This is a genomic window from Serratia symbiotica (assembly GCF_000821185.2).
GTDB classification, from domain to species: Bacteria; Pseudomonadota; Gammaproteobacteria; order Enterobacterales; family Enterobacteriaceae; genus Serratia; species Serratia symbiotica.
In genome coordinates this window covers 112,425-343,110 of the sequence record NZ_CP050855.1, presented here as the reverse complement: position 1 = coordinate 343,110, position 230,686 = coordinate 112,425, and the positions used below count along the sequence as shown (strand labels likewise).

General features: G+C 53.2%; 184 protein-coding genes, 7 tRNA genes, 34 pseudogenes and 1 other annotated feature (2 of these 226 only partly in view). Of the genes and pseudogenes, 93 read left to right on the top strand and 132 right to left on the bottom strand.

Annotated features, from left to right (window positions below; all coding sequences use genetic code 11):
• From SYMBAF_RS01740 to SYMBAF_RS01700, 9 genes are all read right to left on the bottom strand, one after another.
• Nucleotides 1–1,029 carry the 5' portion of a type II secretion system F family protein gene (locus SYMBAF_RS01740; RefSeq protein ID WP_040264305.1) on the bottom strand. It extends 87 nt beyond the left edge of the window, so 1,029 of the gene's 1,116 nt are visible here — the first part of the coding sequence; the start codon lies at nucleotides 1,027–1,029; its stop codon lies off the left edge, out of view.
• Nucleotides 1,019–2,593: a GspE/PulE family protein gene (locus tag SYMBAF_RS01735; protein ID WP_040264306.1), complete on the bottom strand. Its 1,575-nt coding sequence runs from the start codon at nucleotides 2,591–2,593 to the stop codon at nucleotides 1,019–1,021. Before SYMBAF_RS01735 ends, SYMBAF_RS01740 begins: the two co-directional genes overlap by 11 nt.
• A 7-nt stretch (nucleotides 2,594–2,600) precedes the next feature.
• Nucleotides 2,601–3,086, bottom strand: a complete 486-nt coding sequence (gene pilP, locus SYMBAF_RS01730) for a type IV pilus biogenesis protein PilP (RefSeq protein ID WP_040264307.1) — start codon at nucleotides 3,084–3,086, stop codon at nucleotides 2,601–2,603.
• On the bottom strand, nucleotides 3,073–4,353 hold the full coding sequence (pilO2, locus tag SYMBAF_RS01725; protein WP_082026864.1) for a type 4b pilus protein PilO2: 1,281 nt from the start codon (nucleotides 4,351–4,353) through the stop codon (nucleotides 3,073–3,075). Before pilO2 ends, pilP begins: the two co-directional genes overlap by 14 nt.
• Before the next feature lie 2 nt (nucleotides 4,354–4,355).
• A complete protein-coding gene (gene pilN / locus SYMBAF_RS01720; protein ID WP_040264308.1) occupies nucleotides 4,356–6,014 on the bottom strand; it encodes a PilN family type IVB pilus formation outer membrane protein in 1,659 nt (552 codons plus the stop codon).
• A gap of 19 nt (nucleotides 6,015–6,033) precedes the next feature.
• On the bottom strand, nucleotides 6,034–6,477 hold the full coding sequence (gene pilM / locus SYMBAF_RS01715) for a type IV pilus biogenesis protein PilM (RefSeq protein WP_040264310.1): 444 nt from the start codon (nucleotides 6,475–6,477) through the stop codon (nucleotides 6,034–6,036).
• Between the two features lies 1 nt (nucleotide 6,478).
• On the bottom strand, nucleotides 6,479–7,762 hold the full coding sequence (gene pilL2 / locus SYMBAF_RS01710; RefSeq protein WP_040264312.1) for a PFGI-1 class ICE element type IV pilus protein PilL2: 1,284 nt from the start codon (nucleotides 7,760–7,762) through the stop codon (nucleotides 6,479–6,481).
• A gap of 358 nt (nucleotides 7,763–8,120) precedes the next feature.
• On the bottom strand, nucleotides 8,121–8,507 hold the full coding sequence (locus SYMBAF_RS01705) for a type II toxin-antitoxin system VapC family toxin (RefSeq protein WP_040264314.1): 387 nt from the start codon (nucleotides 8,505–8,507) through the stop codon (nucleotides 8,121–8,123).
• Nucleotides 8,507–8,737, bottom strand: a complete 231-nt coding sequence (locus SYMBAF_RS01700) for a type II toxin-antitoxin system Phd/YefM family antitoxin (protein WP_006709180.1) — start codon at nucleotides 8,735–8,737, stop codon at nucleotides 8,507–8,509. Before SYMBAF_RS01700 ends, SYMBAF_RS01705 begins: the two co-directional genes overlap by 1 nt.
• A gap of 507 nt (nucleotides 8,738–9,244) precedes the next feature.
• Here SYMBAF_RS01700 and SYMBAF_RS01695 point away from each other — a divergent pair.
• Complete coding sequence (locus tag SYMBAF_RS01695; RefSeq protein ID WP_040264597.1) at nucleotides 9,245–10,504, top strand: IS4 family transposase; 1,260 nt, start codon at nucleotides 9,245–9,247, stop codon at nucleotides 10,502–10,504.
• 81 nt (nucleotides 10,505–10,585) lie between these two features.
• Here SYMBAF_RS01695 and SYMBAF_RS01690 read toward each other — a convergent pair whose 3' ends face one another.
• The 15 genes and pseudogenes from SYMBAF_RS01690 to SYMBAF_RS01620 all read right to left on the bottom strand — a co-directional run bounded on the left by SYMBAF_RS01690 (nucleotide 10,586) and on the right by SYMBAF_RS01620 (nucleotide 23,303).
• The gene (locus SYMBAF_RS01690) at nucleotides 10,586–11,017 is read right to left on the bottom strand and encodes a DUF29 domain-containing protein (RefSeq protein WP_040264317.1); all 432 of its coding nucleotides are present in this window, start codon (nucleotides 11,015–11,017) and stop codon (nucleotides 10,586–10,588) included.
• Between the two features lie 165 nt (nucleotides 11,018–11,182).
• Nucleotides 11,183–11,431, bottom strand: coding sequence for a DUF2442 domain-containing protein (locus tag SYMBAF_RS01685; protein ID WP_040264319.1), 249 nt, complete (start codon nucleotides 11,429–11,431; stop codon nucleotides 11,183–11,185).
• A complete protein-coding gene (locus tag SYMBAF_RS01680) occupies nucleotides 11,415–11,657 on the bottom strand; it encodes a DUF4160 domain-containing protein (protein WP_040264321.1) in 243 nt (80 codons plus the stop codon). Before SYMBAF_RS01680 ends, SYMBAF_RS01685 begins: the two co-directional genes overlap by 17 nt.
• A gap of 157 nt (nucleotides 11,658–11,814) precedes the next feature.
• Entirely contained in the window at nucleotides 11,815–12,312 is a 498-nt protein-coding gene (locus tag SYMBAF_RS01675; protein ID WP_040264323.1) for a single-stranded DNA-binding protein, read from the bottom strand.
• A gap of 77 nt (nucleotides 12,313–12,389) precedes the next feature.
• A complete protein-coding gene (locus SYMBAF_RS01670; protein WP_040264325.1) occupies nucleotides 12,390–12,884 on the bottom strand; it encodes an STY4534 family ICE replication protein in 495 nt (164 codons plus the stop codon).
• 643 nt (nucleotides 12,885–13,527) lie between these two features.
• On the bottom strand, nucleotides 13,528–15,540 hold the full coding sequence (locus tag SYMBAF_RS01665; RefSeq protein ID WP_040264327.1) for a DNA topoisomerase III: 2,013 nt from the start codon (nucleotides 15,538–15,540) through the stop codon (nucleotides 13,528–13,530).
• Between the two features lie 11 nt (nucleotides 15,541–15,551).
• Nucleotides 15,552–16,271, bottom strand: a complete 720-nt coding sequence (locus tag SYMBAF_RS01660; RefSeq protein WP_040264329.1) for a PFL_4669 family integrating conjugative element protein — start codon at nucleotides 16,269–16,271, stop codon at nucleotides 15,552–15,554.
• A gap of 1,258 nt (nucleotides 16,272–17,529) precedes the next feature.
• Nucleotides 17,530–17,859 (bottom strand): hypothetical protein, encoded by a 330-nt coding sequence (locus SYMBAF_RS01655; protein ID WP_152609062.1) that lies wholly within the window; start codon nucleotides 17,857–17,859, stop codon nucleotides 17,530–17,532.
• Nucleotides 17,860–17,864: 5 nt separating this feature from the next.
• Nucleotides 17,865–19,103, bottom strand: a complete 1,239-nt coding sequence (locus SYMBAF_RS01650; protein ID WP_040264331.1) for an STY4528 family pathogenicity island replication protein — start codon at nucleotides 19,101–19,103, stop codon at nucleotides 17,865–17,867.
• 122 nt (nucleotides 19,104–19,225) lie between these two features.
• The gene (locus SYMBAF_RS01645) at nucleotides 19,226–19,822 is read right to left on the bottom strand and encodes a DUF2857 domain-containing protein (RefSeq protein WP_040264333.1); all 597 of its coding nucleotides are present in this window, start codon (nucleotides 19,820–19,822) and stop codon (nucleotides 19,226–19,228) included.
• A gap of 84 nt (nucleotides 19,823–19,906) precedes the next feature.
• The gene (locus SYMBAF_RS01640) at nucleotides 19,907–20,650 is read right to left on the bottom strand and encodes a DUF2786 domain-containing protein (protein ID WP_040264335.1); all 744 of its coding nucleotides are present in this window, start codon (nucleotides 20,648–20,650) and stop codon (nucleotides 19,907–19,909) included.
• On the bottom strand, nucleotides 20,643–20,897 hold the full coding sequence (locus SYMBAF_RS01635; RefSeq protein WP_040264337.1) for a TraR/DksA C4-type zinc finger protein: 255 nt from the start codon (nucleotides 20,895–20,897) through the stop codon (nucleotides 20,643–20,645). The genes SYMBAF_RS01640 and SYMBAF_RS01635 overlap by 8 nt, the downstream gene beginning before the upstream one ends.
• Nucleotides 20,890–21,690 (bottom strand): annotated as a pseudogene (locus tag SYMBAF_RS01630) (ParB family protein); the annotation flags it as partial. The gene SYMBAF_RS01635 and the pseudogene SYMBAF_RS01630, both read right to left, overlap by 8 nt.
• Nucleotides 21,691–22,859 (bottom strand): IS3 family transposase gene (locus tag SYMBAF_RS01625; protein WP_152609001.1). Its coding sequence is split into 2 segments (ribosomal slippage): nucleotides 21,691–22,610 and nucleotides 22,610–22,859, totalling 1,170 coding nucleotides; the frame shifts between segments, so codons are not numbered across the junction.
• Between the two features lie 270 nt (nucleotides 22,860–23,129).
• A complete protein-coding gene (locus SYMBAF_RS01620; RefSeq protein ID WP_160289781.1) occupies nucleotides 23,130–23,303 on the bottom strand; it encodes a hypothetical protein in 174 nt (57 codons plus the stop codon).
• 17 nt (nucleotides 23,304–23,320) lie between these two features.
• Here SYMBAF_RS01620 and SYMBAF_RS01615 point away from each other — a divergent pair, with 17 nt between their 5' ends.
• Together SYMBAF_RS01615 and SYMBAF_RS18265 are read left to right on the top strand one after the other, a co-directional pair.
• Nucleotides 23,321–24,835 carry an NEL-type E3 ubiquitin ligase domain-containing protein gene (locus SYMBAF_RS01615; protein WP_082026865.1) on the top strand — a complete coding sequence of 505 codons (1,515 nt, stop codon included), beginning with the start codon at nucleotides 23,321–23,323 and terminating at the stop codon, nucleotides 24,833–24,835.
• Between the two features lie 638 nt (nucleotides 24,836–25,473).
• Nucleotides 25,474–25,656, top strand: a pseudogene (locus SYMBAF_RS18265) (leucine-rich repeat domain-containing protein); the annotation flags it as partial.
• A 289-nt stretch (nucleotides 25,657–25,945) separates the two neighbouring features.
• Here the strand turns inward: SYMBAF_RS18265 and SYMBAF_RS17450 are convergent.
• Nucleotides 25,946–26,119, bottom strand: coding sequence for a hypothetical protein (locus SYMBAF_RS17450; RefSeq protein ID WP_226020455.1), 174 nt, complete (start codon nucleotides 26,117–26,119; stop codon nucleotides 25,946–25,948).
• A gap of 17 nt (nucleotides 26,120–26,136) precedes the next feature.
• Here SYMBAF_RS17450 and SYMBAF_RS01610 point away from each other — a divergent pair, with 17 nt between their 5' ends.
• Together SYMBAF_RS01610 and SYMBAF_RS01605 are read left to right on the top strand one after the other, a co-directional pair.
• Entirely contained in the window at nucleotides 26,137–27,699 is a 1,563-nt protein-coding gene (locus SYMBAF_RS01610; protein WP_237162916.1) for an NEL-type E3 ubiquitin ligase domain-containing protein, read from the top strand.
• A gap of 232 nt (nucleotides 27,700–27,931) precedes the next feature.
• A pseudogene (locus SYMBAF_RS01605) lies at nucleotides 27,932–29,140 on the top strand (IS256 family transposase).
• A gap of 52 nt (nucleotides 29,141–29,192) precedes the next feature.
• Here the strand turns inward: SYMBAF_RS01605 and SYMBAF_RS01600 are convergent.
• Nucleotides 29,193–29,405, bottom strand: a pseudogene (locus SYMBAF_RS01600) (IS6 family transposase); the annotation flags it as partial.
• 159 nt (nucleotides 29,406–29,564) lie between these two features.
• On the opposite strand from SYMBAF_RS01600, the gene SYMBAF_RS01595 reads away from it, so the two are divergent.
• Nucleotides 29,565–29,804 carry a ribbon-helix-helix domain-containing protein gene (locus SYMBAF_RS01595; protein WP_040264340.1) on the top strand — a complete coding sequence of 80 codons (240 nt, stop codon included), beginning with the start codon at nucleotides 29,565–29,567 and terminating at the stop codon, nucleotides 29,802–29,804.
• Nucleotides 29,804–30,241 carry a putative toxin-antitoxin system toxin component, PIN family gene (locus SYMBAF_RS01590; RefSeq protein ID WP_052447663.1) on the top strand — a complete coding sequence of 146 codons (438 nt, stop codon included), beginning with the start codon at nucleotides 29,804–29,806 and terminating at the stop codon, nucleotides 30,239–30,241. The genes SYMBAF_RS01595 and SYMBAF_RS01590 overlap by 1 nt, the downstream gene beginning before the upstream one ends.
• A gap of 135 nt (nucleotides 30,242–30,376) precedes the next feature.
• On the opposite strand, the gene SYMBAF_RS01585 is transcribed toward SYMBAF_RS01590, so the two are convergent.
• The gene (locus SYMBAF_RS01585; RefSeq protein WP_160289782.1) at nucleotides 30,377–30,541 is read right to left on the bottom strand and encodes a hypothetical protein; all 165 of its coding nucleotides are present in this window, start codon (nucleotides 30,539–30,541) and stop codon (nucleotides 30,377–30,379) included.
• A gap of 282 nt (nucleotides 30,542–30,823) precedes the next feature.
• Here SYMBAF_RS01585 and SYMBAF_RS01580 point away from each other — a divergent pair.
• A pseudogene (locus tag SYMBAF_RS01580) lies at nucleotides 30,824–31,003 on the top strand (IS6 family transposase); the annotation flags it as partial.
• 205 nt (nucleotides 31,004–31,208) lie between these two features.
• Here the strand turns inward: SYMBAF_RS01580 and SYMBAF_RS01575 are convergent.
• The 8 genes and pseudogenes from SYMBAF_RS01575 to SYMBAF_RS01535 form a co-directional block, all read right to left on the bottom strand.
• Nucleotides 31,209–32,717: an NEL-type E3 ubiquitin ligase domain-containing protein gene (locus SYMBAF_RS01575; RefSeq protein ID WP_052447664.1), complete on the bottom strand. Its 1,509-nt coding sequence runs from the start codon at nucleotides 32,715–32,717 to the stop codon at nucleotides 31,209–31,211.
• 480 nt (nucleotides 32,718–33,197) lie between these two features.
• Nucleotides 33,198–33,380 (bottom strand): annotated as a pseudogene (locus SYMBAF_RS18260) (leucine-rich repeat domain-containing protein); the annotation flags it as partial.
• Between the two features lie 181 nt (nucleotides 33,381–33,561).
• A complete protein-coding gene (locus tag SYMBAF_RS01570) occupies nucleotides 33,562–33,849 on the bottom strand; it encodes a HigA family addiction module antitoxin (RefSeq protein ID WP_040264342.1) in 288 nt (95 codons plus the stop codon).
• A 13-nt stretch (nucleotides 33,850–33,862) separates the two neighbouring features.
• Nucleotides 33,863–34,141 (bottom strand): type II toxin-antitoxin system RelE/ParE family toxin, encoded by a 279-nt coding sequence (locus SYMBAF_RS01565; RefSeq protein ID WP_040264344.1) that lies wholly within the window; start codon nucleotides 34,139–34,141, stop codon nucleotides 33,863–33,865.
• A gap of 69 nt (nucleotides 34,142–34,210) precedes the next feature.
• Nucleotides 34,211–34,438 (bottom strand): ribulokinase, encoded by a 228-nt coding sequence (locus SYMBAF_RS01560; RefSeq protein WP_175576941.1) that lies wholly within the window; start codon nucleotides 34,436–34,438, stop codon nucleotides 34,211–34,213.
• A 69-nt stretch (nucleotides 34,439–34,507) separates the two neighbouring features.
• Nucleotides 34,508–34,771: pseudogene (locus SYMBAF_RS01555) on the bottom strand (DDE-type integrase/transposase/recombinase); the annotation flags it as partial.
• Nucleotides 34,765–37,228, bottom strand: a pseudogene (locus SYMBAF_RS01540) (AMP-binding protein). The pseudogenes SYMBAF_RS01555 and SYMBAF_RS01540, both read right to left, overlap by 7 nt.
• A gap of 68 nt (nucleotides 37,229–37,296) precedes the next feature.
• A complete protein-coding gene (locus tag SYMBAF_RS01535) occupies nucleotides 37,297–37,530 on the bottom strand; it encodes a phosphopantetheine-binding protein (RefSeq protein ID WP_052447668.1) in 234 nt (77 codons plus the stop codon).
• A gap of 246 nt (nucleotides 37,531–37,776) precedes the next feature.
• Between SYMBAF_RS01535 and SYMBAF_RS01530 the strand changes: the two genes are divergently transcribed.
• On the top strand, nucleotides 37,777–39,252 hold the full coding sequence (locus SYMBAF_RS01530; protein WP_228457244.1) for an MFS transporter: 1,476 nt from the start codon (nucleotides 37,777–37,779) through the stop codon (nucleotides 39,250–39,252).
• Here SYMBAF_RS01530 and SYMBAF_RS01525 read toward each other — a convergent pair.
• Genes SYMBAF_RS01525 through SYMBAF_RS01510 form a run of 4 tightly spaced genes read right to left on the bottom strand, consistent with a single transcriptional unit; the run spans nucleotide 39,237 to nucleotide 44,872 of the window.
• Complete coding sequence (locus tag SYMBAF_RS01525) at nucleotides 39,237–39,986, bottom strand: thioesterase II family protein (RefSeq protein ID WP_082026869.1); 750 nt, start codon at nucleotides 39,984–39,986, stop codon at nucleotides 39,237–39,239. The genes SYMBAF_RS01530 and SYMBAF_RS01525 overlap by 16 nt on opposite strands.
• Nucleotides 39,983–42,361 carry an ABC transporter ATP-binding protein/permease gene (locus SYMBAF_RS01520; RefSeq protein WP_040264348.1) on the bottom strand — a complete coding sequence of 793 codons (2,379 nt, stop codon included), beginning with the start codon at nucleotides 42,359–42,361 and terminating at the stop codon, nucleotides 39,983–39,985. Before SYMBAF_RS01520 ends, SYMBAF_RS01525 begins: the two co-directional genes overlap by 4 nt.
• The gene (locus SYMBAF_RS01515) at nucleotides 42,354–43,325 is read right to left on the bottom strand and encodes an ABC transporter permease (RefSeq protein ID WP_052447671.1); all 972 of its coding nucleotides are present in this window, start codon (nucleotides 43,323–43,325) and stop codon (nucleotides 42,354–42,356) included. The genes SYMBAF_RS01520 and SYMBAF_RS01515 overlap by 8 nt, the downstream gene beginning before the upstream one ends.
• Nucleotides 43,322–44,872: an ABC transporter substrate-binding protein gene (locus tag SYMBAF_RS01510; RefSeq protein ID WP_040264350.1), complete on the bottom strand. Its 1,551-nt coding sequence runs from the start codon at nucleotides 44,870–44,872 to the stop codon at nucleotides 43,322–43,324. The genes SYMBAF_RS01515 and SYMBAF_RS01510 overlap by 4 nt, the downstream gene beginning before the upstream one ends.
• A gap of 322 nt (nucleotides 44,873–45,194) precedes the next feature.
• Between SYMBAF_RS01510 and SYMBAF_RS01505 the strand changes: the two genes are divergently transcribed.
• The 5 genes and pseudogenes from SYMBAF_RS01505 to SYMBAF_RS01480 all read left to right on the top strand — a co-directional run bounded on the left by SYMBAF_RS01505 (nucleotide 45,195) and on the right by SYMBAF_RS01480 (nucleotide 49,864).
• A complete protein-coding gene (locus SYMBAF_RS01505; RefSeq protein WP_052447672.1) occupies nucleotides 45,195–46,310 on the top strand; it encodes a TonB-dependent receptor plug domain-containing protein in 1,116 nt (371 codons plus the stop codon).
• A 51-nt stretch (nucleotides 46,311–46,361) separates the two neighbouring features.
• Nucleotides 46,362–46,877, top strand: a pseudogene (locus SYMBAF_RS17445) (TonB-dependent receptor domain-containing protein).
• A pseudogene (locus SYMBAF_RS01490) lies at nucleotides 46,858–47,127 on the top strand (transposase); the annotation flags it as partial. The pseudogenes SYMBAF_RS17445 and SYMBAF_RS01490, both read left to right, overlap by 20 nt.
• Before the next feature lie 881 nt (nucleotides 47,128–48,008).
• Entirely contained in the window at nucleotides 48,009–49,271 is a 1,263-nt protein-coding gene (gene ltrA / locus SYMBAF_RS01485) for a group II intron reverse transcriptase/maturase (protein ID WP_052447675.1), read from the top strand.
• Nucleotides 49,272–49,381: 110 nt separating this feature from the next.
• Entirely contained in the window at nucleotides 49,382–49,864 is a 483-nt protein-coding gene (locus SYMBAF_RS01480) for a protease inhibitor I42 family protein (RefSeq protein WP_052447676.1), read from the top strand.
• A gap of 66 nt (nucleotides 49,865–49,930) precedes the next feature.
• Here the strand turns inward: SYMBAF_RS01480 and SYMBAF_RS01475 are convergent, their stop codons facing one another.
• Together SYMBAF_RS01475 and SYMBAF_RS01470 are read right to left on the bottom strand one after the other, a co-directional pair.
• A complete protein-coding gene (locus SYMBAF_RS01475) occupies nucleotides 49,931–50,959 on the bottom strand; it encodes a hemin-degrading factor (protein WP_040264352.1) in 1,029 nt (342 codons plus the stop codon).
• A gap of 819 nt (nucleotides 50,960–51,778) precedes the next feature.
• Nucleotides 51,779–52,186, bottom strand: a complete 408-nt coding sequence (locus tag SYMBAF_RS01470) for a hypothetical protein (protein ID WP_040264356.1) — start codon at nucleotides 52,184–52,186, stop codon at nucleotides 51,779–51,781.
• A gap of 141 nt (nucleotides 52,187–52,327) precedes the next feature.
• Here SYMBAF_RS01470 and SYMBAF_RS01465 point away from each other — a divergent pair.
• Together SYMBAF_RS01465 and SYMBAF_RS01460 are read left to right on the top strand one after the other, a co-directional pair.
• Nucleotides 52,328–52,834, top strand: a pseudogene (locus tag SYMBAF_RS01465) (transposase); the annotation flags it as partial.
• A gap of 102 nt (nucleotides 52,835–52,936) precedes the next feature.
• Nucleotides 52,937–53,419: pseudogene (locus tag SYMBAF_RS01460) on the top strand (IS256 family transposase); the annotation flags it as partial.
• 36 nt (nucleotides 53,420–53,455) lie between these two features.
• Here the strand turns inward: SYMBAF_RS01460 and pmbA are convergent.
• On the bottom strand, nucleotides 53,456–54,796 hold the full coding sequence (gene pmbA, locus SYMBAF_RS01455; protein ID WP_040264610.1) for a metalloprotease PmbA: 1,341 nt from the start codon (nucleotides 54,794–54,796) through the stop codon (nucleotides 53,456–53,458).
• A 169-nt stretch (nucleotides 54,797–54,965) separates the two neighbouring features.
• Here pmbA and yjgA point away from each other — a divergent pair, with 169 nt between their 5' ends.
• On the top strand, nucleotides 54,966–55,514 hold the full coding sequence (yjgA, locus tag SYMBAF_RS01450; protein WP_040264358.1) for a ribosome biogenesis factor YjgA: 549 nt from the start codon (nucleotides 54,966–54,968) through the stop codon (nucleotides 55,512–55,514).
• Nucleotides 55,515–55,544: 30 nt separating this feature from the next.
• On the opposite strand, the gene SYMBAF_RS01445 is transcribed toward yjgA, so the two are convergent.
• Together SYMBAF_RS01445 and SYMBAF_RS01440 are read right to left on the bottom strand one after the other, a co-directional pair.
• Nucleotides 55,545–55,844 carry a barstar family protein gene (locus tag SYMBAF_RS01445; RefSeq protein WP_040264360.1) on the bottom strand — a complete coding sequence of 100 codons (300 nt, stop codon included), beginning with the start codon at nucleotides 55,842–55,844 and terminating at the stop codon, nucleotides 55,545–55,547.
• Between the two features lie 5 nt (nucleotides 55,845–55,849).
• Nucleotides 55,850–56,308: a ribonuclease domain-containing protein gene (locus SYMBAF_RS01440; protein ID WP_040264363.1), complete on the bottom strand. Its 459-nt coding sequence runs from the start codon at nucleotides 56,306–56,308 to the stop codon at nucleotides 55,850–55,852.
• Nucleotides 56,309–56,628: 320 nt separating this feature from the next.
• Between SYMBAF_RS01440 and SYMBAF_RS01435 the strand changes: the two are divergent.
• A pseudogene (locus SYMBAF_RS01435) lies at nucleotides 56,629–56,959 on the top strand (transposase family protein); the annotation flags it as partial.
• Between the two features lie 1,119 nt (nucleotides 56,960–58,078).
• On the opposite strand, the pseudogene SYMBAF_RS01430 reads toward SYMBAF_RS01435, so the two are convergent.
• Nucleotides 58,079–59,253 (bottom strand): annotated as a pseudogene (locus tag SYMBAF_RS01430) (IS3 family transposase).
• Nucleotides 59,254–59,315: 62 nt separating this feature from the next.
• Here SYMBAF_RS01430 and SYMBAF_RS01425 point away from each other — a divergent pair.
• Nucleotides 59,316–59,897, top strand: coding sequence for an AEC family transporter (locus SYMBAF_RS01425; RefSeq protein ID WP_237162912.1), 582 nt, complete (start codon nucleotides 59,316–59,318; stop codon nucleotides 59,895–59,897).
• Between the two features lie 347 nt (nucleotides 59,898–60,244).
• Here SYMBAF_RS01425 and SYMBAF_RS01420 read toward each other — a convergent pair.
• Both SYMBAF_RS01420 and rraB read right to left on the bottom strand, forming a co-directional pair.
• Nucleotides 60,245–60,629: pseudogene (locus SYMBAF_RS01420) on the bottom strand (transposase); the annotation flags it as partial.
• Between the two features lie 79 nt (nucleotides 60,630–60,708).
• Entirely contained in the window at nucleotides 60,709–61,119 is a 411-nt protein-coding gene (rraB, locus tag SYMBAF_RS01415) for a ribonuclease E inhibitor RraB (RefSeq protein ID WP_006709167.1), read from the bottom strand.
• A gap of 154 nt (nucleotides 61,120–61,273) precedes the next feature.
• On the opposite strand from rraB, the gene argF reads away from it, so the two are divergent.
• The 4 genes from argF to ridA all read left to right on the top strand — a co-directional run bounded on the left by argF (nucleotide 61,274) and on the right by ridA (nucleotide 64,542).
• The gene (gene argF / locus SYMBAF_RS01410) at nucleotides 61,274–62,293 is read left to right on the top strand and encodes an ornithine carbamoyltransferase (protein WP_040264365.1); all 1,020 of its coding nucleotides are present in this window, start codon (nucleotides 61,274–61,276) and stop codon (nucleotides 62,291–62,293) included.
• A gap of 304 nt (nucleotides 62,294–62,597) precedes the next feature.
• Nucleotides 62,598–63,533 carry an aspartate carbamoyltransferase gene (gene pyrB, locus SYMBAF_RS01405; protein ID WP_040264367.1) on the top strand — a complete coding sequence of 312 codons (936 nt, stop codon included), beginning with the start codon at nucleotides 62,598–62,600 and terminating at the stop codon, nucleotides 63,531–63,533.
• A 13-nt stretch (nucleotides 63,534–63,546) separates the two neighbouring features.
• Nucleotides 63,547–64,011 (top strand): aspartate carbamoyltransferase regulatory subunit, encoded by a 465-nt coding sequence (pyrI, locus tag SYMBAF_RS01400; RefSeq protein WP_040264369.1) that lies wholly within the window; start codon nucleotides 63,547–63,549, stop codon nucleotides 64,009–64,011.
• 144 nt (nucleotides 64,012–64,155) lie between these two features.
• Complete coding sequence (gene ridA / locus SYMBAF_RS01395; RefSeq protein ID WP_040264371.1) at nucleotides 64,156–64,542, top strand: 2-iminobutanoate/2-iminopropanoate deaminase; 387 nt, start codon at nucleotides 64,156–64,158, stop codon at nucleotides 64,540–64,542.
• A gap of 156 nt (nucleotides 64,543–64,698) precedes the next feature.
• Here the strand turns inward: ridA and SYMBAF_RS01390 are convergent.
• A pseudogene (locus tag SYMBAF_RS01390) lies at nucleotides 64,699–65,045 on the bottom strand (magnesium-translocating P-type ATPase); the annotation flags it as partial.
• A 9-nt stretch (nucleotides 65,046–65,054) separates the two neighbouring features.
• On the opposite strand from SYMBAF_RS01390, the pseudogene SYMBAF_RS01385 reads away from it, so the two are divergent.
• The 5 genes and pseudogenes from SYMBAF_RS01385 to nrdG form a co-directional block, all read left to right on the top strand.
• Nucleotides 65,055–65,661: pseudogene (locus SYMBAF_RS01385) on the top strand (substrate-binding domain-containing protein); the annotation flags it as partial.
• Nucleotides 65,662–65,798: 137 nt separating this feature from the next.
• Nucleotides 65,799–67,214, top strand: coding sequence for a PTS trehalose transporter subunit IIBC (treB, locus tag SYMBAF_RS01380; protein ID WP_040264375.1), 1,416 nt, complete (start codon nucleotides 65,799–65,801; stop codon nucleotides 67,212–67,214).
• A gap of 71 nt (nucleotides 67,215–67,285) precedes the next feature.
• On the top strand, nucleotides 67,286–68,950 hold the full coding sequence (gene treC, locus SYMBAF_RS01375; protein ID WP_040264377.1) for an alpha,alpha-phosphotrehalase: 1,665 nt from the start codon (nucleotides 67,286–67,288) through the stop codon (nucleotides 68,948–68,950).
• 104 nt (nucleotides 68,951–69,054) lie between these two features.
• Nucleotides 69,055–69,436, top strand: a pseudogene (nrdD, locus tag SYMBAF_RS17430) (anaerobic ribonucleoside-triphosphate reductase); the annotation flags it as partial.
• 293 nt (nucleotides 69,437–69,729) lie between these two features.
• Nucleotides 69,730–70,172, top strand: a pseudogene (nrdG, locus tag SYMBAF_RS01365) (anaerobic ribonucleoside-triphosphate reductase-activating protein).
• A gap of 187 nt (nucleotides 70,173–70,359) precedes the next feature.
• Here nrdG and SYMBAF_RS01360 read toward each other — a convergent pair.
• On the bottom strand, nucleotides 70,360–70,818 hold the full coding sequence (locus tag SYMBAF_RS01360; RefSeq protein ID WP_040264382.1) for a YhbP family protein: 459 nt from the start codon (nucleotides 70,816–70,818) through the stop codon (nucleotides 70,360–70,362).
• A 234-nt stretch (nucleotides 70,819–71,052) separates the two neighbouring features.
• Between SYMBAF_RS01360 and SYMBAF_RS01355 the strand changes: the two are divergent.
• The 3 pseudogenes from SYMBAF_RS01355 to SYMBAF_RS01345 all read left to right on the top strand — a co-directional run bounded on the left by SYMBAF_RS01355 (nucleotide 71,053) and on the right by SYMBAF_RS01345 (nucleotide 73,859).
• Nucleotides 71,053–72,242 (top strand): annotated as a pseudogene (locus tag SYMBAF_RS01355) (IS3 family transposase).
• Nucleotides 71,335–71,451: a sequence feature (AL1L pseudoknot), on the top strand. (Overlaps the previous pseudogene by 117 nt.)
• A gap of 166 nt (nucleotides 72,243–72,408) precedes the next feature.
• Nucleotides 72,409–72,762: pseudogene (locus SYMBAF_RS01350) on the top strand (transposase); the annotation flags it as partial.
• Nucleotides 72,763–72,832: 70 nt separating this feature from the next.
• Nucleotides 72,833–73,859, top strand: a pseudogene (locus tag SYMBAF_RS01345) (IS3 family transposase).
• Between the two features lie 41 nt (nucleotides 73,860–73,900).
• Here SYMBAF_RS01345 and imm45 read toward each other — a convergent pair.
• The 4 genes from imm45 to SYMBAF_RS01325 form a co-directional block, all read right to left on the bottom strand.
• The gene (gene imm45, locus SYMBAF_RS01340; RefSeq protein WP_082026875.1) at nucleotides 73,901–74,218 is read right to left on the bottom strand and encodes an Imm45 family immunity protein; all 318 of its coding nucleotides are present in this window, start codon (nucleotides 74,216–74,218) and stop codon (nucleotides 73,901–73,903) included.
• Nucleotides 74,218–84,630, bottom strand: a complete 10,413-nt coding sequence (locus tag SYMBAF_RS01335; RefSeq protein WP_040264388.1) for a hemagglutinin repeat-containing protein — start codon at nucleotides 84,628–84,630, stop codon at nucleotides 74,218–74,220. Before SYMBAF_RS01335 ends, imm45 begins: the two co-directional genes overlap by 1 nt.
• Nucleotides 84,631–84,705: 75 nt before the next feature.
• Nucleotides 84,706–86,394 carry a ShlB/FhaC/HecB family hemolysin secretion/activation protein gene (locus SYMBAF_RS01330; protein ID WP_226019872.1) on the bottom strand — a complete coding sequence of 563 codons (1,689 nt, stop codon included), beginning with the start codon at nucleotides 86,392–86,394 and terminating at the stop codon, nucleotides 84,706–84,708.
• 602 nt (nucleotides 86,395–86,996) lie between these two features.
• Nucleotides 86,997–89,579: a class I adenylate cyclase gene (locus SYMBAF_RS01325; RefSeq protein WP_152609065.1), complete on the bottom strand. Its 2,583-nt coding sequence runs from the start codon at nucleotides 89,577–89,579 to the stop codon at nucleotides 86,997–86,999.
• A gap of 457 nt (nucleotides 89,580–90,036) precedes the next feature.
• Here SYMBAF_RS01325 and hemC point away from each other — a divergent pair, with 457 nt between their 5' ends.
• From hemC to SYMBAF_RS01300, 5 genes are all read left to right on the top strand, one after another.
• Complete coding sequence (gene hemC / locus SYMBAF_RS01320; RefSeq protein ID WP_040264392.1) at nucleotides 90,037–90,978, top strand: hydroxymethylbilane synthase; 942 nt, start codon at nucleotides 90,037–90,039, stop codon at nucleotides 90,976–90,978.
• On the top strand, nucleotides 90,975–91,715 hold the full coding sequence (gene hemD / locus SYMBAF_RS01315; protein ID WP_040264394.1) for a uroporphyrinogen-III synthase: 741 nt from the start codon (nucleotides 90,975–90,977) through the stop codon (nucleotides 91,713–91,715). The genes hemC and hemD overlap by 4 nt, the downstream gene beginning before the upstream one ends.
• A 23-nt stretch (nucleotides 91,716–91,738) precedes the next feature.
• Nucleotides 91,739–92,863 carry a uroporphyrinogen-III C-methyltransferase gene (gene hemX / locus SYMBAF_RS01310; RefSeq protein WP_040264613.1) on the top strand — a complete coding sequence of 375 codons (1,125 nt, stop codon included), beginning with the start codon at nucleotides 91,739–91,741 and terminating at the stop codon, nucleotides 92,861–92,863.
• Between the two features lie 3 nt (nucleotides 92,864–92,866).
• Nucleotides 92,867–94,063, top strand: a complete 1,197-nt coding sequence (gene hemY / locus SYMBAF_RS01305) for a protoheme IX biogenesis protein HemY (RefSeq protein WP_040264397.1) — start codon at nucleotides 92,867–92,869, stop codon at nucleotides 94,061–94,063.
• A gap of 142 nt (nucleotides 94,064–94,205) precedes the next feature.
• Entirely contained in the window at nucleotides 94,206–95,504 is a 1,299-nt protein-coding gene (locus SYMBAF_RS01300; RefSeq protein ID WP_152609066.1) for an IS4 family transposase, read from the top strand.
• Nucleotides 95,505–95,764: 260 nt separating this feature from the next.
• Here SYMBAF_RS01300 and SYMBAF_RS01295 read toward each other — a convergent pair whose 3' ends face one another.
• The 3 genes from SYMBAF_RS01295 to SYMBAF_RS01285 form a co-directional block, all read right to left on the bottom strand.
• Entirely contained in the window at nucleotides 95,765–96,220 is a 456-nt protein-coding gene (locus SYMBAF_RS01295) for a glycosyltransferase family 9 protein (RefSeq protein ID WP_040264398.1), read from the bottom strand.
• 265 nt (nucleotides 96,221–96,485) lie between these two features.
• Nucleotides 96,486–96,854 carry a glycosyltransferase family 9 protein gene (locus SYMBAF_RS01290; RefSeq protein ID WP_152609067.1) on the bottom strand — a complete coding sequence of 123 codons (369 nt, stop codon included), beginning with the start codon at nucleotides 96,852–96,854 and terminating at the stop codon, nucleotides 96,486–96,488.
• A gap of 223 nt (nucleotides 96,855–97,077) precedes the next feature.
• Nucleotides 97,078–98,166, bottom strand: a complete 1,089-nt coding sequence (locus SYMBAF_RS01285; protein ID WP_040264405.1) for a tyrosine-type recombinase/integrase — start codon at nucleotides 98,164–98,166, stop codon at nucleotides 97,078–97,080.
• An 89-nt stretch (nucleotides 98,167–98,255) separates the two neighbouring features.
• On the opposite strand from SYMBAF_RS01285, the gene dusA reads away from it, so the two are divergent.
• The 6 genes from dusA (at nucleotide 98,256) to SYMBAF_RS01260 (ending at nucleotide 104,880) form a co-directional block, all read left to right on the top strand.
• Nucleotides 98,256–99,284 carry a tRNA dihydrouridine(20/20a) synthase DusA gene (gene dusA / locus SYMBAF_RS01280; protein ID WP_040264407.1) on the top strand — a complete coding sequence of 343 codons (1,029 nt, stop codon included), beginning with the start codon at nucleotides 98,256–98,258 and terminating at the stop codon, nucleotides 99,282–99,284.
• Nucleotides 99,285–100,146: 862 nt separating this feature from the next.
• Complete coding sequence (locus tag SYMBAF_RS18050) at nucleotides 100,147–100,269, top strand: hypothetical protein (RefSeq protein WP_264082000.1); 123 nt, start codon at nucleotides 100,147–100,149, stop codon at nucleotides 100,267–100,269.
• Nucleotides 100,270–100,332: 63 nt separating this feature from the next.
• On the top strand, nucleotides 100,333–100,545 hold the full coding sequence (locus SYMBAF_RS01275) for a transposase (RefSeq protein ID WP_082026876.1): 213 nt from the start codon (nucleotides 100,333–100,335) through the stop codon (nucleotides 100,543–100,545).
• 399 nt (nucleotides 100,546–100,944) lie between these two features.
• Nucleotides 100,945–102,369, top strand: coding sequence for a replicative DNA helicase (gene dnaB / locus SYMBAF_RS01270; RefSeq protein ID WP_040264410.1), 1,425 nt, complete (start codon nucleotides 100,945–100,947; stop codon nucleotides 102,367–102,369).
• An 18-nt stretch (nucleotides 102,370–102,387) separates the two neighbouring features.
• Entirely contained in the window at nucleotides 102,388–103,467 is a 1,080-nt protein-coding gene (gene alr / locus SYMBAF_RS01265; RefSeq protein ID WP_040264412.1) for an alanine racemase, read from the top strand.
• A gap of 219 nt (nucleotides 103,468–103,686) precedes the next feature.
• Nucleotides 103,687–104,880 (top strand): amino acid aminotransferase, encoded by a 1,194-nt coding sequence (locus SYMBAF_RS01260; protein ID WP_040264415.1) that lies wholly within the window; start codon nucleotides 103,687–103,689, stop codon nucleotides 104,878–104,880.
• Nucleotides 104,881–105,019: 139 nt separating this feature from the next.
• On the opposite strand, the gene uvrA is transcribed toward SYMBAF_RS01260, so the two are convergent.
• Nucleotides 105,020–107,848 (bottom strand): excinuclease ABC subunit UvrA, encoded by a 2,829-nt coding sequence (uvrA, locus tag SYMBAF_RS01255; protein ID WP_040264416.1) that lies wholly within the window; start codon nucleotides 107,846–107,848, stop codon nucleotides 105,020–105,022.
• A gap of 282 nt (nucleotides 107,849–108,130) precedes the next feature.
• On the opposite strand from uvrA, the gene ssb1 reads away from it, so the two are divergent.
• Nucleotides 108,131–108,652, top strand: coding sequence for a single-stranded DNA-binding protein SSB1 (ssb1, locus tag SYMBAF_RS01250; RefSeq protein ID WP_040264418.1), 522 nt, complete (start codon nucleotides 108,131–108,133; stop codon nucleotides 108,650–108,652).
• Nucleotides 108,653–108,827: 175 nt separating this feature from the next.
• On the opposite strand, the pseudogene SYMBAF_RS01245 reads toward ssb1, so the two are convergent.
• From SYMBAF_RS01245 to SYMBAF_RS01230, 4 genes and pseudogenes are all read right to left on the bottom strand, one after another.
• A pseudogene (locus tag SYMBAF_RS01245) lies at nucleotides 108,828–109,854 on the bottom strand (IS481 family transposase).
• 142 nt (nucleotides 109,855–109,996) lie between these two features.
• A complete protein-coding gene (locus tag SYMBAF_RS01240; protein ID WP_040264423.1) occupies nucleotides 109,997–110,341 on the bottom strand; it encodes a SymE family type I addiction module toxin in 345 nt (114 codons plus the stop codon).
• Nucleotides 110,338–110,562, bottom strand: a complete 225-nt coding sequence (locus tag SYMBAF_RS01235) for a SymE family type I addiction module toxin (protein ID WP_006708589.1) — start codon at nucleotides 110,560–110,562, stop codon at nucleotides 110,338–110,340. Before SYMBAF_RS01235 ends, SYMBAF_RS01240 begins: the two co-directional genes overlap by 4 nt.
• Before the next feature lie 76 nt (nucleotides 110,563–110,638).
• Nucleotides 110,639–110,983 carry a helix-turn-helix domain-containing protein gene (locus SYMBAF_RS01230; protein ID WP_037388553.1) on the bottom strand — a complete coding sequence of 115 codons (345 nt, stop codon included), beginning with the start codon at nucleotides 110,981–110,983 and terminating at the stop codon, nucleotides 110,639–110,641.
• Between the two features lie 131 nt (nucleotides 110,984–111,114).
• Here SYMBAF_RS01230 and SYMBAF_RS01225 point away from each other — a divergent pair.
• Nucleotides 111,115–111,697, top strand: a pseudogene (locus SYMBAF_RS01225) (CHC2 zinc finger domain-containing protein); the annotation flags it as partial.
• 145 nt (nucleotides 111,698–111,842) lie between these two features.
• Here the strand turns inward: SYMBAF_RS01225 and SYMBAF_RS01220 are convergent.
• Nucleotides 111,843–112,187 carry a helix-turn-helix domain-containing protein gene (locus tag SYMBAF_RS01220; protein WP_040264430.1) on the bottom strand — a complete coding sequence of 115 codons (345 nt, stop codon included), beginning with the start codon at nucleotides 112,185–112,187 and terminating at the stop codon, nucleotides 111,843–111,845.
• Nucleotides 112,188–112,318: 131 nt separating this feature from the next.
• Here SYMBAF_RS01220 and SYMBAF_RS01215 point away from each other — a divergent pair, with 131 nt between their 5' ends.
• From SYMBAF_RS01215 to SYMBAF_RS17425, 7 genes and pseudogenes are all read left to right on the top strand, one after another.
• Nucleotides 112,319–112,705: a CHC2 zinc finger domain-containing protein gene (locus SYMBAF_RS01215; RefSeq protein ID WP_152609068.1), complete on the top strand. Its 387-nt coding sequence runs from the start codon at nucleotides 112,319–112,321 to the stop codon at nucleotides 112,703–112,705.
• Nucleotides 112,599–114,099: pseudogene (locus SYMBAF_RS01210) on the top strand (DNA primase); the annotation flags it as partial. The gene SYMBAF_RS01215 and the pseudogene SYMBAF_RS01210, both read left to right, overlap by 107 nt.
• A gap of 3 nt (nucleotides 114,100–114,102) precedes the next feature.
• A complete protein-coding gene (locus tag SYMBAF_RS01205) occupies nucleotides 114,103–114,738 on the top strand; it encodes a tyrosine-type recombinase/integrase (protein ID WP_052447680.1) in 636 nt (211 codons plus the stop codon).
• 42 nt (nucleotides 114,739–114,780) lie between these two features.
• Nucleotides 114,781–115,068, top strand: a complete 288-nt coding sequence (locus SYMBAF_RS01200; protein ID WP_052447681.1) for a tyrosine-type recombinase/integrase — start codon at nucleotides 114,781–114,783, stop codon at nucleotides 115,066–115,068.
• Nucleotides 115,069–115,118: 50 nt separating this feature from the next.
• Nucleotides 115,119–115,397: a hypothetical protein gene (locus SYMBAF_RS01195; RefSeq protein WP_006708587.1), complete on the top strand. Its 279-nt coding sequence runs from the start codon at nucleotides 115,119–115,121 to the stop codon at nucleotides 115,395–115,397.
• Entirely contained in the window at nucleotides 115,394–115,693 is a 300-nt protein-coding gene (locus SYMBAF_RS01190; RefSeq protein ID WP_040264433.1) for a type II toxin-antitoxin system RelE/ParE family toxin, read from the top strand. The genes SYMBAF_RS01195 and SYMBAF_RS01190 overlap by 4 nt, the downstream gene beginning before the upstream one ends.
• Before the next feature lie 220 nt (nucleotides 115,694–115,913).
• Nucleotides 115,914–116,204 (top strand): hypothetical protein, encoded by a 291-nt coding sequence (locus SYMBAF_RS17425; protein ID WP_237162978.1) that lies wholly within the window; start codon nucleotides 115,914–115,916, stop codon nucleotides 116,202–116,204.
• On the opposite strand, the pseudogene SYMBAF_RS01180 reads toward SYMBAF_RS17425, so the two are convergent.
• Nucleotides 116,123–116,492 (bottom strand): annotated as a pseudogene (locus tag SYMBAF_RS01180) (transposase); the annotation flags it as partial. The gene SYMBAF_RS17425 and the pseudogene SYMBAF_RS01180 sit on opposite strands and share 82 nt — an antisense overlap.
• Before the next feature lie 147 nt (nucleotides 116,493–116,639).
• Nucleotides 116,640–116,960, bottom strand: a complete 321-nt coding sequence (gene cyaY, locus SYMBAF_RS01175; protein WP_040264435.1) for an iron donor protein CyaY — start codon at nucleotides 116,958–116,960, stop codon at nucleotides 116,640–116,642.
• A 78-nt stretch (nucleotides 116,961–117,038) separates the two neighbouring features.
• Between cyaY and lptM the strand changes: the two genes are divergently transcribed.
• Nucleotides 117,039–117,266 (top strand): LPS translocon maturation chaperone LptM, encoded by a 228-nt coding sequence (gene lptM / locus SYMBAF_RS01170; protein ID WP_336884897.1) that lies wholly within the window; start codon nucleotides 117,039–117,041, stop codon nucleotides 117,264–117,266.
• A gap of 10 nt (nucleotides 117,267–117,276) precedes the next feature.
• On the opposite strand, the gene ltrA (SYMBAF_RS01165) is transcribed toward lptM, so the two are convergent.
• The gene (gene ltrA, locus SYMBAF_RS01165) at nucleotides 117,277–118,539 is read right to left on the bottom strand and encodes a group II intron reverse transcriptase/maturase (protein WP_052447675.1); all 1,263 of its coding nucleotides are present in this window, start codon (nucleotides 118,537–118,539) and stop codon (nucleotides 117,277–117,279) included.
• A 628-nt stretch (nucleotides 118,540–119,167) separates the two neighbouring features.
• Between ltrA (SYMBAF_RS01165) and dapF the strand changes: the two genes are divergently transcribed.
• The 5 genes from dapF to uvrD all read left to right on the top strand — a co-directional run bounded on the left by dapF (nucleotide 119,168) and on the right by uvrD (nucleotide 124,559).
• Nucleotides 119,168–119,992 (top strand): diaminopimelate epimerase, encoded by an 825-nt coding sequence (dapF, locus tag SYMBAF_RS01160; RefSeq protein ID WP_040264439.1) that lies wholly within the window; start codon nucleotides 119,168–119,170, stop codon nucleotides 119,990–119,992.
• Nucleotides 119,989–120,693: a DUF484 domain-containing protein gene (locus SYMBAF_RS01155; protein WP_040264442.1), complete on the top strand. Its 705-nt coding sequence runs from the start codon at nucleotides 119,989–119,991 to the stop codon at nucleotides 120,691–120,693. The genes dapF and SYMBAF_RS01155 overlap by 4 nt, the downstream gene beginning before the upstream one ends.
• Entirely contained in the window at nucleotides 120,690–121,601 is a 912-nt protein-coding gene (gene xerC / locus SYMBAF_RS01150) for a tyrosine recombinase XerC (protein ID WP_006708579.1), read from the top strand. The genes SYMBAF_RS01155 and xerC overlap by 4 nt, the downstream gene beginning before the upstream one ends.
• On the top strand, nucleotides 121,601–122,317 hold the full coding sequence (gene yigB, locus SYMBAF_RS01145; protein WP_040264444.1) for a 5-amino-6-(5-phospho-D-ribitylamino)uracil phosphatase YigB: 717 nt from the start codon (nucleotides 121,601–121,603) through the stop codon (nucleotides 122,315–122,317). Before xerC ends, yigB begins: the two co-directional genes overlap by 1 nt.
• 79 nt (nucleotides 122,318–122,396) lie before the next feature.
• A complete protein-coding gene (gene uvrD, locus SYMBAF_RS01140; protein ID WP_040264446.1) occupies nucleotides 122,397–124,559 on the top strand; it encodes a DNA helicase II in 2,163 nt (720 codons plus the stop codon).
• A 97-nt stretch (nucleotides 124,560–124,656) separates the two neighbouring features.
• Here uvrD and SYMBAF_RS01135 read toward each other — a convergent pair whose 3' ends face one another.
• Nucleotides 124,657–125,136 (bottom strand): WbuC family cupin fold metalloprotein, encoded by a 480-nt coding sequence (locus SYMBAF_RS01135; RefSeq protein ID WP_040264448.1) that lies wholly within the window; start codon nucleotides 125,134–125,136, stop codon nucleotides 124,657–124,659.
• Between the two features lie 275 nt (nucleotides 125,137–125,411).
• A complete protein-coding gene (gene rarD / locus SYMBAF_RS01130; protein ID WP_040264616.1) occupies nucleotides 125,412–126,299 on the bottom strand; it encodes an EamA family transporter RarD in 888 nt (295 codons plus the stop codon).
• Nucleotides 126,300–126,781: 482 nt separating this feature from the next.
• On the opposite strand from rarD, the gene recQ reads away from it, so the two are divergent.
• The 3 genes and pseudogenes from recQ (at nucleotide 126,782) to yigL (ending at nucleotide 130,869) form a co-directional block, all read left to right on the top strand.
• Nucleotides 126,782–128,614: an ATP-dependent DNA helicase RecQ gene (gene recQ, locus SYMBAF_RS01125; RefSeq protein WP_040264450.1), complete on the top strand. Its 1,833-nt coding sequence runs from the start codon at nucleotides 126,782–126,784 to the stop codon at nucleotides 128,612–128,614.
• A gap of 268 nt (nucleotides 128,615–128,882) precedes the next feature.
• Nucleotides 128,883–129,493 (top strand): annotated as a pseudogene (gene rhtC / locus SYMBAF_RS01120) (threonine export protein RhtC).
• A 575-nt stretch (nucleotides 129,494–130,068) separates the two neighbouring features.
• Complete coding sequence (yigL, locus tag SYMBAF_RS01115; protein ID WP_040264452.1) at nucleotides 130,069–130,869, top strand: sugar/pyridoxal phosphate phosphatase YigL; 801 nt, start codon at nucleotides 130,069–130,071, stop codon at nucleotides 130,867–130,869.
• Nucleotides 130,870–130,922: 53 nt separating this feature from the next.
• Here the strand turns inward: yigL and SYMBAF_RS01110 are convergent, their stop codons facing one another.
• Nucleotides 130,923–131,468 carry a DcrB family lipoprotein gene (locus tag SYMBAF_RS01110; RefSeq protein ID WP_040264454.1) on the bottom strand — a complete coding sequence of 182 codons (546 nt, stop codon included), beginning with the start codon at nucleotides 131,466–131,468 and terminating at the stop codon, nucleotides 130,923–130,925.
• A 78-nt stretch (nucleotides 131,469–131,546) separates the two neighbouring features.
• The gene (locus tag SYMBAF_RS01105) at nucleotides 131,547–132,227 is read right to left on the bottom strand and encodes a 7-cyano-7-deazaguanine/7-aminomethyl-7-deazaguanine transporter (protein WP_040264456.1); all 681 of its coding nucleotides are present in this window, start codon (nucleotides 132,225–132,227) and stop codon (nucleotides 131,547–131,549) included.
• A gap of 221 nt (nucleotides 132,228–132,448) precedes the next feature.
• Here SYMBAF_RS01105 and tusA point away from each other — a divergent pair, with 221 nt between their 5' ends.
• Nucleotides 132,449–132,694, top strand: a complete 246-nt coding sequence (tusA, locus tag SYMBAF_RS01100; RefSeq protein WP_040264458.1) for a sulfurtransferase TusA — start codon at nucleotides 132,449–132,451, stop codon at nucleotides 132,692–132,694.
• Between the two features lie 52 nt (nucleotides 132,695–132,746).
• Here tusA and SYMBAF_RS01095 read toward each other — a convergent pair whose 3' ends face one another.
• The 3 genes from SYMBAF_RS01095 to rsmD form a co-directional block, all read right to left on the bottom strand.
• Entirely contained in the window at nucleotides 132,747–135,047 is a 2,301-nt protein-coding gene (locus tag SYMBAF_RS01095; protein ID WP_040264460.1) for a zinc/cadmium/mercury/lead-transporting ATPase, read from the bottom strand.
• 191 nt (nucleotides 135,048–135,238) lie between these two features.
• Complete coding sequence (locus SYMBAF_RS01090; protein WP_040264462.1) at nucleotides 135,239–135,499, bottom strand: DUF1145 family protein; 261 nt, start codon at nucleotides 135,497–135,499, stop codon at nucleotides 135,239–135,241.
• Nucleotides 135,489–136,109 (bottom strand): 16S rRNA (guanine(966)-N(2))-methyltransferase, encoded by a 621-nt coding sequence (gene rsmD / locus SYMBAF_RS01085; protein ID WP_040264464.1) that lies wholly within the window; start codon nucleotides 136,107–136,109, stop codon nucleotides 135,489–135,491. The genes SYMBAF_RS01090 and rsmD overlap by 11 nt, the downstream gene beginning before the upstream one ends.
• Before the next feature lie 413 nt (nucleotides 136,110–136,522).
• Here rsmD and ftsY point away from each other — a divergent pair, with 413 nt between their 5' ends.
• The 4 genes from ftsY (at nucleotide 136,523) to rpoH (ending at nucleotide 140,650) form a co-directional block, all read left to right on the top strand.
• Nucleotides 136,523–137,851 carry a signal recognition particle-docking protein FtsY gene (gene ftsY / locus SYMBAF_RS01080; protein WP_040264465.1) on the top strand — a complete coding sequence of 443 codons (1,329 nt, stop codon included), beginning with the start codon at nucleotides 136,523–136,525 and terminating at the stop codon, nucleotides 137,849–137,851.
• Between the two features lie 5 nt (nucleotides 137,852–137,856).
• Nucleotides 137,857–138,528: a cell division ATP-binding protein FtsE gene (ftsE, locus tag SYMBAF_RS01075; RefSeq protein ID WP_040264466.1), complete on the top strand. Its 672-nt coding sequence runs from the start codon at nucleotides 137,857–137,859 to the stop codon at nucleotides 138,526–138,528.
• The gene (ftsX, locus tag SYMBAF_RS01070) at nucleotides 138,518–139,471 is read left to right on the top strand and encodes a permease-like cell division protein FtsX (RefSeq protein WP_040264467.1); all 954 of its coding nucleotides are present in this window, start codon (nucleotides 138,518–138,520) and stop codon (nucleotides 139,469–139,471) included. The genes ftsE and ftsX overlap by 11 nt, the downstream gene beginning before the upstream one ends.
• 321 nt (nucleotides 139,472–139,792) lie before the next feature.
• Nucleotides 139,793–140,650 (top strand): RNA polymerase sigma factor RpoH, encoded by an 858-nt coding sequence (gene rpoH / locus SYMBAF_RS01065; protein ID WP_006708562.1) that lies wholly within the window; start codon nucleotides 139,793–139,795, stop codon nucleotides 140,648–140,650.
• Nucleotides 140,651–140,785: 135 nt separating this feature from the next.
• On the opposite strand, the gene panM is transcribed toward rpoH, so the two are convergent.
• The gene (gene panM / locus SYMBAF_RS01060) at nucleotides 140,786–141,184 is read right to left on the bottom strand and encodes an aspartate 1-decarboxylase autocleavage activator PanM (RefSeq protein WP_040264468.1); all 399 of its coding nucleotides are present in this window, start codon (nucleotides 141,182–141,184) and stop codon (nucleotides 140,786–140,788) included.
• Nucleotides 141,185–141,766: 582 nt separating this feature from the next.
• Between panM and SYMBAF_RS01055 the strand changes: the two genes are divergently transcribed.
• Nucleotides 141,767–142,627, top strand: coding sequence for a carboxylate/amino acid/amine transporter (locus SYMBAF_RS01055; protein WP_040264469.1), 861 nt, complete (start codon nucleotides 141,767–141,769; stop codon nucleotides 142,625–142,627).
• Nucleotides 142,628–142,643: 16 nt separating this feature from the next.
• Here SYMBAF_RS01055 and metR read toward each other — a convergent pair whose 3' ends face one another.
• Nucleotides 142,644–143,582: an HTH-type transcriptional regulator MetR gene (gene metR, locus SYMBAF_RS01050; protein ID WP_040264470.1), complete on the bottom strand. Its 939-nt coding sequence runs from the start codon at nucleotides 143,580–143,582 to the stop codon at nucleotides 142,644–142,646.
• A 105-nt stretch (nucleotides 143,583–143,687) separates the two neighbouring features.
• On the opposite strand from metR, the gene metE reads away from it, so the two are divergent.
• The 12 genes from metE (at nucleotide 143,688) to hemB (ending at nucleotide 157,175) form a co-directional block, all read left to right on the top strand.
• Entirely contained in the window at nucleotides 143,688–145,964 is a 2,277-nt protein-coding gene (gene metE, locus SYMBAF_RS01045) for a 5-methyltetrahydropteroyltriglutamate--homocysteine S-methyltransferase (RefSeq protein WP_040264471.1), read from the top strand.
• A 427-nt stretch (nucleotides 145,965–146,391) separates the two neighbouring features.
• Complete coding sequence (locus SYMBAF_RS01040; RefSeq protein ID WP_040264472.1) at nucleotides 146,392–146,922, top strand: DedA family protein; 531 nt, start codon at nucleotides 146,392–146,394, stop codon at nucleotides 146,920–146,922.
• Nucleotides 146,923–147,477: 555 nt separating this feature from the next.
• A complete protein-coding gene (locus SYMBAF_RS01035) occupies nucleotides 147,478–148,266 on the top strand; it encodes a histidine phosphatase family protein (RefSeq protein ID WP_052447682.1) in 789 nt (262 codons plus the stop codon).
• Nucleotides 148,267–148,371: 105 nt separating this feature from the next.
• Nucleotides 148,372–149,688, top strand: coding sequence for an OprD family outer membrane porin (locus SYMBAF_RS01030; RefSeq protein WP_082026877.1), 1,317 nt, complete (start codon nucleotides 148,372–148,374; stop codon nucleotides 149,686–149,688).
• A gap of 141 nt (nucleotides 149,689–149,829) precedes the next feature.
• Complete coding sequence (gene rmuC / locus SYMBAF_RS01025) at nucleotides 149,830–151,377, top strand: DNA recombination protein RmuC (RefSeq protein ID WP_040264473.1); 1,548 nt, start codon at nucleotides 149,830–149,832, stop codon at nucleotides 151,375–151,377.
• 78 nt (nucleotides 151,378–151,455) lie between these two features.
• Entirely contained in the window at nucleotides 151,456–152,211 is a 756-nt protein-coding gene (gene ubiE / locus SYMBAF_RS01020) for a bifunctional demethylmenaquinone methyltransferase/2-methoxy-6-polyprenyl-1,4-benzoquinol methylase UbiE (protein ID WP_040264474.1), read from the top strand.
• A gap of 13 nt (nucleotides 152,212–152,224) precedes the next feature.
• A complete protein-coding gene (ubiJ, locus tag SYMBAF_RS01015) occupies nucleotides 152,225–152,833 on the top strand; it encodes a ubiquinone biosynthesis protein UbiJ (RefSeq protein ID WP_040264619.1) in 609 nt (202 codons plus the stop codon).
• Complete coding sequence (ubiB, locus tag SYMBAF_RS01010) at nucleotides 152,830–154,461, top strand: ubiquinone biosynthesis regulatory protein kinase UbiB (RefSeq protein WP_040264475.1); 1,632 nt, start codon at nucleotides 152,830–152,832, stop codon at nucleotides 154,459–154,461. The genes ubiJ and ubiB overlap by 4 nt, the downstream gene beginning before the upstream one ends.
• Before the next feature lie 65 nt (nucleotides 154,462–154,526).
• Nucleotides 154,527–154,790, top strand: a complete 264-nt coding sequence (gene tatA / locus SYMBAF_RS01005; protein WP_040264476.1) for a twin-arginine translocase TatA/TatE family subunit — start codon at nucleotides 154,527–154,529, stop codon at nucleotides 154,788–154,790.
• 3 nt (nucleotides 154,791–154,793) lie between these two features.
• On the top strand, nucleotides 154,794–155,273 hold the full coding sequence (gene tatB, locus SYMBAF_RS01000; protein ID WP_040264477.1) for a Sec-independent protein translocase protein TatB: 480 nt from the start codon (nucleotides 154,794–154,796) through the stop codon (nucleotides 155,271–155,273).
• Nucleotides 155,274–155,276: 3 nt separating this feature from the next.
• Complete coding sequence (gene tatC, locus SYMBAF_RS00995) at nucleotides 155,277–156,047, top strand: Sec-independent protein translocase subunit TatC (protein ID WP_040264478.1); 771 nt, start codon at nucleotides 155,277–155,279, stop codon at nucleotides 156,045–156,047.
• A gap of 105 nt (nucleotides 156,048–156,152) precedes the next feature.
• Complete coding sequence (gene hemB / locus SYMBAF_RS00990; RefSeq protein WP_040264479.1) at nucleotides 156,153–157,175, top strand: porphobilinogen synthase; 1,023 nt, start codon at nucleotides 156,153–156,155, stop codon at nucleotides 157,173–157,175.
• Nucleotides 157,176–157,276: 101 nt separating this feature from the next.
• Here the strand turns inward: hemB and SYMBAF_RS00985 are convergent, their stop codons facing one another.
• The 20 genes from SYMBAF_RS00985 to trxA all read right to left on the bottom strand — a co-directional run bounded on the left by SYMBAF_RS00985 (nucleotide 157,277) and on the right by trxA (nucleotide 175,681).
• Nucleotides 157,277–157,708, bottom strand: coding sequence for a transcriptional activator RfaH (locus SYMBAF_RS00985; RefSeq protein WP_040264620.1), 432 nt, complete (start codon nucleotides 157,706–157,708; stop codon nucleotides 157,277–157,279).
• A 390-nt stretch (nucleotides 157,709–158,098) separates the two neighbouring features.
• Nucleotides 158,099–158,175, bottom strand: a tRNA-Pro gene (locus tag SYMBAF_RS00980).
• Between the two features lie 44 nt (nucleotides 158,176–158,219).
• A tRNA-Leu gene (locus SYMBAF_RS00975) sits at nucleotides 158,220–158,306 on the bottom strand.
• Between the two features lie 37 nt (nucleotides 158,307–158,343).
• Nucleotides 158,344–158,419, bottom strand: a tRNA-His gene (locus tag SYMBAF_RS00970).
• Nucleotides 158,420–158,478: 59 nt separating this feature from the next.
• Nucleotides 158,479–158,555: transfer RNA gene (locus tag SYMBAF_RS00965), tRNA-Arg, on the bottom strand.
• A 158-nt stretch (nucleotides 158,556–158,713) separates the two neighbouring features.
• Nucleotides 158,714–160,096 (bottom strand): bifunctional threonine/serine APC transporter ThrP, encoded by a 1,383-nt coding sequence (gene thrP / locus SYMBAF_RS00960; RefSeq protein WP_040264480.1) that lies wholly within the window; start codon nucleotides 160,094–160,096, stop codon nucleotides 158,714–158,716.
• Between the two features lie 256 nt (nucleotides 160,097–160,352).
• Nucleotides 160,353–161,093 carry a lipopolysaccharide N-acetylmannosaminouronosyltransferase gene (wecG, locus tag SYMBAF_RS00955; protein WP_040264481.1) on the bottom strand — a complete coding sequence of 247 codons (741 nt, stop codon included), beginning with the start codon at nucleotides 161,091–161,093 and terminating at the stop codon, nucleotides 160,353–160,355.
• Nucleotides 161,094–161,226: 133 nt separating this feature from the next.
• Nucleotides 161,227–162,591 carry an ECA oligosaccharide polymerase gene (gene wzyE, locus SYMBAF_RS00950; protein ID WP_040264482.1) on the bottom strand — a complete coding sequence of 455 codons (1,365 nt, stop codon included), beginning with the start codon at nucleotides 162,589–162,591 and terminating at the stop codon, nucleotides 161,227–161,229.
• Nucleotides 162,588–163,673: a TDP-N-acetylfucosamine:lipid II N-acetylfucosaminyltransferase gene (locus SYMBAF_RS00945; RefSeq protein WP_040264483.1), complete on the bottom strand. Its 1,086-nt coding sequence runs from the start codon at nucleotides 163,671–163,673 to the stop codon at nucleotides 162,588–162,590. Before SYMBAF_RS00945 ends, wzyE begins: the two co-directional genes overlap by 4 nt.
• Nucleotides 163,670–164,920, bottom strand: coding sequence for a lipid III flippase WzxE (gene wzxE, locus SYMBAF_RS00940; protein WP_040264484.1), 1,251 nt, complete (start codon nucleotides 164,918–164,920; stop codon nucleotides 163,670–163,672). The genes SYMBAF_RS00945 and wzxE overlap by 4 nt, the downstream gene beginning before the upstream one ends.
• Before the next feature lies 1 nt (nucleotide 164,921).
• On the bottom strand, nucleotides 164,922–166,052 hold the full coding sequence (rffA, locus tag SYMBAF_RS00935) for a dTDP-4-amino-4,6-dideoxygalactose transaminase (RefSeq protein ID WP_040264485.1): 1,131 nt from the start codon (nucleotides 166,050–166,052) through the stop codon (nucleotides 164,922–164,924).
• Nucleotides 166,039–166,770 (bottom strand): dTDP-4-amino-4,6-dideoxy-D-galactose acyltransferase, encoded by a 732-nt coding sequence (gene rffC / locus SYMBAF_RS00930; RefSeq protein WP_040264486.1) that lies wholly within the window; start codon nucleotides 166,768–166,770, stop codon nucleotides 166,039–166,041. The genes rffA and rffC overlap by 14 nt, the downstream gene beginning before the upstream one ends.
• The gene (gene rfbA, locus SYMBAF_RS00925) at nucleotides 166,748–167,629 is read right to left on the bottom strand and encodes a glucose-1-phosphate thymidylyltransferase RfbA (protein WP_040264487.1); all 882 of its coding nucleotides are present in this window, start codon (nucleotides 167,627–167,629) and stop codon (nucleotides 166,748–166,750) included. Before rfbA ends, rffC begins: the two co-directional genes overlap by 23 nt.
• A 54-nt stretch (nucleotides 167,630–167,683) precedes the next feature.
• A complete protein-coding gene (gene rffG, locus SYMBAF_RS00920; RefSeq protein ID WP_040264488.1) occupies nucleotides 167,684–168,751 on the bottom strand; it encodes a dTDP-glucose 4,6-dehydratase in 1,068 nt (355 codons plus the stop codon).
• Entirely contained in the window at nucleotides 168,748–170,010 is a 1,263-nt protein-coding gene (gene wecC, locus SYMBAF_RS00915; RefSeq protein ID WP_040264489.1) for a UDP-N-acetyl-D-mannosamine dehydrogenase, read from the bottom strand. Before wecC ends, rffG begins: the two co-directional genes overlap by 4 nt.
• Nucleotides 170,007–171,137, bottom strand: a complete 1,131-nt coding sequence (gene wecB, locus SYMBAF_RS00910) for a non-hydrolyzing UDP-N-acetylglucosamine 2-epimerase (protein ID WP_040264490.1) — start codon at nucleotides 171,135–171,137, stop codon at nucleotides 170,007–170,009. The genes wecC and wecB overlap by 4 nt, the downstream gene beginning before the upstream one ends.
• An 85-nt stretch (nucleotides 171,138–171,222) precedes the next feature.
• Complete coding sequence (gene wzzE, locus SYMBAF_RS00905) at nucleotides 171,223–172,278, bottom strand: ECA polysaccharide chain length modulation protein (protein WP_040264491.1); 1,056 nt, start codon at nucleotides 172,276–172,278, stop codon at nucleotides 171,223–171,225.
• Between the two features lie 36 nt (nucleotides 172,279–172,314).
• Entirely contained in the window at nucleotides 172,315–173,394 is a 1,080-nt protein-coding gene (gene wecA, locus SYMBAF_RS00900) for a UDP-N-acetylglucosamine--undecaprenyl-phosphate N-acetylglucosaminephosphotransferase (protein ID WP_082026885.1), read from the bottom strand.
• Nucleotides 173,395–173,694: 300 nt separating this feature from the next.
• Entirely contained in the window at nucleotides 173,695–174,954 is a 1,260-nt protein-coding gene (gene rho, locus SYMBAF_RS00895; RefSeq protein ID WP_006709376.1) for a transcription termination factor Rho, read from the bottom strand.
• A 400-nt stretch (nucleotides 174,955–175,354) separates the two neighbouring features.
• Nucleotides 175,355–175,681 (bottom strand): thioredoxin TrxA, encoded by a 327-nt coding sequence (gene trxA / locus SYMBAF_RS00890; RefSeq protein WP_040264493.1) that lies wholly within the window; start codon nucleotides 175,679–175,681, stop codon nucleotides 175,355–175,357.
• 131 nt (nucleotides 175,682–175,812) lie between these two features.
• Here trxA and rhlB point away from each other — a divergent pair, with 131 nt between their 5' ends.
• Together rhlB and SYMBAF_RS18245 are read left to right on the top strand one after the other, a co-directional pair.
• Nucleotides 175,813–177,099: an ATP-dependent RNA helicase RhlB gene (gene rhlB / locus SYMBAF_RS00885; protein ID WP_040264494.1), complete on the top strand. Its 1,287-nt coding sequence runs from the start codon at nucleotides 175,813–175,815 to the stop codon at nucleotides 177,097–177,099.
• A 352-nt stretch (nucleotides 177,100–177,451) separates the two neighbouring features.
• Nucleotides 177,452–177,592: pseudogene (locus tag SYMBAF_RS18245) on the top strand (Ppx/GppA phosphatase family protein); the annotation flags it as partial.
• Between the two features lie 57 nt (nucleotides 177,593–177,649).
• Here the strand turns inward: SYMBAF_RS18245 and rep are convergent.
• Nucleotides 177,650–179,674, bottom strand: coding sequence for a DNA helicase Rep (gene rep / locus SYMBAF_RS00875; protein ID WP_040264495.1), 2,025 nt, complete (start codon nucleotides 179,672–179,674; stop codon nucleotides 177,650–177,652).
• Between the two features lie 385 nt (nucleotides 179,675–180,059).
• Between rep and SYMBAF_RS00870 the strand changes: the two are divergent.
• Nucleotides 180,060–180,338: pseudogene (locus tag SYMBAF_RS00870) on the top strand (peptidylprolyl isomerase); the annotation flags it as partial.
• Nucleotides 180,339–180,381: 43 nt separating this feature from the next.
• On the opposite strand, the pseudogene SYMBAF_RS00865 reads toward SYMBAF_RS00870, so the two are convergent.
• From SYMBAF_RS00865 to bglF, 6 genes and pseudogenes are all read right to left on the bottom strand, one after another.
• Nucleotides 180,382–181,270 (bottom strand): annotated as a pseudogene (locus SYMBAF_RS00865) (insulinase family protein).
• A gap of 85 nt (nucleotides 181,271–181,355) precedes the next feature.
• Nucleotides 181,356–182,641: pseudogene (locus SYMBAF_RS00860) on the bottom strand (dicarboxylate/amino acid:cation symporter).
• Nucleotides 182,642–182,908: 267 nt separating this feature from the next.
• Nucleotides 182,909–184,915 (bottom strand): biofilm formation regulator HmsP, encoded by a 2,007-nt coding sequence (gene hmsP / locus SYMBAF_RS00855; RefSeq protein ID WP_040264496.1) that lies wholly within the window; start codon nucleotides 184,913–184,915, stop codon nucleotides 182,909–182,911.
• A gap of 759 nt (nucleotides 184,916–185,674) precedes the next feature.
• Nucleotides 185,675–185,751, bottom strand: a tRNA-Pro gene (locus tag SYMBAF_RS00850).
• A gap of 203 nt (nucleotides 185,752–185,954) precedes the next feature.
• The gene (locus SYMBAF_RS00845) at nucleotides 185,955–187,358 is read right to left on the bottom strand and encodes a glycoside hydrolase family 1 protein (protein ID WP_040264497.1); all 1,404 of its coding nucleotides are present in this window, start codon (nucleotides 187,356–187,358) and stop codon (nucleotides 185,955–185,957) included.
• 14 nt (nucleotides 187,359–187,372) lie between these two features.
• The gene (gene bglF / locus SYMBAF_RS00840; protein WP_040264622.1) at nucleotides 187,373–189,235 is read right to left on the bottom strand and encodes a PTS beta-glucoside transporter subunit IIABC; all 1,863 of its coding nucleotides are present in this window, start codon (nucleotides 189,233–189,235) and stop codon (nucleotides 187,373–187,375) included.
• Between the two features lie 880 nt (nucleotides 189,236–190,115).
• Between bglF and SYMBAF_RS00835 the strand changes: the two genes are divergently transcribed.
• The 5 genes and pseudogenes from SYMBAF_RS00835 to SYMBAF_RS00815 all read left to right on the top strand — a co-directional run bounded on the left by SYMBAF_RS00835 (nucleotide 190,116) and on the right by SYMBAF_RS00815 (nucleotide 194,241).
• Entirely contained in the window at nucleotides 190,116–190,865 is a 750-nt protein-coding gene (locus tag SYMBAF_RS00835; RefSeq protein WP_040264498.1) for an NAD-dependent epimerase/dehydratase family protein, read from the top strand.
• A 158-nt stretch (nucleotides 190,866–191,023) separates the two neighbouring features.
• A pseudogene (locus SYMBAF_RS18240) lies at nucleotides 191,024–191,185 on the top strand (GNAT family N-acetyltransferase); the annotation flags it as partial.
• A 339-nt stretch (nucleotides 191,186–191,524) separates the two neighbouring features.
• Nucleotides 191,525–191,819 (top strand): annotated as a pseudogene (locus tag SYMBAF_RS00825) (cation transporter dimerization domain-containing protein); the annotation flags it as partial.
• Nucleotides 191,820–192,028: 209 nt separating this feature from the next.
• Nucleotides 192,029–192,991, top strand: a complete 963-nt coding sequence (gene pfkA / locus SYMBAF_RS00820; RefSeq protein ID WP_040264499.1) for a 6-phosphofructokinase — start codon at nucleotides 192,029–192,031, stop codon at nucleotides 192,989–192,991.
• A 260-nt stretch (nucleotides 192,992–193,251) separates the two neighbouring features.
• The gene (locus SYMBAF_RS00815) at nucleotides 193,252–194,241 is read left to right on the top strand and encodes a sulfate ABC transporter substrate-binding protein (protein WP_040264500.1); all 990 of its coding nucleotides are present in this window, start codon (nucleotides 193,252–193,254) and stop codon (nucleotides 194,239–194,241) included.
• A gap of 65 nt (nucleotides 194,242–194,306) precedes the next feature.
• On the opposite strand, the gene tpiA is transcribed toward SYMBAF_RS00815, so the two are convergent.
• Nucleotides 194,307–195,074, bottom strand: coding sequence for a triose-phosphate isomerase (gene tpiA, locus SYMBAF_RS00810; protein WP_040264501.1), 768 nt, complete (start codon nucleotides 195,072–195,074; stop codon nucleotides 194,307–194,309).
• 126 nt (nucleotides 195,075–195,200) lie between these two features.
• Nucleotides 195,201–195,788: a DUF1454 family protein gene (locus tag SYMBAF_RS00805; RefSeq protein WP_006709365.1), complete on the bottom strand. Its 588-nt coding sequence runs from the start codon at nucleotides 195,786–195,788 to the stop codon at nucleotides 195,201–195,203.
• 614 nt (nucleotides 195,789–196,402) lie between these two features.
• Between SYMBAF_RS00805 and SYMBAF_RS00795 the strand changes: the two genes are divergently transcribed.
• Complete coding sequence (locus SYMBAF_RS00795; protein WP_040264502.1) at nucleotides 196,403–197,251, top strand: glycosyltransferase family A protein; 849 nt, start codon at nucleotides 196,403–196,405, stop codon at nucleotides 197,249–197,251.
• 699 nt (nucleotides 197,252–197,950) lie between these two features.
• Nucleotides 197,951–198,247, top strand: coding sequence for a GIY-YIG nuclease family protein (locus SYMBAF_RS00790; protein ID WP_006709363.1), 297 nt, complete (start codon nucleotides 197,951–197,953; stop codon nucleotides 198,245–198,247).
• On the opposite strand, the gene SYMBAF_RS00785 is transcribed toward SYMBAF_RS00790, so the two are convergent.
• From SYMBAF_RS00785 to rlmE, 22 genes and pseudogenes are all read right to left on the bottom strand, one after another.
• Entirely contained in the window at nucleotides 198,234–198,737 is a 504-nt protein-coding gene (locus SYMBAF_RS00785) for a GNAT family N-acetyltransferase (RefSeq protein ID WP_040264503.1), read from the bottom strand. The two genes, SYMBAF_RS00790 and SYMBAF_RS00785, sit on opposite strands and share 14 nt — an antisense overlap.
• Nucleotides 198,731–199,260, bottom strand: a pseudogene (gene ubiT, locus SYMBAF_RS00780) (ubiquinone anaerobic biosynthesis accessory factor UbiT). The gene SYMBAF_RS00785 and the pseudogene ubiT overlap by 7 nt, the downstream one beginning before the upstream one ends.
• 151 nt (nucleotides 199,261–199,411) lie before the next feature.
• Nucleotides 199,412–200,530: an ABC transporter permease gene (locus SYMBAF_RS00775; protein ID WP_040264504.1), complete on the bottom strand. Its 1,119-nt coding sequence runs from the start codon at nucleotides 200,528–200,530 to the stop codon at nucleotides 199,412–199,414.
• Nucleotides 200,527–201,681, bottom strand: a complete 1,155-nt coding sequence (locus SYMBAF_RS00770; protein WP_040264505.1) for an ABC transporter permease — start codon at nucleotides 201,679–201,681, stop codon at nucleotides 200,527–200,529. Before SYMBAF_RS00770 ends, SYMBAF_RS00775 begins: the two co-directional genes overlap by 4 nt.
• On the bottom strand, nucleotides 201,663–202,634 hold the full coding sequence (locus SYMBAF_RS00765; RefSeq protein WP_040264506.1) for an HlyD family secretion protein: 972 nt from the start codon (nucleotides 202,632–202,634) through the stop codon (nucleotides 201,663–201,665). Before SYMBAF_RS00765 ends, SYMBAF_RS00770 begins: the two co-directional genes overlap by 19 nt.
• A gap of 197 nt (nucleotides 202,635–202,831) precedes the next feature.
• Nucleotides 202,832–204,703: a DEAD/DEAH family ATP-dependent RNA helicase gene (locus SYMBAF_RS00760; protein WP_040264507.1), complete on the bottom strand. Its 1,872-nt coding sequence runs from the start codon at nucleotides 204,701–204,703 to the stop codon at nucleotides 202,832–202,834.
• Complete coding sequence (gene yrbN, locus SYMBAF_RS18235; RefSeq protein WP_226020408.1) at nucleotides 204,693–204,767, bottom strand: protein YrbN; 75 nt, start codon at nucleotides 204,765–204,767, stop codon at nucleotides 204,693–204,695. The genes SYMBAF_RS00760 and yrbN overlap by 11 nt, the downstream gene beginning before the upstream one ends.
• 246 nt (nucleotides 204,768–205,013) lie before the next feature.
• A complete protein-coding gene (nlpI, locus tag SYMBAF_RS00750) occupies nucleotides 205,014–205,898 on the bottom strand; it encodes a lipoprotein NlpI (protein WP_040264508.1) in 885 nt (294 codons plus the stop codon).
• 131 nt (nucleotides 205,899–206,029) lie between these two features.
• The gene (gene pnp / locus SYMBAF_RS00745) at nucleotides 206,030–208,150 is read right to left on the bottom strand and encodes a polyribonucleotide nucleotidyltransferase (RefSeq protein WP_040264623.1); all 2,121 of its coding nucleotides are present in this window, start codon (nucleotides 208,148–208,150) and stop codon (nucleotides 206,030–206,032) included.
• A gap of 260 nt (nucleotides 208,151–208,410) precedes the next feature.
• Entirely contained in the window at nucleotides 208,411–208,680 is a 270-nt protein-coding gene (gene rpsO / locus SYMBAF_RS00740) for a 30S ribosomal protein S15 (protein ID WP_006709356.1), read from the bottom strand.
• A gap of 136 nt (nucleotides 208,681–208,816) precedes the next feature.
• Nucleotides 208,817–209,749: a tRNA pseudouridine(55) synthase TruB gene (truB, locus tag SYMBAF_RS00735; RefSeq protein WP_040264509.1), complete on the bottom strand. Its 933-nt coding sequence runs from the start codon at nucleotides 209,747–209,749 to the stop codon at nucleotides 208,817–208,819.
• A complete protein-coding gene (gene rbfA, locus SYMBAF_RS00730; RefSeq protein WP_006709354.1) occupies nucleotides 209,750–210,160 on the bottom strand; it encodes a 30S ribosome-binding factor RbfA in 411 nt (136 codons plus the stop codon).
• A 194-nt stretch (nucleotides 210,161–210,354) separates the two neighbouring features.
• Entirely contained in the window at nucleotides 210,355–213,018 is a 2,664-nt protein-coding gene (infB, locus tag SYMBAF_RS00725; protein ID WP_040264510.1) for a translation initiation factor IF-2, read from the bottom strand.
• Nucleotides 213,019–213,042: 24 nt separating this feature from the next.
• On the bottom strand, nucleotides 213,043–214,551 hold the full coding sequence (nusA, locus tag SYMBAF_RS00720; RefSeq protein WP_040264511.1) for a transcription termination factor NusA: 1,509 nt from the start codon (nucleotides 214,549–214,551) through the stop codon (nucleotides 213,043–213,045).
• Nucleotides 214,552–214,572: 21 nt separating this feature from the next.
• Nucleotides 214,573–215,025 carry a ribosome maturation factor RimP gene (rimP, locus tag SYMBAF_RS00715; protein WP_071837606.1) on the bottom strand — a complete coding sequence of 151 codons (453 nt, stop codon included), beginning with the start codon at nucleotides 215,023–215,025 and terminating at the stop codon, nucleotides 214,573–214,575.
• Nucleotides 215,026–215,243: 218 nt separating this feature from the next.
• A tRNA-Met gene (locus SYMBAF_RS00710) sits at nucleotides 215,244–215,320 on the bottom strand.
• Between the two features lie 59 nt (nucleotides 215,321–215,379).
• Nucleotides 215,380–215,466 (bottom strand) — tRNA-Leu (locus SYMBAF_RS00705).
• Between the two features lie 69 nt (nucleotides 215,467–215,535).
• Complete coding sequence (gene secG, locus SYMBAF_RS00700) at nucleotides 215,536–215,871, bottom strand: preprotein translocase subunit SecG (RefSeq protein WP_040264513.1); 336 nt, start codon at nucleotides 215,869–215,871, stop codon at nucleotides 215,536–215,538.
• 188 nt (nucleotides 215,872–216,059) lie between these two features.
• A complete protein-coding gene (glmM, locus tag SYMBAF_RS00695; protein ID WP_040264514.1) occupies nucleotides 216,060–217,409 on the bottom strand; it encodes a phosphoglucosamine mutase in 1,350 nt (449 codons plus the stop codon).
• Between the two features lie 4 nt (nucleotides 217,410–217,413).
• On the bottom strand, nucleotides 217,414–218,250 hold the full coding sequence (gene folP, locus SYMBAF_RS00690) for a dihydropteroate synthase (RefSeq protein WP_006709348.1): 837 nt from the start codon (nucleotides 218,248–218,250) through the stop codon (nucleotides 217,414–217,416).
• A gap of 424 nt (nucleotides 218,251–218,674) precedes the next feature.
• A complete protein-coding gene (gene ftsH / locus SYMBAF_RS00685) occupies nucleotides 218,675–220,591 on the bottom strand; it encodes an ATP-dependent zinc metalloprotease FtsH (RefSeq protein ID WP_040264515.1) in 1,917 nt (638 codons plus the stop codon).
• Nucleotides 220,592–220,647: 56 nt separating this feature from the next.
• Nucleotides 220,648–221,277, bottom strand: a complete 630-nt coding sequence (gene rlmE / locus SYMBAF_RS00680; protein ID WP_040264516.1) for a 23S rRNA (uridine(2552)-2'-O)-methyltransferase RlmE — start codon at nucleotides 221,275–221,277, stop codon at nucleotides 220,648–220,650.
• Between the two features lie 143 nt (nucleotides 221,278–221,420).
• Between rlmE and yhbY the strand changes: the two genes are divergently transcribed.
• A complete protein-coding gene (gene yhbY / locus SYMBAF_RS00675; protein ID WP_040264517.1) occupies nucleotides 221,421–221,714 on the top strand; it encodes a ribosome assembly RNA-binding protein YhbY in 294 nt (97 codons plus the stop codon).
• A gap of 114 nt (nucleotides 221,715–221,828) precedes the next feature.
• Here yhbY and greA read toward each other — a convergent pair whose 3' ends face one another.
• A complete protein-coding gene (gene greA / locus SYMBAF_RS00670; RefSeq protein ID WP_006709344.1) occupies nucleotides 221,829–222,305 on the bottom strand; it encodes a transcription elongation factor GreA in 477 nt (158 codons plus the stop codon).
• A gap of 231 nt (nucleotides 222,306–222,536) precedes the next feature.
• On the opposite strand from greA, the gene dacB reads away from it, so the two are divergent.
• The gene (dacB, locus tag SYMBAF_RS00665) at nucleotides 222,537–223,970 is read left to right on the top strand and encodes a serine-type D-Ala-D-Ala carboxypeptidase (RefSeq protein ID WP_040264518.1); all 1,434 of its coding nucleotides are present in this window, start codon (nucleotides 222,537–222,539) and stop codon (nucleotides 223,968–223,970) included.
• Nucleotides 223,971–224,277: 307 nt separating this feature from the next.
• Here dacB and cgtA read toward each other — a convergent pair whose 3' ends face one another.
• The 3 genes from cgtA to rplU all read right to left on the bottom strand — a co-directional run bounded on the left by cgtA (nucleotide 224,278) and on the right by rplU (nucleotide 226,394).
• Nucleotides 224,278–225,432 (bottom strand): Obg family GTPase CgtA, encoded by a 1,155-nt coding sequence (cgtA, locus tag SYMBAF_RS00660; RefSeq protein ID WP_040264519.1) that lies wholly within the window; start codon nucleotides 225,430–225,432, stop codon nucleotides 224,278–224,280.
• A 375-nt stretch (nucleotides 225,433–225,807) separates the two neighbouring features.
• On the bottom strand, nucleotides 225,808–226,065 hold the full coding sequence (rpmA, locus tag SYMBAF_RS00655; RefSeq protein ID WP_006709340.1) for a 50S ribosomal protein L27: 258 nt from the start codon (nucleotides 226,063–226,065) through the stop codon (nucleotides 225,808–225,810).
• Nucleotides 226,066–226,082: 17 nt separating this feature from the next.
• Nucleotides 226,083–226,394 carry a 50S ribosomal protein L21 gene (gene rplU, locus SYMBAF_RS00650; protein WP_006709339.1) on the bottom strand — a complete coding sequence of 104 codons (312 nt, stop codon included), beginning with the start codon at nucleotides 226,392–226,394 and terminating at the stop codon, nucleotides 226,083–226,085.
• A gap of 272 nt (nucleotides 226,395–226,666) precedes the next feature.
• Here rplU and ispB point away from each other — a divergent pair, with 272 nt between their 5' ends.
• The gene (gene ispB, locus SYMBAF_RS00645) at nucleotides 226,667–227,638 is read left to right on the top strand and encodes an octaprenyl diphosphate synthase (protein ID WP_040264520.1); all 972 of its coding nucleotides are present in this window, start codon (nucleotides 226,667–226,669) and stop codon (nucleotides 227,636–227,638) included.
• A 57-nt stretch (nucleotides 227,639–227,695) separates the two neighbouring features.
• Here the strand turns inward: ispB and SYMBAF_RS00640 are convergent, their stop codons facing one another.
• A complete protein-coding gene (locus tag SYMBAF_RS00640; protein ID WP_006709337.1) occupies nucleotides 227,696–228,046 on the bottom strand; it encodes a DNA-binding protein in 351 nt (116 codons plus the stop codon).
• Between the two features lie 365 nt (nucleotides 228,047–228,411).
• Complete coding sequence (locus SYMBAF_RS00635; protein WP_040264624.1) at nucleotides 228,412–228,762, bottom strand: DNA-binding protein; 351 nt, start codon at nucleotides 228,760–228,762, stop codon at nucleotides 228,412–228,414.
• A 179-nt stretch (nucleotides 228,763–228,941) separates the two neighbouring features.
• Here SYMBAF_RS00635 and SYMBAF_RS00630 point away from each other — a divergent pair, with 179 nt between their 5' ends.
• Nucleotides 228,942–229,202: a helix-turn-helix domain-containing protein gene (locus SYMBAF_RS00630; protein WP_040264521.1), complete on the top strand. Its 261-nt coding sequence runs from the start codon at nucleotides 228,942–228,944 to the stop codon at nucleotides 229,200–229,202.
• A 67-nt stretch (nucleotides 229,203–229,269) separates the two neighbouring features.
• Here SYMBAF_RS00630 and mdh read toward each other — a convergent pair whose 3' ends face one another.
• Nucleotides 229,270–230,208 (bottom strand): malate dehydrogenase, encoded by a 939-nt coding sequence (gene mdh / locus SYMBAF_RS00625; protein WP_040264522.1) that lies wholly within the window; start codon nucleotides 230,206–230,208, stop codon nucleotides 229,270–229,272.
• Nucleotides 230,209–230,649: 441 nt separating this feature from the next.
• Between mdh and argR the strand changes: the two genes are divergently transcribed.
• Nucleotides 230,650–230,686, top strand: partial view of a transcriptional regulator ArgR gene (argR, locus tag SYMBAF_RS00620; protein WP_040264523.1) — the start only. 434 nt of this gene lie beyond the right edge of the window; the window shows 37 of its 471 coding nt (coding positions 1–37); the start codon lies at nucleotides 230,650–230,652; its stop codon lies off the right edge, out of view.

Below are 230,686 nucleotides of genomic sequence, written 5' to 3'. Positions count from 1 at the left end.
AAAAAGTTTGGTGACATTGGCGCGGCGCGCCACACGTGACAGTGCCTGCTCTAGCCATCGGTCGGCGTAGTTGCTGATGAGATCCGCCGCACTGTCGCCTTCATCAAGAAGTGAGAGATAATTTACCGCTTCCCGGCTGGGGAAGTCATAGCCGCTATTGCGCAGTGCAAGTCCAAGCGAATTGCCTTCGCTCATGCAATCCATCGCTGCCTCAATGCGCTCCTGAAGCCAGGGTGAGGCGAAGCCGTGCAGCGTTTGAAGGCCTTTCAGCTCCGGTACACCAGCCCCCAGCAGGGCACCAATATTCATCAAGAAAACAGCGCCCTGCAGATCACTGTAAACCGACCAGGGCAACAGGTAATCAGCAACGCGTCTTAGCCTGCCGCGCCAACGCGGCAGTGACCAGAAGGCCAGCAACATAATACCTGCCGTGGCACCTGCCGCCATCATGCCCCAATCACCGGTCCACTGTGCCACCCCGTTCATCATCCCGAGCGCCCCGGTCCAGCGTTCGGGATCTGAGATTTTGCTCATGGAGGGCACCAGGGCAAGATTGTTGACGCTGAGCAGACCAGCGCTCAAGATGACGAGCGCAGTTGGGAAGACAGAGGCGAATATCACCTGCGTCAGTATGCGCCGACGCGCGACGATAAGCTTATCGGCCTGCATCAGCGCACGGGGAATGCTGCCGGTCTCCATGCCAGCGCTAATGAGTGCCGCCTCCTCAACCGGTGCCCAGACGGCCAGCACATCCTGCAGGGCACGACCCGGGCGGTTGTCCTTTAGGCCTTCTACGCAGTCCTGCACCAGTTCGTGATACGGATGCCAGCGGGTACCGAAATCAGTATGGACGTCACCTATCATGGTAAGCGCGTCCTTCAGCGCCTTGCGGTTTTCCAACAGGAAGCGCAGGGTTTCATAGAATGGCTGCCGATACTGGCCGGAGAAGGTGGCCCTTACCAGCCGATAGCGCGCCCTTTCTGGCAGTGACATGTCACGGGTGGGATAAAAAAGGGGGTTAGCAGCCATCCGGCACCTCACACTTCATGAGGTCGTCTTCATCCAGCGGGCAGATGAGATCACCTTCCAGCGGATCGACGCGCCCCTCCGTCAGATAGCGCATCAGGTGCATACGGCGGGTGATGCCCCCCTGGTTTATCCAGTGCTGCCGGGCAACTGCCGGGCCGTGCGAAAGCCAGAGCTGCATCAGGCGGGCATCAGTGCGTACAACCTCTGCAATGGCCGTGCGACCTGTCACACCACGGCTGATGATGCGGCCAGTCAGCGGGATTGTCTTACGACAATGGTCACACCCTTCGTGGTTGCGAAAATACAGCTTGCCGGGCTCACAGCCCCCTTCAACGGTGCAGTATCTTTCCAGGCGGGTGCGAATATCACTCGCAAGCTCAGGGGCTTTTTCTACCCAGGGGATACGGCATTTTTCACATAGCAGTGGGACAAGTCGCTGACCTACAAGACCTGTAACAAGTGACGCGTCCGCAATGAGATGACGGTCTACGCCAAAGTGCTCCATGCGACGCAGCGCCCCGATCGCGCTCTGCGTATGCAGGGTCGAGAATAGCGCATGTCCCGTTTCACTGGCATAGATAGCGGCTATCAGTGAATGAAGGTCGCGCATTTCACCCGTCAGGATGGCGTCAGGATCGAGACGCAGCGCCGAAGCGTTGGCATTACTCCAGGCGCGACTGATGGCCTCAGGTGAATTATCCTCCGGCATTACGGGCGTCTGAATGGCACCACGGATGCGCCCCTCAGGCGGGTTTTCTAGCGTCAGCAGGCGTTTCTTTCCACCGGTAAGGTTAAGCCAGATATCGCTAAACACCCGTAGCGTGGCGCTTTTCCCCGATCCCGTTGGACCGGTTAACAGCACCATCCCTTCCGGGAGTCGCAGGATCCGCATGATGAGGCTGATTTGCTCGGCAAGAAAACCCAACTGTTGCAACGTCGGCACGTTATCGCCGTCATCGGGGATGGTACGCATGACCACAATCAGTCCATCCGGTGTTGGACGGTGCTCGTAGCGGGTACCAAAAAGACCGGCGCGCCGCGCAAATTTGGCATCAATGCGGCCAGACTGCTCACGGCCAGCAAAGAATGACTGCTCACGTACATCACACATTGAGATATATATGGTTGAAGCCAGCGTCAGGCCTTCTTCATATTTAACCTCATCCACGACTTCCAGCTCACCGTGAATACGCAACTGCACAATGGTGAGTCGTCGGTCGGCACTGATTTCGAGATGAATATCAGAAGCATTGAACTCTTGTGCCAACTTGAAATAGCTGATGACCTTATCCTGCGAAACGCTGACGTCGCGGCTTTTTAGATCGGCTTCGCTGACACCCTGGCTCAGTCCATACCCCTGACGTTCGGAAGCCTCCCTGCGGCGATTGAGCTCACTCAGTGACACAAACTCTGTTTTTGCACCAGGATACGCGCGCGTAACATCCATCACCCAGCGCTGAATGGCCGCCTCTTTGCGCCGGTTGCCGTCGACAAGCAGTATCACACCACGGGTAGGGTACCGTTCAACGAATACAAACTCCATGATGTCTTTATCGGGTGTCATGATCACCTCAGAAGGACAGGTCGGAGTTGTCGCTGAGGCGCACGACCGTAGCCGTGATCTCTATGACACGTTTTGACGTACCAGGGATCTGGTCACCTTTTACGACTTCTGTCACGCCACCGTCGGGCAGGACAATGCGCGCACGGAGCTGCGTGCCGCGACCATAAATTTCCTGCAACCGAACGCTGTCTCGCAATTTATCTGCTGAGGTGTCAGAAGCATGCGCTGTTGTCGGCAACGCCATCAGCGGGGCGGAAGGTTGCAGTGAGTTGGCCAGATAATTACGGTTCGGAGACTGCGGAAACTCACTCTCGCGAAGCTGTTGCTGCAAACGGGCGGTCTGCACCTTCTGCTCCAAAATGAGATTGCGTGCCTGTGCAGCCTCAAGTTCGCCGATCGTGACGTTTGGAGGCAGTGCATCTACTGCCAACACCCGTCCACTGAACAACACAGACAGGAACAGGCGGTAGCGGACAGAGTCAGTTCTGCGCATAAATGCTCCCCTTGATGGTGTAGTGAAACTGCCCCTGCGGGCTCATGGTGAGCGACACGCTTGTCAGGCGAAGCCCGGAGGCATCGAAGCCCTGCAGCAGCCGTTCCGGCTGCAGGCGTGCGCTGATTGAGAAGGTAAACTCTCGCCAGTCCTGAATCGGGGTGAACTGAACCTGTCCCGGTGCAACAGCTGGCGGCCTGACTTCGGTAAACGTCACATCCAGGTTGCGCCGCTGCAGGTGGGAGATAAAGCGCATCAGCTGAGCATCTGCACTGGGTAAAGCTTCCTCCCCAAGATCCGGTGCAAACGTTTTAGGGAAAGGGATAAAAACATCGCCTCTTTTGCCGCCTTCCTGAAGGTTAAATATTGCGGCGTGACCAAGCAACTCACGGGCACGCCGGGAGAAATCCTCCACGGTAGAGCCCGGCATGGCAACATAGCGTAGGCGAAGGCCTTGCGGCACACACTCACCGTCATCAAAGCGCCAGCCGGCAACCGATGCATAAAGCGGTGCACGAGTCAGCCAGCAATGGCTGAGCAACGCCTGTACCGACGGCTGAGAAACCCATGGATGTGGTGCACGCACCGGCGTGACCGGTTTTTCACGTGTCATCGCCTGCCGGGCGCGAAAAGCGGCCATCGCAGCTGCCTGTTCAGCTTTCTGCTGCACAGTGTCATGCCAGTAAGCGCCAGCAACAGATATCGCCGTGATCACGACTACAGACAAGAGAACGGCGGCAGACGTCAGGCGCTTACGCAGCCGGCAACGCCTAAGCTGAGGCCGGGTAAGTCTATCGGTCAACTGCGTGGCGTCTTTTCCATCATCCGCCGTTGCCGCACAGCGCCGCCCCGGCGCATCGGCATCGTTGAAACGCAAAAAGTTCTGCGCGGCAGACTCCACGAAAGCACGCGAGCCTGTCACGTCACCCATGACAGAGAGCTGCCCGCCGCTGACTGCAAGAAATACCCACAGATCCTGTTCCCGGCTCAGGCGGTAAATCCCCCAGGCATTCTCGCCTTCAGCCAGTTGGAATGCCACGGCCAGGGAGTACATGCTGCGGCGCACGCGTCCCGGTGAGACGAATCCCGCCATCGCCGCAATACGTCGGCCAACGACAATACCGTGCGTATCTGGGTATTTTTTTCCACACATCAGAAACGAAACATTGCCCCGCAGCGGCTCCCAGCGTAGGCCCGCTATCCAGTCACGACGGCGATGAAAAATCTTCACCCCGGGGCGCAGGGCTGATCTTCTACGTAAAAACATGGCTACCTCAACAGAACGGGGGTGATCATGATGACCAGCGTGGTACGCCCGCGTGAGCCGTTCTGGCCTCCCCCCAGGATAAAGTTGCCCGGCGTAAACGTGCCCCGCTTGTCGGATGACACGTTCTGCTGTTCGGAGCCGGTCAGAACCAGAGTCTGTCCAGAACGGAGGTTGACCTTGCGGGCCAGCCCCTCGGTAGAAGTAGTGGGCAGATCGTTACGGGTGTTGCCATCCTGACTGATGAAACTCTCAATCTTTGGCGGACTGGTGTAGCTGAAGGCAAACTGCAGCTGTACATCGCCGCTCTCCTGAATAAATGGCAACATGGTCATGAACAGGCCAGTAGTGAGGGTGGTGGTGGTCATGGAAGACGTGACACCGACATTCGCGGTGGCGGTGGAGCTGGAACTGGACAATATCCCCCTCTGACTGGAAAGCTGATAAGCAACGGGGGTCAGGTTCGCGGTGGGGTCGGTCTGGTTCAGCGCCATGCTGACGTTGCCCTGTTCTGACAAAGCCTTAATCAACAGACTGGAGCCAGAAAACTTCGCGGCGCTGCCGGTTGCGGTGTCCAGAATCGAAATGCCAGCGCTGGCTGCGGAAGAAGAGGTATTCACCATAGAGCCAGTCAGGATGGCTCCAAAGCTATGCAGCGATTTATAGACCAGCCCCCAATCCAGCCCCAGTTGCTCGTTATGGGTTTGACTGACGCTGACAATCTGGATATTGAGCTGTACCTGGCGGCTCAGCACCTTGTTCTGGTATTCGATATAGCGGCCAATGCGCTCCAGCACATCCGGGGTATCGGTGACGCTCAGCGTACCGGTGGCGTCTGACAGCCAGAAACGACCGGTTTTCGGTGTCACCATCTGCTCGATGGTCTTACGGATATCTGCATACAGATCACTGTTCATGCCGTAGTCCGTTTTCTGGTTCGAACTGACGTCGCCCGTGGTCCCTCCTGTCGAGCCGCCGCCGCTACCCAGTTGGTTGCCGGAGCCGGAGGTGATCGAGGCGCTGCTGTTTATTTTGGTGTTAAGGATAACGAGCTGGAACGTACGCGTATCTAACTGATAGAAATAGATGCCGTTGCTATCGCTGCGCCATGAAAGCCCCAGGCCACTGGCGGCCATGTCCAGCAGGCCGCGAATATCGCCCTGATACTTCAGACCATGGATAAGCGAAACACTCTGCCGAGCAGTAGCCCCACCCATCTGCGACAGGGGTATTCGACCATTATCGTCTGGCGCGGGCAGTTGGCTACCCATCTGCGAGGTGATGACGCTACCGCTGGTCACGTTGCCGAGTGCAGCAATTGCATCCGGCGTTATAGATACGCGCACGCCGCAGAGTGCCGTGACCCGCTGCCCCAGTTCAGGCAATGAGATGCCGTCAGGACGGTTAATGGTTATCTGACAGGCAGGGAGATTTTTTTCATCTGGCGTGGACACCACGGGTGTAACCGGCTGCAGGTTAACCCACGGCTTATCAGACCAGATCACCGAGGGCTGTGACACGGCCTGCTGGCTATGCAGAACACGCTGAGCGGTGTTAGCCTGACCCATGGCCTCTTTGTCCATTTTATTGATTTCATTCAGTGAACATGATGACAGCGCGAGCGTGGCGGCAAGCATTGTCAGGCAGAAAGGTAGGCGCGGCATCCGTAGATCCTTGATTCTGTTAGTTGAGGTAAACAATGCTGCCCTCCGTGACGCTGGACGGCAGAGCCAGGTTCATGTCGGTGCCATCGGCCATTCTGAGTCGACCTTCGCTGACTGTCAGTGCCAGCGCTGAGGTCACGGACTGCGCGCTGAGCGCGCTATAAACGCCCTCAGCGGCAGGTACCCAGACCCAGAGGCGACCACTGTATATAACGCTTTGAATACGGGGGTCAGGTACCGGCACCATGCCGGTCTGAGCAGGTGAAACAGGGCCATCAGCCACGGTTCTTCCGTGTCGCCAGTTATTCACGGCGGCTGCGGTGCGCAGCATATCCGCTGCCAGTTGAGCCGGCAGGTACTGCTGTAATGACAAACGCATGTGATCAGCCGAACGCTGCTGCGCATCATTGGCCATCAACGCGATAAACAGGCAGAGCGCGAATACTGGCAGGGCGAATCCCATTTCAGTGGCCTCCGCCCGTAGGTGTGTCGCTTACCGAGATCAGGCACTGAATACGGCTGGCCTCGGCAAAGAGCGGTTTTTCAGCTTTGCGATAAAGGCCAAAGACCTGCACCAGCACCGACTCAAAGTTGCCGTGAAAAACCAGTGGCGCATCGATGCGATAATCGAGCGTCACAGGCCAGATGACAACCCAGTTCCCCCCATTGCTGCAGTTGGCCTTTGATGCCCAACGGGTCAGGGTCTCTTTCAGCGTGGAGCCTGGCTCTGCACGCCATGTCTGACCAACGGGAAGCACGGTTACCGGTGCCCCTGTCGGAGAGATCGGCGAGACATGACTGCCAACAGGCAGAGGCGGTGGCAGCGTGGTAACGGGGCGAACCAGGTGGGATGAGAAAGGGTTCACTGTCGTCAGCTGTGCCGCAGAGGAGCGAACCATAGAGGCGGGGGCTGTTTTCTCAGGGATGCCAACCGCTGGCGCAAGTACGGATGTCGGCCTGATGTTTGCCGCCGCTGTGCCAGACGCGCTCTGTAACACTGGAAGCTTATCCGCCGTGAGCGCCGGTGAGGGTACCGCCAGGCTCTGCGGCGTAAGCGCGGATTTTTTCGTTGCTGCTGATGCGTTCAGCGCTTCGCCGGTAATGGGGCTACACGGTGCAGTAGATGACGCCACGACCGCAGCGGTAGACGGAACCGGCAAACTGGCAGAGGTTCCAGAAGTCCGAGTTACGGGTACGCCGCGCGGTGTCGGTGATGTGATGATCTGTGCAGGAGCAGAGAAGCTGCGATACTGATCACGAAGTTCAAAACAGACCTCGCGGTTAACTTCGTCGACTTTCAGTCGCCAAGCGAGACCGGCCAAAACTTGTAACGCCTCGCTGAGCTTTAGCGGGCCAATGTCACGCTGTACGGCGGGTAATGGCCGACTGAGAAGCGCCGAAAATGCTGAAGAAGTGGCGGAGCACAGTGAATAACCCGACTCCAGCAGCAGATAGCGAAATCCCTCACCGACGCTGCTGACCAGCTGCGCCGGCATGGTAATTTCCACAATCTGATTGAGTGGATCGCGCTGCGCAGCGGCCGGACGCGTGCTGACAAGCGTATAACGGTCATAGCGCACCACGTCTGGTGAGCGATTACGGTAAATATCATCAAAACGCACGGGTTGCTGATAGTGGCCCACTGGATTAGGTATCGCGGTGGAGGCCGTATTGGTGCAGCCTGCCAATATTACAGAGCAGGCGAACAGGCCTGCGCCTGTTGCGGCGCGTCTGGAAGGTACTGCCATCAGGATTCACCCCAGTCATAGTCTTGGTCAGGAGTGCTATTCTGGCGGTGAAGAAAAAGCAGACAATGTGAAACTCTTACTGCAAACCAAAGAAAAACAATGCGTGGTCGATTGGAGTGAACGAGCAGGTGTATCTGAAAAAGAATGCTGATTATTCTGTTTCTTTACGGGGCAGAGAACACCGATAAATCTATCTGTATTGCTGGAGAATTTCCCTTAGGGACAACCCCGTAAGGCCACAAAAGCAAGTTATATAGCCTGTCGAGGCTCCAATCTTGACCCGCGTTGTGTGGCGGCTGATTTGTACCGGCTAAATGACCCGCTCCGAAAAAAAGCGCCAAAATGAAAAAAATCACCATCAGGTTCTGGCGTTCATCAGCCTTGTGCCGTATTGGCTGAAAACAGTATCGGCAGAGACCAGAATGAGTCCTTCCATCTGCGACTGCGCTATCAGCATACGGTCAAACGGATCGCCATGGTGTCTTGGCAATTCGCCTGCCTGCTCTGCATGAGAATGTGTAATAGAGAGAGGAAAAAAGCGATTTCGTTCCATTGCCTCATCAATATCTGCCTCAAACTGCAGTTTACCTAAAGAGCGTTTGATAGAAATCTCCCACGGGGTCACAGCGCTGACATAAACAACGTTACTCCCCCTGGAAATCACGCTTCTGGCCATAGATCCCAGAGCATGGTCATCAGTTAGCCACCAGATAAAGACATGCGTATCAATAAGAAGACGCTTCATCAGTTACCTTCAAACATTCTCTGGATTTCAGCATCAGCTTCATTAAAGCAGTTGTCCATGGAGATGTCTTCTCTATAACCTCCAGGTGTCCTGTCGTTCTGCATAACAGGGATCAGCTGAACGTATGGCTTTCCGGATTTAGCAATGATGACAATTTCACCCTCTGCAGCCTGATCGGCCAGATGGCTGAGGTGAGATTTCGCTTCGTGCATATTTGCCTGTATGGTCATAAAACACCCTTTATTAGCTAAGTTAGCTAATATAGTAATGTTAACTACGGCTATCGTCAAAATCAATCGGTGGCTTGTTCGCCGGATTTAGTGGTGCAGACAGGGCCTGCTGAGGTTGCTATGGATGAAGAGTTTTGCACTAATGGGGTTAGCCTGTACGGGACGTGCGCGTTCACAACGATACTGGCCGTAGATACTTTTCATAAAAACGTCGGTTATCTGGCGTTTCGCCTTACTGTGTCATGCAACGTGATTCGGAATATGGGTCACATCAGCGCACCTGCCAGCAAACCAAAGAAAAAGCAGACAATGTGAAACTCTTACAGCAAACTGAAGAAAAAAGTGGAGATTTTAATAATAGGGACAGGTCGAAAGCCTTGCCTTGCTCCGACTCGAACCGAAAAAAAAGCGCCATAAAGGTAATGCCGATCGTTTAAGGATCGGTTGAACGATCCAGTGGTTGCTGTAAAAAGGGTTTCAGGACATGACTGGAACCCTTTTTTATGCATCTTTACCGCCCCTGAACAGGTTCAGACGCTGGCTGATCTGTTGCCTCCTGACCTCATTCAGCAGGCTTTCTCCCTGACTGATACCGTCACACTCAGAAAACGTAAACTCCCTCTTGAATCCATGGTCTGGCTGGTCATTGGCATGGCTATCTATAACAACCGTCCCCTGTCGCAAATCGTGAATCTGATGGACATTGTTGACCGGACAGGTCGCCCGTTTACCGCCCCCAGCTCCGTAATCCAGCGGCGTAAAACACTCGGTGAAGACCCCATTAAAACCTTGTTTAAACTGACCGCAGACTACTGGCATCAGGAGGCACGCCATCCCTTGTGGCACGGCTTAAAATTGCTGGGCGTCGATGGCGTAGTCTGGCGAACACCGGACACGCCAGAAAATGAGGCCGCCTTCGGTAAAAGCCGGACTCAACACGGCGATACAGCCTACCCTCAGGTGCAGATGGTGTGTCAGATGGAGCTCAGCAGTCATCTGCTGGTTGCCAGTGAGTTCGACCGCTACGGAACGAATGAGATGCACCTGGCCGCACGGCTGACAAAGGGCACACCAGACAACAGTATTACCTTGTTCGATAAGGGCTTTTACTCACTGGGCCTGCTTCACCACTGGCAGAACAGCGGGGAAAATCGTCACTGGCTGCTGCCACTGAAGAAAAACACGCAATATGAGGAGATACGAAAGCTGGGCCGTCAGGACAGGCTGGTGAAGCTGAAAACAAGCCCACTGTCACGTAAACAATGGGATGGATTACCCGAAGAGGTGATAGCACGGCTAATCGTGCGAACGATAAAGGGCAAGGAACGGGAGGTGCTGACGTCGCTGACAGATACGATGCGTTATCCGGCGGCAGATGTGAGCGAGCTTTATCAGCATCGTTGGGAAATAGAGCTGGGTTACCGGGAAGTGAAACAGGAGCTGCTGGGCAACCGGTGGACGCTGAGAAGTAAACTGCCAGAGATGATCAGGCAGGAGCTATGGGGAGTGCAGCTGACCTATAATCTGGTGCGATATCAAATGGTAAAAATGGCGTTCAATCTGAAGGGGGATTATCTGCCCTATCAGTTAAGCTTCAGCGGAACAATAAGTGAAATCTTGAGGTTACTGATAGGGTTACCGTTATGTTCACCGGTCGCGGTACCTGGGCATCTGAAGTATTTTTATGAGCTTGCAGGGAGTTTGGTGCTACCAGGTCGAAGGGAGCGCAGTTATCCCCGGGAACTGAAATCATTGAAACGAAAATAACCTATAAAAAACAATGCCGGTCACCTTAAGTGACCGGCATTACCATAAAGGCGCTTTTATCGTCAGATATGCTGACAGAGGTTATTCCGGGTAAAATTCCTGAGACAGGATTTGTCCCATTTCCCAGATGCAGTCCTCAGGAAACACATCAAGCTGTGTTTCCTGTGCCGCAGAAGAAACCGCATCAGCCCACACAACTGCAATCCAGTCACTGTTGGAAAGCGTAGTTTTGAGGCTGGGTGTTCCTTTAATATGTAATGCCAATGCTTTTCTTTGTTCTTTGATGGTTCGCTGCCAGCTAGAACCGCGACGGCCCGTCTGAAACTTCCACTTGAGAAGATGTGCCAGCAAAACGGCCATACGACTGGCGAGTTCACGCTTTTCGCTTTTGCCCACGTCCTCGATCTCCTCGGCGATATTAGCAATATCAATCTCAGAGAACCGACCGGCACGCAGTAAAGCTGCCTGCTCCTGAGCCCAGGCAACAACATCAGCTTCGTATCGTGTGTTCATGGTAGATCTCCAGTGACATTCCTGATTATTGAACCCCATTATAGAAGAAAGAAGCGCCAGACTAAATCGGCGCACAAGAGAGTGTAATTAATTGAATCTGCTAACAGATTTCTCACATGGCCTTTTCTGCAGATGCCATATAGAGTCAATAAGGCCTTTATTGTGTCATGCAACGTGATGCGGAACATGGGTCACATCACCGCAGCCTGCCAGCAAACCGTCCACTGAGATATCCTCATCCAGAGCATCCCAGTGGATACCGCGTTTACTGAGTTCATAATCTCTGCGATCCTTTGCAGAGGCGTTGAGCAGTCGTGGGAACCAAGCCAGCGGAACCCCCATGACTCTGCCATCACTCAATTCGACCCACATGGTGGTTTCATCAAAGCGCACATTCTTAACTGAAATAGTCATTCCAGGCCTCCACAAAGAGCGTTTGGTTCTGTTCAACCATTTTTGTTAACTCCCTGAGCGTGCTGGCATTGAAGCCATCATTTCTGCTCAGTTTAACCCCATCGTCTGTCCAGAACTTTGCTTCACCTTCGGCATTGCGGACATGAATATGGGCTGGCTCACGAGGGTTCCCCTCATTTGAGTAAAAAAAAAATTTAAATCCATTAAGTCTGAGTATAACCGGCATTAATGAGATACCTCGCTTCTGACTCAATTATCTTGAATAAAAAAGCGCCAGTCAAACTGGCGCAGTTATCATTAGGAAATCGCATAGATAGCTTTGCGACAGGCACCTTAACAGGGGTCTGTGTATTTATTCTTTACAAATAACTCTCAGGTAAATCCTAGAAAGGTATGTCATCGTCAAAATCCATTGGAGGCTCATTCGCCGGATTTCGTGGTGCAGACTGTGCTTGCTGAGGTTGCTGTGGCTGGCCCCAACTGCTCTGCTGACCTGACTGCACTTTGTTTCCGCTGGTAGTGGTGCTGGTATTGCGACCACCCAACATCTGCATCGTTCCGTTTATACCCACCACCACTTCCGTCGTCCAGCGGTCAGTGCCGCTGTTATCCGTCCATTTGCGGGTGCGCAACTGGCCTTCAATATAGACCTGTGAACCTTTACGCAGGTATTCACCGGCCACTTCTGCCAGCTTGCCAAACAGCACGACACGATGCCATTCGGTATTCTCACGGTTTTCACCGCTCTGTTTATCACGCCAGGATTCCGAGGTGGCCAGGCTTAAACCGGTCACTGCATTACCGTTAGGCATGTAACGTACTTCTGGATCCTGGCCGAGGTTACCGACGAGGATGACTTTGTTGACGCCGCGTGCGGACATAATGATTTCCTCTTAAAAATAGGGGGTTGAGAGGAGCACAACCACCGGGATGTATTCCGGTGGTGTGTCCGTGACGCTTAGAAGGAGTTCGGATCGTACTCTTTAGCAGCAGATGAACCAGATTCCGGCGTCTGAGAAGCATTGGGTGCTTGGTATACCACGTCCTGGCCTTTCTTGATAAAGTCCACCTTAATCAGGCGGGCTTTCAGAGAGGTTCGGGCTTCACCGGCGTGTTCACCCGTTTGAAGGGTAAAAACGTCGGCTTTCAGACCGCTCAGCACAAAGCCAATCAGGACTTTCTCCTCTTCATCAACCGCTTTCTGACAGCGGTTGATGAGCTTGGTTGTGTCCGAACCCGCGATGGTGACATCGAAACGGGTATAGGAAGCATTGTCCGTTGGTCCTGTCAGAGCGTTGATAACAGCGCAGGTGAACTCACCGTTAGGACCCTGAACACGGCGGATCGAATTGAGATAACCGATACCGCTAACGTTGAGGTTGAAATACTCTTTTTTCTGAGTGCCAGAAGAAGAGCCGTTTGAAGCAGGGGCAGTATGAGTGTTTGCAGTCATGATGTTTTCTCCGGAGTAAAACTGAACATAAACAGGTAGCGGAGAAACATCTGTCCCGTACGGGAAGTGTTTCCCGCAGGGAAGTCAGCAGTAAGCGCCGACTGGCTGTATTGGTGAAGTGGACCTTAACCTGATTATCAGGCCCCTGTTCGCAAAGGTTAACAGGTTTGAACCGCCCGAAAGCGCCATCTCTCAGGTTGTGATGGCATTGGCATGTGATTACCCGAAGGCGCTCCTCTCAAATCACTGGAACATTGGCAGTTGTCGTGATGACAACGATAAGCCTCTTTATCATTGATTCAGACACAGCATATGTCAACGCTGCTGCGCGCAGAAAATCATCAGTCGTGAAAAATAAAAAAAGCGGTACCTGACGGCACCGCCTTCTGAGGTCTGCACCATCGACCTGAGGTTTAGCTGCTTAATGCTGCAGTAGCTCCGCTGGCGTGTTCAATTCCCGGCACGGGTTTCACGGAGTTTTCGTGCCTTACCGGCTCCCGTTCAGGTGTGGACGGACCGATCAGACTGTATCCCGCCAGCACATGCATTAGATGCTGACGAAACCCGCAGTCACGGAGTGCGGCTTCAGAGCCGGGTTAACAATAGCAAAGGCCACACTGGCCTGCAATACAGAGACGATGGATTAATTCTTGTTGGATTTTGGTGACTTAGCCCGGCGCGGGCTTTTTCGCTTCCTGGTATCACTGTTAATGATCCCCTTACATTCAGGGTAGTGCTGACAACTCCAGAACTCGCCTTTGTCCCCCTTACGCAGACGGGTTTTCCCGCCGCACAACGGACAAGGCGGCGTGGGTGGTACGCGGATGTGAACCTGCTGCTGCGCACCCTGGCTTACCAAGTTGCGCGTCCAGCCCGCCTGCCGTTGCAAAAAGGCGCTGAGCGTCATGCGACCTGCGGCGACCTCATCCAGCGCCTGTTCCCACAGCGCCGTCATTCCCGGCTCCGTCAACTGGGGTGGCAGAGCATCAATGACGTCAGCGCCGAGATCCGTAGCCATCAGCTTGCTGCCTTTACGCGCGATAAAGCGGCGGTTTAGCAGTTGCTCGACAATACCGGCACGGGTGGCTTCGGTGCCCAGTCCAGCGTTGTCTTTCAGCACCTTGCGCAGCGAAACGTCAGTAACAAATGCCGCAGCGTTCATCATGGCACCGATAAGGGTGGCAAAGGTGTAATGCGCCGGCGGGCGGGTCATCAGTGGTACCACCTCTGCACGACTTACCCCACAGCGCGCATCTCTACTGAGCGGAGGCAGTGCCACTGCTGCCTCATCCTCTGCCGGCACCTCGTCCTCATCGGCCTTTTCAAATAATACCTTCCAGCCTTTTATCATCTCCGTTCGACCAAGGGTGCGAAACAACTGGCCGCCGATGTCAAATTGCAGCCGGGTAATATCTGACTCGTGCAGCGACAGGAACTGTGCCAGATAGTTGCGGCGGATCAGTGTATACACCCGGCACTCAACCTCGTTTAGTGCGGACAGTTGGAATGCGTTACGCGTGGGGATAATACCATGATGGGCAGTGATTTTTTTGTCGTTCCATATGCGTGAGACCATCGTCTTATCGAGTTGGGACAACAGTGGGGCACACTCTGGATCAGTGCGGCCAATAGCGTCCAGCACACTGGGAATTTCCTTACGCATGGACTCCGGCAGGTAGCCGCAGTCGGTGCGGGGGTAGGTAGTAGCCTTGTGTTTTTCATACAGGCTTTGCGCTGTATCCAGCACCTGCTGGGGCGACATGTCCCAAAGCCTGCCACAGGCCTGCTGCAGGGAGCCGAGAGAAAAGGCTAGCGGCGCGGCGGCCTTCTCCCGTTTTGTCTCGCACTCCGTCACTACTGCGACGCCAGCCTGTTGGCAAAGCTGCGCCACCTGCTGCGCGATGTTCTGATGCACGCAGCGCTTTTCCTCATCGGTATAAACCTTCGCCGGTACCCACTGCGCCGGGAACGTGAGACCACCCGCAGTGAGCTGCGCCTTTACCTGCCAGTAAGGCTTAGGCACAAAGGCCGCAATCTCCCTGTCACGTCGCACAACCAGTGCCAGTGTCGGAGTTTGCACGCGCCCGACCGACACCACACCGTCAAAACCGACTTCAGCCGCGCGCAGGGTATAGAGGCGAGAGAGGTTCATACCTATCAACCAGTCTGCGCGCGCACGTCCCAACCCGGCGTGGTACATGCCGAGTGTATCTGCGCCCGGACGAAGATCCTGCAATGCAGCACGGATACTGAGTTCATCCAGCGCCGAGAGCCAGAGCCGCTGCACCGGACCTTCCCAGCGGCAGTAATCGAGTAGCTCGCGCGCAATGACCTCACCCTCACGGTCAGCGTCGGTTGCGATCACCACCTCATCAACCTGGCGTAGCAGCCGCTCGATTACCTTAAACTGATCCTGCGTTTCTTTTTTCACAATGACCTGCCAGGGTGCGGGCAGTATCGGCAGGGCAGAGAGCGACCAGGGTCTGCCGTACTGCTGGCCATAAGCTTCTGGCGGTGCAGTCTCAAGCAGGTGACCCACCGCCCAGGTGATGGTGACGCCGCTACCCGCCATAAAACCGTCACTGCGGCGGGATGCCCCAAGCACTGCCGCCAGATCGCGCCCCTGCGAGGGCTTTTCACAGATAAAAAGCCGCATGGTCGGTCTCCTCAGGTCGCCTGATAGCGCAAGCGCAGAAGATTTATGCTCGCTTCATTAACGGGCGGAGAGAACGTGGAACGTTTTTCTCCGAGCAGAACGGTACGATCAGGTTCGCCAGCTTCTTCGCAGGCTTTATTCCACACCTCATTATTCTCAACCGCATCAAGGCGGGTTGCGCCGATTTTGCGATAACGAAGCACGCATCCGTAAATTTCACGTAGAAGTCGGCTGCCGTCGCCCAGCAGATCATAGCGCTGAGTGCGTGAAATAACGCCATAATGCGCGGCCTGGAGAACCTTTTTAGCAAACTGATCAAAGCCCATCAGCAGAAAAACACAGCGATATCCCAGTGGGGTGCTGCTAAAAACAGTGAGGTCGACTGTTTCCACAGCTTGAGCATCGCTGATGGTGACGCCTGCCGGAACAAAGCTCATCTGTTTATCCAGTGTTTCAATCAGCTTTTGCATCTGCTGGCTGGCGTACTCAATTTTTTCTTCCAGGGCCAGCATCGCCATATCGGCCCACGGATCATTCTGCAAAGAATCTCTGTTAATCAGCGTGGCACGGTGAAGAAACTGCGGCATGCCCATAATAGGCTGCTTTCCTTTCTTACCGTCATCACGTTTCTCTGCCTTACGACCCTCCCACAATCCAATGGCATAATTAGTGTGGAGTTCGATATGAAGTTCGGACTGGAGTGCACCCGCCCTGGTTTTCTTGTCTGCCATCGTTGTCACCTGTGTTCAGTTAAGATGAGGTGGCATAGTCCTGAAATATCAGGGTTTACAACAATGTAAAACTCATAATCTCAACGCTGAAATTATCACATGTACGTATTCTGACCTTGCCGCACCCCGCAGCAAGGTTATTATTTGGGCAATCTTGTTGTTTCAGGTTGCCATTGTTGCTTAATTCTCGAATCGGTTTGCTCGTTTTTTAACCTTGCCGCGCCCCGCAACAAGGTTGTTATTTGAGCAATTCTGTTGTCTCAGGTTGCCATTGTTGCTTAATTCTCGAATCGGTTTGCTCGTTTTTTAATCTTGTTGCGCCCCGCAACAAGGTTATTATTTGAGCAATCTTGCTGTCTCAGGTTGCCATTGTTGCTTAATTCTCTAATCAGGTTGCTCGTTTTTTAATCTTGTTGCGCCCCGCAACAAGGTTATTATTTGAGCAATCTTGCTGCCTCAGGTTGGCGTTGTTGCTTAATTCTCGAATCGGTTTGCTCGTTTTTTAATCTTGTTGCGCCCCGCAACAAGGTTATTATTTGTGCAATCCTGCTGTCTCAGGTTGGCGTTGTTGCTTAATTCTCGAATCGGTTTGCTCGTTTTTTAATCTTGTTGCGCCCCGCAACAAGGTTATTATTTGTGCAACCCTGCTGTCTCAGGTTGGCGTTGTTGCTTAATTCTCGAATCGGTTTGCTCGTTTTTTAATCTTGTTGCGCCCCGCAACAAGGTTATTATTCGAGCAATCTTGCTGTCTCAGGTTGGCGTTGTTGCTTAATTCTCGAATCGGTTTGCTCGTTTTTTAATCTTGTTGCGCCCCGCAACAAGGTTATTATTTGAGCAATCTTGCTGTCTCAGGTTGGCGTTGTTGCTTAATTCTCGAATCGGTTTGCTCGTTTTTTAATTTTGTTGCGCCCCGCAACAAGGTTATTATTTGTGCAATCCTGCTGTCTCAGGTTGGCGTTGTTGCTTAATTCTCGAATCGGTTTGCTCGTTTTTTAATCTTGTTGCGCCCCGCAACAAGGTTATTATTTGTGCAACCCTGCTGTCTCAGGTTGGCGTTGTTGCTTAATTCTCGAATCGGTTTGCTCGTTTTTTAATCTTGTTGCGCCCCGCAACAAGGTTATTATTCGAGCAATCTTGCTGTCTCAGGTTGGCGTTGTTGCTTAATTCTCGAATCGTTTTGCTCGTTTTTTAATCTTGTTGCGCCCCGCAACAAGGTTATTATTTGAGCAATCTTGCTGTCTCAGGTTGGCGTTGTTGCTTAATTCTCGAATCGGTTTGCTCGTTTTTTAATTTTGTTGCGCCCCGCAACAAGGTTATTATTTGAGCAATCTTGCTGTCTCAGGTTGGCGTTGTTGCTTAATTCTCGAATCAGTTTGTTAATTTTCAAACCTTGTTGCGCCCCATGCCGTATCGCCGCTATCACCGCCTTCATGCGCTCCTGAGGAGATCTGTTCGCTGGCAGAACAGGAAGCGATACCGCAGGCACTAGGTAAAGGCTTTCTGTAGGGGCTGATGTAACATCTCCTCTGATTGGTTGTTTTTTGCTCTTGCCACCACTGGGTGGAAAGGTTGTTTTTTGTACAATCACAATTATCACTTACACGATTGTTTCCGGATAGCAGCAATCATCGTCCTGACCTGCTCCTGAGAAGCTCTGTTCGCAGGCAGAACAGGAAGCGATACTGCAGGCACTGGGGGCGGGCTTTCTGCAGGGGTAGATGCGATGCAGCCAGAGTCTGCATGCCCAGCGTCTTCTGACAATTTTAATTTGCCATTGCGAGCTCGTCGCAGCATCGAAAACATCCAGCCAACAGGATTGGACAGCCTGCCCTGTCTCAGTTGTTCACACAGCATCCCAGCCAGTATCTTCGCAGTCGTTTCGGGCAGTGAGGCCATCTGGTCAGCCAGCATCTGCCGATCCTCACTGTTCAGTCCGGTCATGAAATCTTCAGGCAGCAACGAAAGTCCTCGGCCCAGTACGTACGTTTTTTTATTCACACTTTGTGTGAAATTACGTACGTTACAGTCCGATTTTCGGACTCCGGCGTAACTCATTGATTTCTTGCAGAGTCCTGATTTCGAACTCAGTGTTTCTTCGTGCTGTGGGGTACTAAGTCCGTTTTTCGGACTTAGTGGATTCAAGAGGTTTTTTAAGCGTTTTTTACCAAGTCCGTTTTCTGGACTCATTGACTGCGCCCTGCTACGACGGACCATTTCAGCAGGTGTAGCAGGTACACTCAGCCGATTCTCAATGAGTACCAGCCGACTGTGGCGGTGACGCATACCCGGATCCTGAAGCATGTCATTTATCACGGCTAACGCCGTCATACGGACAGACTTATTCTTACTCAAACAGCTTTCTTCAACCAGCGTCAGCCAGCCCGGGTCGAACGTCTCTGCATCCCGGTAACCCAACGGTTCATCATGCTGTGCATAGATATTGCCACGTATGCGGCCGCGGTCATCACGCACGCGCTTACACAAACTGAGCCAGCCTGTCAGACGCAGCATCAGAAGAACACGGCTGACGGTATCCCTGGAGGCTTTCTCAGAATGCGCCGATGCGAGCTGTATCTGTAGTTCATCGTAGGTCGGGAAGACAGCCCCCTCATTCTGCTGTGCATAAAGCCGGATCATTACCCACGCGGTTTTATCGAGCGGTGAAAGGCGCGTGTCGAGAAACAGCCTGCGCGGATACGCATCGTGCACGTTCCCCATAAATAGCAGCCCGCTGCGCTCCTGGCTGACATCGCAGCTATCCGCCCTCCGCTCCAGGTTTTGCTGCATCCGGGACAGTGTGAGTGCCACAATGCTATCGGGCGGCATGGTCATTTTTTACTCCCCTCTTTACCCTGCGACAGCACAGTGCCGGGATTAACCCGGCACTGTATGTTTGTCAGCGACAATCCCTTAACAGCGCATTTCATGGTTATAGCTCTCATCACCCACCTGCATCATGTCGCCTTACGCACACTGACATCTGTTTTACGGACAGTCTTTGCTTCACGACACCACAGGCAGACGCGGGTCCAGACGGCGGTTAGGGACAGGCTGTATTGCTCAGCCGCCAGCATCATGACCTCCAGAGCCTGGTGCGAGTCTGGCGAAGACATACCCGCCACCTTCCATTCCGACCACAGCAACGTATCCTGCGGTTCGCTGAGTGACTGAGTGCGGCCCTGGCGCGTTTCAATGCCCATCATTCGCCGACGGGCGCTAACTTCTGATGGCGACATGCCAAAGTAAGTCTCCATCAGTTCCATCGAACCACCCAGTTCCAACGCACGATCAATCATCAGCATGCGTTTCTGCTCATTACGCGCTTGGTTCAACATCAGCCAGAAATTCTCGTGATTGAGGGTGACGTCCAGGACGGAAACGTGTGATTGGCTGATATAATGCAGTTCATCCAGGCTCAATTGGCTTAGCGCGCGGATTTCCTCGACCGACATGCCCAGCGACTCGCATCGGCGAATATTTCCGCTCTTTACGTCCATCAGCAGTGATGAAAGAATGGCCGTGGTAGCCTGTGACAGATTGTGGTGGCTCATAAGGCTCCTCTGGATATCACCTGGTTTGCAACGAGCAGAACATCAAAAAGCCAACCCGACAGGCAGGCGCTCCATAAAATAACGTCAGTCATACGCGGTACCTCCCTCCGTGATCTGATGTGGAGCCTGTGCCCCGTAAAGGCCTTGATGCACATCGGCATCACGCCCGGCGAGCCAGCCCACCATACGGGCCATTTTATCACCGCGGCAACTGCCGACTTCACGGATGGTGAGGCCGGTCAAGGCGTTGCCCCTATGACGCTGCACCAACCAGCGCTGCAGCACCGACGTTTCCCCCGATGAGGGAGCAAAAGACTGCAGTACCTGCCAGACGCCCGATACCCAGCCTTCACGGAACTGGTCTGCCCGACAGCGGAGCGTGCGCAGAAGGATACGGCGAGAGCGATAACTTTTCATATGGCGGTCAGTTGCGACCCGCAACTGACGCTGCAACACGGTGAAGATGTAACGCGCGATTTCTGGCCGCTCACTGAAGCCGTAAAAGTGCAACGAACGGCGATGGATTTTATTACCACCCATGCTGGTATAGACGTACCAACCGAACCAGCTACGGCAACCCGTGGCCATACAGACAACAGTTGCAAGGGAGTTGAGCCAGGCCGGCACCCTCTCCGCGTTACTGGTCAGGCTATCGCAGACCGACTCGCTGACCTCTGTGAGGGAGAACATGTCCTGAGTAAGGTTGTGACGCTGCATGAGGCGCTGAGCCAGCGCAACGGCGCGTGCCGCTTCATGCGGGTTATCGTTGCGGGTACCCAGCGCCATCAAGTGCCGGACGCGCATGATAAGCCTCTGATTATCAGACATAACGCATCCCCTTTTTGCTAGCTGGGTGATGCCAATCCCGACGCTCCTTGACATCCTGACAGCCCGCGCAAAGCTCCACGCCTGGAACTGCGAGTTGACGGTCTAAGGGAATATTAACGCCGCAGCATCCGCAGATTTCCTTTGATGGCAACGCAGTATGCACCTGTGCCCGGATGGCATCGATACTGCGCTGCGTAAACATCGCCGTACTGGCCTGCGCCATTTCATCGTTCAGGTCATCAGTCATTGTCCCCTCCCTTGGCAGCCAGGCGCTGCAGCTCGCGCAGTCGGCGGATAACGCGGATAAGACGCATCGTTTTAACCACCGTAATATCGTCAAAAACGGGTGTATCAGTTGGGTGCTGAGAGCCGAAAAAGTTCAGGCAGAACATGAACATATTTAACTGACCATTAGGCAACGAGCCAGAAAGCCCCGCAAGGAAGAGAGAAAATTCACCGGCGTTCGCGGACACGGAGAAGCCAACTGATGTTGGATGCTTGTCTTCACGCACGCAGTCAGGACAGCCCATCGCCTCTGCAATTTCGAAGACAAGGCGGAAGGCCATGTCTTGAAGGTGCTCAGTGTCATCCTGCAACGCCGGGATGTGCCAGATGTCGTTGACCGGTTCAAGTCCGGTAGCCGCGAACGCCACAGAATTCACTGCCGCAGAAGGAGACTCAAGCTGCTCGCCGAACGCGGAAACGAGCGTACCGGCGCTGAAATCACTCAGGACGCTCCCTGCATTATCGTCAGCGCTACCGCTCTCGCCGGTAATGACCTGACGTCCGTCCAAGTGGTCGTTCTGCACTTCACGACGCGGTACCCTGCCGACATTCGCTCCCTCGTATTCTGGCATCGCAATGCTGTCAGACAGTTCCGGCGCGGGTTCAGGGTGGCCGGACGTGGTCAGCGTACCGCTGCGCAGGTTGGTGACCGGGGATTCTGATGTGGTATCAGCAGGAAGGTGGGTGACCGGCGGTTCTGTGCGCTCCCGACCAGCAGGCCGTTCAATGGGCGGAGTGAGTTCAGGCTGTAGTGGTCAACTAAAACTGGCCACCGCGTTAGAGTTTTTCCAGTATCGGTTTTCCGATTCGTTTGGTGGTAACCCACCGTTATATTCATGCGGCCTGAGCGCGCTGTAATACCCAACGATATAGTCCGTTATTGCGTGGGCTGCATCGCTGAAGTTTATGTAACCCGTCACCGGTACCCATTCGTTCTTCAGACTCCTGAAGAAGCGCTCCATTGGGCTATTATCCCAGCAGTTTCCACGCCGACTCATACTCTGTCTGATCCGATACCTCCACAGTGACTGCCGGAACTGTCTGCTTGTGTAATGGCTGCCCTGATCGCTGTGGAACATCACTCCGGCTGGTTTTCCCCGGGCCTCCCACGCCATCTCCAGCGCTTTGATGGTCAGCCTGCTGTCCGGTGAGAACGACATTGCCCAGCCCACCGGTTTTCTCGCGAACAGGTCGAGAACAACGGCGAGGTAGGCCCAGCGCCTGCCTGTCCAGATATAGGTCACATCGCCACACCACACCTGATTAGGCTCTGTCACTGCGAACTGCCGCTCAAGGTGATTCGGGATAGCGATGTGTTCAAGGCCACCGCATTTATACCGATGAGTGGGCTGTTGACAACTGACCAGCCCCAGCTCTTTCATGAGCCTGCCGGCGAGCCATCGTCCCATCCTGAAGCCCTTCATGGTTGCCATAGTTGCGATACTCCTTGCGCCAGCAGAGCCATGGCTGACGCTATGCAGTTCCAGTACCTGGCTGCGTAATACAGCTCGTCTGCCATCTGGTTTTTCAGGACGGTTTTTCCAGTATTTGTAGCTGCTGCGATGAACCCCGAACACGTGGCAGAGTGTGACCACCGGATAATGCGCTCTGAGTTTCCCGATTATCGAGAACTGTTCAGGGAGTCTGACATCAAGAGCGCGGTAGCCTTTTTTAATATTTCGTTTTCCATTTCAATACGTTGTATTTTTTTCCTCAGCTCACGTATTTCAATTTGTTCAGGAGTAATGGGAGAGGCTTTAGGTATTTTTCCCTGCCGCTCATCACGCAACTGCTTCACCCATCGCGTCATTGTGGAAAGGCCGACATCCATAGCACTGGCTGCATCTGCCACGGTGTAGTTCTGGTCAACGACCAGTTGAGCGGATTCGCGTTTGAACTCTGCACTGAAATTTCTTTTTTTCATTGAAGCACCTGTAATGTCCTGAGGTGAGCATATCACCTCTGTTCAGGTGGCCAAATTCAGTGTGCCACTACATACACCCCAACATCACATCACTGAACGTTAGTGGCAACCACCTCTGCAAATTACCGGATAACCTCCCTGAGACAGTGACTGATCTTATTGTTTCCGATAACGAGTTTACAGAAACTCCCGAAAACCTCCCCCCCAGGCTTGAGAGATTAATTTTAGGGAAAAATCAGTTGGAAAGTATTCCCGGTAATTTGCCCGATACTATTGAGGTGCTTGATTTAGTTGACAATAGATTATCAACCCTGCCGGATCATCTACCTGATAGCCTGCTGTATTTATTTTTACAAAATAATCAATTGCAAACAATTCCTGCTTCCCTTTGGCGTCTTCCATCGGAGGCTGGCGTTTTTTTGGACGGTAATCCGTTTTCAGCACGCACCCTCCGCAGACTCATGGATTGGGTTCAGATGGCAGATTATACCGGGCCACAGTTCCTTTTCTCCATGTCAGAAGACAGGGCTGATGCCCCGCCTCGTCCCCTGAGTGAAGCGGTGAGAGACTGGCTGTCAGCACAGACGGCAGAAAGTGCCTGGGCAGCCATGGAAAAGGAGGACAACGCGGCGGCCTTCAGCGCGTTCCTCAGCCGCCTGGGCGAAACCCAAAACACGCGAGAAAACCCGGCATTTAAGGTGCGGGTGACTGACTGGCTGACCCGGCTGGTGGAAACCCCCGCGCTGCGGGAGACAACATTTGCCGTGGCCCAGGAGGCCACCACAAGCTGCGAAGACAGGGTGACACTCGCCTGGAACGATATGCAGAAAGTGGCGCTGGTGTATGACGTTGAAAACGGTACCTGGGATGACAGACTGCCGGAATTAATGACTGCCGGATGCGAGATGTTCCGCCTTGAACAGCTTGAGCAGGCAGCCCGTGACAAGGTTAAAACGCTCCGGCTCGTTGATGAAGTTGAGGTTTACCTGGCATACCAGACCGGCCTGCGCGATGCACTGAGGCTGACCTCTGCGGGAGAAAGAATGCGCTATGGTGACGTCTCCGGCGTGACGCAGGAAGACCTGGATCGGGCACTGGTACAGGTCAGAGAGCGGGAAAAACGGGCGTTTCCCACCTGGCTGGCACAGTGGACCCCCTGGAAAACGGCGCTGTACCGGGCCAGCCCCGGATTTGTCGAGAACATGCAGGAGCAGCAGACAGGGGCTTTAAACGACACTTATCGTCAGCGCGTGGATGCAGAACTGAAGGCCGCTGGGGTGGAGGGCATTGCTGATGCCGAAGTGGCTGTTGGCAAAAAAGTCTGGGATGAAATGACGGGTGAGAACGAGACTGCCCTTACCCGCGCGTTCCTGCAAAACCGGTACTGTGCTCTGATGGCTGATAAGCGCCCGGAGCAGGCCCTGAAAGCCGTGACTGAACTGACTTCGGTTGCCGCCTCTGCCCCTGCGGTGGCGGCTATGGCAGTCCGACCCGGCAATGTCAACGAGGCCCACCCCGGCAGCCTGCTGGCAACCAGGGTAGCAGCAGGCGGAATGGCTCCCCTTGCAGAGGCATGGGTTTCTTTATTACACCGGTTGTACGAAAACAAATACCTTGACAAAGAGGAGGTAATATCAGCGCTGCTGCCGCATAAAAAGGAGCACAGCGTTGCATCCCTCGCTCATGCCATTGCCGGCGCAGCATGGAATTCTGAGGCCGCAACGAAGCTTTGCGCCCTGCTGTCTGACGTTGCCGGCAGCGATGAAAATTCACGTCAGGACATCATGGCGCGTCTGTCGCTGAAATTGCCCGGCGACAGGTTCAGTCAGCTTAACCCTGACCAGGCTGCAGATTTCTACGAACGCGCAAAAAAGGCAGATAAACTCAGCCGAAATGAAGCGGCAAAGGCACACCTGAAAGAAGGTCGCCTCATTCCGGAAAGCCGGGAACTGTACGGGATGGCTTTCGGAACATAGACCGGAAGCCTTAACAGGGAGGCCCGTACAGAAGCGCTGAAGCGATGGATTGCAATAAGAGGAAACTGGTCGGGAAACTTTGGTGATTATGCTGCAGGTTTAATATCACATGTGTATCTGGACGTCAGATTGAACATTAATGTACTTAATGTGCAGGGGGAAGCAATCAACCGTATATCGACGGGGGATGACAGGAGGACATTGGGTCGGGTTATTAAACTGAGAGACTGCAAAATGGCCATTATTCCCCCGGTCATCAAGGGAGAATAAACGAATGCCCCTTCGGACGGGGACTATTTTTTTTACAGTTTTCTTACTGCATTAAATAGCGAAACACCTTCTGGTGACAATATTCAGCGGCTTCGTAACCCTATGGCCAGTTATATACAGCGCAATGATGAGCTTGCTTATTTTATCGATGCCCAGACGGTATCTGGAGGGGCAGGAAACTGAATCGGCCTTTTTTGAGCTTCCTAACCATGAACGCTGATACACTACAGCCGAATTTTAAAGAGGGTTAACACCGTAAATACCCACAGTGGCAATGTTGCGCTGTATTTGCTGCCTGGTCAGTTTTCAATTATATTCTTTTTTTCGGGCGAAGTTACCCACTTCATTAGAATAATTAAGAGAGTGTCATGCTTCCTGTCAATAATAACCCTTATCAGCCTTTTCAGACGGGTCTCCGTTCTGCAAGGGATGCCACATCCTCAGGCAATGTTTCTCACACGACAACCGTTCCACTCAGACCCGATGAGTATTATGCCCTCTGGTCTGAGTGGGAAAAAAACGCCCCGTCAGGTGGGGGGGAGAGACGGGACATTGCCGTGGCAAGAATGTGCGCGTGTCTAGAAACAGACTATAAGGAGCTTTACCTGGCTGGACTACGCCTCAGTTCATTGTCCGAAAGACTTCCCCCCAACATCACGTTACTGAACGTTAGTGACAACCACCTCTGCAAATTACCGGATAACCTCCCTGAGACAGTGACTGATATTTTTGTTTCCTATAATGAACTTACAGAAATCCCCGAAAATCTACCACCCGGGCTTAAGGAATTAACTCTAGAAAGCAATCAGTTGGAAAGTATTCCCGGTAATCTGCCCGATACTATTGAGGCGCTTGATTTAGCTGACAATAGATTATCAACCCTGCCGGATCATCTACCTGATAGCCTACTGTATTTATTTTTACAAAATAATCAATTGCAAACAATTCCTGCTTCCCTTTGGCGTCTTCCATCGGAGGCCAGAGTTTTTTTGGACGGTAATCCGTTTTCAGCACGCACCCGCCGCAGACTCATGGATTGGGTTCAGATGGCAGATTATACCGGGCCACGGTTCTTTTTCTCCATGTCAGAAAATAGGGCTGATGCCCCGCCCCGTCCCCTGAGTGAAGCGGTGAAAGACTGGCTGTCAGCACAGACGGCAGAAAGTGCCTGGGCAGCCATGGAAAAGGAGGACAACGCGGCGGCCTTCAGCGCGTTCCTCAGCCGCCTGGGCGAAACCCAAAACGCGCGAGAAAACCCGGCATTTAAGGCGCGGGTGACTGACTGGCTGACCCGGCTGGTAGAAACCCCCGCGCTGCGGGAGACAACATTTGCCGTAGCCCAGGAGGCCACCACAAGCTGCGAAGACAGGGTGACACTCGCCTGGAACGATATGCAGAAAGTGGCGCTGGTGTATGACGTTGAAAGCGGTACCTGGGATGACAGACTGCCGGAATTAATGACTGTCGGCTGTGAGATGTTCTGCCTTGAACAGCTTGAGCAGGCAGCCCGTGACAAGGTTAAAACGCTCCGGTTCGTTGATGAAGTTGAGGTTTACCTGGCATACCAGACCGGCCTGCGCGATGCACTGAGGCTGACCTCTGCGGGAGAAAGAATGCGCTATGGTGACGTCTCCGGCGTGACGCAGGAAGACCTGGATCGGGCACTGGTACAGGTCAGAGAGCGGGAAAAACGGGCGTTTCCCACCTGGCTGGCACAGTGGGCCCCCTGGAAAACGGCGCTGTACCGGGCCAGCCCCGGATTTGTCGAGAACATGCAGGAGCAGCAGACAGGGGCTTTAAACGACACTTATCGTCAGCGCGTGGATGCAGAACTGAAGGCCGCTGGGGTGGAGGGCATTGCTGATGCCGAAGTGGCTGTTGGCAAAAAAGTCTGGGATGAAATGACGGGTGAGAACGAGACTGCCCTTACCCGCGCGTTCCTGCAAAACCGGTACTGTGCTCTGATGGCTGATAAGCGCCCGGAGCAGGCCCTGAAAGCCGTGACTGAACTGACTTCGGTTGCCGCCTCTGCCCCTGCGGTGGCGGCTATGGCAGTCCGACCCGGCAATGTCAACGAGGCCCACCCCGGCAGCCTGCTGGCAACCAGGGTAGCAGCAGGCGGAATGGCTCCCCTTGCAGAGGCATGGGTTTCTTTATTACACCGGTTGTACGAAAACAAATACCTTGACAAAGAGGAGGTAATATCAGCGCTGCTGCCGCATAAAAAGGAGCACAGGGGGGGATCCCTCGCTCATGCCATTGCCGACACAGCATGGAATTCTGAGGCCGCAACGAAGCTTTGCGCCCTGCTGTCTGACGTTGCCGGCAGCGATGAAAATTCACGTCAGGACATCATGGCGCGTCTGTCGCTGAAATTGCCCGGCGACAGGTTCAGTCAGCTTAACCCTGACCAGGCTGCAGATTTCTACAAACGCGCAAAAAAGGCAGATAAACTCAGCCGAAATGACGCGGCCAAGGCACACCTGAAAGAAGGTCGCCTCATTCCGGAAAGCCGGGAACTGTACGGGATGGTTTCCGGAGCACAAACCGGAAGCCTTAACAGGGAGGCCCGTACAGAAGCGCTGAAGCGATAGGTGGCAATAAGAGGAAACTGGTCAGGAAACTTTGGTGATTATGCTGCAGGTTTAATATCACATGTGTATCTGGACGTCAGACTGAACGTTAATGTACTTAATGTGTAGTGGTCAAGTAAAACTGTCCACGGTTTTATGGTAAGAGAGCCTGTCCCTAATTCGAGCCTGTAATTTAAATTGTGTATCTGCCTGTTTTTGATATGTTCACTCCAACAATGGAGACAGGCAAATTATGGACGAAAAGAAACTCAGGGCACTCGCTGCTGAACTGGCTAAAGGTCTTAAAACCGACGCTGATCTCAATCAGTTTTCCCGCATGTTGACGAAGCTAACCGTTGAAACGGCGCTGAACGCTGAACTGACCGACCACCTCGGGCACGAGAAAAATGCCCCAAAATCCGGTTCGAATACCCGTAATGGCTATTCCTCTAAAACGCTGCTGTGCGACGATGGCGAAATCGAACTGAACACGCCACGTGACCGTGAAAACACCTTCGAGCCGCAGTTGATAAAGAAAAACCAGACGCGTATCACGCAGATGGACAGCCAGATTTTATCCCTGTACGCCAAAGGCATGACCACGCGGGAAATCGTCGCCACGTTCAAGGAAATGTACGACGCCGATGTGTCGCCAACGCTGATATCTAAAGTGACCGATGCCGTTAAAGAGCAGGTCGCTGAATGGCAAAATCGACCTCTGGATGCCCTGTATCCTATTGTTTACCTTGACTGCATTGTCGTGAAAGTCCGCCACAGTGGCAGCGTAATTAACAAAGCTGTCTTCCTTGCCCTGGGCATTAACACCGAAGGCCAGAAAGAACTGTTGGGCATGTGGCTGGCAGAAAATGAAGGTGCAAAGTTCTGGCTTAGCGTGCTGACCGAGCTTAAAAACCGGGGTCTTCAGGATATCCTGATTGCCTGCGTGGATGGGCTGAAGGGCTTCCCGGATGCAATAAACAGCGTCTATCCTCAGACGCATCTCCAGCTCTGTATCATCCATAGGGTCCGCAACAGCCTGAAATACGTGGCGTGAAAGGACTATAAAGCCGTCACCCGCGGGTTGAGGACGGTCTACCAGGCCCCGACAGAAGAAGCCGCGCTGATGGCACTGGATGCGTTCGCGGGTGTCTGGGATGACAAGTATCCGCAAATCAGTAAAAGCTGGCGTACGCACTGGGAAAATCTCAATACGTTCTTCGGCTATCCAGCCGATATCCGCAAAGCCATCTACACGACCAACGCTATCGAGTCGCTGAACAGCGTGATCCGTGCAGCCATCAAAAAACGCAAAGTGTTCCCGACAGACGACTCAGTGCGAAAGGTTATTTATCTGGCGATCAAGGATGCATCAAAAAAATGGAGTATGCCGATCAAGAACTGGCGGCTGGCAATGAGTCGTTTTATTATCGAGTTCGGTGATCGCTTAAACGAGCACCTTTAATACGGTGGCAGTTACACAGAATTACTGACAGGGTTCAAGTTGCGGAAGACCCTCGTTTATGCCGACGCAACGCCTTATCCAGCAACGGCACCAGGCGGATACCCCAGCGATGAAGCGTTGAATGGTCAACGACAATACCGCGTTCGGCCATCATCTCTTCCAGGTTCCGCAAACTCAGTGAGTAAGCGAGATACCAGCGAACACATTGCGCGATAACATCGACAGGGTAATGCAGGCGACTGAAGGCTTTTCGCATCAGAGACAGGGTCAGGGAGCATCAAGAAAAACAGTATCTTACCTGACGCCACCTTAATGCGACAGAATCTCTTAAGAGATAGAAACCTTTGTTTTATCTAACCATTGCAAGGACAAACAGTTGAGCGTATAAACACTTATACACTCAAATAGTGATTTGGAGAGTGAAATGAATACCGTTCGCTGGAATATCGCCGTGTCGCCGGACGTAGATCAGTCCGTGCGCATGTTCATTGCCGCGCAAGGCGGCGGACGCAAGGGCGACCTATCAAGATTCATTGAGGAGGCGGTGCGTGCCTACCTCTTTGAGCAGGCTGTCGAGCAAGCCAAGACCGCCGCAGCTGGTATGAACGAGTCCGAACTGAACGACCTTATCGACGAGGCGGTGCAGTGGGCGCGTGAGCACTGATGATCGTCATCCTGGACACCAACGTGCTGCTTGCTGCACTGATCTCACCGTATAGTCCGCCCGACATCATCTATCGCGCTTGGCAGGCGGGCCGCTTCAACCTGGTAACAGGGGCCGCGCAGCTCGACGAACTGCGGCGAGTGAGCCGTTACCCCAAACTAAAGTCCATCCTTCCTGCGCACCGCGTCGGCACAATGGTTAACAACATACAACGGGCCATCGTGCTAAACGCGCTGCCGCCTCTGCCAGAAGGCATAGAAGCGGATGATCCGAACGACGCCTTCTTGTTGGCAATGGCACTGGCGGGTGAGGCCGACTACCTGGTGACCGGCGACTACCGCGCCGGACTGCTGCAACGCAGCAACATTGGCCGCACACGTATCGTAACCCCAGCTATTGTGACGAAGCGCTTTGATACTGGCGCAGTCCTGCAATAGGCTGCGCTTTTCTTCACACCACGTCACTTAAGCAAAAGCCCGCTAGCTCTAAACTGCATCCCCAAAATTGTCACGCGGCCCATTAAAATAATAAAGCCCGCTAAAGCAGGCCTTAAAGTTTTGGTTATTCCGGTATCATTTAACTACAATGCAAATCCATTTGCCTGCAAGATCCAGTGCAGCGATTTCACCATCCTGGCACTGGATAGGTGCAGGGTCAGCATGGGAAGTAGCAGTTGTAGCAGAAAACGCGGAACCAGCAAGCAACATAGCAGTGAGTAATTTGCTAAATTTGTTCATAATGATACATTCCTCTTTGATTTAATTGATGATTAGTAAAATAATGTTTGAGGATCCACTTCCTCAAGAGATCAATTATAGTCAAAATTTACTATGTCGGTTAGTAAGGGCAATAATAGGTCTTTTGAAGCCACAAGTTTGAGCATAACGAATTAGGTTATCGTGTCAGTTTTCACATCTGTGAAATCCCGCTTCCTCGACAACAAGACAGATTCGCCGCGCGGTTCTGTCGCATTAAGGCGGCGTCAGGTAAGATACTGTTTTTCTTGATGCTCCCTGACCCTGTCTCTGATGCGAAAAGCCTTCAGTCGCCTGCATTACCCTGTCGATGTTATCGCGCAATGTGTTCGCTGGTATCTCGCTTACTCACTGAGTTTGCGGAACCTGGAAGAGATGATGGCCAAACGCGGTATTGTCGTTGACCATTCAACGCTTCAGCGCTGGGGTACACGCGCCGCCCCTGCTCCGTCAGAACGGTCAGATCGTGGGTAAATGACCCGGACAAGCCCAGTTCCAGAACTTGCCCGGAATGGGCTGTAGAAGTGCTCACGGAAGCGCTGAAAACCAGAGAGTGAAAGGTAAATATGAATCAGGCCTGAAGTGTCACGCTGATTTAAAAATCCGAAAGCTCATTAATTGATGGAAGGCAAGGCGCAGCAAGGTGCTGCTACCCGACCATCCTGTACAGTTCGCGGCTTTCCTGAATGAGCCCCCCTTCTTTCAGGTGTGCCTTGGCCGCTTCATTTCGGCTGAATTTATCTGCATTTTTTGCGCGTTCATAGAAATCTGCAGCCTGGTCAGGGTTAAGCTGACTGAACCTGTCGCCGGGCAATTTCAGCGACAGACGCGCCATGATGTCCTGACGTGAATTTTCATCGCTGCCGGCAACGTCAGACAGCAGGGCGCAAAGCTTCGTTGCAGCCTCAGAATTCCATGCTGCGCCGGCAATGGCATGGGCGAGGGATCCAACGCTGTGCTCCTTTTTATGCGGCAGCAGTGCTGATATTACCTCCTCTTTGTCGAGGTATTTGTTCTCGTACAACCGGTGTAATAAAGAAACCCATGCCTCTGCAAGGGGAGCCATTCCGCCTGCTGCCACCTTGGTTGCCAGCAGGCTGCCGGGGTGAACCTCGTTGACATTGCCGGGTCGGACTGCCATAGCCGCCACCGCAGGGGCGGAGGCAGCAACCGAAGTCAGTTCAGTCACGGCTTTCAGGGCCTGCTCCGGGCGCTTATCAGCCATCAGGGCACAGTACCGGTTTTGCAGGAACGCGCGGGTAAGGGCGGTGTCGTTCTCACCCGTCATTTCATCCCAGACTTTTTTGCCAACAGCCACTTCGGCATCAGCAATGCCCTTCACCCCAGCGGCCTTCAGTTCTGCATCCACGCGCTGACGATAAGTGTCGTTTAAAGCCCCTGTCTGCTGCTCCTGCATGTTCTCGACAAATCCGGGGCTGGTCCGGTACAGTGCCGTTTTCCAGGGAGTCCACTGTGCCAGCCAGGTGGGAAACGCCCGTTTTTCCCGCTCTCTGACCTGTACCAGTATCCGATCCAGGTCTTCCTGCGTCACGCCGGAGACGTCACCATAGCGCATTCTTTCTCCCGCAGAGGTCAGCCTCAGTGCATCGCGCAGGCCGGTCTGGTATGCCAGGTAAACCTCAACTTCATCAACGAACCGGAGCGTTTTAACCTTGTCACGGGCTGCCTGCTCAAGCTGTTCAAGGCGGAACATCTCACAGCCGACAGTCATTAATTCCGGCAGTCTGTCGTCCCAGGCACCGTTTTCAACGTCGTACACCAGCGCCACTTTCTGCATATCGTTCCAGGCGAGTGTCACCCTGTCTTCGCAGCTTGTGGTGGCCTCCTGGGCCACGGCAAATGTTGTCTCCCGCAGCGCGGGGGTTTCTGCCAGGCGGGTCAGCCAGTCAGACACCCGCGCCTTAAATGCCGGATTTTCTCGCGCGTTTCGGGTCTCGCCCAGGCGGCTGAGGAACGCGCTGAAGGTCGCCGCGTTGTCCTCCTTTTCAATGGCTGCCCATGTGCTGTCTGATAACTGTGCTGACAGCCAGTCTTTCACCACTTCGGTCAGGGGACAGGACACGACATCAGCTTCATCTTCTAACATGGAGAAATAGAACTGTGGCCCGGTATAATCTCCCATTTGAGCCAGATCCATGAGTCTGCGGAGGGTTCGTTCTGGAAACGGATTATCTTCGACAAAAACATTAGCCTCCGGTGAAATACGTCCGGTTGAAACAGGAAGTGTGTGAAATTGATTATCCTGTAAATCTAAATACTGCAGGCTATCAGGTAGATGGTCTGGCAGGATTGATAATCTATTTTCAGCTAAATTAAGCTTTTTAATAGTATTGGGCAGGTCACCAGGAATGCTTTCCAACTGATTATTTTCTAAATTAAACTCAACAAGCCTGGGAGGGAGATTTGCGGGAATTTCTATAAGTTCGTTATCGGAAACATTAATATAAATCAATGTTTCCGGTAAATTGTCAGGTAATTTACTGAGATGATTTCTATAGACGATTAATTCCCTAATGTATGGCGGAAGTGATTCGGGCAATGAACTAAGTTGTAGTTGAGCCAAGTCAAGCAACTCTCTGCCTGTTTCCAGACACTCACGCATTCTTGCCACGGCAATGTCCCGTTTCTCCCCCATACCTGGCATGGCATTTTCTTCCCACTCAGACCAGAGGGCATAATACTCATCGGGTCTGAGTGGAACGGTGGCAGTCTGAGAAACACTGCCTGAAGATGTGGCATCCCCTGCAGAACGAAGATACGTCTGCAAAGGCAAATCAGGGTTGTTATTGACAGGAAGCATACACTCTCTTATTTATTCTCATGAAAAGGGTATTTTAGCTGGTTAAAGAGAAGATTTTTAAAAACCAACCCGGCGGCAAATATTACCGCTTCTGGTGTTTACAGTGTTAGCCATCTTTGTTTCGCAACAACCCGTTTGCGAAACAAAGATGGGGGAGACGTCAGGCATCCCAAAATTCTGCTTAAGCGGCTACAACACGCAGTGGATGAATTTTAGGTTGCGGATGCTGGCGTGCCTGTGCCAAATCGTAGTTTAGCTGCATGGCCAGCCATGCACGCGCCGTACTGATACCTGCCATTTCAAGCCGCAAAGCAAGATCTGAACTCACAGCAGCATGCCCATTGATCACACGGGAAAGGGACACGCGCGACATGCCAAGATGTTCGGCGACTTGAGTCACTGACAAACCTAGCGCATTTATTACATCCTCACGCAGCAGCTCGCCAGGATGGGGGGGATATTTCATCATGGTATTTTGCTCCCTAGTGATAGTCGAGGTAATCGACCAGTTCAATATTGGAACCCACAAAGCGGAACGTCACTCGCCAATTACCATTAACCCATATTGACCAGTGACCTTTAAGCTCACCTTTGAGCAGATGCAACTTAAACGACGGCACGTCAAGATCTCCCGGACTTTCAGCAATGTCCAACAAGCCAAGAATACGGTTCAACTTGGCGGCGTGTACCGTTTGGATACCCCTGGTTGTACCGGTTCTGTAGAAGGCTTCAAGCCCTTTGTGGCGAAATCCAATAATCATGCACAAACCATATCGCGTATCGTTACAATATACAATCAATATTTGATTACTATGTATCTTGATCTTGGGTTAAGGATGCCAATCGGCGATACACCAATCTATCCATACGGCCTCATCACTGGCGGCAACAGGCCAGCCATCAACGAGCCAGACCGCCAGTGAATCAAAATCACCCAGTTGGATGGACAGATACTCTGCATCTGCGGGTAATGCGGGCGACTCCTTGGTACCGATAGCTCGCCCACCACAGGCTTGGCATACATGACAAAAAAGGTCATACACCTGGTCATCAGACAACCCGCTGTTTTTGAGGGTTCTGTCGCATTAACGACGGAGGATCAGCCGAAGTTTTGCACTGCCTGCTTTTCAGGCAGCCAACAGACAGAATTGTTCTGCCGGGGACAATCTATCTCCGGCAGGATGATGAAGCTGCCCTTTGCGTATCATGTGGATTAACTCAATGCCCGCCAGTATCGTCTGCGCTCGTCGAAACGATTTGAATCCCAGCATCTGGCGTATCCGCCGTTTGATATTCCGGTGGTCCTGCTCCACAAGGTTGTTCAGGTATTTACTCTGCCTGACGGTAATGGCTTCTTCATCAGGTTTACCGGTGTTGAGTGTGGTCAGAGCCGTGCCAGGTCGCCGGTGCGATACCAGCGTTCACCGTCCTGCATCACAAAACGGTCGGCGGTTCGTTCAGCGTCATGGCGATAACCAAGTGCGACACCTGCGCCACCAATCCACAGCTCGCCACTCACCCAGTCAAAGCGGTCGCGACCTAAGCTGTCCACTACCCGGCAACGTACGTTGTCGAGTGGATAACCGTAAGGCACGGAGCGCCAGTTGTAGGGGACAGTGGTGATTTCCTGTACCGTGGAATGAATGGCGGTTTCGGTGGTGCCACCTAACGCAATGCAGCGGCACTGCGCTGCCACCGCGTGTATTTTTTTGGCAGATCAAGGGGAACCCAGTCGCCACCCAGCAGCACAATTTGCAGCGGTAACGTGAGATTATCAGAAGCGGCACTGGTAAAGGTCATCTCCGCGATAGCGGGTACGCAGTTCAGCACACTGACCTGATGCTGCCGAATCAGCGCCACCCAGCACTGGGCATCACGCCAGATCTCATCCTCAATACATACCACCGCCCCCCCACCGACAGTGGCGCGAAGATATCGTAAATCGCCAGATCGAAACTCAGCGCCGATACCGCCAAGGTGCGCATGCGATCCCCCATCGGATAGCGGCGGTTAAGATCATCAATGGTGTTTTTCGCCGCGAGATGGCTGATTTCAACCCCTTTCAGCGTACCGGTTGAGCCAGATGTATAAATAACATAAGCGAGTTGCTTAGGATCCCCGCTGCTCACCGCTGCTGGCGCAGGCAGTTGAGCATTATCCGGCAGTTGGTGAATAACGTGTTTCACCCCGGCATTTTGCAGGATGGCGTTAATACGATGTTCCGGCTGCAGGTGGTTGAGCGGCAACCAGGCGGCACCGTTGGCAAGCACGCCCAGTACCGCAATAATCTGTTCCGGCCCCTTAGGTAAGGCGATGGCGACCAGTTCACCGGGTTGCACGCCTTGGTTTTGCAGATGTGCCACCAGACGGCGTGCCTGTTCTGACACTTCGCCATAACTTAGCGTCTGATGTGCGCCAAACAGCGCGGGTGCCTCCGGCTGCTGTTTTGCCAGACGGAAAAAGGCACTGTGCAGACACTCTTCAGGTAAAGGCACCTCGGTGGCATTAGCCCGCTGGCGCACAGCCTGCTGCGCCGACGGTAAAGCACTCTTCACCTGCTGTTGCCATACTTGCTCGCTGGCGATAAGCGCCTCAAGCAGGTCAATAAATTGACCGAACATCAAATCGAGCATGTCCGGCGCGAAACTGGCTTCACGCGCGTCCCAGTTCACCAGAATGCCCTGATTTAACTCGGTGATTTGCGCATCCAGCCACACCTGTGGCCCCTGTGAGACAATCCAGCCGGGCTGCCCAAAGGCTTGCTGTACGCGTTCGCTAAACAGCTCTCCCAACCCCAATGCGCTGGTGAACACTACTGGAGCAAACTGCTGTTGACCGCGCAGGCGTGTCGCTTCGCGTAACACCTCAACGCCAGAGAAGTGGGCATGTGCCGCATCCTGGCGGAACTGCTGTTGCAGGCGCTGCGCTCGTTCGAGGAAGCTGCCCGGTTTGCTGCCCTGCCATGCCAGCAACACTGATGAAGTGAAATCCCCTACCAACGCGGACACATTGGGGTGAAGTTGTTCGCGGTTGAACAGGGGCAGGTTAAGAATGAAATCCTCTTCGTCACTGAACTGGGCCAGCACCTCCGCAAAGGCGGCGGTGATCATCATCGGCAATGTCAGCTGATGTTCTCGTGCTTTGGCTTCTAGTTGCTGACGAGCGCTGGCACCAAACCAACGGTGACGACGCACTACGGTCTGGTTTGCGGTGAGCTTATCCGAACTGGCGGTGGGCAAAACGGGCGCACCGGGCAGATCGGCTAAACGTGCAAGCCACCACTGCTTATCTTCTGCATAACGTGTCTGCTGCTGCGGTTCCTGCAACCAGACGCTGCGTAGTTGCTGGTACTGGCGGTAGGAGAGATCCAGCGCGGGAAGCGGCTGCTGAGACTCAAGATAGAGCACAGCCAGATCGTCCAGCAGCACGCGCAGGCTCATGGCATCCGCTGCGATCATGTCGAGATTGAAGTGCAGACGGCAGCCTCCGCCAAGACTGGCAGGCTTATGCGTCAGGCGCACATCAAACACCTCGCCTTGATCAATGCTGAGCTGGCGGTGCGAAAGTGCTGCGCGAATAGCTTCAAGCCTTAGCGTGGCCGTTTCCGCTGTTTCCTGACGTAAATCGTACGCTTTCAACCCAGGCCAGCGTCCTTCCTCAAGTACTTGCTGTTGCCCCTCGTCCAGAATGACCACTCGCAACATACCGTGGCGTGCCAGAAGCTGGCGCACCGCGCTTTCCAGACGCGCGGCATCAATCTGCGGCCGGTCGAACTCATGGTAGAAATGCGCAGCCACACCAGCCAAATGTTGGCTGCTGTCACGTCCGACCCAATAAGCATACTGCATTAGTGCCAGCGGGAAAGGTTCGTTTTCATGCAGGCCAAGCAAAGCTGCATTTTCCCCTGCGGCTCCGGTTACGGTTGACTCTCTATTAAAGCCAGCCAAGCATCAAAACGTGGCTGTTGAATAAGCCGGGCGAAAGAAATATCGTAACCTTGCCGACGCCACATGGCGGCGAGTTTCATCATCGCCAGCGAGTCGAGACCGAGGCCGATCAGGTCGCAGTCATCAGGAAGCCGATCCGGCATGCTGCCGGGAAGAAAGGGTGCAATATCAGTGCAGATTTTGTGCTTAAGGGTACTTGCCATAGTCCTTGTCCTTCCCCGAGTTACATCATAAAGCCATTTAGAAAATTTATATCGCAGCGTTGGCTTAACGCATTACCGCAAAGACTCATATGTTATAACATCACTTATTGCAAGCATAAATGATAACCATTATCAGGGGATTTTTTAAAACAATTTGTAAATGACGATATGAAATCGAGGAAAAACGGCATGTTAATGGATAAGGAACGGGCGAAAAATCGTAAATGAACCACATTAGTCGCAGCATTGAGCGCAGCCATCATGACGCTGGACATCACGGTAGTGAACATCGCACTGCCAAAAATAAGTAAAGATTTGCTAACTAATCTCGCACAGCTACAGTGGGTGATGAATGGATATACGCTGAGCTTTGCCGCATTGCTATTGCTGGCTGGCGCTATTTCCGACCGGATGGGTCGACGCCCCATTTTCCTGTGTGGTAACGGGGTATTCGTACTGGCTTCACTGGGCTGCGCAATGGCACCTTCAATCAATGCGCTGATTATCGCTCGTGTTCTCCAGGGCGCAGGCGGTGCCATGGTTCTGGGTACTGCGCTGGCATTGATCGCCAGTGCCTGTGAGGGTGAACCGCCGCAGGTCCGCACAAGCGCGGTGGGATTGTTTGCAGCAGGTGGCGCGGTGTCAGCAGCAACCGGACCACTGATTGGCGGCATGCTGATCCAAGGGGCCAGTTGGCCGTGGCTGTTTGCCATTAACACCCCGGTTGGATTACTGATCATCTTCTTCACCCTGCGCTATGTTGATGAGAAACCGTTACCTGCACCGCGTTATCCTCTGGATGTAGCAGGCGCAGTTTTCGTAACCCTAAGCCTGTTTAGCCTGAACTATGCAGCATTAAACTTTTCATCAGACTCCGCTCCCTATGTCTGCCACGCGCTGCTTATCGGGTTAATTTCGGCAGTATTATTCTTATGGATCGAGGGCCATCGTGGCGATCGCGCCCTGCTGCATTTGCGCCTGTTTCGCATCCCGACTTTTCTCGGTGCCATCCTGCTCAGCTTTGCAGGTCGCATTTTCAGCTTTGGCTTGCTGCCGTTTATTACGCTTTGGCTTAATGGCCTGCTGCACTACTCGGTGTGGCACACCGGTTTGATTCTGTTAAGCCAGTCGCTGGCGATGGTGATCGCCGCCGGATTGAGCGGCCCGCTCTCGCGACTGATTCCCGTACGCGTGTTGCTGGCTATTGGCATGTTCATTGTCGCCATTGGCCTGACAATGAGCAGCCATGTACAAATCAACAGCGACTGGTTGGTGATCCTGCCGCTACTGCTGATGCAGGGCGTCGGTGCTGACCTAACCATGCCGCATCTGATGGATCTTGCCGTCAGCGTCGTTCCTGCGCACCAAGCGGGTGCCGCGTCGGGAACTGCCAATACTTTCTTCCCCCTTGGCACCGCCGTGGGTATCGCCCTGTTTGGGCTGCTACTCAGTCATGTGATTCAGCAAGCGTTGCCGCTTTCCCGGTTGAGCGCTTCAGACATCAGTGAACCTGCTTCAGCATTACAGGCCATCAGCAACGCGCGATTCAATGTACTCACTGCCGTACCCGGACTGCAGTTACAGGCGCAGCAGGCATGGGTTGATGCACTCAACCTATTGTTCCGCGTAGCAGCCGTGACCAGCGTAATAGCCGGTCTGGCGGCACTGTGGTTAATTCGTCCGGCACAACCGCAGCCTGAACAGGCTCAGGAAAGCGCCTGAACCGCCTTTAAACGTGCCTGCAACCTTGAGATAAGCGGTTGCGGCTGTTCACTGAAATAAAAATGACCACCGCGAAAACGATCCAGAGTGAAACTGGCCGTTGTCCAGGTGGCCCACCCTTCAGCCTGCTGCTGATCAAGTTCCGGATCCTCGCTTCCCACGAAGGCGGCAATTGGGCATGACAGCAGCTGTGTTGAACTCAGTTGCCACTGCTCAATCAACGCATAATCGGCCCGCATAGTAGGCAGGATAAGTTCGCGCATCCCCGGCAGTGCCAACAACGCAGGGTCGGTACCGTCCAAACGCAGTAGCTCATTACACAGTGCCTCATCATCCTGCTGGTGCAGGATACCTAGCTGGTGAAACTGCGGGGCCTCGCGGGCGGAAACCGCCAGCAACTGCGGCTGAGGTAAGTCCTCACGCTGCAATGCCAGTACAGTTTCATGCGCGACAACCGCGCCCATGCTGTGACCGAACATGGCCCAGTGCTCGCCAAGACGAGGGGCAATGGCCCGCGCAACTTCCCGCACCAGTTCTGGCATAGAAGCCGGGATGGGCTGCTGCCAGCGTTCCAGACGACCGGGATAGCAGATCACATTCAATTCAATTTCCGGTAGAAGATGCTCACGCCAGCCACGATAGAGCCCAGCGTTACCACCTGCATGCGGCAGGCAAAACAGCTGCAACTTGGGCGTCTCGCATCCGCTTAACGTTCGAATCCAGGGTGAAGTCATCGTTGTGTATCCGTTGTGAGTTGGGCTGCTCCAATTAGCTGGCGCGTCACCTCATGCGCGGGCCGGGCAAGCAGTTCAGACACGCGACCCTGATCGATCACCATGAGTGTGCCTCCCAACGGCTTAGGAAGGGTTAAGTCATGGGTGATAATCATTAGGGCAATTCCTTGATTTCGCTGCAAATGTTGCAGGAGTTTTACTAACTCCATGCGAGTTGGCCCATCCACTGCGCTGGTCACTTCATCGCACAACAAAATGTCTGGGCAGGAAATCAACGCTCTTGCCAACGCCACACGTTGCTGCTGACCGCCGGAGAGCATGGCTGGTTTTCGGGAGAGCAGATTCGGCTCAAGGCCAACCTGGCTCAACACCGAGCGGATCCTCTGTTCACACTGTTCGGCATTCAGCGTGGGTTCAATAAGACGCAGGGGGCGTTGCAGCAACGCACGCACGCAATAGAAAGGATTCAGGGAGCTGGCGGGATTCTGTGCAACATATTGCAGCTGCCATTTTTGCGACTGGCTACGTTGATGAATTTTTAGCGGTAGCATCGTGTTCTGCATGCTTAATGTGCCGCTGGCATCAGGTTGTAAGCCTGCCAGGGTACGCAGGAAAGTGGTTTTACCGCCGCCGGATCGACCAGCAATGGTCAGCGTCTCACCGCATCTCAGTGAAAATTGCAACGATACGAGAGCCGTTCGGCCGTCATAGGCAGCACCAATCCCCTCACCACTTAACAGGACTGGATAAGAGGATTCATCAGGCTGAGCGGGAGCGCATAGCTGCCAAGCGTTAAGCGACTGTTGACCTGCCTGACTGTTTGGCGCGCGCAAAAATGCCTGAGTGTGTTGTTGTTCGACCATTTCACCCTGTGACATCACCAGAATCCGGTCGGCTATCTGGCTGGCCTGCGGAAAATCGTGCGCGACAAATAATACGCTCATGTGACGCGCACGCGCAGTCGAGGCGATCCAGTGCATTACCGCTTGGGTGCTAATCCCATCCTGGGCGCTGGTAGGTTCATCCATCAATAGCAAGGCGGGATAGCCGAGCATGGCGGCTACCACCATCACCCGCTGGCGCTGCCCGCCGGAGATCTGATGCGGATAGCGCTGTAAAAACGCCTCATCATCCGGTAATCCCAGTTGCCGGAAATGTGACGTCACCTGCTGATCGCGTTGTGCAACTGTAAGTCCGCGACGTGCTGCCATCAAACCTAAAAAAGCGCCCAAGGTTTGCGATGGCATCATGCTTAGACGTGGATCTTGCGGCACAAATCCCACTTGTTGAGCACGTAACTTTCGCAGCGCACGTGCATTCATCAAAGACAGCGCCTGATCCGCCAGCCATACCTCACCGATAATGACGTCTGTTGCGTTGGGAAAGTGTCCCAGTGCCGCACGCAGTAACGTACTTTTACCACTGCCTGAAGACCCCACCAGCGCGGCAATTTCGCCGGTTTTCAGCTGCAGCGAAAGTGCTTTTATCAATGTCTGTTCAGGCAGTTTTAAGCTGAACTGCTGAATATCCAGCACATTGCAGGTGGTGCTATGCGCGCCAGCAAACTGTGGGTCTGGCAGAAATCTTCGTCTGCGCGAGTCAATATTTAGCCCATCAAGACTCAGGTTAAGGGGGATAAGTAACAGCAAGATTGCGATGATTGGCGCTAACGTTGCCCAGGGCTGGAACGACAAACCTTGGCGGTTCTCCATAATCATCAGACCCCAGTCAGCCAGGGGTTGTTGCGCAGCTAGTCCAAGGAAACTGGCGGTCGCCAAAATAAAGATCGCTGCCAGCAAGCGAATGCCGACATCTGCGCTGAGCAATGGCAACAGGTTAGGCGCAATCTCCCGACAGAGAATCGCTGCCAGTGACTCACCCCGGCAGCGCGCCATGTCGACGTAATCTTGCTGTAATTGTTGCAGTGTCGCTGCACGTACCAGACGGAAAATATCCGGCAACATCACCAACATCGCGGCGAACACCGCCGCCTGATAACCACGCCCGCTTACCGTAACCACCAGCGTCAGCAACAGCAGGCCCGGAATACTCAGCAGGATGTCCGCTATCAACAGCAGCACACGATCAATCCAACGCCCCTGTAGCGCAGCAAACATTCCCAGTAATCCACCTGTAAGCCATGCCAGCAATACGCTCAGGCAGGCCAGCAACAGCAAGTACTGACCGCCGCTGAGCAGACGACTGAATACATCCTCTCCCAGATAATCCGTCCCTATCCAGGCGGCCGAGTTTGGCACCGAAAACGGCATATCGCGTATTTCATCGATCGCATAAGGTGCCAGCCAGGGACCGATGAGGCTGATGAATGCCACCAGCAGAAACAATCCCACTCCCGCATATTGTCGTTTACGCATCAATGCCCCCCTGACGGGTGGCGGGGTTAAGCAGTGCGGTCAGACTATCGACCAGAAGATTAAGTAACACTGTTAGCGTACAAATCACCATCGCAATGCCCATCACCACTGGCGTATCACGCGATAAGGTTGCATTGAATAGCGCCGCCGCCAACCCTGGCCAGCCAAAAAGCGTTTCAACAGTTAACGCGCCGCCAAACAAGTAGGTGATGTATCGCGCCAACACCGGTAAACAATGGCCTAGCGCTTCTGGCAGGATCCAGTGCAACACGACGCGTGGTTCCGCGACACCATTCAGGCGAGCGCACTCGCAAGCTGGGGATTGAGAGGCACGCATAACACCGAGGCGGATCAATTTGATGTTCTGCGCCAGAGAGACGCTGAGCAGTGTCAGAATGGGCAGAATAAACAGTGACCACTGTGACCACAGCGATTGGGTTGGCGAGATGAGCGATAACGCAGGTAACCAGTGCAGCGTTAACGCAAACACCGTCACCAGCAGCGTACCGGTCACAAACTCCGGTAACGCCACCAATCCCAGAGAGAGAAGACTAATGAGCCTATCGATGGCGCTACCTAGATGCAGCCCGCAATACACGCCCGTGATCACGGCGATCATCACCAGTAACACACTCGCACTGGCACCCAACGCCAGTGAGAAACGCCCACGCTCCCAGAGCAGCTTATTTACCGGACGCCCATTCAAATAGCTGGTTCCCCAGTGGCCGCGCACAACTCCATTAGCCCATTGCAGATAGCGTGCTGCTAAAGGCTGATCAAGTCCCAGTTCCAAACGTAAAGCAGTTATCTGCTCGCCACTGCCCGTCCTTGCAAGGCGCTGGGTGGCGGCATCCCCTTTTACCAGAGACATGGCACTAAAGATAATTACCGAAAGTAACCATAGGGTGAAAACCGCCTGTGTGGTGCGCCACAGCAGGCGTTTGATTGAATCCTTAAACATCATGCTGGACGCAGCCAGGCATCACGTAACAGCGGGTAGTCGAAGAAACCGACCGCTTTCACGCCAAACACGCCGGGCGCAGAAGCAGCAATAGAAGGAATACGCGCAAAGACGGCGTCACCGCCCTGCTGCCATAAATAGTGCTGAACATCAGCAACACCTTGGCGCAATGCATCGGCGCGTGCTGCCTGCATGGCATTTATCAGGCCGTCGAGTTGCGGCGTTGCGGGGCCGGTGAATGACCAGGGGGCCGCAGATCCGTAGTAGAACGGCAGCGCAACGGGTAGCGGCATCGGATGGTAGAGATTGGTTTGCAACGGCGTGTTGAGCAGCAGGTTAAAATCGCTGTAGTAATCGGCAGCAGGCACACGATCCAGTCGCAGATCAAAGCCCGCCCCTTTTGCCTGACGCAACAGTAACGTGGCGCTTTCGGCGGTGCCGTATTCATAGTCGCTGGTGCGTATCGTGGCGGCAACAGACTTTACGCCTGCCTTCTGCAACAGCGAACGGGCGCGTTCAGGATCGTAATGACGGACTGGCAAATCCGTGTTGAACCAGGGTTGTCCTGCGCACAGCGCATCGTTAGCCACTTCACCCAAGCCCATGGTCACGACCCGCACCATCATTTCACGGTCAATCGCGTATTTCAGCGCCTCCACCACTTCGGGTTGGTTAAATGGGGCTTTGCTGAGATTCATACTGAACGCCAGATTGCTCATTTCCGATTTTGGTGAGTGCCGCAGCTTCACGGCCGGGTTAGCCTGCTCTGCCCTCGCTGTTAATGACGCCATGCCACCGACATAATCAAACTGCCCCGCTTTCAGGCCGTTGAGACGTGCTGCGGTGTCACTCATGCTGTAGAGCTGAATCTCATCCAGCCACGGACCGCCGTTTGCGGCATCCCAATAGTCCGAGCGTGCCTGCAACACACTTTTATCCTGTGACCAGGATTTCAGCGTGTAGGATCCACTGCCGATAGCAGCAGCAAAGTCCTGCGTATTTTCTGGAAATATGAAGATTGACTGAGCCAGTAATAAATCAAATGATCCCACTGGTTTGTGCAACTGCAATGTCAGCGTGTGATCATCTTCAAGACGAGACGCGGCAAGATCGAGCGGCTTCAGCCAACCATTTTGGCTGCTAGGCTGGCTCAGCCAAGTACGCAAACTGAACATCACATCTTTACTGGTAAGTTTACGGCCATCACTGAATGTGACGCCCTGGCGAAGTTTAACGGTCCATCTCGTAGCATCACGATTGGGATCGGCTGATTCCATCAGGCGCCAGACGATGCGCTGATTGTCTACTTCTGCTAATGAATCCCACACTAATCGTGCGCGTATATAGCCGATATTGCTATTGGTGGATCGCAATACGTTGGTGGAATCACTGCTTGAACTGGCAAAGGCTGCGCGCAAGACGCCTCCTCTGTTAGGTTTGGGTTCATCAGCCCAAGCCAGCGGTAGAAATCCGTTACTGAGCGAGATGCCTGCGCCAATAACCATTGTTTTTATCAGTGTTCGTCTGGTCAAACCCTCGTTCGTATCCATATCCCTATCCCTGCCTCTACCTTAACGAAACCTTAAATTTCCGCCTCATTATTGATTACTACATATGCTATATCATTACAGCGTTATCAGCGATATTGATTATCATTATCAAATAAAAAATTAATAAAACCTTTTGATTGTTATCATGTAGAGGATTTCTATGGGACGCATAACCACGTATTAAGTAAGGGGAAAATTCACGCAACGCGCCGTAACAGGCCTTTCACTACTTACCCTCGCACGGCAAAGTGCATGGGCGCAGCCAAATAATTCGACGTTGACAGTTACTGCGTAAGGAGAGAAATCACACGGTAATAAGCTTTTGGCAAAGGAAAGCAGCAGTGCCACTAAAACCGCCACGCCGCTGGTGGAAACACCGCAATCGGTATCCGTGATTACCCGCCAACAGATGGATGACCAAAACACGCGCAGCCTTAATGAAGCGCTACGCTACACGCCGGGCGTGGGTTCAGAACAACGGGGAGGCGTAACCGCTTTCGATCAATTCACCATTCGCGGATTTAATTACAGCTTCACGGGTAACTCAGATGTTTTTCAGGATGGTTTATGTAATACCAACGGCTTACTGTATGGTATTCAGCAAGTAGACCCCTTCCTGTTGGAAAAGATAGATGTATTGCGCGGACCCGCTTCAGTGCTCTATGGCCTGTCGAATCCCGGCGGCGTCATCGCACTGACCAGTAAATTGCCGACGCGCGAAACTATCCGTCATGTCGAAGTCGAAGGTGGCACCAACAATTATGGCCGGGTTGGACTGGACTTTGGTGGGGCATTGAATGACAGCGGGACTGTTCTGTATCGTTTCGCAGCCACCGGACATCTCACCGACGGCATACAACAAAGCACTAAACCCAAAGGCTACGCGTTGGCACCCTCTATCACATTTAACCCCGACTACAATAACAGTCTGACGCTTTATTCACGCTTCCAGCACGATCCGAATCTAGGCGTTCTCACTTCTTTGCCTGGGTATGGCACGGTGTTCCCCAATCCCAATGGTAAACTGCCACTTGATGCTTACCCTGTCGAGCCAAACCACAATACGTTTAGCCGCAAGCAATCAACGGTGGGCTACAGCTACACCCACAGTTTCAGCAAAGACTGGTCAACTGTGCTGAAAGGTCGCTATTTCGGCGAAACATCCAATTATGATGCGGTGGTGATGTCCAGTCTGAACGACGACATGCGCACCATTAGACGCAATACCGCAGTCTCCGATGAGCATTACAACACCCTTAATTTTGATAATCAGATCCACGGCTTTTTCGACACCGACGCGCTAAGCCATGAGTTACTCACAGGCGTGAACGTTGACCACACGCGTGGCAACGCCAACTACGGTAGCGGCAGCGTTTCACCTCTGGATATCTATCACCCTAACTATGGTGTCGCAGAGTATGGCCCGACCGCGCTGTAGCAAGACAGCCGCGTCTCATCAACGCAAACTGGCGTCTATGTACAGGATCAGATCGCCTGGCAACAGTGGCGCACCACCTTAGGTATCCGTAATGACTGGAGTAAAATCATTAACAAAGATTTTCTCTACGGTCAGAACTACGAGCAACACGATCAGGCCACCACTGGACGCGTCGGCCTGAATTATCTGTTTAACAATGGCATCTCGCCTTATTTCACTTGGGCGCAGTCTTTCCAGCCGGTCGCAGGTCTTTCTCGCGATCAGCAGCCCTTTAAACCCAGCCGTGGCGAACTCGATGAGTTTGGCGTGAAATACTAGCCACACGGCTCCACTACCCTGCTTTCTGCCACAGTGTACAACCTGACACAGGATAAGAGCCTAAGCACTGACCCGGTGAATACCGCCTTCCAGACTCAGGGCGGCAAGATTCGTGCACGCGGGCTTGAGCTGGAAGCCAGGGGTGCCTTGACCGATCAGTTCAACGTGATCGGCAGCTACACCTTGCAACAGGCGAAATACATCCAGGACACGCAAGGCCTCGAAGGCTTTAGTACCCAGACAGAATAGCTCCGGTGGAAAGGCGAAACTTGGGAGGATCACTAAAGAAGGTGACTCTTATTTGCGCAGACTGCGGGTTCTTGGGGCCAGAGCATTACTGGCAAGTGCGATAGGGAAAAACGAGCCTGTCAGTCGCTGGGCTTTGCAAATACGGGAGCGTCGTGGTTATGGCCGGGCACTGGTCGCCATAGCGGCAAAAAATGCACGTATGTGCTGGGCAATGTGGCACTTGCAGGATGAATTCAGGTCACCAGTATAGTACTGATTAAAATGAATAATACCACCGCGTGATAAGTAACTGTTGATCAGTTAAAGGTTAGGACCTACGCCAGAGGGTACTCGTGGAACCGCCAGGACAGATTATCCGAAAAGATTGATGTCCGCATTTCGAATGGAGTCTCAGGCGTGCGTCTTTCATCAGGGTCCGCAGCTAGCCAGAAATGGCATGTTGCATTTATGGCCGTTTATAGGCTCGCTGTCCGCAATCTTTTAACTATATCAACGGATATGTTACGCATAAAAAAATCGCTATTGACCATTAAGGGATGTCCTTATAGGCGGTTCCCCGGTACTATCACAAAATTTTGGCGGCTTGCGGCTTACGTGTGCCACGAATGTACCCTATGGCAAATAAGGGTGCAATGCTGTGCGAGAGATGAGGGGCGGCCCCTCGGAGGCGGTGTCCAGATGCAGCCTTCAAACTACCCTGAGCTGCTGCCGTTAAGAGCGGTGGTGGTGAGCGTCAGGGAAAAGGCGCAGTCAGATGCGTCATGTATGTGTTGTGAAGATGAACGAGAGTGAACTGTAGATGCAGTGTCGAAAGGAACAAGATGATGTCAAAAACGCGCTTTCTAAGCGGTGCGTGATAAGTCCAGCGGTTATCTGGTTACTGGCTGGTCGGCATCCGGCATATAGACAGCATGAGCACAACACAGGCTCTGGCATGGAACGTGGGAACCTGTCGTCCCGATGCGAAGGGAGCGGCGTCGAGCAGAAACCCTGCGAGCGCCAGAGTACCAATGCGGGGCACAGGGGCAGATGGTTCCGTAGTAGTGATGAAGCGTCTGTAATGGACGTGGAGCGAAGGGGGCCAGTCGTTGGGGCTGTACTGCAGGCCAACCGCATAAGCGGGAGGAGCCTGTGAACCAGTCCAAACCGTTTGCGTTATCCAGACATGCCGTCTGGAGCGCGTACAAGAAAGTAAAAGCCAACAAAGGCAGTGCTGGGATCGATGGTCAGTCGATTGAGGAATTTGATAGGAACCTCGTGGGGAACTTGTACAAAATCTGGAACCGAATGGCCTCGGGCAGCTATATGCCGCCAGCGGTTCGGCGTGTTGATATACCCAAGGCGACGGGTGGAACGAGACCCCTGGGGATCCCCACAGTCTCGGATCGCATTGCGCAGATGGTTGTCAAAGACATGCTGGAGCCGATTCTGGAGGCACTGTTCCACAATGACTCTTATGGCTATCGCCCGCACAAATCTGCGCACGATGCCCTGAGGATGGCCCGGCATCGATGCTGGCGTACTGACTGGGTGCTGGACGTGGACATCAAGGGGTTCTTCGACAATATCGATCACGAACTCCTGATGAGAGCGGTGTGCAGGCATACGGACTGCAGATGGGTGAAACTCTACATTGAGCGATGGCTGACCGCATCGGTGTGTATGCCGGACGGAACGGTGCAGATGAGGGACAAGGGAACGCCTCAGGGCGGAGTCATTAGTCCATTACTTGCCAATCTGTTTCTGCATTATGCATTCGATATGTGGATGACGCGGGAATTCCCCGTCGTCCGGTTCGAGCGATACGCTGATGATGTAGTCATTCACTGCAAGAGTCATGCTCAGGCAATGATGCTGCGTGGCAGGCTCAGAAAACGGCTGGCTGAGTGTAAGCTGGAGATGAGTCCGGGCAAGACTAAAGTCGTTTACTGCAAGGACAGGGAAAGAACGGAAGCATATCCTGAAATCAGCTTCGACTTTGTGGGCTATACGTTCAGGCCAAGAAAGTCCTTCTCGAAAGAGGGAGAGCTGTCGGTGAATTTCCTGCCAGCAATGAGCGGCAGAGCTGCGAAGGCAATCCGGCAGACGGTACGGGGCTGGGATCTGAGCCACAAAACGCCGTTATCGCTGGAAGTCATGGCCCGTTGGCTCAACCCCATGTTACGGGGCTGGGTTAAGTACTATGGTCACTTTTATCGTTCAGCAATGAACTGTATAGCCACTCATGTAGATCTGCACCTTGCGAAATGGGTCGCCCGCAAATATAAGCGGGTCCACGGTAGTCTGGCTCAGGCATATGAATGGTTAAGACGGATACAGCGCGCCAGGCCCGGTCTGTTTGCACACTGGGAAATTTGTACGCGGCGTGAGTGGTCAACGACAAGAGCCGGATGACGGGAGACTGTCACGTCCGGTTCCGTGGGAGCGCAGGGGGGAAGTTCCCTTGCGCGACCCGATAACCCCTTTTTCCGTAACAAGACCTATATTGAGATTATCGTATCCTGATGATGAGTCAGAAGTTAATAAGTGCGCAACGTTTTATACTGAAACTCTATAAAAAGACGATATTAAGCACCGCCGTTTTTTTCACAAAAATATTTCAAGATCTATTAATGGTGATTAAAGTGAGAAAGATAATTTTGATTTTAGCATTTTTCTTTCCATTAATGGCCGTATCTACCCCTTACGGTAACCCATTACAGAAAAAAATAGTCAAAAAAGGAAAAATGTTCATTATAAAACTTCCTGCAAACCCAACGACTGGTTATGGCTGGACGGTAAGAAAATCACCACACCAAGTTATTTATCTTGGAAAACACTATGTACAATCACCAGAGTGTAAAAAAGGTATTGTGGGATGCAGTGGCATAGAGATTTTGAGATTTAATGCAATTGAGGCGGGTAAAGGTGAGTTACAGCTTCAATACGTTCGTCCGTGGGATCTCCCCTACCTAAAAGCAGGGGTAAAACTGTGGATGTCGAGTTAAAAAAGTGAGTTAAGATCTACATACAGGTATTGTATAAGGGGTTTGAGGGCCAGATTCGGGGAGCCACTACACATCATTTGCTTGCAGCGCTGCGATTTGCTCACGCCAGTGAGTTTGTTCCGCTTGCCCCTCGGTACGCTGCCCGTTAAGCTGGGCAATCTGCGTACCATCGGCGGCAAACAGTTCCAGGCTGGTGACGATGCCGTCTTTGGTCGGTTTACGAGTGACCCAGCTTTCGGCGATCGCATTTTCGTCCAGGTGCAGCTTGAAGCGGCGGTTAAAGATATTGATCCAGCCTTTCAGCGGCATCCAGCGCTCGATCTGGCCGGTAAAGATTTGCACACAGCCACGGTTGCTGACAAAAATCATAATTTCGTTTTGCCGCTGCTGGGCAGCATTTAACAACTGCGTCAGCGCACCATTATCCACTTGAAAGGCCAGATCGTCGCCAACAGCGCGAAACACCTGTTGGCGCGTCAGCTTATTGCGGCTTAGCAGCTTGAAAAACTGGTGAACATCGATCATTTCACGCCATTCGCGGTCGATTTTTTTAGCGTCCGGCGTGGTGCTGAGAGGAACAGCCTCAGCAGGAAGTAATATCAGGGGCGGATTTTCCGCGTTCTTGTGGCGTTCAACCAACGCCATCCACACTGGCAAATCAGTTTTGTCGGTGGTGTACACTTTATGTAATGCATCGCCCTGATGGTCAAAGAACTGAATGCTATGGCGCACGCCACATTTGCTCGTCTCGCTCATGGCGAAGGCGCTGGCCCACTGGTTGAGGAACAGACGCAAATCCAGTTCACGCGGATTGAGGATCAGGCCTGCATGGTCGTTGAGATGCTGGTTACGGTAGCACCCCATCAGCTCATGCACAGCATAAAGATTACGGGTGATGGATTTGGTGACGCCGATGTATTCGAGGTCGGCGAGCAGGATGCGGGTATTAGCCTGCAAGCGGTGAGCATCATGGCCGACGCGGGCATGGATTAGCTCAGCTTCACTTACACCAAGGAGACTTGCCAAATCGCGAGCGTATTTTCCCGGATGATCGACTTTAGCCTGTTGGTAGCGTTCATACAGGGTTCTGCTCATCAATTGATTTCCTACATCTAAAATGGGGGGGGGAGCAGGACTTAACATCCACACAGCCCTCAAAGGCGATGATTCCCACTACGTTCAGACCAAAGTCTGAATCATTGCTGTGGAGTTCTGATTCAACGGCTGTAATAGTGATTCCTTAATCCATTGCGTATCTGCATCGGTTTTCAAGGAAACAAAGTACGAAGTTGTCTTGGTTAAGGGGATATTTTTATTCTCCTTTTTATGATTCTCATTCTGAAGTGCCAGTGCACAACTAAAAAACACCAGGCCCCAGTTCAATACCGCATATCATGCTGCTGACCATTTGGTCTTTACTGGAGTTTGTAGGCCCGTAGTCGTTTCATATCGTCCATGACAAAAGAAACTGATATTAGATGCGGTGGACACTGCGTATTCCTGACACAGGTTCATTTAGTGTTTTTACCAAATATCGCTAAAATATCTTTGATCTTGATCAAGATGCTATTGAAAAGCAGGGGCGCGAACTGGTTGCCGAGCAAACGGCTGCTGGCCTGGCATCAGCAACGGAAAGGCGGGCGACCTTACAAAATGAAGCCCATAAAATTGCGCCTAGCAATGGCATCAATGGGACGACCAAAGACAAATGTACTGGCCCAGTAAATCAGGACACTTTTTACTCAGCCATTTGCTTATAACGCACGGGCGACAGTTCCCCATTATCCACATGATTTATATAAAAATTGTAGTAACGGATGTAAGTTTAGTGTCCTGATTATTCTACCACTACATAGGGCTTCAACACTGGATTTCAGATTTTGGTTCGCCGGACTCCAGTCTGTGCTCCAGAAGCTATCCCGTACAGTTCCCGGCTTTCCAGAATGAGGCGACCTTCTTCCAGGTGTGCCTTTGCCGCTTCATTTCGGCTGAATTTATCTGCTTTTTTGCCCGTTCGTAGAAATCTGCAGCCTGGTCACGCTTAAGCTGACTGAACTTGTCGCCGGGCAATTTCAGCGACAGACGCGCCATGATGTCCTGACGTGAATTTTCATCGCTGCCGGCAACGTCAGACAGCAGGGCGCAAAGCTTCGTTGCGGCCTCAGAATTCCATGCTGCGCCGGCAATGGCATGGGCGAGGGATGCAACGCTGTGCTCCTTTTTATGCGGCAGCAGCGCTGATATTACCTCCTCTTTGTCGAGGTATTTGTTCTCGCACAGCCGGTGTAATAAAGAAACCCATGCCTCTGCAAGGGGAGCCATTCCGCCTGCTGCCACCCTGGTTGCCAGTCGTTGACATTGCCGGGTCGGACTGCCATAGCCGCCACCGCAGGGGCGGAGGCGGCAACCGAAGTCAGTTCAGTCACAGCTTTCAGGGCCTGCTCCGGGCGCTTATCAGCCATCAGAAAGACCAGAGGAGCCTGGTACAGTGTGAAGTACCTCGGCCACTACCTGAAGCGCCCGCCGGTGTCAGCTTCACGCCTGCGTCACTACGGCGGCGGCGCGGTGATCCATCATTACCTGGACCACCGCACGGGGAAGCATAAATGGCAAACGCTGAGCCAGGAAGAGATGTTCGGGCGTTATTTTAGCCACGTTCCATCGCGGCATTTTAAGAAGATGGTGCGTTACTCCGGCTTTCTGGCCAACCGCAAGCGGGGAACGCTGCTCCCCCTGGTGTATGAGGCCCTTCAGATGCAGGCGCGGAAAAAACCGGAGAAGCCGGGGTTCGCGGTGCTGATGAAAGGCTTCCTGGGTACGGATCCATACAAATGTATCCTGTACGGCGACAGGCTGCGTTTTGCCGGGGCACAGGCAGGTACGCATGCAACTGAATTGCTGTCGGAAAGGCTGCAGGGGATGGAGAAAAAACGATGGCTCCAGATGCCAGCGCTGGATCAGTGTGCCTGAAAAATGGATCTATGGTTATAAATTCGTCATGGTAGGCTTTTTAAGGGAGTGTTAGAAATTCTGTGTCATTCAAGTCAATATACAATTAAAAAGGCATGACACATGTCTCAACTCTTCAATTTCGATAAAGCCCTGAAAGCACTTCAGGATGGTCAGGCACTGACGGGCAAAGATGGCATCTTAACACCGTCAATCAAACAGTTAACTGAGGCTGCGTTAGCTGCTGAGCAGGACTCTCATCTGGCTCAGGATATTACCGCTAACCGTAAAAATGGCTCGTCTAAAAAGACAATAAAAATACCCTCCGGTGCCTTTGAACTCGCCACGCCCCGTGATCGTAACGGTACTTTTGAGCCTCAACGAGTCAAAAAACATCAGACCACGCTTTCCGATGGGATTGAGCGCAAGATCATCCGTATGTTGGCACTGGGCATGAGTTACAAGGATATCAGCCAGGAAATTGAAGACCGGTATGCTTTCAGTGTTTCCAGCGCCACGATCAGCGCCGTCACCGATAAAGTTATTCCTGAGCTGAGACAATGGCAGCACCGCCCGCTGGAGGCGGTTTATCCCTTCGTCTGGCTGTAGGGGCGGCCGGGCGAACGCCAGCCGCGTAAGGGGTTACTGACCGGCGATCTTCATTTCCGGCAACAGCACCGAACCACACTGAATATTGCTGCGGATCTCGGTATCGCTGCCAACGCTAACGATATTACGCAGCATCTCCTTCAAGTTGCTGGCGATAGTGATCTCGCTGACTGGATACTGAATCTCGCCGTTTTCCACCCAGAAACCAGCTGCGCCACGCGAGTAGTCGCCAGTCACGCCGCTAACGCCCTGCCCCATCAGTTCGGTCACCACCAGCCCAGTACCAAGCTGTTTCAGCATAGCGGCGAAGTCGCCACCCTGACCGGCAATGCGCCAGTTATGAATGCCGCCAGCGTGACCCGTACTGTACATGCCTAACTTGCGCGCGGCATAACTGGTCAGCAGCCAGGTTTGCAGCACACCATCCTTAACGATGTCACGCCTTTGAGTACGCACACCTTCGCTATCGAATGGTGTCGATGCCAACCCTTTCAACAAGTGTGGGTGTTCTTCAATGGTCAGCCAATCTGGCAGGATTTGCTGACCCAGCGAGTCCAGCAGGAAGGTGGATTTGCGATACACGCTGCTACCGCTAATGGCACCCACCAGATGGCCGAACAACCCGGTAGCTACTTCCGCAGCGAACAGCACAGGGGCTTTCATCGTCGACAGTTTACGCGGCACCAACCGTGCTAGCGTACGGCGTGCACATTCCTGCCCCACCCATTCAGGACTTTGCAGATCATCCATCGCACGCCCGATGGTATAGGCGTAATCACGTTCCATGTTGCCATCATGCTCGGCGATCACACTGCTGGACAGCGAATGGCGGCTGGAGAGGTAACTCTGTAACATACCCTGGCTATTGCCGAATACCTTAATGCCGTAGTGGCTGTTAAAACTACCACCTTCGGTATTGGTGATACGCTTGTCCGCCGCCAGCGACGTCTGCTCGGCGCGGGCTGCCAGCTCGATGCCACGTTCAGCATCCAGCTCGGTTGGGTGGAAGAGATCCAGATCCGGCGCATCAAACGCCAGAAGATCTTTTTCTGCCGTGCCAGCATAGGGATCTGGTGAGGTATAGCGGGCAATATCCAGTGCCGCCTGCACAGTGCGGGCGATGGCCTCCCGGCTCAGATCGGTAGAGGAAGCGCTGCCTTTGCGCTGCTGGTGATACACGGTGATGCCCAAGGCACCATCACTGTTGAACTCAACGTTTTCCACCTCGCCAAAGCGGGTGCTAACGCTGATACCCGTGGATTTGGTTACCGCGACTTCCGCCGCATCGGAACCGGCATGCGCCAGTTCCAAGGCCTGTGAAACGGCCTGCTCCAGCGCTTTGCGCTGTTCTGCAATTTGAGTGACTGCGTTCATCAATCTGCCATAATTAATCAGAAAACCGTTGAGAAAAGTATCGTGGTGGCGCATGGAGTCACACGCAAGAATACTGAGATTTATGCCGTCGAGTCTAACAGGAACCGCGTTGAATTTCGCATTAAAACCAGCAACCTGTTAGGATTAGCCTCTTTTAATGGAGCCAACCATGAACAAACAGCCTGAAGACTGGCTCGGCGATGTCCCAATGAATGAAAACCAGGACGAAGACGAGATAATCTGGGTCAGTAAAAGTGAAATCAAACGTGATGCCGAAGCGCTGAAAGATCTGGGAGCCGAACTGGTCGATCTGGGCAAAAACGCGCTAGAACGCATGCCATTGGACGAAGACCTGCGTACCGCCATCGAATTGGCGCAGAAGATCAAGAAAGAGGGCCGCCGCCGCCAGTTGCAACTGATCGGAAAAATGCTGCGCGCCCGTGATGTAGAGCCAATCCAAACCGCGCTCGGCAAGCTGAAAAACCGCCATAATCAACAGGTTTCGCTGTTCCACAAGCTGGAAATGCTGCGTGACCGCTTGGTGGAAGAAGGTGATGATGCGATCCCATCTGTCTTGGGTCTGTATCCAGAAGCCGATCGCCAGCAACTGCGTTCACTGGTGCGCAACGCACAGAAAGAACAAGCCACCAATAAACCACCTAAAGCTTACCGCCAAATCTTCCAGTACCTGCGCAATCTGGCTGAGATAGCCGAATGATCAACGGTACCACCCAGGGATGAACCTGCTTCATCCCCGGTGATGTACCGATTCACCGCCGCTTTCGCGAACATTAAAACGCAAGCTGCCATCCAGTTCTTCTTCCGCCTCTTCAAACAGCAAAATAATTGCGCCGAAGCAACGCTTGCGGCGAGCACTGAGGTGGATGAATTCTATCTCCACCGGCAGACTGATATCGCCGGTTACCACGTCCCATAACGCATCTAGATTGGCACCAAATTCCTCGCCTAGCGCGAACTGGTGCGCAAATTCACGGTAGAAAGCCGGCACATCTTGGATCTGTTCAAAATCGAACTCTACTTTTGCCATCCCGCTCACTCCACCCGAATGAAGTTTTTATAATGGTCGCGCGAGACAAAGATCAGACCGTCGTTGGAATACAGCAGGCGATCGGCACCACGTCGGCCACACTGATAATTGATGTCCGCCTCACGCCATACCCGGTAGTGGGCGCTAGGCAATTGCCCCTCACGGTTAGAGAACCGATCACCGCCAATCGCCTTGCCCGGCAGCACCGAGCACAGATTGCCATCGCGAGGCTCCCAGCCTTGCTCACGCGCTTGCTTCTTGGTGATGTAATAGTCCGGCAGCCGTTGATGCTGATGCAAGTAGCTGACCACCGTCTGCTGATGAGTCAGCCGACCCATGCTCTGCTGCTGCCCTTGTGCGTCCCTTGACGCATCAATGCTGCTCGCCCACTCGGTGCAGCGCTGTGCGCTGAACCCGGCTATCACAGCGGCGATGATGATCGCCACGAGAATCCGCTTGTTCATTGCTTTACCTGAATGATTGCCGCCAGAGGTGCCGCAGCCCCTAGGCCAGTGAGGTGGTATAAAGATGAAAAGGATGAAACAAAAATGGCTAGCGCATAACGTTTTCACCGCAGGTATCTTTGTCACCTATCGTGCTAATTATACCATTTTACGGCAGTTTCGGCACTCAGAGTAGCCCTAAAAGCAACCCGCCTACACGCTGGATACTGATCCAGTATAGACACGGATGCGTGGTCCGGTGTGGAGACATCCGCTATCAGGGCAAGATCATGAATTAAATTGTGTGATTCACAGACATCGTTTCACTATAATGACTCGTTATGGACAGGGAAATTCAACAGCGATTGCTGTGGGTAAAACTCTATGAAACGTCTGGTGATGCGGGGCTTGTATGCCGCCGTTGTGGTATTTCGCGCCATACATGACGTATAGTGGCACAGGTATCTGACACCGGGATTGGCGGGTCTGGAAAGCCGTCGCCCCAAGTACTCACCATCAACCAAAGCTGGCCCGAGTGAAGTCGCACTGATTCTTGAGCTATGTTCCCTCTGGAATCTGGGCACAAGGCGGATTCAAAGCGAGCTAAAGAGGATTCATTCAATATCTCTGGTCATGGCTACGATCCATAAAGTTCTTTGTCGGAATCAGGTTTAAGGTAGCAACCAGCTATGTTATTCAGAGACTTAGAAAAAGAATACAAAGTTGAAGGGCAATGCCCCATGGTCTTGGATACCTCGGTAAAGAATTGACTATTGCTATCTTTAAATGTATGCCAACCATTAGCAGATTCTTTCCATGAAGTTTGAGCAAAAAGGTAGCTCTTTATAATTTTATTCACATATCTATGCCGATCTCCATCTTTGCATAAAGTAGCTACCTTATCAAAAAATAGATTCCAAACTTGCCAAAAATTCTCATATGTATTTAGCTTATCTTCAGCAAGAATAAATTGCTGAAATCAATCTGCAATAGGTTTAGAGCCATTGAAGTCGTCAAGAAACGGTTTCAAATAATCGGAAATATCATGCATAGATGCATTAAGCGTAAAATAAGCAAACCTTTCCAAGAAGGAGTAGCGAACAGAGTAATCAACTCTATCTTCTCAGTCACACGATAATAGGCTTGAAGAAAACTGTTTAACAATGAAAGCCCCCCATTGCTTATGTTCAGTATTAACAGTGTCAACGGGAATCAACTGGAAAGCCGTATTTAAAATATGTTGATCAACTTTCTCCACACCCCATAAATCATTTATGGATATTGTATTATTGATAATATTTGATAAATATTGCTCATGATCGTTTAAAAATATCTCATTGAGTTTTATTTTTTAATATCATAGACTCCTTGTTGATAACTCTCATGAATAATTTTCCTCCCAAGCATTTCGTACTTTGGCTTTAAAGTCAAATATTCAATTAACAGAGACTGCATATCATCAAAATAGTCGCCCCACAATTTATGAATCGCCATGCTAGGAAATACGGAGTAGCGACCTCCTACCATTCCAATAGAATGATCATTAAATAACGTCAATAGTAATATTATTTTGACGGTATCCCTACCCATTGGGTAATTATGAAAGACTACAGGTAGGGCTGAAATGGCTGACGTTGTTCCATCAGATATCTGATATCAATAATCAGGCATTAACGGAAGTTTTGAATACGCCAAGATGATATCTTTACAGTATTCTCTATCTTCTTCAGTGAGCTGCTTGAAATACTCTATTATCAATATAGAGCAAGCATCTGCTGGTATATGTAGTGGTCAACAAAAACTGGCCACGGCTTTAGAGTTTTTCCAGAACAATCGTTCTGATTCATTCGGCGTCAAACCACCATTATATTGATGAGGTCTGATCTGACTGTAATATCCCGTGATGTAATGAGTTATCGCCGTGCTGGCTTCGCTAAAATTCACGCATCCATTATCCGGCACCCACTCCGTTTTCAGACTTCTAAAAAAACGTTCCGTCGGGCTGTTATCCCAGCAATTTCCTCTGCGACTCAGGCTTTGCTATATCTGATATCGCCACAGTAACTGTCTGAAATTCCTGCTGGTATAGTGGCTGCCTTGATCCGAGTGATATAGCAAGTCAGCGGGCTTTCCTCGCGCTTCCCAGGCCATGGACAGCGTTTTCGCTGTCAGTGCAGAGTCTGGGAAAAATGACAGCGCCCAGCCAACCGATTTACGGGAAAACAGATCAAGCACAACGGCTAAATAAGCCCAGCGTTTACCCGTCTAGATATAAGTCACATCACCGCACCACACCTGATTAGGCTCTGTTACTGCAAACTGGCGTTCCAGATAATTGGGGATCTCTACGTGTTCCTTAGACGCCTTCTTATATCGATGACCAGGCTGCTGACAGCTGATGAGATTAAGTTCTTTCATTAGCTTGGGTGCCCGCCAGCGGCTTAGTTTTACACCTTTGTTCGTGACCATCGCGGCAATATTACGTGCGCCTGCGGAGCTGTTACTTTCGCGATAACTTTCACCGACAAGACTGAGTAATGCCACCCGTGTGGCATCAGGCTTTTTTGGCTGCCGCCAGTATTTGTAGCTGCTGCGATGAACCCCAAACACGTTGCACACAACGGCAACAGGAAACCACGCCCTGAGTTTCTCAACTCATGAGAACTGTTCAGGGAGTCTGACATCAAGAGCGCGGTAGCCTTTTTTAATCTATCTCTTTCCATTTCAACGCGTTGAAGTTTTTTCTTCAGCTCGCGTATTTCAATCTGCTCAGGTGTCATGGGTGAAGCTATGGGTGATTTTCCCGCTCGCTCTTCTTTCAACTGGCGGCCCCACTTATCCATCGTGGATTTGCCGACATTCATTGCCGTAGCAGCGGTGGCAACGGTGTAATGCTGATCGAGTACAAGCTGGGCAGCTTCGAGACGAAACTCGGCGCTAAAATTACGTCTGTTACGTCCGGTCATAATGTCACCTGTTTTGACTATGAGCCGATGATATCACCTCTATTTAGGGGGCCAAATTAACTATGCCACTACAGTTCGGCAGTGAGGGGGTGGCGCTGTCCGGCTTCTTTGTGGCATATATGATCATTCTGACCAATATCATGAGTGTGTTGGTGATGAACCACTACGGCACCGGTAGCAAGAAAAGCCTGAGTGGAGCGCTGTTGGCACTGACGAAAAACCCCCTGATCATCGGCGCGCTGTTGGGGGTGCTGATGAACCTGTGCAACCTACACATTACCGGCGCGATAAAACAGCTGTTCGTGTATCTGTCTCACGCTGCAACGCCACTGAGCCTGATGTCGGTTGGCGCAGGGCTGATTGTCAGCATGCATATCCGCAAGCTGGTTTCCATCTCTTATGCGACCATGCTGAAATTGGTGGCAATGCCTTTGATTACCATTGCGCTGGTTCACTATTTCGGTGCCACCGGCGTGCCGGCCCGCATCGCGATTCTCTATTCTGCCGTCCCTTGCGCTGGCAACGCCTATATTTTGGCGCGGCAAATGGGTGGCGATCATGAAGCGATGGCCTCCATCATCACCTCGACGACGCTGCTTTCGATCATCACCGTCACCTTCATCCTGGGCAGCGTAGCCCTTTAAGGGGTTTGAGGGTCAAGCGTACGTTTCCGTACGCTTGACCCTCAAACCCCATACACTGTATCGGGTGGACGGCAAGACCTGGTTGAGCACTGTTGCAAATAGCGGATAGCGTTAAACTTATCGCCACCTTTTTGCTGAGGGAGCAGCGTATGGATCCTTTCCGTGGTCGTCATTTTCAGCATGACATCCTCCTGGGGGCGAGATGCGTCTGGTGAGCAGAGCCTTTGAAATGTAAGACTCTATTACCGAACATGAGGTCTGTCCCTCCTCAATCTTTGCAACAGTGCCGTTATTTTGATGGATGCGACCTACGGCAGTCGACGTATGTGCATTGAATGACGGGAACACAGCGTGTTACATGCGGCGGCAATCTCTCGCGTGGTCATGTCTTTGGCGTACAGCAACAGGATTTGGTTATCCATCCCGGTAATTCGGGTCTGGTTTTTCTTCACCAGTTGCGATTTAAAGGTTGCTTCGCGATCGCGGGCAATACGCAGCTCCAGCGGGCGATCAACAGTGGTTACGATCTTTGTCGAGTAGTCATTGCGGGGTATTGGAGCCAGATTTGGGCTGATTTTTATCGTAGCCCAGGTGGTGAGTCATTTCAGCGTTGGGAGCTGCCTCGACGCTAATTTTCTTCAGCAGGCGAGCGAACTGGCTAAGGTCCTCAGGGGTTTTGAGATTTTTGACCAGTTCGTTAGCCAGAGCTTGCAACTGTTTTCGTCCATAAATTAACCTTCATTTGATGCTGGATTGAACATATCAAAATCAGGCAATTACACAACTTTATGTACAGGCTCAATACAGTTAATCAGTGGCGCTTACCTTCGTCGTCGTCGCTGAAATCACTACCTTCGTCGTCCGCGTTCGGATCTTCAAAATAAGTCCCCCAACCGTCGTAGTTGACACCACAGCGCTCCGCCAGCGCCACCAATTGCTCCACCTGCGTGTCGATGAGTTCGGCGTTCAGACCAACTTCACTGATCACATCGCAGCCCATCACCAGTGAACCGTCTTCAATTTCCAGCTCTTCAGCGTCGGTCACTTCAAAGCCCAGCTTGAAGGCTTCCACGGCAGCCTGCTCCAGTGCTTCAAATTTTTCAGCAGAGAGATGGTGCTCTATGGTATAGAGCGCGTGTGGATCGCTGCCATCTTCCAGCAGTTCTTCGATGATCAGGCGGGTATCTTCACGTTGTTCTTCCACCAATGCACGGTTTGCCATACCTATATCCTCAAGTCAGATTTCCTTCTATTTTCACACACTGCCGATATGGCTTCCATGATAAACATGAAAGATTTCTGCTCAAGAGTTGAAATTGAATATTCACACATATAAAGTGAATTATAATTCAACAAATCAACCAGGATATACGGAAATGAGTACCAGAAACCCGTTCTACAAACGCCACTTGCTAAGGTTAATGGATCTCACACCTACAGAGCTGCTGGCGCTGCTGGCACTGGCTGCCGATCTTAAACAGGCGAAAAAGCAAGGCCGGGAAACACGCCGACTTCTGGGCAAAAACATTGCGCTCATTTTCGAAAAAAACTCGACCCGTACCCGATGTGCTTTCGACGTTGCCGCATTCGATCAGGGCGCCCAGATCACCTACCTCGGCCCAAGCGGTAACCAGATCGGCCATAAAGAATCGATGAAGGATACCGCCAGAGTGCTAGGCCGCATGTACGATGGCATTCAGTACCGTGGCTACGGCCAGCAATGGGTGGAAACGCTGGCCAACCATGCTGGCGTACCGGTGTGGAACGGGTTGACCAACGAGTTTCATCCAACCCAGTTGCTGGCGGATCTGCTCACCGTGCAGGAACAATTGCCGGGTAAGGCGCTGCACGAAGTGAAGCTCGCCTATGTCGGTGATGCACGCAACAACATGGGCAATACTCTGCTGGAGGCCGCCGCATTGACGGGCATGGATCTACGGCTGGTAGCCCCGAAGGGCTGTTGGCCCCAGGCAAAACTGGTAGCCGAGTGCCAGGCGATGGCACAACAGACCGGCGCAAAACTCACATTGACTGAAGATATCGCCACAGGGGTGAAAGACGCAGACTTCCTCTATACCGATGTGTGGGTGTCGATGGGTGAGCCGAAAGAAACCTGGCAAGAACGTATCGCGCTGCTAAAGCCATACCAAGTCAACACAGCGATGTTGAAACTGACCGGCAATCCGCAAGTAAAGTTCCTGCATTGCCTGCCAGCATTCCATGACCATCAAACCACACTCGGCAAGCAAATGGCGGAACAGTACGGGCTGCACGACGGCATGGAAGTCACCGATGCGGTGTTCGAATCGCTGCACAGCGTCGTATTTGATCAGGCGGAGAACCGGCTACACACCATTAAGGCGGTGCTGGTCGCCACGCTGAGCGAATCGATTTAAATCCGCCATAACTAATTAGGATGTCGAGTGGCAACCAGGCTGCTGGGCATCAATGGCAAAAATCGACGTTTTACCGTTTGCAGTAGCGAGAAGCCTGCGTATAATGCGCGGCAATTCGCCAGGAGAAAGCATGAAACACAACCTTTGTTTTGCTACCCACAATCGGCAGCCAATTAGCAGTTCGCTGCCGTTGTTTCTCTTGTTGCTAGACTGATTGTTTCAGGCCCCTCGTTGAGGGGCTTTTTTTTGCTTTGAGAATATCCCAACGTCCCGCGCCACGGGCATGCGTCGAGGAAAGTAAAAAATGGCCAATCCGCTGTATCGCAAACATATCATCTCTATTAATGACCTTAGCCGCGAGGATCTGGAACTGGTGCTGCGCACTGCCGCCAGCCTGAAGGCCCATCCGCAGCCGGAACTGTTGAAGCACAAGGTGATCGCCAGTTGCTTCTTTGAAGCCTCGACCAGAACCCGTTTGTCATTCGAAACCGCGATGCACCGCCTCGGCGCATCGGTAGTCGGTTTCGCAGACGGCAACAACACCTCGTTGGGTAAAAAAGGCGAAACCCTGGCCGATACCCTCTCGGTGATTGGTACCTATGTGGATGCCATCGTGATGCGTCACCCACAGGAAGGTGCGGCGCGTATGGCATCGGAATTCTCTGGAGGCACGCCGGTACTCAACGCCGGGGATGGTGCCAACCAGCATCCAACCCAGACCCTGCTGGATCTGTTCACCCTAAAGGAAACCCAAGGCCGTCTAAATAAGATCAACATCGCCATGGTCGGCGACCTGAAATATGGTCGCACCGTGCACTCACTCACCCAAGCGCTGGCCAAATTTGAGGGAAACCGTTTCTATTTTATCGCCCCAGATGCACTGATGATGCCAGCTTACATCCTGAAAATGCTGGATGAGAAAGGCATTGAATACCGCTTGCACAGCAGCATTGAGGAAGTGGTGCCAGAATTGGATATTCTTTACATGACGCGGGTACAGAAAGAGCGTCTCGACCCCTCCGAATACGCCAACATGAAGGCACAGTTCGTGCTGCGCGCGACAGATCTGGCCGGCGCGCGCAACAACCTGAAGGTGCTGCATCCGTTGCCACGCATTGATGAGATCACCACCGAAGTGGATAAAACGCCGTATGCCTACTACTTCCAACAGGCGGGCAATGGCATCTTTGCTCGCCAGGCACTGCTGGCACTGGTACTAGACGCGGATTTAGCACTATAAGAGGAGAGCCACCATGACCCACGATAACAAAATGCAGGTCGAAGCGATCAAATGCGGTACGGTGATTGACCACATTCCCGCACAGATCGGCTTTAAGCTGCTAACCCTGTTCAAACTGACCGCCACCGATCAGCGTATTACCATTGGCTTGAACTTGCCTTCCAACGCGCTGGGTCGCAAGGATCTGATCAAGATCGAGAACACTCTTCTGACCGAACAGCAAGCCAACCAGCTCGCTATGTATGCACCTAAGGCGACGGTAAACCGCATTGACAACTACGCAGTTGTGCGCAAGCTGACCCTCAGCCTGCCGAACCATATTGATGGCGTGCTAACTTGCCCCAACAGCAACTGTATCAGCCGCAGCGAGCCGGTGGCGTCGAGCTTCAGTGTCAAATCCCACGATGGCGATGCGCACCTGAAATGCCGCTATTGCGAGAAAGAGTTCGAACATCAGGTGGTGCTACAGGCAGACTGAAATAAGCCCGGCAACGCTGTTAATCTGTTCGCCACGCCTTATAATAGAACGCTGTTAAGCACCTATCATTGATTTGCTACTTAGGGTCAACGCGCAGCTCACAACGTTGCAGTTTGCAAGACACAGGGTATATCAGGAGAAGAAATGTCACGTAATATCAGCACTGAACACGCCCCAGCAGCCATTGGGCCTTACGTGCAGGGCGTTGATCTAGGCAGCATGATCATCACTTCCGGCCAGATCCCAGTCGATCCAAAAACTGGCACCGTCGCCGATGACGTCGCCGCTCAGGCGCGCCAATCACTGGAAAACGTGAAGGCAATCATCGCCGCCGCCGGACTGAGCGTTGCAGATATCGTGAAAACTACGGTATTCGTCAAAGACCTGAACGATTTCGCTACCGTCAACGCTGCTTATGAGGCTTTCTTCAGCGAGCACCGCGCACCGTTCCCGGCTCGCTCCTGCGTGGAGGTCGCCCGCTTGCCGAAAGACGTGAAAATCGAGATCGAAGCCATCGCTGTGCGTGGTTAATCCACGATAGTGCAACTAACGGCCCGTTTCAGGCTGACCGTTTTTATTTGTCGCAGATAACCATTCAGGTGTCCCAGCGCCGCAGTGAAAGGCGAATGGGATCACCATTGCTGCTCTCCGGCACGACGATCACTGCCAACCGTAGCACCGCACAAATCAGCCTTTCACGCACTGGGGCAGCATCATATAGCCCGCTAGGATCAGCACCAACCACGGGAAGTAACTGAGCGGCAACGCTTGCAGTTAAAGCCAACTGGCGAGCGGCCGATGCCAGTAACGATCACCGCTAGCGTCATGATGCACAGTGACCAAGAGGCACGGCTTTGGATAAACGGAATTTTGCGCGTGCGGATCATATGCACGATCAGCGTCTGCGATAGCAGCCCTTCCACAAACCCGCCGAACTGAAACAGCGTCTGCATTTCTGGCGTATTGGCCTTGAACACCCACTACATCAAACTGAAGGTCAACACGTCAAACATTGAGCTGATCGGCCCGAAAAAAGGATCCGTCCGATCGTGATGGAAAGCCAGCTCGACCCCCTCTTGGGGCAGGAACACCTGTACATGTTGCAGCAGCGTAATGTCGATGGGGTGATCCTGTTCGGCTTCACCGGCCTGATGGCCCCCATGCTTGATCCGTGGCAGGAAAAAATGGTGGTGATAGCACGCGAATACGAGGGTTCTTCCTCCGTCTGTTACGACGATGCCGGCGCAGTCAAGCTGCTGATGGCTCACCTACATCAGCAAGGGCCTCGGCATATCAGTTACCTTGGTGTACAACTCAGCGATGCCACCACCGGCCAGCGCCGCTACCATGCCTATCTCAAAACCTGCGAACATCTGCAACTGACGCTCCACGCGGCATTGGGTGAATTGCCAAAGCGGTTTTCAGCGTGCCGCCGAGATAACCAACGCTTACAGCAGTGCGTTGATCTGCGCCTCTGATAGTATCGCCATCGGCAATACCCCACAGCTCAGCTTTCTGTTCCCTGGCACCCTATCGGTGGGGTTCGGCTATGGCAGCGCCGCCGGCCTGCAAGCGGTGCAACAACTGCTGGCTCAACTCTGCGGTGAACAAGGGCTTCGCCGTATTCTAGTACCCAGCAAACTTTCCTGATTAAAAGTATAAAAAACATACATACTTTGTCATTTTGTGATCCTAACCCCAAATTGGGAACGTTCCTACTCCCTTAAAAAGCTGCATGACTAAGCTTGGATGAAATACTCAGCCAACACATCTATAGGTATCTAATAATGAGCAATATCAGACAGCAGGACATTGATCGTCTGATTGTTTTGGTAGGTGGATACGGGAATATCGTCACCGTAAGCCATTGTATTACCAGGTTGCGTTTCGTCTTGAACGATCCCAACAAGGCCAAACCGAAAGAAATCGAAGAGTTGCCGATGGTTAAGGGCTGCTTCACCAACGCTGGACAATTTCAGGTGGTGATTGGTCCGCAAGTCGGTGATTACTTTCAGGTATTGATCGCCACCACCGGCATCAACGAGACCAACAAGGAACAAGCCAAGATCGCGGCGCGTAAGAACATGACTTGGAACGAGCGCGCCATTTCCCACTTCGCCGAAATCTTCTTCCCACTATTGCCGGCGCTGATCAGCGGCGGTTTGATCCTCGGCTTTCGCAACGTGATCGGCGACATTCCGCTGACTGGTGGACAAACGCTGGCGCAGATGCATTCGGCGTGGAAAACCATCTACGACTTCCTCTGGCTGCTCGGTGAAGCGATCTTCATGTTCCTGCCCGTTGCCATCTGCTGGTCAACGGTGAAAAAAATGGGCGGCACACCGGTGCTCGGCATTGTGCTGGGTATCACCTTAGTGTCGCCGCAACTAATGAATTCCTACCTGCTCGGCCAACAGGTGCCGGAAGTGTGGAACTTTTACTGGTTCACCATTGAGAAAGTCGGCTATCAGTCCCAAGTGATCCCATCGATACTGGTCGGTATAGCGCTGGCCTGGATAGAAGCAGGGTTGAAAAAGATTGTCCCGGATTGCCTGTATCTGGTGGTGGTGCCGGTGGCTTCCCTGTTGCTGGCGGTGTTTCTGGCGCATACGCTGATCGGGCCGTTTGGCCGTATGATCGGCGATGATGTGGCCTGGGCAGTGAAAACAGTGATGACCGGCCACTTCGCGTTAGTCGGTGCCACGCTGTTCGGTTTCCTGTATGCCCCGCTGGTGATCACCGGTGTGCATCAGACCACACTGGCCATCGACATGCAGATGATCCAAAGCATGGGTGCCACCCCATTGTGGCCACTGATTGCGCTGTCCAATATCGCGCAGGCTTCGGCGGTGCTGGGTATCAGCATCGTCAGCCGCAAAGCCAACGAACGTGAGATTTCAGTGCCAGCAGCAATCTCCGCCTATCTCGGCGTGACCGAGCCTGCGATGTACGGCATTAACCTGAAGTACCGTTTTCCGATGTTGTGCGCGATGATCGGCTCCGCCTGCGCCGCCCTGATCTGCAGCCTGGACGGCGTGACCGCCAACGGCATCGGTGTTGGTGGCCTGCCAGGTATCCTGTCGATCAAGCCGCAGTTCTGGCTGATCTACTCGCTGGCGATCCTGGTGTCGGCGGTGATCCCGCTGCTACTGACTATCATGGTCTACAAATACAAAGCTGCACGCAGCGAACTGCCCGTTTAACTGGCTCGATATGAATGTAGGGATCTGACATGCTCAGACCCGGTTGACACAATTCAAGGGTAACCCTGCTTATGAGCAATCCCCCCCTCTGGTGGCAAAATGGCGTCATCTACCAAATCTATCCGAAGAGTTTTCAGGACAGCACCGGCAACGGTTACGGCGATCTGGCGGGTGTTGCCCAACGATTGGACTATCTACAGGATCTGGGCGTTGACGCTATCTGGCTGACGCCGATCTATGTTTCACCGCAGGTGGACAACGGGTATGACGTGGCAGACTACTGCGCCATTGATCCCACATACGGCACCATGGAGGATTTCGACCACCTGATCACCGCTGCCCATCAGCGTAACATCCGTATCGTGATGGACATGGTGTTCAACCACACATCAACCGAGCACCCCTGGTTCAAGGCTGCACAGGATCGCCATAGCCCATTCCGCCAATTCTACATCTGGCGCGATGGCACAGGTGACGCACCGCCGAACAACTGGCGCTCCAAATTCGGCGGCAACGCCTGGCAGTGGCACACCGACAGCGGCCAATACTACCTGCATCTGTTTGCCACCGCACAGGCAGACCTCAATTGGGAACACCCACCGGTGCGCGAAGAGTTGAAGAAGATCTGCCAGTTTTGGGCGGATAAGGGCGTTGATGGCCTGCGCCTCGACGTGATCAACCTAGTGTCCAAACAGCAGGACTTCCCTTCCGACAATCAGGGCGATGGCCGTCGCTACTATACTGACGGCCCGCGCATTCACGCCTTACTACGAGAGATGAGCCACGATGTGTTCCAACCACGCAGCCTGATGACCGTGGGCGAGATGTCTTCCACCACCTTGGCGCATTGCCAACAATACGCGGCGCTGAGCGGCGAAGAGCTGTCGATGACCTTCAATTTCCATCATCTGAAGGTGGACTACGCCGGCGGAGAAAAATGGACACTGGCAGCACCGGACTACGTGGCGCTGAAAAAAATTTTCCGCCACTGGCAGCAAGGGATGCATCACCGTGCCTGGAACGCGCTGTTCTGGTGTAACCACGACCAGCCGCGCATCGTTTCACGCTTTGGCGACGAGGGCAAGCTGCGGGCAGTGGCCGCCAAGATGCTGGCGATGGTGCTGCACGGCATGCAAGGCACACCTTATATCTATCAGGGCGAAGAGATCGGCATGACCAATCCAGGCTTCAGCACCATCGGGCAGTACCGTGATGTAGAAAGCTTGAACATGTACGCCGAGTTAAGCGCCCAGGGCAAAAGCGAGGCCGAACTGCTGGCGATCCTGGCGAACAAATCACGCGACAACAGCCGCACGCCAATGCAATGGAACGCTGCACCCAACGCTGGCTTCACCCAGGGTACGCCTTGGATTAACTGCGCGAAAAACTATCCACAGATCAACACCGAGGCGGCACTGGCCGATCAGAACTCGGTGTTTTACACCTATCGCCAACTGATCGCCCTGCGTAAGCAGTGCCCGCTGCTGACTCACGGCGACTATCAGGATCTGGCACCGTCGCCCCCGTCGCTGTGGTGTTATCAACGCAGTTGGAACAGCCAGTGCCTGCTGGTGGTCGCTAACCTGAGCCACGAACCGCTGGCTTGGGGAGCTGAAGGCGTGGAGCTATCCGCTCGATGGCACCCACTGATAAGCAACTATGCCGATGCCGCGCAACGGCCACAGGCGATGACCCTGCGGCCATTCGAAGCAATATGGTGGCTGTTGGAGGATTAGATCGTATCGAGTGCGTCAGCAAACGTATGTACCCGGACATCCTCAATGACGAACAAGTGGTGAAAGTCATCGGCTCGTTCAAAACACCGATGGGCTGCAGTAGCTTTCTCAGCAGCTCTCCGCCATTAGCCAATGGTGGCTTCATCTGTGGCGGCGAGTACCCCACCTACAGCACAATTTAAAGGCGTTGGAAGACATATGGAACAACAGCGACCTTACTGCGGCATCAACACACCGATCGACGAGTGCTACCCGTGCGCTTTCACTGGCAAGTTTGCCTGCATCAGCAAGGGTCTTACCTGCCCGAATTGCGGCAACCATGGCCCTTCCAAGGTCTCGGTTATCCGCTGGGTATGGGATTATCTCGGCAGTCCGGGTGCCAGGCCATTCAACTCCAGTAAACAGGAAGAGGTTAAACACCTCGGTAGTGGGCAGGTCAGGGCAGTTAAGCCCATTGAAGTGCAATATAAGAGCCTATCCCAGTAGGCACATATTGTTGCAGCCAGTTTGGACAAGGACAGCACGCAAGGGAGTCTGTGAGGAGGGTGAGCACTGCCCAAGGCAAAAATGGCAAACAAAATAACCTACTGGGATAGACTCTAACCCTGTTCGTCGGGTGTTATTGTTCCGCCCAGCACGGAAAAAACCGATGGTAAGAGGGGATGTGGGGATTTATGCGCTTTGATCACCCTGTGGGCTGCTCTCTTGAAAGCGTGCAAAATACATTGCATTTTGTGAGCCACTGCCAAGGTTAAAATAACCCAATAGGTAAACCTCACATGAATTACCACCAATACAACCCCATTGATGTGGTCAACGGCCCCAGCACCCGCAGCACGCTGTTCGTTGCTGGCTGTGAGCGCCCGTGACCCGGCTGCTACAACAAAAACACTTGGCGACTCCTCCGGCCTGCCATTTACCCAAGCGCTGGAGGATCAGTTGATCGGCGATTTGAACGATGTGCGCATTCCACGCCAAGGATTGTCGCTGTCTGGCGGCGATCCGCTGCATCCAGCCAATGTACCCACCATTTTGCAATTGGTGAAGCGGGTGCGCAGCGAGTACTCTGGCCTGGCTACCAGTTGGCGGAACTGGATGCACAGTAAAAGCAGGGGGTGAATCAAATTAACGTGCTGATTGGCGGCAAGTTTGTACAGGATTTAAAAGACCCGGCATTGCCTGGCGTGGCAGCAGCAATCAAGTGGCGCATAAGTTGCATTAAGCGCTTCACACAGCGCCTGCGGCTTCATCCTCACCTTCCAGTGAGCGTTTACTCGTGCTATTGCGCCCGCAAAACGGACATAGAGCGAGGAATAAGGCGAAATGCTGATCCCCCCATACGCATTTTATCTGCCAATCACATAGCCACTCTCTTGTTAATTACCCCCCCGGAAATAGAGGCCACACGCCTAAGCACACACCCAATGCAGCTTTGTGCCGAAGCCGAGGGAGTTGTCGGTCATTTTCACTTCTTGCAAATCCAAGCGCCACATCGGTGCTGGCATCGTTCTGGCGATCGGGAAACGCTTACCATAACGGGTGCGAGCCAGCGTTTCTTCATCGCCACTGAGCAGCACCGCCTCAGCGCGGTACTGAACCCCGCAGATCAACGCTATGGCCTTTGGCTTTGGCGCAATGGTGCCTACCACGCGGCTATTTTCCAACATCAACGCGCCGTGGCGGGTATGGGTCTCTGTCATCAACCACAGCGCCATAAGTTCGGCATCAAACACGTAAAAACAGTTGGCACACCACATATCCATCATATCGCTACCCGTTCCACACATCTTTGCACCACTGCTGGCACAGATCGTTAGCAGATGCTGTTTGCAGATAAATTGGCGAATGTGTTCTAAGTCTGTGCTCATGAAGATCCTTAATTTATAAATTTCTAAGCTGCCTGTACGGCAGTGAACATCAAGTCAACACCACTCTGCCCAATTCAACAAACCTGATTTTTTAGCTTTATTTTATAACCAGTTATACTGTTTCATCGTCAACATAGAGCATAGGATGTCAAGAACGCCAAACCCGGTGACAAAGAATACTGAACCGCACCGGTAATCCTGGAGACTAAACTTTCTGAGAGAGAGGTAAACAGGATGACTAAAAATACCCGCTTTTCCCCCGAAGTCCGTCAGCGGGCCGTTCGTTTGGTTCTGGAAAGCCAGGACGAATATGGTTCGCAATGGGCCGCTCTCAGCTCCATCGCCCCCAAGATAGGCTGCACGCCGGAGACTCTTCGTACCTGGCTTTCGCCAGCATGAACGGGATACCGGTGGCGGTGATGGCGGACTGAGTACCACTGAACGCCAGCGTCTGAAGGAGCTGGAGCGCGAAGTCCGCGAACTGCGTCGCAGTAATGATATCCTGCGCCAGGCTTCCGCGTATTTTGCGAAGGCGGAGTTCGACCGCCTCTGGAAAAAATTATGCCCCTGGTGGATGCCTTGCGCAGCAAACACGGGGTCGGATCGGTATGCCACGAGCTGGATATCGCCCCGTCGACGTATTACCGGCATCAGCAACATAAACGCTATCCGGAGCGCGGCATGATGACCTGCTGAAGGTGGAGGTACAGCGCGTGTATGATGAAAACCACTGTGTGTATGGTGTGCGCAAGGTTTGATGCCAGTTGCAAGCGAGAGTGGCCAGATGCACGGTGGCACGTCTGATGAAAGCGGCGGGGCTTACGGGCGTACTGCGGGGTAAAAAAGTGCGAACCACCGTCAGCCGGAAAGAGGCCGCTGCGGGCGATCGGATGAACCGTCAGTTCGTGGCAGAGCAGCCAGACCCGTTGTGGGTGTCAGACTTCACGTATGTGAGCACCTGGCGGGGGTTCGCGTACGTGGCGTTCGTCATTGATGTATTCGCCGGTTGTATCGTGGGCGGGCGGGTATCGTCCACGATGGAAACGGCGTTCGTGCTGGATGCGTTGGAGCAGGCGTTGTGGGCCAGACGCCCCAGCGGCACAATCCATCACAGCGATAAAGGCTCGCAATATGTGTCGCTGGCGTACACACAGCGGCTAAAGGATGCAAAACTGCTGCCCTCGACCGGCAGCACGGGCGACTCATACGATAATGCGATGGCGGAGAGCATCAACGGGCTTTACAAAGCGGAGGTGATACACCGACAGAGCTGGAAAAACCTCGCCGAAGTGGAGCTGGCCACGCTGACGTGGGTGGACGGTTATAACAACAGACGGTTACTGGAACGGCTGGGTCATATCCCGCCGGCAGAAGCGGAAAAGTCATATTACGCTACCACCGGGAATAAGGCTCTGGCAGCCTGAGTTCACAGACTTAACACTCTCCCGGAAAACCGGGGCGGTTCAGTTGAGTTCCTCAGGGGGGGGTGAGATTTTTTGCCAATTCGTTAGCCAGAGCCTGCAACTGTTTTTCGTCCATAAACTAACCTGTTTTTGATATGTTCACTCCAGTCACGGAGACAGGTAAATTATGGACGAAAAAAAACTCACGGCCCTTGCGGCTGAACTGGCTAAAGGCCATAAAACCGAAGCAGATCTCAATGCGTTTTCCCGTATGCTGACGAAGTTAACCGTCGAAACAGCACTGAATGCTGAACTGACAGAGCACCTCGGGCACGAGAAAAATGCCCCAAAATTGGACTCAAATACCCGCAACGGCTATTCATCCAAAACCCTGCTGTGTGACGATGGTGAAATCGAACTGAATACGCCACGTGACCGTGAAAACACCTTCGAACCGCAACTGATAAAGAAAAATCAGACGCGTATCACGCAGATGGACAGCCAGATTTTGTCCCTGTACGCCAAAGGCATGACGACCCGTGTGTAGTGGATCAGTAATTCAGGACACTTCTAAATCCTGTTAATGTTAAACAGCGAATATGAGGTGATGAATGATCAAAACTCGTCGGACTAAACGTACATTTTCCCCGGCGTTCAAACTCGACGCTATTGAGCGGGTAGTTAAATACCAGCGCGCTGCCCGGGAGGGTGCTCTGGCACTCGAACTCAATCCTGAGCATCTGCGCAAATGGATACGGCTGTATAAACAAGAACGTCTGGGTATTGGGCCGGTTGGGAATGCCATTACACCTGAGCAACGTGAAATTCAGCGGCTTAAAGCGCAGATAAAGCGCCTTAAGATGGAAAAAGAAATACTAAAGCCGGCTGCCGTGCTGATGAGCGAAATCCCCGGAAAATTATCGCGTTAATCACACGGCTAAAAACGAAATGGCCTGTACGGGTTCTTTGTCATTTGTTCGGTGTTCACCGTAGCGTTTATTACGCGCAGCTGAAAAGCCCCATAAATGTGCAAAGAGTTGAGTGACGAAGTCGGGTCAGCGCATTCCACGCTCTTAGTCGTGGTGCCGCAGGTAGCCGAACAATCAGCCAGATGCTGCGACAGAGTGGGATTGATGCGGGCCGATGGCTGGCGCGACGCCTGATGCAGGAGTGCGGACTGACAAGCAGCCAGCCGGTTAAACCCCGTTACCGAAAAAACGATGACAACAGTCCGGCATTGCCGAACTTATTGAGTCGGCAGTTTAACCCTGCAGCCCCAAACCACGTCTGGTGTGGTGAAAACGCGACAACGTAATGGGCGGCTGTTGTTTCTATTCGGATCAGGGTAGTCAGTATAAAAGCAACAAATACAGAAAGTTACTCTGGCGATAGGGGGGGATGCAAAGTACGAGTCGCAGAGAGAACTGTCTGGACAATTCGCCAATGGAAAGAGTCTTTCGCAGTCTCAAAAGCGAATGGTTACCAAAAAGAGGTTATGTTGATTTTGGTCATGCGATACGTGATATCAACGACTGGATAAACCGTTATGACAATGTTTTTCGTCCTCACACAAGCAATGGTGGCGTACCACCTTGCGTATATGAAGAACGGTGGAAACAAGCTAGCCCAGTGTCCTGATTTTGTGATCCACTACACCTCTATTCAGGTGGCCAAATTAACTATGCCACTACAATGGGAGTTGCTACATATTCATCAAGAATGTGAACATCTTCAACATTACATTCTGGATATATCCATTTAGCCCAATTGGTAATGACCCATTCTGTACTTAATGCTCTACCTTCGATTGACGCACTTTCGATTGGTAAAGATATTAAAATCAGGCCAGCTTTGTGACCAGAAGATACAACTAAGCCATGAGTTTCAAATAAATCTATGACCATAAAATCAACCCATTCTTCATATGGCCAAACAGCAGGTAACCTAAAGACAGTTCCTCTCTTGATAGATTTATTTTTATAATCAATAAGTTTCATTATTTCACCTTCAAATCATGACCGCCTGACTTATCTATGCTGTTAGGGATTTTTTGCATAGAGAAATCAACTTCGCCCAAATGCTTACCTTTCGGGCTGACAGCCTCAAATCGCCCATGCTGAGTATCAAGTGCATATAAATTGCCATCAGTACCTCGATAAACATCCCGATTATTTAGTTTGGTCAGCTTATTGTCTTTCACCATGCCTTGTTCAACGACAACTTTATTCACTGTTTCTTTTACAATAGCTACTCGCTCTCCTGGTGGAAGCTTGGACAGGCTCGCTTCAAAAGCACCAACAGTACTTCCTGTAGCAATTTTTATAGTTGGATCAACTGCTTTAATAACAACAGGAACTTTCTTGCCCGGCAATATAATCCCGGCCAGCATCCCGCCCGTGGCTTCCAGCGCTCCCTGATTGCCTTCAGATGCCTGTTTGATGGTGTCGGCAACTGTTGACCAGGTCTCGCTCTGCATCAGCGCCTTAACGCTGTCTGCCACCGCCTGATTCTTCCCGGCCAGGTCATTCAGGGCTGTGGAGCAATAGCTGTCTCCCGCTGCACACGCCGCCAGTGCCATTGCCGCATCTGCTGCGTAATCCACAGAGCCCAATGCCGCATCGCCGGTATCAGCCAGACCGTTAATAATTGCGTTGGCGATGGAGGAGGTTGTGCCTTCACCCAGCTTATTCCTGATCTGGTCTTTCAGGGATTCGGCAGCCTGTTTCACCGTCTCGCGGGCTTTGTCACCACTCAGCGAGTTATTCTCCACCGCATTCTTACCGGTCTGGGCGGCGGTCACTGCACCGCCAGTATCACCTGTCGCCAAGCCCCCTGCAAGTCCTGCCGCCAGTTGGCTCAGTGCACTGACCTGTTGTTTCTGCGCTTCGTTCAGTGCATCCGGCTTTTTGCCCGGGAACAACTGTTCAGCAATATACCGGGCCGCCAGTTCCCCGCCGCCGGCACCCAGTCCGCCAGCGGCGGCCGACTGGTTATTCAACTGCGCCGTCACTGCACCCAGCACGGCATGCGCCATCGCGTTGGCGGTAACATCTACCTTACCGGTCAGCGGGTTGGTGGTCAGTTTCTTGATTTCCGTCGCCAGATACGGCGAGGCAGCGTTCGCCAGCGCCCCGGCCAGGTTGTTGCCCGCCAGCGCTGTCAGCACGCCCGTCACCGCCTGTGCCGCCTTTTGTAAGCCGCTGCCAGTGCCGTATTGCTGCATGGCGTTGTCGTATGCCCGCTGCATCACTTCCGCGTCGCTAAACGACTTGCCGCTCTTCTCCAACTGCTTTCTGGCCTGCGCCAACGCACCCGGCTCCTTCTGTGCCTTCAGCCCGGCGATGTCCCCCTGGGTGCGGATGACGTCCATCGCCTGCCCAGCAATCTCTCCTATCAACTGCGCCTGTTTGAGCCGGCTCTGCTCCTGCTCTTTATCAAAGATAGGGGTGATGCTGCCGTCGTTGGCATGTGTCGTATCCCGGTTAAGCTGTGCGATATCCTGTTGCTGTTTGTCGGTATCGCGCACTATCAGCGTGCCCTCGCTGACACCGGCCTGCGTCGTCCCTTCAGCATGCCCGCTGTTGTTGGCTCCCGACAGCATGCCGCCAGCCATGTTAGTTAGCAGATCTTTGCCCACCGGCCCACCGGTGCTCAGCGAGCCACCGCTGTGCTCGGCCTGGTAGTCCGCCTGGTTGTGGATATCCGTCCAGCTCAGGGTGCCGGTATTGAGATGATTCTTGTCCTTATTCGCAGTGCTCGCTATCACCGCACCGTCGAGCTGAGTATGGTCTTTGACTTTGACGTCATACCCGCCTTTACCCGCAAACAACCCAGTCTGTTCTTTGACGCTGTCAAAGTTGCTCTTGAGCTTGTCCTGGCTGACGCTTACGTTGGCTGAACCGGTCGTCGAGCCGAACGTGAAGCTGCCGCCCGCGCTGACGTTCTGCTGTTTGGCGTCATAACTGTTGCTGGCCTGTTCGCTTTGCAACGTCAGGTTGCGTCCCACATCGACGGTGATTTTTCCCCCGCTCGCCTGCGCGCCTTTCAACGTGGTATCCCGGCCGCTGGTCAGGCTGAGATTACTGCCCGCATCCAGGGTGGTTTCGGTATGGGTCAGGCCGTTGCCGTTCTCATGCCCCTTGCCGGCATTGATCCCGGCCGAGACACTGATGCCGTACCCACCCGAGCCGACGCCGATACCCACGCCGACATTACCGCCTTTGCTGCTGTTCTTGCCGATGGTGCTTTCGCTGTTCTGCGCAGACTGCAGGGTAATGTCCCGCGCCGCATCAAGCTGTAGCTCCTTGCCTGCCTTAAGCCGGCTTCCGGCAATGGTGATGTCGCCACTGTGCGCGGTGTTGTTTTTACCCGTTGCCGTTATCGACATATTTTGCCTGGCCGTCAGCGTGCTGCCCTGCGACTGGCGGCTGTCGGTGCGGGTTTCGCTCTTCGACGACTGACTACCGTAGGAGGCGCTGATGCCCACCGTATTGGTGGCACCCTGCGCCGCACCTTTATCTCCTGGCTGCAAACCGGCTGCGGCATTTTTTGCTTCCGCCGAAGCGGTCAGGGCATTATCCCGCTCCCAGGCCTGTGCGGCCTGCACGCCGGACAACGCCGCCTTGGTGTTTTGCAAGGCACCCAGTCGGCTGTCACCTTCTTTTCTTGCCTGCTGCGCCGCGCTGACGGCGGTGTTGAGTGCGCTGCCCACTGTGCCCGACAACGCTACACTCAAGCCGCTCTGCTTCTGTTCGAAGGTCTCTGTGCGAGTGCGCTGGTCGTACCCCGGATCGATGGTGACGCTGTCGCCCGTGAGGTTCAGATCCTTGCCAGCCACCAGGTCAGCACCGCCGATATGCATCTGGTGGCCTGCGGTGATGCTGACGTTGCCTTGGTTGCTGCCGATGGTGCTGACACTCTGGCTTTGGGTGATGTCCTTTTCGTCGATTTCGTGTTTGCTCGACTGGCTGCCAATCGTAAAGCCGATACCGCCACTGCTTAGCAGGCCGCTCTTTTTCTCCTCTTCCAGCAGGGTGTGGGACGCGGTTTCGGTGGCGGCCCCGATGTCGACGTTGTGACCGGCCTGTAGGCTGACGTCACGGTCAGCGGCGATGGACGAGCCTTTCACCCTGAGGTCGTGGCCGGCGCTGATGCTGACGTGCTCACCGCTGAGCAGGGTGCCCTTTTGATACGTGACGCGGTCATCGGTCAGGGTGTGGCTGCTGCTTTTACTCAGGAACCTTTTTCGCTCTGAGCGTTCTTCGCTGTATTGCGATTCGCGTTCGGTGGCGCTGTTGAGGGTGACGTCCTTTTTCGCCTGTAGCGTGATGGCACCTTGTTCACTGTGCAAGGTGCTGCCGGTGACGGTCACATCCCCTTGGCGAGCGATAGCGGTGACGCCTTGCTGGCTGCTGAAGGTGCTGCCGATGCTGTTTTCGCGTTCCGTTGCTCGCGCGCGCTGGCTTTGGGTCTTGCCGCTGTGTTTTTGTTCGTTGTCTTGGTCTGCTATGTGCTGGCGTGCGTCTTTGATGGTGACGTCCTGTGCGCTGAGGCCAATACGGCCTTCCGCACTGTCAACCTGTGCGCCTTCGGCCAGCAGATGGTTGCCCGCCACCAGGGTCACTCCCTTGTCACCACTCAGGGAACTGAGCAGTAGGCTGTCTTCTTGACGGTGGTTGTTCACTGATGAGGTGCGGCTGTTAGCCGTAAGGTGTGTGTTGTTGGTGGTGGTTTCCGCTCGTAGGGTGATGTTGCCTGCGGCCTGGAGTTGGCTGGTGCCGCCAGCTCGAACCTGACTACCCTGCACGGTGATGTCCTGCCCGGCCTTCAGGCTGAGGTTGCCGCCAGCGTTGAGTTCGCTGCTCTGTGCCTGCTGCCACTTGCCGCTGATCTGTGCCATGCGTGTGCCAGCCTCTTCCATACCGTCACGGGTGCGGTTGCCCATGGAACCAGAGATGACCTCAAGATTGGCGGTGTGGCTGTTTTTCGCGGCGGTGATGTGCAGGTTGTTGCGTGCGTTCAGGCTGAGGTTTTGCGTGGCGTTGAGTTTCGCCCCCCGCAGGTGAATATCGCTGCCGCTGAGGCTGATGTCGCCAGCGCTCATTGTCGCCTGACGCAAGGCATCTTGCAGGTTGGTGCTGAGCGTCAGGCTGTCCGCCCGCACATTAATGCTGCCCGCGCGGATATCACCGCCCTGATGCGCGAACTGCCCGGTGTCGACAGTCAGTACTTTGTTGGCAAACAGGTTGCCAGCATTGCTGACGCTGCCCGCCGAGAGTTGCAGGTTGTTGCCGCCAATTATTGCCCCATCGCCGGTTAGACGCAGCGTGCGCTGAGCCAGATACACTTTCGGTACCCATACTGTTTGCGGGCCTTCTGCAGTGTTAACCGTTTCGCTCACCAGCCAGACGATGTCCTGTTGCAATGCCGCAATCTGTTTGGGCGTCAGCGCCACGCCCGGTAGCAGATGGAAGTCCTGCGCGACCTTTGCACCGTTGTTCATCAGATGTTGGTACTGCGTCATCGCGTCTTCGCCGTGCACTGAAGGCCGACCGATCAGATGTTGCACCTGTTCGCGCACCAGGCGTTGTTCATAGAAGCCGTCCCCCAGGCGTTTGTGTACCTGCGCCGGGTGGTAGCCGACTCGTGAGAGTAAGTAGTCGCTGCTGATGAAGGCGTCGCGGCGGGTAAAGCGTTCGTCGGTCACCACCAGGAAGGGGCTACCGATGGCCGGATGCTGACGGAACAGGCCGTTGTTGGGAATGGCGGTCGCCACGTTGCCCAGATGCTGCATGGCGGTTAGCGCCAACTGGGCAGGCAACAGCGGGCGCTCAAGCGGTGATGATGGGCTGAGCGCTGTCTGGCTGCCGGGGGTGGGGGGTGTGCCGCCGTCCACCGTAAAGGCCAGCGGATTGCGCTCCACTTCGGCACGTTCGGCGTCTACGGCTTTCAGTGCGGCTTCCAGGCTGCGGGTCTGTGCCTGATTGACCGTGGTGTTGGTGATATGGGCACTGTGGATGGAGACATTGCCGTTACCGGTGATGACGCCGTCAACGGTGGTCAGTGCCGTGGTCTCATCATGTTGGAACGTCGGATGCCAGTGATGGGTGTCTTGATCATAATGGTCAACGATGTACTCATGACGCCGCTCGTTGACTGAGTAGCCGCGGTTGTCGACCTTGCCGTTTCCTTCAATCCCCAGGTTGTGGTTGGCGGTGATGACGCTGGCATCATTGAGCAACGCTCCGGTGATATGCAACACCATGTTGCCCCCGGCCAGAATGTGCGCGCCGACGCCTTCAGAAACCAGTCTGTCGCGCGTGACCGTGCCGGTAGCGCTGCGCTCGCGGAGGTTGTTGTAGTCGGTGACGCCCGGGGCCTTGTCGATATCGAGGTGCTGCTCCGGATCCCACTGCTCAATTCTCCCACTGTCGAACTCACGCCACACGGTGTTGTGATAAGGCGTCGGCACACCCTCCACCTGCTGGAAGCCACGGGTTTCGTAGAAGGTCATGGCGTAACTGCCGTCGGCGTTGGGTTTGAGTGCCAAGTAGTTGACCCACAGGTCGGTCAGTTGATCCCGATTGTCTTTAACGCGCACCTGGGCGCGCTTGCCGGCTGCATCGATGGCCAGCAGGGTGCCATAGCGGTTGTTTTGCGCGCTGGCGTCATCCCGGAAGGTCAGTCGCTGGGTGGTTGGTGCCATAGGTCTCTTGTCAGTATTGGTGTCCATACCGTAAGAGCGCCAGTAATAGTTGTAGCGGTGCCACTTGTAATCGCTTTTTTCCGCGTCGCGTTCAATGACCAACCCTTCGCGCAGGTTATTCAGGCGTTGGGCTTCTACCCTGACGTCACCCTCCGCTTCAATGAAGCTTGCCCGATTCTCAATCAGGTCATTGCTGCCCAAGTGCAGGCGACCGCTGCTGTAAAGCAAGGCACCGTCTCGGTTGGTCAGGCGCTCTCCGGCTTGTAGCGTCAGGGTCTGGGTGGCGGCCATCACTGCCGCCTGGCCGTGCTGGTCAATGACGCGTCCCTGTACGCTGATGTCATCCCCCATTAGGGTGGCAGCATTGTCCAAGGTGTCGACGTTGAGCGTGATGTTGTTCGCTTCAAGTCGCCCGGTATTTTGCAAGGCGTGGGTGGTCAGTTGAACCTTTTTGCCCACCAGCGTGGCCGGGTTGGTGATGCGGGCGGCATTGAGTATCAGGTTGCCCGGCAATAGCCAGTCAGACAGGTTGTTGAAGGCACCGCTTACGGAGAACGTCACCGTGCCGTTACTGCTGATCGTTTCACCTGCTTGGTGGGTGTAGTCTTGTTGTGCGGTCAAAGTGAGCGCTTGCAAGCCCAACAGGGTGCCACCCTGGTTGTCCAGGGTACGAGTATGGAGTGTCAGTGCGTCAGCACTCTCCAGCCTGCCATTCTGGTTGAGTAGGACGAGCGGCGAGTCTGTCGGCGCTTGTCCGGCATTGATACTGAGTGCGTCATTGGTCAGGATGCGCCCCTGGCGGTTATTCAGCGTGGATACGCCGGTGAGGGAGAGGGTGCCGGCGCTTTGTAGCCATCCGGCCATATTGTCGATGTCGCGTGCGGTCACGCTGGTGTGTGTCGTACCCAGCACCCGGCCACCGTCGCGGTTGTCCAGATGGTCGGTCTGCACTTCAAGCGCGGCCTGGCTGCTGAGAGTACCCTGGCCGCTGTTGTCGAGTTGGTTCGCCTTAAGTGTCAATGCCTGGCTCGAGACCAGTTGTCCACGCTGGTTGTTCACCTGCCTGCCGTCGAGCGTCAGCGCCTCGCCGCTGTGCACTTTGCCCTGTCGGTTGTCGAGCATCTCGATGCGGTAGATACCGGTGCCCTGGCTGATGAGCGTGCCGTTGGTGTTATCTAACCGCGCTGCCGTCAGCGTCAGTCCGCCACGGCTGCTGAATACCCCTTGGCGGTTGTCAATGCTTGCCGCAGTTATTTGCTGGTCACCATTGCTACGCACGGCACCGCCCGCATTATCCAACCCGCCGAGAATGCGTAGCGCCAACCGTTGCTGGCCGTCTATCGTGCCGCTGGCATTGTTCAGCGTCTGGGCGTCGAGTTTGAGTGCCTCGCCGCCCTGTAGCCTGCCCTGGCGGTTGTCCAACTGTTCTTTCAGATTCAAATACAGGTGTTTTTGGCTGTACAGCAGGCCGCCCTGGGTGTTATTGAGGCTGATTGCAGCGATGTTCAAGGCTTCACCGGCCAACCACTTTCCGCCGGCATTGTTGATGCGTCCGGTGGTAGCATCGGGTGTGGTGCCCTGCACGGCTAGTGGCCCTTGGGCGGCTATCTTGCCTTTTTGGTTGTCGATATCTTGCGCCACCCGCAGTGCCAGCCTGGCGGCTGATTGCAGCACGCCTTTGGCGTTATGGAGCCAGGTTGCCGCTAGCTGTACGCCCTGCTGGCCTTGTACGCTGCCCCCTGTGTTGTCAAAATGTTCGCTGGTGGCGAACCAGTCACCCTGGCTGCCCATCCAGCCGAGCTGGTTGTCGATCTCTTGTGCTTGGAGTGTTTGCGTTGACTGGCTGAAGAGGTGGCCATGGGCGTTATCCAGCTTCCCGGTGAATTGCATGTCCAGGTTGCCCAGCGCGTTGATGGCCCCCTGCGCGTTATGCAGGCCCGCCGCGCGTACCAAGGTGCGGCCACTGCTGGTCAACTGGCCGTCCTGGTTGTCCCAGTCGTCAGCCAGGATCAGTGACAATGCCTGTTGGCTCAGCACCCGGCCGGATTGGCGGTTGGTCAGCCGCCCGCCGTGCAGTGACAGGGGGCCGCCGCTTTGTAGCGATCCGCCGTCGTTGTCAAACAGGCCGGTTGTGGCCCCCTTGATGTCGAGAGTGTGCTGGGCGGTCAGTTTGCCGCGTTGGTTGCTGATGTCGCCTGTGCTGTCAAGTGTCAGGTCTCCACCGGATTGCAGCCGGCCACTGGCGTTATTGAGGGTGTGAGTGGCGACAGTGACCTGATGGCCGCCCTGCGCGGTGCCGTCGCGGTTATCCCAGTCGCCATCGGTGCGCATGCTGAGTGTGCCGCCCGCCTCAAGCAGGCCGTTGGCATTGCTCAGTGCTTGTTGGGCTGTCAAGTTCGCATCACGCTGGGCTATCACCTTGCCCTGGGTATTGTTGATCTGCTGTGCCGTCAGCACCAGCGACTCGCCGCTGATTTCGCCAGCGCGATTGTCTATTGCTCCCGCCGCGTTTGATGTCAACGCCTGGCCGGAGCGCGACCGAGTCGCGCCGTTGTCGATGTTTTGCGCCGTTGCCATCAGTGGCGTTTCACTTTGCGCGCTGCCAGCGCCATTATCCCCATCATCGCCAATATGAATGGTCAACGCTTTGCCAGCGCCGATAAGGCCGCGTTGGTTGTTTAGCCCTTGACGTGTCGTTAGGGTGACATCCCCCTGGCTGGCCACCTGTCCCTGAGCATTGTTCAGACGCTGTGCCGTCAGCAGCAATTGCGCACCATTGACCTGTCCGTGCTGATTGTCGAATGCGCCCAGCGCATCAAGCCGCAGGGCATTACCTGCCAGCACCTTGCCCTGGGTGTTGTTGATATCGCCGCTGGCATAGAGGGTAAGCGCTGCCTGCGTTTTTACCGTGCCTCCCTGGTTGTCGAGGCGACCAGTGTCAAGCTGAAGGTCGCCGTTGCTGCCCAACTCACCGCTGTTATTGTCGAGTATTCCGCTGACCCGCCAGTACTGCGCACTGTCGTTGAGTGCTACCAGACGTCCGTGTTGGTTGGTCAGTGCTCCTGATGTCAGTGCCAGGCTGTGGGCCTCGATACTGCCATCGGTATTGTCCAGCTTGCCAGTCAGGGTGAAGTGGCTCTCGCCGCCGCCTGTCTGTGTCCAGACAGCCTTTTGGTTGTGCAGGTGGTGGGTATTGACCTCCCAGCGACCTGCCTTAACCTGCGCCTGTTGCGCGTCAACATCGCCTACCGTGTTGAGGGTGAATTGTCCGCTGTCGACCTGCGATTGGCGCAATGCCACGCCGTCTTCTCGTGCCACTAGGGTGGCGTGGTTGGCGGCCAACTGCACGCCGCTGATATCGACCCGATGCCCGACCAGGGTGACGTCCTTTTTGCCGAGCAGGCTACCGCTGGCGCGGATGTCACCTTGGCTGTCCAGCCGCAGATCCGCATCGCACACAATCTGGCTGTTGGCATTGCTGCCAGCCAGCAAGTGTCCGTGGCTCTCTATACCGCTGTTAGCGCTCAGGCGGACATCGCCGGTCGCCGCCAGGGTGCCGGACTGGCGGAGTTTGCCAGCCCGACTCGCAATAACCAGCGTGCCGCCGCTGTGCAGCTTGCCGTGGTGGTCGATAGCGTTACGGGCCGTCAGCCGGATATCCCCGCCAGCCACGGTGACAGCCTCTTGCGCCGCCGACTGCCAACTGAGTTTGCCCTCGCTGCTGATGGTCAGGGTTTTGCCCGCTTGCAGGTGTCCGCCCTGGTTGCGTACCCCCACGCCAGCTTCGGTGCCTATCATGCGGATTTGGCCGCTATACATGCCGCCCATCTGCCCCATGTCTATCGCCAGTTCGGGTTTGGTGCTGCCGTCGTCCGCCAGCGGCGTTGCTGTGGTGCCGTCCGCACCTATCCGGTTGCGCCCGGCGACCACCGATAGCCCGGCTTTGGCCCAGACGCCGGCGTTGATGTCTACCGCACGCGCCAGGATATCTACGTACTCGGTGTCATGACGGGTATCACCATTGAGTCCGCCGCCCTCAACACGCACTACACCGCGCTCGACCTGGTAGCCTGCCAGGCTGCCGTCGGCGTTCAACTGCGGCTTGCCGGTGGTCAGCGTCATGCGTCCAGCGTTGAGGGTGCCACAGCCGTTGCAGACAATGCCCGCCGGGTTGGCGACAATTACCTGCGCCTGCCCGCCGGCCACCTCCAGGAAACCACGTAGTTGGCTGGGATCGTTGCTGTTGACTTCATTGAGGATGACCCGCGCCGGGGCGGCATTGGGGTTGAGGTTGGGGTTGCTTTGGATCATCCCGGCCATCTGGGTGGCGGTGATCACCGCCGAGTTGTTGAGGATGGCCCCTTTGGCGTCGACATCGAACTGCTGGTATTGGTTGTGCGATATCCCAGCCTGATTGGGGGCGGTGATATTGACCTGTGGCAAACCGTTCTGGGTGGCGATGACTTCGGGCCGCTGACCGGGCGCGGCGGTGACATCTGCCACAATGCCATCGGCCAGGACAGGCCCGGCAAACAGCGCCAACCCCAGCAGCCACACCGCACGGCGCACTGTTACCCACAAGCGGATGCCGCCGCTACCCCGGCTTTGCCCCGGTTCAGTGCTGTAGCTGCGAGCCAGTTCGGAAACCACCCGTAACTCCCCGTGGGTGCGGCTGAAGATGAGGCGATAGCAATGTTTGTTCATGGGTCACATCCGTGAGAAAAGTCAGTCTGTTCAGGTCAGTATCTGCAAAAGGGCCGGTATCATGACGCTTGGGCCTCAGATTTCCAGGCTGAAGCTAAAGCTGGCCGTCGCGCCTGAGGTGTGGAAGCCCTGCGGCTTGTAGAGCGGCAACCCGGCAGACAGGTCATAATTGAACAGTCCCCACAGCATGCCCCGCACGCCAAGCGCACTGCCCGCCAGTTGATGGCCGACTAGGTCGCGGGTGCCTGGGCCGTCTACGCGGCCGCAGTCGGTGGTCAGGTACAGCTCGTGCCCGCGTGAAAACATATTCCAGGCGATTTCGTTGCGCCACAGCAAGCCTTTTTCGCCAGACAGCATTTGTTCGCCGTCAAAGCCGCGGACAGTATAACGCCCGGCGATGGCCATACGCTCCTGCGGCGTCAGCGCGCTCTGGCTCCACTGGCCACGTACGCTGGTGTAGTATCGCCAAGGCTGCTCACCCCAGGCGAAGGGCTGATTGACGCTCAGGTCACCGAGCAGCATACCGGTGCGGGCGCTGCCGCTGTGGGACGCCTCTTCCGGGGCTGGCAAGGCATTAAGTGCGCCAGTGCCGCGCCGCCAGTTGATGTTCGCATCCAGCGTGGTGCGGCCAAGGTAGCTGCGCTGGTTTAGCCCTAACTCCCAGCCAGCGGTACGGCGTTTTTGCAGGTCGATGTTGATGTCATTCACCGCATTAGTGGAATACTTACGGTAGCCACGCAGGTTGAGCGTGGTCTTGTGCGACTGGTCGCGATACAGCAACCGGGATACTGTCAGTTGGAGAGTGTCGCTCTTGCCGCTGTAATGCAGTACTTCGTTGGCATTGGGGATGTTCTGATGGTAGCTGTAGTCGCTGTAGTTGGCGGAAAATGCCCAATATCCCAGCGGGAAGAAGTAGTTCAGGGTGTGCGATCGGTTGCCGAATGGCCCGTGTTGGAACAAATCCTCGCCAAGGTTGGCGTAAAACAGGTCGTTCTGCGCAAAAGGCGTATCCACCGACAAGGTGGCGGAACCGAGATATTGCCCGGTGCTTTTGCCACCGCTGTCGTCCAGCCCCAGGCTGAGCCGCACTGGCCTGCCTGCTTTCCAGTTCACCTGTAGGCCACTGGTGGCTTCCCGCACGCCGGGTATGATTTTGATGTCGGCGTTGACGCTAGGCACCCGTTTGAAGTTCTCCAGGCCCTGTTCGATGTCGCGCAGGTTGAGAATATCCCCTTTTGAGGCTGGGATGGCATTCCACAGCCGCCCACGCCAGAAGACCGGCGTGTCAAAACGGATGTCGCCAATGCGCCCGGGCTGTAGGGTGAGCGTCAGGACGCCTTTGGTCAGATCCTGCTCCTGCGCCATCACTCGGGTGGTGACATAACCTTTGGCCAGAATGGCGTTTTGTACTTTGTTGATAGCGAGCACAATGCCCTGTCCGCCCAGGCAACGGCCTCTGGCGTCAGCGGCGGCGTTGAGCGCCCACTGAAAGCGCGTGGCTGAGTCCCCCACAAGTATCAGTTTGCTGATGGTAAAGCAGGGCTGCTCATTGGTAGGATAATCGGGCTGCGCCATGTTGGGGCGCGGGAGGCGTTCATCGGCTTGTGGGGTGTTTTGCTCGCGCAGGGCGCGTTCACGTTGTTGCTGGCGAAGCTGTTCACGGGCATCAATGGCCGCTGGCTCCTGAGCAGGGGGGGCGGACGGTGTGGCGGCTATTATCGAGGAAGAGAAAGCTAACAAAACCCCCGCAAGGGTGGGAAACACCGCCTTTATCCGACGTAAAATCGATAGAAAAGTCCTTTTCACAAGATATTCATCTCACAAGCTGTAAAGATATGTAATTTATGTATATTATTCCCTCAGGCGAGCAAAAAACAAGTGAATTATGCGCCCCAGGTTTGAACAGCCCTATATTTGCTTAATCCACATTCAATCCTGCCGGTTTCTGTGATACGCCGGCTTGCATCCTGTCGCGAAGTTAACGGGTTCCCGCAACCTGGCTGGCGTATATATCCGTCATACTTCAAGTTGCCTGTGCGTTAGCTTTCTTCGCCATCTTCCTGTAACTCGAATTCTTTAGGGTATAGCCAAGCGGGCTTTATTCGGATGCAGAGTGCATAGACCGTTGAATTAACAAGGTGTTGGCAGCGCTATTTTTAATAACCTATCCCAGTAGGCGTACAGTGTTGCCGCCAGTTTGGACATGGACAACGCGCAACAACTGGCGCGTAGGTGAAGAGAGGAAGCACTGCCCAGGGCAACATGGCAAATAAAATAGCCTAATGGATAGGTGCTAAGCCTATCGATGGTTATGCGGGGTCGTGGCAAACTACTGGCGCACGCTCTTTCACCCATAATTGCATTTTCTATGTATCAAATCTTAGGGGGGAGAATAACCTTGGCGCTATTACTGCATTTGGAACTGCTGCCTCAGCCCCCTCGGCCACCGTTACGTACCGTCTGGATAGCATGTTGCTACGGAACGGGATCACTTGGGTGCGGCCATCAAGCGACACGATTTGATAGAATTGCGGTAGGTTAAAGTTGATAAAGCTGGAACCGTAAGTGAAGCGGTCATGTGAAGAAGAGTAGAAGCGGCTGACGTCGCGCACCAGTTCCTCTTTACTGCCTTCACAGTGGTGATAAGCCTCTACCCGGTTGGATTCATCCAGAATATAGATATTGAAGCCTTTATCGTCCGAGCTATCTTCGAAGAAGAACTGAATGATCCCCTCGCTGGCGAAGCCATCCACCGCTGGCGGTAGGTGCACCTGAGTGCTTGCCACTTTAATCGACAGGCCATGCAGTTTGTTATTGGAGATAGCACCGTAGAACTCCACTGCGTTTTCCAGCTTCTGCACCGAGACACTCAGGCGTTCGAAAAATAGCCCCCAGGTTTGGCCGGCGACACGTACCGCCTTGAAGCGACCAGGCTCCTGGCGGGTGCTGGATAAGCGCAACTCGATGCATTCCGATACCAACTGCTGAATGCGCGTGCGGATCAAACCGCGCAGATGCTGGCTATAACAGAACACATTCACCGATTCCGGCGGCGCGGCGTCTTGATGCATTTTGCCAAGGATGGTTTTCAGGGCTTCCAGCACCGATTGCTCACCGCTGAAATGCAGGGTTCGCACCTCGTTCCACGAATTGCGATACAACAGATCGATGCTGCCCACCAGGCACTGCTGCTGCTGACCAAAGCTGAACATGTCGAGTTTGCGGAAATCGAAATGCACTACATGATTATTGAATGCGGCGGTCGGGTCATTTTCCAAATTGACGATAATCGCCAGGTGGCGGATCTCGCACGGGCTGTACAGCGCTTTCGGCGTGGGGGCTGGCAGGCGCAGCGAGAAGTGATGGGAGACATCGGCCACCAATTCCTGCAATTTGACGGTATCACACCGGTTACCGTTCTTGATGTATAGCCGGGTCTTCGGCGTTAGCAGGCCGTTGAAATAGGCCCAGGCTACCAGTTTATTCAGATAGCGGTTATATTCCAGCGGTTGATGGCTAACGATGGAATCTATCGATGGTGCCTGGTTGTACAAGTACCAGCCGTTGCGGTTGGCGCGGCCATTCGGCACATAAATAAAGGTTAAATCTTTTTCCGACAGATCCGGCGAAATCTGGGGGTTTACCAGCGTTACCTTGCCGGGCAAGGCTTCAAAGGCGGCGTATAGCTTGCGGGTCAGCACGCCGATATCCTGCGGACTGGCACTGACGCTGAGGTTGTTGCGGCGGCCGAAGCGGATCAAGTTGCGATAACTTTGCATCATCGCATCCAGCAGTTCGTTATGTGCTTCACGCACCCGTCCTATCTTCCAGTTGGCGCGGTTGTCCAGGATCGCCAGTCGCTCTTCGCTCCAGCCCCATTCGCTCACCAGTTGGCTGAGGATTTTCCGCCGCCAGCCAACACAGGCTTGGGCCAACGACAGTTTTTCACAGACTTTCAGGTAGAAACAACGGCGAACCAGGTCGAGTCGGGTCGGGTCGTTGATTTCAGTCAGGTAGTGGGTGACTCGTTCGAGCATCATGCAGTAAGCGTCGAGTCCGAAGCAGACGATCTCGCCAGCGTGCAGGCGCTTTTTGATATCCATCGCCAGCAGTTGGGTGTTGGGGTATTCCCAGGAGTAGGCTTCCAGCAGCAGGGTTTTCAGCACTGCCTTGTAAGGCGAATCGATGCTCTTATATAGCTGCCACAGGCTGGCACCAAAGTACTCTTCCGCCGACAATGTGCTCAGGCCACCGAGATCCAGCCATTCGTTCGGTGTTAACACGCCTTGTGCGTAGAGCGACAGCACATATTCGTCATAATGCGTTTCTTCTTCGCCCGGCACCATATTCCACAGAATGCGTTTGCCAGCCAAGCGCACCGCAGTGCGGTAAAACTCATCTAGCAACAGGATATGCTGAGTAGAGCCGCAGTTTTCACTGCCTAGGCTGCCACTTTCGTTATGGCGGAAGCGATTTTCATCGATCAGAAAAAAGCTGACTTCCACCCCCAACGACGCTGCCCACTTTTCCAGCAGGCTGCATTTCTGCTGCAAAAGGTGGCGTTCTTCATTATCTAGCCAGGACTGGTGACAGACCCAGATGTCGAGATCCGAACTGCAACTCTGGCCGATCGAAGAGGTGCTACCCATCGAGTAAATGCTGGCAATCGGTAGTTCATCACTGGCTGGTTTGGCAAACGGGCTTTCCCATTCATCTGCTAAGTCATCAAGGTAATCTTGTTGGGGTTGATCAGGGGTGTAGAGGCAAACGCCATGGGGAACATTACCGTGCAGGTAACCCGGCATTAGGGGATGGTGGTGGTGCAATAGAGCAGGTAGCAGACGGTATACCCGTTGAAACACGGGTTCCATGGCTGCTAAGGCGCGATCAATATGTAATTGATTGATCGCGTCCAGTCTTTGCTTCAGTGTCTCGATGTAAAGGTACAAGACGCCTCACCTGATTATCCCAGTGTTTAGAAAAAATGCGTATTCCATTGTGCCATGAGTGTTATAAGAATATTTGACGGAAACGTGACCAATTTAACACTTTGCTGATTGACCGTAAAGGATGTAACGCTTCGCTGTTTGGGGCACCGCCTCTTTAAACGATTTGGAGCTTAATGGGATAGGCTCTTATACCCGCGATACTTCAGATTGCCTGTGCGTTAGTTTTCCTCGCTCAATCTAGTCACTGAATGATGTAAACGCCTGGGGATTAATGAACCTTATCCCGGAGGTTAAGCCCGTGGCCCAGCGTTACCGCCTTCCTACAACTCGAATTATTTAGGGTATATCTGTAATGTTAACTGCCCCTTCTTTACCTGTAGCACCTGTGGCTTCTTGCACTGACAGTGTTGACGCTCAGTGGTAGGATGGCGGGCAAATTATAAAAACGGTAACCAGCATGTTAGATAACATTATTCGAATTGCCACCCGGCAAAGCCCGCTGGCTCTCTGGCAAGCACATTATGTTCAGCAACGTCTGATAGCCACCCACCCTGGTTTACAGGTTGAACTGGTGCCGATGGTGACGCGTGGCGATATTATTCTGGATACGCCACTGGCGAAAGTCGGCGGTAAAGGGCTGTTTGTTAAAGAACTGGAGCAGGCGCTGTTGGAAGAGCGTGCAGACATCGCCGTTCATTCGATGAAAGACGTACCAGTGAGTTTCCCACTTGGCCTGGGGGTGACTACCATTTGTGAGCGTGATGATCCGCACGATGCATTGGTATCCCATCGCTTCTCTTCGATCGATCAACTGCCGCAGGGCAGCGTTGTCGGTACTTCCAGCTTGCGCCGTCAGTGCCAGCTACGAGAACGTCGGCCAGACCTGATAGTGCGCGATCTACGCGGCAATGTTGGCACCCGCCTGGCAAAGCTGGATAACGGCGACTACGATGCTGTTATTCTGGCAGTGGCTGGCCTGAAGCGCTTGGGATTGGAACAGCGTATCTGTTGCCCACTGAGCGCCGAAGAGTGTCTACCAGCGGTTGGTCAAGGCGCGGTGGGCATTGAATGCCGTCTCGACGATGAAACCACCCGCACACTGCTGGCACCGTTGAACCATGCCGCCACCGAAACTCGAGTGCGCGCCGAACGGGCGGTGAACACCCGTCTGGAAGGCGGCTGCCAAGTGCCGATCGGCAGCTATGCCGAACTGGACGGCGATAACCTATGGCTGCGCGCGCTGGTTGGTTCCCCGGATGGTAGCCAAATGGTACGTGGCGAATGCCGTGGCCCGGCTGCCAGCGCCGAACAAATGGGCGTCGAACTGGCGGAGGAACTACTGGCACGCGGCGCGCGTAAAATCCTGCATGATGTTTATCAGGGAAATCCGCTGGCATGACGATTCTGGTAACGCGCCCTACTCCTGCGGGAGAACGTCTGGTAAACCGGTTGCGCGCACTCGGCCGGGTTGCCTATCATGCGCCGCTGATCGATTTCACCCCCGGTTGCGACTTGCCGAAGCTGCCACAGACCTTGCTGCAACTCAACATCGGTGATCTGGTGTTTGTTTTGTCACAGCACTCAGTGAACTATGCCGACTCGGTCATGGGTCGCGCCGGGCTGACATGGCCGACCCATTTGGCCTATTATGCGATAGGCCGGGCCAGCGGGTTGGCGTTACACCGCATCAGCAGTCTGCCGGTGGTATACCCGCACGAACGCGAAATCAGTGAAACGCTGCTGATGCTGCCAGCGCTACAGAAATTGGACGGCAAACAGGCGTTGATCCTGCGCGGTAACGGTGGGCGTAGGCTGCTCGGCGATACATTGCGCGAGCGAGGTGCCGCCGTAAGCTATTATGAATGTTATCAACGCAGCCCGGTATATTACGATGGCAATGAGCAAAGCGTCCACTGGCAGCGGGCTGGTGTCGATACGCTAGTGGTTACCAGCGGTGAAATGTTACAGCAGCTCTATACTCTAGTTCCTGATTACTATCGTTCCTTGTGGTTGTTGCGTTGCTGCCTGGTCGTAGTAAGTGAACGTTTGGCTATCCTCGCCCAAGACTTGGGCTGGAGCACCATTCGCGTAGCCGATAGCGCCGACAATGACGCGTTGATCCGTGTGTTAAAATAAACCTGACTATGGGATGTGCCATGATGAAGGAACAAAATACCCCATCTACACCGGTTGAAGAACCAACCCCAGCGGCTGAGAACCTCCAACAGCCAGACGCTGATCGCCGTAAAGGCAAAAATACTGGTACGATGCTCGGTGCGATCGCTATCATGCTGGTGATCGCACTGGGTGCGGGTGGCTATTACCATTCACGCCAGCAGGCTCAGCGGTTTCTCTCCACTAACCAGGCAATGCAGCAACAGTTGGATGTGCTAAAGCAGAGCTTGCAACAGGAAAGAAGCGTGCTGGAAGGTTTACTGCGGCAACGGAGCAAAAGGCTGGATGCCGCTGACCGAGAACAGGCGACCTTGGCTCGCCAGTTGAATGAATTGCAGGGAAAGGTTGCCACCCTTTCCGGCAGCGATGCCAAAACCTGGCTGTTAGCACAAGCGGACTTTCTGGTAAAAATGGCCGGCCGCAAACTGTGGAGCGATCAGGACGTCACCAGTGCGGCGACACTGCTGAAGAGTGCCGATACCAGCCTGGCAGACATGAATGACCCAAGCCTGCTTGAGGTGCGCCGCGCCATCTTTGAAGACATCAATACCCTGTCCAACCTGACTCAAGTGGATTTCGATGGTATTATCCTCAGGGTCAATCAGTTGTCCAATCAAGTTGATAATCTGCGTCTGGTGGAGAACAACACCGACGAAGCGCCAATGGATCAAGACAGCGATGAGCTTTCCAGCTCGATCGGCGAATGGCGGCAGAACCTGAGCAAAAGCTGGCACAACTTTATGGCCGACTTTATTACCCTCCGCCGCCGCGATGCTAGCGCCGAACCGCTGCTAGCACCGAATCAGGATATTTATCTGCGTGAAAACATCCGTTCACGCCTACTGGTGGCTGCACAGGCGATCCCTCGTCACCAAAACGAGACCTACAGACAATCGCTGGAAACCATTTCCACCTGGGTACGCGCTTACTTTAACACCACTGATCCAGTCACCAAGGCTTTCCTCGAAGAACTGGATACACTGAGCCAGCAGTCGATCTCTATGGATCTGCCAGAACGGTTGAAAAGCCAGCCTCTACTGGAAAAAGTCATGCAGACACGGCTGCGCAATCTGCTTTCTCATTCCCCTGCCGTACACCAGGAGGGATAAGGCATGTTACGCGTGTTATTTTTGTTCCTGGTGCTGATTGTCAGTGTGGTGTTCGGGCCAATGTTAGCTGGGCATCAAGGCTACGTACTGATTCAGACTGATAACTACAACATTGAAACCAGCGTCACCGGTCTGGTGATCATGGTGTTGCTGCTAGTAGTAATGCTGATGGCGATCGAATGGGTGCTGCGCCACATCTTCCGCACGGGTGCGCGCACTCGCGGCTGGTTTATTGGCCGCAAACGTAGCCGTGCCCGTGCTCAGACCAAGGCCGCACTCATCAAGCTAGCGGAAGGCGACTATAAGCAAGTTGAGAGCCTGCTAACGCGTAATGCCGATCATGCTGAACAGCCGATGGTGAACTACTTGTTGGCTGCCGAAGCTGCCCAACAGCGCGGCGATGACTTCCGCACCAATCAATATCTGGAGCGCGCCGCCGAGGTCGCTGACACCGATCAGTTACCCGTGGACATCACTAGGGTGCGCATTCAGCTAGCACAAGGCGAGGATCATGCCGCGCGTCATGGCGTTGATCGCCTGCTGAACCAAGCTCCGCGCCATCCGGAAGTGCTACGGCTAGCCGAGCAGGCTTACCTGCGCACGGGTGCCTACAATTCGCTGCTGGAGATCCTGCCATCGATGCACAAGATTGAACTGCACAGCGAAAACGAGCTACAGGTGTTGCGGCAGCAAGCTTATATTGGGCTGATGAATCAGGCGATGGCCGCAGAGGGTAGTGACGGGCTGAAGCGCTGGTGGAAAGATCAAAGCCGCAAAACCCGCCATGAAGTGCCATTGCAAATCGCCATGGTGGAACACCTGATCGAATGCAACGACCACGAAATGGCACAGGAGATTGTGTTGGACAGCTTAAAACGCCACTATGACGAACGTTTAGTACTGCTGATCCCACGGCTGAAATCTGGCAACCTGGAGCGGTTGGAGAAAGCGCTGCATCAGCAGGTCAAACAGTATGGTGCAACACCGCTACTAAATAGTACGTTGGGGCAATTGCTGATGAAGCACGGCGAATGGCAGCAGGCGACTGACGCCTTCCGCGAAGCGCTGAAACAGCGGCCAGACGTCTACGACTATGCTTGGCTGGGTGATACGCTGGAAAAACTGCATCGCTCGGATGAAGCGGCGCAAATGCGGCGCAAAGGGTTGATGTTGACGCTAAAGCAACAAAACAGCGAATAACTGACAACCTCGTGTTACTAAACGCGGCCTTGATGCCTAATGCCGATCAGTTAAAGATCACTTGAACGATCCTACCTCTGTGTGAAAATCCGTAATCTCCCTGAGATTACGGATTTTTTTATGTTACTGAGTCAGGCGCTTGATGCCGTTCTTAAATTCTCTCCTAAAAGAGTTTGCTGCACTGTCTGATTTGCTCTCACCTGAGCTTATCGATGAGTGCCTGGCTGATACCGGGGTCGTGACGCTTCGCAAGCGCCGTCTCCCCATGGAGATGATGGTCTGGGCTGTCGCCGGTATGTCCTTGTTCCGCTCATTTTCCATGAATCAGTTGGTTTCACATCTCGATATTATGCTGCCGGGTAAGCGTCCTTTTGTCGCACCCAGCGCCGTGGTACAAGCCCGTCAGCGGCTCGGGGAAGATGTGGTTAGACTGGTTTTCGAGAAAACACGCCAACTCTGGTTCGAGAAAACACCGTTATCCCACTGGAACGGTCTGACATTGATGGCTGTAGACGGCACTCTGTGGAGAACACCGGACACGCCGGAAAATGATGCTGCTTTTGGACGAACAGCTAATGAGTATGCCCAGTCCGACTGGCCACAGCTGCGTATGGTCTGTCAGATGGAAGTGACCAGTCATCTGTTATCCGGTGTGAGCTTTGGCAGCGTGTCAGAAACCAGCGAAGTTGACCTTGCCGCTCAATTGGCCGGGCAGACGCAGGACCACTCACTGACGATACTGGATAAAGGCTTCTATGCACTCGGGTTGCTTCACCACTGGTGGTCATCAGGAACAGAAAAACACTGGATGATCCCACTGCGCAAAGGCGCGCAGTATCAGGTGCGCGAGAAGCTGGGTGCAGGACATGAACTGGTCGAACTCAGCTTACCCCCTCAGGCCCGTAAGAAATGGAAAGATGCGCCTCAAACACTGACGGCGAGGTTGATAAGTAAAGAAATCAACGGAAAAACAATACAGATCCTGACGTCAATGTGCGATCCGTTACGTTACCCTAAAGCTGATATCGTTGACCTTTACGGGCAGCGTTGGGAAATCGAGCAGGGCTTCAGAGAAATGAAACAGCATCTGTTGCAAAATGAACTGACGCTGAGAAGCAGAAAGCCGGAGCTAATAAGACAGGAATTCTGGGGTGTAGTGCTGGCTTATAACCTGCTGAGGTTCATGATGGCACAGATGGCTTACAGCCTGAAAAACGTGGAGCCTTACCAGATAGGGTTTAAACAGGCTGCACTGTATCTAACAGCGCAACTGAGCATACTGCCAGCGGTGGCTCCGGGAAAGGTGCCGAAAGTGATGAATGAAATCCTGGCGATGGCTGAAAGCTTCGTCCTGCCAGCCCGACGGCAAAGACATTATCCAAGAGCGGTAAAAAAGAAGCCGCAACGTTACCCGTTGCGGCGTCCTCAAAAGCTTAACTGACAAGCATTAGGCCTTGATGCCGCGTTTTTTACGCAGGTCATCACTACGATGATGTGCTCGGTATGCAGTAAAGGCGAGCAACTTGGGCGTGAGTTGGCAAGGCGGCTGATGAAAAATTTCGCTATTGTCAAACCGGCACTGCGCCAGAGATTGAGTGGCCGACGCATTTGTCAAATTGATAGACTGGTATCGTAGCGCTTAATGGTAGGTAGAAAATTGTTGTTGGTGGTAAACTCACTACCAACAACAAAAAGACGTTTTCAGATAAGTGTTTTTTTCAGCTCAATCACTTTTTTAATAACCAACATGTCTTGATATAATCGGTGGTGTGATGTAAATATTTGGTGGCCGTTATTATATCCTGGATCCCATAGCATATTTTTTTTGGATACATCCCGATATATCCCAATTAATTTTTTATTATACATGGCTGAGATATGGACTAGTGATGTATCTGGAGTAATAACGAGGTCGGATAAAAATACTGCGGCCATCACATGATAAAGTGTTGGCGTATAGAGTAGCTTAGCCTGTGGATAATCTGAGTTGCTAAGCTGTTTTTTGTAATCCAATATGATTATGTTATCGCCGGTTGAGTTTAAGCCATTAACGATTTCGGATATTTGAGCCTCTGAAAGTGAGCGGTCGTTATGGCTTGCATAAGGATTTATTACAATGTTTTTTTGCTGAGTAACGAAAAAATTGGATGATCTCATTTCATCTAGGATCGATTGATGGGTAACTTACCTCATATTCTAGAGGGTACTCTATTGTAACGTTTAGCTTTTCAATTATATGTCTGTAAATCCCTGTTATATGTTTATCGAGGTAATTAAATTTAATGTTAGTGGTATATTGCTTTAACCAATTAGGCTTGTTAAAAGCTAAATTTTGCTTTGGTTTGATCTCTGCTATCAATTTTGGCATGTAAAGTGCCGTATCCCATACGCCAGTATCTATCAAAAGATCATATGCATTTTTTTAAATGTATAAAATGTTATCCGGTAGACGTAATTCAAACTTACTCTGGTGATTTTCAATTGATTCCGCATTAAGTAAATAAAAGTTTCTGACATACGGATTGCTTGAAAAAATAAAACTATTTTCTTTAGTGGCTAATATATCTATTTTTGATCCAGCATCACAAAGGGTTTTAAGCATGCATGTAGATATGATCGCATCACCGATTTCATCATCATTCCTAAGCAGCAAAATTGTTCTAGTTTTTTCTAAGGGAAATTCTTTGCAAGGGTAATGCCACCGTTTTGCGGCAAGGTATAGGTTGGTATTATATTTTAACTTCTTAATGAAATAATTTCTCTTGCGATTGAGTTGTCTTATTTTTTTCACAAAACTCATGGTTTATTCAGGCTATTTAATATTAATTTACGTATTTGCTAAAGCCCCAAGGACTTTGGCGGATTACCGTATTTATCGACCAATCACTTTATCAGTCCCCACGCCGGAGAGGAAGCCTCTCCCTACTCGATGTGGGGCGAGCTAAGCAATACCTGTTTAAGGAGAGATGCTTTACATAAGTGGGAACAGGAAATTTAATCATGTACTAACAACATCAGTCTTTCGCCGCTTGTAAGTAGTCAAACTTAGCGTGCAACGAATTCGGGTATAGCTCCGTGTACACCTGCCACAAAACGTTCAGCGAGCGATGTCCTGTAACTTGTGCAACTTCTTCGATGCTAAATCCAGCTTCAAACAGGCGGCTGGCTCCTTCACGGCGTAGATCGTGGTAGCGCAAGTCTTCAATGCCCAAGGCATTCCTGACACGTTGAAAACCCGCTGTTACGGAACGAGAGTTGTAAGGGAAAATTAATTCGCTGGTTTTGGGCTGACGCTGCACTATGTTCCAGGCATCGCCGAGAAGTGGTACCAGCATATGGTTACCTGATTTTTTGCGCGGATCTTTCCTGTCTCTGACCAGTACGGCCCTTTGTTTTTCGTCCACGTCCTCCCATCGGATTTTGCACACTTCGCCCACCCGCATACAACTGAGGATCGAAAAGTTCAGAATATCAACGAAGGGGATTTTTGCCGCGACATGATCGCTTCTGGACTCAAGCCCTGCCAGTAACCTATCCAACTCGTCGCTTGCCGGGCGGCGGTGGCGGCGTTTAGATTTGCCAATTAGCTCCATCTGGAGCAGTAGCGGTCTTGCATCGGTTGCCGGGTTGCTTGTGTAGTCGATACCGTAGACAGGTTTGGCAGACGCCAGAACGGAAGAGAGATAACTTACATCGTGGTTAATAGTGGAAGGGCCAGCGCCAGCGCCGTTTCTCTGGCGGCAGTGTCCAATAACATGGCTGGTTGAGAGGTCTGTAAGAGGGATTTCGGCTATGTCGCAGTCCAGCAACATATCCAGTACATAACGTTTGGTGCGTCCTGCTTTGCCACCGAGATTCGGATCGTTGATGTAGCGTTTAAGCAGGTCGCCAACGGCCATTTTGTTTAAGTCGTTGCCGGTCGGCACCCCATTTGTTTCCAGTTCAGCAACCCTGACAGTACCCCACGTTTTGGCATGGGCCTGTTTGCTGAATGTTCGGTTTTCCCGGTAGATATATTTCCCACCTTCTTTTACGCCTACGGTGCAGCGGTAGCGTAAAGTTCCATCGGCGCGTTGACGTTTTTCTATGCTATAGTAGGCCATGCTTTTCCTTTACCTTCGTTCAGCACCCCATGAGTCAGGGGTGCTGTTGGGGGTGCTGATAAAGAAAAAATACGACATAAAGACAAAAAATGCACGAAAACAAAGAAACCCCGCATTCCCACCAGAGCAGCGAAAATATTGGTGTAGCGCCGAAATACAGCCCTTCACGCTTTTCCATTGCCCCGATGCTCGATTGGACTGATCGTCATTGCCGTTACTTTCACCGTTTGCTGACCAAGGAAACGCTGCTTTATACCGAGATGGTGACTACCGGCGCGATTATCCACGGTAAGGGCGATTATCTGGCCCACAACAAAGAAGAACATCCGGTGGCGTTGCAACTGGGCGGCAGCGATCCGGCTGCGCTGGCGCACTGCGCCAAGCTGGCAGAGCAGCGCGGCTATGATGAAATCAACCTCAATGTCGGTTGCCCATCTGATCGGGTGCAGAATGGCATGTTCGGTGCCTGCTTGATGGCACAGGCGGCACTGGTCGCCGATGGCATCAAGGCGATGCGTGACGTGGTATCAATTCCAGTGACGGTCAAGACACGTATTGGCATCGACGATCAGGATAGCTACGAATTTCTGTGTGACTTCATCTCCACCGTTGCTGGCCGTGGTGAATGCGCTATGTTCACCCTCCATGCGCGCAAGGCTTGGCTCTCTGGCCTCAGTCCGAAAGAAAACCGCGAAGTGCCGCCGCTGGACTATCCACGGGTGTATCAACTGAAGCGAGACTTCCCAGCGTTGACCATCGCCATCAATGGCGGTGTGAAGACGCTGGAAGAGGCACAGCAGCACCTACAGCATTTGGATGGTGTGATGATGGGTCGCGAAGCCTACCAGAACCCCGGTATTTTGGCGCGGGTTGACAACGAGCTATTTGGCGTTCAGGGTGCAGTCAAGGACAGTGTGGCGATCATTGAATCGTTGTACCCATACATTGAGCGTGAGCTATCCAATGGTACTTATCTGGGCCATATTACCCGCCATATTCTTGGCCTGTTTCAGGGGGTGCCGGGCGCACGGCAGTGGCGTCGCCACCTGAGCGAAAACGCTCACAAGCCGGGAGCTGATGTTCAAGTGGTGGAACAAGCGCTGGATTGGGTGCGCTAACCGCGCAACGAAATGGCGTAATGTTCTCGATCTGCACTTCACGTCTGCCATACGTAGTGAAATGAAATTAACCTATTGCAACACTTTCAAGTCACTGGTGGTGGAGAACGCTACGCACTTTGCCATCTCACTATCTGGTTTTATCCCCGTTATATTTAAGTTGCCTGTGCGTTAGCTTTCCTCACTCACCGCAGTCACTTACTGATGTAAGCTCCTAGGGGTTAATGAACCTTATCCCTGAGGTTCAGCCTGCGGCTCAGCGCAAGCGCTGTTCAAATCGGTTCCCGATCAATTTGTCGCTGCGTTGCTGCCTTCCTACAACTGGAATTATTTAGGGTATAACTTTAATTATTAATGCATAAAATAATAGCTGTACTTAATACCGTTCCACTTTTGCCAGAGTATGTTTCCTGCCCGAAAACGGGCTGATGGTTTTCATAGAGTGGCGTACCTTCTGGCTTTGTTGAATAAATAAAGATTGTGCTGCTGTACCGGATACGTCGCATTTGGCACAGTAGAAAATCAATCAGTTAGAGGGTGACAGATGGCGATTTGATTGAGCGACACAATTTTTTATGTTGCAAAAATTGCATTCGGTAATCAGTTCCCCGATTGATTTAACAAAGCCAATGGGAAGTAAAAAACGATACAAATGATGCCATCGCTATCGTTGAAGCTGACAGTCGGCTGGGCGCGTTATGTGCCGGAAAAAAACGTTGAGTAGCAGAATATTTCGCCAGCGACGCATGGGGAACAGAACGGCCCTCATCAATCATATACAGAGGGCTGGGCCTGGAATACGGTATTGCCATGCCGGAAGGCGCTCATAAAATCATGGTCTGTCTGCCGGGATATCGGGAAGATGCCGAAAAATGAACTGACTACGCTAAGCTGGCAGTTGTTCCAAGAGATGCTGCAAAAATTGCAGAGCTGTCAGCAGCAGATAAAAGAGCTGGACGTACGCCATGCGCATATCAATCAGTAAAATGGATATCCTCAGGCTGGAGAGCATACCGGGTATTGGGACTCTGGGGCATCGGCGCTAACGGTGTCACCGGGTAACAGCTCTGATTTTCAGAATGGCCGACATTTTGCCAGTTATCTGGGACTGGTATCTAAAGAGTACAGCAGTGGCGGCAAGGTCAGACTCCAGGGGATAACGAAGCGCGGGGATGGTGCTATTCACGCTGCCCGCTCTGCGGTCTACCGCGTTGTTAACCTCCCGGATGAACGGTGCAGCGGCCTGCAACGCCGGCTGTAGGAATAATCACGCGAAGCGGCGTGAATAAAGCCATTGTGGTACTGGAGAACAAAATGCACGAATGGCATGGGCGCTGGTAAATCAAATAAAGTCAAAGGGTTGATATGTTGGCAGTGAGAACCGACGCTCTGTGAACCTGGCAAATAGCTCGGCTGTCATAATCCATGACACTAATGAGGCCAGAGAGTACGGTTCATCAGGACGCACCAAGCCGAATATATGTTTGTGACTACATTGTCAGGAAAAGGCCTGCCCACACTTGCATTGGGTCGGTGTCCATATAAGTTATCTAGATCCACGCCTTTTCCGCATTGGTGATGCCGCAAGAATCACGAATAAAAATCACGTATACTCACGCATCTGGACACTCTATTCGCAACCGGATAAAGAATACGCTTCATGGCAGGAAAAAAAACAACCAATAAAACAAACGCGGACGAAGCCAGAAATAGCCCACGAGATCGTCAGATGGAAGGGCTGAAGATGCCACCACATTCGCTGGAGGCTGAGCAGTCGGTATTGGGTGGTTTGATGCTCGACAACGAACGCTGGGATAACGTATCAGAGCGCGTGGTCGCCAACGACTTCTTCAGCCGTCCGCACCGTTTGATCTTTACCGAGATGCAGCGCCTGCTGGAAATGAGCAAACCGATCGACTTGATCACCCTGTCTGAGTCCTTAGAACAGAAGGGTGAGCTGGATTTAGTAGGCGGTTTCGCCTACCTGGCTGAGCTGTCGAAAAACACCCCAAGTGCCGCTAACATCAGTGCCTATGCCGATATCGTGCGCGAGCGTGCGGTGGTGCGCGAGATGATCTCGGTAGCCAATGAAATCGCCGATGCCGGCTACGATCCTCAGGGGCGTAGCAGCGAAGATTTGCTCGATCTGGCAGAATCCCGCGTTTTCCAGATTGCCGAAAACCGTGCCAACAAGGATGACGGCCCAAAGGGCATTGACCGCATCCTCGAGGACACCGTCTCGCGCATTGAGCAACTGTATCAGCAGCCGCACGACGGTGTTACCGGTGTGGATACCGGTTATCAAGATCTCAATAAAAAAACCGCCGGTTTGCAGAAATCCGACCTGATTATCGTTGCCGCCCGTCCATCGATGGGGAAAACCACCTTCGCGATGAACCTATGTGAACACGCCGCGATGACGCAGGAAAAACCGGTGCTGATCTTCAGTCTCGAAATGCCCGGCAACCAGATCATGATGCGTATGCTGGCATCGCTGTCGCGCGTGGATCAAACGCGCATCCGTACCGGGCAGCTCAATGATGAGGACTGGGCGCGCATCTCCAGCACCATGGGTCTCCTGCTGGAGAAGCGTAACATGTACATCGATGACTCTTCCGGCCTGACGCCAACCGAAGTGCGCTCCCGCGCGCGGCGCATTTTCCGCGAGCATGACGGGCTTAGCTTGATCATGATCGACTACCTGCAACTGATGCGTGTACCCGCCTTATCCGATAACCGTACGCTGGAGATCGCCGAAATTTCCCGCTCGCTAAAGGCGTTGGCGAAAGAGCTTCAGGTTCCAGTGGTGGCGCTGTCGCAGTTGAACCGTGGCTTGGAGCAACGTGCCGACAAACGCCCGGTCAACTCTGATCTGCGTGAGTCTGGCTCCATCGAGCAGGATGCCGACCTGATTATGTTCATCTACCGTGATGAGGTTTATCACGACAACAGCGATTTGAAAGGGATTGCCGAAATTATTCTGGGTAAGCAGCGTAACGGTCCGATTGGTACCGTGCGGCTGACTTTTAACGGCCAGTGGTCGCGTTTCGATAACTATGCAGGGTCACACTATGAGGATGAATAATCAACTTAGGAGATAACAATGAAAGTGGCGACCGCAGTAATCGACCGCAGCGCTCTACGACATAATCTGCAACAGGTGCGCCGCCAGGCACCGCAAAGCCACCTGATTGCCATTGTGAAAGCAAATGCTTACGGCCACGGCATGCTGGAAACAGCACACACTCTGCAAGATGCCGACTGCTTTGGCGTGTCGCGCATTAGTGAAGCGTTAGCGCTGCGCTTCGGCGGTATCGTCAAACCGATCCTACTACTGGAAGGTTTCTTCTCTGCCGAAGATCTACCGTTATTGGTGGCGAATAACATCGAAACCGTAGTGCACAGCAGCGAACAGTTGGAGGCATTGGAGCAGGCCAAACTGGCACACCCGTTGCCGGTGTGGATGAAACTGGACACCGGCATGCATCGCTTGGGCGTGCGGCCAGAGCAGGCCGAAGCCTTTTACCAGCGCTTGTGCGCCTGTCACAACGTGGCGCAGCCAGTCAATATCATGAGCCACTTTAGCTGTGCTGATGAGCCGGGATCTGACGCAACCCTAAAACAGATCGCCTGCTTTGAGCAGTTTGCCCGTGGTAAACCAGGCCAACGTTCGATCGCCGCTTCAAGCGGCATTCTGCTGTGGCCGGACGCACATAACCAGTGGGTACGGCCAGGCATTATCCTATACGGCGTGTCGCCACTGGATAACGCCAACGGTAGCCAGCACCTGCTACAGCCAGCGATGACGCTGAAGTCTAGCTTGATCGCCGTGCGTGACCACCTGGCCGGTGAGCCGGTCGGTTACGGTGGCACTTGGATCAGCCAGCGTGATACCCGCCTGGGCGTGGTGGCGATAGGCTATGGTGACGGTTATCCACGCAGTGCTCCCACTGGTACGCCGATCTGGCTGAATGGGCGCGAAGTGCCGATTGTTGGTCGGGTATCGATGGACATGATCTCGGTTGATCTAGGGCCTGATGCCACCGACAAAGTCGGGGACGAGGCCGTGCTGTGGGGCCAAGCACTGCCAGTTGAGCGCATCGCCATCTATGCCGGCATCAGTGTCTACGAACTGGTCACCAAGCTGACGCAACGTGTGGCGATGGAATACATTGGCGATTGATCTGCCGCATGTTGGGCGTGCCAGCGTTAATCTTCACTGCATCACTTTCGCTGGTCGCTTTGCTAATTACAGCCACTGATGCGCCTCCCTCTTACCTCATCACGCGCCCAATCAGATTGAGAGAAGCGCTTTTGCCGTATGCGCGGATAAAGCTAAAATCGAACGCGATTTTGCGTCGTCACGCTGTACCTACACCGCGATAATTTAGGAGAATAATCTGTGTTCCATAACGTTGAGGCTTATGCTGGCGACCCTATCTTGTCGCTAATGGAAAAGTTTAAACAAGATCACCGTGCGCACAAGGTGAACCTGAGCATCGGCCTATACCACAATGAGCAAGGCATTATTCCGCAGATGCAGGTAGTCGCCGCAGCGCAAGCGCAGTTGAGCCGTGTCGAACAATGCGCATCATTATATTTGCCGATGGAGGGTCTACAGCCATATCGCACTGCCGTCCAGCAGTTGCTGTTTGGCTCGCAGCACCCAATGTTGCGTCAGGAGCGCATCGCCACCATTCAGACCGTTGGCGGTTCCGGTGCGTTGAAGGTAGGGGCAGATTTCTTGAAAAACTATTTCCCTGATTCACAAGTGTGGGTCAGCGATCCGACATGGGAAAACCATGTCGCTATCTTCAATGGTGCTGGCTTCAAGGTGAACACTTATCCCTACTTCGACACTGGTAGCCTGGGCGTAAAGTTCGACGCCATGCTGGGTGCATTGAAACAGTTGCCAAGACACAGCATTGTGCTACTGCACCCTTGCTGCCACAACCCGACCGGCTCTGATCTGACCACCGCCCAATGGGATGATGTAATCAAGGTGATCGCTGACCGCGCACTGATCCCGTTCCTGGACGTTGCCTACCAGGGCTTTGGCGTTGGCATGGATCAAGATGCCTACGCCTGCCGTGCCATCGCCACCGCCGGTCTGCCGTGCTTGGTAAGCAATTCGTTCTCGAAAATCTTCTCGCTGTATGGCGAACGCGTCGGTGGGCTTTCAGTGGTGTGCGAAAGCCAAGAGGTCGCCATCCGGGTGCTGGGCCAGCTTAAGGCTACCGTGCGCCGTAACTACTCCAGTCCGCCGAGTTTTGGTGCACAGGTAGTGGCCAAAGTGTTGAACGACGCGCCACTGAAAGCCCAGTGGCAGAATGAAGTGGCAAGCATGCGCACCCGCCTCCTTGAGATGCGTAAAACGCTGGCGGAAGCACTGAAAGGCGTACTACCGCAGCACAATTTCGATTATCTGCTGGAACAGTGCGGTATGTTTAGCTACACAGGCCTCAGCGCAGCGCAGGTTGATCGCCTGCGCGAAGAGTTCGGCGTTTACCTGCTCCACAGTGGTCGCATGTGCGTGGCTGGCTTGAACCATAACAATGTGCATTTTGTAGCCGAGGCGTTTGCCGCAGTGCAGTAAACCCTGCCAGGGGGAGCTAACAGTTAGGGGGGATATACCCTGCTAGACCAGCGCCACTAAAAGCGACGCATGGAAGTGGCATTTCTCATGTGACTACCACGTTATGTGTAACGGGTCATAGGGCGAACTGGGTGAAAAGTTACTTTTTTAACAGTGAATTGAGGAAGCGCCCGGTGTGCGAAGTTACGCAGTCGGCTACGGTCTCTGGCGTGCCAGAGACCAGGATCTCACCACCGCCACTGCCGCCTTCCGGCCCCAGATCGACGATCCAGTCTGCTGTTTTTATCACGTCTAGGTTATGCTCAATGACCACGATGGTATTGCCCTGATCGCGCAGTTGGTGCAACACCGCCAGCAGTTGTTGGATATCGGCGAAGTGCAGACCGGTGGTCGGTTCATCGAGGATATACAGTGTCTGGCCAGTGCCGCGCTTAGACAGCTCGCGTGCCAGCTTGACGCGCTGCGCCTCACCGCCGGACAAGGTGGTGGCCGACTGGCCGAGACGAATATACGACAGGCCAACATCGATCAGGGTTTGCAACTTGCGCGCTAGCGCTGGTACGGCATCGAAGAAATTGCGCGCTTCCTCGATAGTCATCTCCAGCACTTCGTGGATATTCTTGCCCTTGTACTTTACTTCCAGCGTCTCGCGGTTGTAGCGCTTGCCTTTACACTGGTCGCACGGCACGTAGATATCTGGCAGGAAGTGCATCTCCACTTTGATCACGCCATCACCCTGGCAGGCTTCGCAGCGGCCACCTTTGACGTTAAAGCTGAAGCGGCCAGGGTTGTAGCCACGGCTGCGTGACTCAGGTACACCAGCGAACAGCTCGCGCACCGGCGTGAAAATGCCGGTGTAGGTGGCTGGGTTAGAGCGCGGAGTACGGCCGATCGGGCTTTGATCGATATCGATCACCTTATCGAAATGCTCCAGGCCGGTCACTTCGCGGAATGGCGCAGGTTCGATGATGGTGGCACCGTTGAGCTGGCGTTGGGCGATCGGGAACAGCGTATCGTTGATCAACGTTGATTTACCGGAGCCGGAAACTCCGGTAATGCAGATAAACAGGCCGACCGGCAGCGTCAGCGTTACCCCCTTCAGGTTGTTACCACACGCGCCACTCAGCTTTAACACTTTAGTCGGGTCGGCCGGCACGCGCTGCTGCGGTATGGCGATTTCGCGCTTGCCGCTGAGGAACTGGCCAGTCAGTGAGTCCGGCTGTGCCATGATCGCTTCCACGCTGCCTTCCGCCACGATCTGACCACCGTGCACGCCAGCGCCGGGGCCGATGTCGATCACATGGTCAGCGGCGCGAATGGCGTCTTCGTCGTGCTCTACTACGATCACTGTATTGCCCAGGTTGCGCAGGTGGATCAGGGTTTCCAGCAGGCGTTCGTTGTCGCGCTGATGCAGGCCGATCGACGGTTCATCCAGCACGTACATCACGCCCACCAGGCCAGCGCCGATCTGGCTTGCCAAACGGATACGCTGTGCCTCGCCACCGGACAGCGTTTCCGCCGAGCGTGACAGCGATAGATAGTTTAGCCCCACGTTGACCAAGAATTTCAGGCGATCGCCGATCTCTTTCAGCACTTTCTCAGCAATCTTGGCGCGTTGGCCGCTGAGCTTCATGTCCTGGAAGAAGGTTAGCGCATGGCCGATGCTCAGCTCGGAGATTTCTGGTAGCGTGGTATCTTCGACGAATACGTTGCGCGCTTCTTCTCGCAGACGGGTGCCATGGCACGAGGTACACGGGCGGTTGCTGATAAACTTGGCTAGCTCTTCGCGTACCGCGCTGGATTCAGTCTCTTTGTAGCGGCGCTCCATGTTGTTCAGCACGCCTTCGAACGGATGGCGGCGTACGGTGGTATCACCGCGATCGTTGATGTATTTGAATTCGATTGAATCTTTGCCGGAGCCGCTCAGCACCGCTTTCTGCACCTTGTCGCTCAGGCTGTTGAACGGTGCTTCGACGTCGAACTCATAGTGTTCCGCCAACGAGCGCAACATCTGGAAGTAGTAGAAATTGCGGCGATCCCAACCACGGATCGCACCGCCAGCCAACGACAGCTCCGGGTTCTGTACCACGCGCTCTGGATCAAAGAACTGCTGCACGCCCAAGCCATCGCAGGTCGGGCAGGCACCGGCTGGGTTGTTGAACGAGAACAGGCGTGGTTCCAGCTCGCGCATGCTATAGCCGCATATCGGGCAGGCAAAATTGGCGGAGAATAGCAGCTCTTCGGCCTTTTCACTGTCCATGTTAGCCACCAGTGCAGTACCGCCGGACAGCTCCAGCGCGGTCTCGAACGATTCCGCCAGGCGCTGCGCCAGGTCTTCACGCACCTTGAAGCGGTCAACCACCACTTCGATAGTGTGCTTCTTTTGCAACTCCAACTTCGGTGGATCGGAAAGATCGCACACCTCGCCATCGATGCGGGCGCGGATATAGCCCTGAGAGGCGAGGGTTTCCAGCGTTTTGGTGTGCTCGCCCTTGCGGTCTTTTACCACCGGGGCCAACAGCATCAGGCGTGTGCCTTCCGGTTGGTTGAGCACGTTATCGACCATTTGGCTGACGGATTGCGCCGCCAGTGGCGTGTGGTGTTCCGGGCAGCGTGGTTCACCAACGCGGGCGAACAGGAGGCGCAAGTAGTCATGGATCTCGGTAATGGTGCCGACGGTAGATCTTGGGTTGTGCGAGGTGGATTTCTGCTCAATGGAGATCGCTGGTGATAAACCTTCAATGTGGTCGACGTCCGGTTTTTCCATGAGCGAAAGGAACTGGCGTGCATAGGCGGAAAGCGACTCAACGTAGCGGCGCTGCCCTTCGGCATACAGCGTATCAAAAGCCAGCGAGGACTTGCCGGAACCAGATAAACCGGTGACGACGATCAACTTGTCACGCGGGATAATCAGGTTGATGTTTTTGAGATTATGCGTTCGAGCACCACGAATTTCGATATTATCCATATACACTTCCCGTCTTGATGATACACCGCACCTGCCAGCGATTTTTGTCAGCGGTTTAGTGATCAAACGCGCAAAAACCAGCACAGCCCCAGTACGCAACGCATAATTATGACACAAAAAACTGAGTTAATATCCAGTATACGAATGTAACTAGGCCGGTTGGAAAGACAATTGCGGAATGCAAAACGCAAAACGCATAACCTACACGAGTGTGGTTTTAGACTCATCGTGTTAGACTTATTCGCTTATGCTGTATAAGAATCAATCATCGGGAGAGTGCTCATGGCCAGCAGAGGCATAAATAAAGTAATTCTGGTCGGGAATCTGGGCCAGGATCCAGAAGTTCGTTACATGCCGAATGGGGGGGCAGTGGCCAACATTACCTTGGCGACCTCCGAAAGCTGGCGTGACAAGACAACTGGCGAACAGAAAGAAAAAACCGAGTGGCACCGTGTGGTGTTGTTCGGCAAGGTGGCCGAAGTGGCGGGCGAATATCTGCGCAAAGGTTCGCAGGTGTATATCGAAGGCTCCCTTCAGACGCGCAAATGGACCGATCAGGCCGGCGTAGAAAAATACACCACCGAAGTGGTGGTTAATATTGGTGGCACCATGCAGATGCTGGGCGGTCGCCAGGGCGGCGGCGCTCCAGCAGGCGGTGGTCAGGGTGGTTGGGGTCAGCCCCAGCAACCGCAGAGTGGCAACGCGTTCAGCGGTGGCCAGCAGGAGCGCCCAGCACAGAACAATGCCCCCGTGGCCAGCAGCAATGAACCGCCAATAGACTTTGATGACGATATTCCGTTTTGAATGACATAAAAGCTGCTCGATTACTTGCAGGTAGATGACTTTCAACCAGAGGCCTACTCTACTCGGCCACGGTTAAGGTGCCTGTCGCGAAGCTATCTATGCGATTTCCTAATGAAAAAGCGCCAGTTTAACTGGCGCTTTTTCATTCTGTAGTAGCTCAAACTTAATCTGACATTCACTCATTTTTCAGACCCAAATTTGTCAGTTGAGTCTGACTGTCCGATGCGATAAATAAACTCTCAAGTTGCTTTTCTTTCGCCAAACCCTTGCTGCTTTCCCAAGTCTGCCAAGGCGTTTTTCCATAACAGTATCGTCATGAATGGGGCGCTCACGGTTGTAAAAATAGAGCCATTGGCTGAGTTCTCGCTGGATTTCATCAGATTTACGGTAAATCTTACGGCGATACATGACATCGTAGCATTCCGTTTTCATTGTCTTGTGAAACCCTTCACAGATGCCGTTTGTCTGCGGGCTGTAAGCCTGGGGTCGTGTATGCTCGATATCTTCAATATTCAAATATAATTCAAACGCATGACTCTCTTTTTTGCCACAGAACGCCGTCCCGCGATCAGTCAATATCCGTAACAACGCTATCCCTTGCTCATCAAAGAACGGCAACACTTGCTCATTGAGCATTTCTGCGGCAATCAATGCATTCTTCTCGGTATAGACTTTGGCAACAGCAACACGGCTATAAGTATCAATAAAGGTTTGCTGATAAATTCTGCCAATCCCTTTGATATTGCCGACATAATAGGTGTCTTGTGCACCCAGATAGCCTGGGTACTGTGTCTCTATTTCACCGTGAGCTTCTCGTTGGGATTTAGCTTGCTCCAGTGCCTGCAACTGAGCCTCGGTGAGAACACCGCCCTCCTGAGCCATCTTGGTTTCCAACGCAGTGAGCCGCTTTTTAAAGCATTCCAAATCATATCGTCACCAAACAGAACGAACCCCGCTGCCTGAAATCAGTATTCCTTGGCGACACGGTGCTAGCCATAAGCGGGGAATTCATAGGCCATATTTACGACGGCTTGTTCGATATGAGCTTCAACACGATTTTTTTCGATAGGTTTTTTACGACTGATTTCCTGTAGCGCCAACTCGCCACCTTGTTCGTAAAGCGTTTTGAAACGATAGTAGCGGTCTCTGCTGTAGCCCATAATTTTACAGGCTTCCCGAACATTACCCAGTTGTCGTGCCAGTTCTCACAAACCGAGTTTAGGTTTAATGATTTTTGCTGTCTGATTCATTTTTCACCTCTCTGGTATTTTTTATATACAACAAGAGAGGTCAGTTCAAGTAAGAGCTACTACAAATTTAGGGACAGACTCGGGATCTTTGCTTTTATGCCCCCAAAACCTCATCCTCCCGCCGCTGCACCCGGATCACACCGGGTGCGGCGATGATCTCCAGTTGCTCAGCATCGGTGATCCCGGACTCACTCAACCAATCCCCACCGATGATCAGTTCACCGTTCTCCCGTACCCAGTCCGCACCCAGATCCGGGCGGTGTTGGCTGGCCTCACAGAGTGCTTCCCAGGTGGCCTCATCGGTGACGGGGGTGATCCACAGCCCATCGGGCCGCAGCGTAAGCTGGAAGGGTGCTCCGGGGATAAAACCCAGCTCGGCCAGCGTAGCGCCTGCCAGCGTCAGCTCCGGGATCGGTTCAGGGGTAAAGGTGATGTTCATGCGGCGTCCTCCGGGGTTGGCTCGATGCGGATAATCAGCTTCCCCGGTTCGGTGAACACCTCGATTTTCTGCCCGGAGGTAAAACCGAGTGGCTCCAACCAACGCCCCTTGAGGGTCAGTTGTGGCGTCGGGTTCGGCTTGCCGCCGTTGGGGCGGTAGCCGACAACGCACTTGCGAGCTTGGGGGGTGACGGGTTCTGACTTATGATGTTGCTCAGCCATAATCAACGCCTACCTAGTTGTTGTGGTTAGCAGTGACAGCAGGGTGCAACCTGTTGTTACTGCGCTAAATCCAGTGTTATCCCTTCATCTTCGATGACCATCGTTCTGCTTCATACTTGATAATCATCCCTTCCAGCAGTTGCTTGATAACCTGTTGCTGTTCCGGAGCCATGCCGGAAATAGCCTGAAACTGCAACGCCAGGTCAGCATCGGGAGCCAGTTCCCCTTCATCGAATATCAGTGAATCAGTGGTAACGCGTAGGGTCTGCGCAATCTTCTTAATCGCTTCAAGAGAAGGCTGAGAGGTTCCAGCTTCGTATCGCTTAATCTGCGTGACGTGCAAACCGATAGCATCGGCCAGTGCCTGCTGGGTCAAACCTTTACTCTTACGGATATAGGCTAAACGTGTGGAAACGCTCATGGACATCAACCAATGAGAGAACAATCCCGTCATCTTAACCTCCGTATAAAGTGTGCTTGGCAATGATAGCATATCGGATACTAAAATAACTCACAATAGAATCTTGACCGGTTTTTTAAAGGAGCAGCGGAATGGGCAGAATGACCCCGGCAGAGCTGGAGCAGTTGAAGCGCGATGTGTCGTTGCTGAAGGTCGCCGAATCACAAGGCCACTCGTTCAAAAAGCACGGCAAAGACGGCTACACCTGCCTATGCCCGTTCCATCGGGAGAAAACGCCTTCCTGCGTGATCTCCCCTGCCAAGAATCTCTATCACTGCTTCGGCTGTGGGGCAGCGGGAGCGGTGCTGGGCTGGGCTGGGCTGGCTGCAACACACTAAACGGCTGACCTTCCCGCAAACCCTGGTACGGCTTCGGGAACTGGCAGGAGCGCCCTCGGTTGCTGCGGCTGACACCGCTGCCCCTGTTCCTGCTTCGCCGCCAGCGGTCGCCGACCTGGACGATGACGGCCAGGCGCTGCTTAACCAGGTGCTCGACTTCTATCACCAGCAGTTGCTGGCCTCCCCGGAGGCGCAGCAATGGCTGGTCAACCGTGGCCTCACGCATCCCGAGTTGGTGAGCCACTTCCGGCTGGGGTATGCCGGGGCGCATGGCATCAGTGGTGAAGCCGGGGTGTTGCCACCCACCTCAAGCAAGGAGGGTAAGCGACTGCGGGATACCGAAGCCGACAACGCACTTGCGAGCTTGGGGGGTGACGGATTCTGACTTATGATGTTGCTCAGCCATAATCAACGCCTAACTAGTTGTTGTGGTTAGCAGTGACAGCAGGGTGCAACCTGTTGTTACTGCGCTAAATCCAGTGTTATCCCTTCATCTTCGATGACCATCGTTCTGCTTCATACTTGATAATCATCCCTTCCAGCAGTTGCTTGATAACCTGTTGCTGTTCCGGTGCCATGCCGGAAATAGCCTGAAACTGCAACGCCAGGTCAGCATCGGGAGCCAGTTCCCCTTCATCGAATATCAGTGAATCAGTGGTAACGCGTAGGGTCTGCACAATCTTCTTAATCGCTTCAAGAGAAGGCTGAGAGGTTCCAGCTTCGTATCGCTTAATCTGCGTGACGTGCAAACCGATAGCATCGGCCAGTGCCTGCTGGGTCAAACCTTTACTCTTACGGATATAGGCTAAACGTGTGGAAACGCTCATGGACATCAACCAATGAGAGAACAATCCTGTCATCTTAACCTCCGTATAAAATGTGCTTGGCAATGATAGCATATCGGATACTAAAATAACTCACAATAGAATCTTGACCGGTTTTTTAAAGGAGCAGCGGAATGGGCAGAATGACCCCGGCAGAGCTGGAGCAGTTGAAGCGCGATGTGTCGTTGCTGAAGGTCGCCGAATCACAAGGCCACTCGTTCAAAAAGCACGGCAAAGACGGCTACACCTGCCTATGCCCGTTCCATCGGGAGAAAACGCCTTCCTGCGTGATCTCCCCAGCCAAGAATCTCTATCACTACTTCGGCTGTGGGGCAGCGGGATCGGTGCTGGACTGGCTGCAACACACTGAACGGCTGACCTTCCCGCAAACCCTGGTACGGCTTCGGGAACTGGCGGGAGCGCCCTCGGTTGCTGCTGTCGCTGGAGCAGAAGCAGGACGAGGCACGGCAGGCAGTGGAGCAGGATACGCCCTCCGTTGTGGCACTGAGTGCGGAGGATGAAAGCGCCGCGCTTGAGCTGCTGAAATCCCCCAATCTGGCCGAACGGGTGGTGAATAACCTGGCCACCTGTGGCGTAGTGGGGGAATCCTCGAACCTGCTCACCGGGTATCTGGCAGCCACCTCGCGCAAGTTGGATAAACCCTTGGCGGTGCTGATACAGAGCAGCTCGGCGGCGGGGAAATCCTCGTTGATGGATGCGGTGTTGGGGCTGATACCGGAAGAAGAACGCATCCAGTGCAGCGCCATGACTGGGCAGAGCCTGTATTACCTAGGGGAAACCTCGCTGCAACACAAGATATTGGCTATCGCCGAAGAAGCAGGTGTTCGACAAGCGGCCTATGCGTTGAAGCTGTTGCAGTCGGACGGGGAGCTGAAAATCGCCAGCACCGGCAAGGACGAATCGAACGGCGAACTGGTGACGCGGGAATACAAGGTGCAAGGCCTGGTGATGCTGACCACCACCGCCATCGATGTTGATGAAGAACTGTTAAACCGCTGCCTGGTACGGACGGTAAACGAATCGCGGGAGCAGACACAGGCGATACACGCCATGCAGCGCCACGGCCAGACGCTGGAAGGGTTGCTGGCGGTGAGTGAAAAAGGCTATCTGACCCGGTTACACCAGAACGCGCAGCGGCTGTTGCGGCCAATAAAAGTGGTCAATCCGTTCGCACATCAGCTTACCTTCCTGAGCGACAAAACGCCTACCCGGCGCGACCACATGAAGCACCTGACGTTGATACAGTCGATAGCGCTGCTGCACCAGTACCAGCGGGAAGTGAAACGGGTGGCACATTGCGGTAGCGTTATCGAGTATATCGAGGTGGAGACAAGCGACATCGAGCTGGCCAACCGGCTGGCACATGAAGTGTTGGGGCGCACCCTGGATGAAATGCCGCCACAGACGCGCAAGCTGTTGGTGCTGATACAGGACATGGTGACGGGGATGGAGGAGCGGCAGCACTGCCAACCTGCGGAGGTGCGCTTTACCCGGCGTGATATCCGCGACGCGCTGCACTGGAGCGACAGCCAACTAAAAAATCATTGTCTGCGGTTGGTTGAGATGGAGTACCTGCTGGTACACGGGGGTAACCGTGGGCATCTATTGCAGTACGAACTGTTGTATGACGGTGCGCAGGCTGACGGGCTGCACCTGTGTGGCCTGCTTGATGTGGATGAGCACGCAAGCAGCAAGCGCAAGTCTGGGGCAGAGGAAAGCGAGTCTGTATCAAGTCTGGGCCAAGTTTGCCCCAGGTCAGGGAACGGAAAACCGCTTCTAGCCCGATGGCACAAGGGGTTGATGGGGGCAAGTCTTCCCTGAGGGAAATGCCGTAATAAAGGGAAAAAATAATCGGGCTGCTGCTGCCGCGGCCCCTGGTCAACATGGAGGGTAAATCATGGGACTCCGCGATAAACGCCGCGCTACCGTGCTACAAACCGGGCGCGGCCCGCATGGTGGGTTGGCGTATTGGATGGTGCAATATCTGGCATGGCTGCATGAACACAACCAGCATAATCTGCGCGGTCATAAGCACCAACTGGGCCGGTTCCTGTCATGCAGTAAAGAACGGGAACTGGAGCAAGCGCAAAGCATCACATTACCCATACTCGAACAGCACCAACGGCAGTTGTATCACCAGCGGAAACCGAACGGTGACCCGTTGAGTGTCTCCACGCAGTGCAATCACCTTAACACCCTGAAAGCCTTCTTGAGCTGGTTAACCCACCGCCATTGGTTGTTGTCCAATCCCGCCGCCGATCTGGAACGCCCCAAACAGGGTGAACGGTTGCCAAAAGATGTCCTGAGTGTCGTTGAGGTGGCGCAACTACTGGCGTGGCCCGATATCAACACGGTGAAAGGGTTACGTGACCGCGCCATGCTGGAAGTGCTTTACAGTACCGGAATGCGCCGTGCAGAACTGGCGAGACTGAGGTTACACAGCATCAATCACGCACAGGGTACGGTGATGATCCATCCGCCAGGGAAAAGGACGAAAAGATCGGTTGATTCCGATAGGCGTACGGGCCTGTGAGTTCGGCGTTACCAGTACACAGTGCGGCCTCAGTGGGTGCATATGCCCAACAGTGATGTGCTGTTCCTGGCGAAAGACGGTATCGCAGGGCTGACAGCCAATAGCATTACCAACGCGGTCGTTCCCTATATCAGAGATGCTGGTACCGACAAGGGAAGCTGCCACCTGTTCCGGCACGCAATGGTAACGCAGATGCTGGAGAACGGTGCGGATCTGCGCTGGATACAGGCGATGCTGAACCACCGGAGTGTTGAATCAACGCATTCCGCCAGTACGCATCCTGCGGAGCAGCGGGAGGATGGGTCTCTGAAGGTTATGGAGGAAAGGTAATGATAAGGTATATACTCTGTCATTACTCAGGCAGAAGTGAGGAAAGAATAATGCCGAAAGAAGCGGTGTTCACCATGAAACTGGAAAACTCCCTGCGAGAAGGTTTTATCGCAGCGGCAAAAGCCAGCCACAGACCGGCCTCTCAGGTAATGCGCGAACTGATGCGGGAATATATCCAGCGTCAGAATGACCGCCAGGCTTACGATGACTGGGTGGTGCAAAAAATCAAGCGAGGACGACAATCCATCCGATCAGGTGAAGGAACAAGTAACGAAGACGTTGAAGCGTTGTTCGCGGAACGCCGGACAACGCTGGCAGGTAAAATGTGAAGGTACGCTGGAGTGACGAGGCATTACAGGACCGTACCGCAATCTGGGATTACCTGGCAGAAAGAAACCTTGTAGCAGCAGTGGAGCTGGATGAGCGGTTCAGCGAGGCGGCAGAACGTCTGGCAGAACATCCGCTGATGGGCGTAAACGGACAGCTAGCCGGTACACGGGAACGGGTTCCGCATGAACATTACCGGCTTATCTACGAACTGGATGAGGAAAGGGACCTTGTGTGGATAGTAACGCTGATCCACACTGCACGTTGCTGGCCTCAGATATCGCCGGATGGTCAGTAAAGCAGCTCAACCTCGGTGAGTTCCGCAGGTTGTGTGCTTGGTCAGAGCGCGGCGTCCCTGCCGCGATCTGCCTTCATCATCTGCGGTATGCACGGGGGTAGCGTGTCCGGGGCAAAAAGTTAGCACCCAGAAAATGCACCGGAAAAACCCGGTTGTAACTCACCGAATGCACAGGGAAAAATGGTGTTCGCGGGCTGACTTCGCAACGGAAAAAGTTGTTGTGGAGAATAAGGCGCTTAAAACCGACCCTGAACGTGGTGTAAGCCGTATGCAGCTCAGGAAAAAACTGGCAGTTGAACACAGGAAAGCCAGTAAAGGGAGAGCCTGTACTGGATTCTGTGTAACTGCCATTGTATTAAAGGTGATCGCTCAGGCAGTCACCGAACTCGATAATAAAACGACTCATCGCCAGCCGCCAGTTCTGTGTAAGGTGGCGACGATTTCGCGGGTCGTCATCCCTTTGGCGTACAGGGATAAAATCTGGCTGTCTATCTGCGTAATGCGCGTCTGATTTTTCTTTATGAACTGGGGTTCAAAAGTGTTTTCGTGGTCGCGTGGCGTACTCAGTTCAATCTCGCCATCGTCACAGAGCAACGTTTTAGATGAGTAGCCGTTGCGGGTGTTAGAGCCTGTTTTGGGGGCGTTTTTTCTCGTGCCCGAGGTGAGCAGTTAACTCAGCATTTAGCACAGTTTCGACGGTAAGCTGCATCAGCATACGGGAAAACTGATTAAGATCGGCTTCAGTTTTAAGGCCTTTAACCAGTTCAGCCGCAAGGACTTTGAGTTTCTTTTTGTCCATAATTTGCCTGTTTCCGCTGTTGGAGTGAACATATCAAAAATAGGCAATTACACAATCTCGTTTACAGTCTCATCCCTGGGAGCTAACGCACAGGCAACTTGCAGTATGACGGGTATATGCCATTTGTAGAATGATAGGCAGGCAGCATCAGGAAAAAGTGACGCCCTCGCCTGCCTGCATGCTGGCCGCCTCGCTGAGCAACCGATAGAAAGGTTGCCCACTGCGGTCACACAGCCAGATGCCGTCGCAATAATTGAAGTGATAGCCGTTGGCCTTGGTAGCCAGCCATATCTGATGGAGCGGCTCTTGGCGATTGATGATAATTTTGCTGCCGTTTTCGAAAATTAGCGTCATCACGCCACCATGGATTTCATAATCGATATCCGCATTGCCAGCAAAATCGTCCAATGTCTCTTCAATATTAAGCATCAATTGGTCAGCCAACTGATGAAACTCACTGTTGTTCATATTTAATTCCTATTGCTTTTCATGATCCACCTGCGATTATAGAGGTCTTGGATGCATGAATTACAGGCATTAATGCAAATGAAAAAACAACTACGCTATGCGCTGCTGGCAGTTCTGCTCGCCGGACTCTCCGGCTGCGGCCTGAAAGGCCCGCTATACTTCCCTCCTGCCGATCCCATTAGCAAAAAACCGGCCACGCCATCACTACCAACGGGCGAGCAGGTGCAAAAAAATCAGCAGGAACTGCCTGGTTATCGGGTCGCGCAAGGGAACTTCCCCCCTGCGCTCCCACGGAACCGGACGTGACAGTCTCCCGTCATCCGGCTCTTGTCGTTGACCACTCACGCCGCGTACAAATTTCCCAGTGTGCAAACAGACCGGGCCTGGCGCGCTGTATCCGTCTTAACCATTCATATGCCTGAGCCAGACTACCGTGGACCCGCTTATATTTGCGGGCGACCCATTTCGCAAGGTGCAGATCTACATGAGTGGCTATACAGTTCATTGCTGAACGATAAAAGTGACCATAGTACTTAACCCAGCCCCGTAACATGGGGTTGAGCCAACGGGCCATGACTTCCAGCGATAACGGCGTTTTGTGGCTCAGATCCCAGCCCCGTACCGTCTGCCGGATTGCCTTCGCAGCTCTGCCGCTCATTGCTGGCAGGAAATTCACCGACAGCTCTCCCTCTTTCGAGAAGGACTTTCTTGGCCTGAACGTATAGCCCACAAAGTCGAAGCTGATTTCAGGATATGCTTCCGTTCTTTCCCTGTCCTTGCAGTAAACGACTTTAGTCTTGCCCGGACTCATCTCCAGCTTACACTCAGCCAGCCGTTTTCTGAGCCTGCCACGCAGCATCATTGCCTGAGCATGACTCTTGCAGTGAATGACTACATCATCAGCGTATCGCTCGAACCGGACGACGGGGAATTCCCGCGTCATCCACATATCGAATGCATAATGCAGAAACAGATTGGCAAGTAATGGACTAATGACTCCGCCCTGAGGCGTTCCCTTGTCCCTCATCTGCACCGTTCCGTCCGGCATACACACCGATGCGGTCAGCCATCGCTCAATGTAGAGTTTCACCCATCTGCAGTCCGTATGCCTGCACACCGCTCTCATCAGGAGTTCGTGATCGATATTGTCGAAGAACCCCTTGATGTCCACGTCCAGCACCCAGTCAGTACGCCAGCATCGATGCCGGGCCATCCTCAGGGCATCGTGCGCAGATTTGTGCGGGCGATAGCCATAAGAGTCATTGTGGAACAGTGCCTCCAGAATCGGCTCCAGCATGTCTTTGACAACCATCTGCGCAATGCGATCCGAGACTGTGGGGATCCCCAGGGGTCTCGTTCCACCCGTCGCCTTGGGTATATCAACACGCCGAACCGCTGGCGGCATATAGCTGCCCGAGGCCATTCGGTTCCAGATTTTGTACAAGTTCCCCACGAGGTTCCTATCAAATTCCTCAATCGACTGACCATCGATCCCAGCACTGCCTTTGTTGGCTTTTACTTTCTTGTACGCGCTCCAGACGGCATGTCTGGATAACGCAAACGGTTTGGACTGGTTCACAGGCTCCTCCCGCTTATGCGGTTGGCCTGCAGTACAGCCCCAACGACTGGCCCCCTTCGCTCCACGTCCATTACAGACGCTTCATCACTACTACGGAACCATCTGCCCCTGTGCCCCGCATTGGTACTCTGGCGCTCGCAGGGTTTCTGCTCGACGCCGCTCCCTTCGCATCGGGACGACAGGTTCCCACGTTCCATGCCAGAGCCTGTGTTGTGCTCATGCTGTCTATATGCCGGATGCCGACCAGCCAGTAACCAGATAACCGCTGGACTTATCACGCACCGCTTAGAAAGCGCGTTTTTGACATCATCTTGTTCCTTTCGACACTGCATCTACAGTTCACTCTCGTTCATCTTCACAACACATACATGACGCATCTGACTGCGCCTTTTCCCTGACGCTCACCACCACCGCTCTTAACGGCAGCAGCTCAGGGTAGTTTGAAGGCTGCATCTGGACACCGCCTCCGAGGGGCCGCCCCTCATCTCTCGCACAGCATTGCACCCTTATTTGCCATAGGGTACATTCGTGGCACACCTAAGCAAAAACCGTCGATGAGCGACCAATAATACCTTGTTTGCGGTTGCTGTGCGCCACCGCAACACCATGACGGATAGCGGAGTATGATATGCAGTTCGCCAAAATGCACGGTCTGGGCAACGACTTTATGGTGGTCGATGCCATTACTCAGAATGTCTATTTTTCACCTGAGTTGATCCGCAGGTTGTCCGATCGGCACCTGGGCATCGGCTTTGACCAATTGCTGGTGGTGGAGCCTCCTTACGACCCTGAGTTGGATTTTCACTACCGCATCTTTAATGCTGACGGTAGTGAAGTGTCCCAGTGTGGCAACGGCGCACGCTGTTTCGCGCGCTTTGTGCAACTGAAGGGGCTGACTAATAAGTGCGAACTCCGTGTCAGCACCCAGAGCGGGCGCATGGTGCTTAATGTGACTGGCAACGATCAGGTGTGTGTCAATATGGGGGAACCCAATTTCGATCCGCAGGCGGTGCCATTCCGTGCCACTAAGGCAGAGAAGACCTACATCATGCGTGCTGCGGAACATACCGTGCTGTGCGGCATAGTGTCGATGGGCAACCCACATTGTGTTTTACAGGTAGATGATGTCAACACCGCCAAGGTGGCACTGCTTGGGCCGGTGCTGGAAGGGCATGAGCGCTTTCCTGAACGAGCTAACATTGGCTTTATGCAAATCGTCAGCCGCGAACACATCAAGCTGCGCGTCTACGAGCGTGGCAGCGGTGAAACACAGGCTTGCGGTAGCGGTGCTTGTGCAGCGGTAGCGGTGGGTATCCAACAAGAATTACTGTCCGAGGAAGTGCGTGTGGAACTGCCAGGTGGTCGCCTGCATATTCGCTGGAAAGGGCCGGGTAGCCCGCTGTTTATGACCGGCCCGGCAACCCATGTCTATGACGGATTTATTCACCTATGAAAAACGTAGAAGAGCAGAGCATCACCAGTATTGCGCTAGATGACGACACCGTAATGCAGTATCTGCTGCAAAACCCGGATTTCTTTATTCGCAATGCGCGTAGGGTTGAACAAATACGTGTTCCCCATCCGGTGCGTGGCACTGTCTCACTGGTGGAGTGGCACCTGGCTCGCCAACGTAATCACGTCAACCAACTGGAAGAAGAAATCACCCTGTTGATGGAACAAGCCAACGCCAACGAAACCCTGTTCACCAGCCTACTACATCTGCAAGCTAGCCTGATCACCGCCGACAGCTTGCAGGACATGCTTAATCGTTTGCAATGCTGGGCGCGCGGTTTCGGCCTTGCCAGTGCCAGTATCCGGCTGTTTTCCGATCGCTGGAACATCAGCGCACCGTCCGATTTTACTCATCTGGCGCTGACGCGTTCAGCGTTTGAACCGCTGCGCATTCAGCGTCTGGGCGATGAGCTGCATTTCCTTGGTTGTTTGAATGGCCCCGAATTGCTGCTGCTATTACCGCAAGCCAAACAGGTCGGTTCGGTGGCATTGTCAATGCTGGGCGACGCAGGGGAACTGGGCATGGTGATCTTCAGCAGCCGCGACACGCAACACTATCAACCAGGTATGGGTACGGTGATACTCAATCAGTTGGCACGCATGCTGCCAACACTGCTGGAACGTTGGATCGAACGCGCATGAACCCACTCGCGGCCAGCTTGCAACTGCCAGTGGATGCTTTCCTGCGCTATCTAAAGGTGGAACGCCAACTCAGCCCGCTGACGCAGCTCAGCTATGCGCATCAGCTTCAGGCGTTGATGCTACTGGCACAAAGCATCGGCGTGAGCGAATGGACGTCACTGGACGCCGCTGCGGTGCGCATGCTGGCAGTGCGTAGCAAACGCGCTGGCCTACAGTCTGCCAGCCTGGCGTTACGTCTGTCATCGTTGCGCAGCTTTCTCGACTGGCTGGTCAGCCAGGGCGTGCTAAATGCCAACCCCGCCAAAGGCATCCGCACGCCCCGCAGCGGCCGCCACCTGCCGAAAAATATCGACGTCGATGAAATGAACCAATTGCTAGACATCGATCTCAATGATCCGCTGGCGGTGCGCGATCGCGCCATGCTGGAGACAATGTACGGTGCCGGTTTGCGCTTGTCCGAGCTGGTGGGGCTGGACTGCCGCCACATCGATTTGGCCGCTGGTGAGATCTGGGTGATGGGCAAAGGCAGTAAGGAACGCAAGCTGCCGCTAGGGCGCACCGCCGTCACCTGGCTGCAACACTGGCTGGCGATACGCGAGCTGTTCGAGCCAGAGGACGATGCGATATTCCTGTCCAACCAAGGGCGGCGCATCTCGCCACGCAATGTGCAGAAACGCTTCGCCGAATGGGGCGTAAAGCAGGGCGTCAACAGCCATATTCATCCGCACAAACTGCGCCACTCGTTTGCCACCCATATGCTGGAATCCAGTGGCGATCTGCGCGCGGTGCAGGAACTACTCGGCCATGCCAACCTGACCACCACCCAAATTTATACCCACCTCGACTTTCAACATCTGGCAAAGGTGTACGATGCCGCGCATCCACGTGCCAAACGGGGGAAATCCTGATGCATTTTTACCGTCCGCTACGCCCGCTGGCCGCGCTGACCTTCGATCTGGACGATACGCTGTACGATAACCGCCCAGCCATCAGGCAAACCGAGCAGCAATCAATGGCCTTTCTGCAAAATTACCATCCTCGCCTGAGCCGCTTCCAGTCGACAGACCTTCACCGCCTGCGTCAGGAACTGTGTGAGCAAGAGCCAGAGATTTACCACGATGTCACTCAGTGGCGCTGGCGCGCTATCCATCTAGCACTGAGCCGAGAGGGGCTAAGCGACATTGAAGCCACCATCGGTGCCGATGCGGCAATGCAAAACTTTGCGCTATGGCGCAGCCGCATTGAGGTGCCAGCAGCGACTCACGCCATCCTGAGGGCGTTGGGAGAACGCTACCCACTGGTGGCGATCACCAACGGCAATGCCGATCCGGCGTTGTGCGGGCTGGGCGGTTACTTCCAATTCGTGCTGCGTGCCGGGCCGGATGGCCGCGCCAAACCTTATCAGGACATGTACCAGTTGGCCAGCGAGCGTCTGGGCGTCGCGGCTAGACAGATCCTCCATGTGGGCGACGATCTGACCACTGACATCGCTGGCGCGTTGCGTGCGGGCTTTCAAGCCTGCTGGATCAACGAGCATCAACGCGATCTAATGCAGTCCGCCGACAGCCGCTTGCTGCCACACATTGAAATTTCGCGGTTGGCATCGCTGGCAGCATTGCTATAATCTCTACCGGAAATCTGTATAAATTCCCAGTGGAAAATCTGTCTCCCAGGGTTTTCCCTTACCAATATTAATGGTGCCTATGGACGTCTCCGAGCTCTTCGACAGCCTGAATGAAAAACAACGTGAAGCCGTGGCAGCACCGCGTTGTAACCTGTTGGTTCTGGCCGGTGCAGGCAGCGGTAAAACCAGGGTGCTGGTACATCGCATCGCCTGGCTACTGTCGGTAGAGAACTGCTCGCCGTATTCGATCATGGCGGTGACCTTCACCAACAAGGCCGCAGCGGAAATGCGCCACCGCATCGAACACGTGATCGGCACCAGCCAGGGTGGCATGTGGATCGGCACTTTCCACGGGCTGGCGCATCGTTTGCTGCGCGCACATCATATGGAAGCCAATCTGCCGCAAGACTTCCAGATCCTCGACAGCGACGACCAACTGCGGCTGCTCAAACGCATCGTCAACGCGTTGAATATAGACGAGAAACAGTGGCCACCGCGCCAGGCGATGTGGTACATCAACGGCAAGAAAGATGAAGGTCTACGCCCGCAACACATTGAAACCTATAACAACCCGGTGGAAACCACCTGGTTACGCATCTATCAGGCTTATCAGGAGGCTTGCGATCGCGCCGGGCTGGTGGACTTCGCCGAGTTGCTGCTGCGCGCCCACGAGCTGTGGCTGAACAAGCCGCATATCCTCAACCATTACCGCGAGCGCTTCACCAATGTGCTGGTGGACGAGTTCCAAGATACCAACAGTATCCAATATGCCTGGATCCACCTGCTAGCGGGTAGCAACAGCAACGTGATGATCGTTGGCGACGATGATCAGTCAATCTACGGCTGGCGCGGCGCACAAGTGGAAAACATCCAGCGCTTCCTAAAGGACTTTCCCGGTGCAAAAACCCTCCGTCTGGAGCAGAACTACCGCTCCACCAGCAATATCCTGGAGGCGGCCAACACCCTGATCGCCCATAACGCTGGGCGCATGGGCAAAAACCTGTGGACAGATGGGGGCCAAGGTGAACCCATTTCAATCTACTGTGCCTTCAACGAGCTTGACGAGGCGCGTTTCGTGGTCAACCGCATCAAAACCTGGCAGGACAATGGCGGTACACTGAACGACTGCGCGATCCTCTACCGCAGCAACGCCCAGTCGCGGGTGCTGGAGGAGGCATTGTTGCAGGCCGCCATGTCGTACCGCATTTACGGTGGTCAGCGCTTCTTTGAGCGTCAAGAAATTAAGGATGCGCTGGCTTACCTGCGCCTGATATCCAACCGCAACGACGATGCAGCCTTTGAACGGGTGGTCAATACCCCGACGCGTGGTATCGGCGGACGCACCCTTGACGTGGTGCGTCAGGCAGCACGTGATCGCCAACTGACGCTGTGGCGGGCAACGCGTGAACTGCTGCACGAAAAAGTCCTGGCTGGCCGTGCGGCCTCCGCACTGCAACGCTTTACCGAACTGGTGGATTCATTGGCGCATGAAACCGCCGAGATGCCGCTGCATATCCAGACCGACCGGGTGATCCGCGACTCTGGGTTATTCATCATGTATCAGCAGGAAAAGGGCGAAAAAGGTCAGGCACGTATCGAAAACCTGGAGGAACTGGTGACGGCGACACGCCAGTACAGCTATCAGGAAGAAGATCAGGATCTGATGCCGCTGCAAGCGTTTTTATCGCATGCGGCGTTGGAGGCAGGCGAAGGCCAAGCCGATGCCTATCAGGACGCGGTGCAGTTAATGACCTTGCACTCGGCCAAGGGGCTGGAGTTCCCGCTGGTGTTTATCGTCGGTATGGAAGAAGGTATGTTCCCAAGCCAGATGTCACTGGACGAAAGCGGCCGGCTGGAGGAAGAACGCCGTCTGGCCTACGTGGGCGTGACGCGCGCCATGCAAAAATTGACGCTGACCTACGCCGAAACACGTCGTCTGTACGGCAAAGAGGTCTATCACCGACCTTCACGCTTTATCGGCGAATTGCCGGAACACTGTATGGAAGAGGTACGGCTACGCGCCAGCGTGTCACGCCCGGTAAACCACCGCCGTATGGGGACACCAATCAGTGAAAACGACACCGGCTACAAGCTGGGCCAACGCGTACGACATCCTAAATTTGGTGAAGGTACCATCGTCAATCTGGAAGGCAACGGCGAACACAGCCGATTGCAGGTCGCCTTCCCTGGGGAAGGCATCAAATGGCTGGTGGCGGCGTATGCCCGGCTGGAAAGGGTGTAGCGGGAGAAATGCCCAGTAGATAATTTTTGGCTGAATAGCCAAAGCCCGGCAGCAACAGCACCTAGGGGGAGCGACCACAGCCAACAATACTGCGGCTTCAAGTATGCAGAGTATACTGGTCACCGAGCTGCGCGGTGGCGTACCAACGCATCACCGCTTCAATTCCTTCCCCTCCCTCCGGTGGCGCCCAGTGCATACAGTCTTCTTCCGTGAGTGCCTGATAAGGGCCTTGTTTCACTTCAAACACCACGCCACCTGGATCGACAGACAGCACTGCATGCCAGGTCAATGCTGGCATCTCCAGCACTTTGGTTTCTTCTCCAAGCAGAGTGCGTTGCGTCACTACGCCATCATTGTTGAACTGTAGCACGACAAAACGGCCACGAAGTGGCGTCAGCAACTCCCAGGTTTGTGGATGGCGATGTGGGCGGATATAGGTGCCTGGCTCCATAGCGATCGCCAGCCGTTGCACCGGGTCGGTTAACTCTTGGTGTAATGTACGGTGCGCGCGCAAGCGGGCTACATGGGCAGCCTGCTCGCTCATCGTGGTCAGTTCATGGGCGGTAATCTGTTTCATCAGTGAAATCTGCAAACCTGTTGTTATACTTTAGGGTGGCGTAATCTTAGCAACATTCCCTACTGTGGTAAGAGATCTCCGCAACTTTTTCTTCCCATAACCCTGTGGGTTAAACGCATTTTTACCCTTGTCATGGTGATAAATAGCGACGCAATTACCCAAAGTGCGCCGGTGCCTGATAGATACCCAGTGCGCCCCGAACTTTCTGTGGCAGATTAACCTCTGTACTTCACGCGCAAGAACTGGCTGTAAATAACGTTGGCACTCCCTCTACCTCAACTGCGTTTGCGTTGGGTATAAAGGGCCTCGAGGGTAAACAGCACCAGAGCCGCCCAGATAAAGCCAAAGGTCACCAGCTTGTCTTGACCAACGGTTTCACTGTAGAAAGTGACCGCCAGCAGGAACACCAACGTTGGAGCAAGGTACTGGAAGAAACCGAGCGTCGATAGGCGCAGGCGGTTGGCCGCAGCGGTAAAGAACAGCAATGGCACAGTGGTGACGATGCCAGTCGCCATCAGCAGCAGGTTCAGCGACCACGGGTTGGCGCTGAGTTGGCTGGTTGGGCTGTCGGCGATCAGCAGCAGGTAAACCGCCGCCGCAGGCAGCAACCACAAGGTTTCTATCAGCATACCAGTCTGGGCGTCGATGCCAATCTTCTTGCGCAGTAGCCCGTAGCAGGCGAAGCTAAACGCCAGACCCAGGCCGATAATCGGTAGCGACCCAAACTGCCACAGTTGGATCAGCACGCCCAAAAAGGCCAGCGCCACCGCCAGCCACTGCATGCGGCGAAAACGTTCGCCGAAAAATAGCATCCCCAACAACACGTTAACCAGTGGGTTGATGAAATAGCCCAGACTGGCCTCCAGCATATGGTGGTTATTCACCGCCCAAATATACAGCAGCCAGTTGCCGCCAATTAATAATGCGGTGATCGCCAGTATCAGCAGCCGTTTGCGGTTTTGGCAGGCGGCGCGCACTTGCGGCCAGTTACGGTTCAGCGAAATCAACAGCAGAATAAAGAAGAATGACCAGATCACCCGGTGGGTGAGGATCTCATCCGCAGGCACCTGCTGGATCAGTTTGAAATAGACCGGGGCGATACCCCAAATAAGATAGGCTGCCAGAGCAAAGAAAATGCCCTGACGTGTCTGCTGCGCATCCATCGCAATACTCTGATGGTGAAATAAGATGCGCTGAGTGTACTTAAAAGGCACTCTGCGTACAATCCCCGGTTCGGCGGTGTCCGGCACTAAGCCGCCCCTTGTATGTTTGTAGTTGATGTAAAAAGATAGGTTGTACGGTGTTCTTACCCGGCGTGGCAGCACGTTCCCCCTCTCTCCCCTGCCCTGCAAGGTTTTCTGCTCATCCTGCCGGAATGGATGAAGGTCGTGGTTGTTAAAGCATCGCGAGCAAAAATTTCGCCAAATCTGCGGGTAGCGTTAATGAATTGTAGATTTTGGGTGTAAAATGGCCTGCTTTTTTGCAGCTTGAGTAAGAACCTCTCCCATTAGGCTCTTAGCCAAAGAGGGGGCGGTGTTGGTGTCATGCTTAACAGTATTATGTAATCATACCCTTGGGTGTTTTGCAGCAGTGGCCGCGCTGGTCGCCGCTCTGTGGGGTTATGCCGATAAAAATGGGGATGTGTGTGTCAACCACAGCAGTAATAAACCGAGAATTGCGGGTAACGCAAGTATTACGCGATACCTTCGGCTACCAGCAATTCCGTCCGGGTCAACAAGCCATTATCAACGCCGCGATCGAGGGGCAAGATTGCCTAGTGGTGATGCCGACCGGCGGCGGTAAATCGTTGTGTTACCAAATCCCTGCGCTGGTCATGGATGGCCTGACGCTGGTGGTCTCCCCACTGATCTCGCTGATGAAGGATCAAGTCGATCAACTGTTGGCCTACGGTGTTTCCGCTGCCTGCTACAACTCAACGCAGACTCGAGAGCAGCAGTTAGCGGCGATGGCGGGTTGCCGCAGTGGCCAAATCAAACTGCTGTACATTGCCCCAGAACGGCTCATGATGGACAGCTTCCTCGATTCGCTCGGCCGTTGTCCACCAGTGATGCTGGCGGTAGATGAGGCACACTGTATTTCTCAATGGGGTCACGATTTCCGCCCGGAATACCGCGCGCTGGGTCAATTGAAGCAGCGTTTCCCGGCAATGCCCGTGATCGCGTTAACCGCCACCGCCGACGAATCTACACGCGGCGATATCGTACGCCTGCTGGCGTTGCACAAGCCGTTGGTGCAGGTCAGCAGCTTTGATCGCCCGAATATTCGCTATACATTGGTAGAGAAATTCAAACCGCTCGACCAACTCTGGCATTTTGTGCAGGGGCAACGGGGTAAAAGCGGCATCATTTACTGCAACAGCCGCGCCAAGGTGGAAGACACCACTGCGCGCTTGCAAAGTCGTGGGTTGAGCGTGGGTGCCTATCATGCCGGGCTGGATAACGACCGCCGTGCGCAAGTGCAGGAAGCGTTCCAGCGCGATGATTTGCAAGTGGTAGTGGCGACCGTCGCCTTTGGCATGGGCATCAATAAACCCAACGTGCGTTTTGTGGTGCATTTTGACATCCCACGCAATATCGAATCCTACTATCAGGAAACCGGCCGTGCCGGGCGCGATGGCCTGCCGGCTGAAGCCCTCCTGCTGTACGATCCGTCCGATATGGCCTGGCTACGCCGTTGCCTGGAGGAGAAGCCCGCTGGTCAGCAACGGGATATTGAACGGCACAAATTGAACGCGATGGGGGCTTTCGCCGAGGCGCAAACCTGTCGCCGTCTGGTGTTACTTAACTACTTTGGTGAGGGCAAGCACCAGGACTGCGGTAACTGCGACATCTGCCTGGATCCTCCCAAGCGCTACGATGGATTGGAGGACGCACGCAAGGCGCTGTCCTGCGTATACCGCGTCGGCCAGCGTTTTGGTCTGGGTTATATCGTTGAGGTACTGCGCGGCTCTAACAACCAGCGCATCCGTGAGTATGGCCACAACCAGCTACCGGTGTACGGCATCGGCCACGATCGGTCTACAGAACACTGGATCAGCGTGCTGCGTCAGTTGATCCATCTGGGTTTTATCACCCAGAACATCACTATGCACTCGGCACTGCAACTGGCCGAGGCCGCGCGTCCGGTATTACGTGGTGAAGTGGCGCTCCAATTAGCGGTGCCGCGTATTCAGAGCTTGCGGCCACGCAGCAGCGCCAACCAAAAATCCTACGGCGGCAATTATGATCGCAAGTTGTTTGCCAAATTGCGCAAGCTGCGCAAATCGATCGCCGACGAAGAAAATATTCCACCTTACGTGGTATTCAACGATGCTACGTTGCTGGAGATGGTCGAACAGATGCCGATCACGGCTGGCGACTTGTTGAGCATTAACGGGGTTGGCCAACGCAAATTGGTGCGTTTCGGCGCCTCCTTTATGGCAATGATCCGCGACCACCTAAACAATGATGAAGATTAGGCTGTGCTGGTAAGCACCACTGGCGGTCATTTGGACACCTATACAAGGCGCGGGCCGTGAGGTTTTTTGCGCCAAAGTAAGCGGCGCGTCACCTAGGGGCGCGTTTAAATGGCCTCAGCCCTTCGGGTCGCGCCCCAAAAGCCCGTACTCCGTGCTATCGGGCTTGCCCATATACACTATGGGTTGTACCCTCTGCCTTGATTATGGGCTTTTGGGTCTGCAACACCGCCACGATCAATTACCGGATACAACTTAAGGATAACCAATCATGCTGTTTCTGACTGTGGCGCTGGTGCACCTGATTGCGCTGATGAGTCCTGGGCCGGACTTCTTTTTTGTGTCGCAAACCGCCGCCAGCCGTTCGCACCGTGAGGCGATGATGGCCGTAGTTGGCATTTCGCTCGGCATCATGGTGTGGGCCGGGGTGGCGCTGATGGGGCTGCATCTGATCCTACAGAAGATGGCCTGGCTGCATCAGGTGATCATGGTCGGTGTGGCGGCATCTATCTGTGCTGGATGGGCTGTCAACTGCTGCGTTCGGCGCGGGCACAGAACATGCAGCCAGCACCGGAGGCGCAAGTGCCGATGGCCGGGCGCAGCTTTCTCCGTGGTTTGCTGACCAACCTGTCAAACCCTAAGTCGCTGATCTACTTCGGCAGCGTGTTCTCGATGTTTGTCGGCGACAACATCGGCACTGGCACGCGCTGGGGGTTGTTCCTGATGATCGTCACCGAGACCGTCGTCTGGTTCAGCCTGGTGGTGATGATTTTCTCGCTGCCAGCGATGCGCCGCAGCTACCAGCGTTTAGCCAAATGGATCGACAGGCTGGCGAGCGTGTTGTTTATCGGTTTCGGTTTGCACCTGATCTTTACCCACTAACCCCGGTAGCACTCGGACTCCTTGACATCGTCCACTCTCAGCGCCAAGGATTGGTTAACGAGTAAAACGCAGTTCGCTGCTTTCACCACCGGTCTGCTGCTGAATGTTGGCGGCAGCGTGAGAAGCACGAGTTTAGCGGGGTGGCCAACGTGCTGCTCCGCTTCGTGTGCCTCCGTTGGTCGCACCACCGGCGGGTGGTGGTGATCAGCCCTGGCCGCATTGAGAACTATGTTAAATATCCTGAGAATGAGTGAACCACCCTACCACGGGGGACGAGAAAGCTTTCAGGCTGGGCGGCGGATCGCCGCTCAGCCTGCCAACATCACCACACCACTGCTATTATTACAGTTTAGTGAGGATCAGGGGTCGATAACCGTTCACATCAGATCTTCTGTCGAGCCATGTCAGACGCTGGCCCCCTGTGCAGAGGAACAACCGCAAGTTATCAAAGGCGCACCTGTTTTAGCAGGACGCGCTGCATGCCAAGCACTGAACGCAATCTCGCGCTTCTTTTCTTAGTACTTAGGTGGTAACCCTACCGCCGACAACACCATCAGAGGTTAGAATACAACGCTATGTATCACGTCGTCGCTTCCGATTTAGATGGCACACTGCTGTCTCCTGACCACACTTTATCGCCGTACGCCAAAGAAACGCTGAAGCTGTTGACCCAGCGTGACGTGCATTTTGTCTTTGCCACCGGCCGCCACCACATCGACGTATCGCAGATCCGCGACAACCTAGATATTGATGCCTTCATGATCACCTCCAATGGTGCCCGGGTGCACAACACCGCTGGCGAGTTGATCTTCAGCCATAACCTGGACGAAGAGATCGCCCGCGACCTGTACGGCATGATGCACGATGATGTGGACATCATCACCAATGTCTACCGCGATGATGACTGGTTCATCAACCGCGAAAGCCCGGAGCAGAAGGCGTTCTTCCAAGAGTCTATCTTCCAGTATCAGCTGTTTGAGCCTAGCCTGTTGGAAACCTCAGGCGTCTGCAAGGTGTACTTCACTTGTGACGATCATGAAAAGCTGTTGCCGCTAGAAAACGCCATCAACGCGCGTTGGGGCGACCGGGTTAACGTCAGTTTCTCACTCCTGACCTGTTTGGAAGTGATGGCCGGCACGGTATCTAAGGGGCATGCGCTGGAAGAAGTAGCCAAGATCATCGGCTATACACTGAAAGATTGCATTGCTTTTGGTGATGGCATGAACGATCTGGAAATGCTGTCGATGGCTGGCAAGGGCTGCATCATGCACAATGCCCACCAACGCCTGAAGGACAAGCTGCCAAATATGGAAGTGATCGATTCCAACATTAATGACGCAGTACCACATTACCTGAGCAAAATGTTTCTGACCTAATATCCTGCGTCTTTCATGCCGTAGCGCAGTTTGTAGCTGCGCTACGGGAGGGATTATTTTTTCAATTTCAGCGTACTGATGATACCTGCTGCTTCGCTCTGTGCCTGCTGTAGGTTATCTGCTGGCAGTGTCACCTGAATGGTCAGCATGTCATTGTCCAGCGAGCCAATCAGGATCGAGGAGTAGGCTTTTTCGCCAGCGCTGGTGATGATGCTGTCCAACTGACGCAGTGGCACGCCGTTGACTTCGATGGCTTTATTGGTGATCACCTGTAAGTTGGCGTCACGCACGCGCTGGGTATCTTCTAGACGCTTAGCCAGCATCTCCAGGCTATCAACTGCCTTGTCGGCGCGGATCACCAGCACCGCGCGTCGATCGGTGCTGTCCGCATACACATGCACGTTGTTCGCCTGATTGCTCAGTTCACCGCTTTTATCCGCCATGCCAGCCGGCAGGGTGAACATCAGCCTGCTGCCCAGTAAACTGACCTGTTGCCCCGTTTGGCCGCTGGTCACCGTGCGGTCTTTGGTACCACCATCGCAGGCTGCCAGGCCAAACACTAGCAGGCTGATACCCAGCAATTTCGCTACTTTATGCATTGGGCATTTCTTCCTTTTCAGTAGGGTTTCACTGCCGTATCGCCACCTATTAAAGGTTGAAATGCAAGGCAGATGCTGTCACAGGTTTTCTTCAAATTTTAGATTCCGTTGCAGGCCATCCCCATGCACCGCGATACGTTTGAGCAATACATTTAGCAGCATGCCGTACATCGGTAAGAAGAATAGCATGCAGATCAGCACTTTGAAGCTATAATCCACCAGCGCGATCTCCACCCAGTTAGCAGCCATAAAGACATCGCTGCTGTGGTAAAACGCGATGAAAAAGAACGACAGCGTGTCGCTGATATTCCCGAGAAACATCGCCGCCGCAGGTGCCACCCACCAGGTGCTGCATTGTCGCAGGCGGTTAAACACATGCACATCGAGGATCTGGCCGAGCACGTAAGCCATAAAGCTGGCGATGGAGATGCGTGCCACAAACAGGTTAAAGCTGCCCAACGCGCTGAAACCCTGCCATTCGCCCTGATAGGTGACGGTAGAGATCACATAGGAGATGAACAGCGCTGGCACCATGACTGACAAGATGATGCGTCGCGCTAGCGGCGCGCCGAAAATGCGTACTGTCAGATCGGTTGCCAGAAAGATAAACGGGAAAGTAAAGGCACCCCAAGTGGTATGACAGCCGAAAATGGTGATCGGCAGTTGTACCAAGTAGTTGCTGGACGTAATGATGGCGATATGAAACAGCGATAGCCATAACAACGCGCTCAAGCGCTGCTGAGCAGTAAACGAATACATAGTTGTAACCTTTTTAGCCGTGGGGTGAGGGAACCCAGTATGTCCTGTCGGAACAGCAAATTGTGCCGCGCGGCGGCATGATACGCGTTTGCGCAACCAATGCAAGGTTAAATTTAACACAAAAGTTAACCTATCTTGCACAGGAAAACGACCAGCGTAAACTAGGCGCTTAGTAAGAGGCGGCGAACGTTCGCCGATCGTTTTTGAACGAGAGAAATTGCATGACTGACTTATCTGCCCAAGCAGACCAGACGCTTGACGCGCTGGGGCTGCGTTGCCCAGAACCGGTGATGATGGTGCGTAAAGCCGTGCGCCATATGGATAACGGCGAAACGCTGTTGATCATCGCCGACGATCCAGCTACCACCCGCGATATTCCAGGTTTTTGCCGTTTTATGGATCACACGCTAGTAGCGCAGGAAACCGATAAGGCACCTTACCGTTACCTACTGCGCAAGGGCATATAACCGGCATATTTTGCATTGTAGGGGCGAATATCTTGGCCCCCCCCCCCAAGGGTCAGTGATGCTTTTTCAGCAAGCGCAGCGCATTCGCTGTCACCAGCGCGGTGGCACCGGAATCCGCCAGCACTGCTAGCCATAAGCCTGTCAACCCCAGCAGACTGGTGATCAGGAATACCCCTTTCAGCCCCAACGCAATGGTGATGTTCTGCCGGATATTGGCGTGGGTAGCGCGCGCAATGCGGATCATCTCCGCCACGGCCAGCAACCGGCTGTGGGTAAGTGCCGCATCGGCAGTTTCCAGCGCCACATCACTGCCGCTGCCCATAGCGATGCCAATACTCGCGGCCTTCATGGCCGGGGCATCGTTGATGCCATCGCCAATCATCGCTGTCGGGCGCTGCCTGCTCAACTCGGTGACTACCCTCACTTTGTCTTCGGGTAACAGTCCTGCGCGATAGTCCAGCGCCAGTTCGCTGGCGATCGCCGCCGCCGCGCGCGGGTTATCACCGGTCAGTATTACACCGTGAACCCCCAACACATTCAGCTCGGCGATCGCCTGTTTGGCATCGCTGCGCAGCGTATCGCGTAACGCCAGCAGGCCGATTGGCACACCATCCTCCGCAACCACTACCACCGTTTTGCCAGCGCTTTCCAGGTTCTCCACCTGGCTCTGCCATTTGCCGCCCAGCAACCCTGGTTTGCCCGGTGCACTGATCAGCACGGTTTTGCCACCAACTACGCCTTCCACGCCAACGCCAGCCAGAGCGCGACGTGCCTGCGCCAGCGGCAGATCCGCGCCGTATTCTGTGGCACGTTGGATGATCGCCTGCGCCAGTGGATGGTGTGAGCCAACCTCAACTGCGGCCGCGAGCATCAGGAGCTGCCGTTCGCTGAGAGCGCCAATCGGCAGTATGTCGGTCAACGTTGGTTTACCTTCCGTCAGAGTGCCGGTTTTATCGAAAGCAATGGTTTGCACCTGGCCCAGTTGCTCCAGTGCTGCGCCGCCTTTAATCAGCACACCACGGCGAGTTGCCGCCGCCATCCCGGAAGTAATAGCGGCGGGGGTGGAGATCACTAGTGCACACGGGCAGCCGATCAGCAGCAAGGTCAGACCGCGATAGATCCAGACATGCCAAGGCTGTGAGAACAGCAGAGGCGGTATCAGGATCACCACGACGGCCAACAACATAATGGCCGGGGTATAGTAGCGGCTGAAGCGGTCAAGGAAACGTTCGATCGGTGCACGGCGCTCTTCGGCGTCTTCTATCAACTGCAAAATGCGGTCGATAGCATTTTTTCCGGGTTCGGAAATCACCTTCATCTGCACCACCTGATCGACAGATAGGCTACCGGCGACCACTTTTTCACCTTGCTGACGTTCAACGGGCACCGATTCGCCAGTCAGGACGCTTTCATCGAAGCTGGCGAATGGGTTGAGCAGTTCGGCATCGGCTGGCAATCGGCTACCAGGAGCGATTTCAATCACATCACCGGGGCGCAGGTTGGCGACTGGCACGCGTTTGCGTACCGTTCCTTGCAGTAGCAGTGCCTCTTCCGGCACCAACGCCATCAGCGTCGTCACACCGCGCCTTGCCCGGTTGGCGGCGTAAGATTCAAGCCGTTCGCCAATCATAAACAACAGCAACACCATCGCTGCTTCAGCGGCCGCGCCGATGAGCAGCGCACCGATGGCTGCCACGCTCATCAGCGTTTCAATGGCGAATGGGGTGCCTGAACGGATTAAACGCAGCGCCTTGATGGCGACCGGCCCCAACCCCACCAAAGTGGTGGCGATGAAGGCACTGCGGCTCAGCGTGGGGTTAATGTGATTGAGCAAGCTACTGACCACCATCAGCGTAGTCAGCAGCAACAGCGGGCCGAATTCGCCAAAGCGTGCAGCCTGTGGCGCGGTGGTCGCAGTAGCCTGCGCGACGAGCAAGGTAAAGCCGAGCCGTTTTACTACATCCTGTATGCGCAGGCTGATATCGGGCGGTGCATCCACCACCAGCTTTTCGGTGGCGAACAGCACGCGTACGCTGTCGACACCGGGGATAGCAGCCACAGCATTCTCAATTTTCTTGGCGCAACTGGGGCAATCCATGCCAGTGACTCGCCAACTGAAACGCTCGGTGCCAATAACAGGGACTGCGGCGAGCTGGGCGTTTTCTTCATCAAGACCGTTAGCATCGACGGCGCTGCAACAACTGCCGCTATGATCCTGCGAGTGAGCCTGTTCTGCGCGAACCTCGATCTCTGACTGTTCACTGTGGCAGCCGGATAGTTTTTTGCTGTGATGGTCGCTGCAACCGCTTTCCAGGAGGTTATGTTGTTGCTGATGATTTTGATGGTTGTGCATGACGTCCTTCTCCAGGCAGCTAATGAGAATTATTGAGTCAACTCTACACCTTGGAGTCAACTCTAGAGTCAAGAAGGAAATGGGAACTATTGCTAACGGAAAAAGGGAATGAGGCACGGATTTTCACGGTCATGGTGATACAAGGATACGCGAGAAGAACTGGGCGGCAGGTAGCCCGTACCGCCCATACCCTATTTATTTTTGTGCGGCAGCTGCTTTTTCTGCCAGGCTAGCAGTTCAAAAAGACCAAAAATGAAGATCTTGGTTTCCTGCCAGTAGCTGATCGGCTGGGTGGCTTTTAGCAACACCAATTGCAAGCCATGCATCACCACCATAAAGAATAGCGCCACGTCGATGAAATACTTCAGCGGCTTGGGAAAGGGGTGGAACAAATTGAAGAGCAGAAAGCCCCACACGCACAGTATCAGCAGGCGGCCTAAATTAATCAGCATGATTGGTTTTTTCTCGCGAACGAATATAAAGACGGTATGCCACCTGACCGGCGACTTTCTCGCGGTGCAGCCGCCAGTTGGCTGGCACCTGCGTCTCCAGGCTTTCTGCTTCGGCTTCCAGGTAAATCCAGGCTTCATCAGCCAGCCAGCCCTGTTGCTCCAGCAATGTGGCCGTTCCAGCCAGCAGCCCCTGGCGAAATGGCGGATCAAGGAACACCACATCGAACGGTTTGCCATTGCCAGCCAACCAAGTCAGTGCGTTGGTATTGATCACCTCCCCATGTCCTTGCAGCAACGCCAAGTTTTTTTCCAACTGTTGCGCTACCGGGCGCTCGTATTCCAGTAGGGTGGCGCTGCTGGCGTAACGCGATAACGCCTCCAACCCCAGTGCGCCACTGCCAGCAAAACAGTCTAGACAGCGCGCGCCCTGGATCACCGGTGCCAGCCAGTTGAACAGGGTTTCACGCAGCCGATCGGTGGTCGGGCGCAGCCCTGGGCTATTTGGCACTGGCAGCTTGCGACCGCGCCATTGGCCGCCAATGATACGGATCTGCCCAGATGCGGCTTGGAATGTTTTTTTTACCCGCGCCTGTGGTGCTAGTTTTGTCATAAGCTTTGCTTGATTTTTTGCGGTGCCATAGCCGTACACGTTAATGAAACATTTCCCGTATTCTATCGATGATGGGCATCGGGGGGAACGATAAAACGTTGTTGCCCACTCTTACACTGGAAAGCTTATCGGATGCGTGTTGCTACGCACGGGAAAGTGATAAACTCGGCGGTGATATACCCCAAATAACTGGAAGTTGTATTCAAACGGCAAGAGCCTGCATCCTCAAGCGCTTAATCCAGTGACAAGGGTGAAGGTTCGGCGGGGATCAGATTTGAGCATTGCATGCAGCAGCTCTGGCAGGGAAAGGTTCACAGGCGGGTTAAATAACCGCCCCCAAATTCAGGTATAAAGTTTAAGAGCCTAGTGGGATAGGTTCTAAGTCAGCCTTTGCTACGGAGTAGAGTCATAACATGGCAAAAGATAAGCAACGTGGTTTTTTCTCCTGGTTGGGTTTCGGCCCAAAGGACGAAGAACAGCAGCCCCCTGAACCGTCAGTAGAACCGACGGAAAACCAGTCAGTAAAGACACCGGAAGAATCGGCGGCTAACCCGGGATCTGACCCTGTCCCCTGCGTGAATACATCAAGGGAGTGGGATAACAGCCAAATCGGCGAACCGATTGTGCCAAGTCTGCCAGCAGTGGATCAACCGCCAGCGCGGCCAGAACAGGTAGCTGAACCCGAGCCAAAGGCCGCTGCAACCCAGCCAGAAGATGAAGATGTGGTGGCGGTTGCCGCAGAGCCAGTGAGCGTCGTGCCGATGACAGCACCGGTCGAACTGGCAGCACCCGCCATCATTCAGGAGCAGGAACGCCCAACCAAAGAAGGCTTCTTTACCCGTCTAAAGCACAGCTTGCTGAAAACCAAACAAAACCTTGGCTCCGGTTTCACCAGCCTGTTCCGTGGCAAGAGAATCGACGACGATCTGTTTGACGAGCTGGAAGAACAACTGTTGATCGCCGATGTTGGCGTGGAAACCACACGTAAAATTATTACCACCCTCACCCAGCACGCTAGCCGCAAACAGTTGAAAGACGCCGAAGCACTGTACGGCAAGCTGAAGGCGGAAATGTCTGAGATCCTGGCTAACGTTGATCGGCCGCTGGATGTCAGTGGCAAAGCTCCGTATGTCATGCTGATGGTTGGCGTCAACGGCGTGGGCAAAACCACCACCATCGGCAAACTGGCGCGTCAGTTTCAGGCTGAAGGCAAGTCGGTGATGCTGGCAGCAGGGGATACCTTCCGCGCGGCGGCGGTTGAGCAATTGCAGGTGTGGGGCGAACGAAACCGCATCCCGGTGGTGGCGCAGCATACCGGCGCTGACTCCGCCTCGGTGATTTTCGACGCGGTACAGGCCGCCAAGGCACGCGGCGTCGACGTGTTGATCGCCGATACTGCAGGCCGTTTGCAGAACAAAGCGCACCTGATGGAAGAGCTGAAGAAGATCGTCCGCGTTATGAAAAAACTGGACACTCAGGCTCCCCATGAAGTTATGCTGACGCTTGATGCCAGCACCGGTCAGAACGCTGTCAGTCAGGCGAAATTATTTAATGAAGCTGTAGGCTTAACCGGCATCACACTGACTAAACTGGATGGTACCGCCAAGGGGGGAGTGATCTTCGCCATCGCTGATCAGTTCAGTATTCCGATTCGTTATATCGGCGTTGGGGAAGGCATCGAAGATTTGCGGCCGTTTAAGGCTGACGATTTTATTGAGGCACTTTTTGCCCAAGAGGATTAATACGGATGATTCGCTTTGAACAGGTCAGTAAAGCTTATCTGGGTGGAAGGCAGGCGCTGCAAGGGGTGGAGTTCCATCTGCATCCAGCGCAAATGGCATTTCTGACTGGCCACTCCGGTGCGGGAAAGAGTACCCTACTGAAGCTGATTTGTGGCATCGAACGACCCAGCGCTGGCCATATCTGGTTTGATGGCCACGACATCAGCCGGTTGAAAAATCGCGAGGTGCCGTTCCTGCGTCGGCAGATCGGCATGGTTTTCCAGGATCACCATCTGCTGCTGGATCGTACGGTATATGACAATGTGGCAATGCCACTGATCATCGCCGGTGCCAGCACCGAAGATATCCGGCGTCGCGTTTCTGCCGCGTTGGACAAGGTCGGGCTGCTGGATAAAGCGAAAAACTTCCCGGCTCAGCTTTCCGGTGGGGAGCAACAGCGCGTGGGCATCGCCCGTGCGGTGGTAAACAAGCCGACAGTGTTGCTGGCGGATGAACCGACCGGTAACCTGGACGATGTACTGTCTGAAAGCATTCTGCGCCTGTTTGAAGAATTTAACCGCGTTGGCGTCACTGTGCTAATGGCAACCCACGACACCACACTGATCGCCCGCCGCAATTACCCTATCCTGACGCTGAACCAGGGACGCATGCTGGGAGGAGCGCCCCATGGCAAATAATGCAAAAACTGCCAAGAGCAAGGTACTGCGCGGCGGTTGGCGCGAACAGTGGCGCTACGCCTGGACGCATGCCATCAAGGATATGCTGCGCCAACCATTGGCAACGCTGCTAACGGTGATGGTGATTGCCATCTCCCTAACGCTACCGAGCCTGTGCTACATCGGGTGGAAAAATATCAGCACGGCCGCCACCCAATGGTATCCGCAACCTCAACTGACCGTCTATCTTGACAAGTCGCTGAATGATGACGCGGCGGTGAAAGTGCTGGACGTCATCAAAATGGAAGCAGGCGTAGAGAAGGTGAACTATCTGTCGCGTGAAGAGGTTCGGGGCGAGTTCCGCAGTTGGTCAGGTTTTGGCGGCGCGTTGGACATGCTGGAAGAGAACCCGTTGCCGGCGGTGGCGATCATTACGCCAAAGATGAGCGTCCAAAGTTCGGAAACGCTCAACACTCTGCGCGATCACATAGCGGCGGTTCAGGGCGTGGACGAGGTGCGGATGGATGATAGCTGGTTTGCCCGCTTGGCGGCGCTGACCGGGTTGGTCGGCCAGGTAGCGGTGATCATCGGCGTGCTAATGGTAGTGGCAGTATTCCTGGTGATTGGCAACAGCGTGCGCCTAAGCATCTTCAGCCGCCGCGATACCATCAATGTGATGAAGCTGATCGGTGCCACTGATGGCTTTATCCTGCGGCCATTCCTCAACGGCGGGGCGATGCTGGGCTTTGCTGGCGCATTGCTATCACTGGTGCTGTCCGGGGTGCTGATGTGGAGGCTGGAGTCGGTAGTAAGCGACGTGACCAAGATTTTTGGCACCACCTTCACGCTACACGGGCTGGGCTGGGATGAGGCGCTACTCTTGCTGATTATCTCCGCGATGATCGGCTGGTTCGCTGCCTGGCTGGCGACGGTGCAACATTTACGCCGATTTACACCACAGTAAGATTTTTTGGTATACTCTTCTTTCGCTGCTCTGAACGTGTTGCGGGAGAAGGGTATCACTTAAGCACAGTCAGCATCATTCCTTTCTTTTAGCGCACATATTCCCTATCAGCCTGAATTTTTATTCCGTATTGTTAGATGCAATTTGGTGGCAAAAACAGTGAACTTATCGGGCAGAGCAGGGTCGTAAGGCTGCAGCGACGTATGAACGTGTCCGGCGTGTGGAAGCGCTTTGGCAAGCAACAGTCTCTGCCATAAAATCGATCATTTCCCCGCTGTGGTTGTCACCTGCATGATCTGTTTCTCATAAGAGAGGGTTTAAATGACCAAAGAAATGCAAACTTTAGCTTTAGTACCCCAAGGTAGCTTGGAAGCCTACATCCGGGCAGCCAACACCTACCCGATGCTGACGGCAGAGGAAGAACGGGATCTGGCTGAACGGCTGCATTATCAAGGCGATCTGGGAGCAGCCAAGCAGCTTATCCTGGCTCACCTGCGCTTTGTCGCTCATATTGCCCGTAACTATTCAGGCTATGGTCTGCCGCAGGCAGATCTGATCCAAGAAGGCAATATCGGCCTGATGAAAGCTGTTCGTCGCTTCAACCCGGAGGTTGGCGTACGTCTGGTGTCCTTTGCGGTGCATTGGATTAAGGCGGAAATCCACGAATACGTGCTGCGCAATTGGCGCATTGTCAAGGTTGCTACCACCAAGGCGCAGCGCAAACTGTTCTTTAACCTGCGTAAAACCAAGCAGCGCCTGGGCTGGTTCAATCAGGACGAGGTAGAACTGGTGGCGCGCGAACTGGGCGTGACCAGTAAAGACGTGCGAGAGATGGAGTCCCGCATGGCGGCACAAGATATGACATTCGATCCGGCCCCAGATGACGAAACCCGTGACGGCCAGTCGCTAGCGCCCGTGCTCTATCTACAGGATAAAAGCTCCGATTTCGCCGAAGATATTGAAGAAGATAACTGGGAAAGCAACGCTGCGGACAAACTAGCTTATGCGCTGGAAGGTCTGGATGAGCGCAGCCAGCATATCATTCGTGCCCGTTGGTTGGACAATGACAACAAGTCTACGCTGCAAGAGCTGGCCGATCAGTACGGCGTTTCCGCCGAACGTGTACGTCAACTTGAAAAAAATGCCATGAAGAAACTGAAAATGGCGATCGAAGCCTAGGTTTATTCCACGACAAAAAAGCCCGGTGTGGGCTGCCTCCACAACCTTAGATATTGCCTGTCCTCATGGCAAAGACTGTTCAAAGGCCGCCACCCGGCACCAGGGCGATCAGCCCCCCTGCTGTCAGTCAAGGCATCACTTCTGCCAAAGTTCTCCCTGTGGGACGAAGCCGCAAGCGCGCATAAAATTGCCGACTGCCCCGCGCTCGCAGGGAGCCAGGCGGGCGGTTGACAGATGCCAGTAAGCGGCCTGCGGCAACTGACGCTGTGTGTCCTGCACCAGATACAACCCCACGCCACGGCGGCGTGTCACTTCACGCACCCGCAGATCTTGCAGCTCGGCGTGGTCATCCCGCAGCACGATTTTCACCGCACCCAGCAGTCGTTCGTTGAAGCGGGCAGCAAACAGGGCTTTACCGTCACTGCCGTTCAGCCAGCGTTGCCATTGTTCCGGCTGCTGATGCGGCCAAATTTTGCCGAGGTCGATGAGATCTTGCGTAGACAACGCGATCAAACGCTCAATAGTCAATTTCATGCCGAATTCCCGCGCAGCTAAATGATGCCGACAGTGTAATAGATCTTGCGCAGAGCCTGATGCCAGTTTTTATTAGAAATACTGCTTGCATAGGCGTCCCCTTTTTTGATCAGCGGATGATCCGTTGCGCCGTAAAGCCTCATCCTTCTGAGCTGCCCCCATAAAGAATTGACCACCTAACGCGTAGCGGCGCTGCAAGGAGCCGGGTTGCGCATTCTGGTGTATACCGGCAACCAACCACAGCATGTGCCTGTTATGAGATTTGCGCTGACCGGAGTGATTGATCGGCGCAAATTTCTGACCTGCAGGCTATCACGGGGGTTACCACCCTTTGCCAAAAGCTTGCATTTTATACAGATGTCAACCGTCTTTTCGTCACTACTTGTCGCTCTTTCCGTTACAATCGCTCTTTAAACTTTGAACCTATCCCATTAAGCTATTTTATTTGCCATTTTGGCCCTGGGCAGTGCTCGTCCCCCTCACGGACTCCCGGTAGGCTGCGGTTGTTGCGCGCTGTTGGTGTCTAAACTGGCTGCAACAATATACGCCGACGGGGATAGGTACTTTATAGGGTGAACCATAGTGCTGCTTCTGGTGATAACTACCATTTTGTGGGCGTTCTCTTTTAGCTTGATTGGTGAGTACTTGGCGGGCCATGTCGACAGTGGATTCTCGGTGCTGATGCGCATTGGGCTGGCAGCGCTGGTATTCCTACCGTTCCTGCGCTGGCGCAATATCAGGCCACAGGTGATCCTGCTGTATATGCTGGCGGGAGCCTGCCAACTCGGCATCATGTACTTATTCAGCTTCCGCGCTTACCTGTATTTGACCGTGCCGGAGTTCCTGCTGTTCACCGTACTGACACCGCTGTATGTCACGCTGATCTATGACCTGATCAGCGGCCAACGCCTGCGCTGGGGCTATATATTCAGCGCACTATTGGCAGTACTAGGCGCGGCGATCATCCGTTACCATCAACTGAGTGAACATTTTTGGTGGGGGTTGCTGCTGGTTCAGGCAGCGAATATCAGCTTCGCCATCGGCATGGTCGGCTATAAGCATCTAATGGAAGTGCATCCGCTGCCACAGCACACTGCGTTTTCCTGGTTCTATCTGGGCGCATTAGGGATAGCGGTGGTGGCCTGGTGCTTGTGGGGAAACCCGCAGCAACTGCCGACCACCAAACTACAATGGGGCGTGTTGATCTGGCTGGGCGTGGTGGCCTCCGGATTGGGCTACTTCATGTGGAACTATGGCGCTACCCAGGTGGACGCCGGGACACTGGGCATCATGAATAACATGCATGTGCCAGCGGGTCTGTTGGTGAATTTAGCCATCTGGCAGCAGCAACCGCATTGGGCAAGCTTTATTATCGGCGCAGCGGTGATTGCCGCTTCGCTATGGGTGCACCGCCGCTGGGTGGTGCCGAAGCAGGCAGGTTGAAAGGCGGTGCATAAAATTATGGCCGTGTGATGCTGGCAGCGTTGGCGTTGGGACGCACCGCATCACGCACGAACGGCAGGTGGTTACAGGCGTGCTGGCGTGCAGATCGGATAAAGGCCTCCATCACCGCCTGACGCTGTTCACCATCGCGCACCGCAGCGTACAGGCGGCTCCACAGTCCGTCACCCAGGGTTTTGGTCACCACCAGTCCCTGACGCTCAAAGCTTTCCACCACCCCGTGCGGCAGCGCCGCAATCCCCATCCGCGCCGATACCATCTGAATCAGCAGCAGCGTGTTATCCACGCTTTTCAGCGCCGGGCTGACACCCGCCGGATGTAGGAAATACCGCCAGATGTCCAGCCGCTGGCGCTGCACCGGATAAATCATCAGCATTTCATCGCTCAGATCTTCCGGCTCAATGTGCCGCTTGCTTGCCAGCGGATGGTCCGGGGCCAGTACCAGGCGCACCTCAAAATCAAACATCGGTGAATAATGCAGGCCGCTGCGCGGCAATATGTCCGAGGTCAGCACCAGATCCAGTTCGCCCTGTTGCAGCGCCGGCTGCGGATCGAAGGTAACGCCGGACTTGAAGTCCATCACTACCTGCGGGAAGTGGAGGCGGAAGTTATCCAGCGCTGGCGTCAGCCACTGGATGCAACTGTGGCATTCAATCGCGATGCGCAACGTAGCCTGGTGCGGTTCGTGGCAGGCCTGCAGCGCCTGCTGGATCTGCGGCAACACCTGTTCCGCTAGCTGTAACAAAATTTTGCCCTGCGCGGTGAAACACAGCGGCTGGCTTTTGCGCACAAACAGCTTGAAGTCGAGACGCTGCTCCAGATCGCTGAACTGATGTGACAGCGCAGACTGCGTCTGATGGAGTTGAGCTGCCGCCGCCGCCAGCGAGCCGGTATTGCGCAGAGCTTGCAGCGTCCGTAAGTGTTTCAGTTCAATCATGAGGATCCTTCACAGTGAAAATGAATAAATTGCGCTTGTGGTTAATACAGTAGCTGCGGATTATGGATGTGTAAACATCTGGATGGCTAAATTAGGGGTATGAAGATGGCAATTTTAAATCACACACTGGGTTTTCCACGCGTTGGGCTACAACGTGAACTGAAAAAAGCGCAGGAAAGCTACTGGGCAGGCAACACAACGCAGGAAGAATTGCTGGCGGTTGGCCGTGAGCTACGCGCACGCCATTGGCAACAGCAACGACAGGCCGGGGTGGATTGGGTACCGGTCGGCGATTTCGCTTGGTACGACCATGTATTGACCACCAGCCTGCTGCTAGGCAACGTGCCAGCGCGCCATCAGAATGCCGATGGTTGTATCGATTTGGACACGCTATTCCGCATTGGCCGTGGCCGTGCGCCGAGCGGTAAGCCAGCAGCCGCAGCGGAAATGACCAAGTGGTTCAACACCAACTACCACTACATAGTGCCTGAATTCCATCAGGGCCAGCAGTTCAAACTAGGCTGGACGCAATTGCTGGACGAAGTTGACGAAGCGCTAGCGCTGGGCCACAAAATCAAACCGGTACTGCTGGGCCCCGTCACCTATCTGTGGCTGGGCAAAGTGAAGAGTGAGCCGTTCGACCGCTTGTCACTGCTGAAAGATATCCTACCGGTCTACCAACAGGTGCTGACCGAACTGGCAAAACGCGGCATCGAATGGGTGCAGATCGACGAACCTGCGCTGGTGCTGGAGTTACCGCAAGAATGGCGGAACGCCTTCAAGCCAGCATACGATGCACTGCAGGGGCAGGTAAAACTGCTGCTAACCACCTATTTTGACAGCATCGGCCACAATCTCGACACTCTCCGTACACTACCGGTGCAAGGTCTGCACGTTGATCTGGTTGCCGGCCATGACGATATCGCTGTGCTGGATCAGGCGCTACCAAAAGAGTGGCTACTGTCGCTGGGTGTGATTAATGGCCGCAATGTTTGGCGTGCCGATCTGAGCAGTTGCTTCAACCGCTTGCAACCGCTGGTTGGCCGCCGTCCACTGTGGATCGGCACTTCTTGCTCCCTGCTGCACAGCCCGATCGATCTTAGTGTAGAAAACCGCTTAGACGAGGAAGTGAAAAGCTGGTTCGCCTTCGCGTTGCAGAAATGCGCCGAATTGGCGCTGCTAAGCTCGGCACTGAACGCTGCTGGCACGGCAAAACAGGCCGAATTGGACGCCTACAGCGCGCCAATCCGCGCCCGCCGTCAGTCCAGCCGCGTACACAATGCGCAGGTAGGCAAACGCCTGGCGGCGATCGCCGCACGGGACAGCGAACGCCAGCGTCCTTATGCCCAGCGCGCTCAGGCACAACGTGAGCGCTTCAACCTACCCGCCTGGCCCACGACGACCATAGGGTCGTTCCCACAGACTACCGAGATCCGCAGCCTGCGTCTGGATTTCAAACAAGGTCGGCTTGACGGCAACCGCTACCGCACCAGCATCAGCGAACACATTAAGCAGGCGATCGTCGAGCAAGAACGCCTTGGGCTGGATGTGCTGGTGCATGGCGAAGCAGAGCGCAACGACATGGTGGAATATTTCGGCGAGAACCTCGATGGTTTTGTCTTTACCCAGAACGGCTGGGTGCAAAGCTACGGTTCCCGCTGCGTGAAGCCACCAGTGATTATCGGCGACATCAGCCGCCCACAAGCCATCACCGTCGAGTGGGCGAAATACGCTCAGTCGCTGACCGACAAGCCCGTAAAAGGCATGTTGACCGGTCCGGTGACCATCCTGTGCTGGTCGTTCCCGCGCGAAGACGTCACCCGTGAAGTGATCGCCAAACAGATCGCCTTGGCACTGCGCGATGAAGTAGAAGACTTGGAAAAAGCCGGCATCGGTATCATCCAGATCGACGAGCCAGCGCTGCGCGAAGGTCTGCCGCTGCGTCAATCCGACTGGGCGGCGTACCTGAACTGGGCAGTGGATGCCTTCAAACTGAACGCTGCGGTAGCGCAGGATGATACTCAGATCCATACCCACATGTGTTACTGCGAGTTCAACGACATCATGGATTCTATCGCGGCATTGGATGCCGATGTGATCACCATTGAAACCTCACGTTCCGATATGGATCTGTTGGAAACCTTCAAAGAGTTCGAGTATCCGAACGAAATCGGCCCAGGCGTGTACGACATCCACTCGCCGAACGTGCCGAGCGTAGAATGGATCGCAGCGCTGCTGCGTAAAGCGGCGCAGAACATCCCGGCGGAACGCCTGTGGGTTAACCCGGACTGCGGCCTGAAAACCCGTGGCTGGCCGGAAACCCGTCAGTCCCTGGCCAATATGGTGCTGGCCGCACAGCACCTGCGCAAACAGCAAGCCTGATCGCTGTGGCCGCTCGGCGGCCTGTTGTCCTATTCGCGGTTAATCTGTTACGGTTATATACCCGACATACTCTAAGAACCTATCCCATCAGGCTATGTTATTTGCCATTTTGGCTTTGGGCTATGCTCACCCTCCTCAGGTACTCCCTGTACGCTGCGGTTGTTGTGCGCTGTCGGCGTGCAAACGGGCTACAACAATGTGCGCCTGCTGGCACAGGTTCTAAGTTGCCTGTACGTTAGCTTTCCTCGCTCACCCCAGTCACTGACTGATGTAAGCTCCAGGGGATTAATGAACCTCATCCATGAGGTTCAGCGCAAACGCGGTTTAAATGGGTTCCCAACCCATTTATCGCTGCGTTGCCACCGTCCTGCAACTTGAATTATTTAGGGTATAGTCATCATGAATATTGCCTATCAGGAGCCGTATATTGAGCCTTAATGACGTTATCAACTGGGTCAGCGACATCGTGCGTCAGCACGAGGGCTGGGCCATCCCCATTATCTTCTTTCTGGCGTTCGGCGAGTCGTTGGCGTTTCTGTCACTGCTACTGCCCGCCACGGTGATCCTGCTGGCACTGGGGGCGCTGATTGGCGAAAGCGGTATCGCTTTCTGGCCGATTTGGGCTGCTGCTGCCGTTGGCGCTTTCTTCGGCGACTGGCTTTCCTATTGGATCGGTCATCACTATCAGCATCGGGTTGTTGATATGTGGCCACTGTCGCGCAATCCTCAATTGCTGACACGCGGCCATGCCTTTTTTGAACGCTGGGGCGTGCTGGGCATTTTCATCGGCCGTTTCTTCGGCCCATTGCGCGCCGTGGTGCCGTTGGTCGGCGGGATCTGCGGCATGCCGCAGGGCTATTTCCAACTGGCGAATATCACCTCAGCGATGATTTGGGCGTTTGGCATTCTGGCACCGGGCGCATTGGGTATTAAATGGCTAAGCCAGTGGTTAGGCTGAGGGCTGCTTATTTATACCCGTCATACTTCAAGTTGCATGTGCGTTAGCTTTCCTCACCCCCCCCCCCAGTCACTTACTGATGTAAGCTCCTGGGGGGTTGGCTGCGTTGCTGCCTTCCTGCAACTTGAATTATTTAGGGTATAGAACCTATCTCATAAGGCTATTTTATTTGCCATTTTGGCTCTGGGCAGTGTTCGCCCTCCTCAGGTACTCCCTGTAGGCTGCGATTGTTGCGCGCTGTCGGCGTGCAAACGGGCGGCAACAATGTACGCCTAACGGGATAGGATCTCATTATTTATAAGCGTTACATTAATTATTAAGGAAAGCCTGAGAATTCGATCACGAATTTATATCTATCTGTGGTTTTTTTATTTCCTTTATTTTTTTACGATGATAATTTCCATCATAAGTGGATTGTTACTGTAATTAAACAGGCAAAACCCAGACCCAAGACAAATTTGTCAACGGGTTTGGGTTTTTTTTCACCCTTATTACGCGATCCATGAACCATAAAAACTTATATATAGGCGTTATATTTTCCACTAAGGAATGTCGATGAAAATTAAAACTTGGCTATTAACCACTGTACTTACGCTTTCTTCTATTTCAGCATTCACTGCCTCAGCGGTAGAGAACGACAGCATTAATATTTATTTTGCACGCCACGGTAAAACAATACTCAATACCTATGATCGGGTACAAGGTTGGTCTGATTCACCGTTGACGCCAGCGGGGGTTGAAACGGCTCGTTACTTGGGAGCCGGGTTGAAAGAGATCGCTTTTGATCGTTATTACACCAGCGATGCTGGGCACCAGCGCGAAACGATGCAAGTGATCCTAAAGGAGAGGGTACAACCAAACGTTAAGGTAACGGAACTGCCTGATTTACGAGAGATGTTCTTCGGCGGCTATGAAGGGCTACGTAATGAGGAAATGACCAATGCCACCGCTAAAAAGCTGGGTATCGCCTCTGGTGCGGTGATGTTACAACAGGTAAACGAAGGCCGCCTAAGGCTGATCACATTAGTAAACGCCATCAGTCAGAGCGATGACAAAAAAGAAGCAGAAAATGCATTGCAGATAAAAACGCGCATGCAACGTGCGCTGAATACTATGGTGCAGGATGCGGTAAAGGCTGGAGATAAAAATATCTTGGCAGTCTCTTCCGGGTTATCAATGCTAATGATGATTTCAGATATGACGGATGATCCGAAAAAAGATAAGCCACTGGAGAATGCGGCAGTAGTCAAAATTTCTTATAAAAATGGTAAATATACGGTGAAAGATGTGGGTGATTTTAGTTATGTTACTAAAGGAAAAGCCATTATTAATAAAACTCAGTAACACTCACTTTATAAAATAAAAAGACTCTTCACGGGCTTAGCATGCCTGGGGATATTACATTTTCCCTGGAGGGTACCTTTATGCTTAATGCAGAGGGTAATGATAATGAAAAATTCTGCTTCATGGGGTGTTATTGCTATTGCGCTATTATCAACTACAGCGCAGAGTGCCGATAAAAGCCTGGTTGATTCGTCCTTTTTTAAGGACAGTCAGGCTGAGATCTCACTGAAAAATTATTGGAAATACCTCAAAGATGACGCCGACATTGCCAAGCCTCAGGAGATCCACAGCGCCTGGGGACAAGGGCTGGCGCTAGGCTATCAATCCGGTTATCTGGCGGATATCCTCGGTGTTAACCTTGATTACTACAGCGCAGTAAAACTGGGCGCTAGCGATGCTTTTAATTCTCGCGGCGTGTTGTACAACAACAAACTCAATGATGGTAAAGACAATGCAGCGGGGTTCAGTAAAATTGGGCAGCGCTATATTAAACTGAAAGGCGAGGTGGGTGGCGCTACGCTCAATGCGCAGTGGGGCTGGCAAACACTGCGCGATTATGGCGTGATTTCCCGTTCCACCCGTCTTTCTCCCAGCAGCTATTTGGGCTGGTCAGGCGGAGCGACGCGTGCCGGGTTGTCTTTCCGTGGGGCTTATATCGAGCGTTCCATGGCGCGCAACTCCCCCGAAAGTCTACGCCTGCAAACCAACGATGGCCGTGTTATCGGCCATCTCGCCACTGCCGAGCTAGGCTATAAGAATGACCTGTTCAATGGTCAATTGGCGTACGGTGAATCTCAGGACTACTTGCGCCGCCAAATCTTACGGCTGGCGTTCAGCCCCGATGAGAAACTCACACTGGGCAGCCAGATTTACACCACCCAAGCGCTGGACGGCTATCAGGCGATGGCGCTGAGTAAACGTCATTTCGATCGTAATGCCAACCACTATGCTTTCGATGCTAAATGGCAGGAGCCACGCTGGAACCTCAAGTTGGGTATCGCCCATACTCGGGCACCAAAAGGGGAAGGAGCGTTGGGGTTTTATCCGCGTCATATGACGAAAGACTCACGCGGCACCTTCACCTCTATGGCCAATGTGGAAGCGTATATGGCTGATGGTGAAACCATGCTGGGGATGGAAGCCGAATACCGCATGACGCCTGAATTCACCGCCGGGCTGCTCGGTACCTATGGTCAATTCGACTATCAAGGGGCTAGGGTACGCCTCGGTGAGATTAACGCTTTTGGCCGCTGGACGCCTTCACATCACAAGTTGAAAAATCTGACGGTGCTCGCCATCGTTGGCCCAGGTTGGTCCTATAAGCACCAGAATAATACCCCCGTAATAGCCGATGGACGCTATCAGACGTCTCATTCTCTGGCGGCAGAATTTATTGCCGAGTACCGCTTCAAACTGTTTTAACCTACCTAATCAGCGCGGTATCACTTTTCGCTACTGCGCCCCTTCAATGAAAATGTGCTGGACATCCATACAGCCTCCCCTTAACGTGACAGGCAATGGGCGTGTGAAACGCCGTAGCGGCAAGGTTTAACAGGAGGCAGGGTGGATAGCAGTCTGGTTTATGGGATCGGTGGGGGGGGGATCGGCCTGCTACTCGGGTGGCTGATCGCCAGCCTACTGGCGCAGCAGACCAACGCGCGGTATGAGACCGAACTGCGTTTGCTGGAGCAAGCGTTGCAACAGGTGCAGCAGGCGGCAGCGGCTCGAGAGGAAACGTTACGACACCATGAGCAACAAATGCGCCAGAACGAGTTGGAACTGCGCAATTTACACAGCCAACTGGCAACTGGGCAGGAAAAGCTGCAACAGCTCAATCACTGGCGCAACGAGTGTGAGTTGCTCAATCAGGAACTGCGCGCCCAGCGTGAGGTCAACAGCGCGCAGGAAGCCGAACTACGTGAAGTCACCATCCGGCTGGAGGAGACCCGCATGGCCGCAGAAGAGAAGCAGCGCCTGCTGATCAACAGCGAACAGCGTCTCACTACCCAATTCGAAAACCTGGCAAACCGTATTTTCGAACATAGTGGCCGCAAGGTGGATGAACAAAACCAGCAAAGCCTGGATCGCCTGCTGTTGCCGTTACGTGAACAACTGGACGGTTTTCGCCGACAGGTGCAAGACAGCTTTGGACAGGAAGCACGCGAGCGCCATACGTTGACGCATGAAATACGCCATTTGCAGCAATTGAATGCCCAGATGGCGCGTGAAGCCATCAACCTCACCAAGGCGCTAAAAGGGGGCAACAAAACCCAGGGCAACTGGGGCGAGGTGGTGCTGAGCCGGGTGCTGGAAGCCTCCGGCCTGCGCGAGGGGCATGAGTATGAAACCCAGGTCAACGTGCGGGTGGATCACCATAGTCGCATGCAACCGGATGTGATCGTCCGTCTGCCGCAAGGCAAGGATGTGGTGATCGACGCCAAGGTGTCCTTGATTGCCTATGAGCGTTATTTTAACGGTGAAGACGAGGCACAGCGCGAGGCGGCGCTAAACGAGCATATTGCCTCATTGCGCGGCCATATCCGGCTGCTGGGGCACAAGGATTATCAGCAGTTGCCCGGTTTGCGCTCGCTGGATTACGTGCTGATGTTCATCCCCATCGAACCGGCCTTTCTACTGGCGATTGACCGTGCGCCGGAGATGATCAGCGAGGCGCTTAAGCACAACATCATGTTGGTCAGCCCAACTACGCTGCTGGTGGCGCTACGCACCATCACTAACCTGTGGCGCTACGAGCACCAAAGCCAGAACGCTCAACACATCGCAGACCGGGCAGCAAAGCTATATGACAAAATGCGGCTGTTCGTCGACGACATGTCCGCACTGGGGCAAAGCTTGGACAAAGCACAGGACAGTTATCGCCAGGCAATGAACAAACTGAGTACTGGCCGTGGTAATCTTATTGGCCAGACCGAGGGTTTCCGCACGCTGGGAGTCGAAGTGAAGCGGCCAATCAATCCGTTATTGGCTCAGCAGGCCAGCGCACAACAGCACGAAGCCGAGGCGGCGGTGGGCAACCAACCGGCCAGTATGCTACCGCAGGCAGAAGAAGACCCTCCCGCAGGGAAAGCAAACGCCGTTTCGCCCCCTTGAACACCGCAGCAAGGTGGGGTATTACGTGGGGTTCTGGTACACTCAGCAGCACCAAATTGACTGAATAGCAGGCAGAATATGGCAGAACAACCGCAGAAAACGACCGATTTTGGTTTTCGTACCGTTGCTAGAGACGAAAAACAGGCCATGGTGGCGGATGTTTTTCATTCGGTAGCGGCAAAGTATGACGTCATGAACGATCTGATGTCATTCGGCATCCACCGTATCTGGAAACGTTTCACCATTGACTGTAGCGGCGTGCGCCGTGGGCAGCGGGTCTTGGATCTAGCTGGCGGTACGGGTGACTTAGCGGCCAAATTCTCCGGCATAGTTGGCGAGCAGGGACTGGTGGTGCTAGCGGATATCAACGATTCAATGCTCAAGGTGGGTCGCGACAAGCTACGCGATCGCGGCATCGTCGGCAATATCAGCTATGTGCAGGCCAATGCGGAAGCATTACCGTTCCCTGATAACTATTTTGATTGCATCACTATCGCTTTCGGCCTACGCAACGTCACCGAAAAAGACAAAGCGCTGCGTTCGATGTTCCGCGTACTGAAACCGGGTGGCCGTCTGCTGGTACTGGAATTCTCCAAGCCTCGGCTGGCACCGTTGAACAAAGCCTACGATGCCTATTCTTTCCATGTGCTGCCAAAAATCGGCGCACTGGTGGTGAAGGATCCAGACAGCTACCGTTATCTGGCCGAATCAATCCGCATGCACCCCGATCAGGAAACCCTAAAGGGTATGATGGTCAATGCTGGTTTCGATAACGTCACCTATTTCAACCTGACCGGCGGCATTGTAGCCTTGCACCGTGGCTTCAAATTCTGAGATGAATATGCCGATGCTGTTTACCCCCCTGTTGACTGGCGCGTTGGAAACCTCGCTCAACAGCTTACTCTTTCACGATCGCAGCATGAAATCCGCCCGGCAGCGTTTAGCGGGCAAGGTGCTGCGCATTGAGCTGAAGGAACTGGCCTCTCCGCTGGTGCTAGTGTTTAGCGAGCGGCGGGTGGATGTGCTGGGGCAATATGAAGATAACGCGGATTGTACGGTACGTAGCCGTATCCCGGCGCTACTGAAGTTGCGCGATCGCCAGCAACTGCCAGTGTTGATGCGTTGCGGCGAACTGATGGCGGAAGGCGACATTCAGGTGGTACAACAGTGGGTCGCGCTGCTCGATCTGGCTGAGTGGGATCCTGCCGAATGGCTGGCACCCTACATCGGCGATATTGCCGCTCAGGGCATCACCCAGGCGTTGGGCAAAGGAGCCAGCTTGTTGAAAGCCGGTTTACAGCGCTGGCAACATGAAATGGCGGAGACGCTAACGGAAGAGTGGCGTGTGGCACCGGGATCGCGGGAAGTGGCCTGGTTCAACGAGGATGTTGACGCCGTCACCCACAGCACACAAGCGCTGATCGCCCGCATGAACCAGTTGGAGGGCAAGCGATGACCCCTGGTGAACTGTGCCGCCTGTATTTGATCGTCCGCGTTTTTCTTAGTTATGGCCTGGATGAATTAATCCCTAAAATGCGCCTGACGCCGCTCTTGCGTTTTGGCCGTCGGTTGCTGTTCTGGATGCCGAATCGGCATCAGGACAAACCGCTGGGCGAGCGTTTGCGGCTGGCGCTGCAAGATCTGGGGCCGGTGTGGATCAAGTTCGGCCAGATGATGTCGACCCGCCGTGACTTGTTTCCACCGCACATCGCCGATCAACTGACGCTGCTACAGGATCGGGTGTCCCCCTTTGATGGCGCGCTGGCACGCAAGTCTATCGAACAGACGATGGGGGGGCCGCTGGAGGCCTGGTTTGACGAGTTTGACCCACAAGCGCTGGCATCCGCCTCCATTGCACAAGTACATAGCGCCCGGATGAAAACCACCGGACAGGAAGTGGTGCTAAAGGTGATACGGCCAGATATCGAGCCGATCATCAAGGCTGACGTTCGCCTGATGTATCGCTTGGCCGGTTGGGTGCCAATGTTGATGCCAGATGGCCGCCGTCTGCGCCCGCGTGAAGTGGTTCGCGAGTACGAGAAGACCTTGCTGGATGAATTGAACCTGCTGCGCGAAGCGGCCAACGCCATTCAGTTACGCCGCAATTTTGAAGGTAGCTCGATGCTGTATGTGCCTGAAGTCTACGCCGATTACTGCCGTGAAAACGTGCTGGTGATGGAACGGATCTACGGTATTCCGGTTTCGGACATTAACGCACTGGAACAGCAAGGCACCAACATGAAGCTGTTGGCAGAACGCGGTGTTCAGGTGTTCTTTACGCAGGTATTCCGCGACAGCTTCTTCCATGCAGATATGCATCCCGGTAATATTTTTGTCAGCTACCAGCACCCGGAAGATCCCTGCTATATCGGTATTGACTGCGGTATCGTCGGTTCGCTGAACAAAGACGACAAACGCTATCTGGCGGAAAATTTCATCGCCTTTTTCAATCGCGATTACCGTAAGGTGGCAGAGTTGCACGTTGACTCAGGTTGGGTACCGCGCGACACCAACGTGGAAGATTTTGAATTCGCCATTCGCACGGTGTGTGAACCGATCTTCGAAAAACCGTTGGCGGAGATCTCATTTGGCAACGTGCTGTTAAACCTGTTCAATACGGCACGCCGCTTCAATATGGAAGTGCAACCGCAACTGGTGTTATTGCAGAAGACCTTGCTGTATGTTGAAGGTCTGGGCAGACAGCTCTACCCACAATTGGACTTATGGACCACCGCCAAACCCTTTCTTGAGAGCTGGCTGCGCGATCAGGTCGGCATACCAGCAGCGATACGTGCACTGAAAGAAAAAGCACCGTTCTGGGCAGAGAAGTTGCCCGAATTACCTGAACTGTTTTACCACAGCTTGCAGCAGCATAAGTTGCTGCTGCAAAGCGTGGATAAGCTGACTGAGCAGATGCAGGTGCAGCGGGTTCGTCAGGGGCAATCGCGTTATTTGCTCGGCGTTGGCGCTACACTGTTAGTAAGCGGTACACTGCTGCTGTTAGGACAGGTCGCACTTTTCCCCGTCTGGATAATGGCTGCTGGCGTTATCTGCTGGGTGATTGGCTGGCAGCGAACTCCTTGAATGGGTTCGATACCCTGGTCAATCCTGTAGACTTTAAAGCCCTTTTAAATGTAGAGGTAACTGGAATGGGCAGTATTAGTATTACGCAATTGTTGGTTATCGCAGTGATCGTGGTGCTGCTGTTTGGCACCAAAAAGCTCCGCACATTGGGTTCTGATCTCGGTGCCTCCATCAAGGACTTCAAAAAAGCGATCGGCGACGAAACGCCACCGCCAACCCAAACGGCTGAGAAAAGCAGCCTGGATGACGCTGACTTCACGGCCAAACCGATTACCGATAAGCCGCCGGAAGTAAAAACAGAAAATCCGCAGAAAAAAGAGCAGGTATAAACCGTGTTTGACATTGGGTTTAGTGAACTGCTGCTGGTACTGGTTATCGGTCTGGTCGTTCTTGGGCCGGAGCGGTTGCCAGTAGCGGTCAGAACAGTTTCGAGCTGGGTTCGTGCGTTACGTTCGCTGGCAGCCTCGGTGCAGCATGAGCTTGCTCAAGAACTGAAGTTGCAAGAACGACAAGACAGCCTGAAAAAGGCCGAACAGGCTGGCCTACAGCACCTGACGCCAGAGCTGAAGGCGTCGATGGAGGAGCTAAAAGAGGCGACAGAGTCATTGAAACGCACTTACCAAGGCGAACGAACCAGCCCCCTTCATAACCCGCAAGTCACTGACCCAGCAGCCAGTCACGCTGGCGTGACACCGACTGTGGTGGAGCCTCAGCCTGCGACAAGCTCGGTGGCCACACCGTCAATCACCACGGCTTCTGAACCTGTTGCGGAGAAAACCTCATCATCTCACCAACCTAGTGGCGATCGTTAAAACATGGCTGTTGAAGATACCCAACCCCTTATCAGTCACCTGATAGAATTGCGTAAGCGGTTGTTAAACTCGATTATCAGCGTGTTGGTGATCTTTTTGGTGCTGGTCTATTTCGCCAACGACATTTACCAATGGGTCGCTGCACCGTTGATTAAACAACTACCTGTCGGGGCTAGCATGATCGCCACCGATGTGGCGTCACCGTTCTTTACTCCCATCAAGCTGACCCTGGTCGTCTCGGTGTTTGTTTCAGCACCGATGATCCTGTATCAAGTCTGGGCTTTTATCGCACCGGCGCTGTACCAACATGAACGTCGGTTAATGGTGCCGCTGCTGGTTTCCAGCAGCTTGCTGTTTTATCTCGGCGTGGCCTTCGCTTACTTTATCGTGTTTCCGCTTGCCTTTAGCTTCTTCGCCAAGACTGCGCCAGTCGGGGTGATGATCGCCACCGACATCAATAACTACCTCGATTTCGTCATGGCGCTGTTTATGGCGTTCGGCGTAGCCTTCGAGGTGCCCGTTGCCATTATCCTGCTTTGCTGGAGCGGTGTAACCTCGCCGGAAGATCTGAAGAAGAAACGACCTTATGTGTTGGTCGGGGCGTTTGTGGTGGGGATGTTACTAACGCCGCCTGACGTGTTTTCACAGACTTTACTGGCAATACCGATGTACCTGCTGTATGAGGTAGGGATATTCTTCGCCCGTTTCTATACGGGCAAACGCAATGCGCCGCCGGAAGGAGAAAACCAAGGCGAAGAACCCCCGGTATCTTGAGGCTGTTTTGTTTCTAATCTGCGGCAACAGACCCAGTCTTCTGCGCCGAAAAACCAATGACAACACCCGCCAGCTATCCTGGTTGGTTTGAATTAGGAGAAAACTATGAGCCACGCATTTCAGGGTTCCTTCCCAGGCCGCCGCATGCGCCGCATGCGCCGTCATGACTTCAGCCGCCGCCTGGCTGCTGAGAATCAATTGACGGTCAACGACCTGATTTATCCCGTGTTTGTCATGGAAGGCAACAACCGTCAAGAACAGGTCGCAACGATGCCCGATGTCTCACGCATGACTATCGACTTGCTGATCAAGGAAGCGGAAACCATCGCCATGCTCGGTGTGCCGGTGATATCCCTATTTCCGGTCATCGAGCCGGGCTTGAAATCGCTGCACGCAGAAGAATCCTATAATCCAGATGGCCTGGTGCAACGCGCGGTACGCGCGCTGAAAGACGCAGTGCCAGAACTGGGCATCCTGACCGATGTGGCGCTCGATCCCTATACCACCCATGGGCAGGACGGGGTAATCGATGAACAAGGCTATGTGATCAACGATATCACCAAAGACATTCTGGTTCGTCAGGCACTGTCTCATGCCGAGGCAGGAGCGGAAATCGTGGCACCGAGCGATATGATGGATGGCCGTATCGGGGCAATCCGCTATTGTCTGGAGCAGCAGGGCCAGGTGAACACCCAAATTATGGCCTACTCCGCCAAGTACGCTTCCTACTACTACAGCCCGTTCCGTGACGCGCTGGGATCCAGCAACAACCTACAGGGCGGCTGCAAGAAGAGCTATCAGATGAACCCCGCCAATAGCGACGAAGCACTGCAAGAGATTGCGCAGGATCTGCAAGAAGGCGCGGATATGGTGATGGTAAAACCGGGTATGCCCTATCTGGACGTGGTGTATCGGGTGAAAAGCACCTTCGGCGTACCCACCTTTGCTTATCAGGTGTCTGGTGAATACGCCATGCATATGGCAGCGATTCAGAACGGCTGGCTACCAGAGCAACCTACGGTGATGGAGTCGCTGATAGGCTTCAAGCGCGCGGGGGCTGACGGTGTGCTGACCTACTTCGCCAAGCGTGTGGCTCAATGGCTACATGACGGGGCAATGCAGCGCTAGACTGTGTCCTGTCATTGAGCATGGTGACGTTGCCAACCCGAAGGACGGGGCCAATAGCTGGCACAGCCTCATGCGCATCATAAACCAAATTGCCTTTTGCATTACACCTTCTGGAATTGTCGATTGTCCAAACTTTGGCTGACCTGCTTGTGGAGCAGGTTCAGTAACAACATCGAACGCGTTTCACCGTCTGGCTCGGTGTAGATGGCGCGCAACCCTTCGAACACCCCGTTAACGATCAACACGGTATCCCCCGGTTGCGGGGTTTGTGGATCAACGCAGGTCTCGCCGACATGTATTTGCAGCTCTTCGATCACCCTATAGGGTATAGTGGCCGGCAGCGCACCAAAGCGCACAAAGTGACTGACACCCCGGTTGGGGAACAGGGGTTCGCTGATCGCGATGCGTTTGCCCCGCACGATTTTTTCCAGCGTGATGATTGGGCTGAAACAATTGACTGCCTGCCACTTCAGATGTTTCTGCGCCCGTGATAACTGGCCGCGTTTGCAATAAAGTAAATACCAGGATTCCATAATTACCATGCCCTTTTACCAGCCATTAAGCATATCAAAAACTATTTTGGATACATAGAGCCTATCCCATTTGGACCAGGACAGCGTGCAACAACCGCAACGTACAAGGAGTCCGTGAGGCGGGTGAGCACTGCCCAGGGCCAAAATGGCAAATTAAGTAGCCTGATGAGATAGGTGCATAGTGTGATACCGGTTTCAGCGCGTGACATCCGCTATCTCCAGCTATCATTGGCTATTGATCATTTTTGGGTTGAGAGGATGGATTGCAATGCATCAGGAGGGGCTTTACGAGGAAACAGAAAACAGTGGGATGATCTAACTTACGCTCTGGGCAATCAGTTTTTTGTAGCTTTGTCTGGGCTTTGACAGAGAAAATGTGGGGTGAGAAGGTGGTCGGCGAGAGAGGATTCGAACCTCCGACCCACTGGTCCCAAACCAGTTGCGCTACCAAGCTGCGCTACTCGCCGATGCTTTGTTGCAGATAGTTACAGCTACAACACTTATATTTGTGTGGTGCGAAGAGAGGGACTTGAACCCTCACGTCCGTAAGAACACTAACACCTGAAGCTAGCGCGTCTACCAATTCCGCCACCTTCGCACAGTCACAAAACAGCTTACACATTTTTTCTGAATGTTGGGGTGGCTAATGGGACTCGAACCCACGACAACTGGAATCACAATCCAGGGCTCTACCAACTGAGCTATAGCCACCATAACGTCTTAACTTGATGCGATAATACCACCACCGCAGATCCTGCGCAGAAACTTAATGGCGCGCCCGACAGGATTTGAACCTGAGACCTCTGCCTCCGGAGGGCAGCGCTCTATCCAACTGAGCTACGGGCGCGTAGCGCCGTTGCGGGAGGGGATACTACGGATTTACACTAATTCTGTCTAGTGCTTTTCGCAGAAATGTTTGCGTTTGATTACGCTTTGCTCACTCTCGTGCAGGAAAGCGTAATCCACTGCCTCTTTTACGGCTTATTGCCGCGTTGCCGCCTATTTTTAAGCCGGATGATGTTTCTTGTGCATACCCAACACAAAGTAACACAGGCTGACACCCGCCAAGAAAATGGCCCCCACCAGCAGAGAAACGCGTGTATCCGGGTTGATCCCCATACCAACCAGCACGCACAGGAGAAAAGCGATGGTCAAATAATTCACATAAGGGAACAGGATAGACTTGAAGCTGTGGGTTTTGATCGCTTCCTTATCATAGGCGCGGCGGAAGTATAGCTGGCTGATCAGCACCACAAACCACGGCACCATACCCGGCAACACACTGGCACTATAGACGTAAACGAACACCTGCTGCGGATTAGGAATGATGTAGTTCAGCACAGACCCCACCAACAAGCAGACAATGGTGACGGCAATACAGTTCACTGGCACACCGCTTTCGGAAAGCCGGGTCAGCGCAGCCGGCAGTTGGCGGTTTTTGGCCAACGCGTACAACATGCGGCCACCGCTATACATGCCGCTGTTACAGCCGGAGAGCGCAGCAGTCAGCACCACAAAGTTAATAATACTGGCGGCAGCCACGATGCCAATCTTGGCAAAGGTCAGCACGAACGGGCTACCAGCGGTGCCAATGCCGTTCCACGGGAAAAGGGTGACGATGACGAAAATGGCACCGACATAGAAAATTAGGATACGCCACAGGATATTATTGATTGCGCGCTTCAGCGTGACCTGCGGTTTTTTGGCCTCGCCAGCGGTGATGCCTACCAGTTCAACCCCTTGATAAGACGCGACCACGATACAAAGCGCGAACAGGAACCCTTTCCAGCCCCCAGCAAAGAAGCCGCCGTGATCCGTCAGATTGGCGAAGCCAATCGGCGCACCGCCGTTGCCGAAGCCAAAAAAAATCACCCCCAGCCCCACCAGGATCATCACGATTATGGTGGAGACCTTAATCATGGCGAACCAAAACTCCAGCTCACCGTACAGCCGTACCGCCACCAGGTTGGCCAACGCCACCATCGCCACGGCAGTCAGCGCTGGTACCCACTGAGGGATCTCTGGGAACCAAAATTGCACATAAACCCCGATGGCAGTGATCTCCGAAATACCGACGGCTATCCACATAAACCAGTAACCCCAGGCAGTCAGGTAGCCGAAGTAAGGGTTCATATATTTATGTGCATAAACGGCGAATGAACCCGCCACCGGCTCTAGGAATAACATCTCGCCCATTGAACGCATAATGAAGAAGACGAACAGCCCGGCGATGATATAAGCCAGCAGTACTGATGGCCCCGCCCATTTCAACGTGCTCGCAGAACCCATAAACAGGCCAACCCCGATGGTCCCCCCCAACGCGATCAGCTCGATATGCCGGGCTTCAAGCCCCCGGTGTAGTCCTTGCGGTTTTTCTTTGTACGCCATAAATCCTCAATAATTTTCGGGTGGTGTTTGCTTGCCGGCAGCGACCGATGATGATGGTTTTAGTCGACCAGGGCAATGTTACGGCGAGCAAACGTCGTTCAGCGCTATCGCGCATCAGGTGCCAGTGGGCAGGGATAATTTCCGGGCTGTATCGTTTCGCATTTCACCGCTATAAGCAAACCGCAATTTAAAACTTTATGGAATAAATGAAGGTAACTTTAGGGCTGAGGGTTATATTTGTTGGCCCAATCGTCGCTTACAATTTACCACTGTAATAGTAGCCGACAAATTTCAGCAGCTTCAGTTGGCGGCGAATACGGCTAGGTTGGCTGAGCAGCCGGTAAAGCCACTCAAGACCCAAATTCTGCCAAACCTTGGGCGCACGCTTTACATGGCCGGTAAACACGTCATAGGTGCCGCCTACGCCCATGTACAACGCGCGTGGATGCACTTTGCCACAGTCGTGCATCAGCATCTCCTGCTTCGGTGATCCCATCGCCACGGTGACGATGGCCGCCCCACTGGCATGGACACGTTCAAACAGCGTCTCGCGCTGTTCTGGCTTAAAGTAGCCATCCTGGCTACCCACCAGGTTAACGTTCCACTGGCTGCGCAGCTTCTGCTCGGTTTCTGCCAGTACGTTCGGTTTGCCGCCGATCAAGAACACCGGTGTGCCCTCGCGGCCAGCACGCTGCATCAGCACCTCCCACAGATCGGCACCCGCCAGACGCGACACTTCAGCACCCGGATATTTGCGGCGCATTGAGCGTACCAGGCTGATGCCATCGGCATACTTGTATTCCGCGTCAGCCAGCAGTGCACACAGCGCTGGACTTTTCTCCGCTTTCAGTATCTTTTCGGCATTCATTGCCACCAGCGCGCCCTGCTTTACCCGGCCACCGTCAAACAGAAAGTCGATGCATTGCGCCATATCATGGAATCCCCATAGTTGGAAACCCCGCAGTTCATACTTCGGAATCGGCATCTTTTCTCCCATCGTTAATTACCCTTACAGCAAGCCGTTGGTACGCAGAGAGGGCTGTATACCCTAAATAATTCGAGTTGCAGGAAGGCACGCAGCAGCTCCCCGGGTGCTAACACCCGTCAGTGACTGGGATAAGCGAGGAGAGCTAACGCACAGGCAACTTGGAGTATGGCGGGTATATACGTCTATGCAACGCCCGTGTCCTGATCAACCCGGCAGTGTCAAAAAGCCAGTAAAGCAACTTCGCCAGCACCAGACAGGTGCCAAAAATGATACCGAAGAACACCACACGTGAAACGAACGAATCAACCCCTTCACGCGCTAATACGATCATGTTGAACACCGCGCCGAAGCAGAAGCCATGCAGAATGGCCGCCTTGTAGCGGTTTGGCTCAGTTTTACCCCTCTCGTACAACCAGTCGAACCATTTGATGATCATGCCGACCAGCACCGCACCCAGCGGAATAAACAGCGCTCCCCCCATCACCACCAGCGAACCGATCAGCGTTGGGGAGATAGCCAGGCCCGAATGGTTGTCCAGTACTTCCCAGGTAAAGTAGTTGGCGGAGTTTAGCACCACATCCGGGCGGCTCGGCCACAGCCAGGACGGGATAAAGACGTAGAAGTCACGCACGATCGGCGCTAACCCTTGGAAATCTATCTTGTCGTAATTTTGCAGCAGCAGCGCCAAATTTTCCCACGGCGAGAAGGTGTCGCGCGTCAAGTACAGGAAGGTGTAAAACACCTCAGAACCACTGACGTCCAGGCTGTAGCGTTTCAACGCCAGCCAGAACATGCCGACAATGCCGAACACCCCCGCTACCGTCAGCATCCACAGCGTGATCCAACCGCGCACAATGCCGATAAACAGGAACAACGCGAAGGCGATGATAATATTGGCACGGGTGCCACCGACGATCACGTAAGTCAGGGTACCAAACGCCACTGTCGCCACTAAAAAGAAGCACCAGGTGCGCCGATCCTGCCGCAAGAAATACACCACCAGCATCGCCGGGATAAAGAAATAAAAGAAGCGTTTAAGCGCAACCCCGGATACGTTGCTGGAGAAAATCTGGCTGTAAGAATTAAGCTTGAACAACAGCAGACCATTCTGCATAAAGAAAATACCCACAGTGCCGACCGCCACCAGTGCCAGCAGGATCCAGGTCAGGTGGGTTTCCACCCGGTTCATGGTAAATAGCGCTGTGCGCCGCCGGGGCCGGTGCTGACGAAGCCGGGTTTTATAGCTGACGTAATAAATGGCATAGAATGCCGTAGCAGACAACATGGCATATAGCAGAAACGTGACCGGCACCGCCTCGACATCGAACTGGAATACCAACAAGCAGGTCAGTGGAAAACCGAAGTAAAACGTCAGTAAATACAACAGAGAGAAGAACAGGTTAAAGTTAAAACGAATACGCCGGAACTCCTGGTAGGTCAAGGTGAGGATAAACAGCACGCTGACCAGATAGACCACCAGCAGGCCACCAAACTGCGCCAGCGTCATGAGGTTCCCCTCGTTGCCAATGCCAATGCCTGTTGCCAACCGTTGAGGTAATTGGGATCAAAGAAGGCGATGGTCTGTTTATCCACCGAGGCCAATTGACGCTGCGCCTCACGCACTACCGCTGGATCTAGAGGATCGCCGTAGAACAGCACCGGCAGATGTTGCTCCGCCAGATCCTGCCAGAACGGGTTCTGCCGACTGAGCACAAAAGGCACGCCAAACTGAATCAACAAGCACAGGGTGCCAATGCCCTGCTGGCGGTTGAAAATGAAGTAGCCAAGATCACATTCGCGCAGAATATTCAGGTAATCCTCAAATGCCACCTGCTGCGTCAGCAATTGCAGGTTCTTTTCACTGAACCGTTGCAGCCCGGCAACACGCACTTGCTCAAGGTAGGCATCATTGTTGGTTGGGTAGCCCATCGGCAGGATCACCCGGACATCGGCACCAAACTGCTGATGGATCGCCTCCAGTGCGTCGATATGCCGGTTGCTGCGATCGCCAGAGTTACCGACCAGAATAGTCATCGGCCCGGCCTGGCTCTTTTCCCCATTGATGCCAGCCAGCGCCGGAACCCCGCGTGTCGGGAAATACAGTAGCGAAGCCGGCACGCGAGGATGGCGTTGCCGGTAATAGAGCATGTCGCCACGGGTGGCAAAGATGTTGGCTACGCGGCTTTGCGCCATGCGGCGCAGCCGATAGAACAAGCGGAATTTCCAGTGGGTGGCGTCCTCGTACAGATCGGCCCCCCAAACATGCCAACTGACTTGGCGAGCCTTGATTTTACCGCTCAGCAGCGCCAACCACAGCCGCGCATTGAACTGACCGTGCCAGAAGAAGCGCGCGTAACGATCGGCCTGGGCGTGGGCGATCACCGCCTGAGCCAGGCTTTTTTTATCCGCAAAAGCGGCAATACTTAACGTGGGGAACTCACCCAGTGCGGTCACGTCTTTTGCCGCCACCATAAAATGGCGCGTCTGTTCCGCAGGCAGCCATGGCACCAGCACGTCGTTAAAGAAACGCAGCACTGTTTGATTATGATGTGGGATATCAGATCCCAGTACGTGGATCAGTGTGGTCATACACGCCTACGATAAATAAGAAATAAGCAGCTACAGAGTGTGAAATACACAATGTAGGTTACCATATAGGCTTGAGCCGCCCCCAACGCCCCGTGCAGCGGTATCAGCCAGTGTGAGAACACCATCAGCAGTAGAAATTGGCTGACTTCCGTCAGGAGATAAAAACGCAGTGACGCTTTGGCGATAACCAAATAGCCGAACACATAGGCCCCGACTTTCAGCACGTCGCCGACCAGTTGCCAGGCAAACAGATCGCGCATCGCGACAAACCTGTCCGAAAACAGCAACCAGATGGCAAAATCGCGCAGTAGCCATACGGTGAAACTCGCCGCCGCTACCGCTGGCAGCACAAACCTCAGTGAGCGTACAATCTCTTGGCAGAGGGCGCTTTTATCCGTCAGTCGTGAGAGTGTTGGCAGCAAATACACGGTGAATGAGGCGGTGATAAATTGCAGATAAGCATCAGAGATGCTGCTGACGCCCTGCCAGATCCCCACTTCATCCCAGCTATAATGCGCCGCCAGCAGCTTTCGCATCATCACATAGGCCACGGGCAGCGTCACCGAGGTGATCAACGCCATAAGGGTGTACTTGCTGAGATTGCCAGCCACCGCTTTATCCCACGACAACGCTAAATAGTGCCATGGTAAGGAGTGACGCCGCCACAGTACCAGCCCAGCTGGCAACACAGCCAGCGCAGGCACCAGCGCCAACCCAGTCAGCGCGCCCTCATAACCGCCCAGCTTAAAGCACCAGCAGTAAACCACCACACCTATCAGGCTACCGCCGATCACTGCCAACGCGTTGCCCACCGCATCGCGATAGCCCTTCAGCACAGACATAAACAGGTTGGCGTAGGCGATACCCATCTGAATAAACGCTACGGCGCGCACCACGCCGACATAGTCGGTATGGCCGAACAGCCCGATGCTGATGGGTTTAGCGGCGTACAGGAATACCAGCGCCAACAAGGTCGAGAAACCCAGTACCATACTCGACGCGGTGCCAACAGCCAAACGCAACCGCAGCGGATCTTGATGGTACTTCGCCACATATTTGGTGATGCCGTTAAAAATCCCGGCACCGGACAGTACGCCCAGTACGGTAATCAACTGACGGAAGTTGCCTGCTTGCCCTACACCGCCAGGGCCAAATGCCACCGCCAGTAGTTTCACCACCAGTAGCCCCACGCCGATTTTGATCAATGTGGAGCCAGCCGTCCAAACTGATGCTTTTGCCCACGACATATCAGGCGAAGAAGCCCAGAACGCTATTGATCACCCTGTATTGATCGGCATCGGACAGCGTGTAGAACAGCGGCAACCGCACCAGACGTGCGCTTTCCTGGCTGGTGTAGCGGTCTTCACCAGCGAAACGACCGAACTGCTCACCGGCAGGGCAGGTATGCAACGGGATGTAATGGAATACCGACATGATCCCGGCTGCTTTCAGGGAGTCGATAAAGGCCGTGCGGTCTTCGATATCACGTAGCTTGATATAAAACATATGCGCATTGTGCACGCAAGCTGCCGGGATGCTCGGCAGTGCAATGCGGCCAGCTTTGACCAGTGGCAGCAAGCTGTCATAGTATTGCTTCCATAACGACAAACGGCGTTGATTGATACGGTCGGCGGCTTCCAGTTGGCCCCACAGATAAGCTGCTTGCAGATCCGACATGAGATAGCTGGAACCGATATCACGCCAGGTGTATTTATCCACCTGACCACGGAAGAACTGACTGCGGTTGGTGCCCTTCTCACGGATAACTTCTGCCCGGTCAACCAGCGTCGGATCATTCACCAAAATTGCGCCACCTTCACCCCCAGCGGTGTAGTTTTTGGTTTCATGGAAGCTGAAACAACCAATATGGCCGATAGTGCCAAGCGCCTGGCCTTTGTAGGTAGACATCATGCCCTGCGCGGCGTCTTCCACCACTAACAAGTTATATTGCTGCGCCAACGCCATGATGCTGTCCATCTCGCAGGCAACACCGGCGTAATGCACTGGAACGATGACGCGAGTGCGCTCGGTGATCGCCGCTTCAATTTTGCTTTCATCGATATTCATGGTGTCTGGGCGCACATCGACAAACACCACGGTAGCACCGCGTAGCACAAAGGCGTTGGCAGTAGAGACAAAGGTAAAACTCGGCATGATCACTTCATCACCCGGCTTAATATCCAACAGCATGGCTGCCATCTCCAGCGATGCGGTGCAAGACGGTGTTAGCAGCACCTTCGGGCTAGTGAAACGCTGCTCCATCCACTGCTGACAGCGGTGAGTAAAGCCACCATCGCCGCACAATTTGCCGCTGCTGATGGCAGCCTGCATATAATCAATTTCAGTGCCAACAACCGGTGGGGCATTAAATGGGATCATGTCTACCTCTATAAAACCAATACGCGGTGCTTCCAATAACGGCATCATGCCGCTGATAGAGCCGTAATGCAGCGATATTACTAACCTGGGTGGTCACCCGCAGGCGTTGCACACCCTGTCGCACGCATTGTGTGATGGCCGCAGTCATTAACCTTGAGCCAATCCCCTTGCCTGTTCCCCCCGGATATGCCGCCAACAGGCCGATGCGCGCTTCTTGAGCCGCGATATCCCGCAAACTGACAAAGCCAACTGGTTGTCCCTGATCGTCGAGCGCCAACAGGCACTGGTGGTCAAACCGTCCCAGCACGGCTTTTTCGATCCAGACCGCATAAAAACGCGCGCAGTCAGCGCTGTCGTACCACGGGGCACGGAATCTGCTGGTGGCGAATACCTTTGCCGCCGCTACCCGCAACTGAGGAATATCTTTGGGCGTTGCCATACGCACCCCAGGCAACGGCGCGGTCTGTGTTGCAGTAGGTTCAGCAGCAATGTTCAGTGCCAGCTCAACCTCCCCTTCAACCAACCGGAATCCCAATGCTGACAGTGCATCGACCAGTTCCAGGCGATGAGCAGGAACCTTGGCTTGCACACGTTCGAATGCATTCAAATCGGCCTCAGTGAGCCGCTCGGCCGTTTCGTTGAAGTGTAATTTGGCGCTGTTAAGCCGGAAGAATTCGCTCTCCCAACTCAGTGACTCAATATTGGCGTGGACGTGCATGCAATAAATCCAGTAAGTAATTGCCGTAACCGGTTTTGACCAGCGCCTGAGCCGCACACTGCACAGCATCATCGTCCAACCAGCCATTACGCCAAGCGATCTCCTCCAGACAGGCAATTTTGAACCCTTGACGCTTTTCTACCGTTTGTACAAAGCTGCTGGCTTCCAACAGGCTATCGTGAGTGCCGGTATCCAGCCAGGCAAACCCACGCCCAAGTAGCTCGACGCTCAGTTCACCGCGATCCAGATACATCTGGTTAATACTGGTGATTTCCAATTCACCACGGGGTGAAGGTTTGATCTGCCTGGCGAACTCCACCACCTGAGCATCGTAAAAATACAGGCCGGTCACCGCCCAGTTTGACTTCGGATTGACGGGCTTTTCCTCAATCGACAAGGCGCGATAATTATCATCAAACGCTACCACGCCGAATCGCTCAGGATCCATCACCTGATAGCCGAATAGGGTTGCGCCAGTAGTGCGTGCCGCGACGCTTCTTAACTTGGGGCTGAACCCTTGACCAAAGTAAATATTGTCGCCCAGTACCAGGCAACTGGGTTCTCCGGCCAGGAAGGTTTCGCCAATCAGAAACGCTTGAGCCAATCCATCGGGGCTGGGTTGTTTGGCATAGTCAAGATGAATGCCAAACTCTTCACCACTACCCAGTAAACGCTTGAAGGAAGGCAGATCTCCTGGGGTGGAAATAATCAGAATATCCCTGATCCCGGCCAGCATCAGCACAGACAGCGGATAATAAATCATCGGCTTATCGTAAATCGGCAGCAGTTGTTTTGATACGCCACGGGTAATAGGATGCAAGCGAGTACCCGATCCGCCAGCCAGAATAATACCTTTCATACTCACTCCAAAACCCACTGTGCTCACTTGACGGTAGCGCAGCCTTAGATTTATTTAGTCGGATAGGCCCAAGCGTTCACCGCTATAAGAACCGTCCTGGACGCGACGCCACCAGCTCTCATGGTGCAGATACCAGGAAACTGTTTTGCGGATACCGCTTTCAAAGGTTTCCTGCGGTCGCCACCCCAGCTCGCGCTCGATCTTCCCGGCGTCAATAGCGTAATGCATATCGTGGCCAGGGCGATCCTTGACGTAAGTAATCAGGTCGCGATAGTTTGCTACGCCCTGGGGTTTGTTCGGTGCCAGTTCTTCCAACAGATCGCAAATGCTGTACACCACTTCACTATTCTTGCGCTGGTTATGGCCCCCGATATTGTAGGTCTCCCCCACCACGCCGCTGGTAACCACTTGGTACAACGCGCGCGCATGATCTTCCACATACAGCCAGTCACGCACCTGTGCGCCATCGCCGTACACCGGCAGTGACTTGCCAGCCACTGCATTCAGGATCACCAACGGGATCAGCTTTTCAGGGAAGTGATAAGGGCCATAGTTATTGGAGCAATTGGTGACGAGGGTCGGCAAGCCATAGGTACGCAGCCAAGCACGCACCAGATGGTCGCTAGAGGCTTTGGAGGCCGAATACGGGCTGCTTGGCGAGTAAGGCGTGGTTTCGGTAAACAGCCCGTCTGTGCCGAGCAGATCGCCATACACTTCATCGGTAGAAATATGGTGGAAGCGGAATCCCGGCTTCTTATTTGCACTCAGTGGCTGCCAATAATGGCGTGCCGCTTCCAGCAGGGTATAAGTGCCGAGCACATTGGTTTCAATAAACGCCGCAGGGCCATCAATGGAACGATCAACATGGCTTTCCGCCGCCAGGTGCATCACCTTGTCTGGCTGATACTCAGCAAACACCCGATCCAGCGCCATGCGATCACAAATATCCACCTGCTCAAAAGCATAGCGCGCGTTATCAGCCACTGGCGCTAGCGACTCAAGGTTGCCAGCATAGGTAAGCTTATCAACCACTACCACGCTATCGGTGGTTGCATTGATAATATGCCTTACCACTGCTGAGCCGATAAACCCCGCTCCGCCAGTAATCAGGATACGTTTCAACGCCACACTCCTTTAGTATCAACAACCCAGGTTTGTTTTATCTCTTCTGGTTTAATGGCCTTGAATTGCTGGTGATCGACCAGCATCACCAGCACATCCGCCTGCAGCAGTGCACCAGCCATGTCTTGCAGAGTGACATCGCCCGCCAACGATTTCGGCAGTTGCTCAATATGGGGTTCCACCACCAGGGTCGCCCCCACATGCCAGTCGGCGATCATATGTGCCACTTCCACTGCTGGGCTTTCTCGTAGATCGTCGATGTTCGGCTTGAAAGCCAAGCCAAAACAGGCGATTTTCACCTCAGAAGCACGCTTGCCAGTGGCTGCCAAACAATCCGCCACCGCCGCCTTCACGCGATCAACCACCCAACGCGGTTTACCGTCATTCACCAGGCGGGCAGTACGGATCAGGCGAGCCTGCTGCGGAGCCTGCGCTACGATAAACCACGGGTCGACGGCAATACAGTGCCCCCCCACGCCAGGGCCTGGTTGTAGGATATTTACCCGTGGGTGGCGGTTCGCTAATGCGATCAGTTCCCATACGTTGATGCCCTGATCAGCACAAATCAATGATAATTCGTTGGCAAAAGCAATATTCACATCACGGAAACTATTTTCTGTCAGTTTACACATCTCTGCGGTACGCGAATTAGTGAGCACGCACTCACCTTCGAGGAAAATCTTGTACAGTGCGCTGGCGCGTTCGGCACATTTTGGCGTCATACCGCCAATGACACGGTCATTTTGAATCAGCTCAACCATCACTTGCCCAGGCAGTACACGCTCTGGACAGTAGGCAATGTTCACATCAGCCGCTTCACCGACCTGCTGCGGGAAGCTGAGATCACGCCGTGCTTGCGCCAGCCACTGCGCCATCTGTTCAGTAGCGCCCACCGGTGAGGTAGATTCGAGGATCACCAGATCGCCTTGCTTTAGCTCCGGTGCCAGCGATTTCGCCGCCGCCTCAACATAGGACAGATCCGGCTGATGATCGTCTTTAAACGGCGTTGGCACCGCGATCAAAAACGCGTCTGCCGCCAGCGGTTTGGTCACCGCCTGTAGGAAGCCTGCGTTAACTGCATCCTTAACCACGTTATCCAGATCCGGCTCTACGATATGGATCGCGCCACGGTTAATGGTGTCCACTGCATGCTGGTTGACATCTACGCCCACCACTTTCTTCCTGCGGGAAGCAAACGCTGCCGCCGTTGGCAGACCGATATAACCCAGGCCGATAACCGAAATAGTGTTAAAACTCATAGCATTACCTGATGATTCTTTAGCGTTGCGAGGATACGTTGACAAGCATGCCCATCTCCATAGGGGTTATGCGCCCGGCACATGGCGAGATATTCGTTCTTATCCGTCAATAGCCGGGTTACCGCATCGACAATTTTTGCTACATCAGTACCTACCAGGTGCACCGTACCCGCATCTACCGCTTCCGGGCGCTCGGTGGTGTCGCGCATCACCAACACCGGCTTGCCTAACGATGGCGCCTCTTCCTGAATGCCGCCTGAATCGGTCAGGATCATATAGGCGTTGGTCATCAGATAGACAAACGGCAAGTAATCCTGCGGATCGATCAATATGATGTTGTCGATGCCTTTCAGGATGCGGTTGACCGGCTCGCTGACGTTCGGGTTAAGGTGCACCGGGTACACCACCTGCACACCCGGATGATGACGGGCGATCTCCGCCAGTGCACTGCAAATGCGCTCAAACCCGCTGCCAAAGCTTTCGCGCCGGTGCCCAGTCACCAGGATCAGCTTTTTGCTGGCGTCCAGAAACGGATAACGCTGCGCCAAACTGGCACGCAATTCGGTATCGCCCAACACCCGGTCGCGTACCCAAAACAGCGCGTCGATCACCGTATTGCCAGTAACGAAGATATGATCGTCCGGCAGTAGCTCCCGCAGCAGGTTCTGGCGTGAGTTTTCCGTCGGCGCAAAATGATACATCGCCAAGTGGCCAGTCAGCTTGCGATTGGCTTCCTCCGGCCACGGTGAGTAGAGATCACCGGTGCGCAAACCCGCTTCCACATGCCCAACCGGGATACGCTGATAGAATGCCGCCAGACTGGTCGCCAGCGTGGTGGTGGTATCACCATGCACCAACACCACATCCGGCTTGAATGCTTCAAGTACACTTTTCAAACCTTCCAGAATACGGCAGGTGATTTCACTCAGCCCCTGTCCAGGCTTCATGATGTTCAAATCGTAATCCGGTGTTATGTCAAATAGCCGCAATACTTGATCCAGCATCTCCCGATGCTGAGCTGTCACGCAGACTTTTGATTCAAAGGCTTCATCCTGAGCCAAGGCATGTACCAGTGGTGCCATTTTAATGGCTTCTGGCCTGGTGCCGAAAACAGTCAACACTTTCACGGTGGATCTCTTTTGGTCGGTTAACCGCAGGTGTACCTGCGAATTGGACGTTTACGCGCCGATCAGCGAATTATAATATTACTTTTTATGCGCAGGGCCGACGCGCCAAAGTAATGCCTGCGCCAACCAAAGCGCCCATTGCGCCCCAAAGAATCAGCCAAAATACCCGCCGTGGACTATCACGTTTCACCGGTTCTTCTGGCGTGCGTAAATAACGGTAAGTCTGAAACTTTTCGTCCAACACGGGGCCAACGCTCAGTGTTGTCAGCATAGCGCGGTTCTGGTCGTAATCCAGATCGTGGGCTGGGCCGGTGGCTTGCAAACTTTCCAAACGCGCCTGTAACATTGGCTTACCCAAAAGGAACAAATCGGAATCTGGCAACTGTTCAGCGGGTGTGTCAGTCGTCTGCGGGCGTTTGATGCCCTGTGTTTCGGCAATTCTCAGCGCCTGCTGGAGGGTGTTCAGCTCGCGTTTGTAGACTGCTTCCGCCACGGTTTCTTGACGTTTGACCTGCGCCTTTATTGAGGTGACACGCGCAGCCCAAGTGCCTTGGATCTCTTTATTCAGATGAGAAGCCGCGCGCTGGCTGGCGAAAGCCACATATTGGCGCAGCAGGTGGTTAGCATCCGCCGCCGTTTCCGCTGTCAGCTTCACGCTGTCGTTTGGCGTCTTTTTGTCGTCACGCGGCGTGAACTTGATGTTGTTGATCAACTCGTCGAGCGTAGCCGCATCGGCACGAGTCACCCCTTCCTGGCGTTGTTTGTAATAATCGCTTTGCAACCAGAAATCACGGCGCGTATCGTAGGACGCCAATTGCATAATGAATTCATTATAAGCTTCTTCAGCAATGCCCAATGGTTCGTTGGCGGAGGCTGGCAACGCGCGTAAATCCAAATTACGCAGGAACTGCTGCTGTGAATAATAGCCCCTTAGCGCATTCACTGTTGGCCGATCAGTGATGGCGACTGCACTCCATTCCTGTTTAACCAGATAAGACACTATCAGCGCAACCGTTGCAAACAATGCCGCAATACCGATAATCCATGGTTTACCGCACCACAAAGTACGATACAGGCCACGGATATCAAGTTCGTTATCCATCACCGGGGGGGTCTTGTCAGACGTTTTTTCTGGATTCATCACTGCCCAAAAGCCTCTGGTTAAGATATTTGATTATTATCGAGAATGCCGCAAACGGCGTTTGATACGCTTAATGTAACGTGCAATGCGCCAGGCACGCTTGATGCAGTAACCGTACAGGAAAAAAGCAAGCAAAAATAATACCAACATAACCCACTCGGGAACAAAACTCAGTCGCTCGCCGATCACGCCGATGGCCGCCAGCAGCACTGCCACCAGGGTAATCAAAACGAAAGCCTGCCGTGGCGTGAAGCCAGCACGCATGATAAGGTGGTGAATATGTTGACGGTCGGGGGAGAAAGGACTCATCCCTTTGCGTAAGCGCCGATACATGATCGCAACCATGTCCATCAGCGGTATAGCGATAATCCATAAAGCGGTAACGGGAGTGATCGAGGGAACATTCCCCTGCGAGCTTTTCACCAGCAGCCAGATGGTGGTGAAACCGATCAGCGTGCTGCCAGCATCCCCCATAAACACCTTGTAGCGGCGCCCCAGAATGCCCAAGTTGAGCAAAATATAGGGAACAATGGCGGCGATCATGGCGAAACACCAAAACGCCAGTTCAGCATGGCCGCTCAGATACAGCAGAATGCCCAACGCGCCAAACGAGACGCATGATAACCCCCCCAGCAGGCCGTCAATGCCATCAACCATGTTAAAAGCATTGATGGCCGCCCACACTGCAAACAGCGTCACCAGATAACCCAATGGCCCCAACTGCATTTCCCAGTTGCCCAACACATGTCCGAAACTGCGCAGGTAAAGCCCGGCGAAAATCATCATCACAATGCCAACCAGCGCCTGAACCAGCGCCCGGATCTTAACGCTAATATCAAAACGGTCATCCAGAGCGCCAACAAACACTAAAATACCTGCACAAGCAAGATAGAGTTTGCCGTGTGCAATCGGTTGTTCAGCGATCAAGAAGGCAAAGCACAAGCCAGCGTAAACGGAGATACCACCAACCAACGGAATCAATCCCTGATGACGTTTGCGGTAGTTGGGTTTATCAACCAGACCAATACGTTTTGCTGCTTTACGAGCAACAAAAAGAAAAGCCAAGGAAAACAGAAAAACAAATAGAATCTCAGTACTCATAGTGAGTAAGTTCACAGTTAACAGATCTCTGTAGAAGATAAGGCAGCTTAACTTGAGCAACAAGACAAGTTGTGCCATGGTTCCCACTATCTTTCAGCCATTTCCTATGACAACAGCGATTCATCCTCATTCCTTTTGCGGTTACCTAATGAATCAACAGCAACAAGGTGGCAAACGACAAAATGTTGACCACCATCAGGATGAGTTCCCGATAAATCGCAGAAACAACTTACTTTTCCAATACTGCTACTTATCGTATCCGCCAGAAGTGAAAAACGCCACGACTCGGCGTGGCGTTCTGCGAATTTTACAGAATTATGAGCGTTTCATCATATCGAAGAATTCATCATTGGTTTTGGTCATTGCCAATTTATTAATGAGGAACTCCATCGCATCGATCTCGCCCATTGGGTGGATGATTTTACGTAGTATCCACATTTTCTGCAATTCTTCAGAGGTAGTGAGCAACTCTTCTTTACGCGTACCAGAGCGATTGTAGTCGATAGCCGGGAACACGCGCTTCTCGGCGATTTTACGCGCCAGGTGCAATTCCATGTTGCCAGTACCTTTAAACTCTTCGTAGATAACTTCATCCATTTTCGAACCGGTATCGACCAGTGCGGTGGCGATGATGGTCAGGCTACCGCCTTCTTCAACATTACGCGCCGCACCAAAGAAACGCTTAGGACGATGCAGAGCATTAGCATCCACCCCCCCCGTCAGTACCTTGCCTGAAGCAGGTACTACGGTGTTATAGGCACGCGCCAGACGGGTGATAGAGTCCAGCAGGATGATCACGTCTTTCTTGTGCTCCACCAGGCGCTTGGCCTTCTCAATGACCATTTCTGCTACCTGCACATGCCGAGATGCTGGCTCGTCGAAAGTCGAAGCGATCACTTCGCCTTTCACCAGACGCTGCATTTCGGTCACTTCTTCTGGACGTTCGTCGATCAACAACACCATTAGGACGCAATCTGGGTGGTTGTAAGCGATACTTTGCGCGATGTTCTGCAACAACATGGTTTTACCGGCTTTTGGCGGCGCAACGATCAAGCCACGCTGACCACGGCCAATCGGCGCTGCCAGATCCAATACACGCGCTGTCAGGTCTTCGGTCGACCCGTTGCCTCGTTCCATCCGCAGACGGGAATTGGCGTGTAACGGGGTTAAGTTTTCGAACAGGATCTTGCTACGGGCGTTTTCCGGTTTATCATAGTTAACCTCGTTAACTTTCAACAGAGCAAAGTAGCGCTCGCCTTCTTTTGGCGGCCTAATTTTACCGGAAATGGTGTCACCTGTGCGGAGGTTGAAACGGCGTATTTGGCTAGGGGATACATAGATGTCATCAGGGCCGGCGAGGTAGGAACTATCTCCAGAACGGAGGAAACCAAATCCATCCTGCAATATCTCCAGCACGCCATCGCCGAAGATATCTTCTCCACTTTTCGCATGCTGCTTCAGAATGGAGAAAATAATGTCCTGCTTACGCATGCGGGCCAGGTTTTCCAGCCCCATATTTTCGCCGAGAGTAATCAGATCAGAAACTGGCGTATTCTTTAATTCGGTAAGATTCATAGTGGTGGGTTCTTAAACTCGGGGTATGTCTCGAACTTTTATCGTGAATGGTATGGCAGCGTGATACGTGCCTGTTTACTGGACGTTCGATCACCGCGTGCCGAGCTATCGCGGTAAGAAATGGCTTACATCGGGCGCACGCATTGCGTTGATGGTTTAAGATCGAAAGTACCTTAAAATTGATTTTGCAAAACCGCTTGATCGCTAAAACGCGGGCCAGGCTCATTTTACTTTGGACACCAGTGGTTCAACACAGAGTAAAGCTTAGATTCAAATTCTTTAGATTTAAAACTTCGGGCAAGTTCTATTTGCAGTGTGGTTAAACTTAACACGCTTCTTGGCAAGCGTCTAGCGATGAATTGAACATCGCTAGACGCCTGATATTGGCTTTCTCACCTGATTACAAATTTGCGTTCAGAAAATCTTTAAGCTGACCTTTGGACAACGCGCCAACCTTGGTCGCGGCCACCTCACCGTTCTTGAACAGCAACAACGTAGGGATACCACGGATACCGTACTTGGGGGCGGTCGCCGGGTTCTGATCGATATTCAGCTTGGTGATGGTCAGTTTGCCGGCGAATTCTTCGGCAATCTCATCCAGAATCGGGGCAATCATCTTGCACGGCCCACACCATTCAGCCCAGAAATCGACCAGTATTGACCCTTCAGCTTTTAGCACGTTGCTATCGAAGCTATTATCAGTCAGGTGAATAATTTTATCGCTCATGTTCTACTCCACAGGATTAGGTCTACCTTGTTGGTGTAGCATTAACCAACTCAAGGTGATTTCATTTCACCGCGTTTATTTCAACGGATGTGCTTTGGTAAAGCAATAGTTAGCTGATATTCTACCATACTATGAGCAAAACACACTTGACTGATCAGAAGTTTTCCGACTTCGCCCTGCACCCGTTAGTCCTTGAAGCCCTTGAGAAAAAAGGGTTTCACCATTGCACGCCCATCCAAGCGTTAGCATTGCCGCTCACGCTCTCCGGGCGTGACGTTGCAGGTCAGGCGCAAACCGGTACCGGAAAGACGCTGGCTTTTTTAGCGTCTACTTTTCACTATTTACTTACCCATCAGGCGAAACAGGATCGCCAAACCAACCAGCCGCGCGCCTTAATTATGGCACCCACGCGTGAACTGGCGGTGCAGATCCATTCAGATGCAGAACCCCTCACCCAGTCCACTGGCCTGAAGCTGGGCCTGGCCTACGGCGGCGATGGCTACGATAAACAACTGAAAGTGCTGGAAAGCGGCGTAGATATCCTGGTCGGCACCACTGGTCGCTTAATCGACTATGCCAAACAGCACTACATCGATTTGGGTGCCATTCAAGTCGTGGTGCTAGATGAAGCTGACCGTATGTATGATCTGGGCTTTATCAAAGACATCCGCTGGCTGTTCCGCCGTATGCCTGCGGTTGACCAACGCCTGAATATGCTGTTCTCTGCCACCTTATCCTACCGTGTCCGTGAATTGGCCTTCGAACAGATGAACAACGCTGAATATGTTGAAGTGGAACCGGAACAGAAAACCGGCCACCGCATTAAAGAAGAACTGTTCTACCCATCCAATGAAGAAAAAATGCGTCTGCTACAGACGCTGATCGAAGAAGAGTGGCCGGATCGCGCCATCATCTTTGCCAATACCAAACACCGCTGTGAAGACATCTGGGGTCACCTGGCTACCGATGGTCACCGCGTTGGCTTGCTGACTGGCGACGTAGCGCAGAAAAAACGTTTGCGCATTCTCGACGATTTCACTAAGGGCAACCTCGATATTCTGGTTGCCACCGATGTCGCCGCGCGCGGTCTGCATATCCCGTTGGTCACCCACGTATTCAACTACGATCTGCCTGACGATTGCGAAGACTACGTGCACCGCATTGGCCGTACCGGACGCGCTGGCGAAAGCGGTCATTCCATCAGCCTGGCCTGCGAAGAGTATGCACTCAACCTACCGGCGATCGAGGCCTATACCGGTCATAGCATTCCAGTAAGCAAGTATAATAGCGATGCTTTGCTGACCGATCTGCCAGCACCGAAGCGCCTGACGCGTCCGCGCAGTAGCAATGGGCCACGTCGCAACTCAGCACCCCGTCGCGGCGGCGCACCGCGCGGCAACCACAAATGCTCAGGCTGATGACCCAATAACTTTCAAGTTGCATCAAGGTGACCCACTCGTTAGTACACCGGGTCAGTGCCGGAGGCAAGCAAGTGCGGCTCACACCGATGCGTTTTGAAAGGCACGGGGGATAACATGCTCAATTCCAGCAGGCTCTATGTAGCTATCGACCTTGGTTCCAACAGCTTCCATATGCTGGTGATATACGAAGTGGTCAGCAGTACTCAGATCCTATTGCGCATCAAGAGCGCAAAGTGCAGTTGGCAGCCGGGCAGGATCAGCAAAATCGCCTATCGTACGAGGCCATGCAACGCGGAGGCTGTGCTTGAAGCTGTTCTCCGAACGCTTGCAGGACATTCCACGCAAGCAAATCCTCAGTTGTCCGATCCCGGTGATCAGCGGCGTGGAAGAAATGCGGCTGATTTACCACCACGTCGCGCACACCACTGGCGGGCCTGATCGACGTTTGGTGGTCGATATCGGCGGCGGCGGCACCGAGTGGGTAACTGGCCGCTGAAGCTAGAAGCTCAACATTAATGTGACAACGGCGTAAATTGCGCCCGGTATTCTACCCTTCGCCTTTGGCCTTGGCTAACTGGGCGCGAATATTGGCTAAATGGCTCTGGCCCTTCTGCATGCGCTCTTGTGGGCTGATCACCTTAGGCCCGCTTTCCCACGTCAGATCGTCTTGCGGCAACTCCAACAGAAAACGGCTCGGTTCAGGCCGCACCAGTTCGCCATACTGGCGGCGTTCACGGCACAGGGTGAAAATCAGTGTTTTTTGGGCGCGGGTGATCCCCACATAGGCCAAACGCCGCTCTTCATCGATGTTATCCTCATCGATACTGCTCTGATGCGGTAATAATCCCTCTTCCATTCCCACCAGGAACACATAGGGGAACTCCAGGCCCTTTGAGGCGTGCAATGTCATCAGTTGCACCTGGTCTTGTTGTTCTTCGCTTTCGCCGCGTTCCATCATATCGCGCAAGGTGAAACGGGCGACCACCTGGTTCAGCATCATCGGTTCTTCCAACTCGCTGCCTGCCAACATTTCTGTCATCCAGCCAAACAGCGTATTAACGTTTTTCATACGCATTTCAGCAGCTTTAGGGCTAGGGGAGGTTTCAAACAGCCAACTTTCGTAATCAACACCGTGGATCAGATCGCGCACCGCCGTAACCGGATCACACTCAGCAAGCTTAGCAATGCCGCCCAACCAGTGGGTAAAACGCTGCAATGACTCCAGCCCACGGCCGCTCAGATGCTGGCTGAGGCCCAGATCGAAGCTAGCACGGAACAAGCTCTTGTTACGCTGATTGGCCCACTCACCCAATTTTTGTAGCGTCGCCGGGCCAATCTCGCGCTTAGGCGTATTGACGATACGCAAGAAGGCGCTGTCATCGTCCGGGTTGGTCAACACCCGTAGATAGGCCAGCAGATCCTTGATCTCTGGCCGCGAGAAGAACGAGGTACCGCCGGAAATCTTGTAGGGGATGCGGTTCTGCATCAGCATCTTTTCGAACAACCGAGACTGGTGGTTGCCGCGATAGAGGATCGCGTAATCGCCGTAGCGGGTTTTTTTCACAAAGTGGTGAGCGATCAGTTCCCCCACCACCCGCTCAGCCTCATGGTCTTCGTTAGTCGCGGTAATGACTTTCAGTTCTTCACCATAACCCAGCGTGGAAAACAGCCGTTTTTCAAAAACGTGTGGATTATTCGCGATCAGAATGTTGGCTGCTTTCAAAATACGTTCGCTGGAACGGTAGTTCTGTTCCAGCTTGATCACCCGCAGCGCCGGAAAATTTTCCTTCAGCAACGCCAGATTCTGCGGCCGCGCCCCGCGCCAAGAGTAGATCGACTGGTCATCATCACCGACCACAGTAAAGCGCGCACGGTTACCCACCAGCAGTTTCACCAGTTCATACTGGCTGGTGTTGGTATCTTGATATTCGTCCACCAGCAGGTAGCGAATGCGCTTCTGCCAGCGCTCGCACACCTCTTCGTTGCACCGCAGCAGCAGGGTTGGCAACAGGATCAGATCATCGAAATCCAGCACATTGCAGGCCCGCATATGGGCGTGATACAGGCCGTAGCAATGAGCGAACAGCTTGTCGCGTTCAGAGTGCGCCAACGCTATCGCTTGTGTGGGATCGATCAGATCGTTTTTCCAATGGGAAATGGTGGAAATAAGCTGCGCCACCAACGTTTTGTCATTTTCCAGCCACTTTTCAGTCAGATCTTTCAGCAGGGCAAGCTGATCCTGATCGTCAAACAACGAAAAATGGGGCTTCATTTCCAACACGCCGTATTCCCGCTTGATGATCTCCAGCCCCAAAGTATGGAAGGTGGAAATCATTAGTCCGCGCGCTTCTTTGCGCCCCATGGTTTGCACCACGCGCTCTTTCATCTCATGCGCAGCCTTATTGGTAAAAGTCACGGCAGCGATGTGCCGCGCTTGATAGCCGCAGTGGTGGATCAGGTGAGCAATCTTGTTGGTAATGACGCGCGTCTTGCCGGAACCGGCACCGGCCAGCACCAGGCAAGGCCCGGTAACGAATTCGACAGCTTGTTGTTGGCTGGGGTTTAATCGCATGGCGCTTTGTTGCTCGACTTGATAAGGTGGCAGGAGATTGTAGCAGAAAGTGCCGATGAGATTTAACAGGCATATACCCGTCGTCTTTCAAGCTGTAGCGTGGGTGGCTGCACTCAGTTACGTGGCCCATCGATGGATCACCTCTCTTACGAGGCTGCGGCAAACCACGTTCAAATCTAATAGAAATCAAATCCTTGTAATTTCCCCTTCGGGCTACCACTTTGCGGCATTCAAATGGGTTCCCGACCGATTTGTCCCGGCAACGTTGCCACCCCAGTGACTTACTTGGGTCATCGCCTGGAGACTCACGAATTTGCCGCCTAGCTGCAACTTGAAATTCATAGGGTATAATCAGCGCAATTTCCGCATTGATAAAGGCAATACCATGGCAAAGACGGCATGCGCCCTGCACATACTGGTGGACAATGAAAAATTGACCAATGTGCTGCTGGTCGAGCTGAAGCGCGACGTCAGCTTCGATACGCTGGCGCGCAAATACTCAGGCTGCCCGTCAAAACGTCATGGTGGCTCGTTGGGCGAGTTTATCAAAAGCAGCATGGGCGCTGCCTTTGATAAAGCAGTGTTTAGCATTCCACTGCTCAAACCCCATGGCTCGGTCAAAACCCAGTTCGGTTATCACATCATCAAAGTGCTATACCGTAGCGGAGGTGGCCGAAACCTCCCCCCCCCCTCAAGGCTGCCGTGTGCTAAGATCCACCGCTTTCGCCACCACAAGACGCTGTAGACATGATACTGTTATAGGTTTCCTGCAACTGCTTCATACTCATTTCCGGCTCACCTTCTGGTTGTTTCAGCGCCAAGGTCACATCCTGAGAAAGCTGCAATTTCAACTCCCAATCCAGCGCCTCAAGCGTCAAGCCAAACAGGAACGTTTGACGCAACCTCTGATACTGCTCCAGAGCGATATCCACCACACCTCTTTGCTGAGAACCTAAACGCTGGCTCATCAGTACCGGTGTGTGCATAGGCGGCAAACAGTTTGCTCAGTTGCGCGATATTGACTGGCAGCTTCACCGGCTGAGCCGGATCCTGTGCCGCCAATGTCGAACCTTTCAGACGACAACGCCACCAGGCATCTTGCAGATTTGGCGGGAAGGTGCCAACTGGATCGATGCAGACACTCATCACCACCTGCACCCCGTGCTCATTGAGAGCCAGCTTGCCAGTGATATCGGAAAGCCACACCAACGCATCTTTCAGCAGGTCGGGGCGGTTATTTGGCAAACTGAGATTGTAAATGGTGAAGTCATAAGAGCTGATGGCTAGCGGTAAAGGCCGTTCATCGTCGAGGCTCTGCTGCCATAGCGAACGAAGTTGCAACGTGGAAAGACTTCCGCTGTGCCCCAGAGACAGGCGCGGCAACAAATGGGCGGAGCCGATCTGTTGAGAAGACTCCGCCAGAGAACCGGTATTGATCCTCAGCCGCAATTCGATGCGGTCATTCGGCCGCTGCGGCGTACTGAAGAGTTGCCATGAAAACCCCGTTGGCAAGCCCCCCTGCCGCCACGCTGGATTGGGTTGTAGTGCTTCAGCCTGCGCGCTTGGCAGTAACCACACAGCATCGTGAAAAATAATGGCTAGTCGAGTTTTAAATGCAAGAAATCATGACAGGGGGCAAGCGTCACCGGCTGCTAAAGCAACCGATGATTTAGCATTAGCATCAGGTGGAAGATAGCGCTTTATCAGCGCCGCCATTTTTGTTGTTCAGAGTATTTTTCAATTGATTCTCATCTAACTGCTCGCACCACTTCGCCACCACCACGGTAGCAACGCCATTACCCACCAGGTTGGTCAGCGCTCGCGCTTCAGACATAAAGCGGTCAATGCCCAAAATCAACGCCAGACCGGCTAGCGGCAAATGCCCTACCGCAGAAATGGTGGCGGCCAGTACGATAAAGCCGCTACCGGTCACACCCGCCGCCCCTTTGGAGGACAGAAGCAGCACCGCCAGTAGGGCAATCTGATGAATGATGTCCATATGGGTATTGGTGGCCTGCGCAATAAACACCGCCGCCATGGTCAGATAAATCGAGGTGCCATCGAGATTGAATGAATAGCCGGTAGGGATAACCAACCCCACCACCGACTTCTTGCACCCCAGCTTTTCCATCTTGCCCAGCATGCGCGGCAGCACGGACTCGGAAGACGAGGTGCCGAGCACAATCAATAGCTCTTCCTTGATGTAGTTAACGAATTTGAAGATGCTGAAACCGTTGGCACGGGCAATCGACCCCAGCACTACCACCACGAACAGGATACAGGTGATATAGAAGCAGGCGATCAACTGGCCGAGCTGTACCAGAGTGCCAAGCCATATTTACCGATAGTGAACGCCATGGCACCGAACGCCCCCAGCGGAGCTAGCCGCATAATCATGTTGATGATGCCGAAAATGACCTGAGCAAAACTGTCGATCACATTGAAGATCAACTGACCCTTTTCACCCAGGTTATGCAGCACGAAACCGAACAACACAGCAAACAACAGCACCTGTAGAATGTTGCCGCTAGCGAATGCGCCAATCATACTGCCGGGAATAATGTCCAGTAGGAACGCAATGATGCCCTGCTGTTTCGCTTGCTCAGCATAGATTACCACCGCTTTAGTGTCCAATGTGCTAGCATCAATATTCATGCCAACCCCAGGCTGCATCAGATTGACGATCACTAAACCGATAATCAGCGCGACAGTGCTGACAACCTCAAAGTAGATCAGTGCGATAGCACCGGTACGCCCCACGGCCTTCATGCTTTCCATGCCCGCGATGCCGCTCACCACGGTGCAGAAGATCACCGGAGCAATAATCATCTTGATCAGCTTAACGAATCCATCGCCCAGTGGTTTCATTTGAGTGCCGATGTCGGGATAGAAATGACCCAGCAAGATACCCAACGTAATTGCTGTTATTACCTGAAAATAGAGGCTTTTAAAAATAGTTATTTTCATAAAAATATCCTTTAGGGGAAAGACGAACCAGGCGGCAATCTATTGATCCCCCTGTTAATCTCAGGCACAAAAAATAACACTCAATTAACAACATGGAAATAATTTGTTTCAGCATGACATCAGGAACGGTGTGAATTTAAGAACTGAAACGCGTCAAGCTGGAAGAAAAATTGGAGATTGCGACATCTTTTATTTTCCTGGTATGAGCACAAAAACGGCGAAAATGAAGCAGCTATGGACAGACACGGTGAGCCACAGAGAAGAAAATCAGTCCGCAGCGCAGCAAAACCGGGCCTCAAACTCCTCACGCGGCAACGGGCGCGCAAACAAAAAGCCTTGCCCAGAGTGAATGCCATGCCGCAGTAACCAGTCGCGCTGCGCAGCGCTTTCAATGCCCTCGGCCATCATCGGTAGGTTGAGCACATCAGAGATTGCTCTGACGATGCGCACCATAGCGTCGTCTTCCGGTAGCTCTTGAATAAAGCTTTTGTCGATTTTAATCAGATCGATTGGCAGGCATTTCAGGCGGTAAAGATACTCCAAGCTGGAATACCCCATGCCAAAATCATCCAAAGCGATAGACAGTCCTAGTTCATGTAGCTCACGCAGCAACGTCAGCGCTTGATTGAGATCGTCGATGCGCACTGTTTCGGTAATTTCTAGCAGCAGCTTGCACGGATCGATCCGATGTTGCGCCAGCACGCTCTTTAGGTGCGATACAAAGTCTTCATTCTGCATCTGAATGCCGGAGATGTTGACCGCCAGTGGCAGCGTAATGCCCCGATGTTGCCAGTTCGCCAGAATGCGGCAAGACTCTTCAATCACCCAGTTGCCGAGCGGCACGATCACCCCTAGCTCTTCCGCCAGCGGTATCACGTCGGACGGCAGGGTAAAGCTGCCATCATATTGCTGCCAGCGTAACAACGCTTCGGCACCGATCACCGCATTGGACTGCATGTCAAACTGCGGCTGTAAAAATAGCGAGAAGTGGCACTGTTCGATGGCGTGCAGGATCTCGCTTTCCTGCGTCAGCCGTTTTTGAGTTTTTGCCGTCAGGCTGGGTTCGAAAAACAGAATCTGATTTTTACCTATACGCTGGGCGGACATCATCGCTGAGGTGGCGCTGCGTAGCAGGTGCTCAGCACTATGCTCCTGGTTAAAATAATGCGCTATACCAATGCCGGCGCTTGGGCGCAGCGCCAGATCTTTCATGCTCAGCGGCGCGTTAATCTCTGTCATGATACTGCGCGCTAGCTGCATGGCGTGGAATGGCCGTTCAATCCCCTTGGGCAGTATGGCGAATTCGGTGTTACTCAGTTGCGCCAGAATAGTGTTTTCATCGACGCAACGGCGTAATTTCTGCATCAGTGCTAACAGCAACGCTTCGCACATCGCCAGGTTTAGCACCCCAGATGCCTCATGCAACGTCTCAATGCCGAGAACCAGCAGGTTAAAACGCTCAGGTCGCAGGCTAGAGGCAATATGCTGTTCCAGCAGTGCGGTAAACAGCACCTGATTCGGTAGGCCGGTGACCGGGTTATGGGTGCTAAGGCACCTCATCTCGGCATGCATTTTGGCCAAAATCTGCTGATTACGGTTGTAATTGCGCACCAACAAGCCAAGTTCGTCGTCCTGATGCAAAGCTGGCAGCATCAGTTGATGGTAGGGAGCTTCATCCTGCGAAATATTATCCAGTTCCTTCGCTATCACACGCAACGGATATACCATTAGTTGGTTCATACACCAAGTGATGGCTATCGATAAAATCAGCGCTAACAGCAGGTAGGTCACCAACATGGTTGACAGCATGCTGAGGATAAACTGGTACATACGAAACGAATCTGCTTGCAGTGCCAGGTAGGCCATCGGCTGTGAGTTGGCTGGCCCCCACTCCAGCGGATAAAGCGGAACGGAAATCTGGATCGGCAGTTCGAACAGCCTGGCGATCAGCGTTGGCACCGGACGTTCCGGTGGAAAATTAGCGTGCAAGGCCTGAAATTCGTTGGGCAACAGAATATCTGCCTGGGCCAGTATCCCCACTGGCAATAGCTGGTTCAATACCCGGTTGGTTTCCGGCATATCCATGCGCAGCACAGCCTCAGCCAGCGGTTTACGCACCGCGTGAGCGATGATTTCCAGTTGTTGGGCGTAGTCATCCCTGCGCTGTTGCACAAAGTGGAATAACTGGATCACGATAAATAGGCAAATGGTCACAAACGCCACGCCAGACACCGTTGCCATCTGTTTAATCGTTAACGAACGCTTGACCCGCAAACCTGCCCTCCGCGAAATCGGGTTGAAATAAAAAAAAGAGGACTGTATTACCCTCCTTCTCGAACAGGTCTGAGTATACTCAATTGCCTGGTGTTGCTAACTTTCCATACTGCTAGCAAATCAAGAAAACTGAGGGTTTCAGTCTTATTCTAAGCGGGATGTCTCTAATTTAGGCCCAGGGTAACAAAACCACCTAGTGTCCGACACCCTGAAACTATCAGATAGGGGGCATGTGAATGCATTAAGAGCCTAATGGGATAGGTTTTAAGATCGGTTCATACCCCCTGATGCCGTTAACTGAAGCAGGCAGGTTCATCGCCATGCATTGTCGAAGCAAAATCATTGCGCATTAATCAGGGCCGATTAGCGTGAATAAATGACATTACACTACTTTGAATATTGATTTACCCGTCATACTTCAAGTTGCCTGTGCGGGAGCTTTCCTCGCTCACCTCAATCACTGACGGTTGTCAGCGCTTGGGGATTAATCAACCTCATCCCTGAGGTTCAGCCTACGGCCCAGCGCAAGGGCGGTTCAAATCGGCTCCCTACCGATTTGTCGCTGCGTTGCCGCCTTCCTGCCACGCGCATGATTTAGGGTATAAAGGGAAGAGTTGAGAATTAAGGAGAATGCGTTTTTATTAAGGATAAATATTTTCACAAAGTTGCTGCCATTTAGGGCAAAACTTCTGCATAAGTTCTCATCCCGTTAAACGGTGGACGAAAAAAAACCTGCTTAAAAAGCAGGTTTCTTAAATGTGGTCGGCGAGAGAGGATTCGAACCTCCGACCCACTGGTCCCAAACCAGTTGCGCTACCAAGCTGCGCTACTCGCCGTTAGCGGGGCGCATCTTACTGCTAGCGGTTATAGGCGTCAATCACTTTTTCCTCGCTGCGCTTCAAGTGGTGATAAAAGCACCATAAAGCACAGCGCGACAGGAACTGCCACCGCGCAACGCCCCCAAGTTCGCGCATACCCACCAGTGCCGTGAACGTTATAGGACGAGAAATTGGCAGCAAAGGGTATGGATTGATGAAAGTCAGGCTTTATCTTTCAAGCTGTTACCGTTGCTTTGAATCACATCACGATACCAGTAGAAACTCTTTTTGCGCCGACGCTCCAGGCTACCGTTGCCAGCATCGTCTCGATCGACATAAATAAAACCATAGCGCTTTGACATTTCCGCCTTAGAAGCACTAACCAGATCGATAGGCCCCCAACTGGTGTAACCCATCACCTCCACGCCATCGTCGATCGCTTCTGCCACCTGCACCAAATGGTCGTTAAGATAGTTGATGCGATAGTCGTCATTGATGCTACCGTCAGCCTCAATGCGATCTTTGGCACCCAGGCCGTTCTCGACAATAAACAGCGGCCTCTGGTAGCGATCGTACAGCATATTGAGCAGATAACGCAGCCCGATCGGATCGATTTGCCAGCCCCACTCCGAACGGTCCAAATGCGGGTTTGGCACCATATTGAGAATGTTGGCACGGGCGGTGTTATTTTGTGCCTCGTCGGTGGTGACGCAGCCGCTCATATAATAGCTGAAGGAGATAAAATCGATAGTTTCGCGTAGCGCCTGCCGATCCTCGGCGGTGATCACCACTTGAATGCCGTTTTCGCGGAAAAAACGCTTCATATAGGCCGGATAATAACCGCGCGCCTGCACATCGCCGAAGAACAGCCAGTCGCGGTTTTGCCGCTGGGTTTCCAGCACATCCTCCGGCCGACAAGTTAGCGGATACAACAGGCCACCCAGCAGCATATTGCCGATTTTACCGCCCGGAACTATCTCATGGCAGGCTTTCACCGCTTTAGCGCTAGCCACCAACTGATGGTGGATCGCCTGGTAGATGGCGCTTTTGTCGCTGTCTTCTGGCAGGCCGATGCCCGTAAAGGGCGCGTGCAACGACATGTTGATCTCGTTAAAGGTCAGCCAATGCTTAACCTTGTGCTTGTAGCGCTCAAAGACGGTGCGCGCGTAGCGTTCGAAAAAGACGATAGTCTCGCGGCTACCCCAACCGCCGTATTTCTGTGTTAGGTCGTAGGGCATTTCGTAGTGCGACAGGGTGATCAGTGGCTGAATGCCGTATTTCGCCATTTCGTCGAACAGCCGATCATAAAACGCCAGCCCGGGCTCGTTTGGCATGTCCTCATCGCCCTGCGGGAAAATACGCGTCCAGGCGATCGAGGTGCGTAAACACTTAAAGCCCATTTCGGCGAACAACGCAATATCCTCCGGGTAACGATGATAAAAATCGATCGCTACGTCCTTGATGCCACAATCCCCCGTGACCCGTGGCGTTATCGCACCGAAAATGCCCTGCGGCTGTAAATCGGAGGTCGATAAGCCTTTGCCATCCTTCAGATAAGCGCCTTCGGCCTGATTCGCCGCCACTGCGCCGCCCCATAGAAAATGTTCCGGGAATTTCCCCATCATCGCTTGCTCCTCAATTAACGTAATAATAAAGTGAGTAACGGTGCCTGTTCCTGTACTGGAGACAGACCGTTGATCAGCACGTCGATGTAGTCATCGCTGTTGCCGATGATGATCGGCGTGGTGGTGTCAAAACCTGCGGCGCGGATCGCCGCCAGGTCAAACTCAATCAGTAGATCACCCGGTGTGACTTGATCGCCCTCCTGCACATGAGCGGTGAAATGCAGCCCATTGAGCTTGACGGTATCGATACCAACGTGGATAAGAATTTCTGCTCCACCGTTCGACTCAATGCCAATGGCGTGCTTGGTTTTGAACAGCGACACCACGCTGCCCGCGACGGGTGCCACCACCCGCCCTTGCCGTGGGACTATCGCCACCCCTTTGCCCAGCAGGCCGCTGGCAAAGGTGGTGTCTTTCACCTGTTCCAACGGCAGTACCTCACCGGCGATTGGGCTGAGGATCGGCTGTGTACCGTTGAGCGGTGCGGCAATGACCGATGCCTCTTCCGTTGGTTTCACGCCAAACAGATAGCTAGCCAGTGCAGCGAAGCAGAATGACAACAAGGTGCCGCTAATCTCGCCCCACACCGTGGCGTCGAAGCCGCTGGCGGGAATGATCTGCGCAAAAGTGAAGATGCTTACCAGCCCGAATGAATAGGTCGCGGTATGGTAATAGCCGATCACCGCCCCCCCTAATGCGCCGCCGATGCAGCCGAAGACAAACGGCCGCTTGTGCGGCAGCGTTACGCCGTACACCGCCGGTTCGGTAATGCCGAAGATGCCAGCACCGAGGGCCGATCCAGACAGCGCCCGTAATTTGGCATCGCGGGTGCGTAGCATCACGCCCAGCGTAGCACCCACTTGCCCCATTACCGCCGGTAGCAGCAATGGCACCATGGTGTCGTGGCCCAGCATGCTCAGGTTATTAAGCATTAGCGGCACCAGCCCCCAGTGCAGGCCAAAGATCACGCACACTTGCCACACCGCGCCCATAAAGGCACCAGCGACGATCGAGTTAAAGCTATAAATGCTTTGGTAGCCATCCGCCAGCAGATGACTCAGCCAGGTCGCCGCCGGACCGATCAATAAGAAGGTCATCGGTACAGTGATCACCAGGCACAGCAGCGGAGAGATGAAATTGCGCACCGTTTTGTGGATCACCCGGCTAAACAGCAGTTCCAACCTGCAGGAGACCCAAGCGGCAAGGATGATCGGGATCACCGACGAACTGTAATTGATAAAGGTCAGCGGAATGCCAAGAAAATATTCGCGCACCGCGTCTGGTTGCTGTGCAGCTTCGAACGCCGTGATCATCAGCGGGTGAGTCAGTGCGCCGCCGATCGCCATGGTGATGAATGGGTTGCCGCCAAATTTTTTCCCAGCAGTGTAACCGAGCATGATCGGGAAGAAATAGAACAGCGAGTCGCTGGCAGCAAACAGTATTTTAAAGACACCGCTGCTCTCCAATAGCCAGCCGCAAGCCTGGCTTAGTGCCAAAAACCCCTTAAGAACCCCCGTTGCGGCCATCACCCCTAATAGTGGGGTAAAAATGCTGGAAACCACCTCGATAAAGCGGCTGAATAAATTCTCTTTCTTATCATCCGCGCCCTCTGCTCCGACTGCGCTGTCGTCAAAACCAGCAACCTGGTTGATCGCGTGGTATACCTCTGCTACGTGGTTGCCAACCACCACCTGAAACTGCCCGCCACTTTCCACTACCATGATGACACCGGGGTTTTTCTTCAGCACCGCCGCATCGGCGCGGCGGTTATCGCGTAGCTTGAAACGCAAGCGAGTGGCGCAATGCACCAGGCTTTTTACGTTGTTGCGGCCACCGACGCTGACCAAAATCTCACTGGCTAATGTTTCATATTCCATACGATTATCCTTAGCAAACAGCAACATTATGTTTGGCTCCACATGGCGATAGCCAATCGCCACGACGGAATTTTGCACAAAAAAAAACCTAAACCTCATGACCCCTGCACCCAACGAGGAAGGACGCAGAAATACGAGGTTTAGGTTTTGCCTGTCGGAACAGTGACAACCCTAAAGCGGCTGAGCGATGACGTTAACACCCAAGTTTTTGTTGCGGCAAGGCTTTGCGATAGCAAATTGTAGAACTGTGATCTATCGGACAAAGCGCTCTCAATAGGCGACATATTGCATGGCAGTGCGTAAATGGCTTAGTGTGATGTTGAAGCTATAAATTAATAAGATTACCTAATTGGAGTATTCAATTTCTCGGTAATTAGCTGGATGAATGCATTGAATCACAGCTCACTCTGTGTGAATATTTCTCATCATCACCTCATCACAATCGTGCAGAAATTCACTCATTACTCGGCTGGCAGGATTTAAAACACGCTGTGGTACTGCGGGTTCAACTATGGGGTCGCGGGGCGGTGTCCCTATTACTATCAGATGTGGGGTGATGGCATGGGAGAAAGCGCTCAACCATCGACTGTAGCATGCGTAACCTGATTTAACCATTTATTCAATATATTACGTTGGTTTTTTGCAATTGTCGTGCTGGAAAGCGGCGCAACAAATACCGGAATGCAGCGTATCGACATAGTAGGTTATGCTCCACTACCTGCTGTGCGGGCAGTATAAACTTTTTGATCACAAGCCTTGCAAAATACCGCCCATTGGCAGCACACAACATCAGAGAAGCTAATTGAAAAGCTGGACAAAAGTCACAGAGAATATTATTACTGGTCACAGAGTAATCTCTATTTAGGGGACGACAGCGATCATGACCTTACGTAATGAATTAGGACGGATTCTGATTACGGGTGCCGGTGGCCGGGTGGCAACGGCGTTTCGTCATGCGGTAGGTCATCGATATCGGCTGCGGCTGGCGGAAAGGGATAGCGGTTTGCTCAACGATGTGCACCCCGACGATGAAGTCATCAGCTTTAACATTGCCGATCTCGACGCCTGCCGCACCGCCTGTGCCGATATCGATACCGTATTGCACTTGTCGGCCGATCCCTCCCCCAACGTAGATTTCTGCGGTTCACTGATAGACAATAACATCCTCGGTACTTTCAATATTTTCCGTGCGGCAAAAGACGCAGGCTGCCGACGCGTAGTGTTCGCCAGCAGCGCACAAGTGGTAGAGGGCTATCCGCTGGATTACCAGATCCGGCCTGACGACGTGCCAAAACCGAAAAACCTGTACGGTGCCAGCAAAGCGTTCGGCGAAGGCATCGCCGCCTATTTCGCCCATCAAGAAGGACTTTCCTCATTGTCGGTGCGCATTGCGCTCCTCACCACGCTGGCGGATGGCGAACCGCTCAGCGCTCGCGATATGAGTGTCTTTCTCAGCCACCGCGATGCCACCGATCTGTTGGAACGTTGCATCCGTATCGAAGGGGTGCAGCACGCGGTGGTACATGGCATTTCCAACAACCGCTACAAGCGGCTGTCGCTGGTGGAAACCAGCCGTTTGCTCGGTTACTACCCGCAGGATGATGCGTTCAGCATCCGCGGTTTCGCCTAAGGCTTATTGAAAAGATGCTTATTCGCCCTTATAAACCAGGAGAGGAACTGACGCTCAGGAAGGTTTTCCACTCTGCTGTTCATCATTTAGCCCATCAATATTATTCACCCGAACAAATTAATGCCTAGGCTCCAAATACCTATGATGTTCAGGAATGGAATAAGCGTATCAGTATACTTAAGCCATTTGTCGCTGAAATCAATGGTAACATCCTGGGTTATGCTGACCTTCAACCATCAGGGTATATAGACCATTTCTTTGTTACGTCTTCTCATGCACGTCAAGGTATAGGAAACGCGCTTATGCTGCATCTTCAATAAGATTGCGAAGCGTGAATGTATTAAGCATTTATCGTCAGATGTAAGCTTTTCTGCTGAAAATTTTTTCACCTCTCACGGATTTAAAAGCGAGAGACTTAATTTAACTGTTGTCAGAAGGGTAATATTAAAAAATACCCGAATGATAAAAGTACTGGATTAATCACTCAATTAGCTAAACTTACCTGTAGTACCACTTTTTCCTCCCCAAAAGTTAGGCAGTTAATGGGGACTGACCCTGCCACGCTATATTAGGCTAAGCCCTGCCATTGCCCGTAAGCGCCTCTGGCGTCCATACTACTACTGATAAAAATTATCGCCTGATATCACACCAGCTCGGTCAGCCTGTTGGATCGGGCGCTGCCGGATAAGGAATGTCAGGCCATTATCGGCGTGGCCTCTTCCTGGCCGGGAGTGAAAGGTGTGCACGATTTGCGCCCCCCGTCAATCCGGCCCAACGCGCTTCATTCAATTGCATCGGGAGATAGCGGATTCTCTGCCGTTACGGCAGGCACATATTCTGGCGGAACAGGTGGAGCAGGGGTTACGGCATCGTTTCCCAGGGGCGAATATCATCATCCACCCAGCCCCCAGTTCCGTGGTGCCAACAAGACGTCAGGGGCATCAGGCGTGGTAATCAGATCAAGGCACCACACCCCATGTCAGATTAGCTCAACATGCCATACCGTTTTTTTACCGTTATATGGCGTGACTTGAATCAATTCAGTTGGACGTTTTTGATATAGTATCCCACCTAAAAGCGGGTTTTCTATGAGTCGGAGAGGTGCCAAGGGATGGGCGAAAACAGAATTCTTAAAAAATTGCATCTACAGTTCAGAGGTAGTCATGATCAAAAAAATCGGTGTACTGACAAGTGGCGGTGATGCGCCAGGTATGAACGCGGCGATCCGTGGTGTGGTGCGTGCGGCACTTTCGGAAGGTTTGGAAGTTTTTGGTATTTACGATGGCTACCTCGGCTTGTACGAAGATCGCATGGAGAAATTGGATCGTTACAGCGTGTCCGACATGATCAACCGTGGTGGTACCTTCCTTGGTTCGGCTCGTTTTCCGCAATTCAAAGATGGAAGTGTTCGCGCCAAGGCGATTGAAAATCTGAAAAAACGCGGCATTGATGCGTTGGTGGTGATCGGCGGCGATGGTTCTTACATGGGTGCCAAACGCTTGACGGAAGAAGGCTTCCCTTGCATCGGCCTACCTGGCACCATCGATAACGATGTAGCCGGTACGGACTACACCATCGGTTACTTCACCGCATTGGAAACCGTGGTGGAAGCGATTGACCGCCTGCGTGATACGTCTTCTTCGCATCAGCGTATCTCCATCGTCGAAGTCATGGGCCGCCACTGCGGCGACTTGACGCTGGCGGCGGCGATTGCGGGCGGCTGTGAGTTCATCGTGCTGCCAGAAATTGAGTTCAATCGCGAAGATCTGGTAAATGAAATCAAGGCCGGGATTAGCAAGGGCAAAAAACATGCCATCGTAGCAATCACCGAGCACATCTGTGATATCAATGAACTAGCACGCCATATTGAGCAGGAAACTCAGCGAGAGACCCGCGCGACCGTACTGGGCCACATTCAGCGCGGCGGAACCCCTGTCGCTTATGACCGTATCCTGGCATCCCGCATGGGCGCATACGCGATTGAACTGCTGTTGCAGGGTTACGGTGGCCGCTGCGTCGGCATCCTAAATGAAAAGATGGTGCACCACGATATCATTGATGCAATCGAGAACATGAAACGTCCGTTCAAAGGCGATTGGCTAGAAACGGCGAAAAAGCTGTACTGATACGCTGTTTTTTCTGATGTCAAAAAAACCACCGCTTGCGGATAAATGTCGGTAAATAATGCAGGAATCAGGCTTTCAGTCCTGTTTTCCTTTGCACCGCATTATTCGCAAGCGGGGTTTTTATACTCGTCAGCGTTATATTCCTAAATCGTCTATATTAAATATTTTTTATTCTTTAATTGCCAGGAAAGTTTCTGGCAGGCTCAGGGGTTAAATCAACCGATTATGGTTGCGCTTAATTTTCCTAGGAGAGCCTGTCGATGCGCAAATGGAGTGTAGGTTTAACATCGGTGCTGTTGGCGTTCGGCACCATGGCACAAGAGATCCAACTGCTGAACGTTTCATACGATCCAACGCGCGAGTTCTATCAAGAATATGACACCGCGTTTAGCAAATACTGGCAGCAACAGACCGGCGATAAAGTCAGGGTGCGCCAGTCGCACGGTGGCTCCGGCAAGCAGGCAACCTCAGTGATTAACGGCATTGAGGCCGATGTGGTGACACTGGCGCTGGCTTATGACGTGGACGCCATTGCCGAACGCGGGCGTATCGATAAAGCGTGGATCAAACGCCTGCCGGACAACTCGGCACCTTACACCTCAACCATCGTGTTTTTGGTACGCAAGGGTAACCCGAAGCAAATTCACAACTGGCCGGATTTGGTCAAACCCGGCGTCTCGGTGATTACGCCAAACCCGAAAACCTCCGGCGGTGCGCGCTGGAATTACCTGGCGGCCTGGGGCTACGCGCTGCACCACAATAACAATGATCAAGCCAAAGCGCAGGATTTCGTTAAAAGCTTATATGGCAACGTTGAGGTACTGGATCCTAGCGCACGCGGTGCTACCCATACCTTCGCTGAACGCGGTATCGGTGATGTGCTGATCGCTTGGGAGAACGAAGCGCTGCTGGCGGAAAATGAGCTGGGTAAAGACAGGTTCGAAATTATTATCCCAAGTAAATCCATTCTCGCCGAACCCACCGTAGCGGTAGTAGACAAAGTGGTGGACAAACGCGGCACCCGCGATGTAGCTACAGCTTACCTGAAATATCTCTATACGCCGGAGGGGCAGACCATCGCCGCAAAAAACTACTACCGCCCACGTAATGCGGCCGTAGCGGCCAAATTTGCCGCTCGGTTCCCAAAACTGACCCTGTTCACAGTGGACGAGACCTTTGGCGGCTGGGGTGAAGCGCAAAAGGTGCACTTCGCGACCGGGGGCGTGTTTGACGAAATCAGCAAGCGCTGATCCCTATCCAGCAGCGATAAAGCCCCCCAGCTTACCGGGGGGCTTTATCGCCAAACTGAATGAAATCAGGCTTTTTTCGCTGCGGCGGCGGCTTTGACGATCGCAGCGAAAGCATCGGCTTTCAACGATGCACCACCAACCAGCGCGCCATCGATATCCGGTTGAGCAAACAGCTCTGCAGCATTCTTATCGTTGACAGACCCCCCGTACTGAATGATCACTTCAGCAGCGATGGCCGTATCGTGCTTGGCAATGTGATCGCGGATAAATTTGTGCACTGCCTGAGCCTGTGCTGGGGTGGCAGACTTGCCAGTACCGATGGCCCACACGGGTTCATAAGCGATCACAGCACCTTTCATGGCTGGCGCGCCTAGGGTTTTTAGTACGGCATCAATCTGACGAGCGCAAACTTCTTCGGTTTTACCCGCTTCGTTTTCCGCTTCGGTTTCACCAATGCACAGTACCGGGATCAGACCCGCTTCCTTCAGCACAGCAAATTTCTCGGCGATCGCTCCGTCGGTTTCTTTGTGGTAGGTGCGACGCTCAGAATGGCCAATGATGATGTACTGAGCACCAACGTCTTTCAGCATATTGGCGGAAATTTCCCCGGTGAAAGCACCGGACAAGTTGATGTCCACATTTTGTGCCCCCAAAGCGATACGGCTACCAGCCAGTGCGTGTCTGGCCTGATCCAGGTACATAACCGGCGGGGCGATAGCAACGCCACAACCTTCAACACGGCTCAACGCATTGCGCAAGCCTGCGATCAGCTCACTGACCATATGGGTGCTGCCGTTGAGCTTCCAGTTACCCATAACTAATGGATGACGCATGTTTTTTCCTCCAACAAGGGAACGCAAAATAGAAATGACAACTGCCGAACTGGCAGTTTACCTGCCCAGCAGTATAGAGATGATTAAGCACAAAGGCTTCGCTTTTCGCCACTAAATACCCTGCTATCAAGGCGTGGATAGCGCCAACTTAACCGGTTCAACCGCGAAGGTTACCCCTTTATCGCCATTGTCCGATACCACATAGCGAATGGCCCCAACCTGCTGTTGATAAAAACGCGAACCTTTGCCCTTCACTAACAAGCTAGTCACTTTACCTTGACTCTGCCCTACCGTCAGCGCCGGTTCAAACTGGCGCATCAGCGCGGCCATATAACTGATGGCGATGGCGCGTGCCGCCTTGTCCTCACCGCTCTGTTGTAACGGCAAATAGGTGATCTGCAACGTCTTGATTTTGCCAGTACCCTTTTCCAACGCGGTGGAGGCATAGAGATTTTCATTGAGTTTGCTGGCGGCACGGGTCAACAGCGGCGAGTCGTCTTCTGCTGCGGCGATGGCACGAAACTCGCCAATCGGCAACATCGTGTTGTCGCGATTATACTTTTCGCGGAATGTCACCATCGTTAAATCGAAGGTCGGCGCTCCTGCTAACAGGTAGGGCGCAGCGGGTGATGTGGCGATGGCATCCGGTGGATTAGCCCAAACACTGGCGTTCGCCACCAACAGGCTGGCAATAGCGGTGATTTTTCTCAGCATGGCGTATGAAATCAATAGTCAATAGGGGTAGCTCCGATTAAAACGATAAGCAGGGACATTGTCAAAGCTCCCTCCTCCACTTGCTAAAGGATCTGAACGCTCTCGCCGTTTCGACAGTGGGCGTAGCTAATATGCGAGAAAACGGCTTAAGAACTGCGCCGGTTTTAAGCCCTTTAGCCAGTTCGGCAACAAGTGCCTTAAGTTTCTTTATGATCCATCATTCTTCCTGTCTACATTGTTAGGAAGAACATATCAAAAACAGGCAATTGTAGTGGTACACCGAAAAGCTGGGCAGAAGTAGAACTGGTCACACTGAAATGGGTCGTCTGGTACAACGACCGTCGGTTATTGGAACCACTGGGCCATATCCCACCGATGGCAATAGAAAAGGCCTATGATGCTTCCATCGCAAACAAGGATCTGGCAATCTGAGTTTCTGGGCTGGAAACTTTCCAAGAAAACCGGGGTAGTTCATACAGTGGAAACGTAAAGCTTCCTATCCCGTATGGCGGGTGATAAAGTGATTGGGTGAGAAAAACTTAAAGCCTCGCCGTAGATGGTGCAGGATATTCTTGAGTCAAATCTATAGTTAGATTGTATTTTTAGATAAATAAATGGATAAGAACAATCATATGAATTATTGTTTCGATAAACAGCACATAGAACTTTCATATATAACCCATTTTTTTTGCGATCAGGGGAATATCAATTCCTTAACTGATCTACTAAAGGTATATGAGTCATACTCTTTTGATGTCGTTAGCAAAATACAGTTTATCATCGTTGATGATTGTTCGCCTGTTAAATATGAAATCGAAAACTATAATTTGAATATTACATGGCTAAGAATTACTGACGATATACCCTGGAATCAGGGAGGCGCGAGAAATCTTGGTGTTACGCATGCTAAATCCGACAAAATTATTATTACAGATTTAGACCATATTTTACCGGAAGAAACGCTAAAGCACTTAGTCAAAAAAAACAATCCAGGGCGAGATTTCTTCAAAATTTACAGAAAAGATAGTACGGGTAAGATATACAAAGGTCACTCAAATCTTTTCTTTATGTCTCGCGCCCGCTTTATACGCTTCTTTGGTTATGATGAAGAGTACTCTGGAGGATATGGTGGTGAGGATTACCGATTTGTTAAATTTCATAAATATCACGGTTCACGCCAACGTTATCTCTCTAAGAAGTTTGTTTGCTACGAGAGAGAGCTAGATAGAGATAATAGCTATCATAATCTTGTCAGAGATTTGTCGAGAAATACCATTATAGATTTAAAAAAGGAAAAAGAAATATATGACTATGGGTTCGAGCATGGACATAGCAGATTGTTTCTAAACTTTAAGTGGGAGAAAGTGGCTGAGTTTCAACTTCCCCCTCCCAGTTATAAAAAGAAAAGATTATGGAAACACCTGTGGTGGTTTAGGTGGCTTAGTTCAGCTTTAGCAAAGTAATACAGATCATTTACTGCTCTAGGCACTTCTATATCAACCCATGAGTTTTACATATGGGTTGATCACAGAAAATGCAAAACCAGAACCCGTACTTGCTGTGGTTCCCGATACAGAGTGCGCCTATGCCAACCCGGTATTCGTGTGCACCAATGTAGACGGCATGGGCATGCGTACCAATGTTCGATGACCAGTTCAAACCGTATGCAGCATTCCCTGTACTAACGAACCATACCGTCTTCCTGGCGTAGCTACGCCCGCTATATGGGTAGGGTCACCGGATTCGTTCGTCCACTTATGCTAGTATTTGCAGAAAAATCAGGGCTAAGTGCAAACAGGTCATTAACTGATAGCGTTACCGAATCAGAGCCGCCAGTCGTTATAACATCGGTTCCGTTTGCGGCGGCAAAGCGTATTGTCTTGTTCTCGCCAATATATTTCCATGTAGTACCGGGGAAAAGCTTGTTCTGATCTTTGTTTTGTGCAAATTCTAGGTTGCCTGTACGGCAGTACACCATTGAATATTAACATTAATCAACTCATTCCTTTATAGAAGAATGCTTGGTTCTCTAAAAAGGATTTTTTAATGGCATGGTTAATCTTAATAAAAATAAATATATTAAAAACATCCAGTAAAAAATAGGTTCCCCGACTACATCTTATTGCCTATAGTACCGCTCAGATTTATTCAGGGAAATGATTATGGCAACCCCCATCTGGCATCTCTACATGCTGCGTCTACCAAGCGGCATGCTGTATACCGGTATTACTACCGACATAGCCCGGCGGTTGGCGCAGCATCAGGCGGGCAAAGGTGCCAAGGTACTACGGGGAAAGGGGAAATTGACCCTGGCGTTTCACTGCCAAGTCGCGGATCGTTCGATGGCACTGAAGCTGGAATATCGGATCAAACAGTTAAGCAAAACGCAAAAAGAGAGGTTGGTCAGTCAGCCAACTCTCTCATTGGGGTATTTGCTGTCGGCGATTACAGCCGATTAAACGGTTCCGAGTACTCGACTACACCGTTGACGCCACTTAGGGCGTCCTCTACCAATGGGTAAACCTGGAACGCCGTTTCAGCCCCTGACCAGCGGCAATGCAAACCATGGGCGGCGGCCAGTTTAAAACCAAAGCGTCCGTAATAGGCTGGATCGCCCAGTACCACCACAGCGGCATAGCTGAATTCATTGAGCGCATCCAAGCCTTCGTAGATCAGCTTTTCACCCAATCCTTGACGGCGCAAGCTTTCATCTACCACCAACGGTGCCAACCCCACCCACTGCCTATCTTCTCCGGCCACATTGACCGGGCTGAAAGCAGCGTAACCTACAATGCCGCCTTTATTATCGGTGGCGACAATGCCCAACGTCAGCAGGCCAGCTTCACGCAGTTGCTGCACCAGATCGGCCTCGTCATCGCGGCCAAAAACGCGGTGCAGCAGGACGTCGATGCCTACCGCATCTACCGGGATCTCTACACGAATCAGCATGATATCGACACACGGGAAGGTTGCACCGTGCCCTCTTGCAGCCCTGCTTTAACAAAATCAGCCAGTTGCAACAGATGCATGCACAGCGGCGCAGGTACGCTTTCCTGCTCAATGGCGTCCATCAGATTTTTTACATATAGACCCAATTCGGTATCCCCTTCAATCTGTAACCGACGCTGAAAAAGCAGCGTATCTGGATCTTGCTTGCGCACTGCGTTCAAAATCAGATTGTTGGCGTCGCCACTGAAACTGACGTCCGCTTCGGCGTGCTGACTGACCACCCATTTTTCGTTTTCAACCATCATAAACCAGTGTAGTGCCAGATCACGAACTTTGAACTTTAACCAACGTGATACGAGATATTCCCGTTCACCCTCCGCCAATGCCTGGCGGAACGGCCAACCCAGCAACTGTTCCAGAAGCTGGCGTTGGAGAGCAAATGGGGTGAATCTAGCAGTAGGCACAGCAGCGACGGCCCGTGGCGCACAATGCACGCTCGCACACGGTCATTGACTCTTTTCAATACAGAATAGGGCTATTTTGCCTCATTGATGCGCAGCCTCAGCGGCTTATATCAATAAATACTGCATTTCACCATTACGTTTACCCTGACGCCAGACGCTGCCTCAAACCCAAATCTGTTCGCCGCATTTTCATTAAAATTATCTTCCCGATTAGCGTTTGCCAGTTAAAAACTTGCGCACAAAACCCACGCCGGCACCCAACAAGGTGTAGATCATCCCCATCACCAGCAGTATCACCACAACGTCCCACACTTCGTTCAGCGACAGCCCCATCTGATTAACCCCGGCGATCGCCATGGTGGCCCAGGTAGAAGGGATACAGTAAGAAATGACTCGCACCCAGCCAGGCATCGCTTGCAACGGCCAGATAGTGCCCGACAGATAGAATATCGGCGTGGTGATAAACGCCAACGTCAGGTAGATCATCTCGATGCTACGCAGGCACTCAGTCATCAGTTTGCCTAGCCCCAGCACTGCCAGCAGGAACGGGAAAGTCAGCAGCAGGATTTCTGGGATGTTTGCCGTCTGGCGGTAACCCAGCCCCCACGGCCACAATACAAACAGTACGATCGATAGGAACAACCAGATCGGCAACAATGCTGTCAGCCCGCCCAAGCGCGCAGCCAACAGCGCTTTGCCACCGTACATGCTTTTCATTGCCATGTTGACACGGATGCAGGCGATCAACAACGAGTGTTGCAATAGCATCACCAGCAGGCCGGGGAAGATGATCGCCGCAAAGCTGATACCAGGGTTGAACACCTCCAGCGTCTGCCCTCGTATCGGCGTCAGGATCACCCGTGCTTGGCGTTCGCTAAAGCCGCTTCGCAGCAGTAGCCCATTGTTGTACTCGGTCAGCAATTGCTGGTAGGTCGCCATCACGTCCTGCTGGATCTGGCCGTTAGCCAACCGGTTGGTGGCATCGCCATACATCGGCACCACGATATTCTCACCGTGCAGGATCTTCTTCTCGAGATCCACTGGCATGATGATCACTGCGAACAGTTTGCGCCAACCGAGGTCACGCTGCGCCTGCTCCAGGCTGTCGTAGGTTTCAATGGCGATCTTGGCGGTGGCGTTCAGTTGACGGATCAGTTGGCGGCTGGCAGTGGTGTGATCCTGATCAATCACCCCCACCGGCAAATTCCATACCGTGCGGTTGGTGTACACCATGCTCATGACGCACAATGACAGGATCAACGCCAGCCACACTGGCCGCTCCAACATGTTGAGCAACACCTGGACGAAAGTTTGCCAATAGAGTTTCATCCCGCGTCCCCTTCCTTAAGCAGCCGCGTCATCAGCCGATTACGCACTAACAGTGCGGCGACCAGCGGGTAAACCATCAGCAGCGCACAAACGCTGAAGATGGCACTGGCCTGTACCTGGCGCAGGAATACGTCGAACATCGCGTATAGCGCGTGGGTCAACGGTTGAAGATTGGCAATAATCCGCGCTGGCAACGGCATCGACAATTCCGGCACCGCTATGCCAGAAAAGGTTAAGGCAATACTCACCAGGATACCGATCAGGCTGTAAGCGATGATGGTGCTGCTGGTAAAGGTGAACAGCAGCAGGCCAATGCTCTGCGCTGCCATCACGTAGCAGAGACCGATCAACAGCATAAACAGTGGGTTGCCGCTAACGCGAGCGTCAAAGATACCCACCAACGTAGCAATCTCCACCATCAGCAGAACAGTAAAACACAGGGTGTAAGGTGCCAGCTTGCCGAGCAACGCTAGGCTGAAGGGTTTAGCTTTCAGCAACGATTTGCTACGTGCCAGCACGTAGATCATGCAGGTCACCACGAACAACTGCAACAGGTGAATGATGGCGGCGAACTGCTGGTAATAGATATAGCTGCCGCTGGCATCGAATAGGTTGCCGTAGGATAGCGTTACATCCGCCAGTGGTGGCAGCGTTTTGCCCATCGCGCCGGCGATAATGCGGCGGGTGTTGGCGTTGATTTCGGCCATCAAGCCGCTGAAGTCCTGAGTGGAATACAGTCCAGCACCGTAAAACAGCGCGTTGTAATACATCACTACGCTCGGTTGTTTGCCCGCCAGAGCATCGGCTTCGAAATCCGGTGGGATGTACAGCAACGCATAGTCCTGCGCACTGCGCAGGCGGTGAAGTGACTCTGGCAACCCACCGGGGTAAGCCTCGATGTGAGCGTGCGAACCGGCATCCAGACGGCGCGTCAGCAATTTGGATATCGGGCTGTGATCGCTATCTACCACCGACACCGGTAGATCGATCAGCGTGCCTTGGGAAAAGTTGCTACTGATAAGCCCAAACAGTATCAGTGTGAAGATCCAGCTCAGCCAGTGCACCACCGGGCTGCGAAAAGCGATACAGCACTCGTTGTTAAACGCACGGCTGAAGCAGCGCCAGCCAGCTTTTACTCTTTCCATTGCCATAAGCTGCTCATCCCTGGTCGCAAGCCATCCACTGGCTGTGATGGATACAGGCGAACCTCAAAGGTTTTCAGATCAAAATCACCGGTGGCACGGGTAGCACGTTTGGTGGCGTAATCCCCCAATGGCGCGATGTAGCGCACCTCGGTTTCAATCATTTTATTCTGCAGCGCTGGCACCCGCAGTTTAACCTTATCTCCCTTGCTCACGTGGGCTAGGATGTCTTCACGCAGGTTGAACACGAAGTAAGCATCCGGCACCCGGATCAATGTCAGCAACGGGCTACCCGCGTTCAGCAGTTCGCCCACCTCAGCCGGGATCGGCCCCACTTCGCCGTTCACTGGCGCTTTCACTTGCAGGTCGTCGGTTTGAATCATGACCTGCAACAGATTCTCTTCCGCCGCGTGCAACGCCGCCTCATATTGCTGCCGAAGCTCGATGCGGTCGCCGTTGATGCCCTCATCCAGATTGGCTTTTGCCGCCTGTACTTGTTGGAAGGCGGTATCACGCGCCCGGCGCGAGCCGTCCAGTTCAGATTTCGAGATATAGCCTTTACCGGACACGCTCAAGTTGCGGTTGTAATCGTTCTGCGCGTTACGGTATTGCGCCTCGGCCTGCGCCAAATTGGCACGCAAGGTGCGGATGCTCTCTTCACGGGTGCCGTGCATCGATTGTTCGAGCTGTGCCTTGGCCTTGTCGCGTGTCGCCTGTGCAGAACGTAATTGCGCTATCAGCTCCGGACTGTCAAGCTGGATCAACAGTTGCCCACCCTTCACGTTGTCGCCACGCTTTACCAAGCGTTCGACTATCCGCCCTTTGGCCTTGGAGGCAACGATCACCTCTGGCGCATCCACTTCACCCTGTAGCAGCACATCCTGATTATGCGCACGGAACAGGATCGCCATAGCGATCGCCACTATCATCAGCAGCAGGGTCAATAACGTCTTTTTTTTCATTATGATGTCGACTCCCAAAGGGTAAGCGGTAAATAGAGATAATCTTGTTCCCATCTCAATTCGCTCCAATATATCCTCTTTTTATGATAATGACAGCGAGCCTGTTAAACCATTGACGTTTCAGATTTCGCTGCATAAAAAAACCAGCCCGTAAGCTGGTTCTCTGTACCACTGACCACGAACGGTCAAATCTGCGGTTATGCATCACCAAACCGACGGCGAGAAACCGTAGGCGCTGAGTCATCACGGCGCGGTGCTGGTTTACCGTCACGGTTGAAATTACCGCTGCGACGGTCTCCACCACCAGCGGAACGACGCGGTGCACCTTCACGGCGTTCGCCGTTGAATAGACGGCTATGTCCACTGCGTTCATTCGGCTGCGCATCACCCAGCAGTTGCATATTCATCGGCTTGTTCAGGATACGGGTGCGAGTGAAGTGATTCAGGATCTCGCCCGGCATCCCTTTCGGCAGTTCGATGGTGGAATGGGAAGCAAACAGCTTGATATTACCGATGTAACGGCTGCTGATATCACCTTCGTTAGCGATAGTGCCAACGATATGACGAACTTCCACACCGTCATCACGACCCACTTCAATGCGGTAGAGTTGCATCTCACCAACGTCACGACGTTCACGGCGCGGACGGTCACCGTCACGGCTGTCTGAACGTATATTACGGCGGCGATCATTGCCACGATCGTCACGATCATTGAACTCACGACGCTGACGTGGCTTGAATACGGGATCCGGCGGCAGAATTAGCGGACGTTCACCCTGAGCCATCTTCAGCAATGCGGCAGCCAGGGTTTCCATGTCCAGCTCTTCTTCCGGCTGCAGTTTAGCCAATAGCGCACGGTACATGTCCAGATCGCGACTTTCCAGTTGTTGCTGAACTTTAGCGGCAAATTTGGCCAGACGACGCTCACCCAGCAGTTCTGCGTTGGGCAGTTCTACTTCTGGGATAGTCAGCTTCATGGTACGTTCAATATTGCGCAGCAGGCGACGTTCACGGTTTTCCACAAACAATAGCGCACGGCCTGCGCGGCCTGCTCGGCCGGTACGGCCAATACGGTGAACGTAAGACTCGGAGTCCATCGGGATATCGTAGTTTACTACCAAGCTGATGCGTTCAACATCCAGACCACGGGCCGCAACGTCGGTGGCGATCAGGATGTCCAGACGACCATCTTTTAGACGTTCCAAGGTCTGCTCGCGCAACGCCTGGTTCATATCACCGTTCAGCGCAGCGCTGCTGTAACCACTGCGCTCCAGCGTTTCGGCCACTTCCAGCGTGGCATTTTTGGTGCGCACAAAAATGATCGCTGCGTCAAAATCTTCGGCTTCCAGGAAGCGTACCAGCGCTTCGTTTTTACGCATGCCGTGCACCGTCCAATAGCTCTGGCTGATGTCTGGACGGGTAGTTATACTGGACTGAATGCGCACTTCCTGTGGATCTTTCATAAAGCGGCGGGTAATACGGCGGATCGCCTCTGGCATGGTAGCGGAGAACAGTGCGGTCTGATGTTCAGCCGGGATCTCAGCCATGATGGTTTCTACGTCTTCGATAAAGCCCATGCGCAACATTTCATCGGCTTCATCCAATACCAAGCCGCTCAGGTTAGAGAGATTCAAGGTGCCGCGTTTCAGGTGATCCAATAGACGACCTGGTGTACCTACCACAATTTGTGGCCCCTGACGCAGAGCGCGCAACTGTACGTCATAACGTTGGCCACCGTACAGAGCAACAACATTCACACCATGCATGTGTTTGGAGAAATCAGTCATAGCTTCAGCAACCTGCACCGCCAGTTCGCGGGTCGGTGCCAGCACCAGGATCTGAGGTGCCTTCAGGTCAGCCTGCAGATTATGCAATAGTGGCAGCGAGAATGCTGCGGTTTTACCACTACCGGTCTGTGCCATGCCCAGCACATCGCGACCGTTCAACAGGTGAGGAATACACTCAGCCTGGATCGGTGATGGTTTTTCATAGCCCAGGTCAGTCAGGGCGGAAATGATCGGAGCAGATAGCCCCAGATCAGCAAAAGAGATTTCAAACTCAGTAGTCATGTACACATGCCTCATTAATAATGGCAGCCAGTCTACATAACTCGTCGAGAAAATTTTCAGTCATTTTCATTGAAAAATGTGAACCGGCTCAAATTAGTTTATAAAACGAACAAGAAAACCCTCACCCGTGAAGGCGATAACTTTGGCTGTAAAACCAATGTCTATCAGGCTGATAATCCTTCATCTTTCAAGCCACCGCAGTGTTAGCTGCTCTCCCTCACCCTCATCACTTAGCAAACTAAGCTCCAGGGATCCGTTCGATTGCCGACTTGCCGCAACTTGAAACCTATTGGGTAGAAGTGTTCGTCAGCTATTGCTGGTCCGATTCTGATAAGTTGTCTTGCTCTTGGCCTAAAAGCGCCAATTCCAACAATGCATAGCGGTGCTCAACGAAGTTATTTACGTTATTAGCCACCGTCAGTTTGAACAGCGCCGAAGCGGTGTTCTTGTCCCCCAGACTCAGGTAGTGTTTACCTAAATAGAAGTCAGTTTCACTGAGATGCTCAGCGAGCGAAGTGTTATCCGTTGTATCTACCTTGAGGCGTGACATCAGCGTTTTTTCGCTAATGTTGCCCAGGTAGAATTCGACAATATTCCATCCCCATTGCCCTCGGTTCGCTTTGTCATAACGCTGCTTGAGTGCTATGTCAGCCTTTTTGGGATCGATTTCTCGTTCCACAAGATACAGCCACAACGAACGGAAGGGATCGTTTGGGTCGTCTTGATAAAACGCCAGCAGATCATCCTGCGCCAACGAGAAGCGGCCGCCATAATACAACGCGATGCCTCGGTTTAAACGCGCGTAATTGTAAGTTGGATCAAGCTCTAATACAGAATCAAACGCTTCATAGGCAGCATCAACATTGCTTGCCTGCGTTAAGTAAATGCCTAGGTAGTTGAAAACTTCAGGCATATCAGGACGTATCGCCAGCGCTTGCGAAAAATCATTGCGCGCCAGTGCACGTAGCCCGAGGCTATCATACAGCACACCACGCTCATATAAAAGCTGCGCACGCTCATCGCCCGTCAGTGCCCGGCTGGCAAGTATCAGTTCCATACGTGCCAGGATCATTTCTTGCTGCAGCGTAGGCTGCAGTGGGATCGCCAAAACCTCGTCTTTACGCCAATCATGGTTGCTGCATCCTGCCAGCATGAGTGCTGTCACAACGTACCACCAGCGCAAGAAAGGCTTCATTTCCCACTCCCGAAGACAAACATTAAATGAACGCCCTATCCTCCGTTTGCTAAATACACGAGTTCCTACCCAGGCAGCGATACAAATAGCTCCCGACCCTATGGCAGGGAGCTGCAAATATATCTATACGGTTATTCTGCTTCAACTGCAGGAGGCGACTCCGTTTCTGGCATAGTCGCTTCTTTGATGCTTAAACGTACACGGCCCTGACGGTCAACTTCCAGTACTTTAACCGGCACTTCCTGACCCATTTGCAGATAGTCAGTGACTTTCTCAACACGCTTGTTGGCAATTTGAGAGATGTGTACCAAGCCTTCTTTACCCCCGCCGATAGCGACGAACGCGCCGAAATCAACGATACGAGTGACCTTACCTTGATAAATGCGGCCAACTTCAATCTCTGCGGTGATCTCTTCAATACGACGGATAGCAAATTTCGCTTTCTCACCGTCAGTCGCAGCGATTTTAACTGTACCATCATCGTCAATTTCAATGGTGGTGTCAGTCTCTTCGGTCAGCGCACGAATCACCGAGCCGCCTTTACCGATCACGTCTTTAATTTTATCCGGGCTGATGCGGATAGTGTGAATACGTGGTGCGAACTGAGAAATATCGCCACGCGGCACGCTGATTGCCTGTTCCATCACGCTCAGGATATGTAGACGCGCCCCTTTGGCTTGGTTCAGTGCCACCTGCATGATTTCGCGGGTGATGCCTTCAATTTTAATGTCCATTTGCAGCGCGGTGATACCGTCACGGCTACCGGCCACTTTGAAGTCCATATCACCTAGGTGATCTTCATCACCCAGAATGTCGGACAGAACCACAAAGTTATCCGCTTCTTTCACCAACCCCATGGCGATACCCGCAACAGCAGCCTTGATTGGCACGCCTGCATCCATCAGCGCCAGAGAAGCACCACAGACCGAAGCCATGGAAGAAGACCCATTGGATTCGGTAATTTCAGAAACCACCCGCACCGTGTACGGAAAATCTTCCAGTTTAGGCATCATAGCCAATACGCCACGTTTTGCCAGACGGCCATGACCAATTTCGCGGCGCTTAGGTGAACCGACCATGCCGGTTTCGCCAACGGAATACGGCGGGAAGTTGTAATGGAACAGGAAGCTGTCGGTCTTTTCGCCCATCAGTTCATCCAGGTTCTGTGCATCACGCGCAGTGCCCAGTGTCGCGGTAACCAACGCCTGTGTTTCACCACGGGTGAACAGCGCGGAACCATGGGTGCGCGGCAGTACGCCAGTACGCACATCCAGACCACGGATCATGTCTTTCTCGCGGCCGTCGATACGTGGTTCTCCACGCAGCACACGGCTACGCACCACGTTTTTCTCGACGCTGCTCAGGATGTCCTGAATTTCTGAAGCGTCCAGCGTTTCATCTTGCACCAATAGGGTTTCAACCACGCTGTCCTTGATCGCATCTACCTGAGCGTAACGCTCTTGTTTCTCGGTAATGTGATAAGCGTCGCCCAAGCGGGCTTCGGCCAGTTCGGCCACGCGTGCATGCAGTGCTGCATTGACCACAGGTGCCTGCCAGTCCCACTTAGGCTTGCCAGCTTCAGCAACCAGAGAGTTGATACTCTCGATCACCACCTGCTGTTGCTGGTGACCAAACACCACCGCCCCCAGCATTTGATCTTCGCTTAGCACATCAGCTTCAGATTCAACCATCAGCACCGCGCCAGCAGTGCCAGCAACCACCAGATCCAGGCTACTTATTTTCAGTTCGTCGGTCGTTGGGTTCAGTACATACTGGTCGTTGATGTACCCCACGCGTGCTGCACCAATTGGGCCGTTGAACGGAATACCGGACAGGCTCAGGGCGGCAGAGGCCCCAATCATTGCGACGATATCTGGGTTAACTTGCGGGTTGACAGAGACCACGGTGGCGATCACCTGTACTTCGTTCAGGAAGTTGTCCGGGAACAGAGGACGGATTGGACGGTCAATCAGACGTGAGGTCAGCGTTTCACCCTCGCTCGGGCGGCCTTCACGACGGAAGAAACTGCCCGGTATGCGGCCAGCAGCGTAGGTACGTTCCTGATAGTTTACGGTCAGCGGAAAGAAACTTTGACCCGGCTTGGCTTTTTTCTGGCCCACTACGGTGACGAATACAGCGGTGTCATCCATACTCACCATAACGGCGGCGGTGGCCTGACGTGCCATCATACCGGTTTCGATGGTGACGGTATGCTGGCCATACTGGAATTTGCGAATGATCGGTGTCAGCAAAATTATGTCCTTGATTAACGGCGTACCCATCGTAATGACGACTCGACACGCCTATGACTTGACTTACCTTTCCACTACATCCTCGCGACTAATGAGAGGCTTTATCTCAAGCTGGGGATAAAGCCTCTCATTAGTCGCGCGAACCTCTGTAACGGAAAAACCTGTTTTGGGAGCATCAAGCAATACATTAACCTGATTTGCTTATGCTTCCTAGAAAAAAGGGGCCATGATAGGCCCCTTTTCCACTGAAACTAGCTAGACTAGCGACGCAGACCCAAACGCCCGATCAGGCTGGTGTAACGTGCCACATCTTTACGCTTCAGGTAATCCAGCAGCTTACGACGCTGAGAAACCATACGCAGTAGACCACGACGGCTATGGTGATCTTTTTTGTGCTCGGAGAAGTGGCCTTGCAGATGGTTGATCTGCGCAGTCAGCAGGGCAACCTGAACTTCGGTAGAACCGCTATCGTTAGCATCACGACCAAAATCAGCCACGATTTGAGCTTTAACTTCAACACTTAGAGACATGGTAATACTCCAGATTATAGATGATAACTACAGGTGCCGATCTCTAATTCAGCAACCTAATGCATAAGCCGCGCTATTCTACTCTTATCCCCGGCATCCTTCAAGCTACAGGGGGATACGCGCACTTTACCCACCCTTAATCGACACGTTCGACCACTAGGCGGCGTGGTGCCACACGACCATCGTCGGCGATGGTACCTACGCCGATAAATTTACGTTTTTCGCCTTCGGTGATGCGCACTATGCCAGAAGCCGGCGCACCAGCAACCTGCACTGGCTGCCCTTGTTTGACATAACCCGCCACTACAGGCAACAGATTCACTTCTGGATAGTTCTCAACCGGGCTGTCCATCGGCATCAGCAATGGATCAAGCAATTCATCCAGCGCAATCGCCTGCGCCAGTAAAACATTCAGTTGTTCCAACGTCACCATACGTTCGATCGGATAAGTCGCCACTTGCAGGCGGCGCAGGTAGATCACATGCGCACCGCAGCCCAGTAGTTCACCGAGATCGTCGATGATAGTGCGGATGTAAGTGCCTTTCGAGCAGTGGATTTCTAACTCCAGTTCATCCCCTTCGCAGCGAACAACCTGTAGCTGATAAACGGTGATGCTGCGTGCTTCACGCGGCACTTCAATGCCTTGGCGCGCATACTCATAGAGTTTCTTGCCCTGATACTTCAGTGCCGAATACATTGATGGCACCTGTCGGAGGTCGCCACGGAAGTTATCCAGCGCCACATCTAGCTGCGCCTGGGTGAAACTCACCGGGCGCTGCTGCACAACCTGACCATCGGCGTCCGAGGTATCGGTACGCTGCCCTAGTTTGGCGATCACCCGATAACGTTTGTCAGAATTGAGCAGGAACTGCGAGAACTTGGTCGCTTCGCCCAGGCAGATCGGCAGCATGCCGGTCGCCAACGGATCGAGCGCGCCGGTGTGACCTGCGCGATTGGCGTTGTACAGGCGCTTCACTTTTTGCAAAGCATCGTTAGACGACAGGCCCTGCGGTTTGTCTAACAACAGTACGCCGTGGATATCACGGCCACGGCGACGAGGGCGACTCATTTAAGCCTCCTCGTCATCGCCCGATGCGCAACGGCGTTCGGCGTCATTCTTCACCACGTTGGTCACCAGGTTGGACATGCGCATGCCTTCCACCAGCGAGTTGTCGTAGACGAACGTCAGCTCCGGCACCACACGCAAACGCATGGCTTTGCCAAGTAACGTGCGGATATAACCGGCTGCATCCTGCAATGCTTTAATGCCATTGGTCACCTGGTCTGGATCATGATTTTCAGCCAACACGTTCAGAAAGGTAACGTAAACCTTGGCGTAGGCCAGGTCGCGGGAAATTTCTACGCCGGATACGGTGGCCATGCCAATGCGCGGATCTTTGATTTCACGTTGCAAAATGATCGCAATCTCTTTCTGCATCTCTTGCGCTACGCGTTGACTACGGCTAAATTCTTTTGCCATTTTGGACTCTCCAGACAAATCGGGGGGCACAAAGGCCCCCGTTAACAGATATTACCCAACATACTTAAAATTGCCTCTTTGTTGACCCTCTTCACTCACCTCAGTGGCATAGTTGTCTGTGCACCTGGAGATACGCTCAGTTGCTGTCTTGAGGCCACTCGAATTATTTTAGGTCATCAGCAGATGTACAGTCGTTAAGCAATGGTGCGCTGGATTTCGATGATTTCGAACACCTCAATCATGTCGCCAACACGTACATCGTTGTAATTCTTAACACCGATACCACACTCCATGCCGTTACGGACTTCATTAACATCATCTTTGAAGCGGCGCAGGGACTCCAACTCACCTTCATAGATAACCACGTTGGCACGCAGAACTCGGATAGGGTTATGACGTTTGATCGTCCCTTCAGTGACCATACAACCGGCGATAGCACCGAATTTCGGTGATTTGAAGACGTCACGCACTTCGGCTAAGCCGATAATCTGCTGTTTGTACTCAGGTGCCAGCATGCCGCTCATCGCCTGCTTCACTTCGTCGATCAGGCTATAAATTACCGAGTAATAGCGCAGATCCAGGTTTTCTGCTTCAATCACGCGGCGTGCAGAGGCATCAGCACGGACGTTGAAGCCCAGAATGATCGCGTTGGAGGCTGCTGCCAGTGTGGCATCGGTTTCAGTAATGCCGCCTACGCCGGAACCGACAATTTTCACCTTCACTTCGTCAGTAGAAAGCTTCAGTAATGAATCCATAATCGCTTCGCAAGAACCCTGTACATCAGATTTCAGTACGATGTTCAGCTCAGAAACTTCCCCGTCGGTCATGTTGGAGAACATATTCTCCAGCTTAGATTTCTGCTGGCGCGCCAGTTTGACTTCGCGAAACTTACCTTGACGATATAGTGCAACTTCACGCGCTTTTTTCTCGTCACGCACTACGGTTGCTTCATCACCCGCTGCTGGAACGCTGGACAGACCCAGGATTTCCACCGGAATAGATGGGCCAGCGGAGGCCACTTCGTGGCCCAATTCATCACGCATCGCACGCACGCGGCCGTATTCAAAGCCACACAGCACGATATCACCTCTGTTCAGCGTACCTTCCTGAACCAGAATGGTCGCCACCGGGCCACGGCCTTTATCTAGGAAGGATTCGATCACCACGCCACTAGCCATGCCACTGCGCACCGCTTTCAGTTCGAGAACTTCAGCCTGCAACAAGATAGCATTAAGCAGTTCGTCGATACCGGTACCGACTTTCGCAGAAACATGGACGAACTGCGCTTCGCCACCCCACTCCTCCGGCATCACGCCGTACTGGGACAGCTCCTGCTTAACGCGATCCGCATCAGCTTCCGGCTTGTCGATTTTGTTAACTGCAACCACCAATGGCACCTGCGCCGCTTTCGCATGCTGGATAGCTTCAATGGTTTGTGGCATCACGCCATCATCGGCAGCAACCACCAACACCACAATATCAGTCGCCTGAGCACCACGGGCGCGCATGGAAGTAAAAGCGGCGTGGCCCGGAGTATCCAGGAAGGTGATCATGCCGTTGTCGGTTTCTACGTGATAAGCACCAATGTGCTGGGTAATACCGCCAGCTTCGCCCGCCGCCACTTTGGTAGAGCGAATGTAGTCCAGCAAAGAGGTTTTACCGTGGTCAACATGGCCCATGATGGTCACCACTGGTGCACGCGACTCAGCCGCAGCGCCGGTATCACGGTCACTCATCAACGCTTCTTCCAGCTCATTCTCGCGACGCAGGATAACCTTGTGGCCCATCTCTTCAGCCACTAGCTGTGCAGTTTCCTGATCGATGACCTGGTTGATGGTGGCCATGGCACCCAGCTTCATCATCACTTTAATGACCTGAGAACCTTTCACCGCCATTTTGTTGGCCAATTCAGCCACGGTGATGGTTTCACCAATCACCACGTCACGGTTAACCATCTGAGCTGGCTTGTTGAAGCCCTGCTGTAAACTGCTTGGCTTCCGTTTTCCTTTACCGCCACGCGTTACAGCACGTGCTTCTTCACGATCTGCTTTAGACTCAGAAAGCTTATTGCCTTTCTTCTGCTTAGTCGCTTTACCACCACGGGTACGGGTGCGGCGCTCACCTTCAACTTTAGCGTCGTTTTCGTCTTCGGCGGCACGGGCGTGCTGAGAGGTGGTCACATGGTAATCGGCAGTTTCAACTGCAGCGCTTGCTGCTTCAGCTTCGGCCCACTTCTCACCGTTCTCTTCAGCCATACGGCGCGCTTCTTCCGCCACGCGTTTGGCTTCTTCTTCGACCTTCCGGCGTACTTCTTCTTCCGCTTTACGTTTCAGTTCAGCCGCTTCGGCTTCACGGCGTGCTTTTTCTGCCTGAGCTGGCTTGGTCATTTCATCGGTATGTTGATTGGTCACTTTTTCTTTTTCCGCTGAATTACGCTTAGCAATTCCTGCGGCCTCACGTTTGGCTTGCTCTCCGGCTGCACGTTTCGTTTCTGCATTACGCCGTGCCTGTTCTTCCGCTTCACGCTGTGCCTGCTCTGCCGCTTCAACCTGTTGGGCTTCCTGCGTATTGCGATTTACATAGGTGCGTTTCTTGCGAACCTCAATTTGCACCGATTTACTTTTACCGCCGGTGCTCGGAATATTTAAGGTGCTGCGCGTTTTGCGCTGCAAAGTGAGTTTGTTCGGCACACTGCCGTGTTCACGGTTCAGGTGCGCCAGCAAGGTTTCTTTTTCTTGCTGGGTCACAGCATCCGACTCAGCCTTGTTGATCCCTGCATCAGCAAACTGCTGTACCAGGCGATCAACCGAAGTCTGAATCTCTGCTGCCAGCGATTTTACGGTTACATCTGTTGTCATGCTGTTCCTTCCTGCTACAGTTTATTACGCGTTGTCGCCAAACCAACAGATATTACGTGCGGCCATGATCAACTCGCCGGCTTGCTGGTTGCTAAGCCCTTCAATATCAGCCAGATCATCAACACCCTGCTCGGCAAGATCTTCCAGCGTACCAACCCCACGCGCGGCCAGTTTAAAGGCCATGCTGCGCTCAAGACCAGGCAGGTTGAGTAAATCTTCTGCAGGTTCTTGGCCACCCAGGCTCTCTTTTTGAGCCAGGGCTAGCGTGGTCGATGCAGCTCTGGCGCGATCGCGCAACGCTTCAACCGTATCTTCATCCAGACCGTCGATTTCCAACAGCTCTTTGATTGGCACGTAGGCCAGCTCTTCCAAAGTGGAGAAGCCTTCTTCAACCAGAACGGTAGCGAAATCTTCGTCGATATCAAGATACTTGGTAAAGGTATCAATAGCGGCATGTGCTTCGGCCTGGTGCTTGGCCTGCAAATCATCCGCCGTCATCACGTTCAGTTCCCAACGGTCATCGTCGCGATGCTGTTTCAACAACTGGGAGGCCAAACGCACATTTTGGCCATTACGGCCGATCGCCTGTGCCAGATTGCTGGCTTCAACGGCGATATCCATGGTGCAATTATCTTCATCAACCACGATCGAGGCGACGTCTGCCGGGGCCATGGCGTTGATGACGAACTGCGCAGGGTTATCATCCCACAGGATGATATCGATGCGTTCACCGCCGAGCTCGCTCGAAACGGCCTGAACGCGTGCACCACGCATACCCACGCAGGCACCGACTGGGTCGATGCGTTTGTCGTTGGTTTTTACTGCAATTTTTGCACGGGAACCGGGATCGCGGGCTGCCGCTTTAATCTCAATCACTTCTTCGCCGATTTCCGGCACTTCAATGCGGAACAGCTCTTTCAGCATCTCTGGGCTGGAACGGCTGACGAACAATTGCGCACCCCGGGCTTCAGGACGCACGGCGTAAAGCACGCCACGGATGCGGTCACCAGGGCGGAAGTTTTCGCGCGGCAACATGTCTTCACGGCCAATCACTGCTTCGGCGTTGCTACCCAGATCCAGCGCGATGCTATCACGATTAACTTTCTTCACCACGCCAGTGACGATCTCGCCTTCGTGTTCACGGAAAGCGTCAACCACCATCGCGCGCTCGGCTTCGCGTACTTTCTGCACGATAACCTGTTTGGCCGTCTGAGTGGTGATGCGGTCAAAGGTGACGGAATCGATCTGATCTTCGATATATCCGCCCAATTCAATGTCTGGCTCTTCATACTGAGCCGCTTCCAGCGTGATCTCACGCGTGGGCTGCGTCACTTCATCAACGACGACCCAACGACGGAAGGTATCGAAATCGCCGGTTTTGCGATCAATGCTGACGCGGACGTCGATTTCCTGCTCATATTTTTTCTTGGTGGCGGTGGCTAAAGCGGTTTCCAACGCTTCGAAAATCTTTTCACGCGGAAGGGATTTTTCATTGGAAACTGCTTCAACAACAGCCAGAATCTCTTTATTCATCCTAAGTGCCTCATCCAAACTTTAAAAGTGGGGTATCAGGTTCGCTTTCTGGATATTGCTCAGCGCAAACACTTCATCTTTCCCATCTACAGTAACCGTGATCATTTCGCCTTCGACAGACTTGATAATACCTTGCCACTTGCGGCGGTTCTGAACTGCCATGCGCAGAACCAAGCTGACTTCTTCACCGAGAAAACGCGTGTAGTGTTCTGCGGTGAACATCGGGCGATCAAGGCCAGGAGAGGAGACTTCCAAGTTGTAAGCGACTGCGATTGGTTCTTCGACATCCAATACAGCGCTAACTTGGTGGCTGACATCAGCGCAATCATCAACATTAATGCCGTTTTCACTGTCAATATAGATGCGGAGCGTAGATTGGCGCGCACGAATAAATTCAATGCCTACAAGCTCAAAACCCAACGCTTCTACCGGTGCTAAAAGCATCTCAGTTAACTTTTGCTCTAATGTGGACAAACTCCACCCCCAAGACATAAAAAAAGGGCTAAATAGCCCAGTGATTCTGCTGCCAAATAACAAAAAACCCCGAAAAATCGGGGCGTTATGTAACTGGACCCTATGTGCCGCTGAGCGACTTCGGTGCAACTTTCAAGCAAGTGTCATTTTCAAATGTTGTTCGAGAAAAGTGGATTTCATTCGAAAAGTGTATTTGAAAATCAACACTTAAAGGAAAGTGGTTGCGGGGGCCGGATTTGAACCGACGACCTTCGGGTTATGAGCCCGACGAGCTACCAGGCTGCTCCACCCCGCGTCCGAAAACGTGCCGAATATACGCAAAAAATCGCAAAATTGCAAGCTATCTCTTGGATTTGGTACCGAGGATGGGACTCGAACCCACAAGCCCGTTAGGGCACTACCACCTCAAGGTAGCGTGTCTACCAATTCCACCACCTCGGTACTGATTCTTACTGCTAGCAGCCGTTGCAATTATCCAGATACAACCACGGTTTCAAGCATTGTTGCTGCTTACTGCGGGATATCACTGCTCGGCTTGGCTGGTGCCGACGGCACGGTAGTTTGCTCAGACTTCACTGGCTGACCCAAATTTTCCCACTCGCTACCTTTTTTGCTTTTGTTACTGCTGAGGTTGCCCAAAATCAGGCTAATGACGAAAAACAACGTCGCCAACACCGCAGTCATACGGGTCATAAAGTTACCGGAACCGCTCGAACCAAACAATGTGCCAGAGGCACCTGCTCCGAAAGAGGCTCCAGCTTCAGCGCCTTTACCTTGCTGCAGCATAATCAGAGCAACTAGCCCGATTGAGATCAGTAGGAAAATTACCAGAAGAGCTTCGTACATAGTCGTACCCGTGTCCTTGCGGCTTCAACCGCATGCCAAATGCTTTTCACCTCAAAGCTTCTAAAAAGAAGTCGCAGGCACTTTTGTACACTGCCTACTTAAGCGGGTGTGAATACTAACTAAAGCCGCTAAACCGCGCAAGGGCAATTTTCTGCCAACAATGCGTTTGCAGAAAAAAACACCAACAATTATTTTTGCTGATAACCGGCTGATTTCACCGCGTCAGCGATGCGCTGTGCCAGTACAGTCACCTGCTGTTCATCCTCACCTTCCACCATCACACGGATAAGCGGTTCGGTGCCGGATTTGCGCAACAACACACGGCCGCGATCGACCAACTCAGCTTCAACCTGTTCAGTAATTTTACGCACTTCAGCGGATTCCAGCGGGTTGTGCTCGCCCTCGAAACGCACGTTGATCAGGATCTGCGGCAACAGCTTCATGCCGCTGCACAGATCATACAGGCTCATGTGATTACTCACCATCGCAGTCAGCACCTGCAACCCAGCCACTATGCCATCGCCGGTTGTGGTTTTGTCCAGCAGGATCACATGGCCGGAGTTCTCCGCGCCGATGCGCCAGCCCAGTTCTTGCAGCTTTTCCAGCACGTAGCGATCACCCACTTTGGCACGCGCAAACGGGATACCCAGTTGCTTCAGCGCCAACTCTAACCCCATATTGCTCATCAGTGTACCGACAACACCACCGCGCAACTGGCTTTGACGCAGTCCTTCCCGAGCAATGATATACAGGATCTGGTCTCCATCCACCTTGTTGCCCAAATGATCCACCATCATCACACGGTCACCATCACCGTCGAACGCCAGCCCAACATGCGCCTTTTCTTGTAGCACCCATTGCTGCAACTGGCGGACATCGGTCGCGCCACATTTCTCATTAATGTTCATGCCATCCGGTGCGACGCCGATGGCAATCACTGTAGCACCCAGCTCACGCAACACGCTCGGCGCAATGTGGTAGGTGGCACCGTTGGCGCAATCGACCACAATTTTCAACCCCTTCAGGCTCAGTTCACTAGGGAAGGTGCCTTTGCAGAATTCGATGTAACGGCCAGCGGCGTCGATAATCCGGCTGGCTTTACCCAACTCGGAGGACTGCACACAAGTCAGCGGTTTTTCCATCTCGGCTTCAATCGCTTCCTCAACGTCATCCGGCAACTTGGCCCCGTCGATCGAGAAAAACTTGATGCCGTTATCGTAGAACGGGTTGTGCGAGGCAGAAATCACGATACCGGCTTCAGCGCGGAAAGTGCGTGTCAGGTAGGCTACCGCCGGCGTCGGCATCGGGCCGGTGAAGGAAGCGGACAACCCTGCGGCTGCCAAGCCAGCTTCCAGTGCAGACTCCAGCATATAACCGGAAATGCGGGTATCCTTACCGATGATGATTTTGCGAGAGCCGTGACGCGCCAGCACTTTACCGGCCGCCCAGCCCAGTTTCAGCACGAAGTCCGGGGTGATTGGGCTATCACCGACCTTGCCACGAATACCATCAGTGCCAAAATATTTGCGCTTACTCATGTTTCTACTGTCCCTTAGCTGAAAGTGTTGCCTCGACGACACGCATCGCCTCAACGGTTTCTTTAACGTCATGCACTCTGATAATCTGCGCGCCCTGCATCGCAGCGATCACTGCGCAAGCCACGCTGCCGATGACGCGTTGATCAGGCGGCACGTTCAGTAGCTGTCCAATCATCGACTTGCGTGACATCCCCACCATCAGCGGCAGACCGAAGCGGTGAAATTCCGACAACCGAGCCAAAAGCTGGTAGTTGTGTGCTAGAGTTTTACCAAACCCGAAGCCTGGGTCGAGCAGCAATTGCTGATTTGTTATCCCGGCATCATGGCAACGCTTGATATGACGCTCAAAAAACATCTTCACATCAGCAATCAGGTCATCGTAATGCGGTGCCTGCTGCATAGTGCGTGGCTGCCCCTGCATGTGCATCAGGCACACCGGCAAGCCGCTTTCGGCAGCGGCAGCCAACGCGCCGGGTTCCTGCAACGAGCGGATATCGTTAATCAGATGCACTCCCGCCTGTGCCGACTCGCGGATCACCCCCGCTTTAGATGTGTCAACCGAGATAAACACCTCGAAACGCTGCGCCAATGCCTCCACTACCGGTACCACCCGTGCAATCTCTTCATCCTCACTGACCTCTGCCGCCCCCGGCCGGGTGGATTCGCCTCCCACGTCGATCATGGTAGCACCAGCCGAAATCAGCGCATGCGCATGCAACAGTGCCTGATTGAGTTGGTTGTAACGACCACCGTCAGAAAACGAATCCGGCGTCACGTTGAGGATGCCCATCACCTGCGGATGGGAGAGATTGAGCGTCATGTCGCGCACGGCTAACTGCATGGCTATACCCTAAATAATTGGAGTGACATCACAGCGGCAAGAGCGTGACAAATCTGCCAAGAATCGATTTGAGCAGCACTTGCGCTGGCCCGCAGGGGGAGCCTCATTAATCCCCAGGAGCTTACTCAAGTAAGTCACTGAGGTGACAAATCTGCCGGGACAAATCGCTCAGGAACCGATTTGAATGCCGCAAAGGCAATCACAAGGATGTGATTCCTAATAAATTTGAACGCGGCATGCAGCGGCCCCGAGGGGGTGAGACCCACAGATGGGCCGAATAACTGCGCAGCCAACACAGATGCATTCAAGTATGATGGATATCATCCACCTGACTGTTGCCTGGTTCACTGCCTACCGGGCAGTAAAAACCCCGGTAGGCCGGGGTTTAATGTTACCACATAGCAGAAGTGACTTGTCGAGCTGTTCAAACATGGTTATTGCCTGGACTCGGCGTGTGCGATTCTTCTACTGACGTCGGCGCTTTTGGCGTGCCGCCGGCTTCGGGGCTATTACCTTTGTTTGCATCGTCCCAACCCGCTGGCGGGCGTACGTCTTGGCGGTTCATCAGATCGTCGATCTGCGGCGCATCAATGGTTTCATATTTCATCAGTGCATTCTTCATTGAATGCAGGATGTCCATGTTTTCCATCAACAGTGAACGCGCGCGCGCGTAGTTGCGTTCAATCAGAGATTTTACTTCCTGATCAATGATGCGTGCGGTTTCATCCGACATGTGTTTCGCCTTAGCGACGGAACGGCCAAGGAACACTTCGCCCTCTTCTTCTGCATACAACAGCGGCCCCAGCTTCTCAGAGAAACCCCATTGAGTCACCATGTTGCGGGCGATGGAGGTCGCCACTTTAATGTCGTTCGACGCCCCAGTAGACACATTTTCCGACCCGTAGATGATCTCTTCCGCCAGACGGCCACCATAAAGGGTGGAGATTTGGCTCTCCAGCTTCTGACGGCTGGCGCTGATTGCATCGCCTTCCGGCAGGAAGAAAGTCACGCCGAGTGCTCGGCCACGCGGGATAATGGTGACCTTGTGAACCGGATCGTGTTCTGGTACCAGACGACCGATGATAGCGTGACCTGCTTCATGATATGCGGTCGATTCTTTCTGCGCTTCGGTCATCACCATGGAGCGACGTTCCGCACCCATCATGATCTTGTCTTTAGCTTTTTCGAACTCAACCATTGATACCACACGTTTGTTACTACGGGCAGCGAACAATGCCGCCTCGTTGACCAGGTTGGCCAAGTCAGCACCAGAGAAGCCTGGTGTACCTCGAGCAATGACGGAGGTATCGATATCAGCATCCAACGGCACACGGCGCATATGTACCTTCAGGATCTGCTCACGACCGCGCACATCCGGCAAGCCGACAACCACCTGACGGTCAAAACGGCCTGGTCGCAGCAGCGCCGGATCAAGAACGTCAGGGCGGTTGGTTGCCGCGATGACGATGATGCCTTCGTTGCCTTCAAAACCATCCATCTCCACCAGCATTTGGTTCAGGGTCTGCTCACGTTCATCGTGACCGCCACCCAGGCCGGCACCACGTTGACGACCTACGGCATCGATTTCATCAATGAAGATGATGCAAGGTGCTGCTTTCTTGGCCTGCTCGAACATGTCGCGCACACGGGAGGCCCCCACACCAACAAACATTTCCACGAAGTCAGAACCGGAAATGGTAAAGAACGGGACTTTTGCCTCGCCAGCGATCGCTTTCGCCAAGAGCGTTTTACCGGTCCCCGGTGGGCCAACCATCAGCACGCCTTTAGGGATCTTGCCGCCCAGCTTTTGGAAACGGCTCGGTTCGCGCAGGTATTCCACCAGTTCGCTCACTTCTTCTTTCGCTTCATCACAACCGGCAACATCAGCAAAAGTGGTCTTGATCTGATCTTCGCTCAGCATGCGAGCCTTGCTCTTGCCGAAGGACATCGCACCCTTACCGCCACCGCCTTGCATCTGGCGCATAAAGAAGATCCAAACCCCGATCAGCAACAACATCGGGAACCACGAAATAAAGATAGAGGCCAGCAAGCTCGGCTCTTCAGGCGGCTCACCGACAACTTTCACATTCTTGGTTAACAACGTATCTAACAACTTGGGATCGTTGACAGGGATGTAAGTCTTGTATTTGCTACTGTCTTTCTTGGTAACGTTAATCTCGCGTCCGCTAATTCGCGCTTCGCGAACCTGATCCTGGGTCAGTTCAGACATGAAGGTAGAATAATCTACCCTACGGCCATTCGACTCGCTGGGCCCAAAACTCTGGAATACAGACATCAATACTACTGCGATGACTAACCAGAGAATTAGGTTTTTCGCCATGTCACTCAAGGGATGAACCTCATATTACAACTGTGTTAACAAACAGCGTTAGGGTACTACAGCTTGCGCCCTGTCGCTACAATGTACACTTCGCGCGAACGGGCGCGGGAAGCGTCTGGCTTACGAATCTTAACCTTCGTAAACAGGGAGCGAATTTCCCGTAGGTACTCGTCAAAGCCATCTCCCTGAAACACCTTCACCAGGAAACTTCCGCCTGGTGCGAGGACATCACGACACATCTCCAATGCTAATTCCACCAGATACATCGATCTTGGAATGTCGACGGCCGGGGTGCCGCTCATATTCGGAGCCATGTCGGACATAACTACCTGAACCTTACTCTCACCTACACGTTCCAACAGGGCTTTGAGCACCAATTCATCACGAAAATCGCCCTGAAGGAAATCAACGCCAACGATAGGATCCATTGGCAAAATATCACAAGCAACGATGCGACCCGCACCGCCGATTTGGGTAACCACGTATTGCGACCAGCCACCCGGCGCTGCCCCCAAGTCCACTATGGTCATGCCCGGTTTGAACAGTTTGTCACTCTGCTGTATTTCATCAAGTTTAAACCAGGCGCGGGAACGCAGCCCTTTTTTCTGCGCCTGCTGCACATATTTATCACTAAAGTGTTCTTGCAACCAGCGACTAGAGCTAGCAGATCGCTTTTTATTAGCCATCTCGTTTTCCAACTATCATAAAGAGAGTCTTATGCCAGGATCGCTGCTCATGTAAACCCCCATCGATAAAGACCGATTTGGCGATACACATGAGATGGCGGTAGAATGTCTGGTTTTCAATCCCAACTTAAGTAAAAAAGACAATGCATCTGAATAATAAACAAAAACAGCACCTGAAAGGTCTAGCGCATCCGTTAAAACCGGTTGTCATGCTGGGTAATCACGGTCTCACCGAGGGGGTGCTGGCTGAAATTGAACAAGCTCTGGAACATCATGAGCTGATCAAGGTAAAAATCGCGGCTGAAGATCGCGAAACCAAAACCTTGATCGCCGACGCTATCGTGCGTGAAACCGGTGCCTGCAACGTGCAAGTCATTGGTAATACGCTTATTCTTTACCGCCCATCGAAAGAGCGCAAGATCAATATACCGCGTTAATTAAGGATCAAGTTAACGCAAAAATGCCATGCACCTGATTCAGATAAAAGGTCACTGGTGGCCTTTTTCCTTTCTTTACAACCCACTTGGGCATTTCTGCCTCAGTGGGTACGATCAGAGATACTCGACCTTCAGGATTTCATAATCCACATCACCGCCAGGAGTTTTGATCACCACGACATCGTCCTGCTCTTTGCCGATCAAACCACGTGCCATTGGTGAATTGACCGAAATCAGATTCTTCTTAAAGTCAGCTTCATCATCGCCAACGATGCGGTAGGTAACTTCTTCCTCGCTATCCAGGTTCAACACCGATACAGTGGCACCAAAAATCACCCGGCCAGTATTCGGTATTTTAGTGATATCGATCACTTGCGCGTTGGACAATTTTGCTTCAATTTCCTGGATACGCCCTTCACAGAATCCCTGCTGCTCACGGGCAGCATGGTACTCGGCATTTTCTTTCAAATCACCGTGCTCGCGGGCGTCGGCGATGTCGGCAATGATTTTTGGACGGCGCACGCTTTTCAGATATTCAAGTTCTTCGCGCAGTTTTTCAGCGCCAAACAAGGTCATCGGGATCTGTTTCATCGTATAAATACCTCTAAATCTTTCCTGTTCAAATAACCGTCATCCTGACGTGTTCGTATGAAAACACGGTTAGCTCATCGCCCCACCGCCAAGCGATAGATATAAAGAAACCTGACCCAGGACAGGATCGATTTTGCATTTTATCCTAGAGTTCCTCAGGGGTCATCGTTTACTTTTTCCCTGAATGCACCGTAGTATGTCGGCACGTTATCCAACTGATGTCCCAAGATTATGCGTTTTTCACGAATTGTCAGTGCATTGACTGGCGCATTTGTTCTGAATGCGCAGGCGACCTCGGTTAAAAATTACACACAATATTTACCTGCTGGAGCCAACTTAGCCCTGGTAGTTCAGAAGATCGGCACCCCCACACCAGCCATCGATTATCACTCTCAACAAATGGCATTACCAGCCAGTACTCAGAAGGTGCTAACAGCGCTAGCGGCATTATTACAGCTCGGGCCAAACTATCGCTTCACTACCACGTTGGAGAGCCAGGGCGGCATCAGAGACGGCGTGCTGTACGGCAATCTGATCGCCCGCTTCAGCGGCGATCCGACCTTCAAGCGCCAAAGCTTGCGTCACATGGTGGAGATCCTAAAGAAACAGGGTGTCCACCGGATTACCGGCAACGTGCTGGTCGATACTTCAATGTTCGCTAGCCACGATAAGGCACCCGGTTGGCCGTGGAACGACATGACACAGTGCTTCAGTGCGCCACCAGCAGCGGCGATTATCGATCGCAACTGCTTTTCGGTATCGCTGTACAGTGCACCAAACCCAGGAGATATAGCATTTATCCGCGTTGCCTCCTATTACCCGGTCAACGTGTTCAGCCAAGTACGCACGTTGGCAAGAGGCTCTACCAACGCCCAATACTGCGAGTTAGACGTGGTGCACGGTGAGTTGAATCGCTTTACCCTGACCGGCTGCCTGATCCAGCGCAATGATCCGCTGCCGCTGGCGTTTGCCATCCAGGACGGTGCCAGCTATGCAGGAGCTATCTTGAAAGATGAATTGACGCAGGCAGGCATCCAGATCGACGGCCATCTGAAACGCCAAACCCAGCCGGGTCTTACCGGTACGGTGATCACTCAGACGCAGTCTGCACCGCTGCATGATTTATTGAAAATAATGCTGAAAAAATCGGATAACATGATCGCCGATACGGTATTTCGTACCCTAGGCTATGAACACTTCGGCGTACCAGGCACTTGGCGTGCAGGTGGTGATGCAGTACGTCAGGTGCTGCGCCAGAAAGCCGGCATCGATCTGGGCAACAGCGTTGTAGTAGACGGTTCCGGCCTATCGCGCCATAACCTGCTGGCCCCAGCGACCATGATGCAGGCACTACAGTATATCGCGCAGCATGACAACGAGCTGGACTTTATCTCTATGCTGCCGTTATCCGGCTATGACGGCACCTTACGTTACCGTGGTGGGCTACACGAAGCCGGCGTCGATGGCAAGGTGTCGGCCAAAACCGGTGCATTGCAAGGCGTCTACAACCTGGCAGGCTTCATCACCACCGCCAGTGGTCAACGTTTGGCCTTCGTGCAATATCTGTCGGGCTACGCCGTACCGCCGGAAGATCAGAAACAACACCGCGCGCCGCTGGTACGCTTCGAAAGCCGCCTGTACCGAGATATTTATAAAGCCAACTAGTCTGTATCCGGTGATTACCCCTGTCGCCGTTGCAGACACAAAAGCCCATAATTAAGGTGGAGGGACAGGGCCTATGTTCAAACCCGGCAACGCGGAGTACCGGCTATTAGAGCGCGAACCAAAGGGCTGGGGCCATTTGAACACGACCCCTAGGCTTATGGCTCACCAACCCTCACTGCCTGCGCCTTGCTGTGCGTTCAAATAACCGCCAGCGGCGCTCACCAGCCATTGCCGGACACAACCTACAGAATCATATACCAGATAATGAAGTAAAGAGGCTCATCACCGCTGAGCCTCTTGAACCAGATTATTTCTGGTAAATGATTTCGACGCCTTCGTCGTCATCTTCGTCCCAGTCATCTTCCGCTTCAGCTTCGGCGATTTGTTCACGGTGGTAGTTATCCCACATGAATTCGACTTTTTCTGGCGCACTTTCTTCAACCGCCAACGCTTTCGGTTGGGTGTTGATAAAATTCATCACATCCCAGCACAGCGCATTGACGCCTTCGCGATTGGCGGCGGAGATCAAGTAGTACTCACCTTCCCAGCCCATGCCCGCTACAATCGCCTTAGCACGTTCAGCGGCTTCTTCCTCATCGAGTAAATCAACTTTGTTGAAAACCAGCCAGCGTGGCTTCTGCGCCAAATTTTCACTGTATTGATTCAATTCGTTGATGATAATCTTGGCATTTTCTACCGGATCGGATTCATCGATCGGCGCGATGTCCACCAGGTGTAATAACACGCGGCAACGTTCCAAATGCTTCAGGAAGCGGATGCCTAAGCCAACACCATCAGAGGCACCTTCGATCAGCCCCGGGATATCGGCAATCACAAAGCTCTGCTCATGATCCATGCGTACCACACCCAGGCTCGGCACCAGCGTGGTGAACGGGTAGTCGGCAACCTTCGGCTTGGCGGCGGATACCGCACGGATAAAGGTTGATTTGCCAGCATTAGGCAGACCCAGCATGCCCACATCGGCCAGCAGCAGCAGCTCCAACAGAATGTCGCGAGCCTCACCAGTGGTTCCTAACGTCTTCTGACGCGGTGCACGGTTAACTGAAGATTTGAAACGGGTGTTACCCAAGCCATGCCAGCCGCCTTTGGCGACCATCAGCTTTTGCTCGTGACGGGTCATGTCACCGAGGATCTCGCCAGTGCCCTGATCCTTCACACGGGTGCCGACCGGCACCTTGATGATGATATCTTTGCCACGCTTGCCGGTACAGTCACTGCTTTGACCATTTTGGCCGCGCTCGGCGCGGAAAGCTTTCACAAATCGGTGATCGATCAACGTATTGAGGTTTTCATCCGCCAGCAGATAGACATCGCCACCGTCACCACCATCGCCGCCGTCAGGCCCACCATTCGGGATATATTTTTCGCGGCGGAAACTGACGCAACCATTACCACCGTCACCTGCAACAACCAGAATCGCTACTTCATCTACAAACTTCATTTGCCGTCTCCGTCAATATTCAATACCGCATATCCATTTGTTAATAATGGATTTATGTCTGTTTTTCCTGCATCATTCTTCACAAAAGTGGTACACGGAACTTTGCACAAATACGAACAACCAGTACGGGAGTGAGCAAGGTCGCGGATTGTACTCGCATCAGGTTCAAATTTCACTTTGTGTTAAAAGTGTACGGCAAGGTTCTGACATTCACAGAATAGGGCAACTAAACTAAATACACATCATTTTATCCGCACACCGCCAACCCCGTTGACAAGATTGGCGCGCCTGGCCTGTGGCTTAAAGTATGACAGGTATAAATGCAAAAAGCCCCGCTATAGATTGCGGGGCTTACATCAATGAAAACTCGAAAAATTATTCAGCTTCGATGCTGATGAATTTACGATTGTTCGGGCCTTTAACTTCGAATTTGACTTTACCGTCTTTCAAAGCAAACAGTGTGTGGTCTTTACCGCAACCCACGTTATTACCGGCGTGGAATTTGGTGCCACGCTGACGAACGATGATACTGCCAGCCAGTACTGCTTCGCCGCCAAAACGTTTTACGCCCAGACGTTTAGCTTGTGAATCGCGACCGTTACGTGTCGAGCCGCCAGCTTTTTTATGTGCCATTAATCCGCTCTCCTAACTTAAGCGCTGATGCTGGTGATTTTAACATCAGTAAACCACTGACGGTGGCCCTGCTGCTTACGGTAGTGCTTCCGACGACGAAACTTAACAATCTTGATTTTCTCGCCACGACCATGCGCAACAACTTCAGCGTTGATCTTGCCGCCATCAACGAAAGGAACGCCGATTTTGACATTTTCGCCATTAGCGATCATCAGAATCTGGTCAAACTCAACCGCTTCACCAGTTGCGATGTCCAGCTTTTCCAGGCGAACGGTCTGACCTTCGCTTACTCGGTGTTGTTTACCACCACTTTGGAAAACCGCGTACATATAAAACTCCGCTTTCCGCGTGCTCTCCTAATTTAGTGATAGAGCGCGCTATAAATATTTATAATAGGGCGCGAATTCTACGTAAAAAACTGGCGCATGACAAGAGCAGAATAACGCCAGAAGCAGAAAAAAGAAGAAAAAAACCACAGTTTCTTTGAGAGCGTTTATCTGAACCGTTTTTCAAGTACAATCAAGCAACAGTCATCACTATGTACCGATGTAGGAAGCACTCTCAATACACGGTGAAGAGAAACACAACTGAAAAAAACACCATGAATCTAGAGCAAATTACCGCGTTAACCGCACAAGATATGATGGCTGTGAACGCAGCAATTCTCGAACAATTGCACTCCGATGTCACACTCATCAATCAGCTTGGCTATTACATTATCAGTGGTGGCGGTAAGCGCATCCGGCCTATGATCGCTGTGCTGGCAGCGCGGGCATTGAACTATGAAGGCAACAAGCATGTTACCGTTGCAGCGCTGATCGAATTTATTCATACCGCTACATTGCTGCATGACGACGTAGTGGATGAATCCGATATGCGCCGAGGCAAAGCCACCGCCAACGCCGCATTCGGCAATGCCGCCAGCGTGCTGGTCGGCGACTTTATCTATACCCGAGCCTTCCAAATGATGACCAGTCTGAAATCGCTGCGCGTGCTAGCGCTGATGTCCGAGGCAGTAAACGTGATTGCCGAAGGCGAAGTGCTCCAGTTAATGAACGTGCGCGATCCTGACATCACTGAAGAAAGCTATATGCAGGTGATCTACAGCAAAACCGCCCGCTTGTTCGAAGCGGCGGCACAGTCATCGGCGATCTTATCCGGTGCCAACCAGGCGGAAGAAAAAGCATTGCAGGATTATGGCCGCTACCTCGGTACCGCATTCCAATTGATCGACGATCTGCTCGATTACAGTGCCAATGGCAGCACCTTGGGTAAAAATACCGGTGACGATCTGAATGAAGGGAAACCCACTCTACCGCTGCTGCATGCCATGCATCATGGCGACGAAGCGCAAAGATCGATGATCCGTGAGGCCATTGAACAAGGCAACAGGCGACATCTGCTGGAACCGGTGCTACAGGCCATGCAGCAATGCGCTTCACTGGAATACACCCATAATCGCGCTGAGGAAGAAGCCAACAAGGCGATCGCCGCACTGCAAGCACTGCCGAAATCGCCGTATCGCGACGCGCTGGAGGGTTTGGCTCGCTTGGCGGTGCAACGCGAATTTTAAAAAGTTTGTCATTTCTAAAAATACCTTTACAGGCACAGGTTCGCAGCTCGAGCCTGATTACTTCTCCTCGTTGATGCACGCCAACAGGCCACCAATCCCTTTTCGTATTAGAAACGCAAGCATTTTTTCGCGCTCACTTTCCGTTAGGTAATAATAGTACTCAATCCACACTGTCAGCGGATCCTGCCTTTCCACTTCATAAACCGCCCCATCCTCATTCAATAACAATAGGTTGCGTACATTGTGCGGCAAGCTGTTGATATGATACTCCAAGGCTTTTCCTTGCACGCCTTTTCGCCTGCGGCTGATCCATCCCTCGCGCCGAGCCATCAGATTTATTCCCTGTGTAGAAGAAGGTAATCCTGCGATGTTGGTAAGATCCTTGGCAGCGAACCACTCATTTTTCATAGCTATTATCTCTGAGTCATTGTGAGTAACATTATTTTTCAGAAATTTTTTATATTTTTAGGAGAGTTAGTGGTGTATTTGTTGCCATATAAGCATTACATGTTGCTTAAACAACTAACTTCTACATATTAGTTATACCACTAATATGGGTTTTGCTAATCAAAAAAAGAGAGTGAACATGAATTTTAGGAATCGGGGTTGATTACCCAGTGGATAAGCAAGAGGGGAACGACGCTGGAGGAGATATCACGCCATGCCGATGGACTGGCGGGTTTTGGTTCACTTTGCGGTGCAATGCGCATTTTAAGAAAATGACGTTTTCGAAAAACCTTTATAGATACAAGACACGCACCAGGAGAGTCTGATTACTTTTCGTCGGAGATCCGCGCCAACAGGCCACCAATCCCTTCCCGTATGAGAAACGCGAACATCTTCTCGCGCTCACTTTCCGTTAGGTAGTAGTAGTACTCAACCCACACCGACAGTGTATCCTGCCTTTCCACTTCATAAACCGCCATATTATCCTTCAATAACAATACATTGCGAGCACCATATGGCAAGCTACTGATATGATATTCCAAAGCTTTCCCCTGCACGCCTTTTCGCCTGCGGCTGATCCATCCCTCGCGCCGAGCCATCAGATTTATTCCCTGTGTGGAAGAAGGTAATCCTACGATGTTAGTAAGATCCTTGGCAGCAAACCACTCGTTTTTCATAGCCATTATCTCTGAGTAATTGTGAGTAGCGTTATCCTTAGGAAACCATTAAGATATTTTTCAGAAATTTAATGGTATATTTATTTCCGTATAAGCTTTTCATACTGTTAAAACAATTAACCTTGACCAGTTATTTATACCACTAAGTGAACTTTTGCTAATTAAAAAGGATTGTAAAAATGAATTCAAGGCATCAGGATTGGCACCCGGCAGATATCATCGCGGCACTACGCAAGAAGGGAACAACACTAGCGGCGGTATCTCGCTGTGCCGGTTTGAGTTCATCAACGTTGGCCAATGCGCTGTCGCGCCCCTGGCCGAAAGGTGAGTGGCTGATCGCTGAGGCGCTCGGTGTACATCCTTCAGAGATCTGGCCAAGCCGCTATTTTGATCCGTACAGTGATCGCCTATTGGATCGAAAAGCACGTATCAAGTCGTAAGCGCAGGCCAAAAAAAACCGCCGGATCCCTATCCGGCGGTTTGCTGCATGCAAAATTTCTGCCACGATCAGTTATCGATAAACCTCTCGCCTAATTCGATATCTTTATGCAGCACGTCCAGCATCTCGGTGAGCGCTTGCTGTTCGAATGCGCTCAGGGTGCCGATGTCTTGACGTTCTTCAACACCATTTTTGCCCAGTAACAGCGGCTGTGCGAAGAAGCGTGCGTACTTGCCGTCACCTTCAACATAAGCGCATACCACCATGCCTTTTTCACCCTGTAGCGCCCGCACCAAAGACAGGCCGAAGCAGGCCGCCGCCAGTCCCATGGACAGGGTAGCTGACCCACCACCAGCTTTGGCTTCAACCACTTCAGTACCGGCATTCTGAATACGCTTGGTTAGATCTGCTATTTCCTGCTCGGTGAAGCTCAAGCCAGGGATCTGTGACAGCAGCGGCAGGATAGTGACACCAGAATGACCACCGATAACCGGCACATTCAGCTCTTGCGGCTGCTTGCCTTTCAGCTCAGCAACGAAGGTGTTGGAACGGATGACATCCAGCGAGGTCACTCCGAACAGTTTATTCCTATCATATACGCCGGCCTTTTTCAGCACTTCTGCCGCGATGGCTACCGTGGTGTTGACCGGGTTGGTGATAATGCCGATGCAAGCTTTCGGGCAGGTTTTCGCCACTTGTTCGGTCAAATTGCGCACGATACCGGCGTTAACATTGAACAAATCGGCACGATCCATGCCTGGTTTGCGCGCAACGCCGGCAGAGATAAGCACCACATCCGCACCATGCAAAGCAGGAGTCGCGTCTTCACCACTGAATCCTTTGATTTTAACTGCGGTGGGGATGTGACTTAAGTCAACGGCAACACCAGGGGTAATAGGGGCAATGTCATAGAGAGAGAGTTCAGAACCTGAAGGAAGCTGGGTTTTGAGTAGAAGGGAGAGGGCCTGGCCGATACCGCCAGCAGCACCGAGAACTGCAACTTTCATCCTATACTCCTTTATTAATCATCTTGAATATAAAGTGCTGTGAATACGTTAGGTACTAACTTTAAATCATTACACATTTTAAAAATAATTCTTTAACGTTATGTTCAAGAATCGTGACAATAAAACGGGCGACAGCGAGTCCATTCTAGATTAAATCGCTGGCGATTGAAGGACATGGCGCACACTAATCAAAAATAGTGCGAAGTTATTCATAGGTAAGTTAGCCCGTGGTAGCATTACACTTTGATGTAATACTTTATTTACTACCTCTGCCGTTTTAGTCGCTGAAAGGGCATATTCAGCAGGGGCAGGTTTTGTTAAAATCTCTTCCTTATCTTTGCCACCCGGTTATAAATGTTTCCCTCGGATTAATTTTTATTGCATAAAAATGCATTTATATGCATAATTATCACTTCTGTCGTCAACATTCCATGGTACAAAATGCGTAATCCCGCAAAGCAGGAAGATCTAATCAAAG

What these genes read in the sequence shown, in the direction of transcription:
- SYMBAF_RS01735 (WP_040264306.1), bottom strand. Translation starts at nt 2,593, where the DNA reads ATGACACCCGATAAAGACATCATGGAGTTTGTATTCGTTGAACGGTAC.
- pilP (WP_040264307.1), bottom strand. Translation starts at nt 3,086, where the DNA reads ATGCGCAGAACTGACTCTGTCCGCTACCGCCTGTTCCTGTCTGTGTTG.
- pilO2 (WP_082026864.1), bottom strand. Translation starts at nt 4,353, where the DNA reads ATGTTTTTACGTAGAAGATCAGCCCTGCGCCCCGGGGTGAAGATTTTT.
- pilN (WP_040264308.1), bottom strand. Translation starts at nt 6,014, where the DNA reads ATGCCGCGCCTACCTTTCTGCCTGACAATGCTTGCCGCCACGCTCGCG.
- pilM (WP_040264310.1), bottom strand. Translation starts at nt 6,477, where the DNA reads ATGGGATTCGCCCTGCCAGTATTCGCGCTCTGCCTGTTTATCGCGTTG.
- pilL2 (WP_040264312.1), bottom strand. Translation starts at nt 7,762, where the DNA reads ATGGCAGTACCTTCCAGACGCGCCGCAACAGGCGCAGGCCTGTTCGCC.
- SYMBAF_RS01705 (WP_040264314.1), bottom strand. Translation starts at nt 8,507, where the DNA reads ATGAAGCGTCTTCTTATTGATACGCATGTCTTTATCTGGTGGCTAACT.
- SYMBAF_RS01700 (WP_006709180.1), bottom strand. Translation starts at nt 8,737, where the DNA reads ATGACCATACAGGCAAATATGCACGAAGCGAAATCTCACCTCAGCCAT.
- SYMBAF_RS01690 (WP_040264317.1), bottom strand. Translation starts at nt 11,017, where the DNA reads ATGAACACACGATACGAAGCTGATGTTGTTGCCTGGGCTCAGGAGCAG.
- SYMBAF_RS01685 (WP_040264319.1), bottom strand. Translation starts at nt 11,431, where the DNA reads ATGACTATTTCAGTTAAGAATGTGCGCTTTGATGAAACCACCATGTGG.
- SYMBAF_RS01680 (WP_040264321.1), bottom strand. Translation starts at nt 11,657, where the DNA reads ATGCCGGTTATACTCAGACTTAATGGATTTAAATTTTTTTTTTACTCA.
- SYMBAF_RS01675 (WP_040264323.1), bottom strand. Translation starts at nt 12,312, where the DNA reads ATGTCCGCACGCGGCGTCAACAAAGTCATCCTCGTCGGTAACCTCGGC.
- SYMBAF_RS01670 (WP_040264325.1), bottom strand. Translation starts at nt 12,884, where the DNA reads ATGACTGCAAACACTCATACTGCCCCTGCTTCAAACGGCTCTTCTTCT.
- SYMBAF_RS01665 (WP_040264327.1), bottom strand. Translation starts at nt 15,540, where the DNA reads ATGCGGCTTTTTATCTGTGAAAAGCCCTCGCAGGGGCGCGATCTGGCG.
- SYMBAF_RS01660 (WP_040264329.1), bottom strand. Translation starts at nt 16,271, where the DNA reads ATGGCAGACAAGAAAACCAGGGCGGGTGCACTCCAGTCCGAACTTCAT.
- SYMBAF_RS01650 (WP_040264331.1), bottom strand. Translation starts at nt 19,103, where the DNA reads ATGACCATGCCGCCCGATAGCATTGTGGCACTCACACTGTCCCGGATG.
- SYMBAF_RS01645 (WP_040264333.1), bottom strand. Translation starts at nt 19,822, where the DNA reads ATGAGCCACCACAATCTGTCACAGGCTACCACGGCCATTCTTTCATCA.
- SYMBAF_RS01640 (WP_040264335.1), bottom strand. Translation starts at nt 20,650, where the DNA reads ATGTCTGATAATCAGAGGCTTATCATGCGCGTCCGGCACTTGATGGCG.
- SYMBAF_RS01635 (WP_040264337.1), bottom strand. Translation starts at nt 20,897, where the DNA reads ATGACTGATGACCTGAACGATGAAATGGCGCAGGCCAGTACGGCGATG.
- SYMBAF_RS01615 (WP_082026865.1), top strand. Translation starts at nt 23,321, where the DNA reads ATGGATTGGGTTCAGATGGCAGATTATACCGGGCCACAGTTCCTTTTC.
- SYMBAF_RS01610 (WP_237162916.1), top strand. Translation starts at nt 26,137, where the DNA reads ATGGATTGGGTTCAGATGGCAGATTATACCGGGCCACGGTTCTTTTTC.
- SYMBAF_RS01595 (WP_040264340.1), top strand. Translation starts at nt 29,565, where the DNA reads ATGAATACCGTTCGCTGGAATATCGCCGTGTCGCCGGACGTAGATCAG.
- SYMBAF_RS01590 (WP_052447663.1), top strand. Translation starts at nt 29,804, where the DNA reads ATGATCGTCATCCTGGACACCAACGTGCTGCTTGCTGCACTGATCTCA.
- SYMBAF_RS01585 (WP_160289782.1), bottom strand. Translation starts at nt 30,541, where the DNA reads ATGAACAAATTTAGCAAATTACTCACTGCTATGTTGCTTGCTGGTTCC.
- SYMBAF_RS01575 (WP_052447664.1), bottom strand. Translation starts at nt 32,717, where the DNA reads ATGGATCTGGCTCAAATGGGAGATTATACCGGGCCACAGTTCTATTTC.
- SYMBAF_RS01570 (WP_040264342.1), bottom strand. Translation starts at nt 33,849, where the DNA reads ATGATGAAATATCCCCCCCATCCTGGCGAGCTGCTGCGTGAGGATGTA.
- SYMBAF_RS01565 (WP_040264344.1), bottom strand. Translation starts at nt 34,141, where the DNA reads ATGATTATTGGATTTCGCCACAAAGGGCTTGAAGCCTTCTACAGAACC.
- SYMBAF_RS01535 (WP_052447668.1), bottom strand. Translation starts at nt 37,530, where the DNA reads ATGGCAAGTACCCTTAAGCACAAAATCTGCACTGATATTGCACCCTTT.
- SYMBAF_RS01525 (WP_082026869.1), bottom strand. Translation starts at nt 39,986, where the DNA reads ATGACTTCACCCTGGATTCGAACGTTAAGCGGATGCGAGACGCCCAAG.
- SYMBAF_RS01520 (WP_040264348.1), bottom strand. Translation starts at nt 42,361, where the DNA reads ATGCGTAAACGACAATATGCGGGAGTGGGATTGTTTCTGCTGGTGGCA.
- SYMBAF_RS01515 (WP_052447671.1), bottom strand. Translation starts at nt 43,325, where the DNA reads ATGATGTTTAAGGATTCAATCAAACGCCTGCTGTGGCGCACCACACAG.
- SYMBAF_RS01510 (WP_040264350.1), bottom strand. Translation starts at nt 44,872, where the DNA reads ATGGATACGAACGAGGGTTTGACCAGACGAACACTGATAAAAACAATG.
- SYMBAF_RS01480 (WP_052447676.1), top strand. Translation starts at nt 49,382, where the DNA reads ATGATGAGTCAGAAGTTAATAAGTGCGCAACGTTTTATACTGAAACTC.
- SYMBAF_RS01475 (WP_040264352.1), bottom strand. Translation starts at nt 50,959, where the DNA reads ATGAGCAGAACCCTGTATGAACGCTACCAACAGGCTAAAGTCGATCAT.
- SYMBAF_RS01470 (WP_040264356.1), bottom strand. Translation starts at nt 52,186, where the DNA reads ATGGCTCCCCTTGCAGAGGCATGGGTTTCTTTATTACACCGGCTGTGC.
- pmbA (WP_040264610.1), bottom strand. Translation starts at nt 54,796, where the DNA reads ATGAACGCAGTCACTCAAATTGCAGAACAGCGCAAAGCGCTGGAGCAG.
- yjgA (WP_040264358.1), top strand. Translation starts at nt 54,966, where the DNA reads ATGAACAAACAGCCTGAAGACTGGCTCGGCGATGTCCCAATGAATGAA.
- SYMBAF_RS01445 (WP_040264360.1), bottom strand. Translation starts at nt 55,844, where the DNA reads ATGGCAAAAGTAGAGTTCGATTTTGAACAGATCCAAGATGTGCCGGCT.
- SYMBAF_RS01440 (WP_040264363.1), bottom strand. Translation starts at nt 56,308, where the DNA reads ATGAACAAGCGGATTCTCGTGGCGATCATCATCGCCGCTGTGATAGCC.
- SYMBAF_RS01425 (WP_237162912.1), top strand. Translation starts at nt 59,316, where the DNA reads ATGCCACTACAGTTCGGCAGTGAGGGGGTGGCGCTGTCCGGCTTCTTT.
- rraB (WP_006709167.1), bottom strand. Translation starts at nt 61,119, where the DNA reads ATGGCAAACCGTGCATTGGTGGAAGAACAACGTGAAGATACCCGCCTG.
- argF (WP_040264365.1), top strand. Translation starts at nt 61,274, where the DNA reads ATGAGTACCAGAAACCCGTTCTACAAACGCCACTTGCTAAGGTTAATG.
- pyrB (WP_040264367.1), top strand. Translation starts at nt 62,598, where the DNA reads ATGGCCAATCCGCTGTATCGCAAACATATCATCTCTATTAATGACCTT.
- pyrI (WP_040264369.1), top strand. Translation starts at nt 63,547, where the DNA reads ATGACCCACGATAACAAAATGCAGGTCGAAGCGATCAAATGCGGTACG.
- ridA (WP_040264371.1), top strand. Translation starts at nt 64,156, where the DNA reads ATGTCACGTAATATCAGCACTGAACACGCCCCAGCAGCCATTGGGCCT.
- treB (WP_040264375.1), top strand. Translation starts at nt 65,799, where the DNA reads ATGAGCAATATCAGACAGCAGGACATTGATCGTCTGATTGTTTTGGTA.
- treC (WP_040264377.1), top strand. Translation starts at nt 67,286, where the DNA reads ATGAGCAATCCCCCCCTCTGGTGGCAAAATGGCGTCATCTACCAAATC.
- SYMBAF_RS01360 (WP_040264382.1), bottom strand. Translation starts at nt 70,818, where the DNA reads ATGAGCACAGACTTAGAACACATTCGCCAATTTATCTGCAAACAGCAT.
- imm45 (WP_082026875.1), bottom strand. Translation starts at nt 74,218, where the DNA reads ATGAAACTTATTGATTATAAAAATAAATCTATCAAGAGAGGAACTGTC.
- SYMBAF_RS01335 (WP_040264388.1), bottom strand. Translation starts at nt 84,630, where the DNA reads ATGAACAAACATTGCTATCGCCTCATCTTCAGCCGCACCCACGGGGAG.
- hemC (WP_040264392.1), top strand. Translation starts at nt 90,037, where the DNA reads ATGTTAGATAACATTATTCGAATTGCCACCCGGCAAAGCCCGCTGGCT.
- hemD (WP_040264394.1), top strand. Translation starts at nt 90,975, where the DNA reads ATGACGATTCTGGTAACGCGCCCTACTCCTGCGGGAGAACGTCTGGTA.
- hemX (WP_040264613.1), top strand. Translation starts at nt 91,739, where the DNA reads ATGAAGGAACAAAATACCCCATCTACACCGGTTGAAGAACCAACCCCA.
- hemY (WP_040264397.1), top strand. Translation starts at nt 92,867, where the DNA reads ATGTTACGCGTGTTATTTTTGTTCCTGGTGCTGATTGTCAGTGTGGTG.
- SYMBAF_RS01300 (WP_152609066.1), top strand. Translation starts at nt 94,206, where the DNA reads ATGCCGTTCTTAAATTCTCTCCTAAAAGAGTTTGCTGCACTGTCTGAT.
- SYMBAF_RS01295 (WP_040264398.1), bottom strand. Translation starts at nt 96,220, where the DNA reads ATGAGATCATCCAATTTTTTCGTTACTCAGCAAAAAAACATTGTAATA.
- SYMBAF_RS01285 (WP_040264405.1), bottom strand. Translation starts at nt 98,166, where the DNA reads ATGGCCTACTATAGCATAGAAAAACGTCAACGCGCCGATGGAACTTTA.
- dusA (WP_040264407.1), top strand. Translation starts at nt 98,256, where the DNA reads ATGCACGAAAACAAAGAAACCCCGCATTCCCACCAGAGCAGCGAAAAT.
- SYMBAF_RS18050 (WP_264082000.1), top strand. Translation starts at nt 100,147, where the DNA reads ATGCCGAAAAATGAACTGACTACGCTAAGCTGGCAGTTGTTCCAAGAG.
- dnaB (WP_040264410.1), top strand. Translation starts at nt 100,945, where the DNA reads ATGGCAGGAAAAAAAACAACCAATAAAACAAACGCGGACGAAGCCAGA.
- alr (WP_040264412.1), top strand. Translation starts at nt 102,388, where the DNA reads ATGAAAGTGGCGACCGCAGTAATCGACCGCAGCGCTCTACGACATAAT.
- uvrA (WP_040264416.1), bottom strand. Translation starts at nt 107,848, where the DNA reads ATGGATAATATCGAAATTCGTGGTGCTCGAACGCATAATCTCAAAAAC.
- ssb1 (WP_040264418.1), top strand. Translation starts at nt 108,131, where the DNA reads ATGGCCAGCAGAGGCATAAATAAAGTAATTCTGGTCGGGAATCTGGGC.
- SYMBAF_RS01240 (WP_040264423.1), bottom strand. Translation starts at nt 110,341, where the DNA reads ATGAACATCACCTTTACCCCTGAACCGATCCCGGAGCTGACGCTGGCA.
- SYMBAF_RS01235 (WP_006708589.1), bottom strand. Translation starts at nt 110,562, where the DNA reads ATGGCTGAGCAACATCATAAGTCAGAACCCGTCACCCCCCAAGCTCGC.
- SYMBAF_RS01230 (WP_037388553.1), bottom strand. Translation starts at nt 110,983, where the DNA reads ATGAGCGTTTCCACACGTTTAGCCTATATCCGTAAGAGTAAAGGTTTG.
- SYMBAF_RS01220 (WP_040264430.1), bottom strand. Translation starts at nt 112,187, where the DNA reads ATGAGCGTTTCCACACGTTTAGCCTATATCCGTAAGAGTAAAGGTTTG.
- SYMBAF_RS01215 (WP_152609068.1), top strand. Translation starts at nt 112,319, where the DNA reads ATGGGCAGAATGACCCCGGCAGAGCTGGAGCAGTTGAAGCGCGATGTG.
- SYMBAF_RS01205 (WP_052447680.1), top strand. Translation starts at nt 114,103, where the DNA reads ATGGGACTCCGCGATAAACGCCGCGCTACCGTGCTACAAACCGGGCGC.
- SYMBAF_RS01200 (WP_052447681.1), top strand. Translation starts at nt 114,781, where the DNA reads ATGCCCAACAGTGATGTGCTGTTCCTGGCGAAAGACGGTATCGCAGGG.
- SYMBAF_RS01195 (WP_006708587.1), top strand. Translation starts at nt 115,119, where the DNA reads ATGCCGAAAGAAGCGGTGTTCACCATGAAACTGGAAAACTCCCTGCGA.
- cyaY (WP_040264435.1), bottom strand. Translation starts at nt 116,960, where the DNA reads ATGAACAACAGTGAGTTTCATCAGTTGGCTGACCAATTGATGCTTAAT.
- lptM (WP_336884897.1), top strand. Translation starts at nt 117,039, where the DNA reads ATGAAAAAACAACTACGCTATGCGCTGCTGGCAGTTCTGCTCGCCGGA.
- dapF (WP_040264439.1), top strand. Translation starts at nt 119,168, where the DNA reads ATGCAGTTCGCCAAAATGCACGGTCTGGGCAACGACTTTATGGTGGTC.
- SYMBAF_RS01155 (WP_040264442.1), top strand. Translation starts at nt 119,989, where the DNA reads ATGAAAAACGTAGAAGAGCAGAGCATCACCAGTATTGCGCTAGATGAC.
- xerC (WP_006708579.1), top strand. Translation starts at nt 120,690, where the DNA reads ATGAACCCACTCGCGGCCAGCTTGCAACTGCCAGTGGATGCTTTCCTG.
- yigB (WP_040264444.1), top strand. Translation starts at nt 121,601, where the DNA reads ATGCATTTTTACCGTCCGCTACGCCCGCTGGCCGCGCTGACCTTCGAT.
- uvrD (WP_040264446.1), top strand. Translation starts at nt 122,397, where the DNA reads ATGGACGTCTCCGAGCTCTTCGACAGCCTGAATGAAAAACAACGTGAA.
- SYMBAF_RS01135 (WP_040264448.1), bottom strand. Translation starts at nt 125,136, where the DNA reads ATGAAACAGATTACCGCCCATGAACTGACCACGATGAGCGAGCAGGCT.
- rarD (WP_040264616.1), bottom strand. Translation starts at nt 126,299, where the DNA reads ATGGATGCGCAGCAGACACGTCAGGGCATTTTCTTTGCTCTGGCAGCC.
- yigL (WP_040264452.1), top strand. Translation starts at nt 130,069, where the DNA reads ATGTATCACGTCGTCGCTTCCGATTTAGATGGCACACTGCTGTCTCCT.
- SYMBAF_RS01110 (WP_040264454.1), bottom strand. Translation starts at nt 131,468, where the DNA reads ATGCATAAAGTAGCGAAATTGCTGGGTATCAGCCTGCTAGTGTTTGGC.
- SYMBAF_RS01105 (WP_040264456.1), bottom strand. Translation starts at nt 132,227, where the DNA reads ATGTATTCGTTTACTGCTCAGCAGCGCTTGAGCGCGTTGTTATGGCTA.
- tusA (WP_040264458.1), top strand. Translation starts at nt 132,449, where the DNA reads ATGACTGACTTATCTGCCCAAGCAGACCAGACGCTTGACGCGCTGGGG.
- SYMBAF_RS01095 (WP_040264460.1), bottom strand. Translation starts at nt 135,047, where the DNA reads ATGCACAACCATCAAAATCATCAGCAACAACATAACCTCCTGGAAAGC.
- SYMBAF_RS01090 (WP_040264462.1), bottom strand. Translation starts at nt 135,499, where the DNA reads ATGCTGATTAATTTAGGCCGCCTGCTGATACTGTGCGTGTGGGGCTTT.
- rsmD (WP_040264464.1), bottom strand. Translation starts at nt 136,109, where the DNA reads ATGACAAAACTAGCACCACAGGCGCGGGTAAAAAAAACATTCCAAGCC.
- ftsY (WP_040264465.1), top strand. Translation starts at nt 136,523, where the DNA reads ATGGCAAAAGATAAGCAACGTGGTTTTTTCTCCTGGTTGGGTTTCGGC.
- ftsE (WP_040264466.1), top strand. Translation starts at nt 137,857, where the DNA reads ATGATTCGCTTTGAACAGGTCAGTAAAGCTTATCTGGGTGGAAGGCAG.
- ftsX (WP_040264467.1), top strand. Translation starts at nt 138,518, where the DNA reads ATGGCAAATAATGCAAAAACTGCCAAGAGCAAGGTACTGCGCGGCGGT.
- rpoH (WP_006708562.1), top strand. Translation starts at nt 139,793, where the DNA reads ATGACCAAAGAAATGCAAACTTTAGCTTTAGTACCCCAAGGTAGCTTG.
- panM (WP_040264468.1), bottom strand. Translation starts at nt 141,184, where the DNA reads ATGAAATTGACTATTGAGCGTTTGATCGCGTTGTCTACGCAAGATCTC.
- metR (WP_040264470.1), bottom strand. Translation starts at nt 143,582, where the DNA reads ATGATTGAACTGAAACACTTACGGACGCTGCAAGCTCTGCGCAATACC.
- metE (WP_040264471.1), top strand. Translation starts at nt 143,688, where the DNA reads ATGGCAATTTTAAATCACACACTGGGTTTTCCACGCGTTGGGCTACAA.
- SYMBAF_RS01035 (WP_052447682.1), top strand. Translation starts at nt 147,478, where the DNA reads ATGAAAATTAAAACTTGGCTATTAACCACTGTACTTACGCTTTCTTCT.
- SYMBAF_RS01030 (WP_082026877.1), top strand. Translation starts at nt 148,372, where the DNA reads ATGAAAAATTCTGCTTCATGGGGTGTTATTGCTATTGCGCTATTATCA.
- ubiE (WP_040264474.1), top strand. Translation starts at nt 151,456, where the DNA reads ATGGCAGAACAACCGCAGAAAACGACCGATTTTGGTTTTCGTACCGTT.
- ubiJ (WP_040264619.1), top strand. Translation starts at nt 152,225, where the DNA reads ATGCTGTTTACCCCCCTGTTGACTGGCGCGTTGGAAACCTCGCTCAAC.
- ubiB (WP_040264475.1), top strand. Translation starts at nt 152,830, where the DNA reads ATGACCCCTGGTGAACTGTGCCGCCTGTATTTGATCGTCCGCGTTTTT.
- tatA (WP_040264476.1), top strand. Translation starts at nt 154,527, where the DNA reads ATGGGCAGTATTAGTATTACGCAATTGTTGGTTATCGCAGTGATCGTG.
- tatC (WP_040264478.1), top strand. Translation starts at nt 155,277, where the DNA reads ATGGCTGTTGAAGATACCCAACCCCTTATCAGTCACCTGATAGAATTG.
- hemB (WP_040264479.1), top strand. Translation starts at nt 156,153, where the DNA reads ATGAGCCACGCATTTCAGGGTTCCTTCCCAGGCCGCCGCATGCGCCGC.
- SYMBAF_RS00985 (WP_040264620.1), bottom strand. Translation starts at nt 157,708, where the DNA reads ATGGAATCCTGGTATTTACTTTATTGCAAACGCGGCCAGTTATCACGG.
- thrP (WP_040264480.1), bottom strand. Translation starts at nt 160,096, where the DNA reads ATGGCGTACAAAGAAAAACCGCAAGGACTACACCGGGGGCTTGAAGCC.
- wecG (WP_040264481.1), bottom strand. Translation starts at nt 161,093, where the DNA reads ATGGGAGAAAAGATGCCGATTCCGAAGTATGAACTGCGGGGTTTCCAA.
- wzyE (WP_040264482.1), bottom strand. Translation starts at nt 162,591, where the DNA reads ATGACGCTGGCGCAGTTTGGTGGCCTGCTGGTGGTCTATCTGGTCAGC.
- SYMBAF_RS00945 (WP_040264483.1), bottom strand. Translation starts at nt 163,673, where the DNA reads ATGACCACACTGATCCACGTACTGGGATCTGATATCCCACATCATAAT.
- wzxE (WP_040264484.1), bottom strand. Translation starts at nt 164,920, where the DNA reads ATGTCGTGGGCAAAAGCATCAGTTTGGACGGCTGGCTCCACATTGATC.
- rffA (WP_040264485.1), bottom strand. Translation starts at nt 166,052, where the DNA reads ATGATCCCATTTAATGCCCCACCGGTTGTTGGCACTGAAATTGATTAT.
- rffC (WP_040264486.1), bottom strand. Translation starts at nt 166,770, where the DNA reads ATGCACGTCCACGCCAATATTGAGTCACTGAGTTGGGAGAGCGAATTC.
- rfbA (WP_040264487.1), bottom strand. Translation starts at nt 167,629, where the DNA reads ATGAAAGGTATTATTCTGGCTGGCGGATCGGGTACTCGCTTGCATCCT.
- wecC (WP_040264489.1), bottom strand. Translation starts at nt 170,010, where the DNA reads ATGAGTTTTAACACTATTTCGGTTATCGGCCTGGGTTATATCGGTCTG.
- wzzE (WP_040264491.1), bottom strand. Translation starts at nt 172,278, where the DNA reads ATGAATCCAGAAAAAACGTCTGACAAGACCCCCCCGGTGATGGATAAC.
- rho (WP_006709376.1), bottom strand. Translation starts at nt 174,954, where the DNA reads ATGAATCTTACCGAATTAAAGAATACGCCAGTTTCTGATCTGATTACT.
- trxA (WP_040264493.1), bottom strand. Translation starts at nt 175,681, where the DNA reads ATGAGCGATAAAATTATTCACCTGACTGATAATAGCTTCGATAGCAAC.
- rhlB (WP_040264494.1), top strand. Translation starts at nt 175,813, where the DNA reads ATGAGCAAAACACACTTGACTGATCAGAAGTTTTCCGACTTCGCCCTG.
- rep (WP_040264495.1), bottom strand. Translation starts at nt 179,674, where the DNA reads ATGCGATTAAACCCCAGCCAACAACAAGCTGTCGAATTCGTTACCGGG.
- SYMBAF_RS00845 (WP_040264497.1), bottom strand. Translation starts at nt 187,358, where the DNA reads ATGATGGGGAAATTCCCGGAACATTTTCTATGGGGCGGCGCAGTGGCG.
- bglF (WP_040264622.1), bottom strand. Translation starts at nt 189,235, where the DNA reads ATGGAATATGAAACATTAGCCAGTGAGATTTTGGTCAGCGTCGGTGGC.
- SYMBAF_RS00835 (WP_040264498.1), top strand. Translation starts at nt 190,116, where the DNA reads ATGACCTTACGTAATGAATTAGGACGGATTCTGATTACGGGTGCCGGT.
- pfkA (WP_040264499.1), top strand. Translation starts at nt 192,029, where the DNA reads ATGATCAAAAAAATCGGTGTACTGACAAGTGGCGGTGATGCGCCAGGT.
- SYMBAF_RS00815 (WP_040264500.1), top strand. Translation starts at nt 193,252, where the DNA reads ATGCGCAAATGGAGTGTAGGTTTAACATCGGTGCTGTTGGCGTTCGGC.
- tpiA (WP_040264501.1), bottom strand. Translation starts at nt 195,074, where the DNA reads ATGCGTCATCCATTAGTTATGGGTAACTGGAAGCTCAACGGCAGCACC.
- SYMBAF_RS00805 (WP_006709365.1), bottom strand. Translation starts at nt 195,788, where the DNA reads ATGCTGAGAAAAATCACCGCTATTGCCAGCCTGTTGGTGGCGAACGCC.
- SYMBAF_RS00795 (WP_040264502.1), top strand. Translation starts at nt 196,403, where the DNA reads ATGGATAAGAACAATCATATGAATTATTGTTTCGATAAACAGCACATA.
- SYMBAF_RS00790 (WP_006709363.1), top strand. Translation starts at nt 197,951, where the DNA reads ATGGCAACCCCCATCTGGCATCTCTACATGCTGCGTCTACCAAGCGGC.
- SYMBAF_RS00785 (WP_040264503.1), bottom strand. Translation starts at nt 198,737, where the DNA reads ATGCTGATTCGTGTAGAGATCCCGGTAGATGCGGTAGGCATCGACGTC.
- SYMBAF_RS00775 (WP_040264504.1), bottom strand. Translation starts at nt 200,530, where the DNA reads ATGAAACTCTATTGGCAAACTTTCGTCCAGGTGTTGCTCAACATGTTG.
- SYMBAF_RS00770 (WP_040264505.1), bottom strand. Translation starts at nt 201,681, where the DNA reads ATGGCAATGGAAAGAGTAAAAGCTGGCTGGCGCTGCTTCAGCCGTGCG.
- SYMBAF_RS00765 (WP_040264506.1), bottom strand. Translation starts at nt 202,634, where the DNA reads ATGAAAAAAAAGACGTTATTGACCCTGCTGCTGATGATAGTGGCGATC.
- SYMBAF_RS00760 (WP_040264507.1), bottom strand. Translation starts at nt 204,703, where the DNA reads ATGACTACTGAGTTTGAAATCTCTTTTGCTGATCTGGGGCTATCTGCT.
- nlpI (WP_040264508.1), bottom strand. Translation starts at nt 205,898, where the DNA reads ATGAAGCCTTTCTTGCGCTGGTGGTACGTTGTGACAGCACTCATGCTG.
- rpsO (WP_006709356.1), bottom strand. Translation starts at nt 208,680, where the DNA reads ATGTCTCTAAGTGTTGAAGTTAAAGCTCAAATCGTGGCTGATTTTGGT.
- truB (WP_040264509.1), bottom strand. Translation starts at nt 209,749, where the DNA reads ATGAGTCGCCCTCGTCGCCGTGGCCGTGATATCCACGGCGTACTGTTG.
- rbfA (WP_006709354.1), bottom strand. Translation starts at nt 210,160, where the DNA reads ATGGCAAAAGAATTTAGCCGTAGTCAACGCGTAGCGCAAGAGATGCAG.
- infB (WP_040264510.1), bottom strand. Translation starts at nt 213,018, where the DNA reads ATGACAACAGATGTAACCGTAAAATCGCTGGCAGCAGAGATTCAGACT.
- nusA (WP_040264511.1), bottom strand. Translation starts at nt 214,551, where the DNA reads ATGAATAAAGAGATTCTGGCTGTTGTTGAAGCAGTTTCCAATGAAAAA.
- secG (WP_040264513.1), bottom strand. Translation starts at nt 215,871, where the DNA reads ATGTACGAAGCTCTTCTGGTAATTTTCCTACTGATCTCAATCGGGCTA.
- glmM (WP_040264514.1), bottom strand. Translation starts at nt 217,409, where the DNA reads ATGAGTAAGCGCAAATATTTTGGCACTGATGGTATTCGTGGCAAGGTC.
- folP (WP_006709348.1), bottom strand. Translation starts at nt 218,250, where the DNA reads ATGCAGTTAGCCGTGCGCGACATGACGCTCAATCTCTCCCATCCGCAG.
- ftsH (WP_040264515.1), bottom strand. Translation starts at nt 220,591, where the DNA reads ATGGCGAAAAACCTAATTCTCTGGTTAGTCATCGCAGTAGTATTGATG.
- rlmE (WP_040264516.1), bottom strand. Translation starts at nt 221,277, where the DNA reads ATGGCTAATAAAAAGCGATCTGCTAGCTCTAGTCGCTGGTTGCAAGAA.
- yhbY (WP_040264517.1), top strand. Translation starts at nt 221,421, where the DNA reads ATGCATCTGAATAATAAACAAAAACAGCACCTGAAAGGTCTAGCGCAT.
- greA (WP_006709344.1), bottom strand. Translation starts at nt 222,305, where the DNA reads ATGAAACAGATCCCGATGACCTTGTTTGGCGCTGAAAAACTGCGCGAA.
- dacB (WP_040264518.1), top strand. Translation starts at nt 222,537, where the DNA reads ATGCGTTTTTCACGAATTGTCAGTGCATTGACTGGCGCATTTGTTCTG.
- cgtA (WP_040264519.1), bottom strand. Translation starts at nt 225,432, where the DNA reads ATGAAGTTTGTAGATGAAGTAGCGATTCTGGTTGTTGCAGGTGACGGT.
- rpmA (WP_006709340.1), bottom strand. Translation starts at nt 226,065, where the DNA reads ATGGCACATAAAAAAGCTGGCGGCTCGACACGTAACGGTCGCGATTCA.
- rplU (WP_006709339.1), bottom strand. Translation starts at nt 226,394, where the DNA reads ATGTACGCGGTTTTCCAAAGTGGTGGTAAACAACACCGAGTAAGCGAA.
- ispB (WP_040264520.1), top strand. Translation starts at nt 226,667, where the DNA reads ATGAATCTAGAGCAAATTACCGCGTTAACCGCACAAGATATGATGGCT.
- SYMBAF_RS00640 (WP_006709337.1), bottom strand. Translation starts at nt 228,046, where the DNA reads ATGAAAAATGAGTGGTTCGCTGCCAAGGATCTTACCAACATCGCAGGA.
- SYMBAF_RS00635 (WP_040264624.1), bottom strand. Translation starts at nt 228,762, where the DNA reads ATGAAAAACGAGTGGTTTGCTGCCAAGGATCTTACTAACATCGTAGGA.
- SYMBAF_RS00630 (WP_040264521.1), top strand. Translation starts at nt 228,942, where the DNA reads ATGAATTCAAGGCATCAGGATTGGCACCCGGCAGATATCATCGCGGCA.
- mdh (WP_040264522.1), bottom strand. Translation starts at nt 230,208, where the DNA reads ATGAAAGTTGCAGTTCTCGGTGCTGCTGGCGGTATCGGCCAGGCCCTC.